The sequence below is a fragment of the Hamadaea flava genome (assembly GCF_024172085.1).
GTDB lineage: Bacteria > Actinomycetota > Actinomycetes > Mycobacteriales > Micromonosporaceae > Hamadaea > Hamadaea flava.
Map to the genome: position 1 here is coordinate 7,826,324 of NZ_JAMZDZ010000001.1, position 229,068 is coordinate 8,055,391.

At 70.1% G+C, this 229,068-nt stretch carries 204 protein-coding genes and 1 pseudogene (2 of these 205 only partly in view); 90 read left to right on the forward strand and 115 right to left on the reverse strand.

What is annotated here, in order from left to right:
• A protein-coding gene (locus HDA40_RS36560; RefSeq protein ID WP_253762442.1) for a dihydrofolate reductase family protein crosses the window boundary here: on the reverse strand, positions 1-539 show its 5' portion. The gene continues 40 nt to the left of window position 1, outside the view; the window shows 539 of its 579 coding nt (coding positions 1-539); its start codon is at positions 537-539; the stop codon falls past the left edge of the window.
• A 737-nt stretch (positions 540-1,276) separates the two neighbouring features.
• Here HDA40_RS36560 and HDA40_RS36565 point away from each other — a divergent pair.
• The gene (locus tag HDA40_RS36565) at positions 1,277-2,824 is read left to right on the forward strand and encodes a M81 family metallopeptidase (RefSeq protein WP_372503210.1); all 1,548 of its coding nucleotides are present in this window, start codon (positions 1,277-1,279) and stop codon (positions 2,822-2,824) included.
• Positions 2,818-2,946: a hypothetical protein gene (locus HDA40_RS41830; protein WP_275978384.1), complete on the forward strand. Its 129-nt coding sequence runs from the start codon at positions 2,818-2,820 to the stop codon at positions 2,944-2,946. The genes HDA40_RS36565 and HDA40_RS41830 overlap by 7 nt, the downstream gene beginning before the upstream one ends.
• Here the strand turns inward: HDA40_RS41830 and HDA40_RS36570 are convergent.
• The 10 genes from HDA40_RS36570 to HDA40_RS36615 all read right to left on the reverse strand — a co-directional run bounded on the left by HDA40_RS36570 (position 2,924) and on the right by HDA40_RS36615 (position 13,870).
• Entirely contained in the window at positions 2,924-3,232 is a 309-nt protein-coding gene (locus HDA40_RS36570; protein ID WP_253762444.1) for a hypothetical protein, read from the reverse strand. The genes HDA40_RS41830 and HDA40_RS36570 overlap by 23 nt on opposite strands.
• A gap of 77 nt (positions 3,233-3,309) precedes the next feature.
• Positions 3,310-4,248: a hypothetical protein gene (locus tag HDA40_RS36575; RefSeq protein ID WP_253762445.1), complete on the reverse strand. Its 939-nt coding sequence runs from the start codon at positions 4,246-4,248 to the stop codon at positions 3,310-3,312.
• Positions 4,245-4,784 carry a PadR family transcriptional regulator gene (locus HDA40_RS36580; protein WP_253762446.1) on the reverse strand — a complete coding sequence of 180 codons (540 nt, stop codon included), beginning with the start codon at positions 4,782-4,784 and terminating at the stop codon, positions 4,245-4,247. The genes HDA40_RS36575 and HDA40_RS36580 overlap by 4 nt, the downstream gene beginning before the upstream one ends.
• A gap of 270 nt (positions 4,785-5,054) precedes the next feature.
• On the reverse strand, positions 5,055-6,485 hold the full coding sequence (locus tag HDA40_RS36585; protein ID WP_253762447.1) for a lyase family protein: 1,431 nt from the start codon (positions 6,483-6,485) through the stop codon (positions 5,055-5,057).
• Positions 6,486-6,491: 6 nt separating this feature from the next.
• On the reverse strand, positions 6,492-8,249 hold the full coding sequence (locus tag HDA40_RS36590) for an ABC transporter permease (RefSeq protein ID WP_253762448.1): 1,758 nt from the start codon (positions 8,247-8,249) through the stop codon (positions 6,492-6,494).
• The gene (locus tag HDA40_RS36595) at positions 8,246-9,319 is read right to left on the reverse strand and encodes an ABC transporter ATP-binding protein (RefSeq protein ID WP_253762449.1); all 1,074 of its coding nucleotides are present in this window, start codon (positions 9,317-9,319) and stop codon (positions 8,246-8,248) included. Before HDA40_RS36595 ends, HDA40_RS36590 begins: the two co-directional genes overlap by 4 nt.
• A 35-nt stretch (positions 9,320-9,354) precedes the next feature.
• Positions 9,355-10,404, reverse strand: coding sequence for an extracellular solute-binding protein (locus HDA40_RS36600; RefSeq protein ID WP_253762450.1), 1,050 nt, complete (start codon positions 10,402-10,404; stop codon positions 9,355-9,357).
• A gap of 188 nt (positions 10,405-10,592) precedes the next feature.
• Positions 10,593-11,612: a LacI family DNA-binding transcriptional regulator gene (locus HDA40_RS36605; protein ID WP_253762451.1), complete on the reverse strand. Its 1,020-nt coding sequence runs from the start codon at positions 11,610-11,612 to the stop codon at positions 10,593-10,595.
• Between the two features lie 211 nt (positions 11,613-11,823).
• Positions 11,824-12,618: a hypothetical protein gene (locus HDA40_RS36610; RefSeq protein ID WP_253762452.1), complete on the reverse strand. Its 795-nt coding sequence runs from the start codon at positions 12,616-12,618 to the stop codon at positions 11,824-11,826.
• 157 nt (positions 12,619-12,775) lie between these two features.
• The gene (locus HDA40_RS36615) at positions 12,776-13,870 is read right to left on the reverse strand and encodes a family 43 glycosylhydrolase (RefSeq protein ID WP_253762453.1); all 1,095 of its coding nucleotides are present in this window, start codon (positions 13,868-13,870) and stop codon (positions 12,776-12,778) included.
• Between the two features lie 252 nt (positions 13,871-14,122).
• On the opposite strand from HDA40_RS36615, the gene HDA40_RS36620 reads away from it, so the two are divergent.
• A complete protein-coding gene (locus HDA40_RS36620; RefSeq protein ID WP_253762454.1) occupies positions 14,123-24,232 on the forward strand; it encodes a LamG-like jellyroll fold domain-containing protein in 10,110 nt (3,369 codons plus the stop codon).
• A gap of 103 nt (positions 24,233-24,335) precedes the next feature.
• Positions 24,336-25,004, forward strand: a complete 669-nt coding sequence (locus HDA40_RS36625) for a hypothetical protein (RefSeq protein WP_253762455.1) — start codon at positions 24,336-24,338, stop codon at positions 25,002-25,004.
• Between the two features lie 94 nt (positions 25,005-25,098).
• On the opposite strand, the gene HDA40_RS36630 is transcribed toward HDA40_RS36625, so the two are convergent.
• Positions 25,099-26,466, reverse strand: coding sequence for a hypothetical protein (locus HDA40_RS36630; RefSeq protein ID WP_253762456.1), 1,368 nt, complete (start codon positions 26,464-26,466; stop codon positions 25,099-25,101).
• A complete protein-coding gene (locus HDA40_RS36635) occupies positions 26,463-27,293 on the reverse strand; it encodes a hypothetical protein (protein ID WP_253763936.1) in 831 nt (276 codons plus the stop codon). The genes HDA40_RS36630 and HDA40_RS36635 overlap by 4 nt, the downstream gene beginning before the upstream one ends.
• A gap of 123 nt (positions 27,294-27,416) precedes the next feature.
• Between HDA40_RS36635 and HDA40_RS36640 the strand changes: the two genes are divergently transcribed.
• Positions 27,417-28,472, forward strand: coding sequence for a hypothetical protein (locus tag HDA40_RS36640; RefSeq protein ID WP_275978386.1), 1,056 nt, complete (start codon positions 27,417-27,419; stop codon positions 28,470-28,472).
• On the opposite strand, the gene HDA40_RS36645 is transcribed toward HDA40_RS36640, so the two are convergent.
• From HDA40_RS36645 to HDA40_RS36690, 10 genes and pseudogenes are all read right to left on the reverse strand, one after another.
• Complete coding sequence (locus HDA40_RS36645; protein WP_253762457.1) at positions 28,424-28,939, reverse strand: hypothetical protein; 516 nt, start codon at positions 28,937-28,939, stop codon at positions 28,424-28,426. The two genes, HDA40_RS36640 and HDA40_RS36645, sit on opposite strands and share 49 nt — an antisense overlap.
• Positions 28,940-28,957: 18 nt before the next feature.
• The gene (locus HDA40_RS36650; RefSeq protein WP_253762458.1) at positions 28,958-29,587 is read right to left on the reverse strand and encodes a carbonic anhydrase; all 630 of its coding nucleotides are present in this window, start codon (positions 29,585-29,587) and stop codon (positions 28,958-28,960) included.
• 118 nt (positions 29,588-29,705) lie between these two features.
• Positions 29,706-30,236 (reverse strand): annotated as a pseudogene (locus tag HDA40_RS36655) (GNAT family N-acetyltransferase).
• A gap of 16 nt (positions 30,237-30,252) precedes the next feature.
• Positions 30,253-31,035 carry an IclR family transcriptional regulator gene (locus HDA40_RS36660; protein ID WP_253762459.1) on the reverse strand — a complete coding sequence of 261 codons (783 nt, stop codon included), beginning with the start codon at positions 31,033-31,035 and terminating at the stop codon, positions 30,253-30,255.
• A gap of 13 nt (positions 31,036-31,048) precedes the next feature.
• Positions 31,049-31,420 carry a carboxymuconolactone decarboxylase family protein gene (locus HDA40_RS36665; RefSeq protein ID WP_253762460.1) on the reverse strand — a complete coding sequence of 124 codons (372 nt, stop codon included), beginning with the start codon at positions 31,418-31,420 and terminating at the stop codon, positions 31,049-31,051.
• 72 nt (positions 31,421-31,492) lie between these two features.
• Positions 31,493-32,692 carry a lyase family protein gene (locus tag HDA40_RS36670; RefSeq protein WP_253762461.1) on the reverse strand — a complete coding sequence of 400 codons (1,200 nt, stop codon included), beginning with the start codon at positions 32,690-32,692 and terminating at the stop codon, positions 31,493-31,495.
• Entirely contained in the window at positions 32,667-33,221 is a 555-nt protein-coding gene (pcaG, locus tag HDA40_RS36675; protein ID WP_253762462.1) for a protocatechuate 3,4-dioxygenase subunit alpha, read from the reverse strand. The genes HDA40_RS36670 and pcaG overlap by 26 nt, the downstream gene beginning before the upstream one ends.
• The gene (pcaH, locus tag HDA40_RS36680) at positions 33,218-33,913 is read right to left on the reverse strand and encodes a protocatechuate 3,4-dioxygenase subunit beta (RefSeq protein WP_253762463.1); all 696 of its coding nucleotides are present in this window, start codon (positions 33,911-33,913) and stop codon (positions 33,218-33,220) included. Before pcaH ends, pcaG begins: the two co-directional genes overlap by 4 nt.
• Positions 33,903-34,673, reverse strand: a complete 771-nt coding sequence (locus HDA40_RS36685; protein ID WP_253762464.1) for a CoA-transferase subunit beta — start codon at positions 34,671-34,673, stop codon at positions 33,903-33,905. Before HDA40_RS36685 ends, pcaH begins: the two co-directional genes overlap by 11 nt.
• Entirely contained in the window at positions 34,670-35,488 is an 819-nt protein-coding gene (locus tag HDA40_RS36690; protein WP_253762465.1) for a CoA transferase subunit A, read from the reverse strand. Before HDA40_RS36690 ends, HDA40_RS36685 begins: the two co-directional genes overlap by 4 nt.
• A gap of 176 nt (positions 35,489-35,664) precedes the next feature.
• On the opposite strand from HDA40_RS36690, the gene HDA40_RS36695 reads away from it, so the two are divergent.
• Genes HDA40_RS36695 through HDA40_RS36730 form a run of 8 tightly spaced genes read left to right on the forward strand, consistent with a single transcriptional unit; the run spans position 35,665 to position 42,694 of the window.
• Complete coding sequence (locus HDA40_RS36695; RefSeq protein WP_253762466.1) at positions 35,665-36,627, forward strand: ABC transporter substrate-binding protein; 963 nt, start codon at positions 35,665-35,667, stop codon at positions 36,625-36,627.
• Entirely contained in the window at positions 36,624-37,391 is a 768-nt protein-coding gene (locus tag HDA40_RS36700; protein ID WP_253762467.1) for an ABC transporter permease, read from the forward strand. The genes HDA40_RS36695 and HDA40_RS36700 overlap by 4 nt, the downstream gene beginning before the upstream one ends.
• Positions 37,388-38,161 (forward strand): ABC transporter permease, encoded by a 774-nt coding sequence (locus HDA40_RS36705; protein ID WP_253762468.1) that lies wholly within the window; start codon positions 37,388-37,390, stop codon positions 38,159-38,161. The genes HDA40_RS36700 and HDA40_RS36705 overlap by 4 nt, the downstream gene beginning before the upstream one ends.
• 5 nt (positions 38,162-38,166) lie before the next feature.
• Positions 38,167-38,934, forward strand: a complete 768-nt coding sequence (locus HDA40_RS36710) for an ABC transporter ATP-binding protein (RefSeq protein ID WP_253762469.1) — start codon at positions 38,167-38,169, stop codon at positions 38,932-38,934.
• The gene (locus HDA40_RS36715) at positions 38,931-40,388 is read left to right on the forward strand and encodes an aldehyde dehydrogenase family protein (protein WP_253762470.1); all 1,458 of its coding nucleotides are present in this window, start codon (positions 38,931-38,933) and stop codon (positions 40,386-40,388) included. The genes HDA40_RS36710 and HDA40_RS36715 overlap by 4 nt, the downstream gene beginning before the upstream one ends.
• A 19-nt stretch (positions 40,389-40,407) precedes the next feature.
• The gene (locus HDA40_RS36720; protein WP_253762471.1) at positions 40,408-41,565 is read left to right on the forward strand and encodes a 4-hydroxybenzoate 3-monooxygenase; all 1,158 of its coding nucleotides are present in this window, start codon (positions 40,408-40,410) and stop codon (positions 41,563-41,565) included.
• Between the two features lie 52 nt (positions 41,566-41,617).
• The gene (locus HDA40_RS36725) at positions 41,618-42,301 is read left to right on the forward strand and encodes a DUF4240 domain-containing protein (RefSeq protein WP_253762472.1); all 684 of its coding nucleotides are present in this window, start codon (positions 41,618-41,620) and stop codon (positions 42,299-42,301) included.
• A gap of 9 nt (positions 42,302-42,310) precedes the next feature.
• Complete coding sequence (locus HDA40_RS36730) at positions 42,311-42,694, forward strand: nuclear transport factor 2 family protein (protein ID WP_253762473.1); 384 nt, start codon at positions 42,311-42,313, stop codon at positions 42,692-42,694.
• On the opposite strand, the gene HDA40_RS36735 is transcribed toward HDA40_RS36730, so the two are convergent.
• Positions 42,691-43,413, reverse strand: coding sequence for a class I SAM-dependent methyltransferase (locus HDA40_RS36735; protein ID WP_253762474.1), 723 nt, complete (start codon positions 43,411-43,413; stop codon positions 42,691-42,693). The two genes, HDA40_RS36730 and HDA40_RS36735, sit on opposite strands and share 4 nt — an antisense overlap.
• Before the next feature lie 53 nt (positions 43,414-43,466).
• Here HDA40_RS36735 and HDA40_RS36740 point away from each other — a divergent pair, with 53 nt between their 5' ends.
• Positions 43,467-44,357, forward strand: a complete 891-nt coding sequence (locus tag HDA40_RS36740) for an alpha/beta fold hydrolase (protein WP_253762475.1) — start codon at positions 43,467-43,469, stop codon at positions 44,355-44,357.
• 12 nt (positions 44,358-44,369) lie between these two features.
• Here HDA40_RS36740 and fxsT (HDA40_RS36745) read toward each other — a convergent pair whose 3' ends face one another.
• On the reverse strand, positions 44,370-47,087 hold the full coding sequence (gene fxsT / locus HDA40_RS36745; protein ID WP_253762476.1) for an FxSxx-COOH system tetratricopeptide repeat protein: 2,718 nt from the start codon (positions 47,085-47,087) through the stop codon (positions 44,370-44,372).
• A 160-nt stretch (positions 47,088-47,247) separates the two neighbouring features.
• On the opposite strand from fxsT (HDA40_RS36745), the gene fxsT (HDA40_RS36750) reads away from it, so the two are divergent.
• A complete protein-coding gene (fxsT, locus tag HDA40_RS36750) occupies positions 47,248-50,454 on the forward strand; it encodes an FxSxx-COOH system tetratricopeptide repeat protein (RefSeq protein WP_253762477.1) in 3,207 nt (1,068 codons plus the stop codon).
• A gap of 4 nt (positions 50,455-50,458) precedes the next feature.
• On the opposite strand, the gene HDA40_RS42350 is transcribed toward fxsT (HDA40_RS36750), so the two are convergent.
• The 4 genes from HDA40_RS42350 to fxsT (HDA40_RS36770) form a co-directional block, all read right to left on the reverse strand.
• A complete protein-coding gene (locus HDA40_RS42350) occupies positions 50,459-51,736 on the reverse strand; it encodes an HEXXH motif domain-containing protein (protein ID WP_253762478.1) in 1,278 nt (425 codons plus the stop codon).
• A complete protein-coding gene (locus tag HDA40_RS36760; protein WP_253762479.1) occupies positions 51,733-52,992 on the reverse strand; it encodes an FxsB family cyclophane-forming radical SAM/SPASM peptide maturase in 1,260 nt (419 codons plus the stop codon). Before HDA40_RS36760 ends, HDA40_RS42350 begins: the two co-directional genes overlap by 4 nt.
• 11 nt (positions 52,993-53,003) lie before the next feature.
• Positions 53,004-53,180: a hypothetical protein gene (locus tag HDA40_RS36765; RefSeq protein WP_253762480.1), complete on the reverse strand. Its 177-nt coding sequence runs from the start codon at positions 53,178-53,180 to the stop codon at positions 53,004-53,006.
• A 194-nt stretch (positions 53,181-53,374) separates the two neighbouring features.
• Complete coding sequence (gene fxsT, locus HDA40_RS36770) at positions 53,375-56,113, reverse strand: FxSxx-COOH system tetratricopeptide repeat protein (protein WP_253762481.1); 2,739 nt, start codon at positions 56,111-56,113, stop codon at positions 53,375-53,377.
• Positions 56,114-56,268: 155 nt separating this feature from the next.
• On the opposite strand from fxsT (HDA40_RS36770), the gene HDA40_RS36775 reads away from it, so the two are divergent.
• Both HDA40_RS36775 and HDA40_RS36780 read left to right on the forward strand, forming a co-directional pair.
• On the forward strand, positions 56,269-57,132 hold the full coding sequence (locus HDA40_RS36775; protein ID WP_253762482.1) for a hypothetical protein: 864 nt from the start codon (positions 56,269-56,271) through the stop codon (positions 57,130-57,132).
• A 2-nt stretch (positions 57,133-57,134) separates the two neighbouring features.
• A complete protein-coding gene (locus tag HDA40_RS36780; RefSeq protein ID WP_253762483.1) occupies positions 57,135-62,303 on the forward strand; it encodes a caspase family protein in 5,169 nt (1,722 codons plus the stop codon).
• A 246-nt stretch (positions 62,304-62,549) separates the two neighbouring features.
• On the opposite strand, the gene HDA40_RS36785 is transcribed toward HDA40_RS36780, so the two are convergent.
• From HDA40_RS36785 to HDA40_RS36800, 4 genes are all read right to left on the reverse strand, one after another.
• A complete protein-coding gene (locus HDA40_RS36785; protein WP_253762484.1) occupies positions 62,550-63,962 on the reverse strand; it encodes a peptidase M16 family protein in 1,413 nt (470 codons plus the stop codon).
• A gap of 39 nt (positions 63,963-64,001) precedes the next feature.
• Positions 64,002-64,178 (reverse strand): hypothetical protein, encoded by a 177-nt coding sequence (locus tag HDA40_RS36790; RefSeq protein WP_253762485.1) that lies wholly within the window; start codon positions 64,176-64,178, stop codon positions 64,002-64,004.
• Between the two features lie 90 nt (positions 64,179-64,268).
• Positions 64,269-65,369: a sulfite oxidase gene (locus HDA40_RS36795; RefSeq protein ID WP_253762486.1), complete on the reverse strand. Its 1,101-nt coding sequence runs from the start codon at positions 65,367-65,369 to the stop codon at positions 64,269-64,271.
• Between the two features lie 60 nt (positions 65,370-65,429).
• Positions 65,430-65,822, reverse strand: a complete 393-nt coding sequence (locus HDA40_RS36800) for a nuclear transport factor 2 family protein (RefSeq protein ID WP_253762487.1) — start codon at positions 65,820-65,822, stop codon at positions 65,430-65,432.
• 89 nt (positions 65,823-65,911) lie between these two features.
• Between HDA40_RS36800 and HDA40_RS36805 the strand changes: the two genes are divergently transcribed.
• Both HDA40_RS36805 and HDA40_RS36810 read left to right on the forward strand, forming a co-directional pair.
• On the forward strand, positions 65,912-66,475 hold the full coding sequence (locus tag HDA40_RS36805) for a TetR/AcrR family transcriptional regulator (RefSeq protein ID WP_253762488.1): 564 nt from the start codon (positions 65,912-65,914) through the stop codon (positions 66,473-66,475).
• 88 nt (positions 66,476-66,563) lie between these two features.
• Positions 66,564-69,074 (forward strand): ATP-dependent Clp protease ATP-binding subunit, encoded by a 2,511-nt coding sequence (locus HDA40_RS36810; protein WP_308197804.1) that lies wholly within the window; start codon positions 66,564-66,566, stop codon positions 69,072-69,074.
• A gap of 44 nt (positions 69,075-69,118) precedes the next feature.
• Here HDA40_RS36810 and HDA40_RS36815 read toward each other — a convergent pair whose 3' ends face one another.
• Positions 69,119-70,144 (reverse strand): IS110 family RNA-guided transposase, encoded by a 1,026-nt coding sequence (locus HDA40_RS36815; protein WP_253750303.1) that lies wholly within the window; start codon positions 70,142-70,144, stop codon positions 69,119-69,121.
• Positions 70,145-70,476: 332 nt separating this feature from the next.
• Between HDA40_RS36815 and HDA40_RS36820 the strand changes: the two genes are divergently transcribed.
• Together HDA40_RS36820 and HDA40_RS36825 are read left to right on the forward strand one after the other, a co-directional pair.
• Complete coding sequence (locus HDA40_RS36820; protein ID WP_253762489.1) at positions 70,477-71,040, forward strand: TetR/AcrR family transcriptional regulator; 564 nt, start codon at positions 70,477-70,479, stop codon at positions 71,038-71,040.
• 59 nt (positions 71,041-71,099) lie between these two features.
• Positions 71,100-71,540 (forward strand): protease inhibitor I42 family protein, encoded by a 441-nt coding sequence (locus HDA40_RS36825; protein ID WP_253762490.1) that lies wholly within the window; start codon positions 71,100-71,102, stop codon positions 71,538-71,540.
• Here the strand turns inward: HDA40_RS36825 and HDA40_RS36830 are convergent.
• The 3 genes from HDA40_RS36830 to HDA40_RS36840 are packed head-to-tail and all read right to left on the reverse strand — an operon-like array spanning position 71,512 to position 73,765.
• A complete protein-coding gene (locus HDA40_RS36830; RefSeq protein ID WP_253762491.1) occupies positions 71,512-71,907 on the reverse strand; it encodes a hypothetical protein in 396 nt (131 codons plus the stop codon). The genes HDA40_RS36825 and HDA40_RS36830 overlap by 29 nt on opposite strands.
• 11 nt (positions 71,908-71,918) lie before the next feature.
• Complete coding sequence (locus HDA40_RS36835; RefSeq protein WP_253762492.1) at positions 71,919-73,472, reverse strand: hypothetical protein; 1,554 nt, start codon at positions 73,470-73,472, stop codon at positions 71,919-71,921.
• Positions 73,469-73,765, reverse strand: a complete 297-nt coding sequence (locus HDA40_RS36840; RefSeq protein ID WP_253762493.1) for a hypothetical protein — start codon at positions 73,763-73,765, stop codon at positions 73,469-73,471. Before HDA40_RS36840 ends, HDA40_RS36835 begins: the two co-directional genes overlap by 4 nt.
• A 113-nt stretch (positions 73,766-73,878) precedes the next feature.
• Between HDA40_RS36840 and HDA40_RS36845 the strand changes: the two genes are divergently transcribed.
• Positions 73,879-75,543, forward strand: coding sequence for an alpha/beta hydrolase (locus HDA40_RS36845; protein ID WP_253762494.1), 1,665 nt, complete (start codon positions 73,879-73,881; stop codon positions 75,541-75,543).
• A gap of 2 nt (positions 75,544-75,545) precedes the next feature.
• Here the strand turns inward: HDA40_RS36845 and HDA40_RS36850 are convergent, their stop codons facing one another.
• Entirely contained in the window at positions 75,546-76,535 is a 990-nt protein-coding gene (locus tag HDA40_RS36850) for an SMP-30/gluconolactonase/LRE family protein (RefSeq protein WP_253762495.1), read from the reverse strand.
• Between the two features lie 77 nt (positions 76,536-76,612).
• The gene (locus tag HDA40_RS36855) at positions 76,613-77,125 is read right to left on the reverse strand and encodes a hypothetical protein (RefSeq protein ID WP_253762496.1); all 513 of its coding nucleotides are present in this window, start codon (positions 77,123-77,125) and stop codon (positions 76,613-76,615) included.
• A 17-nt stretch (positions 77,126-77,142) separates the two neighbouring features.
• Here HDA40_RS36855 and HDA40_RS36860 point away from each other — a divergent pair, with 17 nt between their 5' ends.
• Positions 77,143-77,652 (forward strand): pyridoxamine 5'-phosphate oxidase family protein, encoded by a 510-nt coding sequence (locus HDA40_RS36860; RefSeq protein WP_253762497.1) that lies wholly within the window; start codon positions 77,143-77,145, stop codon positions 77,650-77,652.
• Between the two features lie 122 nt (positions 77,653-77,774).
• On the opposite strand, the gene HDA40_RS36865 is transcribed toward HDA40_RS36860, so the two are convergent.
• From HDA40_RS36865 to sigK, 4 genes are all read right to left on the reverse strand, one after another.
• Positions 77,775-78,002 carry a DUF6232 family protein gene (locus HDA40_RS36865; RefSeq protein ID WP_253762498.1) on the reverse strand — a complete coding sequence of 76 codons (228 nt, stop codon included), beginning with the start codon at positions 78,000-78,002 and terminating at the stop codon, positions 77,775-77,777.
• A gap of 207 nt (positions 78,003-78,209) precedes the next feature.
• Complete coding sequence (locus HDA40_RS36870) at positions 78,210-80,249, reverse strand: MDR family MFS transporter (RefSeq protein ID WP_253762499.1); 2,040 nt, start codon at positions 80,247-80,249, stop codon at positions 78,210-78,212.
• A 174-nt stretch (positions 80,250-80,423) separates the two neighbouring features.
• Positions 80,424-81,113, reverse strand: a complete 690-nt coding sequence (locus HDA40_RS36875; RefSeq protein WP_253762500.1) for an anti-sigma factor — start codon at positions 81,111-81,113, stop codon at positions 80,424-80,426.
• Positions 81,110-81,658, reverse strand: coding sequence for an ECF RNA polymerase sigma factor SigK (gene sigK, locus HDA40_RS36880; RefSeq protein ID WP_275978388.1), 549 nt, complete (start codon positions 81,656-81,658; stop codon positions 81,110-81,112). Before sigK ends, HDA40_RS36875 begins: the two co-directional genes overlap by 4 nt.
• 165 nt (positions 81,659-81,823) lie before the next feature.
• Between sigK and HDA40_RS36885 the strand changes: the two genes are divergently transcribed.
• From HDA40_RS36885 to HDA40_RS36895, 3 genes are all read left to right on the forward strand, one after another.
• Positions 81,824-83,515 (forward strand): DUF4331 domain-containing protein, encoded by a 1,692-nt coding sequence (locus HDA40_RS36885; RefSeq protein ID WP_253762502.1) that lies wholly within the window; start codon positions 81,824-81,826, stop codon positions 83,513-83,515.
• Positions 83,516-83,606: 91 nt separating this feature from the next.
• Positions 83,607-84,728, forward strand: coding sequence for a tetratricopeptide repeat protein (locus HDA40_RS36890; RefSeq protein WP_253762503.1), 1,122 nt, complete (start codon positions 83,607-83,609; stop codon positions 84,726-84,728).
• Positions 84,725-86,077 (forward strand): nickel/cobalt transporter, encoded by a 1,353-nt coding sequence (locus tag HDA40_RS36895; protein WP_253762504.1) that lies wholly within the window; start codon positions 84,725-84,727, stop codon positions 86,075-86,077. The genes HDA40_RS36890 and HDA40_RS36895 overlap by 4 nt, the downstream gene beginning before the upstream one ends.
• 91 nt (positions 86,078-86,168) lie before the next feature.
• Here the strand turns inward: HDA40_RS36895 and HDA40_RS36900 are convergent, their stop codons facing one another.
• On the reverse strand, positions 86,169-87,713 hold the full coding sequence (locus tag HDA40_RS36900) for an alpha-L-arabinofuranosidase B (protein ID WP_253762505.1): 1,545 nt from the start codon (positions 87,711-87,713) through the stop codon (positions 86,169-86,171).
• A 203-nt stretch (positions 87,714-87,916) separates the two neighbouring features.
• Positions 87,917-88,441: a DoxX family membrane protein gene (locus HDA40_RS36905; protein ID WP_253762506.1), complete on the reverse strand. Its 525-nt coding sequence runs from the start codon at positions 88,439-88,441 to the stop codon at positions 87,917-87,919.
• 151 nt (positions 88,442-88,592) lie between these two features.
• On the opposite strand from HDA40_RS36905, the gene HDA40_RS36910 reads away from it, so the two are divergent.
• Complete coding sequence (locus HDA40_RS36910) at positions 88,593-88,883, forward strand: LPXTG cell wall anchor domain-containing protein (protein ID WP_253762507.1); 291 nt, start codon at positions 88,593-88,595, stop codon at positions 88,881-88,883.
• Position 88,884: 1 nt separating this feature from the next.
• The gene (locus HDA40_RS36915; RefSeq protein WP_253762508.1) at positions 88,885-91,362 is read left to right on the forward strand and encodes an ATP-dependent Clp protease ATP-binding subunit; all 2,478 of its coding nucleotides are present in this window, start codon (positions 88,885-88,887) and stop codon (positions 91,360-91,362) included.
• Here the strand turns inward: HDA40_RS36915 and HDA40_RS36920 are convergent.
• The 5 genes from HDA40_RS36920 to HDA40_RS36940 form a co-directional block, all read right to left on the reverse strand.
• Positions 91,322-91,996: a rhomboid family intramembrane serine protease gene (locus HDA40_RS36920; protein ID WP_253762509.1), complete on the reverse strand. Its 675-nt coding sequence runs from the start codon at positions 91,994-91,996 to the stop codon at positions 91,322-91,324. The two genes, HDA40_RS36915 and HDA40_RS36920, sit on opposite strands and share 41 nt — an antisense overlap.
• An 8-nt stretch (positions 91,997-92,004) precedes the next feature.
• Entirely contained in the window at positions 92,005-92,424 is a 420-nt protein-coding gene (locus tag HDA40_RS36925; protein WP_253762510.1) for a HEAT repeat domain-containing protein, read from the reverse strand.
• A 34-nt stretch (positions 92,425-92,458) separates the two neighbouring features.
• Positions 92,459-92,998: an LURP-one-related/scramblase family protein gene (locus HDA40_RS36930; RefSeq protein WP_253762511.1), complete on the reverse strand. Its 540-nt coding sequence runs from the start codon at positions 92,996-92,998 to the stop codon at positions 92,459-92,461.
• A gap of 26 nt (positions 92,999-93,024) precedes the next feature.
• Positions 93,025-94,209: an RNA polymerase sigma factor gene (locus HDA40_RS36935; RefSeq protein ID WP_253763939.1), complete on the reverse strand. Its 1,185-nt coding sequence runs from the start codon at positions 94,207-94,209 to the stop codon at positions 93,025-93,027.
• An 88-nt stretch (positions 94,210-94,297) separates the two neighbouring features.
• Positions 94,298-94,633, reverse strand: coding sequence for a YciI family protein (locus HDA40_RS36940; RefSeq protein ID WP_253762512.1), 336 nt, complete (start codon positions 94,631-94,633; stop codon positions 94,298-94,300).
• Positions 94,634-95,003: 370 nt separating this feature from the next.
• Here HDA40_RS36940 and HDA40_RS36945 point away from each other — a divergent pair, with 370 nt between their 5' ends.
• Positions 95,004-97,607: a putative bifunctional diguanylate cyclase/phosphodiesterase gene (locus HDA40_RS36945; protein WP_253762513.1), complete on the forward strand. Its 2,604-nt coding sequence runs from the start codon at positions 95,004-95,006 to the stop codon at positions 97,605-97,607.
• On the opposite strand, the gene HDA40_RS36950 is transcribed toward HDA40_RS36945, so the two are convergent.
• Positions 97,574-98,122 carry a hypothetical protein gene (locus HDA40_RS36950; protein ID WP_253762514.1) on the reverse strand — a complete coding sequence of 183 codons (549 nt, stop codon included), beginning with the start codon at positions 98,120-98,122 and terminating at the stop codon, positions 97,574-97,576. The two genes, HDA40_RS36945 and HDA40_RS36950, sit on opposite strands and share 34 nt — an antisense overlap.
• An 86-nt stretch (positions 98,123-98,208) precedes the next feature.
• On the opposite strand from HDA40_RS36950, the gene HDA40_RS36955 reads away from it, so the two are divergent.
• Positions 98,209-99,225, forward strand: coding sequence for a hypothetical protein (locus HDA40_RS36955; RefSeq protein WP_253762515.1), 1,017 nt, complete (start codon positions 98,209-98,211; stop codon positions 99,223-99,225).
• Positions 99,226-99,328: 103 nt separating this feature from the next.
• Here the strand turns inward: HDA40_RS36955 and HDA40_RS36960 are convergent, their stop codons facing one another.
• A complete protein-coding gene (locus HDA40_RS36960) occupies positions 99,329-99,994 on the reverse strand; it encodes a TetR/AcrR family transcriptional regulator (RefSeq protein ID WP_253762516.1) in 666 nt (221 codons plus the stop codon).
• A 51-nt stretch (positions 99,995-100,045) separates the two neighbouring features.
• Here HDA40_RS36960 and HDA40_RS36965 point away from each other — a divergent pair, with 51 nt between their 5' ends.
• Positions 100,046-101,035: a glycoside hydrolase family 113 protein gene (locus tag HDA40_RS36965; protein WP_253762517.1), complete on the forward strand. Its 990-nt coding sequence runs from the start codon at positions 100,046-100,048 to the stop codon at positions 101,033-101,035.
• Here the strand turns inward: HDA40_RS36965 and HDA40_RS36970 are convergent.
• The gene (locus tag HDA40_RS36970; RefSeq protein WP_253762518.1) at positions 101,021-101,383 is read right to left on the reverse strand and encodes an MmcQ/YjbR family DNA-binding protein; all 363 of its coding nucleotides are present in this window, start codon (positions 101,381-101,383) and stop codon (positions 101,021-101,023) included. The genes HDA40_RS36965 and HDA40_RS36970 overlap by 15 nt on opposite strands.
• Before the next feature lie 56 nt (positions 101,384-101,439).
• On the opposite strand from HDA40_RS36970, the gene HDA40_RS36975 reads away from it, so the two are divergent.
• Positions 101,440-102,762, forward strand: coding sequence for an FAD-dependent oxidoreductase (locus tag HDA40_RS36975; RefSeq protein WP_253762519.1), 1,323 nt, complete (start codon positions 101,440-101,442; stop codon positions 102,760-102,762).
• Here HDA40_RS36975 and HDA40_RS36980 read toward each other — a convergent pair.
• A complete protein-coding gene (locus HDA40_RS36980; protein ID WP_253762520.1) occupies positions 102,721-103,614 on the reverse strand; it encodes a LysR family transcriptional regulator in 894 nt (297 codons plus the stop codon). The two genes, HDA40_RS36975 and HDA40_RS36980, sit on opposite strands and share 42 nt — an antisense overlap.
• Before the next feature lie 70 nt (positions 103,615-103,684).
• On the opposite strand from HDA40_RS36980, the gene HDA40_RS36985 reads away from it, so the two are divergent.
• Together HDA40_RS36985 and HDA40_RS36990 are read left to right on the forward strand one after the other, a co-directional pair.
• Complete coding sequence (locus tag HDA40_RS36985) at positions 103,685-104,587, forward strand: DMT family transporter (RefSeq protein WP_253762521.1); 903 nt, start codon at positions 103,685-103,687, stop codon at positions 104,585-104,587.
• An 85-nt stretch (positions 104,588-104,672) separates the two neighbouring features.
• On the forward strand, positions 104,673-105,380 hold the full coding sequence (locus HDA40_RS36990; protein ID WP_253762522.1) for a DUF998 domain-containing protein: 708 nt from the start codon (positions 104,673-104,675) through the stop codon (positions 105,378-105,380).
• Between the two features lie 21 nt (positions 105,381-105,401).
• Here the strand turns inward: HDA40_RS36990 and HDA40_RS36995 are convergent, their stop codons facing one another.
• From HDA40_RS36995 to HDA40_RS37005, 3 genes are read right to left on the reverse strand one after another with little or no spacing between them, the layout of a single operon-like run.
• On the reverse strand, positions 105,402-106,928 hold the full coding sequence (locus HDA40_RS36995; protein ID WP_253762523.1) for an alkaline phosphatase D family protein: 1,527 nt from the start codon (positions 106,926-106,928) through the stop codon (positions 105,402-105,404).
• 10 nt (positions 106,929-106,938) lie between these two features.
• On the reverse strand, positions 106,939-108,582 hold the full coding sequence (locus HDA40_RS37000; RefSeq protein ID WP_253762524.1) for an MFS transporter: 1,644 nt from the start codon (positions 108,580-108,582) through the stop codon (positions 106,939-106,941).
• Positions 108,572-109,264 (reverse strand): LppX_LprAFG lipoprotein, encoded by a 693-nt coding sequence (locus tag HDA40_RS37005; RefSeq protein ID WP_253762525.1) that lies wholly within the window; start codon positions 109,262-109,264, stop codon positions 108,572-108,574. The genes HDA40_RS37000 and HDA40_RS37005 overlap by 11 nt, the downstream gene beginning before the upstream one ends.
• 48 nt (positions 109,265-109,312) lie before the next feature.
• Between HDA40_RS37005 and HDA40_RS37010 the strand changes: the two genes are divergently transcribed.
• On the forward strand, positions 109,313-109,837 hold the full coding sequence (locus HDA40_RS37010) for a hypothetical protein (protein ID WP_253762526.1): 525 nt from the start codon (positions 109,313-109,315) through the stop codon (positions 109,835-109,837).
• A 49-nt stretch (positions 109,838-109,886) separates the two neighbouring features.
• On the opposite strand, the gene HDA40_RS37015 is transcribed toward HDA40_RS37010, so the two are convergent.
• The gene (locus tag HDA40_RS37015; protein WP_253762527.1) at positions 109,887-111,122 is read right to left on the reverse strand and encodes a beta-ketoacyl-[acyl-carrier-protein] synthase family protein; all 1,236 of its coding nucleotides are present in this window, start codon (positions 111,120-111,122) and stop codon (positions 109,887-109,889) included.
• 62 nt (positions 111,123-111,184) lie between these two features.
• Here HDA40_RS37015 and HDA40_RS37020 point away from each other — a divergent pair, with 62 nt between their 5' ends.
• Complete coding sequence (locus HDA40_RS37020; protein ID WP_253762528.1) at positions 111,185-111,787, forward strand: TetR/AcrR family transcriptional regulator C-terminal domain-containing protein; 603 nt, start codon at positions 111,185-111,187, stop codon at positions 111,785-111,787.
• Between the two features lie 12 nt (positions 111,788-111,799).
• Here HDA40_RS37020 and HDA40_RS37025 read toward each other — a convergent pair whose 3' ends face one another.
• Positions 111,800-112,291 (reverse strand): GNAT family N-acetyltransferase, encoded by a 492-nt coding sequence (locus HDA40_RS37025; RefSeq protein ID WP_253762529.1) that lies wholly within the window; start codon positions 112,289-112,291, stop codon positions 111,800-111,802.
• 41 nt (positions 112,292-112,332) lie between these two features.
• On the opposite strand from HDA40_RS37025, the gene HDA40_RS37030 reads away from it, so the two are divergent.
• Genes HDA40_RS37030 through HDA40_RS37055 form a run of 6 tightly spaced genes read left to right on the forward strand, consistent with a single transcriptional unit; the run spans position 112,333 to position 117,832 of the window.
• A complete protein-coding gene (locus HDA40_RS37030; RefSeq protein ID WP_253762530.1) occupies positions 112,333-112,974 on the forward strand; it encodes a class I SAM-dependent DNA methyltransferase in 642 nt (213 codons plus the stop codon).
• Between the two features lie 53 nt (positions 112,975-113,027).
• Entirely contained in the window at positions 113,028-113,780 is a 753-nt protein-coding gene (locus tag HDA40_RS37035; protein ID WP_253762531.1) for a S1C family serine protease, read from the forward strand.
• A gap of 23 nt (positions 113,781-113,803) precedes the next feature.
• Positions 113,804-114,796, forward strand: a complete 993-nt coding sequence (locus tag HDA40_RS37040; protein ID WP_253762532.1) for an AAA family ATPase — start codon at positions 113,804-113,806, stop codon at positions 114,794-114,796.
• 2 nt (positions 114,797-114,798) lie between these two features.
• Complete coding sequence (locus tag HDA40_RS37045) at positions 114,799-115,683, forward strand: DUF58 domain-containing protein (protein WP_253762533.1); 885 nt, start codon at positions 114,799-114,801, stop codon at positions 115,681-115,683.
• A complete protein-coding gene (locus tag HDA40_RS37050) occupies positions 115,680-116,690 on the forward strand; it encodes a VWA domain-containing protein (protein WP_253762534.1) in 1,011 nt (336 codons plus the stop codon). Before HDA40_RS37045 ends, HDA40_RS37050 begins: the two co-directional genes overlap by 4 nt.
• Positions 116,690-117,832, forward strand: coding sequence for a VWA domain-containing protein (locus tag HDA40_RS37055; RefSeq protein WP_253762535.1), 1,143 nt, complete (start codon positions 116,690-116,692; stop codon positions 117,830-117,832). Before HDA40_RS37050 ends, HDA40_RS37055 begins: the two co-directional genes overlap by 1 nt.
• On the opposite strand, the gene HDA40_RS37060 is transcribed toward HDA40_RS37055, so the two are convergent.
• From HDA40_RS37060 to HDA40_RS37085, 6 genes are all read right to left on the reverse strand, one after another.
• Entirely contained in the window at positions 117,786-118,472 is a 687-nt protein-coding gene (locus tag HDA40_RS37060) for an HAD family hydrolase (protein ID WP_253762536.1), read from the reverse strand. The genes HDA40_RS37055 and HDA40_RS37060 overlap by 47 nt on opposite strands.
• 21 nt (positions 118,473-118,493) lie before the next feature.
• A complete protein-coding gene (locus HDA40_RS37065) occupies positions 118,494-119,753 on the reverse strand; it encodes an arginine deiminase (protein WP_253762537.1) in 1,260 nt (419 codons plus the stop codon).
• A 15-nt stretch (positions 119,754-119,768) separates the two neighbouring features.
• On the reverse strand, positions 119,769-121,214 hold the full coding sequence (locus HDA40_RS37070; protein WP_253762538.1) for a basic amino acid/polyamine antiporter: 1,446 nt from the start codon (positions 121,212-121,214) through the stop codon (positions 119,769-119,771).
• Between the two features lie 86 nt (positions 121,215-121,300).
• Entirely contained in the window at positions 121,301-121,846 is a 546-nt protein-coding gene (locus HDA40_RS37075; protein ID WP_253762539.1) for a DinB family protein, read from the reverse strand.
• Between the two features lie 42 nt (positions 121,847-121,888).
• Entirely contained in the window at positions 121,889-122,857 is a 969-nt protein-coding gene (locus tag HDA40_RS37080; RefSeq protein ID WP_308197805.1) for a chitosanase, read from the reverse strand.
• Between the two features lie 57 nt (positions 122,858-122,914).
• Entirely contained in the window at positions 122,915-123,514 is a 600-nt protein-coding gene (locus HDA40_RS37085) for a TetR/AcrR family transcriptional regulator (RefSeq protein WP_253762540.1), read from the reverse strand.
• 46 nt (positions 123,515-123,560) lie between these two features.
• Between HDA40_RS37085 and HDA40_RS37090 the strand changes: the two genes are divergently transcribed.
• The gene (locus HDA40_RS37090) at positions 123,561-124,094 is read left to right on the forward strand and encodes a hypothetical protein (RefSeq protein ID WP_253762541.1); all 534 of its coding nucleotides are present in this window, start codon (positions 123,561-123,563) and stop codon (positions 124,092-124,094) included.
• Here HDA40_RS37090 and HDA40_RS37095 read toward each other — a convergent pair.
• Entirely contained in the window at positions 124,091-124,624 is a 534-nt protein-coding gene (locus HDA40_RS37095; protein WP_253762542.1) for a hypothetical protein, read from the reverse strand. The genes HDA40_RS37090 and HDA40_RS37095 overlap by 4 nt on opposite strands.
• A 139-nt stretch (positions 124,625-124,763) precedes the next feature.
• Here HDA40_RS37095 and HDA40_RS37100 point away from each other — a divergent pair, with 139 nt between their 5' ends.
• Positions 124,764-125,933 carry a hypothetical protein gene (locus HDA40_RS37100; protein WP_253762543.1) on the forward strand — a complete coding sequence of 390 codons (1,170 nt, stop codon included), beginning with the start codon at positions 124,764-124,766 and terminating at the stop codon, positions 125,931-125,933.
• Between the two features lie 69 nt (positions 125,934-126,002).
• Positions 126,003-127,076, forward strand: coding sequence for an NYN domain-containing protein (locus tag HDA40_RS37105; RefSeq protein WP_253762544.1), 1,074 nt, complete (start codon positions 126,003-126,005; stop codon positions 127,074-127,076).
• Positions 127,077-127,173: 97 nt separating this feature from the next.
• On the opposite strand, the gene HDA40_RS37110 is transcribed toward HDA40_RS37105, so the two are convergent.
• Genes HDA40_RS37110 through HDA40_RS37125 form a run of 4 tightly spaced genes read right to left on the reverse strand, consistent with a single transcriptional unit; the run spans position 127,174 to position 131,269 of the window.
• A complete protein-coding gene (locus HDA40_RS37110; protein WP_275978389.1) occupies positions 127,174-128,190 on the reverse strand; it encodes a LacI family DNA-binding transcriptional regulator in 1,017 nt (338 codons plus the stop codon).
• Entirely contained in the window at positions 128,190-129,023 is an 834-nt protein-coding gene (locus HDA40_RS37115; protein WP_253762546.1) for a carbohydrate ABC transporter permease, read from the reverse strand. Before HDA40_RS37115 ends, HDA40_RS37110 begins: the two co-directional genes overlap by 1 nt.
• Positions 129,023-129,901 (reverse strand): carbohydrate ABC transporter permease, encoded by an 879-nt coding sequence (locus tag HDA40_RS37120; protein WP_253762547.1) that lies wholly within the window; start codon positions 129,899-129,901, stop codon positions 129,023-129,025. The genes HDA40_RS37115 and HDA40_RS37120 overlap by 1 nt, the downstream gene beginning before the upstream one ends.
• A gap of 45 nt (positions 129,902-129,946) precedes the next feature.
• Positions 129,947-131,269, reverse strand: a complete 1,323-nt coding sequence (locus HDA40_RS37125) for an ABC transporter substrate-binding protein (RefSeq protein ID WP_253762548.1) — start codon at positions 131,267-131,269, stop codon at positions 129,947-129,949.
• Between the two features lie 269 nt (positions 131,270-131,538).
• Between HDA40_RS37125 and HDA40_RS37130 the strand changes: the two genes are divergently transcribed.
• The 8 genes from HDA40_RS37130 to HDA40_RS37165 all read left to right on the forward strand — a co-directional run bounded on the left by HDA40_RS37130 (position 131,539) and on the right by HDA40_RS37165 (position 139,744).
• Positions 131,539-133,470 carry a beta-galactosidase gene (locus tag HDA40_RS37130; protein ID WP_253762549.1) on the forward strand — a complete coding sequence of 644 codons (1,932 nt, stop codon included), beginning with the start codon at positions 131,539-131,541 and terminating at the stop codon, positions 133,468-133,470.
• Between the two features lie 447 nt (positions 133,471-133,917).
• Complete coding sequence (locus HDA40_RS37135; RefSeq protein WP_253762550.1) at positions 133,918-135,039, forward strand: glycoside hydrolase family 53 protein; 1,122 nt, start codon at positions 133,918-133,920, stop codon at positions 135,037-135,039.
• 134 nt (positions 135,040-135,173) lie between these two features.
• On the forward strand, positions 135,174-135,494 hold the full coding sequence (locus tag HDA40_RS37140) for an ArsR/SmtB family transcription factor (protein WP_253762551.1): 321 nt from the start codon (positions 135,174-135,176) through the stop codon (positions 135,492-135,494).
• A complete protein-coding gene (locus tag HDA40_RS37145) occupies positions 135,491-136,027 on the forward strand; it encodes an SRPBCC family protein (RefSeq protein WP_253762552.1) in 537 nt (178 codons plus the stop codon). The genes HDA40_RS37140 and HDA40_RS37145 overlap by 4 nt, the downstream gene beginning before the upstream one ends.
• The gene (locus tag HDA40_RS37150) at positions 136,024-136,575 is read left to right on the forward strand and encodes a GNAT family N-acetyltransferase (RefSeq protein ID WP_253762553.1); all 552 of its coding nucleotides are present in this window, start codon (positions 136,024-136,026) and stop codon (positions 136,573-136,575) included. The genes HDA40_RS37145 and HDA40_RS37150 overlap by 4 nt, the downstream gene beginning before the upstream one ends.
• A gap of 150 nt (positions 136,576-136,725) precedes the next feature.
• A complete protein-coding gene (locus HDA40_RS37155; protein WP_253762554.1) occupies positions 136,726-137,202 on the forward strand; it encodes a Uma2 family endonuclease in 477 nt (158 codons plus the stop codon).
• A 78-nt stretch (positions 137,203-137,280) separates the two neighbouring features.
• Positions 137,281-138,447, forward strand: a complete 1,167-nt coding sequence (locus HDA40_RS37160) for a glycosyltransferase 87 family protein (RefSeq protein WP_253762555.1) — start codon at positions 137,281-137,283, stop codon at positions 138,445-138,447.
• Positions 138,448-138,625: 178 nt separating this feature from the next.
• The gene (locus tag HDA40_RS37165) at positions 138,626-139,744 is read left to right on the forward strand and encodes a carboxylate-amine ligase (protein WP_253762556.1); all 1,119 of its coding nucleotides are present in this window, start codon (positions 138,626-138,628) and stop codon (positions 139,742-139,744) included.
• A 62-nt stretch (positions 139,745-139,806) separates the two neighbouring features.
• On the opposite strand, the gene HDA40_RS37170 is transcribed toward HDA40_RS37165, so the two are convergent.
• The 5 genes from HDA40_RS37170 to HDA40_RS37190 all read right to left on the reverse strand — a co-directional run bounded on the left by HDA40_RS37170 (position 139,807) and on the right by HDA40_RS37190 (position 144,269).
• A complete protein-coding gene (locus HDA40_RS37170; RefSeq protein WP_253762557.1) occupies positions 139,807-140,880 on the reverse strand; it encodes an ABC transporter ATP-binding protein in 1,074 nt (357 codons plus the stop codon).
• Positions 140,862-141,659, reverse strand: coding sequence for an ABC transporter permease (locus HDA40_RS37175; protein WP_253762558.1), 798 nt, complete (start codon positions 141,657-141,659; stop codon positions 140,862-140,864). The genes HDA40_RS37170 and HDA40_RS37175 overlap by 19 nt, the downstream gene beginning before the upstream one ends.
• Before the next feature lie 17 nt (positions 141,660-141,676).
• Complete coding sequence (gene modA / locus HDA40_RS37180) at positions 141,677-142,462, reverse strand: molybdate ABC transporter substrate-binding protein (protein WP_253762559.1); 786 nt, start codon at positions 142,460-142,462, stop codon at positions 141,677-141,679.
• A 78-nt stretch (positions 142,463-142,540) separates the two neighbouring features.
• Complete coding sequence (locus HDA40_RS37185) at positions 142,541-143,362, reverse strand: LLM class flavin-dependent oxidoreductase (RefSeq protein WP_253762560.1); 822 nt, start codon at positions 143,360-143,362, stop codon at positions 142,541-142,543.
• Positions 143,363-143,390: 28 nt separating this feature from the next.
• Complete coding sequence (locus tag HDA40_RS37190; RefSeq protein ID WP_253762561.1) at positions 143,391-144,269, reverse strand: alpha/beta fold hydrolase; 879 nt, start codon at positions 144,267-144,269, stop codon at positions 143,391-143,393.
• Between the two features lie 53 nt (positions 144,270-144,322).
• Here HDA40_RS37190 and HDA40_RS37195 point away from each other — a divergent pair, with 53 nt between their 5' ends.
• The 3 genes from HDA40_RS37195 to HDA40_RS37205 are packed head-to-tail and all read left to right on the forward strand — an operon-like array spanning position 144,323 to position 146,035.
• On the forward strand, positions 144,323-144,865 hold the full coding sequence (locus HDA40_RS37195; protein ID WP_253762562.1) for a TetR/AcrR family transcriptional regulator: 543 nt from the start codon (positions 144,323-144,325) through the stop codon (positions 144,863-144,865).
• A 19-nt stretch (positions 144,866-144,884) separates the two neighbouring features.
• Positions 144,885-145,226: a DUF1801 domain-containing protein gene (locus tag HDA40_RS37200; RefSeq protein WP_253762563.1), complete on the forward strand. Its 342-nt coding sequence runs from the start codon at positions 144,885-144,887 to the stop codon at positions 145,224-145,226.
• Between the two features lie 35 nt (positions 145,227-145,261).
• Positions 145,262-146,035: a DUF2785 domain-containing protein gene (locus HDA40_RS37205; RefSeq protein WP_253762564.1), complete on the forward strand. Its 774-nt coding sequence runs from the start codon at positions 145,262-145,264 to the stop codon at positions 146,033-146,035.
• 61 nt (positions 146,036-146,096) lie between these two features.
• On the opposite strand, the gene HDA40_RS37210 is transcribed toward HDA40_RS37205, so the two are convergent.
• The 3 genes from HDA40_RS37210 to HDA40_RS37220 all read right to left on the reverse strand — a co-directional run bounded on the left by HDA40_RS37210 (position 146,097) and on the right by HDA40_RS37220 (position 149,172).
• On the reverse strand, positions 146,097-147,515 hold the full coding sequence (locus HDA40_RS37210) for an alpha/beta fold hydrolase (RefSeq protein ID WP_253762565.1): 1,419 nt from the start codon (positions 147,513-147,515) through the stop codon (positions 146,097-146,099).
• A 92-nt stretch (positions 147,516-147,607) separates the two neighbouring features.
• Positions 147,608-148,447 carry a helix-turn-helix transcriptional regulator gene (locus HDA40_RS37215; RefSeq protein WP_253762566.1) on the reverse strand — a complete coding sequence of 280 codons (840 nt, stop codon included), beginning with the start codon at positions 148,445-148,447 and terminating at the stop codon, positions 147,608-147,610.
• A gap of 2 nt (positions 148,448-148,449) precedes the next feature.
• On the reverse strand, positions 148,450-149,172 hold the full coding sequence (locus HDA40_RS37220) for a TioE family transcriptional regulator (RefSeq protein WP_253762567.1): 723 nt from the start codon (positions 149,170-149,172) through the stop codon (positions 148,450-148,452).
• Between the two features lie 80 nt (positions 149,173-149,252).
• On the opposite strand from HDA40_RS37220, the gene HDA40_RS37225 reads away from it, so the two are divergent.
• Positions 149,253-150,455 carry an erythromycin esterase family protein gene (locus HDA40_RS37225; RefSeq protein WP_253762568.1) on the forward strand — a complete coding sequence of 401 codons (1,203 nt, stop codon included), beginning with the start codon at positions 149,253-149,255 and terminating at the stop codon, positions 150,453-150,455.
• Between the two features lie 4 nt (positions 150,456-150,459).
• On the opposite strand, the gene HDA40_RS37230 is transcribed toward HDA40_RS37225, so the two are convergent.
• On the reverse strand, positions 150,460-151,908 hold the full coding sequence (locus HDA40_RS37230) for a DUF1349 domain-containing protein (protein ID WP_253762569.1): 1,449 nt from the start codon (positions 151,906-151,908) through the stop codon (positions 150,460-150,462).
• A gap of 86 nt (positions 151,909-151,994) precedes the next feature.
• On the opposite strand from HDA40_RS37230, the gene HDA40_RS37235 reads away from it, so the two are divergent.
• From HDA40_RS37235 to HDA40_RS37245, 3 genes are read left to right on the forward strand one after another with little or no spacing between them, the layout of a single operon-like run.
• Positions 151,995-153,140, forward strand: a complete 1,146-nt coding sequence (locus HDA40_RS37235) for a sensor histidine kinase (RefSeq protein ID WP_253762570.1) — start codon at positions 151,995-151,997, stop codon at positions 153,138-153,140.
• Positions 153,137-153,799, forward strand: coding sequence for a response regulator transcription factor (locus HDA40_RS37240; protein WP_253762571.1), 663 nt, complete (start codon positions 153,137-153,139; stop codon positions 153,797-153,799). Before HDA40_RS37235 ends, HDA40_RS37240 begins: the two co-directional genes overlap by 4 nt.
• A gap of 26 nt (positions 153,800-153,825) precedes the next feature.
• On the forward strand, positions 153,826-154,293 hold the full coding sequence (locus HDA40_RS37245; protein WP_253762572.1) for a cupin domain-containing protein: 468 nt from the start codon (positions 153,826-153,828) through the stop codon (positions 154,291-154,293).
• A 192-nt stretch (positions 154,294-154,485) separates the two neighbouring features.
• Here the strand turns inward: HDA40_RS37245 and thrC are convergent, their stop codons facing one another.
• On the reverse strand, positions 154,486-155,529 hold the full coding sequence (thrC, locus tag HDA40_RS37250; RefSeq protein WP_253763940.1) for a threonine synthase: 1,044 nt from the start codon (positions 155,527-155,529) through the stop codon (positions 154,486-154,488).
• 74 nt (positions 155,530-155,603) lie between these two features.
• On the opposite strand from thrC, the gene HDA40_RS37255 reads away from it, so the two are divergent.
• Positions 155,604-156,416, forward strand: a complete 813-nt coding sequence (locus HDA40_RS37255; protein ID WP_253762573.1) for a MurR/RpiR family transcriptional regulator — start codon at positions 155,604-155,606, stop codon at positions 156,414-156,416.
• Between the two features lie 252 nt (positions 156,417-156,668).
• A complete protein-coding gene (locus HDA40_RS37260; protein WP_253762574.1) occupies positions 156,669-157,616 on the forward strand; it encodes a cyclase family protein in 948 nt (315 codons plus the stop codon).
• A 2-nt stretch (positions 157,617-157,618) separates the two neighbouring features.
• Here HDA40_RS37260 and HDA40_RS37265 read toward each other — a convergent pair whose 3' ends face one another.
• The gene (locus tag HDA40_RS37265) at positions 157,619-158,500 is read right to left on the reverse strand and encodes a LysR family transcriptional regulator (RefSeq protein WP_253762575.1); all 882 of its coding nucleotides are present in this window, start codon (positions 158,498-158,500) and stop codon (positions 157,619-157,621) included.
• Positions 158,501-158,570: 70 nt separating this feature from the next.
• On the opposite strand from HDA40_RS37265, the gene HDA40_RS37270 reads away from it, so the two are divergent.
• Both HDA40_RS37270 and HDA40_RS37275 read left to right on the forward strand, forming a co-directional pair.
• Positions 158,571-159,419 carry a dihydrodipicolinate synthase family protein gene (locus tag HDA40_RS37270; protein WP_253762576.1) on the forward strand — a complete coding sequence of 283 codons (849 nt, stop codon included), beginning with the start codon at positions 158,571-158,573 and terminating at the stop codon, positions 159,417-159,419.
• Positions 159,420-159,426: 7 nt separating this feature from the next.
• Positions 159,427-160,014 (forward strand): GNAT family N-acetyltransferase, encoded by a 588-nt coding sequence (locus tag HDA40_RS37275; protein WP_253762577.1) that lies wholly within the window; start codon positions 159,427-159,429, stop codon positions 160,012-160,014.
• Positions 160,015-160,028: 14 nt separating this feature from the next.
• Here the strand turns inward: HDA40_RS37275 and HDA40_RS37280 are convergent, their stop codons facing one another.
• Both HDA40_RS37280 and HDA40_RS37285 read right to left on the reverse strand, forming a co-directional pair.
• Complete coding sequence (locus tag HDA40_RS37280) at positions 160,029-161,162, reverse strand: YeiH family protein (protein ID WP_253763941.1); 1,134 nt, start codon at positions 161,160-161,162, stop codon at positions 160,029-160,031.
• The gene (locus tag HDA40_RS37285) at positions 161,162-161,317 is read right to left on the reverse strand and encodes a hypothetical protein (protein ID WP_253762578.1); all 156 of its coding nucleotides are present in this window, start codon (positions 161,315-161,317) and stop codon (positions 161,162-161,164) included. The genes HDA40_RS37280 and HDA40_RS37285 overlap by 1 nt, the downstream gene beginning before the upstream one ends.
• Positions 161,318-161,506: 189 nt before the next feature.
• Here HDA40_RS37285 and HDA40_RS37290 point away from each other — a divergent pair, with 189 nt between their 5' ends.
• The 4 genes from HDA40_RS37290 to HDA40_RS37305 are packed head-to-tail and all read left to right on the forward strand — an operon-like array spanning position 161,507 to position 166,734.
• Positions 161,507-162,421 (forward strand): ABC transporter permease, encoded by a 915-nt coding sequence (locus HDA40_RS37290; RefSeq protein WP_253762579.1) that lies wholly within the window; start codon positions 161,507-161,509, stop codon positions 162,419-162,421.
• Positions 162,418-163,410, forward strand: coding sequence for an ABC transporter permease (locus tag HDA40_RS37295; protein WP_253762580.1), 993 nt, complete (start codon positions 162,418-162,420; stop codon positions 163,408-163,410). Before HDA40_RS37290 ends, HDA40_RS37295 begins: the two co-directional genes overlap by 4 nt.
• A gap of 31 nt (positions 163,411-163,441) precedes the next feature.
• Positions 163,442-165,109, forward strand: coding sequence for an ABC transporter substrate-binding protein (locus HDA40_RS37300; protein WP_253762581.1), 1,668 nt, complete (start codon positions 163,442-163,444; stop codon positions 165,107-165,109).
• Positions 165,106-166,734: a dipeptide ABC transporter ATP-binding protein gene (locus tag HDA40_RS37305; RefSeq protein ID WP_253762582.1), complete on the forward strand. Its 1,629-nt coding sequence runs from the start codon at positions 165,106-165,108 to the stop codon at positions 166,732-166,734. The genes HDA40_RS37300 and HDA40_RS37305 overlap by 4 nt, the downstream gene beginning before the upstream one ends.
• Positions 166,735-166,843: 109 nt before the next feature.
• Here HDA40_RS37305 and HDA40_RS37310 read toward each other — a convergent pair whose 3' ends face one another.
• The 4 genes from HDA40_RS37310 to HDA40_RS37325 all read right to left on the reverse strand — a co-directional run bounded on the left by HDA40_RS37310 (position 166,844) and on the right by HDA40_RS37325 (position 169,981).
• On the reverse strand, positions 166,844-167,389 hold the full coding sequence (locus HDA40_RS37310) for a GNAT family N-acetyltransferase (RefSeq protein WP_253762583.1): 546 nt from the start codon (positions 167,387-167,389) through the stop codon (positions 166,844-166,846).
• Positions 167,390-167,552: 163 nt separating this feature from the next.
• On the reverse strand, positions 167,553-168,794 hold the full coding sequence (locus tag HDA40_RS37315) for a right-handed parallel beta-helix repeat-containing protein (RefSeq protein ID WP_253762584.1): 1,242 nt from the start codon (positions 168,792-168,794) through the stop codon (positions 167,553-167,555).
• Positions 168,795-168,831: 37 nt separating this feature from the next.
• Entirely contained in the window at positions 168,832-168,993 is a 162-nt protein-coding gene (locus HDA40_RS37320; protein ID WP_253762585.1) for a hypothetical protein, read from the reverse strand.
• 61 nt (positions 168,994-169,054) lie between these two features.
• A complete protein-coding gene (locus tag HDA40_RS37325; RefSeq protein WP_253762586.1) occupies positions 169,055-169,981 on the reverse strand; it encodes an NADP-dependent oxidoreductase in 927 nt (308 codons plus the stop codon).
• A gap of 123 nt (positions 169,982-170,104) precedes the next feature.
• On the opposite strand from HDA40_RS37325, the gene HDA40_RS37330 reads away from it, so the two are divergent.
• Together HDA40_RS37330 and HDA40_RS37335 are read left to right on the forward strand one after the other, a co-directional pair.
• Positions 170,105-170,503, forward strand: coding sequence for a winged helix-turn-helix transcriptional regulator (locus HDA40_RS37330; protein WP_253762587.1), 399 nt, complete (start codon positions 170,105-170,107; stop codon positions 170,501-170,503).
• A 25-nt stretch (positions 170,504-170,528) separates the two neighbouring features.
• The gene (locus HDA40_RS37335) at positions 170,529-171,287 is read left to right on the forward strand and encodes a hypothetical protein (RefSeq protein ID WP_253762588.1); all 759 of its coding nucleotides are present in this window, start codon (positions 170,529-170,531) and stop codon (positions 171,285-171,287) included.
• 25 nt (positions 171,288-171,312) lie between these two features.
• On the opposite strand, the gene HDA40_RS37340 is transcribed toward HDA40_RS37335, so the two are convergent.
• On the reverse strand, positions 171,313-171,624 hold the full coding sequence (locus HDA40_RS37340) for an L-rhamnose mutarotase (RefSeq protein ID WP_253762589.1): 312 nt from the start codon (positions 171,622-171,624) through the stop codon (positions 171,313-171,315).
• 526 nt (positions 171,625-172,150) lie between these two features.
• Between HDA40_RS37340 and HDA40_RS37345 the strand changes: the two genes are divergently transcribed.
• Positions 172,151-173,359 carry a helix-turn-helix domain-containing protein gene (locus HDA40_RS37345; RefSeq protein ID WP_275978392.1) on the forward strand — a complete coding sequence of 403 codons (1,209 nt, stop codon included), beginning with the start codon at positions 172,151-172,153 and terminating at the stop codon, positions 173,357-173,359.
• Positions 173,360-173,512: 153 nt separating this feature from the next.
• The gene (locus tag HDA40_RS37350) at positions 173,513-175,066 is read left to right on the forward strand and encodes a glycosyltransferase family 39 protein (protein WP_253762591.1); all 1,554 of its coding nucleotides are present in this window, start codon (positions 173,513-173,515) and stop codon (positions 175,064-175,066) included.
• Here the strand turns inward: HDA40_RS37350 and HDA40_RS37355 are convergent.
• Positions 175,040-175,450 (reverse strand): ester cyclase, encoded by a 411-nt coding sequence (locus HDA40_RS37355; protein WP_253762592.1) that lies wholly within the window; start codon positions 175,448-175,450, stop codon positions 175,040-175,042. The genes HDA40_RS37350 and HDA40_RS37355 overlap by 27 nt on opposite strands.
• Positions 175,437-175,895, reverse strand: a complete 459-nt coding sequence (locus HDA40_RS37360) for a hypothetical protein (RefSeq protein WP_253762593.1) — start codon at positions 175,893-175,895, stop codon at positions 175,437-175,439. Before HDA40_RS37360 ends, HDA40_RS37355 begins: the two co-directional genes overlap by 14 nt.
• Before the next feature lie 62 nt (positions 175,896-175,957).
• Between HDA40_RS37360 and HDA40_RS37365 the strand changes: the two genes are divergently transcribed.
• Positions 175,958-176,569, forward strand: a complete 612-nt coding sequence (locus HDA40_RS37365) for a TetR/AcrR family transcriptional regulator (RefSeq protein ID WP_253762594.1) — start codon at positions 175,958-175,960, stop codon at positions 176,567-176,569.
• Positions 176,570-176,580: 11 nt separating this feature from the next.
• Here HDA40_RS37365 and HDA40_RS42355 read toward each other — a convergent pair whose 3' ends face one another.
• Together HDA40_RS42355 and HDA40_RS37375 are read right to left on the reverse strand one after the other, a co-directional pair.
• Positions 176,581-178,083 carry a GGDEF domain-containing protein gene (locus tag HDA40_RS42355; protein ID WP_253762595.1) on the reverse strand — a complete coding sequence of 501 codons (1,503 nt, stop codon included), beginning with the start codon at positions 178,081-178,083 and terminating at the stop codon, positions 176,581-176,583.
• Positions 178,084-178,220: 137 nt separating this feature from the next.
• Complete coding sequence (locus HDA40_RS37375) at positions 178,221-179,582, reverse strand: FAD-binding oxidoreductase (protein ID WP_253762596.1); 1,362 nt, start codon at positions 179,580-179,582, stop codon at positions 178,221-178,223.
• A gap of 106 nt (positions 179,583-179,688) precedes the next feature.
• On the opposite strand from HDA40_RS37375, the gene HDA40_RS37380 reads away from it, so the two are divergent.
• The 6 genes from HDA40_RS37380 (at position 179,689) to HDA40_RS37405 (ending at position 189,763) form a co-directional block, all read left to right on the forward strand.
• Positions 179,689-180,144 (forward strand): MarR family winged helix-turn-helix transcriptional regulator, encoded by a 456-nt coding sequence (locus HDA40_RS37380; protein ID WP_253762597.1) that lies wholly within the window; start codon positions 179,689-179,691, stop codon positions 180,142-180,144.
• 70 nt (positions 180,145-180,214) lie between these two features.
• Entirely contained in the window at positions 180,215-180,790 is a 576-nt protein-coding gene (locus tag HDA40_RS37385; RefSeq protein ID WP_253762598.1) for a helix-turn-helix transcriptional regulator, read from the forward strand.
• 89 nt (positions 180,791-180,879) lie between these two features.
• On the forward strand, positions 180,880-183,819 hold the full coding sequence (locus HDA40_RS37390) for a helix-turn-helix transcriptional regulator (protein ID WP_253762599.1): 2,940 nt from the start codon (positions 180,880-180,882) through the stop codon (positions 183,817-183,819).
• Between the two features lie 96 nt (positions 183,820-183,915).
• A complete protein-coding gene (locus tag HDA40_RS37395) occupies positions 183,916-184,077 on the forward strand; it encodes a hypothetical protein (RefSeq protein ID WP_253762600.1) in 162 nt (53 codons plus the stop codon).
• 42 nt (positions 184,078-184,119) lie between these two features.
• Positions 184,120-186,888: a S8 family serine peptidase gene (locus HDA40_RS37400; protein ID WP_253762601.1), complete on the forward strand. Its 2,769-nt coding sequence runs from the start codon at positions 184,120-184,122 to the stop codon at positions 186,886-186,888.
• Between the two features lie 31 nt (positions 186,889-186,919).
• Positions 186,920-189,763, forward strand: coding sequence for a protease-associated domain-containing protein (locus HDA40_RS37405; protein ID WP_253762602.1), 2,844 nt, complete (start codon positions 186,920-186,922; stop codon positions 189,761-189,763).
• A 53-nt stretch (positions 189,764-189,816) separates the two neighbouring features.
• On the opposite strand, the gene HDA40_RS37410 is transcribed toward HDA40_RS37405, so the two are convergent.
• From HDA40_RS37410 to HDA40_RS37420, 3 genes are all read right to left on the reverse strand, one after another.
• Entirely contained in the window at positions 189,817-190,626 is an 810-nt protein-coding gene (locus tag HDA40_RS37410; protein WP_253762603.1) for a CPBP family intramembrane glutamic endopeptidase, read from the reverse strand.
• Between the two features lie 160 nt (positions 190,627-190,786).
• Complete coding sequence (locus HDA40_RS37415; RefSeq protein ID WP_253762604.1) at positions 190,787-192,022, reverse strand: Ig-like domain-containing protein; 1,236 nt, start codon at positions 192,020-192,022, stop codon at positions 190,787-190,789.
• A gap of 95 nt (positions 192,023-192,117) precedes the next feature.
• Positions 192,118-193,212: an FUSC family protein gene (locus HDA40_RS37420; protein ID WP_253762605.1), complete on the reverse strand. Its 1,095-nt coding sequence runs from the start codon at positions 193,210-193,212 to the stop codon at positions 192,118-192,120.
• Positions 193,213-193,473: 261 nt separating this feature from the next.
• Here HDA40_RS37420 and HDA40_RS37425 point away from each other — a divergent pair, with 261 nt between their 5' ends.
• Complete coding sequence (locus HDA40_RS37425) at positions 193,474-194,400, forward strand: GNAT family N-acetyltransferase (protein ID WP_253762606.1); 927 nt, start codon at positions 193,474-193,476, stop codon at positions 194,398-194,400.
• Between the two features lie 30 nt (positions 194,401-194,430).
• Here HDA40_RS37425 and HDA40_RS37430 read toward each other — a convergent pair whose 3' ends face one another.
• On the reverse strand, positions 194,431-194,748 hold the full coding sequence (locus HDA40_RS37430) for a hypothetical protein (RefSeq protein ID WP_253762620.1): 318 nt from the start codon (positions 194,746-194,748) through the stop codon (positions 194,431-194,433).
• 142 nt (positions 194,749-194,890) lie between these two features.
• Between HDA40_RS37430 and HDA40_RS37435 the strand changes: the two genes are divergently transcribed.
• Complete coding sequence (locus HDA40_RS37435; RefSeq protein WP_275978393.1) at positions 194,891-197,824, forward strand: helix-turn-helix transcriptional regulator; 2,934 nt, start codon at positions 194,891-194,893, stop codon at positions 197,822-197,824.
• A gap of 123 nt (positions 197,825-197,947) precedes the next feature.
• Here HDA40_RS37435 and HDA40_RS37440 read toward each other — a convergent pair whose 3' ends face one another.
• The 5 genes from HDA40_RS37440 to HDA40_RS37460 form a co-directional block, all read right to left on the reverse strand.
• Complete coding sequence (locus HDA40_RS37440) at positions 197,948-199,150, reverse strand: epoxide hydrolase family protein (protein ID WP_253762624.1); 1,203 nt, start codon at positions 199,148-199,150, stop codon at positions 197,948-197,950.
• A 144-nt stretch (positions 199,151-199,294) separates the two neighbouring features.
• A complete protein-coding gene (locus HDA40_RS37445; RefSeq protein WP_308197806.1) occupies positions 199,295-200,128 on the reverse strand; it encodes an alpha/beta hydrolase in 834 nt (277 codons plus the stop codon).
• A 140-nt stretch (positions 200,129-200,268) separates the two neighbouring features.
• Positions 200,269-203,055, reverse strand: coding sequence for a WD40 repeat domain-containing protein (locus HDA40_RS37450; RefSeq protein ID WP_253762627.1), 2,787 nt, complete (start codon positions 203,053-203,055; stop codon positions 200,269-200,271).
• 53 nt (positions 203,056-203,108) lie between these two features.
• Positions 203,109-203,471, reverse strand: a complete 363-nt coding sequence (locus tag HDA40_RS37455; protein ID WP_253762629.1) for a hypothetical protein — start codon at positions 203,469-203,471, stop codon at positions 203,109-203,111.
• Positions 203,472-203,561: 90 nt separating this feature from the next.
• Complete coding sequence (locus tag HDA40_RS37460; RefSeq protein ID WP_253763942.1) at positions 203,562-203,948, reverse strand: MerR family transcriptional regulator; 387 nt, start codon at positions 203,946-203,948, stop codon at positions 203,562-203,564.
• 135 nt (positions 203,949-204,083) lie between these two features.
• Between HDA40_RS37460 and HDA40_RS37465 the strand changes: the two genes are divergently transcribed.
• On the forward strand, positions 204,084-205,229 hold the full coding sequence (locus tag HDA40_RS37465; protein ID WP_253762631.1) for a sporulation protein: 1,146 nt from the start codon (positions 204,084-204,086) through the stop codon (positions 205,227-205,229).
• A 333-nt stretch (positions 205,230-205,562) separates the two neighbouring features.
• On the opposite strand, the gene HDA40_RS37470 is transcribed toward HDA40_RS37465, so the two are convergent.
• Complete coding sequence (locus tag HDA40_RS37470) at positions 205,563-206,036, reverse strand: winged helix-turn-helix transcriptional regulator (RefSeq protein ID WP_253762633.1); 474 nt, start codon at positions 206,034-206,036, stop codon at positions 205,563-205,565.
• Positions 206,037-206,108: 72 nt separating this feature from the next.
• Between HDA40_RS37470 and HDA40_RS37475 the strand changes: the two genes are divergently transcribed.
• The 4 genes from HDA40_RS37475 (at position 206,109) to HDA40_RS37490 (ending at position 210,355) form a co-directional block, all read left to right on the forward strand.
• Positions 206,109-206,702 (forward strand): dihydrofolate reductase family protein, encoded by a 594-nt coding sequence (locus HDA40_RS37475; protein ID WP_253762635.1) that lies wholly within the window; start codon positions 206,109-206,111, stop codon positions 206,700-206,702.
• Positions 206,699-207,526, forward strand: a complete 828-nt coding sequence (locus HDA40_RS37480; protein WP_253762637.1) for an MBL fold metallo-hydrolase — start codon at positions 206,699-206,701, stop codon at positions 207,524-207,526. The genes HDA40_RS37475 and HDA40_RS37480 overlap by 4 nt, the downstream gene beginning before the upstream one ends.
• Before the next feature lie 112 nt (positions 207,527-207,638).
• Positions 207,639-208,637, forward strand: coding sequence for a hypothetical protein (locus tag HDA40_RS37485; RefSeq protein ID WP_253762639.1), 999 nt, complete (start codon positions 207,639-207,641; stop codon positions 208,635-208,637).
• Positions 208,638-208,837: 200 nt separating this feature from the next.
• A complete protein-coding gene (locus HDA40_RS37490; RefSeq protein WP_253762648.1) occupies positions 208,838-210,355 on the forward strand; it encodes a vanadium-dependent haloperoxidase in 1,518 nt (505 codons plus the stop codon).
• Between the two features lie 67 nt (positions 210,356-210,422).
• Here HDA40_RS37490 and HDA40_RS42360 read toward each other — a convergent pair whose 3' ends face one another.
• Positions 210,423-211,640: an EAL domain-containing protein gene (locus HDA40_RS42360; protein WP_253762649.1), complete on the reverse strand. Its 1,218-nt coding sequence runs from the start codon at positions 211,638-211,640 to the stop codon at positions 210,423-210,425.
• Between the two features lie 279 nt (positions 211,641-211,919).
• Between HDA40_RS42360 and HDA40_RS37500 the strand changes: the two genes are divergently transcribed.
• A complete protein-coding gene (locus HDA40_RS37500; RefSeq protein ID WP_253762651.1) occupies positions 211,920-212,993 on the forward strand; it encodes a ParB/Srx family N-terminal domain-containing protein in 1,074 nt (357 codons plus the stop codon).
• An 80-nt stretch (positions 212,994-213,073) separates the two neighbouring features.
• Here the strand turns inward: HDA40_RS37500 and HDA40_RS37505 are convergent, their stop codons facing one another.
• The 3 genes from HDA40_RS37505 to HDA40_RS42365 form a co-directional block, all read right to left on the reverse strand.
• On the reverse strand, positions 213,074-214,762 hold the full coding sequence (locus tag HDA40_RS37505; protein ID WP_253762653.1) for a SulP family inorganic anion transporter: 1,689 nt from the start codon (positions 214,760-214,762) through the stop codon (positions 213,074-213,076).
• The gene (locus HDA40_RS37510; protein WP_253762662.1) at positions 214,759-215,097 is read right to left on the reverse strand and encodes an ArsR/SmtB family transcription factor; all 339 of its coding nucleotides are present in this window, start codon (positions 215,095-215,097) and stop codon (positions 214,759-214,761) included. The genes HDA40_RS37505 and HDA40_RS37510 overlap by 4 nt, the downstream gene beginning before the upstream one ends.
• Before the next feature lie 100 nt (positions 215,098-215,197).
• Positions 215,198-216,313: a winged helix-turn-helix domain-containing protein gene (locus HDA40_RS42365; protein ID WP_253762665.1), complete on the reverse strand. Its 1,116-nt coding sequence runs from the start codon at positions 216,311-216,313 to the stop codon at positions 215,198-215,200.
• Between the two features lie 260 nt (positions 216,314-216,573).
• Here HDA40_RS42365 and HDA40_RS37520 point away from each other — a divergent pair, with 260 nt between their 5' ends.
• Positions 216,574-218,508, forward strand: a complete 1,935-nt coding sequence (locus HDA40_RS37520) for a WD40 repeat domain-containing protein (RefSeq protein WP_275978395.1) — start codon at positions 216,574-216,576, stop codon at positions 218,506-218,508.
• Between the two features lie 17 nt (positions 218,509-218,525).
• Here the strand turns inward: HDA40_RS37520 and HDA40_RS37525 are convergent, their stop codons facing one another.
• The 8 genes from HDA40_RS37525 to HDA40_RS37560 all read right to left on the reverse strand — a co-directional run bounded on the left by HDA40_RS37525 (position 218,526) and on the right by HDA40_RS37560 (position 227,591).
• Entirely contained in the window at positions 218,526-219,608 is a 1,083-nt protein-coding gene (locus HDA40_RS37525; protein ID WP_253762669.1) for an LLM class flavin-dependent oxidoreductase, read from the reverse strand.
• A 36-nt stretch (positions 219,609-219,644) separates the two neighbouring features.
• Entirely contained in the window at positions 219,645-220,430 is a 786-nt protein-coding gene (locus HDA40_RS37530) for a hypothetical protein (protein ID WP_253762671.1), read from the reverse strand.
• 59 nt (positions 220,431-220,489) lie between these two features.
• Positions 220,490-223,006: an ATP-binding protein gene (locus HDA40_RS37535; protein WP_253762673.1), complete on the reverse strand. Its 2,517-nt coding sequence runs from the start codon at positions 223,004-223,006 to the stop codon at positions 220,490-220,492.
• A 213-nt stretch (positions 223,007-223,219) separates the two neighbouring features.
• Positions 223,220-224,077 (reverse strand): helix-turn-helix domain-containing protein, encoded by an 858-nt coding sequence (locus HDA40_RS37540; protein ID WP_253762676.1) that lies wholly within the window; start codon positions 224,075-224,077, stop codon positions 223,220-223,222.
• Positions 224,078-224,180: 103 nt separating this feature from the next.
• Positions 224,181-225,044, reverse strand: coding sequence for an endonuclease/exonuclease/phosphatase family protein (locus HDA40_RS37545; RefSeq protein ID WP_253762677.1), 864 nt, complete (start codon positions 225,042-225,044; stop codon positions 224,181-224,183).
• 55 nt (positions 225,045-225,099) lie between these two features.
• Positions 225,100-226,215, reverse strand: a complete 1,116-nt coding sequence (locus HDA40_RS37550; RefSeq protein WP_253762679.1) for a family 43 glycosylhydrolase — start codon at positions 226,213-226,215, stop codon at positions 225,100-225,102.
• A gap of 63 nt (positions 226,216-226,278) precedes the next feature.
• Positions 226,279-226,797, reverse strand: a complete 519-nt coding sequence (locus tag HDA40_RS37555) for a GyrI-like domain-containing protein (RefSeq protein WP_253762685.1) — start codon at positions 226,795-226,797, stop codon at positions 226,279-226,281.
• On the reverse strand, positions 226,794-227,591 hold the full coding sequence (locus HDA40_RS37560; protein WP_253762686.1) for a MerR family transcriptional regulator: 798 nt from the start codon (positions 227,589-227,591) through the stop codon (positions 226,794-226,796). The genes HDA40_RS37555 and HDA40_RS37560 overlap by 4 nt, the downstream gene beginning before the upstream one ends.
• 142 nt (positions 227,592-227,733) lie before the next feature.
• Between HDA40_RS37560 and HDA40_RS37565 the strand changes: the two genes are divergently transcribed.
• Positions 227,734-228,108, forward strand: coding sequence for a hypothetical protein (locus HDA40_RS37565; protein WP_253762688.1), 375 nt, complete (start codon positions 227,734-227,736; stop codon positions 228,106-228,108).
• A gap of 5 nt (positions 228,109-228,113) precedes the next feature.
• On the opposite strand, the gene HDA40_RS37570 is transcribed toward HDA40_RS37565, so the two are convergent.
• Positions 228,114-228,893 carry a hypothetical protein gene (locus tag HDA40_RS37570; protein WP_253762689.1) on the reverse strand — a complete coding sequence of 260 codons (780 nt, stop codon included), beginning with the start codon at positions 228,891-228,893 and terminating at the stop codon, positions 228,114-228,116.
• 94 nt (positions 228,894-228,987) lie between these two features.
• On the opposite strand from HDA40_RS37570, the gene HDA40_RS37575 reads away from it, so the two are divergent.
• Positions 228,988-229,068: the 5' end (the start) of an ROK family transcriptional regulator gene (locus tag HDA40_RS37575; RefSeq protein WP_253762691.1), read on the forward strand. The gene runs 1,146 nt beyond the window's last position; the window shows 81 of its 1,227 coding nt (coding positions 1-81); it begins with the start codon at positions 228,988-228,990; its stop codon lies off the right edge, out of view.

A 229,068-nucleotide genomic window follows, 5' to 3' on the forward strand; every position in this document is an offset into this window, starting at 1 on the left:
CCGTCGAGCGTCCGGCTCTCGAGTAGCTCGAGGTCGAAGTCGCCCGCGCCACCGAGGATCGGGCTCTTCCCGGTCCGGCCGGAGATGACGGGGAAGATGGTCACCTGCAGGCGGTCGACGAGGCCGGCGGCCATCAGCGCCCAGTTCAGCGACAGGCTGGCCTGAGACCGCAGAGGTACGTCCGACGCCTCCTTGAGCCGGGCGACGATCTCCACGGCGTCCCCGCTCACGATGGTCGCGTCCGGCCAGCCGAGCGTGTCCGTCAGCGTCGAGGAAATGACCGTCGCCGGCATGCGCAGAGTGCGGACGTTCCACTCGTCGAGCGTGTTGGGATCGGTGCCCGCGGCCATGATCCCGGCGGTCTCCCGGAAGGTCGTGGCCCCGAACACCATGCGCTGCTCGGTGTCGAACAGGGCGGCTCGGTGCGCGAGTAGTTCGGGGCCCTGCTTGCTCCAGTAGCCGCCCCAGTCGGCGCCTTCGGTGAACGAGCCGTAGCCGTCGAGCGTGGAAAAGACGTCCCAGGTGTAGAGCGCGGTCATGATGATTCCCTTCTCCTTCGCGGTCAGCTTTCACCCGTACCACGAACGGCTCGCCCCGGATCCGACAATCGCGACGCAAGATTTCGGCGGATGCCCGTCCACGCGCGTGCGCCCTGATGGATCGCGAGCCATCCATGGACTGCCGTCAACCCTTTCGATAGCAGGTAGAGGAACTCCTGGCACCAGCTGACGAACTCCTCGTCCTTTGCGCCTGCGTAGGGGCCAGTGGCGAGTCCTCCGGGCCGGGTTGTGGCCGACGAACATGATGCCGCCGAGGGAAAACGCCGAGTCTGCTCGTCCTGTCCGAGGGTTCCCATGAGTCCGTCGCCGGCGGAGAAGAACGCCTCACCGCGGAGCCGCCCGTGAACGGGTACGACGCCGTCGGGATACCGGACCAGCTTGGCAAGATGTGCCCGGAACACCGACAGCGGATCCTGCGTAAGCATCGGCGGCCTCTCGGGAAGGTCCAGGACGTGAACAGGTGGTCGCCTTAAGGGCCCGGACGGAGCGCAGCGGGCGTCCGCCACCCAGTATGTTGGGCCGCGGCGCGTGCTTTCGTCATCACCAGTGCGTGCAAGCACCCGGAGGTGCTTGCGCAAACTTCGCCCTCGAGGTGCGGGGCGCCGACGGCGTCGCAATCGGCGCGGCCGCACTCGCCTATTCCGACGTAACTACAGCACCCTCATGGAGCAGCACGTATGACGAAGCAGACCGTGCCTGAAGCATCCGAGATCTGGATGGGCCCGCTCGCCCCGATCCAACCGGGCGGCCTCGTACGCCCCCGCATCGGCATCGGCGGCATCTCAATCGAATCGAGCACCTTCTCGCCGCACGTGTCAGGCGACGAGGCGTTCACGATCCGCGAGGGCGACGAGCTCCTCGGGTACTACCCCTTCCTCGACGAGGGGCGCGAACTCCGCGAGGCCGCGGAGTGGGTACCGATCCACCACGGCCGGTCGCTGCCGGGCGGACCCGTCGCACCCGAGACGTACCAGCGGATGAAGTCCGCGATCGTCGAGGGCATCCACTCAGCCGGCCCCTTCGACGGCTTCTTCTTCGACATCCACGGCGCGATGAGCGTCGTCGGCCTGGACGACGCCGAGGGGGACCTCGCCTTCGCGGTGCGCGAGATCCTTGGCCCCGACACGCTCGTCTCGACCTCGATGGACCTGCACGGCAACGTTTCGCGTGCCCTGCTCGACCAGGTCGACCTCATCACCTGCTACCGCATGGCGCCGCACGAGGACTGGATGAACACCAAGGAGCGCGCCGTGCACAACCTGCTCGAGCGGCTGCGCGGTGAGCACGGCACCGACCCGCTCGAACGCCGGCCGTTCAAAGCATGGCTGCAGGTGCCGCTGCTCCTGCCCGGCGAGAAGACGAGCACCCGGCTGGAGCCCGCGAGGGGCATCTACGCCGAGGTGCCGCTGATCGAGTCGCTCGACGGCGTCGTCGACGCCGCGATCTGGGTCGGCTACGCCTGGGCCGACGAACCGCGCTGCCAGGCTGCCGTCGTGGTTACCGGCGACGATCGCGAGGTGATCGCCCGCGAGGCCGAGCGTCTGGCCCACCGCTATTGGGATGCCCGCGCCGAGTTCGTGTTCGTCGGCCCGACCGCCACGCTCGGCGACGCCCTCGACCGTGCACTCGCGGAGGGCGCCGCGCGTCCCTACGTCATATCGGACTCCGGCGACAATCCGACCGCCGGGGGCGCCGGGGACGTGTCATGGACCCTCGGCGAACTGCTCGCCCGCGACGACCTCCGCGACGGCTCGCGGCAGGTCATCACCGCATCGATCTTCGACGCGGCCGCGGTCGCGGGGGCCGTCGCCGCCGGCGTCGGCGCGACCGTGACGCTCGAGATCGGCGGGCGCATCGACCCCGGCCCGCGCGGTCCAGTGCCGATCACGGGCGAGGTGCGCGCGATCGTCGACGGCGACCCCGATGCCGGCACGCAGGTCGTGATCCGCGCGGGGAGCGTCGACGCCATCGTCACCGAGCGGCGCAAACCCTTCCACTACCTGCGCGACTTCAGGATGCTCGGCCTCGAACCCGAGACCGCCGACATCGTGATCGTGAAGATCGGCTACCTCGAGCCCGAGTTGTACGAGCTCGCAGGCGACTGGACGCTCGCGCTGACCCCGGGCGGCGTCGACCAGGACCTGCTGCGGCTCGGCCACCACCGCCTCGGGCCCGGCGTCTACCCCTTCGACGCCGACGCCGACGCCGACGAGCCTGCGCTGACCGCCGTCGTGACCCGCCGCGGAGACGACCGACCATGCTGACCGCCGTCGAGACCCGCACCGGCCCCGACATCGGCGTCCTCGCACCTGCGTACGCGTCGAACAGCGTGCCCGAGTGGTACCGCGACGCGAAACGCGGCTTCATGGCGCTGCTGGTGCGCTGATCGAACCTGCGGTGTTGGAGCGGCCGACGTCTGTACGGGTGGCCACGACCCATGCAACATGCCGCCCCCGATTGTCGGCCAGGACGGCGTGGCAGCGTACAAGCTCGGCCAATTCGTCGCTGCCTCGCCAGGGCAGGCGCACCTGCCGGGCCATCAGCCACGCCGACAGGACGAGCCCGACGATGAAGAGCGGCAGAGCAGCCGCAGCAGCCTCTGCTGTGTCGCGGAGGAACTCTGCGCCGGACAGGCTGACGCCAAACGCGAGCGACACCTCACCGGCGGTCACGTCGGTGACCCGTCCGCCGAACATGGTCGCCGAGCAGGGTTGCCAAGCCGCGACCTCTCGCTCGATGGGGGATCTCGCTATAGATCTTCCATCTTGATGCGGGTTCGGTAGTTCTCGTAGGCCGGTTTGCGGATGTAGTCGCCGGTGCAGAGGCCGAATGTGCCCAGCGCGGTGTCGGAGGCGGAGTCGGCGTCGGAGAGCGCGAAGAGCTCGAACTGCGTCGCGCCCGCGGCGGTGGACGCGTCGATCAGCGTGGTCAAGGAGGAAACCTGGCCGGCGGGTGTGCGGTGCGCGCCGCTTGGGCTGCCGGCCTCGGCGATGTGGATCGGCAGGTCGGTCGGGAAATGTGCCTCGGCGAGGCGGTCGCGAAGGTGGTTCACGGCGTGCAGGGTGGCGCCGTGGACGTCGTCATGGGGTGAGAACGCGTCGGGGTAGAGGCCGAGTCCCACGTAATCCACGTGCGCGGCGAACTGGGCGTACGGGAACGAGGTGAGGCTCTTCCAGAAATCGTCGTCGCCCCCGAGCCATTCGGCGGGTTCGGCGAGCGAGAAGCCGACCTGGACGCCGTCGTGGACCTGGGCGCGCGCGTGGGGCAGACCTTGGGTGAGTGCGGCGATCACGCCGGGCGAGCTGCCGTCGATACGTGGGATGGGAAAGTTCGCCTCGAGGGTGACCTGTAGGTATTTGACGAGGTGCCCGTAGCGGTCGAGGGCGCGGTCGATGAAGTCAAGCCAGCCGTCGAGGTCGGCGACCGGTGGCAGGTAGCTGAGCACCAGGTCCAGCTCGCGACCGCCGGTGACGTACCAATCGTCGGGCATGGTCAGGTGGTCGAGGTCGCCCGACGCGTCGATCTCTCGCTCCAGGCTGGTGTTGCCGCCGCACCAGCGGACGTATTCGCGGATCACGAAGGGACGCCCGGCAGCCAGTTCGTCGACGAGTGGGCCGATCCGTTGCGGATCGGCGGGACCGGCGCAGGTGGCTCCGGCGCGGCTGCCGACATAGATACCGAACTTCATGCGAGCACCTCCAGGTCGCCGCCGGCGAGTCGGTCGGCGGTCTCGGTCAGCCAGGTGATCTCGGTGGCCAGTATGCGCAGCCAGTAGTGAACCTCGATCATCTGGATTTCGGGCAGGCCGAGCGGGATCACTGGCGTTTCGTGCCGCAGGCGTTCAACGCGGGCGCGCAACACGGCGATCGCCTCAGCCGTGGGCAGGATTCCCAGGTACGCCACGGCGGTGAGGAAGTCGGCCGAGGCGGGCGTGGTCTCGGTCAGCGCTTCGCGGACGCGCACACGGAACAGGTTGATTCCGGCATCGGTGGGCTGATAGGTGGTTCTGGCAGGGCGGTTGGCGACGCTTTCCGGCTCGCCGGCATGGAGTAGGCCGCCGTCGGTCAGCGACTTCAGCAGCGTGACCACGCTGCTGCGACGGACTTTGAGATGGGGGTAGCGGGTCTCGAGGCGCGCGGTGACCTCGTAGGCGTGGGCGGGTTGCTCGACAAGGAGGCCGAGGATCGGGAGTACGAGGCTGTTGCGGGCGGCGTCCAGCGGCATGCGATCAAGGGTATAGTCGTATACGTCTAATGGCTAGCCCTTTTCTGCCCGGAGGGCACTGCCCCTAGCGACACCGCTCGATCAGCGGCTGCCCGATGATGTTGGATCGTAAGTACGGATCAGGGCCGTGAAGTTGTTCCAGCCTTAGGAGGAATGCACGAGGGTAGGAATTAGCCTCGGGCATTCGTCATCGTTGGCAGCGCTACGGGCTGCCGGCCAGATGGCACGCTGCTCCGGCGCACGACGCATGATCGGCCCATGCTGACATGTCTATGCGGGAATTGTGGTGCGATCACTCAGATATTGCCGGGCGCGCCAGGCGGTGTCGCGCGCGATCGTTGAGGCGAGCCCGGTGTGGGCGGCGGGATCGAGGAGCTGCCGTAGGCGGGCCGGGTCGAGCTGGTCGCTCACGCGAGGGTCGCGGCCGAGGAGGTCAAGGAAGTCGCCACCGGCGAGGGCCGCCTGCGTCGCGTTGTCGTACACGATGGCGTGGGCGCGATCCCGGCCGACGAACTCGGCCAACGCGATCATGATCGCCTCCGAGGAGATGAGACCGGCGGTCAGGCGGATGTTTTCCCGCATGCGATCCGGGAAGATCTCCAGCCCGCCGAGGATGCGGCGCAGCCGCACCAGCAGATCTCCCATGGCGATCAGCGATCGTTCCAGAATGTCGGTCATGAGGGCGGTTGCTGCCCCGTCGGCCTCGCTCGGCCGGACGAGCGCTTCCATCGCAGCCGGGGCGAGGGCGCGGATCTCTGCCGACAGCTGGAAGACGTCGTAGGTGAGCTTCGGATTGCGCTTGTGCGGCATGGTGGAACTGCCGACGGAACCGTCGGGCACTGGCTCGCTCAGTTCCCCGAACTCCGTCTGCATCAAGGTGGCGACGTCGGCGCAGATCCGGGCTGCGGTCGCGGAGGCGACTGCCAGCGCGGAGACGTACCCGGCGAAGGGATCGAGCAGCGCCCGCGACGGCACGGGCATCGGGTCGAGGCCGAGGTCTTCGGCGATCAATTCCTGGACGTGGGGTCCCGGCTCTCCCAGGGCGGCGAACGTTCCGACCGCACCGCCCATCATCACTGTCAGGCACGCCTGGATGGCGACGTTGTTGCGCTGGTGCGCCCGGACGAGTTCGTCCAGCCAGCCCGCCGCCTTGAACCCGAACGTGATCGGCACGGCGTGCTGGCCGTGCGTACGACCGGCCATGAGCATGTCCGCGTTGTCCTCGGCAAGATCGGCGACGACGGCGACAACGTCGGCGTGCAGCCGGGAGACGATGGCGTGCGCCCGCTTCAACAGCAGCGCGTGTCCAGTCTGCATGACATTCTGCGACGTGGCTCCCCAGTGGACGTAGCCACCGGCCTCGTCGCCGGCGACCCGGACCAGCTCCGAGATCAACGGCATCAGCGGATGCTCCTGCTCCGCCAGCGCGCGGCGTACCCTCTGGATGTCCATGCGGCTCAGCCGAGCCGCATCTTCGATGGCTGCGGCCTGCTCAGCCGGGACGATGCCGATCTTGGCCTGGGCTCGCGCGAGCGCCGCCTCGACGTCGAGCCACGCCTGCCAGACGCTCTCAGTCGTGAACAACGGCCGAATGCCGGCGTCGGGCAGATTGTAGTCAGTGAACCGGATCGCCTTGCCTGCTGCTTCGGCGATGGTCGGTGTGGTCGGAACCGGTTCGTCGGTCGTGTTGCCGGCCGTCATACGCTGTCAAACCCCCATGGAGCGCCGTCGTCGGCGCCCGTGTTCGAGCCGGTTCGAAACAACCAGGATGATGAAGATCAAGACGATCTGGAGCGTGCCGTACGCCGACGCCGTGCCGAAGTCGGCCGCGTAGATGCGCTGGTAGATCGCCACTGATAGCGGCGCGAAGCCGACTGGGTAGACGATGACCGACGCGACGTACTCGCCGACGCCTTCGACGAAGGCCAGCAGGGCGCCCGCGATGACTCCCTTTGCGATCAAGGGCAATACGACGGTGCGCAATGCGCGCAACGGCGAAGCCCCGAGGGACTGCGCGGCTTCGTCGATGGATGGATCGACCTGGGCGATCGCTGCGCTGGTGGAGCGGAAGACCAGCGGCATGAATCGGACGAAGTACGCCACTGGCAGGATCGCGATCGAGCCGACGAGGATGAGCCCCAATGACGATGGCGAGTCCCCGCCGAAGGCGGTCACCAGGTTGATGCCGATGACGGTGCCCGGCAACGCCCACGGCAGCATGACTGCGAGGTCGAGCAGCGAGCCGCCCCGGCGGCCGGGCCATCGCGCGATGATCCAGGCGGCCGCGGCGCCGATGACGACGGCCGTACAAGTGGCGACGAGACTCGTTTGAACGCTGACGTTGATCGGCAGGAGGCTGGCCGGATCGGTGAAGATCCGGGTGTAGTTGGCGAGCGTGTAGTCCGGCGGCAGGACCTGGATCGTCCAGGTCCGGTCCACGGAGAACGACACGAGCACGATGACGGCGATCGGCGCCAGCAGCACGAGGCTCAGTACAACGCTTCCCGCGAGAGCCAACGCGGATCGGATGCCCCGCGTCTGGGTCCGTGACCGCTGGATGCCTTTGGACAGGCTGCGATGAATGCGCCGGCCCTGATACCACCGCATCATCAGCAGGAAGGCGATCGAGACCACGGCCAGCACCGTCGATTGCGCGGCGGCCAGCTCGTACATGCCGCCCGTACGCGTGGCGACGATCTGCATCGTGAGGGTCTGCACGTTGTAGAGCTGGGGTGCGGTGAACGAGCCCATGGACCGCATGAACGTCAGCAGACCGCCGGAGACCAACGCCGGGGTGAGCATCGGCAGCATGACCGTCGCCCAGACTTTCCAGCGCGGCGCGCCCAGGCTCTGCGCCGCCTCCTCCAGCGACGGGTCCATCCCGGACAGTCCGGCCGCGACGGTGAGGTAGAAGTACGGATACATCGTGAAGGTGTGCACCAGTAGGACACCGGCGACACCGCGGACCGACACGGCTCCGGCGCTGATACCCAGGAGCTCGTGTGCCGCCCGTGGCACGATGCCGGTCTCGCTGAAGAGCAGCACGAACGAGACGGCGCCGATCAAGGGCGGCAACGCCATCGGCAGCACGGCGAGCACTTCGAGCACTCGGCGGCCGGGGAACTCGAACCGGGTCAGCAGCACGGCGAGCACCGTGCCGACCAGTGCGCACAACACGACCGAGCCGAGCGAGATCCCCACCGACAACATCAGGGCCGTCCGCGCGCTACCGGAGAAGAAGGTTCCGTAATTGGCGGCGAGTCCTTGCCCCTGCCCGCTCGCAGCCGCCGTGTGCAGCATGGGTGTCACGACGAAGAACGCGATGACAAGGAAGACTGGCGCGGTCAGCAGATAGATGAACCGGTCGCCGGCGGTCAGCCGTCGCCGTGATCGTCCGCGGCCAGGGATCTCGCCAGCCGGTGGCGCCTCGGCAGGGGGCAAGGTCCGAGCGTCGGTGGTCGTCATTCCGGGATCAGCCAGGTGCTGGTCTCGTCGACGCCGAGGCTGACCCGTTCACCCTGCTCGGGTGCAGTCTGTCCATCGGATGCCGACACGACGACGGTGGACCCGCCGACGTCGACGGTGGCGGTCACAGTGGCGCCGAGGTACTCGACGCGACTCACCTCGCCGCGCAGCAGCGCCTCGGACTCGGCGACCAGACGGAGGGCCTGTGGGCGTACCGAAAGCTCTGCCGTGGACCCGGCGGCGACCTTCATGGCGGCGGACCGCGGCACGGTGATCACCCGGCTGCCGCCGGCGAGCGACACGTCGGCGGTGCCGTCGCCGACGGCGACCACTGTCACGGGCAGGACATTGCTGCGGCCGATGAAGCGGGCCACGAACGAGGTGGCCGGCTGGCGGTAGATGCGGCGAGGCTCGTCGATCTGGTGCGCGCGGCCGTCGGCGAGAACTGCTATCCGGTCGCTGATCGCCATCGCCTCCGCCTGGTCGTGAGTGACGTATACGGCCGTGGTGCCGCTGGTTTCCTGTACCTCGCGGATTTGCGTGCGGGTTTCCTCACGCAGCTTGGCGTCGAGGTTGGACAGCGGCTCGTCGAGCAGCAGTAGATCCGGCTGGATGACGACCGCGCGGGCGAGGGCGACCCGCTGCTGCTGGCCACCGGAGAGCTGGTCGATGCCGCGGCTCCCCATGCCGTCCAGGCCCACCATCGACAGCGCCGCGGCCACCTGCGAGTCGCGGCTTTCCCTCGCTGCGCGTCTGATCTTCAGCCCGTACGCCACGTTCTCGGCGACGGTCATGTGAGGGAACAGCGCGTAGTTCTGGAAGACCATTCCGATCCCGCGTTTGTGCGGGGCGAGCCGGGTGACCTCGCGGTCGCCGAACCAGATGGAGCCCGTCGTCGGCGCGACGAAACCGGCGACCATCCGCAGCAGCGTCGACTTGCCGCAGCCCGAGGGGCCGAGGAGCGTGAAGAACTCCCCGGCCTGGATCGTCAGGTCCGCCGAGATCGCCGGTTCTGCCTCGGGCGCGGCGGCGTAGGTCTTGCTCACATGGTCAAGTCGAATCGGGATCATGAGCGCTCCCTTAAACCTGGCGAACGCGGCCGGCGTCAGCCACGGTTCTTGATGTTGTCGATCCAGTACTGGATCCACGTGTCGGAGTTGGCGGCGACCACCTTGCTGTCGACCGGCAGCTCCGTGTAAGTGAGCTGGGCGAGCCAGTCCGGCTTCTCGGAGATCGCGACGGTGGGGATCTGGAAGGCGTTCTTCGCCAGCCAGGCCTGTGTCTTCTCCGACAGCAGGAAGCCGGCGAACGCATCCGCACCGGCGGCGTTCGGGCCGCCCTTGACCTTCGCGAATCCGTCGAGGTTGATCGGGGTGCCGGAGGCAGGGACCTTGATCGAGAAGGGCGCGCCCTTGGCCGCTTGGGCGAGGATGTCCTGCTGATTCCAGATCGTCAGGGCCGCCTCCTGCCGCTGCAGGCGCAGGTAGAGGTCCGAGGGGTTCGCCGCGTAGTCCTTGGTGTTGGCGTCGAGCTTCTTCAGGAAGTCGTAGCCGGCCTGCGGCGAGGACGCCTTCGCGTACTGCTGGTAGATCAGCGCCGAGAAGACGCTGCGCATCGTGCCGGACGGCGCCACGTCACGGATGAGGATCTTGTCCTTGTACTGCGGCAGGATGAGGTCGGCCCAGTCGTTGGGAACGTCCGCGGCCTTGATCACGTCATGGTTGTACGCGATGAGCTGCAGTTGCTGTTGTTCGGCGAGCCAGGCGTCGCCGGTGCCGTGGAACTTGGCCGGCACTCGCGACAGGACGTCTGCGCCGAACGGCGTCAGCAGGCCCTTGGCGGTGGCGCCCTCGAACTGCGATGGCGTGCCGCCCCACCAGATGTCGGCTTGGGGCCGGGTCTTCTCGGCGTTGACCCGGTCGGCGACCTCCTGCGCGCCGAGGGTCAGTAGCTGCACCTTGTATTCAGGGTGGGCTGCCTGAAATTCCTTGACCACGTAGTCAGTGATGTTGCTCGGACGGGGGGAGTAGACGGTGACCGTGGTCTGGCCGGGCGATTGCGACGTGCTGCTGGACAAGCCGCAGCCTGCCGTCGCGAGTACTGCCACCGCCGCCAGCGTTGACAGGGCGGTGAACCTGGGTGCGAGCCGCCTCATGCCTACCTCCTTCACGTGGTCGAGACGTGCCGTCGACATCGGTTGGATGACCGGGTGAACCATGGTGGATCGATTCACCACGTCCGCACGAGGAAACCAGGCTCATCCGCGTGTGTCAAGAGCATTGCCGGGATGCTGCGACGACGAGACGACCGGCTGCACTGACCTGCCCGGTGTATCGACGCCGTCTAGCTGGGCGAGCGGTCCTCGATGTGGTCACCACAGGACTCCCGCACAACCAGCCGCGGCTCCGTCAGGTGCGATCGCACGGTGGGCTCCGCGCCGGAGATGACCGCGAGCAACGCCTGGGCGGCCGTCTCGCCGAGGAGCCGGCCGTTGGTCGCGACGCTCGTCAGGGATGGCACCGACGCCTGCGCGGCGGCGACGTCGTCGTAGCCGATGATCCGCGTGGCTCCGGCGCGGCCCTGCTCGTACAAGGCCCGGGCGACGCCCATCGCGATGCTGTCGTTGTGGCAGATGACGCCGTCCGGCAGTTCGCCGCGGCTCAGCGCGTGACCTGCCCGCAGGCCGGCCTCCACGGTGGACTCGCTGGTCACGTCGACAAGGCTGACGCCGGTGCCGGACTCGGCGATGGCCCTGCGTACGCCGTGGAGCCGGTCGATCCGTGCGACGCCGAGTTCAGGCCCGCCGATGTAGCTGATGGACCGGCACCGGTGCGCGCGGACGAGGTGGTCCGCGGCCAGATATCCACCCCGCACCTCGTCGGAGCCGACGTAGGGCTCGGTGGACCCGGCGATGTAGCGGCTCAGGAAGACCGTGGGTACGTCCCACGAGTGAATGGCGTTGACCAGGTCGCGGTCACTGCCCGTGGCCGGAATGATGGCCAGCGCCGCCACCTGGTGCTCGCGCAGCATCCGCAGCAGTCGCGCCTGCTGGTCGAGCTGATCGCGCGTCGACACCATCAACGACATGTAACCGCTGTCGGTGAAGGTCGACTCCACCCCGATCAGGACCTCGCCGAAGAAGGGCCGGTCGATGTTGGGCACGATCACACCGATCGTCCGGCCCTTTCGGCGCAGCGACGCCGCGCCCTCGTTGTAGACATACCCGAGTGTGTCGATCGACGCCAGGACGCGCTCCCGGGTGGCCGTCGACACCCGACCCGTGCCGGTGATGACATACGAGGCAGTTGTCCGTGACACCCCCGCGTGCCGAGCGACGTCGATCAAGGTCACCCGACTGCCCATACGATCACGCTAGCAGGCACCGAGTACCTGTCGCGCGCTCGACCACCCAGTGCGCCGGCATTGCGCCCGGCGGGTCGAAGGACGGACGGCCGCCGACCTTCGACCCCCAGATCAGACAATCTGAATCCGCACCACACCGACGTCTGGTGAGTCGCGTTCAGATGAGCTGATCAAATCGCTCGCACCTCGCCGCTGAAAGCATCACTCGGCGTTAGACGGCACGGACGTGGAAGATGGCCAGGCGGGCGTCATGCCCGTCGACGTTCATGTTGACGGTCTTGGTGGTGTTCAGGGTGATCTGCACGGAACCGTTGCCGGGCAACCAGTGCAGGCGATCGATGCCGGTGCCGAACGCTTTCTGCTCCGCGGCCAGGTCCGACGCGGTGCCGAAGTCCGGGCGGTTGGTGTCCGCGCCCCAGATCACCAACCTGCCCGCGTTGTGGTGCGCGAGCGCCCTGGCCTTGTGGATGTCCCGCATCAGCCACCATTCGTCGCGCAGGTCCGTGCGCTGGTCGCCGTTGAACGCGTTCGCGATGTAGTGAGTGTTGAGTACCGCGAACTCGACGGCCGGATGGTCCTCGTGCTGGACGACGACCTCGTTGAACCAACGGGGTGGGGTCACGCCGGTGATGCCGCCGTGCGCGCGCTGGGTCCGGCTGGACACGACGACCCACGGCCTGCCGACGCAGATCGGGATCCGGAACGACGTCTCGTGGCGTAGGAAAGCCTTGGTGTAGAGCGGGCCGAAGTAGTGGTCGATCATCTCCTCTTCGCCGGTGTCGCCTTCGCTGATCTCCTGGAAGCACACCAGCGGCCTGTTTTCGCCGTCGGCGTTGCGTACGGCGTCGAACGCGGCGTCGCGGGCGCCGAGGTTGTCCCGGCCGATGTTCGCCGTGATCACCGGCAGTCGGAACCAGTCGGTCGCCGCCGCTGCCGTGCCTGCGCCCGCGATGGCGCCGGCAAGCATGCCTCCGCCGAGTGCGAGTGCCTTACGCCTGCTCATCATGCTGGTCATAGTCGGACTCCAGTCAAGTGCGTGATTGGATACGAGTTAGAGAAACCGGTCGGGTGATGCTCTCCAGCGATCCACGCGTTTGCCCGGGGCTGCTTCACCCCGAGCGTCGCGAAGCGGCCGTGGGGCAAGCGCGTGGATCGCGGCTCAGTCATTCGACGTAGAAGCCCCCGGAGTCGAGCTTGAGCTCACCGATGATGGGGTGGCGCTTGCCGGTCGCCGCGTCGTACCAGGCCCAGACGACGCACCTGCGGTTGCCTTCGGTGTAGAAGGCCGCCATGGCGCCGGGACCGGTGTGGTTGCCCGGCAGTCCTCGATACGGCCCCAGCCCTCCGGTGCCGGTGTAGCCGAAGTAGGGCTGGTTGGCACCGTCCTTGAGCAGGGTGCAGCGGCTGGACGGGATCGGGGCGGTTCCGCAGTCGGCGATGCCGGTCGCGTACCGGGCACTGTTCCAGTTGTTGCCCGAGAACAGCAGGTAGTAGTGGTTCGCCCCGCCGACGAAGATCGAGGGATTTTCGATGACGTGGGTCTCCCCGGAGTCGTTGACGGTGTCCCAGGCCAGGTCGGTGCTCTTCAGCGCGTCGCGGCGGGTGCTCCAGAGGGCGAAGCCGTCGGAGCCCACCTGCACGATGGAGATCCCGGTCTCCGGATACGAGGTGATCGCGTCGTCGCGATACGCGACGTAGAGCTTGCCGTTCGCGACGAACGGGTTGGGGTCGATGGCCCACCGGCCGCCGCTGGGGCAGGCCCACTCGCCCTTGTTGGTGAAGGGGCTCTTGGCTCCGCCGGAGGTGGCCAGCCCGATGCACTTCTGGCTGGTGCCGGCTTTCGTGGCTGCGTAGTACATGTAGTACGTGCCGTTGTACAACGCCACGCCGGGTGCCCAGACGGCGCCGTTGTCCACCGCCCATGAGCCCGGGCCCGAGGGCAACGCGTCGCCGGCGACGCAGTCCGACATGCTGACGGTGTCGCCCGATCCGTGGTTGAGGAAGGGCACGTACAACGTCACGCCGCTCTGAGCGCCGCAGCGGGGGCCGGCGCCGGAGCCGACGGTCGTGCCGTAGGTGACGTAGGTGCCGTCCTTGGCTTGCAGGGTGCTCGGGTCGGCCAGGCTGAACGACGACGAGCCGGTGGACGCCTGAGCGGCGGTCGGCCCCTCCGGTGCACCCAACGCGATCGCTGTGGTGACCGCCAACGCCACTGCCAATGCTGACGCGAGCAGCGATTTCTGCCGTGGTCTGGTCATGGGTCCTCCTTCTTCGAGCCCGGGGTCCTCGTCCGGGCACGCGAAAATCCGTCACATCTATACCGGCACCGATGGAAAAATGGAACATCGTCGCAGTGATTTCCTTCGAACAATGGAAATTTTTCGAAGCTTTGCCAGGTCCCGGCGGGTGGCGGACGATGCGGTGCATTGTGCCCCTTGATTAATCGATTCATCAACCGCTAGCTTTCTCCCGACTCGGACTACGGTGTCCGCGCTCGAGAGGAGTCCGTTGTGGACCGTCGTCGCCGTCGTGTGCTGGCCGGCCTCCTCCTGACCACGGTGATGCTGCTGGTCACCGCAAATCCGCAACCGGTCACGATATTCGGCCCGGTGGATGTGCGCGTGAGCTGGCTGTGGTCGTGGCTGACGGCGCCGTCAGCGTTCGCGGGAGGGCAACCGATCGGTCCCGCGCAGGAGAGCGGGACAGCGGCAGGCAAGGGTCACTACGTCGGATACGCCGCCACGAAGGCGTCCGGCGGGGCGGGTCGGGTACCGGACTCGACGTCGGCCGAGCGGCAGGACGGCAGGGTCCAGCAGCTGACTACTCCGGACATCAAGGGCTTCGAACCCGGCCGGAGCGTGCGTAGCGCGAAGGACTCGACTGCGGGTTCCGACCTGTTCGTGAATCCGGACGGCTCCTACACGCGTGAGGTGTCCCAAGGCACCGTCAACTTCCAGGACGCGAAGGGCGCCTGGCAGAAGATCGACGCCCGAGTGACGTCTGTGGGGGAGCGGCTGGGCCAGCGGGCGAACCGGCTGGGGCTGCAGTTCGCGCGCCGCGGCGACGACCGGCGGCTGGTGTCGGCGTCGTTCGACGGCGTCGGGTTCGGTTACTCGTTGCAGGGCGCGTCCGGTGTTCCGGCGCAGACCGGGGCGTACTCGGTGACCTATGCCGGGGTGTTGCCGGGGACCGATGTGGTGGTGGAATCCCGGGAGAGCGGGGTCAAGGAGTCGATCGTGCTCCAGCGGCGGGGCGCCGTGCACGAGTGGGTCTTCCCGCTCCAGCTGGACGGCCTCGTCGCCGCGCTCGACGCCGACGGTGGTGTCGTGCTCACCGATGCGAAGGGTGCGGTCAAGGGCCGCATCCCGCCGGGCCTGATGCACGACTCCAAGTTCGACACCGCCAGTGGGGAGTTCACGACATCGAATGCCGTTCGCTACGAGCTGGTCCAGGTCGGCGGCGGCGTCGGCCTGAAGGTGATCGCGGACGAGCAGTGGCTCACCGCGCCCGAGCGCGTCTACCCCGTAACGGTCGACCCGACCGCGGAGTTCATGAACACCTCGGACACCTACATGTACTACGGCAACGACGTGGACCACTCCGGCGAGGACAACCTCGCCGTCGGCACCTGGGACGCCGGTACGCATCGGGGCAAGGCGCTGATGGCGTTCTCCGGTTTCAGCAGCACGTTCAGCGGGCTGCGGATCACGTCGGCTCGGCTGTACCTGTTCCTGACCTGGCAGGGCAGTTGCACCGCACAGCCGTACACGGTTCATCAGGTCAACGAGTCCTGGTCGCAGAGCACCGTCCGCTATGGCAGCGTGAATTACGACGGCCCGGCGTTCAGCTCCGCGATCGGAACGCAGACACCGACGAACTATTCGCAGGCGTGTGCGAATACCGGTGGTGATCGGACGGTCGGCGAGTGGACGAGCGTGGCGTTGGACAAGGCCACGCTCGACGGCTGGCTCAGCGGCACGATCCCCAATTACGGCCTGCTGGTCAACGCCTCGCCGACCCAGACAGCCGACTTCAAGCGGTTCACTTCTCGCAACGGTCCGTCCGGGGCGGTCTGTGACAGCCACACGTGCGCTCCGTTCCTGTCGGTGTCCTACACCCCGAACAAGGCTCCGCAGATCGACGCGCAGTACCCGCCACGGGACTACCAGGCGACCTCGCTGACGCCGGAGTTGCTGGCCAAGGGGCATGACCCGGATGTGTGGCCGAAGGCCATGCAGTACAACTTCAAGGTCAACGACGCGTCAGGTGCGCTGGTGGCGACGTCGGGCTGGACCAGCTCGTCGAGCTGGACGGTGCCGGCGGGGAAGCTGCAGTGGTCCAAGACCTACTACTGGTGGGTCGTGTCCTACGACGGGTGGGCGAGCAGCCCGGATCCGCTGAACGTGGCGTACTACTTCCCACTGTCGACTCCGCCACCGCAGCCGTTGGTGACATCCGGCCTGTCGCAGGACGGCGGCGGCCGCGGGTTCGAACCAAGCGTCGGCAACTACACGACGGAGGCGATGGACGCGCAGGTCGCCACAGTCGGGCCGGCGTTGACGATCCAGCGGTCGTACAACAGCCGCGACCCGCGTACGGGGTCGGCGTTCGGCGCGGGCTGGTCGACGGTGGTCGACGCCAACGTCGTCGAGCGGTACACGACGGCGAACGCGAAGACGGCCGTGATCACGTATCCGACCGGGACAGAGGTGGCGTTCGGGCGTAACGCCGATGGCAGTTTCACTCCGCCGTCGGGCCGGTTCTCCGTGCTCACCGCGATCACCGGTGGGTATTCGCTGCTCGACAAGGACGGCACGACATATCTGTTCACCCGGCTCGTCTCTGGGACGGCGGGTGCGAACGCGCTCTATGGGCTGACGTCGATCAAGGATTCGGCGGGTCGGGCGCTGACCTTCGCGTACGACGCGGCGGGTCGGGTCGAGACCATGACGTCGGCCTCCGGCCGCGCGCTGCATCTGACGTGGTCCACGCCCGCGGGCGCGAGCAAGGCCCACGTCGCCACGGTCTACACCGACCCGGCGGTCGCGGGCGACTCCAGCTCCGTTTCCATCTGGTCGTACGCCTACAGCGGTGACCAGCTCACGAAGGTGTGCCCACCGACCGACACCACGCACTGCACGACCTACGAGTACGGTACTGGCACGCAATACCCGACGGCATTGCTGGACGCAGGTCCCCGTTCGTACTGGCGGCTGTCGGAGGCGGCGGGAGTGGCCAAGGCGGCCAGCACGGTGCTGGACAATGCCGGCACCGACGCCGCGACATTCAAGAATGTGACGCTGGGCCAGGCGGGATCGCTGCCCGGTTCGTCGGCGACGGCGGCCGGATTCAACGGCACCTCCTCCTACGTCGAGATGCCGGCCAAGCTGGTGACCGCGGCGAGCTATCAGTCGCTGAGCATGTGGTTCAAGACCACGACGCCCGAAGGGGTGTTGTTCAGCTATCAGAAGGACCCGATCACCAACGGCACCACCGCCGCCAACTACGTTCCGGCTCTGTATGTCGGTACCAGCGGAAAGCTGCACGCGGAGTTCTGGAACGGCGCGTCGGCCAGTGCCATCGCCTCGCCGAGCCCGGTCACCGACGGCGCTTGGCACCATGTGGTGCTCGCGGCGGCCGGTGACACCCAGACGCTCTACCTCGACGGGACTGCGGTCGGCACCCTGGCCGGGCTGATCAAACTGGCTGACGCGAACAGCACGGCGCACGAGTACGTCGGAGCCGGGTTCATCGGCGGAAGCTGGCCCGATCAGCCGCACCCGAGCGAGGCCGTCGCGACGTACTTCTCCGGATCGATCTCGGATGTGGCGTTGTTCGACCGGACGCTGACCGCGGCCGACGTCGCGAGCTTGCGCGGAGCGGCTTCGGCGGCCGCGCACCCGGTGACGAAGATCATCCGTCCCTCGGGTGCGACGGCGGCGCAGATCTCCTACGACCCGGTCAGCGGTGTCGTGACGCAGGTGATCGACGAGCACAACGGCACCTGGAAGATCAGCAACCCGACGGTGGCCGGATCGTCGCAGATCTACGCGGCGTCAGTGCTTTCCGGCGGCCCGGCCGATTATCTGCGGATGACCGAGACCGGAGTCTCCGAGGCGGTCAACGAGGTCAACGGCGGGGTGGCGACCTACAACACGGTGACCCTCGGCTCGCCCGGCCCGTTCGCCGACGCGACGGCGGCCAAGTTCAACGGAACTGCCTCCTACGTCGAGCTGCCGGCGACGGAGGTCCCCGGAACCGCGCCGAATTCGGTGTCGATGTGGTTCAGCATGCCGTCGGGATCGACCAAGGGCGGGGTGCTTTACGCGTACCAAAGCATGTCCATGGATGATGTCGACGCGGCCGGCAGCTGGGTGCCGGCGCTGTATGTGGGCGTCGACGGCAAGCTGCGCGGGGCGTTCTGGACCGGAAGCGCCGCGAACGTCTTGACCACCGCGGCCTCGGTGGCCGACGGTAAGTGGCATCACGTGGCCTTGGCCGCGAGCAGCACCAGCCAGTCCCTCTACCTGGACGGAACGCTGGTCGGCACCCGCAACGCGGCCCGGGTCGCACCCTCCACCACGCCCGTGTACGCCTACCTCGGCGCCGGGAAATGGTCGTCCGTTTGGACGGGATACGACGGGGACTCGTCAGGCTACTTCCCGGGGTCGATCGGCGAGTTCGCGTTCTTCACCTCGCAGCTGACCGCGGCCCAGGTCGCCGACCAGGTGGCGGCGGGCAAGAACGCCTCGGCGACCGCAGCGGGCGCGGCACTGGCGAAGAGAATCGTGGTGACCGATCCGCTGAACGCGACGACCACCTATCTCTACGACGTGGACAACGGCAGCCGTCAGGTCGCCGAGATCTGGGCCGACGGCGGCTCCGAGCGGCAGACGACGTACGGGTACAAGGACGGCTTCCTGCGGACGGTGACCGACCCGAACGGCAACGTGACCACCAGTGAGTACGACGGGCGGGGCAACACGGTCTCGGAGCAGACCTGCCAGGATCGATCGGCCGGAAGATGTTCCACCGTCTACTACTCCTACTTCCTGAACAGCGCCTCGGCGCTTGATCCTCGCAACGACCAGCTGACCGAGGTACGCGACGGCCGGTCGGCCGGCCCGACGGACAACACGTATGTGACGAAGTTCGAGTACGACGTGCTGGGCAACAAGACGAAGACGACCGACGCGCTCGGCCGCATCGCCAAGACCGACTACACCGACGGCACGACGATCGCGGCGGCCGACGGCGGGTTCGCCCCGGCCGGATTGCCCTGGCGCGTCACTTCGCCAGGCGGTCAGGTGCAGACGACCACCTACTTCGCCAATGGTGACGTGGCGCAGGTGACCGATCCGGCGCAATTGGTGACAAGGCTCGGATATGACGGGCTGGGCCGGGTGGTGTCGAAGACCGAGATCTCCGACGGGTACCCGAACGGTGTCGTGACGCGCGTTGTCTACGACAAGCTCGGGCGCATCACTCAGCAGACCGATCCGGCGACGACGAACCGGGTGACGGGCGCGGTCCACACTCCGGTGACTACCACGACCTACGACTATGACGGGCAGATCACTCAGCAGACGGTCGGCGATGCGACCGGTGGGGACGCCGCCCGGACCTTGAAGAACAGCTATGACGCCCTGGGCCACATCGCGACGGCGACCGACGCGACCGGGAAGGTGACGACGTTCGGGTACGACCTCTACGGCAACCTGACGCGCGAGGTCGACGAGACCGGGGTGGAGACCCGGTACGCATACGACGCGAACGGGCATCTGCTGACCAGCACGCTCGTCGGCTACACCGGCGACCCGAACAATCCCGTCTCCGCCCGGGACCTCGTGACCGAGTCGCGGGCGTACGACCCGGCGGGCCGGCTGGCGTCGATCACCGATGCGATGGGTTTCGTCACGGCATTCCTCTACACCGACAACAACCTCCAGGTCGCGGTGGTCAAGAAGAACGCCGACGGCAGCCAGTCCTACATCGCGGAGCAGACCGAGTACGACGCGGCCGGCAACGTGATCCGGGAAGTCACCAACAACAACGCCACCGAGACCGCGTATGCGGTGGACGCCGTTGGCCGGGTCACCGAGGAGACGCTGGATCCCAACGGCGTCGCTCGCAAGACCTTGTACTCCTACAACAACGACGACCAGGTCACCATGAAGTGGTACGGCGACCACACCGGCTACTTCGGTGCCGTAGGCAGCACCTACGACACTGCGGGCCGGATCACGTCCGACTTCGTGCGTTCGTCCGGACCGCTGTCACCGGCCGGCTGGTGGAAGCTCAACGCGACCAAAGGCACCAGTGCGGTCGACAGCTCCGACCACGACTTCACCGCGACCGCGACGAGCGGAGTCACCTGGTCCGGCGGCGCCGCGGCGTTCAACGGCAGTACGGGCTGGGCCACCACCTCCGAGCCTGTCCTGGACACCACGCAGAGCTTCTCCGTCATGGCCTGGGTCAAGCTCGGGGCGAACTCCGCGATCCAGTCCGTCGTGTCACAGGACGCGAACGTCGACTCAGGCTTCGAGCTGCAGTACCTGAAGACGGAGAACCGCTGGTCGTTCACCCGGAACCTGACCGACACCACCGCGGCGTCCTCTTCGACGGCCCAGTCCACCGCCGCACCCACCCTGAACACGTGGACCCATCTCGTGGGTGTCTACAATGCCGCCGACGGCAAGATGACGCTCTATGTCAATGGTGCCGCCCAGGGCACGGCCGCCGACACCACCCCGATAGCCTCCAGCGGGTCGCTGGCGATCGGCCGCTCCAAGTACAACGGGGCGACCGAAGCGCCGTTCACCGGGTCCATCGCCCAGGTCCAGGTCTACCAGCGGCCGCTGTCGGCATCGGACGTGTCCAGCTTGTACGGCCGTGGATGGTCGGAGGTCCGCGCCCTCGGCGACGTCATCAGCAGCACCAGCCACACGTATGACCAGCGTGGCCTGCCGTTGTCGGAGAAGGATCCGCTGGGCAACACGGAGTACTACGAGTACGACGAGTCCGACAACCTCGTGGTCACGACCAGCGCGCCGGTCAACGCGGAGTCCAACGGCGGCACGCCCGTGTCGTCGCGTCCCGTGACGACGACCGGCTTCGACACCTTCGGCGACGAGGTCGAGCTGCGGGACCCGGACGGCAACGTCACGGTGATCACCCGGGACGCGTCCGGCCAGCCGGTCAGCACCAGACTCCCGAACTACACCCCGCCCGGTGGCTCGCCGATCACCGCCTCCGTGTCCCGGACGTTCGACGGGTCCGGCAACGTCGCCTCCCTTACCGATGCGCTGGGCAAGGTCACCACCTACACCTACGACCAGTTCGGCCGTCTGTCCAAGACGGCCGCGCCCAACGGCGCGGTGACGACGTACGCGTACGACCTGAACGACGAGCTGCTCAAAACCGTCGACCCGCTGGGTGCGTACAGCGAGTCGACCTACGACTATCTCGGGCGCAAAATCACGGACTCGCGGTTCGAGCGGTCCACGTCCAGCACGTTCACCACGTCGTACGCATACAGCAGCGCCGGGTTCTTGCAGAAGGCGACGCGGCCGTCCGGGTCGTATGTCACTTACACCTCCAACGCAGCCGGTGACGTCATCACGCAAGCGGACGCGGCGGGCAACGCGACCCAGTACGCATACGACCACCTGGGCAGACAGGTGACCGTCACCGCGCCCGACGGCTCGAAGCGTCGGATGGTCTACGACGAGCCGGGCAACAACACCATGGTCAAGGCGTACGACTCGGCAGGCCGGTTGATCTCGAAGATCTCGGCGGCCTACGACGGCAACGGCAACCAGCTGAGTGCCACGGACGCGATGGGGCAGACGACGACGTTCGCGTACGACGCGACGGGGATGGTGACCGGGGAGACGCAGCCGGTCTCGGCGACGGCGTCGATCACGACGTCGTTCGGGTACGACGTGCAGGGCCACCGGACGCGGTACACCGACGGGCGCGGGAACAGGCACATCTCCACATACAACTCGTGGGGTCTGCTGGAGTCGCAGATCGAACCGGCGACGTCGGCGAATCCGACCGACCGGACGTGGACGACCTCGTATGACGCGGCTGGGCGGGCGGTGAAGCAGACCCAGCCGGGCGGGGTGGTCATCACCAACGGCTACGACGTCGTCGGGAACCTCACGGCTCAGTCCGGTTCGGGGGCGGAGGTGGCCACGGCCGATCGGACGTTCGGCTACGACCTGGCGGGGCAGCTGACGTCGATGAAGGCCGGGTCGGGGACGGACACGTTCGCGTACAACGATCGTGGGTCGCTGACCACGGCGTCGGGTCCGTCGGGAGCGTCGAGTTTCGCCTATAACGGCGACGGGCTGATGTCGGGGCGGACGGACGCCTCGGGGACGAGCACGTACTCGTATGACACGGTGGATCGGCTGGCCGGGGTCGCCGATGCGGCCACCGGTCAATCGGTGTCGTACACCTATGACGGGTTGTCGCGGCTGACGAAGCAGACCTACGGCACCGGCGACTACCGCAGCTTCGGCTACGACAGCGCCAGCCGCCTGGCCTCGGACACGCTGAAGACCTCGGCCGGCGCGACCGTCGCCTCGATCGCGTACGGGTACGACCTGGACGGCCGGGAGACCTCCAAGACGACGACCGGGTTCTCCGGGTCGGCGGCCCACACCTACACCTACGACTGGGCCGGTCGCCTGACGTCGTGGAACAACGGCACGACCACCACCAGCTACGCCTACGACGCGTCGGGCAACCGTACGCGGATCGGCGCGAAGGTGATGGTCTACGACGAGCGCGATCAGCTGGTGGGGGACGGGTCGACGACGTACTCCTACACCGCGCGGGGGACGTTGAAGTCCACGGTCGCCGGGTCGACGACGCAGACGCTCACGAGTGACGCGTATGGGCAGCAGACGGCGATCGGGTCGCAGGCGTACACGTACGACAGTCTGGGCCGGGTGCTGACGGCCGGGTCGACCAGCCTCGCATATTCCGGTTTGGACAATGATGTGGCGGGCGACGGGGCGGCGACCTACAGCCGGGATCCCGACGGTGGGGTGCTCGGCGTCAAGCCGACTTCCGGTGCCGGGATGTTCGCATGGGCGGACCTGCACACGGATCTGGTGGGGCAGTTCAGCTCGACCGGGGCGGCGTTGGCCGGGTCGTCGACGTATGACCCGTTCGGCACGGTGACGGCGACGGCGGGCAAGGTCGGCAATCTGGGTTATCAATCGGAGTGGACCGATAGTGTCGCCAACCGGGTCAACATGCACGCTCGCTGGTACAACCCGGCGACCGGGCAGTTCGACAACCGCGACACCGTCGACAACGATCCGATCCCGGATTCCATCGACGCTAACCATTATCAGTACGGCGACGGCAACCCGCTGCAGACCATCGACTCGACCGGGCACTGGGGCTGGAACCCGTTCAAGGCGGTCAAGAAGGCCGTCCACAAGGTCACGAGGTACGTCTCCCACACGGCGTACCACTACGCCTACAGCCACGCCCGGTCCTACTGGCACGCGGCTACCCACGTCGTGCGTCACGTCGTTCATCATGTGAAGAAGGCGGTGCACAAGGTCAGCCGGGCCGTTCACCGGGTGTACCGGTCGGTCAAACACACCGTCTATCGAGCCGTGCACTACGCGAAGAGGACTTACAAGAAGGCCGTCAGCACGGTCAAACATACGTACCACCGGGTGAAGCACAGTGTCGCCAAGCACATCAATCACATCAAGAGCAAGGTCAAGAACGCGTACCACCGGATCAAGCAGGCCGGTTCACGGATCGTCGCCAAGGTCGCCAAGACCGTCAAAGCAGCGGCCAACAAGGTCAAGGACGCCTATCACGCAACCGCGAAATGGGTGAAGGAACATAAGGACACGCTCATCCAGATCGGCGCGATCGTCGCGGGGGTGGCCGCCGGCATCGCCTGCACCGCGGTCACTGCCGGAGCCGGCGCGGTAGCCTGCGCCGTCGGAGCAATGGCGTTGATCAACCTCGGCAAGGACGCCGCGCAAGGCAACATCCACGGCTTCAAGGACGCCCTCGGCTCCCTTGGCCAAGGAGCGCTCCAAGGCGCCCTCAGCGTCGTCACCGGCGGAGTCGGCGGCGTCGTCGCGGGCAAGATCGCCGGAGCGCTAGGTGCCTTCGGCGCCAAAGCCGGCGGTCGTATGATCGCCGGATTCGTCAGCGGTGCCGGCGTCGACGCCGCCGAGCAGCTGGCCACCACCAGGCGCGTGGACTGGACTGGCGTCGCCGTCGCCGGCGGTCTCGGCGCGGTGCCTGGAGGAGCCGGCCGCCGCTCCGCCGACGACGGCCCGGCGCTGTCGGGCCGCGACCCAGGCAAGCCGAGGACGGAGCGCGACGTCGAGGAGCGCAGGAAGGCCGACGAGCGTACGGAGATCAAGGATGAAGTCGAAGCCCGCCTGAAGGGACAGCGGGCGGAAGCGGACCTGGCAAGCACCATTGCGACGGTGGGATATGCGTCGTCCCATCCCACTGCGCAGCACCACATGGTGCCGGTCCACGCGGGGGCGGGGGAGGGACTGACAATCATTCCGATGGTCCTCGCGATCGCCGCCAACAGGGTCAGGCTGTGGAGGAACCCGTAAGTCCGTGACGGATAACGTTACGCCCACGTATGAGGAAGCGATGCGGCTGCGGCGGAGCCTCGCGCGGAGACGGAAGGGGTTGGCTGTGCCTCGGGCGACAGCGATGGATGCGGCCGAGTGGGCCACGATCTTTGATCCGCTCGCGAAGTTCGAGCCCGACGAGCTGAGCCAGGTGGTACGCGAGTCTGCGTCGATCGAGCTGGCGCGGTGCGAGCGGCACGAGCGCCGGTCGTGGTTCGGCAAGTTCCTGGTCGCGGCGTCATACGTGGTGATGATCTGCGGGCTGATCGTGTCCGGCATCGTATTTCTGATGGTTCTCCGGGTGAGGCCCGAGGAATTCCAGGCAGGCTTGCAGATCTTCTGCGCCGCTGGCTTCCTCGCGGGTTGTCTCACGGTTCTGCACTGGTGGGTCGACTGGCTGACCACGCCGTACCGGCAATGGAGCAGGACAGTCCTCGGGATCGCCGCCATGGAAGGGGCGTGCGCTGCCGGCTCGCTAGCGGCCCTGTATGTGAGGCTCCCGGAGCTGTCCGACCGCTGGCTCCTGATGATTCCCAGCTGGCTGCTTCTGCTGCTCGCCATCGCGTCTGTTCCCCTGGTCTTTCGCTTCACCCACCACGAGAAGCCACCAGCGGTGGACCTCCAGTCCTTGACGCCGAAGCAGGTCGAATACCTCATTGCGTACCGGCGTAAAGCCCTGAAGGTCCTCAGGGCCCGGAGCATCGTGAGCTACCCCCTGTTCGACGAGCTAGACCAAAGCCCCTTGACCTAACGTGAGGAGCGGGCTTTCTGAACCGCAATTCCTTCTCGGCCGCGGCCCATTCGCTCTGGGTAGGACTTGGGTTGCTGAGACCTCTCCGAACACGTCAGCGGAGGCGGAAGCGGCGCGCGGTCCGGCGCGCTACGCGTACGCCGCCGACGAAGGCGCGGCCCATGCGGGCCGGTCCGGACGTGCTCAGCAGCTCGACCAGGTGCAGCGTCTCGCGCAGTTTCTGTTCACGTTCGTCGGCCAGCTGCTGGTAGGCGGCCCGTTGCGCCTGGGCGTCGGCCAGCAGCCGGGCCAGCTCGTCGCGTTCGGCCACGAGGTCGTGCCACGTCGCGGCCGGTTCGCCGGTCGGCACCTCGGCCGGGTCCAGTTCGATACCGGCCATCGCGGCCAGCGCAACCGTCAGATCGGCCACCCCTTCGGCCGGCCAGGCGTGCGCGTACCCGTGGTTCGTCAGGAACGCCGCGAGCCGCCGCAGCGCCTCGACCGGCTCGACGCCCGCGCCCAGCGCGGTCAGCCCCGCCGGCTCGACGATCACCTGGTCCGCGGGCACGCCAGACGGTCCGCGCTGCCACGCCGTCAGCAGCTCACGCACCGCGGGCAGGTCCCGCTTGACGGCGGCCAGGCTGATCGCCTCTTCAAGGGTACGCACATCGGGGCGGTCTGAGTCCGGCACAGAGGGCGGCAGGTCCGCGTCCGGCGTGGATCCCGCGACGATGAACCAGGCGGCCGCGACCGGCATCGCCGCCTGACTGCGGAGGGCCCGAGCGGCCACCCGGCCGGGATCGGCCAGGGACCCCGTCCCAGCGCCGGTGCGGACGAGGGCGGCCTGCAGCACGCCGCTGTCCGGGGTGTCCGATCCGACCAGGACGGTGGGTTCGACCGGCGACGGGAAACCCCCGTACGCCCGCACGACCGGACGGCCCAACGCGGCAACGACGGCGTCGAAGCCGGGTCCGCCGAGGTCGCCGGCCCAGTCCTGGTCGGCGGGCGGCGTCGGGGGCGCGGTCAGCCGGTGCACCCCCAGCGGGTTCGCGATCCCCAGCAGCAGTACGCCGTCCGGCCGCAGCCGCCGGGTCAACCGGCCGAGCACGTCGGTCCATTCCGGACGGTCTGTCTCCGGTCCGGTGAGCCGGTCGAGACCGGCGAGCACCACAATCGCGTCGTACGCCGTGTCGGCGTCGAGTGTGGCGTCCAGTGCGGCCAGGTCACCGGAGTAGACGGTGGCGGACGGATACCGGGCGGTCAGCACCTTGGCGTCGGCACGGGCGCGGACGAGCAGCGTCAGGTCTTTCGTCCCGTCGAGGATCGCGTCGATCAGCTCGGGGTCGTGCGGGCCGACGACCAGCACCCGCCCCCGGGCGGTACGCGCGAGCGTCGCGAGCGCCTGGCCGCGGGCCGGGCCGGCGCCGTGCGTACCGTCGAGATCGGAGTAGGCGAGCAGTTCGCCGCCGAGCGGGTGGGTCATCGATCCGCCTTTTCTGTCGGCCAGCGCAGCAGCCAGCGCATCTCCGCCGGGTCCAGCAGCCGGTCGGCGCCCAGTTCGGCGACCGCCGCCGCGCGGGCCACCGCGACGTCGATCTGCTCGCCGTGCAGGTCGGGCCATTCCCGCCGGATGCGGGCCTGCCCGCCGTATACCGGATTCTCCCGCTCGAGCTGCATCGGGTCGCCGTAGACGGCCGGTTCGCAGCCGGCCAGCGTCCCGTAGAACACCGCCGTCGACAGCCGATTCGACGCGACGCGCAGGTGGCGGCGCTGCTCGCGGAGCTGGCGGTAAAGGAACTCCGGATCCTGGTTGCCCCACCGGTCGCCGCGGTAGCCGTGGCAGATCACCCGGAAACCTGCCTGCTCGTAGCGGTGCCGCAGTCGCCGAGACTGGTACTCCTGCCAGTACAGGCAGATCGTCACCGGGCCGGGCTCGGTCAGCTGGATCTGCGCGATCAACCGGCTGTGATCGCCGAGGACGTCCTGACCCTCCCAACCGTGGAACGGGTACCAGATCGTGCCGCGCCGCAGCTCCGTCGTGTCGTCGGGCATCATCGTCAGCAGGTACGCCCAGGGCGCGCCGAGTGCGTACGCCGTGTGCCGGCCGAGCGACCAGGCACGGCGGCGGGTGCGTTCGGACCACACGAGCAGCGGTACGCCCGGCACGAAGTCGTGGTCGGGGGCCATGCCGTCGCCGATGTTCCAGCCGTGCTGCAGATAGCCGTGGATGCGCGGGGAATCGCCGTCGTCCAGACCGCAGTAGCGGGCCAGGATGCGCGAGTGCCCGTAGTAGTGATTGGCGTGATGCACGGAACTCATTCGGTCGCGGTCGGTCCAGAACGTCGCGGGCGACGCCAGGAGCAGGTTATACGGCTACACCTGAACAACGCACGTACGGCGGGTGACTTTCTTGCCGTGGCTACTCTGTAGATCATGAAGCGGCTGGTAGACCTGTCGGTGGCCGGGAACGAAGCCAGCGATCTCCTGCGTGTCGAGTCGGCCGAGGTGCTCGCGGCGCTGGGCGCGCGGGCGGCGTACTGGACGGTGCTCGACGAAGGTCCGGTCGAGGAGTGCCTGGCGGTGTTGTCGCTCGGCGCCGACGGCTGGCATGCGCGGCACCTGCCCGCCTCGGCCGGTACGCACACCGGCCGCACCGAGGACGGTGAGGCGCTGGCCCGGCACGACGGCTGGGTCTACGTCATCGGCTCGCACTTCGGCTCGAAAGCCGGTCCGCTGCGACCGAAGCGGGCCTTCGTCGCCCGGTTCGCCGAGAGCCTGACCCCGCAGGTGCAGGTCGTGCGGCACCGGTTCACCCTGCATCGGCTGGTCAACGAGGCGTTGCGGCGGCTCGCCGACGAAGGTCACCCGGCCGCGCCCGAGCCGCCGGCCGCCCGGGTGCACGCCTCGTTCATCGAGGAGACGCTGCGGCGGGGCCAGGCCAAGGCCAAGCAGTGGGTGACCGATCTGCGGCCGGGCGATCATCCGATCAACGTCGAGGGTGCCGCGTTCACCCCGTCGGGCAGCCTGCTGCTGGGTCTGCGGTGGCCGGTCTCCACCGCGGGGGAACCGCTGCTGGTGGAGATCGCCGGGATTCCCGGCCTGTTCGCCGAGCCGCCGCTGCCGTTGTCGGTCGTCGGCGTGTACGCGGTGACCGGCGCGGGACCGGGCCCGTTGGGCGTACGCGCGCTGGCGCCACGGCCGGGGGTGCCGGGGGAGTTCGACGTCATCGTCGGCTCGATCGACGCGCTCGGCAAGAACTCGGTGATCATCGAGGAACACCCGCAGGCCCGGGACGCGACCTGTGCGCATCTGCGGTTCAGGGTGCCCGCGGACGGGTCGGTCGCGATCAAGCCGGTCGTGGTGGCCGATCTCGCGCCGCTGCATCACGTCGAGGGTGTCGCCGAACTCGACGGTTCACCGCTCTACGTCACCGACGAGGCTCATCGGGTGTCGCTCTGGGTGCACCAGACCTCGGCGTCGGCCAGGTAGGCGTGCGTCTCGCCGGTGACGGCCGTGCCTCCGACGGTCAGCATGCCCACGGCGCAGGGCATGTAGACGGTCGACAGCAGATGCGGGGTGCCGCCCAGGTCGAAGGTCTCGTCGCGGACGAGCCGGCGATCCTTCGGCTGGAGGATCTCGACCGTCACGTCGGCGGCCGACGCCCGCAGCCCCACGCTGAGTTCCTGATGCCACGCCACCGGGGCGTCGACCACCTCCGGATCCGGCCACTGCTGTCCGCGTACCTCCGGAAAATGCCGGGTGAACTCCTCAGCCAGCCAGCCGCCCAGCTCGGGTGAGGCACTGACTACTTTGGTCGTGCCCGCGTGCCAGAGCACGAGCGCGAGGCCGGAGCCGCGCTCGGACCAGTCCACCCGCCAGACGGAGGCGAACGCGAGCAGGCGTTCGCCGTCACGGACGGTCATTCCGGGATTCGCACCGATGAAGCGGACCGACATGGCCGCCACGGTACGCGATCAGACGCCGAGGCGGGTGACCAGACTTGCCTTGCCCTCGGCCAGCCGGTAGGACAACCCGACGACCGCGCAGCGGCCTTCCTTGACCCGCTCGGCGATCAGCGCCGAACGCTCGATGATCGTATCGGCGGTGTAGCGGATGTGCTCGGTGACGGCGAGCCCGGGATCCTTGACAGCCAGGTCCCGGACCGGCACGACGCTGATCATGACGCGCTCGACGATGTCCCGGATGAACCCGGGCGGGCTGGTGCCCTCGGCGATGGAGTCCAGCGTCGCGGCGATGGCCCCGCACGAGTCGTGCCCGAGCACCGCGATCAGCGGGACGTCGAGCATGGCCACGGCGTATTCGATGCTGCCCAGCACCTCCGCGCCGACCACGTGACCGGCGGTCCGGATGACGAACAGGTCGCCGAGGCCGCGGTCGAAGATGATCTCGGCGGCGAGCCGGGAGTCGGAGCAGCCGAACAGCACCGCGAACGGACGCTGGCCGGTGGCGGCGGCGGCCCGGCGGTCGGCGTCCTGGTTCGGGTGCTGGCGGTCGCCGGCGACGAACCGATCGTTGCCGGCTAGCAGCAACGTCAGCGCGTCGGCCGGAGTCACCGGCTGGTCGGGGTTCACGGGCTCGCTCATCTCGGCCTTCCGGTCGAACGGATCATGAGTCCTCGTTCGCAATTCTGCCCTACGAAGATTGCCCGCGTATGTGGTAGACCTCATAACCAGCGGATTCCCGCCGTGGGCGGGCCCAGCGTCAGGCTGGGTGGCCGGTCGGCACCCAGAAGCGCAGCTTGCCGCCGTCGGCCTCGAACAGGCGGCCACCGGCGGCCTCGATCACCTTCCGCGAGGCGATGTTGGTGTCGTCGCAGGTCAACAAGGCAGGATCGATGTCCAGCCCGGCGGCGACCGGCAACGCATCGCGCAGCATGCGCCCGGCGTACCCCTGTCGGCGGCGCGACGGGCGGACGTCGTAGCCGATGTGCCCGCCGACCAGACGCAGCTGCGGGGTCAGCCGGTGGCGGATGCCGACACGGCCGACGAACTCCCCGTCCTCGATCCACCAGAGCGTGGTCGCCGGTACTCAACCGCGCGGGCGAGGGGTCTCCTCCAGCGGCGCGGCCAGCAGATCGGCCACGTATCGGGCGAACGTGGCGGGATCGGCGAGCCGGTCGGGATCGAGATCGGCGACGAACGGCGAGCGGCCGGTCGGGTCGGACTCGTGGAACTCGCGTACGCCGGCGGTGAACGAGATGCGGTGCCGGACGTCGGGCGCCTCCAGCGGCATTTCTTGATTCTAAGGTTCAGCGGCGGCGGTTGCGGGTGGTGGCGGGGAGATCGGCCGAGATCCGGGCGGCCGTCGCGAGCAGCGGCGGGACCAGATCGCGGCGAATCGCCTCCAGCGTCGTGCGCCCGGCGTGCGACGAGAGGTTCACCGCCGCCACCACCCGGCCGGCCCGGTCGCGGATCGGGGCGGCGACCGCGCGCAGGCCCTCCTCCAGCTCCTGGTCGACCAGCGCCCAGCCCTGTGCGCGTACGCGCTGCAGCTCGGTGCGCAAGGCGGCGGGGGAGCCGATCGTGCGCGAGGTCAGCCGGTCGAGCCGGATGTCCTTGAGGTACGCCTCCAGCTCCTCGTCCGGCAGCGCGGCGAGCAGCACCCGGCCCATGGAGGTCGCGTACGCCGGGAAGCGGGTCCCGACGCTGATGCTGACCGTCATGATCCGGGAGGTCGGGACACGGGCGACGTAGACGACGTCGTACCCGTCGAGGACGGACACCGACGACGACTCGTTCACCTCGGTCGCCAGCTGCTCCAGGTGCGGTTCGGCCACCTCGGGCAGCGACAGGCTCGACAGGTACGCGTACCCGAGTTCCAGCACGCGGGGGCTGAGCGAGAAGAACCGGCCGTCGCTGCGGACGTAGCCCAGTTCGGCGAGGGTCAGCAGGAACCGCCGAGCGGCCGCCCGGGTGACGCCGGTCGCCGCCGCGACCTCGCTGAGACTCAGCTCCGGATGCGACCGGTCGAACGCCCGGATGACGGCCAACCCGCGTTCCAGCGACTGCACGAAGTCCGACCTGTCTGCCACAACGTTCGCCCTCTCACCCGTCTGCTGCCGGAACGATATCGTTCAGCACTTTCTGAGCTACCGCGAAGGCGGCGTTGACCGCAGGGGCTCCCGCGTACACGGAGGTGTGCAGGAGCGTCTCGCGGATCTCGTCCGGGGTGACGCCGTTGCGGATCGCCGCCGCGACGTGCATCGCGAGCTCTCCCTCGGCGTGCTGCTGGGTCAGCAACGCGATGGTCAGCAGGCTGCGCGTACGCCGGTCCAGGCCGGGGCGCGACCAGACCGCGCCCCAGGCCGTCTCGGTGATGTGCTCCTGCCACGGGCGGGTGAAGTCGGTCGCGGCGGCCAGCGCCCGGTCCACGTGGGCGTCGCCGAGCACTTCCCGCCGGGTCTGCTCACCACTCATCTCGGGCCACCCGTCCCTTCTTTTGGCGGCAGATCATGGATATGCCAGCGATCTTGGGCCAAGATTCCAGGCTCATCCGTGATCTGCCGCATTCGGCGAGCCGGCTCGCGGGGGACCGGAGTGCGGGGAGCGGTGGTGGCGCAGGGCGGCGTCGATGAAGGCGTCCGCGTGGCCGAACGGCCGCGCAGCCGAGGCGTGGTTCTCCAGCGGCCATCCGGCCCGGTCGACGGCGGCCCGCATGACGTCGGTGTGGACGGTCAGCCCGCTGAGGCATTCGCGCAGCCAGGCGGCCGCCGAACCGGCGACTGTCAGCAGTTCGCGCAGCGGCCGCCATTCGGCGTGCCAGGCGCCGGCCGCCCGTTCGTGCTCCGCGATCAGGCTGCCCATCAGGGTGGCGACCAGCCCGGGAGCCTGCGCGGCGGCGGCGAGCGTACTGACGGCGGCGATCGGGTTGCGTTTGTGCGGCATCGCCGTCGACCCGCCCGGCGCGGCCTCTGTGACCTCGCCGATCTCGGTCTGCGCCAGCAGCGTGACGTCGCGAGCGACCTTCCCCGCCGCGCCGGCGGCTATGCCGAGCGCGCCCGCGAGATCGGCGATCCGGCTGCGTTCGGTGTGCCATGGCAGGCCGGGCGCGGAAAGGCCCAGCCGCGCGGCGAACTGCTCGACCGGATCGGCGGCCAACCCCGCGAGGGTTCCCGCAGCCCCGCCGAGTTGGGCGGCAAAGGTCAGCGCGCGCAGCCGGTCCCGGGCGGCGTCCAGGCCCGACAGCCATTGGGCCGCCTTGAGCCCGAAGGGGATCGGGACGGCCTGTTGCAGCAGCGTACGGCCCATCATCGGGGCGGACCGGTACGCCTCGGCCCACTGCGCGGTGACCTCGGCCGCCGCGGTGAGGTCGTCGAGGACGGCCACCACGGCCCGCCGGGCGATCACCATGGCGGCGGTGTCCAGGACGTCCTGCGTGGTCGCGCCGACGTGGACCCACTCGCGGGCCTGCGACGGCACGATCTCCCGGATGATCGCGACCAGCGGATGCACCGGGTTCCCGTGGACTGCGGCCGCCCGGCCGAGCGCGCCGACGTCGATGAGGATGTGCGAGCACGCGTCGGCGATCGCGGCGGCGGCCGCCGGGGGAGCGGTCGCCCCGGCCAGCGCCACCTCGACGTCCAGCAGCGCCCGGACCCACGCGGCGTCAGAGACCGCATCGGCGACGCGGCCCCGGTGCAGGACGCCGCCGAACAGCGACCCGTCAGACGGCGAAGAAGACGGTCTCATGGTCACCCTGCAAGATGATGTCGAAGGTGTAGCCGTCCGGGCCGGGCTGGGCCAGGAGCGTACTGCGGCGTTCGGGGTCCACCACCGCCAGCACGGGGTCGGCCGCGTTGCCCGCCGGCTCGTCGGCGAAGTAGACCCGGGTCACCAGCCGGTCCAGCAGACCCCGGGCGAACACCGACACGTCGATGTGCGGCGCCTGGAACAGCTCGCCGTCACCGGGCACGGGCCCCGGTTTGACGGTACGCACGGCGTACCGGCCGTCGGGGTCGGTGCCGCACCGGGCGAAACCCCGGAAGCCGGGCGTCGCGGCGGATCCCCGCGGATCGTCCGGGTGCGCGAACCGGCCCGCTGGATCGGCCTGCCAGATCTCGATCATGCCCTCGGGGACGGGGTCGCCCGCGCCGTCGACGATCCGGCCACGCAACCAGATCGCCCCCGGCACGTCGTCGGCGACCGCGTACGGGCCGTCCGGCCAGTCCAGGCCGAGGCTGAAGAACGGGCCGACGGTCTGCGACGGCGTGGGGATCACGGCTGCTCCATGGGGGTGGCGTCACGTCCACGAAGGACGATGTCGAACCGGTACGCCTGCGACCACTCCGGCGCGGTGCGGTCGTAGTCGAACGCCGAGACGAGGCGCTGCCGGGCGGCCGGATCGTGGATGGCGTTGAAGATGGGGTCCTGGAAGAACAGCGGGTCGTCCGGGAAGTACATCTGGGTCACCAGGCGCTGCGGGAACGCCCGGCCGAACAGGGAGAAGTGGATGTGCGCCGGCCGCCACGCGTTCGGGTGGTTGCGCCACGGATAGGAGCCGGGCTTGATCGTGGTGAACGTGTAGTCGCCCTGGTCGTCGGTCAGGCAGCGGCCCACTCCAGAGAAGTTCGGGTCGAGCGGCGCGGCGTGGTTGTCCGCCGAGTGGGCGTACCGGCCGGCCGCGTTGGTCTGCCACACCTCCAGCAGGGTGTTGGGCACCGGGCGGCCGTCGCCGTCGAGGACCCGGCCGAAGACCTCGATCCGCTGGCCGATCGGCTCGCCGTCGTGCTGCCGGGTCAGGTCGTGGTCGAGCGGCCCGAGGCGGCCCTCGCCCAGCAGCGGCCCGGTCAGCTCGGTGAGCCGGTGGGGCAGCGCGACGAGCGGCCGTTTCGGGGCGCGCAGCACGGTCGAACCGTACGCGTCCCACGCCAGCGGCGGCCATTGAGCCGGGTCGGGGTGCCTATACGTCACCGGTTCCTCCAACGCTTTCTGCCGTCAGCGCGCGCAGCGCGGCCAGCTCATGATCGGTCGGTTCGGGGGTGACCGCCAGCGGTTCGCGGATCCGCAGCGGCCAGCCGGTCTGTTCGCGTACCCGGTCGGGGTCGACGCCGGGATGCACGCTGGTGAGGGTCAGCTCGCACGTCTCCGGGTCCGGTTCGAGCACGCCGAGATCGGTGATGACCAGCACCGGCCCGCGTCCGCGCAGACCCAGCCGGGCACGGTGGCCCGGGCCGTCGCCGAAGCCGACCGAGGTCACGAAGTCGACCTTGTCGACGAGGGTGCGCCGCCGGTGCCGGACCACGACGGCGACCTCCCGGCACGAGGCGGCGATCTCCGGCGCGCCGCCGGCTCCGGGCAGCCGGACCTTCGGCTGCCGGTAGTCCCCGACGACGGTCGTGTTGATGTTGCCGAACCGGTCCAGCTGCGCGGCCCCCAGGAAACCGAGGTCGATGCGGCCCGGTTGCAGCCAGTAGTTGAAGATCTCCGGCACACTCACCACCGCGTCCGCGGTCACCGCCAGCTCACCGTCGCCAATGGACAAGGGAAGGGTACGCGGACGGGAGCCGATCGTGCCGGACTCGTAGATCAGCGCCAGATCCGGCGCCCCGGTACGCCGGGCGAGGTTGGCCGCGGTGCTCGGCAGCCCGATGCCGACGAAGCAGGAGGCCCGGCCGATCAGCGCGCGGGCTGCGGTCACCGTCATCATCTCGTCGGCGGTCCACCCGGTCATGAGCGCGCCACCGGTTCCAGGACGGTACGCGACAGCCAGTCGAGGAAGGTCTCCCGATCGCGGCTGATCGCGTCCCACGCCCGGTACGCGTCGTTGTCGCGCTCGTAGTAGTCCTGGGCGTAGGAGGGACGGGCGCCGCCGGGGACCTCGGCCACGGCGGTGACCGCCCAGGCGGGCAGCACGATCGCACCTGGACGGGGAGTCAGCTCGGGCACGATCTCCTCGACCGTCACCAGCGAGCGCCGGGCGGCCAGCAGGGCCTCCTTCTGCACTCCGGTGATGCCCCAGAGCTGCACCGCACCGCGCCGGTCGGCCCGCTGCGCGTGGATGATCGTCACGTCGGGGTTCAGCGCGGCGACCGCTGTCAACTCCTCCCCGGTGAACGGGCAGGTCACGGTGGCCACCGTGGACGTATGCCGCAACAGGTCGGTGCCGGTGTAGCCGCGCAGCACCGCGAACGGCAGCCCGGACGCGCCGGCCGCGTACCGGTTGGCCATGCCGGCGTGGCTGTGCTCCTCCAGCCGCAGCGGTTGCGGCCAGCCGTGTTCGACCGCGTCGCGCAGTCGGTGCAGGGAGCCGACGCCCGGGTTGCCGCCCCACGAGAAGATCAGCCCGCTCGCGCAGCCCGCGCCGATCAGCTGGTCGTAGACGATGTCCGGGGTCATCCGGGCCAGCGTCAGATCCCGCCGCCCTTGACGGATCAGCTCATGCCCGGCCGCCACCGGGATGAGGTGCGTGAAACCCTCCAGCGCCACGAGGTCGCCGTCGGCGACCAGGCCCGCGATCCCCTCGGCGAGGGTGACGATCTCGGCCATGCGGCTCCCGGATGTTCGCTATGCGTACAGAAGTTCTGTGCAGTCACCCTAAGAGGGTCACGGGTCACCGTCAATGGCACCAGAAGCATTGACTCTCGCCAGTCTCAGTTCTAGGTTGCCGAGAGAACTTCTGTGCGGCTACCGAACACCCGAACCCGTCCAGGGATGGAGTTCCCATGCGACGACCCCTCGTTGCACTCTTCAGCGCGGCTGCGCTCCTCATCACCACCACGCTCTCGGCCTGCGGCTCCTCGCCGGACAAGCCGTCCACGCCCGGCCAGCCCGACGCGGTCGACGTCGGCGTGATCGCCATCGTCGACGTCGCCCCGATCTACCTCGGCAAGCAGCAGGGCTTCTTCAGCAAGCGCAACATCAACCTCAACCTCACGACCGCCCAGGGCGGTGCGGCGATCGTGCCCGGCGTCGTCAGCGGGCAGTACCAGTTCGGCTTCAGCAACACGCTGTCGCTGCTGGTCGCCACCGAGAAAGGCGTACCGGTCAAGGCCGTCTGCAACGGCAACACCTCCACCGGCAAGGACGGCGAGGACTTCGGCGGTCTGTTCGTCAAGGCGGGCAGCCCGATCACCTCGCCCAAGGACCTGGTCGGCAAGACGGTGGCGACCAACACCCTCAAGAACATCGTCGAGCTGAGCGTCCGCGCCTCGGTCAAGAAAGCCGGCGGCGACCCGGCCGGCGTCAAGTTCACCGAGCTGCCGTTCCCCGACATGCTCCCGGCCCTGCAGGCCGGCCGGGTCGACGGCGTCTTCGTCGTCGAGCCGTTCCAGGCCGCCGCCGTCGCGGCCGGCGCGAAGAAGATCGCCTCCAGCTTCGTCGACCTCGCCGGCAACCTGACCATCTCGATGTACTTCACCTCCAAGCAGCTCGCGACGTCGAACCCGGATCTGGTCGCGCGGTTCACCGAGGCGATGAAGGAATCCCTCGCGTACGCCGAGAGTCATCCGGACGACGTGCGCACAGTGCTCGGCACGTACACCCAGATCTCGGCCGAGGTGCGGGCGAAACTGACCCTGCCCAAGTTCCCGGCCGACATCGACAAGGCGTCCGTGCAGTCCGTCGGCGACCAGGCGCAGAGCCTCGGCCTGCTGACCAAGGCGCCTGACCTGAACCTGCTGCCGTGAACCGGACCGCGCTGAGCCTGCTCGGCCTGGCCACGTTCGCCGCCATCGGAGAGGTCGCGCCGCGGATCGGTCTCGTGCCGGCCGCGTACGCCCCGCCGACCAGCCGGATCGCGGTAGCGCTCGCCGATGAGGCCGCCACCGGGCGGTTCTGGCTCGCGTTGCGCGACACCGTCCTGACCTGGGCGTTGGGGCTGGCGATCGCGGTGGTGGCGGGCGTGGTCATCGGCGTGCTGCTCGGCGCGGTCCCGGTCCTCTGGGCGGTCTCGTCATCCACTGTGGAGTTCCTGCGCCCGATTCCCTCGGTGGCCCTGATCCCGCTCGTCGTCGTCCTGTACGGCTCCACGATCCGCTCCACCGTGGTCCTCGTCGTGTACGCCGCCTTCTGGCAGGTACTGCTGCAAGTCCTGCACGGGGTGGCCGACGTGGACCCGGTGGCGCGGGACACCGCCCGCGTCTACGGCCTCGGCCGGTGGGCGCGGGTGCGGTACCTCGTCTGGCCGACCGCGCTGCCCTACGTCGTCACCGGCGTACGCCTGGCCGCGTCGGTCGCGCTGATCCTGGCCGTCACCGGCGAGTTGGTCGTCGGCTCGCCAGGACTGGGCAAGGAGATCGAAGTGGCCCGGCAGAGCGCCGCGGTTCCCCTGGTGTACGCCCTGGTGACCGTCTGCGGACTGCTCGGAGTCCTCGCCAACGTCGCGACGCGGGCGGTGGAACGCCGCGTCCTGGCGTGGCACGCCGCCGTCCGGACGGAGGTGGGTACGTGATCTTCGTCCGGCGCGTTCTCCTCGCGGTCGCCCTGCCGATCGCGTTGCTGGCCGTCTGGTGGTTCACCAGCGCCGACAGCCAGGCGTACCAGTGGCCGCCGTTGTCGCGCATCCTGCAGGCGTTCCTCGACACGTGGACGCCCGACAAGCTGCGGACCGACGTGCTGCCCAGCCTGATCCGGCTCGGCGCCGGCTATGCCCTGGCTCTCGTCGCCGGGATCGCCCTCGGCGTGCTGATCGGCGGGTCGGCCGGGCTGCGGGCGTACCTGGAACCGGTGCTGGAGTTCATGCGGGCCATCCCGCCGCCCGTCGTCGTCCCGATCATCATGCTGGTCCTCGGGATCGGCGACACCATGAAGATCGTCGTCATCGCATTCGGCTGCGTCTGGCCGATCCTGCTCAACACGGTCGAAGGCGTACGCGGCCGGGACGAGGTGCTCGACGACACCTGCCGCACCTACGGCATCCGGGGCGGGCTGCGGCTGCGGCACCTGGTGCTGCGCGCGGCCAGCCCGCAGATCCTCACCGGAGCGCGGCAGGCCCTGTCGATCGCGATCATCCTGATGGTGATCAGCGAGCTGTTCGCGGCCGAGAACGGGCTCGGCTTCACCGTCATGCAGTTCTCCCGCGGCTTCGAGATCCCCGAGATGTGGAGCGGAGTCTTCCTCCTCGGCCTGCTCGGCGTCGTCCTGGCGGTCGCGTACCGGCTGGTCGAACGGTGGCTGTTGCGGTGGTACCACGGCGCACGCGCCCACGAGCGGGAGTGGTGATGGGAATGCTCGAAGTAAGCGGGCTGCGCAAGGTCTACGAGGGCCACGGCCGCCGGGTCGAGGCCATCGGCGACCTGACCCTCACCGTCCCGCAGGGATCGCTGACCTGCGTCGTCGGCCCGTCCGGCTGCGGCAAGACCACGCTGCTGCGCTGCGTCGCCGGACTGCTGCCGGCCACCGCCGGCGAGGTACGCGTCCAAGGCGTACCGGTCACTGGTCCGACGCCGGGGCTGGCCGTCGTCTTCCAGGAATACGGCCGCTCCCTGTTCCCATGGCTACGCGTACGCCAGAACGTCGAACTGCCGTTGAAGGCCGCCGGGCTGCCCCGCCAGCAACGCACCGCCCTGGTGGGAGAGGCACTGGCCGCCGTCGGGCTGGAGGACGCCCATTCGGCGTACCCGTGGCAGTTGTCGGGTGGGATGCAGCAGCGGGTGGCGATCGCGCGCGCCATCGCGTACCAGCCGAAAGTGCTGTTGATGGACGAGCCGTTCGCGGCCGTCGACGCCCAGACCCGCGCGGATCTGGAAGATCTGATCCGCGCGGTGTGGCGGCGGCTCGGCGTGACCTTGCTGTTCGTCACCCACGACATCGACGAAGCCGTGTACCTGGGGGAGCGCGTCATCGTGCTGTCGGCGTCGCCGACGCGAGTGGCCGAAGACTTCCCGATCGACCTGCCCGACGAGCGCGACCAGCTCGGCACCCGCGCCGACCCACGGTTCACCGAACTGCGCGGCCGGGTGTACGCCCAGATCCAGAAAGCGAAATCTCGATGAGCTTCTTCGACGCGAACACCTGGGACGGCAAGATCTACAGTGGCCGGTGGCAGCCCGCGAACGGCGGGTCGATCCCGATCGTCGAACCCGCCACCAGTGGCGTGCTGGGCCGCAGCGGGCTCGCCGACGCGACCGACGTCGCCGAGGCGGCCGTGGCCGCCGCGAACGCCCAGCGTGACTGGGCGGCCACCAGCTTCGAGGAACGCGCGGCCGTCCTGCGCCGCGCCGGCACGCTCGTCGAACAGCACGCCGCCGAGCTACGCGACTGGGTGATCCGCGAAACCGGCGCCGTGCCCGGCATGGCCGACTTCGCCGTCGGCGTCGCCGCCCAGGAATGCTACGAGGCGGCCGCCCTGGCGCACCGGCCGCAAGGCGAGATCCTGCAGACCAACCAGCCGCGGCTGTCGTTGCTGCGCCGCGTCCCGGTCGGCGTCGTCGGCGTGATCTCCCCGTTCAACGTGCCGCTGATCCTGTCGATCCGCTCAGTCGCGCCGGCGCTGGCGCTGGGCAACGCCGTCGTGCTCAAACCCGACCCCCGTACGCCGGTCAGCGGCGGCTTCGCCCTTGCCCGGATCTTCGAGGAAGCCGGCCTGCGCGAAGGAGTGCTGCACGTAATGCCCGGCGGAGCCGAAGCCGGCGAGGCGCTGGTCGCCCACCCGCTCATCCGGGTCATCTCCTTCACCGGCGCCACCTCGACCGGCCGCAAGGTCGCCGAACTCGCCGCCCGCCACCTCAAGCGGGTTCACCTGGAACTGGGCGGGAACTCGGCGCTGATCGTGCTCGCCGACGCCGACCTCGACAAGGCGGTCTCGGCCGGGGCGTGGGGCTCGTTCCTGCACCAGGGCCAGATCTGCATGACCGCCGGCCGGCACCTCGTGCACTCCGCGGTTTACGACACCTACGTCTCCGCGCTGGCCGAACACGCGTCACACCTGCCGGTGGGCGATCCGTTCACCGCTCCCGTGGCCCTCGGACCGCTGATCGACTCGTCCCAGCGCGACAAGGTGCACGCGCTGGTGACCGACACCGTCGGTGCCGGAGCCCGGCTCGCAGCGGGTGGCACCTTCGACGACCTCTTCTACCGGCCGACCGTCCTCGCCGAGGTCCGCCCCGACATGGCCGCCTACGCGCAGGAGGTGTTCGGGCCGGTCGCCCCGGTCGTTCCGTTCACCGACCTCGAGGAGGCCGCGTCGCTGGCCCGCGGCTCCGCCTACGGGCTGTCGCTGAGCATTCTCACCGGTGACGCGATGCGCGGCCTGGCCCTGGCCGAGCAGATCCCGAGCGGCATCGTCCACATCAACGACCAGACCGTCAACGACGAGGCAGTCGCCCCGTTCGGCGGCGTCCTCGACTCCGGCACCGGGGCGCGCTTCGGCGGCGCAGGCAACCTCGACGCGTTCACCGAGCAACGCTGGGTCACCCTCCGGGGGACGATCCCGGCGTACCCGTTCTGATGCGGGGACAGTAGTGGGGGTGAGGACGCAAGTCGGCATCGTCGGGGCCGGACCAGCCGGCCTCGTGCTCGCGCATCTGTTGCACCTGAACGGCATCGACTCCGTCGTGGTCGAACGCCAGACCCGCGACCACGTGGAGAAGCGCATCCGCGCCGGGGTGCTCGAACACGGCACCGTCGACCTGCTCACCGCGGCCGGGCTGGGCGACCGGCTCCTGCGTGAGCGCATGGTCCATCACGGCGTCGAGCTGCTGTTCGACCGGGTCGGCCACCGGGTGCCGCTCACCGAGCTGACCGGCCGCGAGATCACCATCTACGGCCAGCACGAGCTGGTCAAGGACCTGATCAGCGCGCGGCTCGACACGGAACGTCCGCTGCACTTCGAAGCCGCCGACGTCCAGGTCGACGGCACCGAGCTGACCTTCCACGTGGACGGGACACAGACGACTGTGGAATGCGACTTCATCGCCGGGTGCGACGGCTTCCACGGGATCAGCCGAGCGGGCATCCCGCCGTCGGCGCTCACCGTCTTCGAGCGGGAATATCCGCACGCCTGGCTCGGCGTGCTCGCGCAGGCGCCGCCCGCCTCCGACGAGCTGGTGTACGCGTACCACGATCGTGGATTCGCCCTGCACAGCATGCGTACGCCCGACATCACCCGGCTGTATCTCCAGGTTCCCGCCGACACCGACGCCGCGGACTGGCCGGACGCGAGAATCTGGGACGAGCTGCGTACGCGGCTGGATCGCGACGATCCCCGCTGGCAGCTGAACGAAGGCCCGATCCTGGAGAAGTCGGTAGCCGCCATGCGCAGTTTCGTGGTCACTCCGATGCAGCACGAGCAGCTGTTCCTCGCCGGGGATGCCGCGCACATCGTCCCGCCGACCGGAGCGAAAGGACTGAACCTCGCCGTCGCCGACGTCGCCGTGCTCGCGGAAGGCTTCGCGGAGTACTACGCCGGGCGCGGCTCCGGCCTGCTCCGGCGATATTCCGAGACCTGCCTCCGGCGAGTCTGGCGGGTGCAGCACTTCTCCTGGTGGATGACCTCGATGCTGCACCGCGTGGACGACGACCCGTTCACCCGTGAGCTGCAACTGTCGCAACTGCGGTACGTGACCTCGTCCACCGCCGCCGCCACGACGCTCGCCGAGAACTACGTCGGCTTCCCGATGGCCTGACCCATATCGGGGTCGCGGCCCGGCGGCGTGCGCGGCGTGTCATAGTGCGCGCATGGACATCGAAGCGTTCTGGGATCTCGTCGAGGCCGCGAAGAAGAGCGGTCCCGACCGGACCCAGCACCTCACCGACGCGCTCGCCGAGCGCCCGGTGGCCGAGCTGATCGCGTTCGACCTGCATCTGGAGCGGCAGAAGCAGCGAGCCGACACCTGGCTGCTGTGGGGTGCGGCGTACGCGATCTGCGACTCGCACTGCTCCGACGACGGGTTCTGGTACTTCCAGTCCTGGCTGGTCGGCCTCGGCCGGGAGTCGTTCGAACGGGTGGTCGCCGATCCGGACGCGCTCGCCGACGTCGACGAGGTACGCGCCCTGGCCGGGCGGCCGTCGCACGAATGGGCCGAACAGGAGTGGCCCGACTGGGAGCTGCTCGACTACGTCGCTGCGGAGGCGTACGAGCGGATCACCGGCGGGGACGGCGACGACTTCGAGGACCTGCTGACGGCGGCGGGCGGGAGCGGCCAGGCGTCGCCGGAGCCGGCCGGCGACAGCTGGGACTTCGAGGACGCGGCCGAGAACGCGCGGCGTCTGCCCCGGGTGAGCGCGATGTTCCCGTTGTCGCCCATCGAGGAGCGCGACGCGCGCACGGAGGCGGTGTTCGCGGACTTCCTCGCCCAGTCCGGCCAGTCGGAGGAGGAGTTCTTCACAGCGCTGGAAACCCGCGTGCAGGGCGGCAAGTAAGGTGGGTGCATGATCACGAACGAGCGGGCGGCCGAGTTCAGCCGGCACTGGGTGGACGCGTGGAACAGTCACGACCTGGAGGCGATCCTCGCGCACTTCCACGACGACGTGGTCTTCAGCTCGCCGGTCGCCGTCCAGCTCTTCCCCGACAGCGGCGGTGTCCTGCGGGGCAAGGACGCGCTGCGGGCGTACTGGGGCAAGGGATTGCAGGCGATCCCGGATCTGCGCTTCAGCGTCGAGGCGGTCTACGCGGGCGTCAGCACGATCGTCATCAACTACCGCAACCAGCGCGGCAACCTCGTCAACGAGGTGCTGATCTTCGACGGCGACCTCGTCGCGCAGGGCCACGGCACCTACCTCGGCCAGGACAATCCGGCCGGCGTCACCGCCTAGACCCGGCGCGCGATCGTGATGATCTCGCGGCTGTCCGGCCCGATCGGCGTGCCGTCCCAGTCGCCGCACTGATCGTCGATCACGAAGCCCGCCTCGGTGAGGAACGCGTTCAGCGTCGGAACGTCGAGGAAACGCAGCGCGGTCTGCTCGGTCCGAAGCACCGTGCCGTCGGCGTCGCCGAGCAGGCCGGTGAAGGTGACGACGTCGCCCGCCACCGAGTCGACCCGGTACCAGCTCCGCAGTGGCGGATCGGCGACGTCGGTGGCATTGGCCGGATTCCACTGCTCCCACGCCCGCGCCAGCGGATGCCGCGTCTCGAAGGCGAATCGCCCGCCGTCGCGCAAGGCCGCGCGGATCGCGCTCAGCGAGGCGCGTAGCTCCTCGTCGCCGGTCAGGCATTGAAACGCGTGGCTCGTCATCGTGGCCAGGTCGAACTCGCGGGTCCAGGCCGCGTCGGCGGCGGCTCCCGAAACCCACTCGATATCGGTACGCACAACGGCGCGACCGAGCATCGCCGGGTCGGGATCGAGGCCGACCAGGCGGCCACGGTGCCCCTGCGATCGGGCGAAGTGCAGCATCGTCCCGGTTCCGCAGCCGACATCGAGAACGGCGTCGGCCGCCATCACCAGCCGGTGGTAGAAGGCATCCGAGGCGTACCGGCCGGGATCCCACGGATTGAGCACATCGTAGAGTGCGGCAGCCTCGGCGTCGGAGATCATTCTGGCATCGTGCCAGACGCCCGGCTGCCGTAGGCTCGGACACGGGAGGTCACGTGTCCAATACGCGCCGTGCACAACCGCGCCTGGTTCCGTCGCCGCGCGGCGGGGTGTTGTCGGTGGAGGTGAGCGGCGCCCCCGACGGACGGCCGGTCTTCCTGATGCACGGTACGCCGGGCAGCCGCAGCGGTCCGCGTCCGCGCAGCATCGTGCTCTACCGCATGGGCGTCCGCCTGATCTCCTACGACCGCCCGGGCTACGGCGACTCGACCCGGGTGCCCGGCCGGCTGGTGCGGGACGCGGCCGACGACGTGGCCGCGATCGCCGACGATCTGGGCCTGGCCACGTTCGCCGTGATCGGCCGGTCCGGTGGTGGCCCGCACGCGCTGGCCTGCGCCGCGCTCCTGCCGGGCCGGGTGACCCGGACGGCCGCGCTGGTCAGCATCGCCCCGCCGGACGCACCCGGTCTGGCCTGGTTCGACGGGATGGCCAAGGGGAACACGAGCGACTACGAGGTGGCCGACCGTGACATCGCGCTGTTCACCCAGCGGCTGCTGGAACGGGCCGATCATGTGCGGCGCGATCCGCGGATCCTGATGGACGCGTTGCGCGGCGAACTGCGGGACTCGGATCTGCGGGTGATCGACGACGCCGCGTTCCGCCGCCACATCACCGACACCTATGTCGAGGCGATGCGCTACGGCGGGCACGGCTGGGTGGACGACGCTCTGGCGTTCCGGCGCGACTGGGGTTTCGAGCTGTCCGGCGTGGACACCGAGGTGCTGCTGTGGCATGGCGCGGACGACTCGTTCTCCCCGGTGGGGCATACGGAATGGCTCGCGTCGCAGCTCAAACAGGTCGAGGTGCAGATTCAGGCCGACACGGCGCACTTCGGCGCGATGGAGATCCTGCCGCAGGCGCTGGCCTGGGTGATCGCCGACGCCTGACCGGCTGCGGGTTCAGCCTTCGGGGAAGGACGCCACCTGGAACTTCAGGTACGCCAACTGCCGGCGCAGCTCGGCGGCGTCCGGCTCCTCGCTGACCGCCAGGCGTTCGGTCCAGGTCTGTTCGAGGCTGCGGCCGAGCCGGCGGCCTTCGGCGTACTGGCCACGGTGCCGCAGATGGCGTAACCGGTGCAGCAGCAGCTGCCGGACGGCCGGATCGGTGCACCGGGCCGCCCCGGAGGCGTCCAGATGCGGCCCGAGTTCGGCGTACGCGGTCCACGCGCGCGGATCGTCCTCGTCGGCCGGGGGCCGGGTCGCGGCGAGCACCACGTGTGCGTGATGCCGGGTCGCGGCCAGCTCCGGTTCGGTCATCCGGGATCGGATCACCTGCTGGAGCACGGGGTGGACGACGATCCGGGCGCCGCCCGCCTCGGGTCGGCGGACGTCGAGCTGGAGCAGAGCGAGCCGGGTCAGAGTCTGCACGAGTTTGCCGCGCGTCCAGCGGTCGGTGACGGCCGGGTCGACCTCGGCCAGCGCCTCGGCGAGCGCATCGCTGTACACGATGGACAGATCGATCTCCGGTCCGAGCACAGAGCACACCTCCAGCAGCCGGTACGCCGCCGCGGCCTCGGTCCGCAACCGGTCGAGCGAGGCGTTCCACCAGCGCAGCCGCGACCCGATCCGCTCGGGCTCGACCAGCAGCTCGGCCGCCGGCCGGCCGGTGTCGGCCAGCCAGCGCCCAGCCGCCGCGACCGCGACCGGCAGGTCCGCCACCGACGCGGCGACCTGGACGGCCTCGGAGTCCCGGATGGTCGGCAGCCGATGGCGCAGGTGCGCGATGCTCTCGGCCCGGTCGAACAGGCCGACCTCCACCGGCTCGGCGTGCTCGGCCCAGGCCGGGTCGCGCGAGGTGACTAGCGTGTGCCCGAAACCGCGCGGGAGCAGCCCAGCGACGGCGTCGAAGTCGTCAGCCCCGTCGAAGACGACGAGCCAGTCGCCCGACATGCGACCGCGTTCGAGCGCGGCCAGGGCCGCGCGGGCGGCCGCGACCGGCGACGGGCGCTTGACCGCCAGGTGCGGCGCCAGTGCGGCCAGCTGGGCGGTCACGTCGCCGGCCGCGTCGATCCACCACACCAGGTCGTACGCGGCGGCGTAGCGGTGCGCGTACTCGATGGCGAGCTGGGTCTTGCCGATGCCGCCCATGCCGAGGACCGCGACGCGCGACCCACCGGGCAGCAGCGCCGCGCCCTCGTGGTCGCGCAGCCGGTCGCGCAGCTCGCGCATCTCGTGGCCGCGGCCGGTGAACCGGGGCTCGCGCCGGGGCGCGGAGAAGATCGACGGCGAGCGGCCCGGGAACCGGATCGGCGCATTCGGTCCATCCAGGACGGTCCCGGCGTGCCCCAGCAGAGTGAGCAGGTTCGTCGTCGCCGCGACCACGTCGTCACCCCACAGCCGGGCGCTGTGCGCGGCGTCGAAGGTGGTCACCGGCGCGACGTCGGCGATGTACGCGGCCAGCGGCGGCCCACCGGCCGCGGCGCGCCCGTCGTGGGTCAGCCGGGACAGGGCGCCCGCGTTGGCGGCCGAGACCAGGGTCAGCCGCGTCGCACCGGGCGGAGGGTCGACCCCGTCGAGCCACGGATCGGCGACGGCCAGCCCGGCGCCCCGGCAGATCGACGCGACCCATTCGCCCCAGACCGCGTCGGCCGGGGCGTAGTGCAAAGTGATGTCGCTGACGACCGGATCGGGCGTGCGGACGAACCGGGCGGCGGTGCGCCGCCGCACGCTTTCGTTGAGCATGGGCGGCCCGGTGACCTGTCCGTTGGTGATGTGCCGGACCAGTTCGGCGTACGCCGACAGCAGCGTCCCCGGCACGCCCGGCGGATCGGCGACGGCGGCGAGGATCTCCTCGAACGCGTACGCGGGCTGGTAGGGCACCTCGACGGCGGTCCAGTAGCGGCGGCGTTGCGCGTCGGTCAGCCCAGCCGGCAGCCCCGCCAGGCGTCGCATCGCGACCGTCCGCCCGGCCTGCGCCTGCGCCGCCTGGCTCCGGTCGATGTGCATCGGCACCGGCAGTACGCGGATGGCCCGGTTGCGATGCCGGCTGGCGATCTCCCGGGCGAGCGCGGACGCGCCGGAGATCGCCTGCTCGGCGAAGGTGAAGCAGGTGACGACGGTGTCGGGCAGGTGCGCGGTGCAGATGTCGGCCAGCTCGCTGAGCCCGGTCCGGCTGTCGATCAGGACGTAGTCGTAGCGCCGGCGCATGTCCTCCCGCAGCGCGTCGAAGAACCGGCCGCCGTGCCGCCGCTCGTAGAAGTCGTCCCAGTCGAGGTCGCCCAGATGGGTGGCGTAATCCCGGTTCTGCCGACCGGCCGACAGGAGATCGAGTCGCCCCCGGCCGAACGACCACGTGAGGGGGAGGGCGTAGCGGTCCACCTCGGCGTAATGGGCGTACCAGGCCGGGTCCTGCGGTTCACCGGCCTCGGTGGCGTGCTCGAACTCGCGGATCAGATCGATCACCCCGCCGGCCGTGGACAGCCGGGCGACGTCGAGGAACGGATGGAGGAACCGGTGCAGCCCCGGCGATTCGAGGTCCCAGTCGGCGGCCAGCACCCGGTGGCCGGCCGAGGCCAGGATCCAGGCCACATTGGCCACCGCCATGGTGCGCCCGGTGCCGCCTTTGAACGAGTAGAACGTGACTATCTCACCGTGTCGGCGATCGGCGCCGCTGCTCACACAGGGCCTCCCTAATGGCACGTCCTTCGATTAAAGCACCCGGACGCGACGCCGAGACGATTCACCGTTTCCGATGTTTTGTGGGATGGTCGCGGTCGGTTACGATCCGTTCGGGTATCGGTTCACTGAGGACCTGCGCTCACGAGGGGAAAGAGGGCCCATGGCCGAGTCGGCGACCCGAGGAACGCTGGAAAGCCTCGTGGACATGCTCGTCCGGCTGCCGGAACTGGCCGATCCCGCCGTTCGCGACCAACTCGTCGACCGCGTACGCCAAGAGCTGCGCCGGCCGCTGCGGATCAAACGCTTCGCCGACGTACGCCCCGAGCTGTCCAGCTTGGTCAACGCCTGTAACGCGTGCTCGGGCGGATTGCGCGTACTCGCCTCGGTGATCGCCGAACAGCACGTCGGCGAGATCGCCGCGGTGCGGGCGGCGGTGAGCGACCTGAGCCCCGGACTGCTGTCCGTGCCCGACCGGGATCACCTGCGCGGCCTGCTCGCCAACCTGCCCGCCCACCAGATCGGCGAGGCGGTGGACGGACTCGGCGGCGCCGAGCAGCTCTACTCGATGCGTACCTGGCGCGACACCGCCAACGCGATCCGGATCATGGAGGGCCTGCCGATCCCCGAGGACGGCGTACCCCAGGTGCTCGCCTTCGCCAGCCGGTTGTCCGAGCTGCTCACCGGCCCGGTCTCCGACGGCCTGCGGACCTGGGTCGACACCGTCGCGGGTGGACTCGGCGTCGACCTGGCCGCCCTCGTCGTGCTGCGCGGGGGCGCGGGACCGCTCGCCACACCGCCACCGTTCACGCCGCCATCGCCACGAGGCGCGGTGCCGCCGCGTCGCTCGGAGACCCGGGTGGTCGGCGGTGGCGTACCGACCCGGAACCGGCACTTCACCGGCCGCAGCGAGTTGCTCGACAACCTGACCGACGTGCTCAGCAGCGGCGAGCAGGCGGCGGTCCTGCCGCCGGCCCTGCACGGCCTCGGCGGTGTCGGCAAGACCCAGCTCGTCGTGGAGTACGTCTACCGGCACCTCGACGACTACGAGCTGGTCTGGTGGATTCCCGCCGAGCGGACCGCGACCGTCCTGGCATCGCTGACCCAGCTCGCCGAGACGCTGCACCTGACCGTCGCCGAGGACCGGCAGCAGACCGCGCGGACGGTGCTCGACGCGCTGGCCGGTCTACGGGTGCCGTGGCTGCTCGTCTACGACAACGCCGACGACCCGGACGTGCTCAAGCCGTTCCTGCCCGCCACCGGCGGCCACGTCATCGTGACCACCCGCAACCCGGAGTGGGGCGCGGTCGGCCGGCCGATCGAGGTCGACGTCTTCCCCCGCGGCGAGAGCATCCAGCTGCTCCAAGGCCGGGGGCTGCAGCTGAAGGAGGGCGAGGCCGAGGCGCTGGCCAACAAGCTCGGCGACCTGCCGCTGGCGCTGGAGCAGGCGGTCCTGTGGTGCAAGTCCACGGCGATGCCGGTGACCGAGTACATCGAGCTGCTCGACAGCCACCGCCGTTCCGATCTGCTGTCGGAGTCCAAGCCCTACGGCTACCCGATCACGGTCACGGCGTTCGTCACGCTCGCAAGCGAGACGTTGCGGGAGAAGGCTCCCGCCACCGCCCAGCTGTTCGAGCTGCTGTCCTTCCTCTCCGGCGAGCCGGTGTCGCAGAACCTGCTCAGCCGGGGCAAGTCAGCCCGCGTCACCGAGCCGCTGCGGACCACCCTCAACGATCCGGTCGCGCTCAGCCGGGTCGTGCGCGACCTGAACAACCGCGGTCTGGCCAAGGTGGACCCGGCGCAGCGCATCCAGGTGCACCGCCTGGTCCAGGACATCCTGCGCGACATCCTCCCGGCCGACCGGGCGGAGGTGACGCTGCGCAACGCCCAGCGGCTGCTGGCCGCCGCCAACCCCGGCGACCCGGACGAACGCGGCGAGCTGGAGAGCCAGGCCGAACTCGGCCCGCACCTCGACCGCGCCCGGATGATCTACGCCGAGGACGACGACGCGCGCGTCGCGGTCCTGGACCACGCCCGATACCTCTACCTGATCGGTGACTACGAGAACAGCGTCCGGCTCTCCTCCGAGGCCGTCGCGTACTGGAGCCAGCCCAGCGACGACCCGCTGCTCGGCCCGGACGGCCTCTACACGCTGCGCGCGTCCAGCGTCCAGTCCAACGCGCTGCGCGCGCTGGGCCAGGCAAGCGAGGCCCGCGACATCGCCAACGACACCTACGACCGGATGTGCGCCAGCCCGCTGATCGGCGAGATGCACGAGTTCACCCTCATCCACGCCAACCAGGTGGGCCACTCGCTGCGGATCGCCGGGCGCTACAACGACGCGCTGGAGTTCGACACCGGATCGCTGGCCCGGCACCGGCACGTGTTCAACGCGGCCGAGGCGTACACCCTCCGGGCGCAGGCCAACCTCGCCGTCGACCTGCGCATGATCGGCGACTTCGCCCAGGCCTTCGAGCAGGACCGCGAGATCGCCAACCACTGGGAAGACGTCGGCGGCACCGACCCCCGAGCCCTGGCGGCGTACATCAACCAGGCCCGCAACTACTACGGCATGGGCGCGTACCGGGCCGGTCTGGAGTGGATCCAGCAGTGGCGGGAGCCGCTGGCCGACGCCCTCGGCGCGGGCAGCAGCCAGGTCTTGCTGGCCGACCGGACCTACGCGATCCTGCTGCGCAAGCTCGGCTACCTCTTCGAGGCGCGCGCGGTCCTCCGCGAGCACCTCGAACGCAGCCTGAGCCGGTTCGGTGAGACCCACGAGTTCACCAACGCCGCCGCCGTCAGCTACGCGAACGTGCTGCGCCAGGTCGGCGAGCCGGACGAGGCGGCCCAGCTGCTCGAGGACGCGCTCGAACGTTACGACCTCTACTTCGGCGTCAAGCACCCGCTGACCCTGGCCGCCCGGGTCAACCAGGGCATCCTCATGCGATCGATGGGCGACTACGACGACGCCCGCGTCCTCGGCGAGAGCTGCTACGCCGACTTCGCCGAGGTGCTGGGCGCCAGCCACCCGTACACCATCTGCGCCGGGGTCTCCCGGGCGACCGACCTGGCCATCGCCGGCGAGCACGAGGCCGCCGCCGCGCTGTCGGAGCAGATGTACCAGATCAGCCAGCAGCTGGCCGGCGGCGGCCACGAGGCCCGCAACGGCGCCGAGCACCCATACCTGCTGATGCGCGGGATCAACCTGGCGCACGACCTGCGGGCGGTGGGCAAGACGGCCGAGGCGGACCGATACCGGCAGACGTCCTACCGGGCGCTGCGCGACTCGCTGGGGGCCAACCACCCCGAGGTACAGGCCATCGAACGGGACGAACGGACCGAGGGCGACATCGAGCCGCCCCCGACCTGATCGGTCACCCGGCGGCGGCCGGGTTCCGCTCGCGCCACTGCCGCAAGGTGTCGCCCAAGGCCAGCTCGGCCGCGTGGACGACCTCGTCCGGCAGCGGCTCGGCGAGCAGTTCGTCGGTGCGCTCCCGCAGACCGCGCACCAGGCGTACGCCGTCGGGCAGCAGCGAGCCGGACGCCTCGACGGAGCGCAGTCCTTCGGCGACGTTGATCCGGGCCTCGGCGAACTTGCGGGTGGCCTCCTCGGCGATCTCCGGTTCGAGACGCAGTCCTCGCCAGCTGTCGGCCACTCCAACGAAGGCGTACACGCCTTGCAGGAGACCGGCCAGCGGACGGGGGTCGGTCCGCCACGGGGCGAAGTGGCGGCTGGTGTCGTGCGGGTCCGTCATCGGCGTCAGATCGAGGATCGCGCTGAGCTTCGAATGCTGGAACTCGTGCACCATCGTCACCGCGAACTCCGCCGCCGACGGCGGCAGGGTGAGGCCGAAGACGCCGAAGGCGTACTTGATCGTGGCGCTGCGGGCCGCCCGGGAGTCGGTCTGCAACGGCACGAGCGTCCGCAGACCGGCCGCGAGCTCGGCGGCGCGCCCCGGCAGCCGCCGGGTCAGCAGGCCCCACGCCTCGCCGAACAGCTTGTCCCACTGCTCGAAGTCGGCGTCGTCGAGCCGGTTCGCCGGAGGAGCGTGATGCCCGTGCCGGTACGGGTCGACGTCGTCGAGCGCGATCCGCACGCTGGGCGCGGTCAGGTCCCGCACCCGCTGCAACCCGGGCACGTCCCCGTCCCCGGACAGCAGTACGCGGCGCCCGCCGACATCGGTCGTGAGCCGGCCGCCGTCGGCGATCAGGCGCACCGGGGCGTCGCCGGCCGAAAGCGCGCCGAGGCCCGGCACCGACGCGACGCCGTTGCGGACCGGCACCGCCAGGTCGGCCGGTACGCCACAAGCCGCGGCCGCGACCGCCGCGATGCCCGCGAGCTGCCCGAAGTCGGACGGGTCGGCGATGCCCTGGCCCAGGGCGCGGGTCGCGATGCCGGACCAGGAGCCGACCAGCGGAGCGCCGACGACCTCGGCGAACCGGTCCGGGTCGGCGTCGCGCGCCCGGTCGAGGACCTCGCCGATGGCGTCGCGTTCGGCCGGCGCCCCCGGCCATTCCCGCAGCAGGTTTCCGATGAGGAGCAGGTGGCGGCTCAGCTGCGCCCGCTGCAGCTCGGCGATGGCGGCCGGTCCGCCGTCGCCCACGGCGAGCGTGGTGAAGGTGTCGGTATCGAGTTCGTGGAACGTCGTCACTTCTCAGGTCTCTCCAGTGCGGCGGCGCGCCGCAGATCGGTGGCGACGCGCGCGGTGATGTGATCGATGAGGCGGCGCAGATCGGCGCAGTACGCCGATGGGTTGCGGAACCCGGCGCCCGGCCGGTATCGGTGGGCGTAGTGGCCGCCGCCGCAGACCTCGCGGACGGGACAGCCGAGGCAGATCTCCGACAGGGCCTGCCGGCCGAGCTGACGGGCGACCACGCCCGGGTCGTCGAAGACGTCGTCGAGGTCGTGGTGGCGTACGTCGAGCCCGGTCGCCGCGGCGCCGGGGTAGGCGGACTTCAGCGCGTCGACCTGCTCGATCGCCCCGTCGGACTCGACGACCAGCATCCCAGCCGGGCTCAGCCCGACCTGTTCGGAGCCGCTCGCGCCGCCCAGCAGCAGCGCCAGGATGTCGTCGAACAGCCGGACGCGGATGGGATCCTGCCGGCCGTACCAGTGGTCGAAGACCGCGATCAGCCAGTCGGCGTACGGGGTCGCCCCGGGCCGCGCGTGCGGCGGCGGAGTGGCCCAATTCGCATGGGGGAGAAGGAAATCGATCGTCGGCGGGTCGAACGACGACAGCGTCTCGAAGGTCGCGATCGGATCCGACTCGGCCGACACAGTGGACAGGATGCCGGCGTACGCGGGCCGCAGATCCGGCTCCCGCAACAGTTCCAGCGCCTTGGCGGCACCGGCGAAGCTGCCCCGGCCGGACCGAGTACGCCGATGGCGGTCATGGTCGGCCTCGGTCCCGTCGACGCTGACGCCGACGGAGATCTGCAAACCGACCAGCCGCTCCAGCGTGCGCCGAGTCAGCAGTACGCCGTTGGTCTGCATCCCGACCTCGGCCCGGGTGCTCAACGGCAGCTTGGCATGCAAGTACGCCACGAGCCGCTCGATGCGGTCGAGGCGGAACAGCAGCGGTTCCCCGCCGTGCAGGATCACCCGCACCCGGCGTACGCGATGCCGGGCGGTGTAGCGCGCGAGGTTGTCGACGGCGGCCTGCCACACCTCGGTGGACATCACCGCCGGGCGGTCCCGCCAGCTCTGGTCGGCCGACTCGTAGACGTAGCAGTAGTCGCAGGCCAGATTGCACCGCTGGTGGACCTTGAGGATCAGGTCGCGAACCGGAGTAGGTCGCCAGCCGGCGGCGCGCAACCGCTCCGGGTCCAGCTCGGCGTACGGCCATGGTGCGGCCGCCCGCTGCGCGTCCCGGAGCAGGCTCACCCCGCCGACCGGCGCCGTCGTCATCCTGCAGTGATTCAGGACGAGGTGAACGACTGGAAGGCCGAGATGATCCCGTCCGGGTCGTCCAGCGCCCGGATCACCCGGCGGGCCGCCCTAGCCAGGGCGTCGTCACCGCCTTGGATCACGTCGAGCATCCGACGGTCGGAAAGGTCCACAAGCGGCGACCATTCGCCGGAAACGGTCTCCGGCATAGTTGCTGCGTTCACCATATGCTCCCCATAGGGTGCGTGTTTCTCTCATCTCCAGGCAGGCTTGCCCGGCGATTCACCATAGGATGCGCGGAGATCATTCCCCAGCGGAAACCCTCGAACTTGGCAAAACTTGACGCCACCCGGGTGACCCCGTCAGTGCCGGGCTGACCTGCGAATCCATCCGTCTGTCCCGGTCACATCGGCCAGGGGTCCAGGTCGCACTCCACCCGGTTTCCCCGGGCGAACCGGGCGACCAGTTCGTGCTCCCCGAACAGCTTCGTCCACCCCGCGAGCATGCTCTCGCGCAACGGTTCGTCGGCGCTTCCGACGGCCACCAGGTCGAGGGCCAGATTCGTGCCCGCCGCGAGGGTGTCGGGGTGTTCCGGCCCCAGGACACGGTCCGCGACCGCGTACGCCGATCGCGAGGCCGCGACCGCGCCCGCCCGGTCGCCGGTCAACGCCAGATCCGTCGCGTGGTTGACCGCGGCGACGATCGCGTACGGGTGATCGGCGCCGAGCGTACGCCGGAGCTGCTCAGCGGCCCGCTGACCGAGCTGCCGGGCGATGGGCCACTGGCCCTGGGCGCGATGGACGGCGGCGAGGTTGACCCGGGCCACCACCGCGAGCGGGTGCCGGTCGGACAGCCGCCGCTCGTACGCCGAGATCGCGTCGATGATCAGCTGCTCGGCCCGGCTGGTCCGCCCGGCCTCCCGGAGCGCGTTGGCGTAACTCAGCGTCACCGCCAGCATCTGCGGCGCGGCCTGATCGAGCAGTTCCCCGCAGCGCAGGTGCAGCGCTGCCAGCTCGTCGAGCGCACCCGGCCGGCCGAGGCGTCGGCGCACCGCCGCCGCCGTACGCACCGCCGCCAGCACCCCGGGATCGTGGTCGCCGATGAGCCGGGTGCCCTTGGCGGTGTACTGGTCGAGCAGGTCCAGCGCCGGCTCGAACCGGCCTAGCCCGGTCAGGTCGTCGGCGAGCGCGAACGCGACCCGGACAGCGTCGATGGCATCGTCCGAGGCGGTCAGCCGATCGAAGTCGTGCTGGTCGAGATCAGCCGCCTGGGCGTACTGCCCGGCGTGGCGCAGGCTCGCGGCCAGGCTGCGGCGGCAGTCCACCGTCCGGGGATGGGCCGAGCCCAACGCCGCCACCGACCGCTCGTACGCCTTTCGCTGCGCGTCGACCGCGCGGGTGTACCGGCCCATCATCAGCAGATCCAGCGCCGCCCCCACCTCGGCCGCCAGGGTCAGCTCGTGATCCGCCCCGTACGCCGGGCTCGTCTGCAACTGCCGCACCGCGGCCGAGGCCAGCGACCGCGCCTCGGCGTACGCCCCCAGGCCGCGCAGCGCCGCGGCCAGTTCGACGCGGGCACGCAGCACGAGTTCGTGGTCCGGGCCGAGCGAACCGGGCCGCTGCCATTGCTCGACCGCCGACCGGGCCAGGTCGGCCGCGCCGGCCAGGTCGCCGTCCAGCGCCCGGAACCGGATCTGGTCGATGATCAGGTGCTGGGCGTTCGGGTTGTCGGACTCGACCAACCGGGCCGGTTGCAGGTGGGCGTCGATGTCGCGGTAGCCCTGGGCCAGCGCCGAGCCGGGCGGCCCCAGCCGCGTACGCGCGAGGATCTCGTGCACGTGGTGCCAGGCGACCTCGGCGTCCCCGGCCGGGATGATCTCGACGAGCGCCTGCCGGGCCGGTGCGGTCATCTCCACCTGATGCGCGCCCAGCCGGACCAGGCCGTAGTTGGCCAGTTCACGCAGCGCGATACGCAGCTCGATCGGGTTGGCCAGGATCTCGCCGACCCGGCCTTTGACCGTCCCGTCGCGTTGCAGCAACGCCATCGGCACCGGGGCCGCGCCGAACCAGCCGAACAGGTCGAGGATGCGGCGATGATCGGGACTGAGGATCTCGCGGACCGCGCGTACCGTGCCGACCAAGGGGCCGGACGGGGCATGCGAGTCGCGCAGGGTCTCCAGGTCGATGCGGGCCGCGATGTCCAGCGCCAGCGGCAGCCGCCCAGCCAGCTCGATGATCTCGGTGCGCTCGGAGTCCGTGCTCTCCGGCAGCCGGCGTTCGAGGAACTCGGCGGCCTCGTCGGGGCCGAAGTCGAGCACCTCGACCTCGATCATCGAGGTGTCGTAGGCCAGTTCGCGGTCGGTCGTGGTGACCAGGACATGCCCGCCGCCGTTGGGGATCAGGCCGCGTACCTGGCGATCCTCCACGCCGTCGAAGATCAGCAGGTAGGGCAGGTTCGGCGAGCCGAGGTACGCCTTCAACGCGCCCAGCGACCGGTCGCCGTCGGCGAGGCCGAGCTCGGTGGCCAGGTCGGTCAGGTCGGCGCGGGCCTGATCGGCGCTGGCGCAGCGGATCCACCAGGTCACCGGATAGTCGTCGGGATACCGGTACGCGTACTCCGCCGCGAGCTGGGTCTTGCCGGTGCCGTTGACCCCGTGCAGCACGACCGTCGCCGTCGGATGCTGATCGAACGCGTTGCGCAGCCGGATCAGGGCCGCTCGGCGGCCGGTGAACCAGGTGTTGCGGTCGGGCAGCTGACGTACCGGCCGGGAGCCGTTCTCGGCCCGGGGCGGCGACGGCAGGCCGCGCCCGGAACGCAGGGTTCGGTAGTCCTGCTGGGCGAGCGTCCACAGTGTCTGGAACTCGGTGAGGATCTCCGGCTCGGCCCGCGGCCGGGGCGTACGCCGGTTCAGCTCGGCGACGATCGACAGGTATTTCGGCCAGGACAGCAGGTAGGTGCCCTTGAGCGCGGCCCGGTAGGTCTCGTGGGAGACCGCCTCCAGCAGCCGGTTCTTGAAGATGGCCGAGCTGATGGTCCGCGCCGACGGGCCGCCGGCGAGCAGGTAGAGGTCGTGCAACCTGTCAACCAGGTCGCGAAACGGTCCCGGCGGAACCGCGTCGTCACCGGGTCTGCTTATCTGCACGGCGTGGCTCGCTTCTGGAGAACCGCGTACGGCGGGCGGGGTGGACCCGACGCGAGCATATCGACGCCGCGCACTCCCGCGCCATCGACACGCGTTATCGGACGCGGCCCTCGCGGGCTCGGCATCAGTTGTCCGCAGCGGATAGATTTGCCGCTATGGCGCGCGTCGTAGTGGTGCACGGGATCAACAACACGTACGCGAGCCGTCCCCAGATGGCCGATCGGTGGATCCCCGCGTTGCGTGGGGGCCTGGACAACGCCGTCCTCGAAGGACTGATCGCGCCGGTCGAGGTCGCCGCCTCCGACGTCGAATGCGTCTTCTACGGCGATCTGTTCCGGCCGGCCGGACGACGGCTCAGCGGTGACGTGCCGCCGTTGACGGCCGACGACGTCGAGGACGGCCCGGAACTGGACCTGCTGCTGGCCTGGTGGGCGGCGGCCGCCGAAGCCGATCCCGCGGTGCCGTCACCCGGAGGGCGCACGCTCGGGCCCAAGGCGAGCGCGCGGGCGGCGGTGCTGGCACTGGCCGGGTCGCGGTTCCTGGCCCGGGTCTCCGAGCGGCTGCTGATCTTCTGGCTCAAGCAGGTCACGGCGTACTTCACCGACCCGGCGATCCGGGCGGGCGTGCAGGACCGGTTCGCCGCCGCGATCTCCGCCGACACCCGGGTCGTCGTAGCGCACTCGCTCGGCTCGGTGGTGGCGTACGAGGCGCTGTGCGCGCATCCTGAGTGGCCGGTCACTGATCTGGTCACGCTGGGCTCGCCGCTGGGCGTACCGCACCTCGTGCTGCATCGGCTCGTGCCGCCGGTCGGGACCTGGCCGGGCGTCGCCCGCTGGGTCAACGTCACCGATTCGGGGGACTTCGTGGCGCTGCGGCCCACCCTGCGCGACGTCTACGGCGACCGCGTGGTGGACGTGGCGATCTCCAACGGGATGAGCGCCCACGAGGTGGAGCGGTACCTGTCGGCCGCGCCGACCGGAGCGGCCGTCGCCGCCGGCCTCCTGAATGGACAGCGTTAGCCGTGGCGGGACGGTTCTTCGTCGGCGCGGCGACCACCGAGTACGCCCCGTCGACGGGGCTGACGTCGCTGCCCGAACTGGCGGCCGAACTGGACCGCGCCACGCGGCTGTTCACCGACCTCGGCTACGAGACGGTGCCCGGCTTCGGGCTGAACCTGACCTCGGTCGAGTTCACCAACCGATTGCGGGAGTTCCTGCTGAACGCCGCCCGGCGGCCCGAGGACGTGATCGTCGTCTATTACACCGGGCACGGGGAGGTCGCCGGTTCCGCCCGCGACGTGCTGCTGCTGCCGATGGCCGACGCCACCCACGACCGGTCGTTCACCTTCCTGCGGGCCGGCGACCTGACCGAGCGGCTGCTCGACAGCGACGAGCCCGGCCAGCTGGTCGGCCAGCAACTGCTGTTCATCCTCGACACCTGTTACGCCGGGGCCGGCGGCGGCTCGCTGGCGGCGGGCGCGGTCGGGTTCGTCAACCGTCTGCGGCGTACCGCGAGCGGGCCCGCGGTCGCGGTGATCGTCGGCGCCCGTGACTACCAGCAGGCCGGGGTCGGCACGTTCACCCAGGCGCTGACCCGCTCGGTGCGGCAGCGGGCGCTGGCCGGGCACGAGGTCCGCCACATCCCGCTCGATCCGCTGGTCACCCAGATCAACGCGGAGATGGCCGCGAGCGGTGGCGCGGTCGCCGACCAGGCCGCCCGGCTGCTGTTCGTCGGCGAGCGGGCCGCCGAGTTCTTCCCCAACCGCCGCTACGACGAGTGGTACTCCAACGTCGACGTCCGCACCCGGGAACTGCGGCTGCAGCGCGACGCGCGGGTGCGCGACCGCGAAGCCGCCGGCCTGTCCGCGCAGGGGCTGTCCGACTTCGTCGAGCGTGACGATCTGTGGCTGTTCACCGGACGGCACGCGGCATTGCGGCAGGCCACCGCCTGGCTGGCCGGCGCGGCACCGCCCACGATGGTGATCACCGGCGATCCCGGTTCGGGCAAGTCCGCGCTGCTCGCCCGCCTGGACATGCTCGCCGATCCCGCCCGCAGCGCACGGATTCCCAACATCCACTCGCTGCCGCCGGACACCGTTCCGCAGCCCGGATCGATCACCAGATTCGTCCACGCGCGCGGGCTGACCCCGCTGGGGCTGCTCGCGGCCCTGGCCGAGGCGTGCGGCGTGGAAGACGTGGCCGCCGTCGACACCCCCGGCGGGCTGGTCACGCACCTGCGGGACCGCGCCGATCCGGTCACCGTCGTGATCGACGGGCTCGACGAGGCGGCCGGCGAGCCCGGCGACCCGCACACCGCCGGGCTCGCGCTGGTCGACACGGTGCTGGCCCCGCTGGTCAAGGCCGCGACGCGAGTCCCGCTGCGGTTGCTCATCGGCACGCGCAGCCATCTCATCGGCGCGCTCGGGGCACCCCTCGACGTGGTCCATCTCGACCGGCGGTACGCCGACCGCCCGAGCCTGCGCCGGTACGTCCGGTCGTGCCTGACGGAGTTGGTCGAGTCCTCGCCGTACCGGGGTCTTCGCCCGGCGTACCTCGACGCCGTGGTGGACGCGATCGCCGAGGCCGCCGGCGACTCGTTCCTGGTCGCGTTGATCACCGCACGCAGCCTGGCGTTGCGGGCCGATCCGGTCGCCGACCCGTACGACGCGGGCTGGCGTACGTCGCTGCCCCGGGAGGCGGCCGAGGCGATGCGGCAGGACCTGGACGGACGCCTCGGTCCCGCCGCCGACCGCGCGCGGGACCTGCTACTGCCGCTCGCGTACGCCCAAGGCACCGGGCTGCCCTGGGAGGATGTCTGGCCGGAGCTGGCGACGCGCCTGACCGGGCGCCGCTGCGGCAACCGGGACCTGGACTGGCTGATCGAGCACGCCGGCTACTACGTCATCGAGACGCGGCTCAACCGGGGATCGGCCTACCGGCTGTATCACGCGGCACTGGGCGCGCATCTCCGTACCGGCCGCGACGCCGGACCCGACCACGGGGTGATCGTCGACGTGCTGCTGGACCGGGTGCCCCGGCTGCCGGACGGCACGCGGGACTGGGCCCGCGCCCATCCCTATACCGCCGCGGCCGTCGCCGGGCACGCCGCCCCGGCCGGTCGTCTGGATGAACTGCTGGCCGAGCCGCGCCTGCTCACCGAGACCCCGGCCGGTCCGCTGCTGGCCGTGCTGGACCACGTACGCACGCCGCGCGCGCGGGCCACGGCGGACGCGTACCGGCGAGCGGCCGGGCGGATGCAGGCCTATCCGGGCGAGAAGGCGGCGTACCTGCAACTGGCGGCGCGCAGCGCCCGGGCGCCGCACCTGGCCGACGAGATCTCCGCGAGCGGCCTGCCGCTGCCGTGGGCGACACATTGGGCCTCACTGCGCCAGCACCCTCCACACCAGACACTGACCTGGCATCGCGACTGGGTGACGGCGGTGGCGATCGGCGAGGTCACCGGCCGGTCCGTCGTCGCCTCGGCAAGCGCCGACCGCACCGTACGCCTCTGGGACGTCACCACGGGGCGACCCTTCGGCGCGCCGCTGGCCGAGCACACCGACTGGGTGACGACAGTGGCCTTCGGCCAGGTCGACGACCGGGCGATCGTGATCTCGGGCGGCAACGACGGCACCGTACGCCGCTGGGACGCCGTCACCGGCCGCCCGCTGCCGGGGCCGGGCGGCCGCAGCCATCCCGGCGAGGTGCGCTCGGTGGCGTTCGGCCGCCTCGACGGCCGCCCGATCGTGGTGTCCGGCGGTGAGGACGAGGCGGTCCGCGTCTGGGACGCGGCCACCGGCCGCCCGGTGGGACGGCCGCTGACCGGGCTGGCCGCCGGGGCGTACTGCGTCGCGGTCGGGCGGGTGCGGGACGGGATCGCGGTGGCCGCCGGGGGAGCCGACGGCACCGTCCTGATCTGGGACGCGGCGACCGGCCAACCGATCGGGGAGCCGCTGGAGCACGACGGCAAGATCCGGTCCGTCGCGTTCGGACGGATCGGCGAGGACATGGCGGTGATCTGCGGGGCCGACGACCATCGCGTCCACGTGCGCTGCGCCACGACCGGCGAACTGCTCACCGCGCCCTACGCCGGGCACGCCGCCGCCGTCACCTCCGTGGCCTACGGCCGCCGGGGGACGCAGCCCGTGATCGTCTCCGGCAGCAACGACCAGACGGTCCAGATGTGGGACGCGGAGACGGGCGCTCTGATCGGCGCGCCGTTCACCGGGCACACGGGGTGGGTGTTGTCGGTCGCCTGCCGCACCCGGGAGGGCCGCCTGCTGATCGCCTCCGGCGGTGCCGACGAGACCGTCCGGTTGTGGGACTCCGCGTCCGGCGAACCGATCGGGGAACCGTTCACCGGGCACACGGACATGGTGACCGCCGTGGCCGCCGGAACAGCCGACGGCGAGACCATCGTGGTCTCCGGCTCGGCCGACCATTCCGTACGCCGCTGGGACGCCGTGTCCGGCCAGCCGCTCGGCCCGGCCTCGATCGGGCACACCGCCACCGTGACGGCGGTCGGGTTCGGCGAGGTCGACGGGCAGCCCGTCGTCGCATCCGCCGCGGCCGACCACTCGGTACGCCTCTGGGACCCGGCCTCCGGCGAGCCGATCGGGCAACACCTCGACGCCGGTACGCCGCTGCGCACCGTCGCGATCGGACCGGCCGGCGAGCGTACGGTGATCGTGGCGGGAGGCGACGACGGTGCGCTGCGGGTCTGGGACGCCGCCGGCCGCCGGGCGGTGCACACCCCGCTGACCGGCCACGACGCGCCCGTCACCGCGGTCGCGATCGGCGACGCCGAAGGCCGTCCGGTGATCGTCTCCGGCGGCGCGGACCACACCGTACGCCTCTGGAACGCCGCGACCGGCGAGCCGATCACCGAGCCGCTGACCGGGCACACCGACGTCGTGACAAGCGTGGCCATCGCGACCGTGGACGGCCAGCCCGTCGTCGCCTCGGGCGCGCTCGACCGCACCGTACGCCTCTGGGACGCCGAGACCGGCGAGGCCCTCGACGACCCGGCGGTGGAACCGGCGGCCGTGCACTCCGTCGCGTTCGGCAACCTCGGCCGCGAGCCGATGATCGTCAGCGGAGGCGCCGACGCATACGTGCGCATCGCCGACGCGGGCACCGGCGAGCGGGTCGCCGACCTGTACGCCGGCCCGGCCGGGGTCCGGGCGGTCGCGGTCGCCGGAAGCCAGCCCCTGCTGGTCGCCGGGGGCGCCGATCACGTGCTGCGGGCCTGGGACGCCGCGACCCGTCAGGTCGTCGCCGCGCCTTTCGACGGGCACCGCGGACCGGTGACGGCCGTCGCGCTGGGCCGGCTCGCCGGTTCGCTCGTCGTCGTCTCCGGCAGCACCGACCACACCGTACGCCGCTGGGACGCCGGAACCGGCCGCCCGCTGGGGCCGCCCCTGACCGGCCACGCCGACGGCGTCCGGTCAGTCGCGTATGGACAGTGGGGCGGTCGGGGGCTGATCGCCTCGGCCGGCGACGACCGCACGGTACGCCTCTGGGACGCGGCGACCGGCGTACCGGTGGGGGAGCCGTTCACCGGACATCGCGGCATGGTCAACGCGGTGGTCTTCGGCGAGGTCGCCGGACGGCCGGTGGTGATCTCCGGCGGCAACGACCACACCGTGCGCGTCTGGGATCTGTCCGAGCACGAGCTGCTGTACTCGCCGATCACGGCGCACGAAGGCTACGTCAGCGCGGTCGCGTTCGCGCGGCTGGCTGGACGTCCCATCGTGGTGACCGGCGGACATGATCAAGTCTTGCGAATCTGGGACGCCGCGACCGGCGAGCCTGTCGGCGATCCCCTGGCCGGGCACACCGACGACGTCAATGCCGTCTCGTGCGAGGAGCTCAGCGACCGCCTCGTCATCGCGTCGGCGAGCAACGACGGCACCGTACGCGCCTGGGACGCCGCCGCCGGCGAACCGATCGGTTCACCCTCGACGCCGCACGAGGGGTGGGTGCACACCGTGGCGCTCGGCCGGCTCGGCGACCGGCCGATCCTTGTCAGCGGCGGCACCGACCAGACGTTGTGCGTACGCTCGCTCGCCGGTGTCGAGATGGCCCGCGTGCGGCTGTCGGCCACGGTCAACGCGGTCGCCGTACGCGACGCGGCGCATCTGGTCGTGGCCACCGATCTCGGCCTGGTGAGCCTCCGGCTACCGGGCTGAACCACCTGGCGACCAGCAGCCGGTCAGACACCTACGCGTGCGGGCCTTTCGCGCAGCGAGTGTTGACGGCGATCTGCGCCTGCAGGCGGCGTTTCATCCCGCGGCCATCCAATCTGTCGGCCGCTGCGTTCGACGGCTGCAAACTGCATCGCGGGCTACCGGCGCGCCATGCGGCCGAAGTCCAGCAAGCAACCGCCGCGTCCGAAGTACCTTTCGGGCGCTGACCTTCGCCAGCCGCCGGCAAGCTCAGTCGGCGGCTTTGCGGCGACGCCGGACCGGCAAATGATCGGCGAGCTTCTCGACTCCGGCGTACTCGCTGACGTCGACGACGCAGCCGTGCCGGGTGTTGCCCAGCAGCAACTCGTCGCCCCGTTCGATGAGCATCGCGTCGAGCTGTGGGAACGAGTGCACCCGGCCGTCGGCCGCCACGTGGTGAAAGCCGTCGGGCGCGACGACGAGCCGGTCGTCGCCGCCGCGCCAGCGCCGCCAGCGTGACGGCCGCAACTCCTCGCCGGATGGAACGACTTCGGACGTGGGGCAGCGCTGTTCGGTCAGGCCGTCGAGGTCGGCGGTGACCCCGGCGGGCACAACAACGGTCGTCGACCGCAACCACGCCACGGCAGCCGTCGCCACCGCCGCCGGGGACAGCGACGCGACCGCCCGGAGCTGATCGCTGGTCGGCTCGTCGGAGACGTCGAACAGGGTCGCCTTGGCCGCGCGCTCCAGATCGTCGTACCGCGCGCGGCCGTCCGCGATCGGGCGCAGATCGTCGGCGGTGAGATCGCCGCGGGCCAACCGGCGCAGCTCCCGCCACAGCGTCGCGGCGGCGTACGCCGGATCGGCTTTGCGCCGCCCCTTGACCGCGTGCAGGCTCAGCCCGATCTCCACCCGGGACGCGTCCACGGGGGAGTACCAGCACGTCTGCCAGTAGTCCAGACCATGCGCCTGCAGGGCGGACGACACCCGGGCATCCAGCAGAGACACGACCGCCAGCGCCTCCGGACCCGGGGTCGCCGTCAGCGCCATGCCGGGCGCGACCGCCTGATCGGCGTACCAGCTGGGCGTGGTGACGACCGGGTGGACCGACGGTGCCGGCGAGGTCCGCGGGCCTCGGGGCAGGGGCAGCCGCAAGCCGTCCGGCGGCGGCCCGCTGAGCGCCAGGACCGCGTTGCCCGTGGTGAAGCCACGCGCGGCATGCGCGCGGACCTCGCTCTTCGTGAATTGCTTGTACGCCACGGGCGCCCACCGGGCCAGGCCCAGTCCGGCCGGGCCGAGCCGGTGCGCGAGCAGCGACCCCCACGGGTCGCGGGTGGCATCGTCGATGTCGAGGTCGAGGAACCGGTCGCCGGGGTCGGCCGAGGCCGCTACGTCGTCGAGCGCGTCGAGCGGCAGATCGGCCAGCGTCTCGCAGACGGCCGTCAGCCGCTGCGCGACCGACTCGGGCGGCCCGGCGACCGCGAAATTACTGTCTATCGTGGACGCCATCGTATCCATCGATACGCCGATCACGTCCGCGACGAGCAGCTGAACCAGGTGCGTCAGACCGATCCGGTCGACGTCCTCGTCCCGCAGCCCGCACCCGAACGTCAAGGTCGCCGACAGCTGGCCGGGGGCCGGGTGCCAGACGACGGTAACTCCGTCTATCTCGTCCCGCTGCATGCGCAGAGAGTAGGCCGCCCGGTCAACTTCCGGGGACCCTCATCGAGAGTGGGACACCCACCGAGCCGGCGCGGTGACCGCGGTGACCATCGCGCGGAGCAGGAAGTCGATCCAGTCGAGGGTCGGCATGCTGAGCTGTTCGCCGTTGACGTGTCGCGCAGCTCGTGCCTGGCGATCGGCCCGGATGAACTCCGCGTAACTCGGTGTGCTCGCCATAGCGGCACCCCCCTTATCCGGACGTAAACTCCGATATCGCAAGTATTACCCCGTGGGCGAGTTGTATGCGATGAACTTGCCGAAGACTTCTCAGTCTGTGCAGAGGACGTCGATCCGCTGGGTCGCGTTGTTGGCGAAGCCGCCCCGGCTCCAGACCTGATCGGCGGGCTGGGCCTCGCCGTCGGCCGTCACCGCTCGGGCGGTGAGCACGTGCGAGCCCGGTTCGGCCCGCCACTGCGCGGTGAACCGTCGCCAGGCCCACGGATGCTCGCCGATCGGCTCGAGGTCGGCCGCGATCCAGGTACCACCACCGTCGACGGAGACCTCGACCCGGTCCACCGGAGCCCGGCCGGACCAGGCCCGCCCCTCCAGCGTCAGCGGCCCCGGGCGGATGATCCGCGTACGCGTCATGAAGTCGGGGTGACCTGGCGGGACGAGCAGCGCCCGCGGCGCGATCCGGGTGACCGGCTCGCCCGGATCGTCCGGCGACTGCCGCATCCGGTACGCCACGGCGTGCTGGAACCCGTCGAACTCCCGGTCGATCGCCTCGATCCCGACCAGCCACTTGACGTGTGCCATCCCATACCAGCCCGGCACCACGAGCCGCAGCGGGAAGCCGTGCTGCGGCAGCAACGGCGCGCCGTTCATGGCGTACGCCAGCAAGACGTCGTCCCGGCGGGCCTCGGACAGCGGGAGGGCCCGCTGATAGTCCTGCTCGACACCGCGTTCGATGCCGTGATCGGCGCCGGTGAACACGACGTCGACGGTCTCCGGGCGTACGCCCGCCGCGTCGAGCACGTCACGCAGCCGGACGCCGGTCCACTCCGCGGTACCGACTGCCTCGACCAGCCACGGCTGGCTGACCGGACGCGGCTCCAGCCGGGCGCGGCCGTTGCCGGCGCATTCCATGGTCACCCGGACGCTCCGGGCGGGCAGCGCCCGCAGGGCCGCGAGATCGAGTTCGAGCGGAGCGTCCACGAGGCCGCCGACCCGCAGTCGCCAGGCGTCCGCGTCCACCATCGGAATGTCGTAGTGGACGAGCAGGTAATGCAGGCCCGGCGGGGTGATCTCCCAGCGCAGCGCCTCCAGCGGCAGGCTGTGGTTGCGGGCCGCCAGCGCGAGTTCCTCGGCGCTGATCGCCTCGCCGGGAGCGGCCACGCGGCCGGGCCGGCTGACCTCGTCGATCGTCACCTGGTCAGTGTCGCCTTCGGGCCGCCCCACCGGAAGCGGATCACCGGCCGATTGCCGGTTTCAGCGTCCGAGCAGTAGGCCGATCGCGTGATGGTCGTGGTAGTCGTGGGTCTCGACGAGCTCGCCGTCGCGGCTGCGGAACAGCTGGATGTTGTTGATCTCGCCGGTCTGTCCGGTCGCGGTGTTCGTCCCGAGGTAGCGGTACTCGACGATGATCGTCTCGGGGTCGGCCGTCTCATGGATGACGGCGTCGTGTACCTCGAAGCGTAGTGGTCCCTGCGCCATCGAGGTCAACCGCTCGGCCAGCGCCTGGCGGCCGCTGATCCGGAACGGCTCCGGCGTCGCGAAGGCCATCTCGACGATCGCGTCTTCGGCGTACAGGTCAGCCAGGTCGGCCCAGCGGTGCTCGTTGATGATCCGGACGCGCTCGTCCCACAGCTGTCGGGGTGTCATCGCAGGTTCCCTTCGTCGTACACTATCGGAGTGATCACTCCGGTTAATCACTATACGGAGTCGCGACTCCGGTTGTCGAGGGGGTTGCGATGACTCCCGATCCGCCGCTGCGTGCCGACGCGCGCCGCAATCGCGAACGGCTGCTCGCCGCGGCCGAGCAGGTCTTCGCCGAGCAGGGCGTGACCGCCTCGACCGAGGACGTCGCCCGCGTGGCCGGAGTCGGCGTCGGCACCGTGTTCCGGCACTTCCCGACCAAGGAACAGCTGATCGAGGCGGTCTACCACGCCCGGCTCGCCCGGCTGGCCGAACTGGCCGATCGGCTCGCGGACAGCGCCGATCCGGGCGCCGCGTTCGCCGAGTTCTTCTCGACCACTGTGGAGGGTGCGGCGACGAAGAACGCCTTGGTGGAGGCCCTTTCCCGGGCCGGGGTCGACACCGCGGCCCCGGAGGTCGGCGGCTGGGTCCGCCGGGCGCTGGGCGTACTGCTGGCGCGGGCGCAGCAGGCGGGCGCCGTCCGGCCCGACGTCACCGTGCCCGACCTGCTCGGACTCCTCGTCGGGACGTCCCGTGCGGTAGAGCACCTCAGCGGCGACCCCGAGGCGCGCGTACGCGTCGTCGAAGTCGTGCTGGACGGCCTGCGCGTTCGACGGTAGCGATCCCAAACCGCGGACCTCGGCGTTTGAGGCCGGTACGGTGGGGTAGCCGACCCAGGTTGCCCGCTTCGTCTGGGGGGAGATCGCTGTGACCACCGGCAATTGGGGGCCGTCCGGCTCCGACCCGTTCGACGACTTCGTCAACCGCTTCTTCGGATCGACCCCGGCCGGCGGCCCACGCCGGATCGACCTCGGCCGCCTGATGAGCCAGGACGCGCGAGAACTGGTGGAGCAGGCCGCAACCAAGGCTGCCGACCTCGGCAGCGGCGACCTGGACACCGAGCATCTGCTCTGGGCCGTCACCCAGCGACCGCCGTTGCGCCGGCTGCTGACGGGCGCGGGAGCCGACCCGGACTCGATCGCCGAAGAGATCACCAGCAAGGGCAAGCGGGGCGAAGCCTCGCAGCAGATGCCCGCGCTGACTCCGGCGGCCAAACGCGTCCTGTTGCAGGCGCACCAGATCTCCCGGGCGGTAGGCGCTTCCTACCTGGGCCCGGAGCACATCCTGCTGGCCCTGACGTTCAACAAGGAGACCGAGGCCGGACGGGTGCTCGCCGCCCGAGGTGTCACGGTCGAGAAGCTTCAGCAGGCCGCGGTCGAGCGGATGGCCGGCGGCCAGCAACAGCAGTCCAGCTCAGGCACCCCGACGCTCGACAAGTACGGCCGCGACCTGACCGCCGCCGCGCTGGCCGGCGAGCTCGACCCCGTCGTCGGCCGGGCGAGCGAGATCGAGCAATGCGTCGAGATCCTGTCGCGGCGTACGAAGAACAACCCGGTGCTCATCGGTGAGGCCGGCGTGGGCAAGACCGCCATCGTGGAAGGTCTCGCGCAACGGATCGCCGACGGCGACGTACCGCGTACGCTGCGGGGCAAACGCGCGGTCCAGCTCGATCTGACCGGTCTGGTGGCTGGTACGCGGTATCGCGGCGACTTCGAGGAACGTCTGAAGAACCTCATCGACGAGGTACGCGCGCACTCCGACGAGCTGATCGTGTTCATCGACGAGGTGCACACCGTCGTCGGCGCCGGGCAGGGCGAGGGCTCGGCCGACGCCGCGAACATGCTCAAACCGGCGCTGGCCCGGGGAGAGCTGCACGTGGTCGGTGCGACCACGCTCGACGAGTACCGCAAGTACATCGAGAAGGACCCCGCCCTGGAACGGCGATTCCAGCCGATCCTGGTGCCGGAGCCGACGGTGGAGGACACCATCGACATCCTGCGCGGGCTGCGGGACCGCTACGAGGCGCACCACGGCGTTCGGTTCACCGACGAGGCGCTGATCGCGGCGGCGGAGCTGTCGGATCGCTACCTCGCCGACCGGTTCCTGCCGGACAAGGCGATCGACCTCATCGACCAGGCGGGTGCGCGCGTACAACTGCGCAGTCACGGCGGCACCGCCGACGTGCGGGACCTGGAGACGCGGCTGGAGCAGCTGGGCCGGGACAAGGACCAGGCGGTCGCGGGCGAGCAGTTCGAGCGGGCGAGCGAGCTGCGCGACGAGATCGCGACGATCCGCGAGGAGATCGCCCGCACGTCGACCGATCGCACCCAGGTCCCCGAGGTACGCCCGGAGGACATCGCCGAGATCGTCGCCAGGGCCACCGGCATCCCCGCCCAGCAGCTGACCGAGGAGGAGAAGCACCGGCTGTCACACCTGGAGGAGCGGCTGCACGAGCGGCTCGTCGGCCAGGACGAGGCGGTACGCGCGGTGGCGCAGGCGATCCGGCGGTCCCGGACCGGCCTGGGCGACCCGAACCGGCCGATCGGCAGCTTCCTGTTCCTCGGCCCGACCGGCGTCGGCAAGACCGAGCTGGCCCGGGCGCTGGCCGAGGCGATGTTCGGCAGCCAGGACCGGATGATCCGGCTCGACATGAGCGAATACCAGGAACGGCACACCGTCAGCCGGCTCGTCGGAGCCCCGCCCGGATACGTCGGCTACGACGAGGCCGGGCAGCTCACCGAGGCGGTGCGGCGGCGGCCGTACTCCGTGGTCCTGCTGGACGAGATCGAGAAGGCCCACCCCGACGTGTTCAACCTGCTGCTGCAGGTGCTCGACGACGGGCGGCTGACCGACTCGCAGGGACGGACGGTCAGCTTCAAGAACACCGTGCTCATCATGACCAGCAATCTGGGCTCGGAGTTCATCACCGCCGAAGGCCCCGGGCTCGGCTTCTCCGCCGACGGCGAGGCCGCTCAGCGGGGCGAGGACCGCATCCGCGATCAGGTCATGCGGCGGCTGCGCGACCAGCTCCGGCCGGAGTTCCTCAACCGGATCGACGAGATCGTCATCTTCCACCGGCTGGACGAGGCGCAGCTCGAACGGATCACCGACCTCATGCTGGACCAGACCCGGCGCAAGATGCGCGCCCAAGACGTCACCGTCGAATTCACCCAGAACGCGATCAAGTGGCTGGTCGAGCACGGCTTCGAACCGGCGTACGGGGCGCGGCCGATGCGGCGCACGATTCAGCGCGAGGTCGACAACCGGCTGTCGGAGATGCTGCTCGACGGGCGGGTCGGTCCCGGATCCCGGGTGGTCGTCGACGCTCGCGACGGCGACCTGGCGATCGAGTCGCCTTCCGTGCCCGCGCACGCCTGACGGGCCCTGTTCGGTGGCCGCAATTGGAGGCGGATCAGTTTCTCCTATGTCAAGGGGCTGATCGTGGCGTCGGCTTTGAGGCATCGATAGACGACGTCGGATAGGCGTCGTTTGAGCACCCGCAGGGCTTCCCTGCGGGTGTTTCCGTTGGCGAGGCGGCGCTCGTAGAGCTGCCGGCCGGGTGGGTAGTGCGACAGCTGGGTGATGGCGATGGTGTGCAGGCAGGAGTTGAGCTGGCGGTTGCCGATGCGCGAGAGCCGGTGGCGCTGTTGGTTGCCCGACCAGACCGGGACCGGTGCGCTGCCGTTGTGCCGGGCGTAGGCGTGTTGCGAGCGGAACCGGGTGATGTCGGCGGTCTGGGCCACGATCCTGGCCGCGGTCAAGGATCCGCAGCCGGGCAACGCCAGCAGAGTGGGCGCCAGGACCGCGATGTGCTCGCTGATCTGCCGGTCGAGCTCGCCAATACGCACGGTCAGCTGAGCACATCGCTGGGCCAGCTCACCGGCGAGTTCGGCGACCAGGCCAGTGGCGTCGGCCAGCCGACCACGCAACAGGGTGAGGTGTTTAGGCCGGTGAGCGCTGCGGGCGGGTGGTTGCCAGTCGGGGTTGATCTCGTGAATGTGCCAGCGCAGCTGGTTGATCACCCGAGTGCGTTCGGCGACCAGACCGGCACGGTGATCGACCAGAAGACGCAGCTGCCGTGGCGGGCCGTCCAGGACCGCGGTGGGCAGATCCGGTTCCCGCAGCGCGGCCCGGGCCACCGCCAGCGCATCGATCGGATCGGACTTGCCATAACTACGGGCACTGTCACGGGCCTTGGCCATCAGCTTGGGCGGCACCCGCGCGATGCGTTCCCCCACCGCCAGCAGATCGGCCTCCAGCCGCCGCGACAACGGCCGGCAATCCTCCACCGCGAACCGCCGCTCACCGAACTGACCAGCCCACCGCACCAACAACAGATGACCGGCGGCATCAGCCGAGACCGTCTTGGTGGCCAGCAGCCGACCCGCCGCGTCCACCGCCGCCACCGTATGACTGCGCTTGTGCGCATCGATTCCCAGGACCACCATGAGAAGCGTTCCTCTCACCAGTCGAAGCAGGGGAACCCCGCATCCGACCCGGAGGCACACCTCAGCTGGGGCGCAGCCACGCTCCTATCAAGCCACCCGGGACGGACCAGGGCACCCGGCGGGCCGCACTACTGACCAACGCCACGCAGGCAGGGTTCCGGAGAGCGAACCCGCCGGGCATGCCCCAACAATGACACTGAGGGTTCCGGGTCGAATCTTGGCCCAAGATTCGACCCGGAACCATGATCTAGCGCGATCTGCAGATCGGTGGGCGCGGGCATACCGACCGGTCGGAATTGACACCGTGCCTCGGCCTGCGCTCTGATGTGCGCATGGTCCGCGAACGCATTCTCGCCTGCGCGGTGGAGCTGTTCGCGGCGAACGGGTACGACGCCACCTCGGTCCAGCAGGTGGTGGCGCGGGCCGGGGTGACCAAAGGCGCGCTCTACCACTACTTCGGCGCCAAGGAAGACCTGCTCTTCGAGATCTACCATTCGCTGCTCGCCGATCAGCTGGCCCGGCTGGACGCGATCGTCGCCCGCAAAGCCGACCCCGCCACGACCCTCCGGGAGATCATCCGGTCGCTGGCCGAGACCACGTCGGAGAACTCGCGCGCGGTGGCGGTCTTCTCCCGGGAGGCGTCCCGGCTCGACGAGGAACGCTGGCAGACGTTGCGCGCGGAGTGGCGGCGCTACCAGGACACCGTGCGCGGGATCATCCGGGACGCGCAAGAGTCCGGTGTCTTCGCGGCGTACGCGTCGCCGGAGGTCATCTCCTGGGCGATTTTCGGGGTGAACACCTCGATGCCCACCTGGTTCCGCCCGGACGGCCCGAAGAAGGCCGTCGAGATCGCCGACGAACTGGCCGACTTCGTGCTGGCCGGGCTGCGTCCCTAGCGATCCGGGCCGTTTTTCGACGGGGAACGCCGGATGCCGGGGCAAGATATAGTGCGCCGATGCGACGCTGGCTCATCTGGTCCCTCGTGGCGGTAGTCGCCGTCGTCGGCGCGGTGGTCGGCGGCGTCGCCGTGTATCGCGCCGCGACCTACGGCGACCGTTACGACGCCGAGCACTCCGCCGTGACCGTCTCCGACGGATCGGTCTTCACCCTCGTCGTCCGCGACCGTGGCGCGTCGGTGGGCGACTACTGGACCGCCACCGTCGCGGACCCGGCGATCGCCGAACAGGTCGGCTCGGAACTGGTCGCCGACAGCTTGTCCGACCGCGTCTTCGGCGCGGCGCCGGGCGGTGGGGCCGGCGAGCGGCTGATCACCTTCAAGGCGACGGCGGCCGGCACCACCACGATCACGCTGAGCAACTGCTTCCAGGGCTGCGACAACGACCGGCGGAAGGCCGCGTCGTCAACGGTCAGCTGGACTGTGACCGTCGAGCGCTGAGCACCACCGCGACCGCGTCGAGCCAGCGCGCCATCGCGTCGCCGCCCTCGAACGCGTCGGCCCAGCGGACCTCGGCCGCCGCCGTCAGCCACGCAGTGACCAGTTCGGCCTGCTCGGGCTCCGGCAACGGCTCGGGCAGCGTGAGCGCGTACGCGATGCCGCCGCGCCGGACGATCTCGGCCAGGTAGGTGATCGACCGGGGCAGGACGCCCAGCCGGTCGGCGGCCAGCGCCGCCGCGATCGCGCCCTCGGCGTACAACTTGGGATCCCGGGGCAGGCCGTCGCGCAGCAGCGCGGGCACGTCGAGGCCGAGCAGTTCGGCATCGGTGCTGGTCACGTGGCTGCGGGTGTGGTGGCTGTGCTGCATCGCTCGTCCCCTTACTTCGGCAGCCGGATGGTGGCCGGCGTCGTGGGAACGCCCTTCTGCACGGCGTCCATGTGCCCGTTGATGAAGTCGTCCTCGTTGACCCAGACGGTGTAGCCCCACGGGTTGTAGATCTGGACCATGTCGCCGTCGTGGCCCACGATCAGCATCTCATGGCCGCCACTGCTGTCGCGGGACGCGAACGGAACCGGAATTCCCTGGTCGACGGCCTGTTCGGCCTTGCTCAGGGCGGCTCGCCGGTCGTCGGTGCTATCGAGGTCCTGGTTGTCGTATTCGACGCCCGTGTGCGAGGCGACGTTCTGGTTGGCGATCGACTCCGACTGACCGGAGTTCATCCCGTCCGAGCCGACCAGCGGCAGCTTCTGCGCCCAGTTCCGGCCGTCGTCGTAGACGCGCTGCTGTTCGTCACGCAGCCGCTGGGCGAACGCGTCCGGATTGTCGTACGCCGGGTCGCCGGGATGCCCGCCGGTGGTCAGCTGCAGCGCGTACAACGGGTCGACCTGCGTGCGGGCCATGACGTTGGAGGATGCCACGCAGGTCGGGTACTGGCCCTGCGTCCACTCCTTGCCCATCGTCTTGGTGTCGCTGTGCTGGCCCCGGGTGTCGTTCGACGAGTCGCTGACGTCGAGCGGCGCCAGGTGCTCGTGCAGCCACTTCGGGTCGTCGCCGTGTGCGTGGATGAGCTTGTCGAACTCGGCGACCTTGTCCATCGGATAGCCCGCGGCCATCGCCTTGAGGATGTACGCCTGTTCGTCGGGCGACTTGGCCCCGGCGAGCATCGCGTCGAGCCGCTTGCGGTCCTCCGGGGACAGTTTGTCGATCGCCTGCCGGGCGCGGTCGGCCATGATGGGCGTCAGGATCAGCTCGTCGGCGTCGCCGCAGCCGCCCGCGTCCGCGATGGCCAGCTCGCTGATCGGGTCGAGGCTGGAGCCGGACAGGTGCGACAGGCGGGCCGCGCCGGCGAGGTCGCGCAGTAGCTTCTCGGCCCGTTCGGCGGCGTCGCGAGCCTGGTCAGCGGCCTTGCTCCGGTCGTCGATGCCAGCCATCGCCTCGTGGTGGGCGGCGGTCACGGCGTCGCCGTCGTAATCGAGCCAGCCGGTGTGGCCGCGCAGCTTGTCCCGGGCGCTCTCCAGCGGCCCCATGCCGTGTCCATCGGCCTGCTGCGCCTCGCCCAGGCACTGTGAGTGGTCGGCGAACACGCCCCTGGCCTCGTAGAACGCGTCGCAGACCCGGCCCAGCTCGCGCTCGAGCGCCTGGAGGGCGCAGTCGGCGGCCACATGAGCCTCGCCGCTCCACGCCTCCGGCAGCGTCGTCTTGCGCAGCTTCTGGACGGCGGCCAGCGCCTTGTCGACGTCGATGGTGGCGTTGCGGACGGCTTCCGATGTGGACGAGATCGTGCTCGGCTGCCCGGGCGGACCGGCGACGCCGAGTGCGTCCCTCACCGCGTCCTCCAGGTCGTCGGCGCCCCAGAAGCCGTAACTGGAGTGGATGTCCTTCTTGAGGCCGGCCAGCTTGGCCGCCGTCTCCCGCTCGCTCATGCCGGTCACCGGAGATTGTGTACGCGGTTGGCGGCGGTCGCGTCGGCGGCGTCGTAGCCGGCGGCGGCGTGCTCCAGCGAGCCCGCGAGCTGCTCGACCGCGTCGACGACAGCCTTCAGCTCGGCGCGCCAGGCGCTCAGGAACTGTTGTGCGGCCGGGGCCGCGGTGGGCCCGAAGCCGGCCTCGGTGGCGTCGTCCCGGATCTTCTCCTGGGCCGCCTTGAGACCTGTTCCCACGTCATCGCGGAGTTCCTTGGCTGCGGCACGCAGCTGATCGCCTCGCGCGATCACGGTCGGAGTCACGCGCGACAAAATACCGCACTAGACCGGTTCGAGTCACTACCGGATATGCGGCTTGCAGTGATGGCGGCCACTTTGTCCGGTAGAACCACTCTAGACCACTTAGCATGATCAGGATGAGCGGTGATCAACGGACGCCTTCGCGGCCCCGGCTGATCCGGCGGACGCTGGGCTTGACCGGCACCGCGCTGGCCGTGCTCTTCGCCTGCCTGGCCCTGACGCCGTCGCTCCTGCCCCGCCCGTGGCCGTTGCAGGGGGTGGCCTGTGGACTGACGGCGGCCACCGGGTACGCCCTCGGCGCCACACTGGGCGCGGTCGTCCGCGTGTTCTGGCAGCGGCCGCCGCCGGTCCCGGCCCGGATCGCCTGGCGCGTACTGGCCGTCGTCGGCCCCGCCTCGCTGGCCGTGTTCCTCTGGCTGGGCGCCCGCTGGCAGCAGACCCTGCGGCAGCGGCTCGACATGGACCCCGTCGGCGTCCACCATGTCCTCGGCACCGTCGTCGTCGGGCTGGCGACGTTCGGCGTACTGCTGCTGCTGGCGCGCGTGCTGCGGCTGTTCACCCGGTTCCTCACTCAACTGCTCGGCCGCTGGATCCCCCGGCCCATCGCCGTCACGGCGGGCTGCCTCGTCGTCGCGTACGCCTCGGTCGGGATCGTGCAGAACTTCCTCGTCGACGGCACCTTCAACGTCATCAGCCAGGCGGCCTCGCTGACCAACGGGGAGACCGCGCCCGGCGTCAAGCGTCCCCTGTCCGGCCTGCGATCGGGCGGGACCAACTCGTTCGTCGCCTGGGACGCGCTGGGCAAACAGGGCCGGTCGTTCATCGGCAACGCGCCGACCCGGCAGGAGATCACGGCGTTCACCGGTGCACCCGCCGTCGACCCGATCCGGGTCTACGTGGGACTCGACTCGGCCGAGACCGCGCACGAGCGGGCACAACTCGCGCTCCGCGAACTCGACCGGACCAAAGCCTTCACCCGGGCCGTGCTCGGCGTCGTCATCGCGACCGGCACCGGCTGGGTCGACGAGAACGTCACCGACGCGCTGGAGTACATGCACGGCGGGAACACCGCACTCGTCTCGATGCAGTACTCCTACCTGCCCAGCTGGCTCTCGTTCGTGGTCGACCAGGAGAAGGTCCAGCAGACCACCCGGGAACTCGTCGAGGCGGTCCACGACCGCTGGGCGGCGATGCCCGAACAGAGCCGGCCCAAGCTCGTCGTCTTCGGTGAGAGCCTCGGCGCGTACGGGATCGAGTCGGCGTACGGGAGTCTCGACGCGCTGGCCGCCGGGACCGACGGCGCGCTGCTGGTCGGGCCGCCGTTCGCCAATCCGATCTGGGGCAACCTCGTCCGCCACCGCGACCCCGGTACGCCCGTCTGGGACCCCGTCTACCGGGACGGCTCCATCGTGCGGTTCGCCGACGAGGCCGAGGAGCTGCGTACGCCGATCGCCCCGGTCGGCCCGAAGGTCGTCTACCTGCAGAACTCCTCGGACCCCGTCGTCTGGTTCAGCCCGGAGCTGCTCATCCGGCCACCGGCCTGGCTGAAGGGACCCCGTGGGCCGGACGTGCCGGAGCGGATGCGCTGGTACCCCGGGATCACGTTCTGGCAGACCCTGCTGGACCTGGCCTTCGCCAATGAGGTGCCACCCGGCCACGGGCACCTCTACGGCTCCGGGGTGGTCGACGGCTGGGCGGCGCTGGTGCCGCCGACCGGCTGGACGACCGAAGACACCGCCCGCCTGCGTACGCTGCTCGACGCGATCGTCCGGCCCGAGTGACGCTAGGCCCGGACGAGCACCACCTCGTACTGACTGGCGGTCGGCGGGATCCCGGTGTCGAACTTGGCGTTCACCGCGGCCAACGTGTCGCCGAACAGGGCGGCGGTGGTGGGAACCTCGAAGAGGGGGCTGGTGATGACCTTCTCCAGGGTGCCTGACGAGAAGCCGGCGCTGAGCGTGAACCGGCTGATCTGGTTGGAAGTGTTCTGGACTGCCCACAGGCGGTGACCGCGCAGCACGATGCCGTCGACGTTCGGCACGCTGACGCCGGCGATGAGCGCGCTCGCGCCGGTCTTCGGGTCGACGGTGTAGACCGAGGCGTTCGCGGTGTGCGCCACGATCAGGGTCTTGCCGTTCGGCGTCGCGGCGATCCCGTTGAGGTTGAAGTCGCCGGTCAGGGCGGCCGCCGGGCCGGTGACCGTCAGGGTCGTGAACGGACCCGGGTGGCCGGACGCGTCGACCGGGACGAAGTAGAGCTTGGGTTGGACCGAGTCGGTGAACCAGGCGCCGCCGGGCACCAGAGTGACGTCATTGACGACTGATCCGTTCGCCGGGCCGAAAGTGTAGTCGGCCACGGTGGCCCGGGTCCGGATGTCGTAGACGTAGGCGTGCCCGGTGAACCCTCCCGCGACGAACAGCAGCTTGTGCGGGAGGTCGGCCTTCATCCCCAGCGCCATCCGGCCGGTCGGCGCGTCGATGAACAGTTCCGCGGTCTTGCGCCGCACGTCCCCTCGATAGATGTCGCCCGCGAACAGGTCTCCGGCGTAGAAGGTGTTCCCCGCGCCGCGGGCGATGCCCTCGGCCGAGGTGGCTCCGGGCAGGACGATGGCCGAGTCCTGCCTCGGCTTCGCCGAGGTGGCCGTGGGCAGGACGACGGCCGAATTCTTCTTCGGCTTCGCCGGGTGGGCGCCGGCTGGCGTGGCCGGCCAGCCGGTACTGAGGCAGAGCAGGGCGAGCGTCAGGCCGGCGATCCGGCGTACGGAACGATTCATGATGAAAACCCCGTTTCGGATAGTTCTTCCGTTCACTAACGGGACGGGGTCGGCGACGGTGCCGCCAGGTCACGCCGTCAGGAGAATCGTTCGACAGTGACCGGGATCAGCCCGAAGCGGCGGGCGGTCGTCCGAATATCCGGCAGCAGATCGGCGGCGCGGTCCGGCGAAGCCGTCAGATCGACCGCCCAGGCGACCCCTGGGCCGATGTCGCGCAGCCGCCACTCGGCCCCGGTACGCCGAGCCACTCCGGCTACGTTCGGCTCGTCCGACGGCATCATCTCCCACGCCAGAATAAGATCATCCACAGTGGACAAGCGACCGGCGAAAAGGGTACGGTACAAAGGTTCGGCATCCGTCAGCACGAGCGGTGCATACGGCAGCGGATGCCGATCCGACAACTGCGCCGGCAGTACGCCGAACGCGGCCGACGCCTCCTCCCGCGAGATCGAGCGGGCCAGCGCGGGCTCCCGGCGGATCCGCATCGCGGCCTCGGCGGACGTGCAGTCGATCGCGATGGCGGTGTGGTCGTCGGCGAGGACGAACTCCTCGACGTGCAGCTCAGCTCCGTTGATCAGGTAGTAGTCCACCCCGCTATCCTCCCCGGATGACGCGCTCCTGGCTGACCGGTCCCACGCCCACCCGCAAGCTTCCCCGCGATCGGATCGAGGAGCGCATCCTGAACCTGCTCGGCTCGCAGAACATGTGCGTGCTGGCGACGACCGGCGCAGACGGGCCGCTGGCGACACCGGTTCGGTTCTACGCCCACGAGTTCACAGTCATGTTCACCGCGTCGCCGAAATCGCCCAAGATGCGGAATCTGGCCGCTGATCCGCGCGTGTCGATCGGCGTGTTCGCGCCGCTCGTCGGGCTGGCCAGCAGTCGTGGCGCGCAGCTGTTCGGCACGGCTCGCGTACTCGAACCGGGCGACCCGGACCGGGAACGGTACTGGCCGTCGTTCCGCTGGGAGAACGAGCACGCCGAGCGCGGCCGATCACTGGCCGAACCCCCGGCCGACTCGCTGGTGGTCGTGGAGCCTGAGCGGATCGTCTACACCGAACACTGGTTGCGCCGCGACGGGTACGCCCCGCGCCAGTTCTGGCGCCGCAGCGCCTGACCTGGCGCGGAATCGATCAGGGCGCCGTGGACGCGACACGCCGGTCGATCACGACCGATAGTTCATGATCGCGCGGACGGTGCGGGCCCGGCCAGGGTGGCCAGGCCCGCACATGGGGGACGTCACACGCGGTCGCTGTTCTCCAGCGCCCGGATCAGGGCTCGTTTGATCTGCCCGAACAGTCGCTGATCCGTGGTCCGGAACAGGCTGATCAGCTGTCCGTAGTAGACGGCCCGCAGTTCGTAGACCGGGCCGCGCCGCCCGTGGATCTCGACGAAGACGTCGCGCAACTGGTTGATCGAGAAGGCCTTCACGGCGGTCTCGCGTACCAGGAAGACCTCATCGCTCACGTGTACCGAGGGGCCTCGATAGAAGGTCCGCATTCTCCCTCCCGACTGGACAATCCGAAGGGGAGTGGCGACGATGATCGCTTATTGGATGGGTCCTCCCCCTTGTCATCGAGTGTGCTGTTGTTACTCAGCAGTCGGAAGACACGGCGGCATAACTTGGCAAAGTTTGCCACCCGCGTGACCGGCGCGAACGCGGCTTTCCGCAGGTCAGGAGCGTCCAGCGAGGGCCAGCTCGTCGTGCTGGTCGCTGGTGACCAGCTCCCGCGCCGCCAGTCGGAGTGCGGTTCGGAACTCCTCGTCGGTCATCTCACTGCCCACAGTGGTGACACCGACCTCGCGTTGCAACCAGGCCGCCCACGCCTCGGCGAGCCGGTCGAACTCGGCCCGCCCGGCCGGGGTCAGCGTCAGGTCGTCGCCGTCGATCGTGACGAATCCGGCGTCCGCGCAGTCGCGTACGCTCGGCTCCAGGATCGCGTCGGGCAGGTCGTGGCTGCGGGCGATGGCCGAGACCTGGGCGCCGCCGCGATGCTGGTCGAACAGCGCCACATGCGCCACGCACCACGCCTGCGCGGTGTCGAGGCGACCACCGGACGCGGCCACGATCCCGGGTGCGGCGGCCGGCCCCTTGGCCAGCCAGATCCGGGAGATCGCCTTCTCCAGGATCGGCACCCGGTCCGAGCTGCGCGGTGTCGCGAAGCCCTCGTCGAGGTCGCCGGCGGCCGCCCGGGCGGTGTCGCGCAGCGGGACCTCCTTGAGCAGCAGCGCGATGAGGACCGCCAGGACCGCGACCGGCACCGCCCAGCGGAACACCGTCTGCAGCGAGGACGCGTACGCGTCGACGACCGTCGACTTGAACGGTTCGGGCAGGGCGTGCACACCCTCCGGGGTGGACAGCAGCTGCGGATTCACCCCGGCGGGCAGCTGGGCCGACGCCGCGGAGACCCGGTCCGAAAGGGCGTTGCTGTAGATCGTGCCGAAGACGGCCACCCCGAAACAGCTGCCCAGCGTACGCAGGAAGCTCACCCCGGAGGTGGCCACTCCGAGGTCGGCGTACGGGACGGCGCTCTGCACGACGATCGTCAGCACCTGCATGCTCAGGCCGATGCCGAGGCCCAGGATGAACAGGAACAGCGACACGGTGATGATCGACGACGAGGCGTTCATCGTCGAGAGCAGGAACAGCCCGGCGGCGGTGACCGCGTTGCCCAGGATCGGGAACAGCTTGTACCGCCCGGTGCGCCCGACGATGGTGCCGGACGTGATCGAGGTGATGAACAACCCGATCACCATCGGGATCATGCGCAGCCCGGACTCGGTCGCCGAGACGCCCTGGACGAACTGCATGAAGGTCGGCAGGTAGGTGAGTGCGCCGAACATCGCGAAGCCGACCAGGAAGCTGAGCGCGCCGCAGACCGTGAAGACGGGGTTGGCGAACAGCCGTAGCGGCAGCATCGGTTCGCGCGCCCGGCGTTCGACCAGGACGAACAGTGCGAAGCCGACGACCGCGCCGATGCCCAGGCCGATGATGATCGGCGAGTTCCAGTCGTATTCGACGCCGCCCCAGCTGGTCAGCAGGATCGCGGCGCTGGACGCGGCGGCGATGACCGCGATGCCGAGGTAGTCGATGATCGGCCGGGCGCCCCGGGCGACCGCCGGCATCGTCGTGAACGACACGATCATGACCAGGATGCCGAGCGGCACGTTGACGTAGAACGCCCACCGCCAGGTCAGGTGATCGGTGAACAGCCCGCCGAGCAGCGGGCCGAAGACCGAGGACAGCCCGAAGACCGCGCCCATCGCGCCCTGATACTTGCCGCGCTGCCGCAGCGGGATGTAGTCCGCGATCAGGGCCATCGCGGTGACCATCAGGCCGCCCGCGCCGACGCCCTGCACGCCCCGCCACACGATCAGCCAGATCATCGAGTTGGCGAGCCCGCAGAACGCCGAGGCCACCACGAAGATCACCACGCTGATCTGGAAGATCAGCCGCCGGCCGAACAGGTCACCCAGCTTGCCGGCGATCGCGGTCGCGATCGTCTCCGCGAGCATGTACGCGGTGACCACCCAGGACAGGTGCGTGGCGCCGCCGAGATCGCCGACGATGGTGGGCAGCGCCGTGCTCACGATCGTCTGATCGAGCGCGGCGAGCAGCATCCCGAGCGCGATCGTCGCGAAGATCGCGTTCCGTCGTCGGGAGGTCAGCGCCGGAGCGCCGACCGCGCCGGCCTCGGCCGTGACTGCGGTCATGCTCCGATCATGGCTGTTCGATGCCCCCGTTGTACGCAGATTGTCCGAATAGGTCCGCGCCGCAGGAGGGCAGCAGATCAGGGATCCGGGTCGAATCATGGCGCAAGATTCGACCCGGATCCCTGATCCAGCGCTAAACCGCGCAGCCGAAGGCGGAACCGCGCAGCCGAAGCGCTAGTCGAGGGGGACGCCGGCGAGCATCGGCAGCGTCGGCACGGCCGACCCGCCCGGCGGCTCCCGGGTCACGCCGTAGACGATCGCGTCGCCGATCCCGTCGAGGAGGCGTACGTCGTCGCCGTCGCCCGGTTCGAGCACGTCCACCGACTCCGGCTGGCCGTTGACCCGGATGATCCACAGCTGGTACGCGTGTGAGGTGTCGCTCGTGGGCAGGCCACGCACGGTGACGACGGCTTGCGCCCGCTCGTCGGAGATCACGGCGGTGATCTCGCCGCCCCCCGTCACGGTCGTGTGCTGTTCCCGCGCGTCGGGTGCAGCCAGGACGGCGGCGATCGCATCCGACGGCCGGGTTCCGCTCGGCCAGAGTTGCTGCACGGCCAGTGCGCCGAAGGCGACAGCGGCGGCGACTCCGGCGACCAGCGCGACGCGGCGTACGCGGCGACGCAGGGGAGTCCGGACGACCCCGGCCGTCTGCGGCGTCGACCCGATCGCGGTGAGCACGGCCGAGCGGAGCGAGGCTGGCGGCTCCACCGGTTCGGTGCCTTGGGCGTACTCGCCGAGCGTGCGATGGAAGGAAGCCAGCTCCCGAGTGCATTCGGCGCAGCCGCCGAGGTGCCGTTCGACGTCGCCGCGTTCGGCCGCGTCGACCGCGTCCAAGGCGTACGCCGCGAGCAGGTCATGACTCACAACGCCACCTCCAGACAGTCTCTGAGCCGGATGAGCCCGTCGCGCATCCGCGTCTTGATCGTCGGCAGCGCCACCCCGAGCAGCTCGGCGACTTCCCGATAGGTCCGCCCGCCCCAGTACGCCAGCGTGATGGCCTCCCGCTGAGCGGCGGTCAGCGCGTCGAGGCAGACCCGGACCTGGGTGCGTTCGAAGGCGGCCTCCGCGGTCTCGGCCACCACGTCGTACTCCCGGGTCGCCGCGGTCGCCGCCACCTTCCGCTCCCGGTCCGCGCCGGCTTGCGCTGCGCGTACCCGATCAACTGAACGGCGATGGGTGATCGCGAGCAGGTAGCTGAGCGCGGAGCCCTTGGCGGGGTCGAACCGCGCGGCCGTACGCCAGACCTCGAGGAGCGCCTCCTGCGCGACCTCCTCGGCCTGGGCCGGGTCGCGGACGATGCGGGTCGCGAGCCCGAGGACGCGCCCGGCGACCTGGTCGTAGAGGTCGGCGAACGCCGCCTGGTCACCTTCGGCGGCGCGGGTGAGCAGGACATCGAGCGACGCGGTCATGCGAACCGCCTTCATGAGGGGGTGTGTCCTTTCGCGAAGAGGATACGGAAGTTCGGAGCCGAGGGGGCGCCGGATGGCGCGGGATCGGGAAAAGGACAACGCCCATCCGCGGGCGGTGACGGCGGCGAATGCCCGGTGTCCATCAAAACCGTTTGGGAGGAACCGATGCTCAGCCTCCGCCGTCGGCGCATCTTCGCGATCGCCGCCACCGCGCTGGTGCTAGCCGGCGCGGCCTACGGCCTCGGATCGGGGGGCGCCACGGCGTCCAGCCACCGCGAGGCCTCACTCATCGCCGGCGACCCGGCCGTCGACAACACCGACCTGTACGCCTTCCGCAGCCCGGACCGCGACGGCTACGTGACGTTCGTGATGAACTTCGCGCCGTTCTCGGACCCGGGCGGCGGGCCGAACTTCTTTCCGTTCGCGACCGACGCGGCCTACCTGCTGCACATCGACAACGACGGGGACGCCAAGGAGGACGCCGTCTTCCGCTGGAAGTTCAACTCCGACGACCGCCGGGGGAACAACACGTTCCTCTACAACAACGGTCCCGTGACGACACTGGACGACGAGAACCTGCTGTTCCGGCAGTCCTACACGCTGGAGTCGTCATTCAACGGCGCGCCGTTCCGGACGCGTTCGACCAACACTCCGGTGGCGCCGTCCCGGGTGGGTCAGGCGTCCATGCCGGACTACCAGAAGCTGCGCGACCAGGCCACCGTCCAGTTGCAGGGCGGCTGGCGGGTCTTCGCCGGTCAGGCCGACGACCCGTTCTTCCTGGACCTGCGCGTGTTCGACCTGCTGTACGGCGGCGACCTGTCCGAGGTCGGCCAGGACACGCTGGCCGGATTCAACGTGAACAGCATCGTCCTGGAGGTCCCGTTCAAGGACGTGGCGCTCAAGGGAGACGCGACTCGCAACCCGGTCATCGGCGCCTGGACCACCACCGAGCGCAACCGCGTACGCATCAGCGGCAGCAAGCCGATGCTGTCCAACGACCGCGTCCAGGTCTCCCGCCTGGGTAACCCGCTGGTCAACGAGGTCGTGGTCCCGTCCGGGCTGAAGGACGCCTTCAACTCGATCCCACCTTCGCAGGACGCGAGCATCCAGCAGGTCGTCAACCGGGTGACCGATCCGGAACTGGCCCGGCTGCTCCAGGCGATCTATCAGGTCCCCGCACCTGCCACACCACGCAACGACCTGGTGGAGATCTACCTGACAGGCATCACGACCAAGGCGAACGGGCCGATCAAGGCCGATCTCAACTCGCAGCTGAACAACGCCGACGTCTCGCCGAACCGGTTCCGGCCGTCGGAGATGCTGCGGCTGAACCTGTCGACCCAGATCAGCCAGACGCCCAACCGCCTGGGCGTGCTCGGCGGCGACCTGCAGGGCTTCCCGAACGGTCGGCGGCTCACCGACGACGTCGTGGACATCAGCGTCCAGGCCGTCGCCGGGGCGGCGCAGAGCGGCAAGCTCGTGGACGCCCTGGCGGCGGGCGACGCCGTCGACGTCAACGACAACGACTTCTCGGGCCGGTTCCCGTACCTGGCCCTGCCGAACACCAGCCGGGGCGCGGGAACCACCACTCCTGGTGGAACCACGGACCCGTCGAGCGCGGCCACCCCGATGCCGACCGACGACCACGGCGACCCCCTGTCGCCGTCCCCCTCGGTGTCGCAGAACGCGCTCGAGGGCGTCGGCGACGTCATGACCTCGCCCACCGCGTGGGCCTGGATGGGCGGCGGACTCGGAATGGGCGCACTCGGCTTCGGGATGTGGTGGTGGATGAAGCGCCGCCGCAACACCGGCACGCCGTCCGATCCGGACAACCCGTTCGTCCCGCCGGCCGAGTGACCGGGCTGACCCACTAGTCGATCTAGGCGAGAAATGGTTGCCCTGGCCGCCATTTCTCGCCTAGATCACCAAGATCCGGAAGGACTCGACCATGAAGGCGTTCCTCGCGGTGATCGGGGTGGCCGCGGCCCTCACCCTCGGCGCCGCCCTGCTCGTACCGACGCACACCACCCTGCGGCCGGCAACGGCACAGCCGGTGAAAGCGCAGAAGAAGGATCAGGTCGCCCAGTTGCAGCAGCGGCTCGGCGAGGTGCCGGGGGACTGGCGCAGCTGGGCGGCGCTCGGCGTGGCCTATGTGGAGAAGGCCCGGACGACGGCCGATCCGGCGTACTACCCGAAGGCCGACGGTGCGCTCGCGGAGTCGGTGCGCCTGCGGCCCGGCAACGCCGACGGGCTGGCCGGTCAGGCCGCGCTCGCCAACGCCCGGCACGACTTCACCGCCGCCCGGGACCGGGCCCAACGGGCCCTCGCGGCGGACCCGTACCACTCGATCGCGCTGGCCGCTGTGGCGGATGCGTACACCCAGCTCGGAGAGCCGGACAAGGCCACCGACGCGGTACAGCGGCTGCTCGACATCAAGCCCGGCCTGCCCGCGTACGCCCGCGGCGCGTACGACCTGGAGCAGCACGGTCGGACTGCCGACGCCGTCCGGTTGTGGCAGCTCGCCCTGGAGTCCGTGAGCGCGGCGGAGGACAGGGCCTTCATCGAGGCCAATCTGGGCGACCTGACCAAGGACGCCGCACATTACCGCGCCGCGCTCGCGGCCGAGCCAGGCAACGCACAGGCGACCGCCGGGCTGGCGCGGCTGGAGAACCGCCTCGACCTGTGGGCACAGGTGACCGCCCGGACCCCGGCCCCGACCCTGCTCATCGAGTACGCCGACGCACTCGCGAAGGCCGGTCGCACGGACGAGGCGCAGACGCGGTTGGCGCTGGCCGAGGCGGGACTGCGTCTGTTCGCCGAAGCGGGCGGACGGGATGACCTCGGCGAGGCCGAGCTGGCCGTCGCCGAGGGCGACTACGAAAAGGCCGTCGCGGCCGCCCGACGGGAATGGCAGCGCCGCAAGTTCGCCGACGTCGCCGACGTCCTGGCCTGGGCGCTGCACCTGGCCGGACGGCACGCCGAGGCGCTCGACTGGATCCACCTCGCGAGCAAGCTCGGCAACCCCAAGTACGCCGCCCACCGCAGCGCGATCGAAGGAGCGAAACGATGAGACGCCTCGTGGTCCTCGCATTGGCGACCCTCGCCGTCCTCCTGCTGGTGCCGGCGCGCGCCGAGGCGCACCCGCTCGGGAAGTTCTCGGTGAACCAGTCCCTTCAGGTCACCGTCCGGGCCGACGCCGTCACCATGCTCGCGGTGATCGACCTCGCGGAGCTGCCGACCCTCGCCGACAAGCCGACCGCCTCGGCCGCGCGTACGTGTGCCGAGGTGGCGGCGAACGTAACCGTGAAGCTCGACGGCATCCCCGCTGCGTGGCGCACCGACGGCGTGACGCTCGCCTACGCCGCAGGCGCGGCCGGGCTGGAGACCAGCCGCTACGAATGCCGCCTCACCGCGTCCGCCGCGAAATCGACGGTGGACATCAGCAACGGCTACCTGACCGATCGGGTCGGCTGGCGCGAGATCGTCGTGGCCGGTGAGGGGACGGCGGTCGACGCCGGTGGACTGCCCGCGACCTCGCCGACCAACGGCCTGCGCGACTATCCGCAGGATCTGCTGGCCTCGCCGCTGGACACGCGTACCGCGGCCATCCAGATCGGACGGTCGGGCTCGGCCGCCGTGTTCGCCGCGCTGCCCAGCGGGTCGAGCTGGACCACGCGTGCCGAGCAGACGCTCGAAGGCATCGTCGGCGACGGCAACCTCGGACTCACCGGTGTGCTGCTCGCCTTCGTCCTGGCCACGCTGCTCGGGGCCGCGCACGCAGCCCTGCCCGGCCACGGCAAGACCGTCATGGCCGCGTACCTCGCCGGGCGGTCCGGCCGCCCGCGTGACGCGCTCCTCGTCGGCGCGACCGTCACGTTCACCCACACCGTCGGCGTACTGGTGCTGGGCCTGCTCATCACCGCGGTCGCGGGGATCGCCGGGGAACACGTGCTGCGGTGGCTCGGCATCGCCAGCGGGGTGGTCGTGCTCGCCGTCGGGGCCGGGCTGCTGGCCCGGTCACGCCACGCGCACCACCATCATCACGAACACGAACACCGCCACCAGACGGGTACGCACAACGACCGTCCCCGCAGCCGCCTGAGCCTGGCCGGGCTGGGCGTCGCGGGTGGTCTCGTGCCGAGCCCGACCGCCCTGGTGGTGCTCCTCGCGGCGATCGGCCTCGGTCGCGGCGTCCTCGGCGTGACCCTGGTCCTGGCCTACGGTGCGGGAATGGCGGCCACCCTCACGGCGGCCGGGCTGCTCGTGCTGGAGATCCGCCGCCGCGGCCTCAAACGCTGGCCGCGGCCGGGCCGCTGGGCGCACCGTCTGCAGCACGCCCTGCCCCCGGTGACCGCCGCCGTCATCCTCCTAGCCGGCGCCACCCTCATTCTCCGGTCGATCATGAACCTTCGGTCATGATCGACCGGCGTGTCATGTCCCTACGACCCTGATCAACTCCGCGACGGCATGATCGACCGGGCCCGCCTGTCGACGGGCCCGGACGAGTACGTCACGGAGTCCAGGGGGAGGCGACGACCCAGCTCGAGTCGTCGCCCCACAGGCCAGTGGCGTCGAACGTGTTGGAGCCGCCGTAGCTGGCGATGTAGACGCTGTTGTTGTAGTGGCGGATGTCGCGGTTGGAGAAGTTGTAGGACTGCAGCGAGATGCCCTGTCCGTTCACGCCGGCGGTCGGGCAGAACGTGGCGTCGTTGGCGAACAACAGGCTGCCGTCGTTGGCGTGCGTGTACAGCTGGTAGTTCTGGTGCCTCAGGTAGCTGCCCGCGGTGTTGCGGGACTCGAAGGAGACGCAGGCGCTGTTGGCCAGGCCGGCCCGGACGATCCAGGTCGCGTTTGCCTTGTCGGTCGCCGAGCTGGACGAGGTCACGACCGAGGTCAGCGTCGTGGCGCCGGAGTGCGAGATGTACCGCGTGGTGCAGCACGCCGTGGTGGCGCGCAGCGAGACGACCGCGCCGTTGGCGGGGCCGACGCGGGCCGCGGTGGCGTACCCGGCCGCGGTGATGTTCGCCTGGACCGAGTTCTCGGTCGCGTCGGAGGGGTAGCCCGAGGTCATGACACCCTCGTAGAACGTGCCTGCCGCGCTGACGCTGTTGTCCCCGCCGATGCCGAGGATGATCGCGCCTTCCTTCTTCATCGGGTTGTAGCCCGACACGTTCGGGCGTACGCCGTTGTAGAAGGTGGACAATGAACCGGATTGGGCGTTGCCGCCCCGGATCGACCAGTGGTTCGGCTCGCCCTTGACGATCGCCGTCAGGAACCGGTGGCTGATCGACGGGTCGTTCGAGTTGTATCCGGCGTTCACCCCGGAGAACAGGCCGTTTTCCAGGTCGGCCATGATCCAGGGGCCGTTGCCGGTGCCGTAGCCCCAGGCCTTGATGTTGCCGAAGTAGATGGCCTCCATGGTGCCGTTGCCGTTGTCGCGGCTGTTCGTCTCCGCGTTGCCGTAGTCGAAGCAGCAGCCGGCGTTGTAGTGCGTACCGTCGAAGATGGCGTACATCCCCTCAGGCTGGTCGGCCTTGGCGATGCCGTTGGTGGCGTTGTTGCGGTACCCCGTGCCGGGCGACACGAACACCCCGTACGCCTTGTGCCCGCCGACCATGATGGGCGCCATCGTCGCTGGGGCGAGGTTGTCGTAGCCGCCCGCCGCCGGGCCGCTGAAGCCTCCGGGCGGGGCCTGGGTGAGGTGGTTGCCCCGGCCGGACTGGTCGTAGATCACGGAGATGACGCAGTACGTGCCGGCGCAGAACGAGTCCTGCGGGGCGGAGTTGACGTAGCCGCCGGCGCTGAGCAGTCCGATGTTGAGGGTGGCGTTGTCCGAAGAGCGGCGTACCTGGTAGAGCGAGCCGTTGTACGCGCCGTAGAGCGCGCGGGTCGTGCTGTGCGCGGCGACGCAGGGCGTGCCGCCGGTGGCGTAGATGTCGCACGGACCCGTGGTGGCGGCCTGCGAGGTGCCGCCTCCGGTGAGCAGGCTCGCGAGCAGCGCTGCCGCGGCGGTGAGGGCGAGGACGGCGGGACGTGGACGGCCGAATAGGGTCATGGGTGGTGACCTCCTTGCGGGGCGGTGGAGGGCGAACCGTGAGATGGGCTCGGTTCACCCGCGCAAAGGTGGTCGGTCCTGGGGACGGCGGTCCGGCCATGTGAGCGTTAACATAGCCGACCGAAAATGTTCTGGCAACACTTAACTTTTTCGATCGCTGGCCGGACCGGCCTGCCCGGCGCGCTGCCGCTGGAGAGCCAGGGCTACCAGAGCCAGCGCATCTTGGCGGTCAGTTTGCGCCACCAGGGCGCGAGGCTGTACCGCAGCCCGGCTCCGGTCACCGCGATGGCGATGATCGCGAACGCGTAGATCAGGTGCTCGTCGAGGAAGGGGTTGCTGCTGATCGGCAGGGCGGTGAGCCACATCAGGAAGAGCAGGATCGCGCCGGTGACGGCGGCGATGCGCATGCCGATGCCGAGAATGAGGGCCAGGCCGATGCCGCACAGCCCGATCATGAACAGCCAGTCCGCCCAGGCCTTGCCGGCGATGTCGGTGAAGGCATCGGCGAAGGTCCCCTTGAGGCTGCTCAGGTAGCCCTTGGTCGGCGACCCGCCGTTGATCCAGCTCTTCTCGCTGGGGGTGGCCTTGCCGAGGCCGAAGAGCTTGTCCAGGAACGCCCAGAAGAAGATGAACCCGATGGCGATCCGGGTGACGGCGAACATCGCCTCGCCGAAGCCCCCCGAGCCGACCTGGTCCGCCTGTTCGTTCGGCAGTCGATGTTGACTCATGAGATCAGCGTATGGCGAATTTTCGGCCTGTTTTCCGGATATCCGGGATTCGACACGATCAGTCGGGTTCACCACTAGCGTGGGACGAGGACGCCGAGACGGCGTCCGTCGATCAGCTACGCGGGTCCATGAGCTATGCGGGGAGTCGGCGATGAAATCCACGAAGAAGGCAGCCCCCGCCACCGGGCGGGGCAGGAAGATGGCGGTCGCCGGGGTCGCCGCCACCGGGCTGGCGGCCGGAGCGGCGTACCTGGCCTACCGGCGTCGGCGGAACGACGACCACGGCATGCTCGACGAGGAGACGATGCTGGGCATCGCCTCGGCACCGCCCGCCGGGTCGTCGGGGGCCGGTTCGTCGACACCGGGTGTCGAGGTGAACGCGCCCGAACCGATGACGGAGTCCGTCGCCGAGCTGGCGCACGGCGTGAACGATCCGCAGTGACATGTCGATCGACGGGATGGCCGGGCTGCCCGGCCGGGGCTTCGACGATCTGATCAATCGGTTCTTCGGCGGCGATCCGTTCGCGGCCCGCCCCGTACAACGGGTGGATCTGTCGCGACTGCTGTCGGACCAGGCACGTGAGCTGGTCGAGCTGGCCGCCACCCAGGCCGGGCACTGGGGTTCGCATGAGATGGACGTGACGGACCTGTTGTGGGCGGCGACCCAGCAGGACCCGACGCGACGCCTGCTGAGCACGGCGGGCGCCGATCCCGACCAGCTCGCCGAGCAGATGGCGCAGGCACACGAGCACGGCCCGTCCGGCGGCCCGGCGTCGCAGCTGACGCCGGCGGCCAAACGGGCGCTGCTGGAGGCGCACACGCAGTCACGGCAGTCCGGCTCCTCCTACATCGGGCCGGAACACATCCTGCTGGGCATCGCCGCCAATGCGGACACCGTGGCCGGGCAGGCGCTGCGGACGCTGGTCAGCCCGGCCCCGCCCGGGCAGGCGCCCGGTGCGAAACCGCCGAGCGAGACCCCGACGTTGGACGAGTACGGGCAGGATCTGACCAGCCAGGCCGAGGCCGGCGAACTGGATCCCGTCGTCGGGCGCGAAGCGGAGATCCAGGACACCATCGAGATCCTCTCTCGGCGTACCAAGAACAATCCGGTCCTGATCGGCGATCCCGGCGTGGGCAAGACCGCGATCGTCGAGGGCATCGCACAGCGCATCGTCAACGGCGACGTGCCGGAGACGCTGTCCGGCAAGCGGGTCGTAGTCCTCGACCTCGCTGGCATGGTGGCGGGCAGCAAGTACCGGGGCGACTTCGAGGAACGCCTGAAGAAGGTCATCGACGAGGTACGCGCGGCCAGCGGTGACGTGATCCTGTTCCTCGACGAGCTGCACACCGTCGTGGGGGCGGGCGCCGGCGGCGAGGGCGCGATGGACGCCGGCAACATGCTCAAGCCGGCCCTGTCCCGAGGTGAACTGCGTGTCGTGGGCGCGACGACGCTGGAGGAGTACCGGAAGTACATCGAGAAGGACTCGGCGCTGGAACGGCGGTTCCAGCCGGTCCTGGTCCCGGAGCCGTCCGTCGACGACACGATCGCGATCCTCAAGGGGCTGCGCGACCGCTACGAGGCCCACCACCAGGTACGCATCCTGGACGCGGCGCTGACGGCGGCGGCCGATCTGTCCAACCGCTACATCACCAACCGGTTCCTGCCGGACAAGGCGATCGACCTCATCGACCAGGCCGGAGCCCGCGTACGCCTGAGGTCCCGGATGCCGAAGGCGGACACCCGCGACGCCGAGGAGCAGGTGGCGAAGCTGCAACGGGAGAAGGACGCCGCCGTCCGCAACGAGGAGTACGCCAAGGCGGACCAGCTGAAGGCGGCCATCGCCGACGCCGAGGATCACCTTGCCCGGCTGAAGGGGCAGACCGGGGAGGTGCCCGAGGTCGGCGTGCCGGATATCGCGGACGTCGTGGCTCGGCGTACCGGGATCCCGGTGGCCCAGCTGACCGAGGCCGAACGGGACCGGCTGCTCAACCTCGAGGAACATCTGCACCAGCGGGTCGTCGGCCAGGACGAGGCGGTGACGGCGGTCGCCGAGGCGGTACGCCGGGCCCGGGCCGGACTGGGCGATCCGAAGCGCCCCGACGGCTCCTTCCTATTCCTGGGACCGACCGGGGTCGGCAAGACCGAGCTGGCGCGTACGCTCGCCGAGGCGCTCTTCGGCGACGAGGACGGCATGGTCCGCTTCGACATGAGTGAGTTCCAGGAGAAGCACACCGTCAGCCGCCTCGTCGGGGCGCCGCCCGGATACGTCGGCTACGACGACGCCGGGCAGCTGACCGAGGCCGTCCGCCGCCGCCCGTACAGCGTGCTGCTGTTCGACGAGATCGAGAAGGCCCATCCGGACGTCTTCAACATCCTGTTGCAGCTGCTCGACGACGGGCGGCTGACCGACGGCCAGGGGCGTACCGTCGACTTCAGCAACACGGTCGTGGTGATGACCAGCAACATCGGCGCGGACCGCATCCTCGCCGCGCAGACGGCCGGCAAGGACGTGGCCATGTTGCGCGACGACCTGATGGAGCTACTGGGTCAGCGGTTCCGGCCGGAGTTCCTGAACCGGATCGACGATGTCATCATCTTCACCGGCTTGACCCAGGCCGACCTGCGCCAGATCACCGAGCTGCTGCTCCAAGGCACGAAACGGCGGCTGAAGGCGCAGAACATCACGCTGGAGGTCACGCCGGAAGCGGTCGACTGGCTGGCCGAGCGCGGTCACCAGCCCGAGTATGGTGCGCGTCCGCTGCGCCGCGCGCTCCAGCGTGAGCTGGACGGGCCGTTGTCGAAGATGGTCCTGGCGGGTCAGGTGAGCGGGGGCGACACCGCCACGGTCCGCGTCGTCGACGGCAAGCTCGACTTCCAGATCACGGCGTCGGAGCGAGCCGAGGAACCCGCCACAGCGTGACCGCTCCGGCGAGCACGCCGAACAGCAGAGATGCCCCGTGATGGTCCTGCCTCACCAGCAGGACCAGACCGGCCAGCGGCACCAGGACGGCCAGAATCCCGGTGCCGCGGCCGGTCCTCCTCAGGACCACAAAGGCCGCCACCAGCACGAGCATCCCGATCATCGTGACGACCCAGTCGCTGAGCAGCGTGCCAGTCAGAGCTACCGCGTACAGCGCCGTGAGGTAGCCGGTGTTGGGCGGCAACGTCATCCGGTTCAGCAGGGCCGCCGCGGCCAGCCCGCCCACCAGGCCGCAGACCGCCACGGAGTTCCCGCCGCCGGGCGGCTCCCACGCATACCCGAGCGCCTGGCCGAGCAGGCCCGCGCCGAAATAGAGCACCGCCCAGCGCCATCGGCCCAGGCCGGCCTCGACGAGGTAGCCGAAGCCGGCAAGAGTGAGCAGATTGAACACCAGCTGCGTCCAGCCGTCGGCCTGCACGAGCAACGCCGAGAACAGCCGCCACCAGCCGCCCGCCGAGAACCCGGCCGGATCGCGCCCCAGCGCCCGCATAACGTCGCCGTCGACCGCGGCCCACAAACTGACGGCGGCCGTGCCGGCGAAGACGACGACGGTCAACCAAGGGAGCTTCTTCACACCCAAGATCATGCCTGAGCCGAGATCAGCCTCGCGACCGCGCGCTCGGCGGCCGCGCGTACGCGGGGAACGGGGTCGTCGCGCAGCTCGGCCACGGCCGGACCGGCCTCCGCCACCAGATGCCTCGCCACGACCTTGGCCGCCATTTCGCGGACGCGCCAAGCCTCGTCGCCGAACGCGCCGACGACGGCGTTCGTGGCGCTGTCGTCCCAGGACCAGAGCAGCCCTCGCATGGCCCACACCCGGAACCAGTACGTGTCCTCGTGCTCCGCGCCGTCGAAATACTTGTCGGCGCCGCGCCCGGCGACCGACCGGAGCAGCCGCAGATCCGTCTCGCCGCGCAGCAGCGCCAGGCAGTCGGCGAGCACCGCCGCCTTGCCCCGGCGGCGGCACTCCCACTCGATCTGCTCACGCGGCGTCAGGTCCATGCCGCCGAATATGCCAGACGGGTCCGACAGGCGCTTATACGCTGGACGCGGCCGCCGCGGACGACCGGTTGCCCCGGGCCACCAGCCGCAACGCCTGCGCGATCGCGATCGCCTCCAGCGCCGACATCACCGGGGCGAGCACTTCGAAGGCGTACGAGTCGGGGCGGAAACTGAACGTGCCCGTGGTCGGCATGATCCGGCCGACGAGGCCGTGCTGGCCGTAGAACTCGAACTTCCGGTCCGACCAGACGCTGACCTGCCGCACCGTCAACTGGCCGCCGGCCGCCAGAATCAGCTCGGCCCCGTTGAACGGCCGCCAAGCGCCGGGAATCAACTGGACGACCCGGCGGCCGTCGAGCGTACGCACCGGAAACCGCCGCCGGAACACGCCCTCGGGGCGGCACTCGGCCACGACCGACCCGGCCGGGTCGGTGATCTCGAAACGCTGCGTCCAGGTGTGCCACACGATCCCGGCGATCGGCCGGCCGTCCGGCAGCAGGACTGGCGTACTGGTGTTGAGGAACTCCTTGTCGGGGAGGTAGAGCGTCCCGCTGAACGGGGCGAACAACGTCATGACCCGACGGTAACCCCGCCCGGCAACTAGTCGGGGAGGGCGGCGAGGCGGCCTTCGAGGAACGAGCGCTCGACGGCGTTCTCGGTCAGCATGAGCGCCTCGGTGAACGCCAGCCGCGCCTCGACGATCCGGCCGAGGCGTTCGAGGAACTCGGCGCGGGCCACCGCGAGGTAGGAGTACCGGGCGAGTTGGGGTTCGGTGCTCAGTTCGTCGAGCGCGTGCAGCCCGGCGAGGGCGCCGTGGGCGAAGCCGACGGCGACGGCGCGGTTGAGGGCGACGACGGGGGAGGTCCAGGTCGCCATCAGGAGGTCGTAGAGGCCGACGAGTTCCGCCCAATCGGTCGCCGCCCAGCTCGAGGCTTCACTGTGGACGGCTGCGATGGCGGCCATCAGGGCGTACTTGCTCGGTGGCCGCCTGCTCAGCGCCTCGCGTACCAGTTGAGTTCCTTCGGAGATGGCTTGGCGGTCCCAGAGCGAGCGGTCCTGGTCCCCGAGCAGGACCATGCGGCCTTGACCGTCGGTACGCGCGCCGCTTCGCGCGTCGGTGAGCAGGATGAGCGCGAGCAGCGCGGCGACGCCGGGCTCGCGCGGCAGGAGTTCGCGCAGCATGCGGGACAGGTCGAGGGAGCGTTGGACCAGATCGGTCCGGATCAGGTCGGTGCCGGACGGTGCGGTGTGGCCGGTCGTGTAGAGCAAGTGGACGACGGACAGCACGGCCTCGACGCGGGCCGGCAGATCGGCGGAAGACGGTACGCGGTAAGGGATTCGCGCGTTGGCGATCTTCTTCTTGGCCCGGGTGATGCGGGCGGCCATCGTCGGCTCGCTGACCAGGAAGGCCCGGGCGACCTCGGCGGTGGTGAGCCCGCAGAGCAGCCGGAGGGTGAGCGCGATCTGGGCCTCGACGGCGAGGCCGGGGTGGCAGCAGGTGAAGATCAGCCGCAGGCGGTCGTCGGGGATGTCCGGAGTATCCAATGTGCTCTCCGGCCCAGGCAGCGCCGGATCGTCGAGCAGCAGCGGGAGATGACGGCGTGCGGTCTGGTCGCGGCGCAACAGATCGAGGGCGCGATTACGGGCGGCGGTCGTCAGCCATGCGCCCGCCCGGTCCGGGATGCCGGTCGTCGGCCAGGCCGACAAGGCATTCGCGTACGCGTCCTGCACGCACTCCTCGGCGAGGTCGAGATCACGGGTGACGCGCACCGTCGCGGCGAGCACGAAGGCCCACTCGCGACGGTGCGCGTCGGCGACCGCGGCCGCGACCTCGGCCGGAGCCGGCATCCGGAGCGCGGTCACGGGGTACGGCCTACTCGAATTCCATGACCGGGCGGACCTCGACGCCGCCGTCGGGCATCGGGCAGTCCTTCGCGATGGCGATCGCCTCGTCGAGGTCGGCCGCCTGGATGAGGTAGTACCCGCCCAGCGCTTCCTTGATCTCGGCGAACGGCCCGTCGGTGATGGTGCCGTCGGCCCGGATGCTGGTGGCGGTCTTGGTGGACTGCAGCGCCTCGCCGCCGACGATCGCCGAGCCGTGCTTGGCCGAGAACGCGTTGTGGGCGGCCATCATGGCGTCGAGGTCGGCCGGCGAGGGATTCTCCCACGGCTGCTCGTCGCCGTGGATCAGGATGAGGTACTTGGCCATGGTCGTGGCCCTTCCGCTCAGTGACCTGGGAATCAGGTCGTTCGTCAACTCCGACGCACGAGAATCGCCGGAATCGACAGTACGCCCGGCGGGTCCGCGGGCTTTTTTCCGGCCAGATCATGGATAAGCCTGCGATCTTGGACCAAGATCGCAGGTATAACCGTGATCTGCTACCAACGGAGCGCCCGCGCGGGAGGCGGGCGCCGACGGAGCGCCCGCGCGGGAAGCGGGCGCCGACAGAACGCCGGCCGAGGAAAGGGGCGAAATGTCGTATTTGCGCCTTCAGCGAGAACCCTCGCTATCGTTGGGCGGACGTTGATATCGTTTCTCATCCGCCGCGCCGTGAGCCTTCCCGCAGGGGGGTGTGCCCATGCCCCATAAGTCTCCGACGCAGGCCTGGAGCTTTTTCCTGGCGGGCGGGCTCGTCGCCGCAGCGCTCTATGCGTTCGTCCCGAACCCGGTCGTCAGCGGGCTTGCGTTCAGCGCGGTCGGCATCGGAGCCGGCTACGCGATAGTCCTTGGCATCCGCCGCTACCGGCCGCTTCCGGCCTGGCCTTGGCGGCTGCTGTCGGCTGCCTGCTTCCTGTTCCTGGCCGGGGCGCTGCTGCGTACCATGCTGGACCAGAATTCCGGCCTGGGCGGGGTATTGCCCGACTGCTTCACCATCCCGGGCTACCTATGCATGTTCCTGGCGCTCGGCGGCTTCCTGCGGGCCCGGGTGGGAGACAAGCGGCACGCGGTCATCGACGGCCTGCTCATCGGCGTCGGCGTGACCGTCTTGTTCGTCATGTTCTTCGCCGTGCCGGCGGTCTCGATCGCCGGCCGTCAGGCGGCCGTCTCGGCGCTGGCCGGGGTCTATCCGCTGCTCGACGGCATCCTCGTGCTGCTCGTGATGAACCTGGCCTTCGCGACCCGGCGCGGTCCCGCGTTCACCATGCTGCTCGGGTGCATGGCGCTGCTGCTGACCGGCGACGTCGCGTACGCGATCATCGGCACCGAGGGGGAGCTGGTCGGCTCGCCGCTGCTGGACCTGCCGTTCCTGCTGGGTTTCACGCTCATCGGCGCCTCCGGGCTGCACGCGTCGATGGCTGACATCGGCCGGCAGGCGAGCCTGCCCATCCAGGCCTGGTCCGCCCGCCGGCTGATCTTGATCGCTCCGGCCCTCGCCGTCCCGTTCGTCCTCAGCGTCCTGATCGAGGAGCCGACGACGTTCGATCGCCTACTGCTGGCCGTCGGCGGGGCCGCCATCGTCGTCCTGTTGCTGGCGCGGGCGGTCTCAGCTGTGCGCGGGTACGCCGCCGCCCAGCACCGCTACGAGTACCAGGCGACCCACGACTCCCTGACCGGCCTGGCGAACCGCTCGCTCTGGTTCACCGGGGTCCGCCAGATGCTGGCCCAGCCGGTCGACGGCCAGGAGGTCTGGGTGTACTTCCTGGACCTGGACGGCTTCAAGTACGTCAACGACTCCCGCGGCCACATGGCCGGGGACCAGGTCATCGCCGAGGTGGCCGGGCGGTTGCGCGCCTGTGCCCCGGCGGCGGCCCAGATCGCCCGGGTCGGCGGCGACGAGTTCGTGGTGGCGTACCGGGCGAGCCGGGAGGACGCGCTGACGCTGGCCGAGGTGATCCTGCAGACGATGCGGCAGACCCTGCGGATGCCGGGTGCCGACGTCGTCGTGAGCGTCTCGATCGGCATCTCCAGCTCGACCAGGACCGCCGGTCACACGGCCGGCGAAGCCGGCTTCGTGAGCCGGGAAACGGCCGCCGAGGTCGCTCGCGAGATGGCTGAGCCGACCACCGAGAACGGCGAGCAGACGACCACGGCCGCCACGAACGGCGAGCCGGCCACCGCCACGAAGGCCGAGGCCGCCGCAAAGGCCGAGTCCGCCAACAAGGCTGAGGCCGCCAAGAAGGCTGAGGCCGCCAAGAAGGGCGAGCCCGCCCACCGGAAGGGGAAGGCCGGCCGAAACCCGGCTGAGCACGGTGAGGCCGTCCGCCGGTTCGGCGAGGACGGCGTACCGGAGATCGAGACCGCCGGGCCGATCGTCAGCGCCGAGGATCTGCTGCGCGACGCGGACACGGCGATGTACCAGGCGAAGGCGAACGGCCGGGACGGCTGGGTCATCTTCGACCCGGTGATGCGCGACCGCGTACGCGAGCGCATCGACATCGACCTGGCGCTGCGGGAGGCCATGGCGCTCGGCCAGCTGCATCTGGCCTTCCAGCCGGTGGCGCACATGCCGAGCGGCCGCATCGTCGGCGCCGAGGCGCTGCTGCGGTGGACGCATCCGGAGCGCGGTCTGGTCGGGCCGGCGACGTTCATCCCGGTCGCCGAGGAGTCCGGGCTGATCATCGACATCGGCCGCTGGGTCATGCACGAGTCGCTGTGGCAGCTGGCGCAGTGGCGGGCCGAGGGCGTGGTCGCCGAGCGGTTCTGGCTGTCGATCAACGTCTCGCCCCGGCAGCTGCGCGACGCCCGCTTGCCGGGGGAACTGGGCGCGGCGCTGCGGGAGTACGGCCTGCCGCCCTCGGCGGTCGTGATCGAGCTGACCGAGTCGGTCATGATCGAGCCGTCCAACGCGATCGATCAGACCATGCAAGCGCTTCGGGACCTGGGCGTCAGCCTGGTCGTCGACGACTTCGGCACCGGCTTCTCCGCCCTGGGCTATCTGCGGAACTATCCGGTCACCGGGGTGAAGATCGACAAGTCGTTCGTGGTCGGACTCGGGCACAACCCCGAGGACGAGGCGATCGTCCGGGCGGTCGCGGCGATGAGCGAGGCGTTGCAGCTCAGCGTGGTGGCCGAAGGCGTGCAGGACGAGGGGCAGCGGGAACTGCTGTCCCGGATCGGCGTCACCTACGGCCAGGGCTGGCTCTGGGGCCACGCGGTGAGCGCCGGTGACTTCGCGCGCCGCTGGTCGGTCGCGCCGCCGGTGCGGATTCAGGCCGGCGCGTCGAGGCTGAACGCCCAGTAGGTCTGCACGTCGATCTCCTCGGTCACCATCGCCGGCGTCAGGTCCTTGAGCGTGCGCGTGATCGCGCCGGCTAGCCCGAGGGAGATGTTGACGCCGCAGATGTCGAGCGCGGCGACCCCGCCCGAGGCGTGGATCGGTCGCCACATCTGAGTGATGACCGCCTCGAAGATGCCGCTGTGCCGGTACTCCGGATGGATCGCGAAGAAGCCGAGGTACCAGATCTGCTTCTTGGCGAACTGGTCGGGCCACCGTGCGGCGAAATACTCCGGGGACAGCCAGGTGAGCGCGTCCAGCGCGTTGGTGAACGTCGCCAGCGCCACCACCCGGTCGATGGCCGGATCGACCGCGTAGTGCTTTTCGATCCTTTTGTCCAACATGACCACGTCGAATTCATGCCGATACATGACATTTCGCTCGACCGTGGCCGCCCGGAGTTCGTCGAAGGCAGCCGAGTACGTCGCCCAAGCCTGGTCGAGCCGAGGCTGCTCCAGCTCCTCCGCCATTTCGTAACGCATCGTCACCTCCACTGGTCTGTGCTCCAACTTAACCGTTGCCGGTAATGCGCGGGGTACCGCTCCCAAAGCGGAGCAGACTGGTGAGTATGAACGCCGCCGTCTGGGCCGGTCTGTTCTGCCTGGTCGCCTCGTGCGGCCAGCTCTTGGTGCCGTCCCGGGTGTACGACCGGCCCACCGACCTCGTCCTCGGTCTGCCGATCGTCCCGGTGGTGGTCCTCGGTTTCTCGGCCACCCTGTTCACGACCGGGGTGATCCTGCTCGGTGAGGGGATCTGCCGCCGTTTGGGCGCGCCGTCGCTGTGGGCGCTCGCGGTCGCCGATCCGGCCCGCTTCGCCCGCGTCCTGCTCGCCGGAGCGGCGGCGGGCCTGGTCATGGAGCTGGTGGCGGAGTGGCTCGGCCGACTGTGGATCTATCCGTACTGGACTGCCTGGCTCTACGCGCTGATCGTGGTGCCCGGCTTCGCCTTCTACTGGCTGTCCATCGTGGAGAGTTATCTGGCGGTCAAGGCCATCCTCGACCGGATCGCGCGCCCGTCACGCTCCGTGGTCCCACGCCGGCCCGCGGGACTCTTCCTTCTCGGGGGCTCCGCGCTGCTCGCGGCGCTCCTGCTCTACCTCCACTGGTACGCGCAAGGCTACGTGCTGGCCGTCCAGCACCCGGTCGGCCACGCGCCCCCGTTCTGGTACGCCCTCATCGCGTTCCTGGGCGTGTGGGCGACCGCCGAGGCGCTGCTGTCCCGGTGGGGCCGGTCGTCGCTGCTCGGCTCGATCCGGCGCGGCTACTGGACGCCGCTGATCGCGATCGCCGGGGCGTCGGCGGTCTTCGGCGTGCTGATGGAGCTGCAGAACGCCGTGCACCGGCATTGGGCGTACCAGAACTGGCCGGGTGGTCGGGTGGCCGGAGTTCCGGCGGCCGTGCTGGCGGCCTGGCCGCTCCAGTACGCCACCTTCCTCGTGCTGCCCCTCCTGCTGGCCCCCGAACTGTCCGCTCTCTTCTTCGCCCACCCGGCGGCCCTTCCCATCCACCCGCGCCCTCGCCCCCTCCCTGTTGATCATGGAGTCAACCGTGGTCTCGACGGTGTGTCGGAGCCGGAAACTCCATGATCAGCGGGCTGAGAGATCAACGGGGTGAGTGATCAGCGACGCGAGTGATCAGCGGGGTGAGCGATCAGCGACGCGAGTGATCAGCGGCGCGAAGGGCGAGTGATCAGCGAGGCGGTGCGGCCGGCGCGCTGAGGCGGGCGGCGATGCCATCCAGGACCACGTCGAGCCCGCCCATGAAGGTGTCGGCCGGGCCCAGCTCGGCGAACGCCCGAGCGAGTGTCGGGTACGCCCCGCCGCCGACCGCCGTGGCGAGGTATCGCTGAACGTCGGGGGAGTCCGGCGCACCCGCCTCCTGGGCCAGCGCCCCGGTGACGTACCCGATGAACGCGGTGCACGCCGCCGCCGCGGACGCCGGGTCGGGGGCGCGGTCGTAGAGCGTCGACCAGACCCGCTCGACCAGTCGCAGGCCGTTGGGGCCGTACGGCGAGCGCGTGCCGAACAGCGTGATCACCCACGGATGGCCGGTGGAGATCGACCGCAGTTCCCGGGCCACCTTGCGCAGTGCGGGTCGCCACGCCGTCCGGGGACCGGGCAGCTCGACCAGTCCGTACGCCCAGTCAGCCAACAGGTCCAGCAGGTCGTCCTTGGTCGCCAGGTACGTGTAGAGCCGCATCGGCAGCACGTCCAGGTCGGCCGCCACCCGGCGCAGGGTGACCGAGTCGAGTCCGTCGCGATCGGCGAGCGCGACCGCGGTCGCCACGATCCGGTCGCGGTCGAGCGGAACGCTGCGGCGGCGCTCGGCGACCGGCCGCTCCCACACCAGAGCCATGCGATACAGTGTATCGCAGTGATACGCTGTATCAAATTGTTAGGGGTTGGGATGCGCATCCGAGGCATGAACTACGACGTCGGAGCCGAGATGATCGCCGGTCGGCTGTCCCGGCCGACGTTCGACGTGGCGACCGCCCGCGCCGAGCTGACCGCGATCGCGACCGACCTGCGCTGCGACGCCGTCCGCATCTCCGGCGAAGACCCGGACCGGCTGGCCGTCGCCGCCCGGATCGCCCATGAGCTGGGGCTGGCCGTCTATCTGTCGCCGGTGCGGGGCAACCTGCGCGAAGCTGAGGCGCTGGCGTACGTGGGGGAGACGGCGGCGCTGGCCGAACAGCTGCGCGCCAGCGGCGAGGTCGTGTTCGTGGCCGGGCTGGAGGCGACCCTGTTCCAGCACGGCTTCTTTCCCGGCGAGACCACCCTCGACCGGATCACCCTCGCGTCCCGCCCGGTGCGGCTGCTCCTGGGCATGCTGCGGACCGGTGATCCGCACAAGCGGCTCAACGCGTACCTGGCGAAGGCGGTCGCCGTGACCCGGGAGCGGTTCGGTGGGCTGGTCACGTATGCCGCCGGCTCGTGGGAGCGGGTCGACTGGACGCCGTTCGACATCGTCGGGATCAACCTCTACCGCAGCGCGAAGAACCGGACGAAGTACCGGCAGCTGCTGCGCGACTACGCCCGGCATGGCAAGCCGGTGGTGCTGACCGAGTTCGGCTGCTGCACCTACCGGGGTGCGGCGGACCGGGGCGGGATGGGCTGGGCGGCGATCGACCGGTCGGCGACGCCGGCCCGGCTCGCCGCCGGGACCGTCCGGGACGAGACGGAGCAGGCAACGGAGCTGGCCGAGCTGCTGGCGATCTACCGCGACGAGCCGATCGACGGGGCCTTCGTCTTCACCTGGGCCAGCTACCTCTACCCGTGGGACGACCGGCCCGAGCACAACCTGGACACGGCCGGCTACGGCATGGTCGCCGTCCATCCCGACGGGACGTGGCGGCCCAAGGAGGCGTACGCCGTGCTCGCGTCAGCGCCCGTCTAGCTTCGCCACCAGGGACTTAGGTGCGATCACGCGGTACGCGTCCTCGGCGATCTCGGCCAGCTCGTCCCAGGCGATCTCACCGTCGAGGCGTACGCCGACCCAGCCCCGATGGCCGACGTAGGGCGGCCGGAAGTAGCGGTCCGGGTTGATCGCGATCAGCTCCTGCTGCGCGCCCAGCGGCGCGGCCGCCCACAGGTGCGGGAAGTCGTCGTCGTGGTGCCCGTCCGCCCACAGCGTGGCGATCGACTTCTTGTCCCGGACGAACCAGGTCGGGGCGCCGTGGCTGGGCCGCTCCGTCACCTCCGGAAACGCCAGGAAGATGGCGCGTACGCGGTCGACGAGGTCCATCCGCCCAGCATAGTCGCAGTCCATCTCGGACGGTCGATCCCTGATACGGTGGGGCCGTGTCGTTCGCGGAGGAGCACGCCGTCGTCATCGGAGCGGGGGTGGCGGGGCTCGCCGCCGCCCAGGCGCTCGCCGGCCGGTTCGGCCGGGTCACGCTGATCGAGCGGGACACCCTGCCCGGCGAGCCGCAGACCCGTCGCGGCGTACCGCAGGGCAGTCACGGGCACGTGCTTCTCGCCGCCGGTCAGGCGGCGCTGACCGAGCTGTTCCCGGGGTTCGCCGACGCCCTCGTGGCGGCCGGGGCGGTGCCCTTCGATCCCGGGCTCGACCTGCGGATGCACCGGTTCGGCGAACTATGGCCACGAGTCGAGAGCGGGCTGCGGCTGGTCTCGTTCAGCCGTCCGCTGCTGGAGCAGACCCTCCGGGATCGCCTGCTGCCCAACGTCGAGGTCCGCGACGGCGTGGCGGTGTCCGGGCTGACCGGCTCGGGCCGGGTCGACGGCGTACGCCTGGCCACCGGCGAGCTGCTTCCGGCGTCGCTGGTGGCCGACTGCTCCGGCCGGGGTTCCCGGTCCGACCGGTGGCTCGGCGACCTGGGTTTCCCGAGCCCGGAGCCGGCCGAGGTGAAGGTCGGCGTCGGGTACGCCACCCGTGTCTACCCCCGCAAGCCGGACGACGTCACCGATGGCGAGGCCGTCTTCGCGTTCCCGATGCCGCCGCACGCCAACCTCACCGGGCTGCTGCTGCCGATCGAGGGTGACCGGTGGCTCGTCATGGCCGGGGCCTGGCACGGTGCGTACCCCCGGGACGAGGAAGGGTTCGCCCGGCACCTGGCGGCGATGCCCCATCCGGCCTTCGCCGACCTGGCGAGCCGGGCCGAGCCGCTGTCAGAGGTGTTCGTGCACGCCTTCCCGGCCAGCCGGCGCCGGTACTTCGAGAAGCTGGACCGGCACCCGGCCGGCTACGTCACGCTCGGCGAGGCGTTGTGCAGCTTCAATCCGATCTACGGCCAGGGCATGACCTGCGCCGCGCTGGAAGCCGTCGAGCTGGGCTCGCTGCTGGACAAACACGGTGCCGTCTCCGCTCGCCTGGCCACGGAGTACTACCGGCGGGCGGCCGGGATCCTCGCGGTGCCGTGGCGGTTCGCCGCCGGGGGCGACTTCGCTTTCCCCGAGACGACCGGCCCGAAGCCGCCGCTCATCGACCTGCTGAACCGGTACTCCAAGCGGATGCTGCTCGCCGCCATGCGTGACGCCGAGGTCCGGGTCACCTTCAACCGCGTACAACATCTGGTGCTGCCGCCGAGCGTGCTGTTCAAGCCGCGCATGGTCTGGAAGGTGCTACGCGCCACGCGCCGTGTCGCGCAGCGCCCCCAGCAGTAGCTCGAGCGCGGGCTGGCCGAGCGACGAGCGGCGGACCGCGGCGTAGACCGCGCGGACCGGCTGCGGCGTCCGCAGCCGCAGCACCGCCACCCCCGGATCGCGCCGCCGCAGCCCCATCTCCGGGATGAGCGCGATGCCGAGCCCGGCCGCGACGAACCCCTGCGCGGTGGCGTAGTCCTCGCTCGGCACGGCGAACTCCGGGACGAACCCGGCCGCCGCGCAGCCGGTCAGCATCGCGTCGAGACACGGCCCCGGCGGCTCACTGCCCACGAACCGCTCGCCCGCCACCGTCGCCAGCTCCGCGACTCGCCGCGCGGCCAGCCGGTGGTCCTTCGGCACGACCAAGTGGTACGCGTCGTCGAGCAGATGCACCAGGTGTACGCCGTCCGGCACGTCGCCGGGCCGCCCGACGACGACCGCCAGGTCGGCCTGCCCCTGAGCCACCTCGGGCAGCGGATCGCCGGGGTCGGACAGGCGCAGCTCCAGCCCGATGCCGGGCCGATCGCGGTGCAGCCGGGCGACGGCCGGCGCCACCAGACCCGCCCCGGCGGTCGCGAAATAGCGTACGGACAGCCGCCCGCCACGTCCGGCGCGCAGCTCGGCCAGCTCCGTCTCGGCCGCCGCGACCTGCTGATCGATCGCGGTCGCCCGCTCGGTGAGCAGCCGGCCGGCCGCCGTCGGGCGTACGCCTCGGCCGATCCGTTCCAGCAGCGCGGTCCCGGCCTGCCGCTCCAGCGCGGCGACCTGCTGACTCACCGCCGACGGGGTGTAGCCGAGCCGGGTCGCGGCGGCGGTCACCGAACCGCTGTCGACCACCTCGCGGAGGATCTGCATGCGGCGTACGTCGAGCATGTAGCTCAGCTTAACAGTGGGCGGGAAAGATTTACTTGTTCTTCCGGGTCGGCCGCGCGACCGTGAAGTCATGGTCGCCACCGCCCGCATCCTGATCCTCGCCGTGCTCTGGGGATCAGGCTTCCTCTGGATCAAGCTCGCCCTCCGCGGCGGGCTGACCCCGGCGCAGCTCACCTTCGGCCGGGCGGCGGCGGGCGCGGCCTTCCTGCTCGTCCTGGCGCTGCTCGCCCGGCAGCGGCTGCCCCGCGACGTGGTGACGTGGCGACGGCTGGGACTGGCCGCGCTGCTGTGCAACGCGCTGCCCTTCTTCCTGTTCGGTCTCGGTGAGCGCACCGTCTCGTCGGGCACCGCCGGCGTCCTGAACGCGACGACACCCCTGTGGTCGGTGCTGCTCGGCAGCGAACGCGGCCTGCGGCCGGTGCGGCTGACCGGGCTGCTGCTCGGCTTCGGCGGCGTACTGGTGATCTTCGAGCCGTGGCGGGACGGGGGACTGCGTACCTGGGGCGCGGTCGCGTTGCTCGGGGCGGCGGCCAGCTATGCCGTCGCGTTCGCGTACATGGAGCGGCGGCTGACCGGCCGGGCCGCGCCGCTCGCGTTGTCGGCCGCCCAACTCGGCACGGCAGCGGTGTGGACGGTTCCGGCACTGCCCTTCGGCGACCCCGGTACGCCCACCCTCGCGGGCCTGGCCGCCGTCGTCGTCCTCGGGGTCTTCGCCACCGGACTGACCTTCCACCTGAGCTTCCGGCTCATCGCCGACGAAGGCGCCACCAGCGCCGCCACCGTGGGCTACCTGTTGCCGGTCGTCTCGGTGACGCTCGGGGCGGTGTTCCTCGGCGAGTCGCTGACTCCCCGGGTCCTGCTGGGGATGGCGGTCGTCCTCGGCGGCGTCGCCCTGACCCGGCTCACACCGCGGCCCGCTCCGGCCGCCCCTTCGCCGGTGGCGTCGTCGGCCACGACGGCGGCGACCGAGTGAGCGTCCGCGGGTCCGGGACTTCCCGTCTTCGTCTCCCCGTTGCGCCGGGCCACTGCCGACGGCGACACGCGCCTATCCTGTGCGCGTGGACAGTCGGGTGGTTCGATGGAGCGCCTGGGCGGGCCTGCTGGCGCAACCGGTCTTCGTGGCGAGCTGGCTGCTCGCGGCGCTGTGGCAGGGGCCGCGGTACGACGCGCTCGCGCACACGATCAGTGACATGTACGCCGTCGGCGCCCCGCACGGCGTGCTCCTGGTGATCGTGTTGACGGCGTGCGGGCTGGCGACCGTCCTGTTCGGGCTGCTCGCGCTGCGTCCCGCGCTGGCCGCCGCCGGGAGTTGGGGCACGGTCGCCTCGATCCTGGTGACGCTGTCCATCTACGGGCTCGGCGACCTGCTGTCGCCGTTCGAGCGGGAGGCCTGCCGGCTGGCCGATCCGGGCTGCACCGGTGCGGATCAGGTGGCCAATCTGGGCGGCGCGCTCGACTCGATCCTCAGCAGCGCCGGGATCTTCATCTTCGTCGCGGCGCTGTTCGTCACCGCCTCGGCGATGCGGCGTACGCCGGGCTGGGAGCGCCTCGTCCGGCCGACCTGGCTGACCGGCGTCGGCTTCATCGTCCTGCTGCTCGGGCTGGTCGTCGCGAGCGAAACCGCCATCGGCGGACTGCTGGAACGTCTCTTGGCCGCCACCGGCGCGGCGTGGCTGGCAGTGGTCGCCTGGCACGTCGTGCGTGGCACCGCCGGTGCGGAGGAAAGCGCCGCCCGCGACGGGGATTCCATCGCGGGCGACGCCTGAACAGCACCGGATCTGACTGAATCAGGCTGGGGCGTCCAGAGTGGTCGACCACAGCGAGGTTCCGGAGCCGTCCCGCAGGCAGACCGTCAGCGCGCCGGAGCGGCCGTCGATGTCGACCTCGCCGAAGTGCTGGTACGCCGGGTCCAGCGGCGAGGTGTTGGCGGCCGGCGGGGCGTGCACGAAGACCGCCTCCTGGCCGAACGTGCCGTCGAGCTTGTTCGGGCCGAACGCGCCCGCGTTGGCTGGGCCTGAAACGAACTCCCAGAACGGCGCGAAGTCGCCGACCGCTGCGCGCGCCGGGTCGTAGTGGTGCGCGGCGGTGTAGTGCACGTCGGCGGTCAGGAAGACGATGCCCGTCACCCCTCGCCGGTACGCCGTCCGCAGCACCTCGGCGAACTCCAGCTCCCGGCCCCTGGGCGTGCCGTTGTCGCCCTGGGCCACGCCCTCCAGGTTCGCCCCGTCCGGGACGACCAGGCCGAGCGGCAGGTCGTTGGCGATGATCTTCCAGGTCGCCGTCGACCGGGTCAGCCCGTCGATCAGCCACTTCTGCTGAGTTTCGCCGAGCAGGCCGCGCGCCGGGTCGGCGTACACGTTGGCGTCGTTCGGATCCTTGTAGGTGCGCATGTCGAGGACGAACACGTCGGCGTGCGGACCGTAGGAGAAGCTGCGGTAGACCTCGCCGGACGCGATCGGCACCCACTCGAAGAACGCCTGGCGGGCGCGCGCGGCGAGCACGTCGACGTTCTTCTCGGCGTACCGGGCGTCGTCGAGGATCTGGCCAGGGAACCAGTTGTTCCGGACCTCGTGGTCGTCCCACTGGTTGATCTGCGGCACCCGGGCGGCGAACCGCTTCAGATTGTCGTCGAGCAGGTTGTACGCGAACTGACCCCGGTACTCCGTCAGCGTCTCGGCGACCTTGCTCTTCTCCGCCGTGACGACGTTGCGCCAGATGCGTCCGTCGGGGAGCGTCACGCGCTCGGTGAGCGGGCCGTCGGAGTACACGGTGTCGCCGCTGCACAGGAAGAAATCGGGGTTCAGCCGGTCCATGGCGTCGAAGATCCGCATGCCGCCCAGGTCGGGATTGATGCCCCAGCCTTGGCCGGCGATGTCGCCCGTCCAGACGAAGCGGACGCCCGAATGACGGCCGACCGGCGCCGTGCTCAGCTCTCCCGCCACCGCCTCGCCGCACCTGCCGTGGGCGTCCAGCGACTCTGCGCGTACCCGATAGAAGACGCGACGGCCCGGCGGCAGATCGCGGAGGGCGACCCGGCCGGTGAAGTCGGTCTCGGGGGTGACCACCGGGCCGCGGACCAGGCGGGCCCCGCGGAAGTCCGGCCGGAGCGAGACCTCGACGAGCAGCCGGCTGGGCCGGTCGGCGCGGCTCCAGACGAGGGCGGACGTGGCGCGCGGCTCGCCGCTCTGGACGCCGTGGGTGAGCAGGGGACGGCCGCTGGCGGCGAACGCGGGGGCGCCCTGGAACAGCGCGCCCCCGGTGACGATGCCGCCGGTCGCGGCGAGCCCGCCGCGGAGAAGTGTTCTGCGATCCATGCCGCCTGGTCTAACGGTCCGCGGTGACCTCCAGGCGACGCCGGTCTGAACTGTCGCCGCCGAGCAGCAGGCCGCCGATCGCGCCGACCACGCAGATCACCGCGGTCGCGAGGAAGATCTCGCGGTACTCGGTCTGCAAGGCCGCCCGCAGGGCCTGCTCGTACGCGGTCATCTGCCGTTGGAAGTCCTCTTCGGACACTCCGAACGGCAGCGGGGTGTTCAAGGTGGCGGTGAGTTCCCGGAACCGGTGGAATCCCCACGCGGACAGGGCGGCGACGCCGAAGAGCATGCCGATCATCCGCGAGACCACGAGCGCGGCCGAGGCGACACCTCGTTGCGCGGCCGGCACGACCCGGAGGACGACCGCCGACAACGGTGCGATGACCAGGCCGAGACTCAGCCCGGCGAGCACGAGATCGGTGTCCACCCTGGGCAGCCCCAGCGGGTGGTGGGCGGCGAGCGCGTCGGCCGGCCACCCCGCGATCAGCAGGTACGCCCCCGCGCTGAGCAGCAGCCCGAGGACGGTCAGCACCCGTTCGCCGGCGAACCGCAGCAGCAGACCGCCGAGGACCGCGCCGACCGGCAGCGCGACGAGGAATCGGGTGAGCAGGAGGGTGCCGTCCCACGCCGACTTGCCGAAGACGGTCTGCGCGACCAGTTGCACGTCGACCAGGGTCACCAGCAGCGCCGCCCCAGCGCAGAGGCTGGCCAGCAGCGATCCGAAGAACGGCGTACGCCGCACGCCCGTGAGGTCGATGAGCATCACCTTCGCCCGGGACTCCCAGACGGCGAACCCGATCAACGCCAGCACACCCGCGCCGAGAGTGGGCAGACCCCAGGACGGGAGCACCTGGTGCTCCGGTTCGGGGTTGTAGAGGCCCGCCACGAGCAGGCCCAAGGCGATCGCGAGCAGGACGCCGCCCACGACGTCGACCTTCGGCCGTCCCGTTGCCTTGTCTCCGGCGGTCGCGTCGTCTGGGGCGGGCAGGGCGGTGTCGCGGGCGGGCAGGGCGTCGTCATGATTGGGCAGGGCGCTGTCGCGAGCAGGCAGGGCGCTGTCCCGAGCAGGCAGGGCGCTGTCCCGAGCAGGCAGGGCGAACCAGACCGCCAGCGCGCACAACGCCGCCAGCGGCAGGTTGAGCCAGAAGATGCCACGCCAGCCCAGCCAACCACCGACGGCCGCACCGAACAGCGGTCCGAGGACCGCACCAAGTTCCTGTGCGGCTCCGACCCAGCCGAGCGCGGCGGCGCGGCGGCGGTCGCCGAAGACGTCCGCCGCCAGCGCCATCGTCACCGGCAGCAGGGCGCCGCCGGCCAGGCCCTGCAGGCCCCGGCCGGCGACGAGTTGGACGATCCCGGTCGCCGAGGCGGTCGCGACCGACCCGAGGGCGAACGCCACCAGGCAGGCCAGGATGACCACACGGCGGCCGTACCGGTCGGACAGCCGGCCGAGCAGCGGCATCCCGGCCACATAGCCGAGCAGGTATCCGGTGATGACCGGGGTCGCCCGCTCGAGGTGGTTGATCGGGATGTCGAGATCGGTGACGACCGAGGTCAGCAGCGAGACCAGCACGTACGCGTCGAGCGCGCCGAGCAGGACGGCCAGGCCGCCGGCTCCCAGCGTCAGCCGGGGGCGTACGAGCTTAGGGGGCACTGATGGTCACGGGAGCGTCGTAGTTGGAGAACGTGACGTTGATCGTGCCGCCCGGCTTGCCGCCCGAGGCCGGCACCGTGAACTGGCCCTTGGTGACCTGCTTGGTGGCCGAGTCGATCCAGACGGCGGCCGTGATGCCGGTGACCTTGGTCGGGACGACGGCCTGCAACGCGGTCGCGTCGGGCTCGAAGGTCACCTTGTACGCGTTGCCTTCCTGGGCCGTGGTCTGCGGGTTCTTCGCGACCTTCAGCAGGTTGGCCACGCCCCGGGTCGGGTCGAGGATCGCCGACGGGTCGTAGACGGTGGCGGCGAACGACAGCGGCACCTTGGTGAAGCCGCCCGTCGGGCCCTTGAGGTACGCGTCCTGGCCGACGATGACGAACTCGGTCTCGACCTTCAGCCCGCTCTGGGTGAGGGTGGCCGTGCCCTTGGCGTTGCCCTCGCGGGTCAGGTCGCCCTCGGCCTTGCTGATCGACAGGTTCTCGATGTCGCCGTCGACGCTGAGGGTGAAGTGGGCCGTCTTCACGGTCGCCATCGCCACCGCCGCCTCGGTGAGCAGGGTCGCGCCGTTGGGCAGCGTGCTCGCCGACTGGGTGGGCGTCGGGTCGTCCTTCTTCGAGCATCCACTGACGACGATCGCGAGCAAAGACAGCGCGGCTACCGCGCGGAGTGTCCGTGACATGGGGAGCATGCTAGTGAATGCGGGCAAGGTGCTCATAGGCTGCTCGTTGTGATCGGGTACGCACGCCGCGAGTTCCAGTTGATGCTGCTGCGCCGGATGGCGGATCTGCGGCCTGACCTGGTCGAGGAGGCCTATCCGCGGTTGGGTGCGACCCGGCGGGAGTACCTGGACGCGCACACCCGGTGGCAGCGGATGCTGCGATCGCGTACGGCTCCGCAGGGGCTCCAGCTGTTGCGGGCGGTGCTCGGCCCGTCCGACGCCGCGCGCCTGATCAGCGTCGGCGACGCCGAGGTCACGGCGCATTTGTGGCACTTCGGCGGGCTGTGGCCGGACCTGTCGTGGGAGGCGATCACCGGTCACGAGGGCTTCGTGCTCCGCGGTCAGCTCGTGCGGACAGGCGCGCCGGAGCCGACGCCGATCGAGCCGTGGCGCAGCGTCATCGGCGACGTCCTCGCCGCTCATCCGGACGCGCGTCAGGTCGATCCGCAGACGGCCGCGCACTGGCTGGTGGAGACCGGTGACGCCGGCTACCGCTTCGTGCATGGGCTGTTGCAGACGGTCACTCCGAACTGATCGGCCCGCCCGCCGAGCTGGCGGGCCGTCAGGTGGTGTCGGTGATCCGTCACACCGAGGTGAACAGGAGCGACACGTTCTGGCCGCCGAAGCCGAACGAGTTGCAGATCGCGGCGCCGACAGTCATCTCGCGCGGCGATCCGGTCACGACGTCCAGGGGGACGTCGGCCGCCTTCTCCGCCAGGTTGAGCGTCGCCGGGATGACGCCGTGCGCCACCGACAGCAGCGTGATGATCGCCTCGACCGCGCCCGCCGCGCCGACCAGGTGGCCCAGGCTCGACTTCGGGGCGGTGAGCACGGGCTTGTCGCCCAGCGCCGCCCGGATCGCGACCGCTTCGTAGACGTCGCCCACCACCGTCGACGTGGCGTGGCAGTTCACATGATCCACATCGGAGGGTTCCAGGCCGCCGTCGCGGACGGCCTTGCGGATCGCCCGGATCTGGCCCGCGCCGGTCGGGTCGGGGCCGGTGATGTGGTGCGCGTCCGCGGTGATGCCGAACCCGGCCAGGCGGCCCAGCACACGAGCACCGCGCGCCGCGGCGAAGTCGGCCCGCTCCAGAATCATCGCGCCCGCGCCCTCACCCAGCACGAACCCGTCCCGGTCCACGTCGAAGGGGCGCGAGGCCCGCGCGGGGTCGTCATTTCGCTTCGAGAGGGTACGCGCTTGGGCGAACCCGGCGATGGTCAACGGGTTGATGGCCGCCTCGGCGCCGCCGGCGATCACGACGTCGGCCTCATCCTCGCGGATCAACCGGGCGCCCAAGGCGAGCGCCTCGGCCCCGGACGCGCAGGCGGACACGGTCGTGTAGACGCCCGCGCGGGCTCCGTACTCCAGGCTCACCCACGCTGCCGGGCCGTTGGGCATCAGCATCGGCACCGTCAACGGTGAGATCCGGCCGGGCCCCTTCTCCTCCAGCAGGTCGTCCATGCCGAGGAGGGTGCCGACGCCGCCGATGCCGGTGCCGATCACGACGGCGAGGCGTACCGGGTCGACCTCGGGCCGGCCGGCGTCCTCCCAGGCCTGCTGGGACGCGACCAGGGCGGCCTGCTGGCACCGGTCCATCCGGCGGGCCTGCACCCGGGGCAGGACGCCGTCGGGGGAGACCGCCATCGGCGCGGCGATGCGGGTCGGCATCTCGTCGCCGAACGGCACGCCTTCGAGCAGGTCGTCGATGCGGCGTACGCCAGAGTTGCCGGCGAGCAGGCCGGCCCAGAGCCCGGCCACGTCACCGGCCATTGGGGTGGTGGCACCGAGCCCGGTGACGACGACGTCCTGCGCGTTCATGGTGGTGGCCTCTCGAACGGGTTGGGTTGCGTCGCGATAGTTGTATCGCATACAACTATGGCATGTCCACCGCGAACAGGCCGTCCGAGGTCGCCGAACCGCCCCGAGCCCGAGGCCGGCGTACGCGGGCGCAGATCTTGGAACGGGCCGCCGACCTGTTCGCCGCCCGTGGCGGCGACGCGGTGAGCGTGGCGGAGATCGCCGCAGCGGCCGGCGCCCACCCGCACCAGATCACCTACTACTTCACCTCCAAAGACGGCCTGTTCGTTCACGCCGCCTTCCTTCTCCTGCTGCGGGACGCGGCCCGGCTGGAGCCGCTCGGCCGCCGCCAGCGCACGCCGGAGTCGTTTCGCATCGTCCTGGCCAGGGCGGCGTTGGCGCTGCCGACGGTGCCGCTCGCGGTACAGGCGATGTCGATCGCGGGCCGCCGCCCGGAACTGCGCGCAGTCGCCCAGCACAATCTGGCGATTCTGTTTCGGCAGGCCGAGCGCTATCTCACCGGCGTAATGACCCGGCGCGGCTGGGTGGTCGACCGCACGCCGGAAGCCGAGACGCGTACCTTCTGGAGCACCGTGCTGGGCGCGCGGCTCGTCTCCGAGTCCGGCTTCGGCGGCCGCTCCGACGACATCGACCTGGCCGGAGTGCTGACCATCCGGCTCCCCTAAGCGCCGCAGACGTTAGAAGGCGGCTTCCATCCACACGTCTTGTGGCAGGGCGGGGTGGTCGGGATCGGTGGTGCGGCCGATCTCCCGGGACCCTTGTGCGCGGTAGAACGCGGCCGCCTGGTCGTTGCCGTCCAGGTATTCCAGGCGCAGCCGATCCGCTCCCTGGCCGCGCAGTCGCTCGAACACCGCCGTCATCAGGGCCGAACCCACGCCGGAGCCCTGCGTCTCGGGCAGCACATACAGCTTCCACAACACCGGTACGCCGTCCTTCTCACCCAAACCGGCCATGCCGACGATCCGGTCGTCGACCTCGGCGACCAGGACGTCGCCGGCCGCGATGCCGCGAGCGGTGGCCTCGACCGACCACCAGTTGGCCAGCGCCCACCGCACGTATTCGGGGCCGGTCAGCGGAGTGTAGGTGGGCGGCCACGCGGCGAGGCCGACCGCGCGGACATCGTCCGTGTCGGCGAGGCCGGCTGGGCGTACGACGATTGCGGAGATCATCCGGACATCATGGTGTCGGACCAGATCATTAGGCTCACCGGGTGACGTTTCTGGAGAGCACCCGCGCCGCCTACGACACCATGGCCCCGGCGTACGCCGAGCAGTTCCACGACGGGCTCGACGGCATCCCGGTCGAACGGGCGCTGCTCGGCGCCTTCGCCGATCTCGTCCGGTCCGCCGGGTCCGGGCCGGTCGCCGACGTCGGCTGCGGCACCGGCACAGGGACGGCGGACCTGCGCAAACTCGGGCTCGACGTGTTCGGGGTAGATCTGTCGCCTGGGATGCTCGCCTTGGCTCGCGAGCGCTTTCCGGAGTTGTCGTTCACCGAGGCGTCGATGACGGCGCTGCCGATCGCGGACGGGTCGCTCGCCGGCCTGTCGGCCCAGTACTCGATCATCCACATTCCCGACGAGGCGTTGCCCGTCGTGCTCGCCGAGTTCCATCGAGTGCTGCGGCCCGGCGGTGAGCTGCTGCTGTTTTTCATGGATCGCGACGAGCACGTGCTGCGCACCGAGGCGTTCGGCCTCACCTTCGCGTTGAACTACTACTTCCGGTCGCCGGAGGTGATGACCGAAGCGTTGGAGCGCAACGGTTTCGACGTGCACGTCACGGTGCGCCGCAAGACGCAGGCAGGAGAGAACATCCCCCGTGGAATGATCATCGCGCGTAAATCGCCGTTGTAATTGGCAAAGCTGCCTCCTACCGGGCTTTGAGGTCGCCGATCTAGTCTCGAAGGATGCGAAGGCGACTCGGAAGAGCTCTGCCGGCTGCGATCCTGGTCGTGGCGCTGGTGGGAACCGCCGTGATCGCGTACCGGTGGGGGGCGGGCGACCGGGACGAGACGCCGGTGGCCCGGCCGTCGGCGTCACCGAGCGCGACCGCTCCGCCGACGGTCAGTGAGGTCTATTCGGCGTTGGCGCCGTCGGTCGTCTCGATCACCTCGGTCTCCAAGACGGAGAGCGCCTCGGGCACCGGTGTCATCGTGAACGCCGACGGCAACATCCTGACCGCGCTGCACGTGGTCGACGGCGCGACCGCCATCCAGGTCGTCTTCGCCGACGGCACCCAGGCGAAAGCGCAGGTCGCCGCGTCCGACGCCGCCACCGACATCGCCGTGCTCCTGCCGGACCAGCTGCCGTCGGTGGTGGTGCCGGCGGTGCTCGGCGGAGGTGCTGCGGTCGGCGACGACGTCATCGCCATCGGCAACCCGCTCGGGCTGACCCTGAGCACCACCACCGGTGTGGTCTCGGGGCTGAACCGGTCGCTGACCCGCGAGGGCAAGGCCGACCTGAAGGGGCTCATCCAGTTCGACGCGGCGGTGAACCCGGGCAGCTCCGGCGGCCCGCTGCTCAACGCGGCCGGGCAGGTCGTCGGCGTGGTCGTCGCGCTGGCCAACCCGACCAAGGACGGCACCTTCATCGGCATCGGCTTCGCGGTGCCGATCGGCACGGCCGTCGGCGCCGGCGGCGAGCGGCCACCCCAGATCTAGCAGTTCCACGGCAGGAGGAAGCTTTGCAGCCCAACGGTTCCGCAGCGCCCGGCTCGACCCTGGTCGAACAGGTCTTCTACGAGGTCAAGAAGACCATCGTGGGTCAGGACGTCCTGCTGGAGCGGCTCGTGGTCGCGCTGCTGGCCCGCGGGCACATCCTGGTCGAGGGCGTGCCCGGGCTGGCGAAGACCCTGGCGGTCAAGTCGCTGGCCGAGGCGATCGGCGGCCAGTTCCACCGTGTCCAGTTCACCCCGGACCTGGTCCCGGCCGACATCGTCGGCACCCGGATCTACCACCAGCACAGCGGCGAGTTCCAGGTGTCGCTCGGCCCGGTCTTCACCAACCTGCTGCTCGCCGACGAGATCAACCGAGCGCCGGCGAAAGTGCAGAGCGCGTTGCTGGAGGTCATGCAGGAACGCCAGGTCACCATCGGACGCGAGACGCATCGTGTGCCGGAGCCGTTCCTGGTCATGGCGACGCAGAACCCGATCGAGTCCGACGGCACCTATCCGCTGCCGGAGGCGCAGGTCGACCGGTTCATGATGAAGGTGCTGGTCGGCTATCCGAGCGCGACCGAGGAGTTCGTCGTCGTCGAGCGTGCGCTCAAGGCCGCGGCCGCGATCCAGGCGATCATCGACCCCGCTCGGCTGGTGGCGTTGCAGCAGCAGGTCGACCAGGTCTACGTCGACCCGGCCCTGATCGAGTACGCCGTGCGCCTGACCACCGCTACGCGTACGCCCGCGCTGGTCGGACTCGACAAGCTGAGCCGCTACGTGACCTACGGGGCGAGCCCGCGTGCCTCGATCAACCTGGTGCTGGCCGCTCGCGCGCTGGCGTTCCTGCGCGGCCGCGACTACGCCGTGCCGCAGGACCTCACCGACCTGGCCCTGGACATCCTGCGCCATCGGCTGGTGCTGTCCTACGAGGCACTGGCCGACGAGGTGAGCGCCGACGCGATCCTCACCGAGGTGCTGCTCGCGCTGCCGGTGCCCGACATCGCGATGCAGGCCCGGTAGCCATGAGCCTGGCCTCCGACCGGTTGCTGCGACGCCTGGAATGGCAGGTGGTCCGCAAGCTCGACGGGCGGCTGCAGGGCGCCAATCGCACGGTCTGGCACGGCGCCGGGATCGACTTCACCGACCTGCGGACCTACACGTCCGAGGACGACGTCCGGCACATCGACTGGAACGTCACGGCCCGGATGGATGAGACGTTCGTCCGGCAGTACACCGAGGAACGCGACCTCACCGCCTGGTTGGTCCTGGACCGGTCGGCCTCGATGCGCGGTGGGGTCGGCCCCGGCAAGGACGCGGTCCTCGGCGACCTCGCGATCTGCCTGGCCCGGCTGCTGTCGCAGAACGGCAACCGGGTCGGCGCGGTGTTCTACGACAACCACTTCCAGCGCGTCATCCACCCCAAGACCGGGCGTACGCAGGCCCTGCGCATAGCCCATGAGCTGGATCGGACCGACGCCGGCCCGACCCGGGGCAGCACGACCGACCTGGCGGGGATGCTGCGTACCGTGGCCGGCGCCGCCCGGCGACGCAGCCTGGTCTTCGTGCTGTCCGACTTCATCGGCGAGGCGGGCTGGGAGCGGGCGCTCGGCCAACTGGCGTACCGGCACGAAGTGGTCGTGGTGCGCCTGGTCGACCCGGCCGAGCTGGACCTGCCCGACGTGGGCCTGGTCGTGGTCGAGGACGCCGAGACGGGCGAGCAGATCCTCGTCGACACCAGCGATCCCCTGCTGCGCCGGCGGCTGGCCGCCGAGGTGGACGCGCGCGAGTCGGCGCTGACCGAGACGATGCGGCAGGCCCGGGTCACCGCCCATCGGATCACGACCGACGCCGACCTGCTGCGGGCGCTGGTGGAGATGGTTCAGGACTCGCATCGGAGACGCCCATGACGGTGATGTACCCGCTTCTCGCGGTGGTCGCGGTGCTGCTCACGGCGGCCGCGATCACCGCGTACGTGGTGCTGTTGCGCCGCTGGTCCGCCGCGCTGCGAGCGGCCGGGCTCGACCTGACGGCCTTCTCCGGCCCGGCCGGTCGCCGGCGGCATCTGCCGTACGCGCTGTTCCTGGCGGCGTTGCCGTTGCTGCTGCTGGCGCTGGCCCGGCCGGCGGCCGAGGTCAACGTGCCGCGGGTGTCCGGCACGGTCATCCTGGTCCTAGACGTGTCGCAGAGCATGACCGCCGACGACGTGAAACCGAACCGGCTGTCGGCCGCCAAGACCGCCGCGGCCGGGTTCGTCGCAGCCCAACCGAGCACCGTGGACATGGGTGTCGTCGTGTTCGGCCAGGACGGGCTGGCCACCCAGGCTCCGACGGCCGACCACGACGCGGTGCTGTCGGCCATCGACCGGGCCTCGGCCGCCGGTGGCACCTCGTTGCGGCAGGCCATCCTCGTCGCGCTGACGGCGATCGTGGGTAAGCCGGTCGCCCTGCCCGCCGACGGTCAGGCCCCGGATCTCGGCTATTGGGGGTCGGCGACCATCGTCCTGTTCTCCGACGGCGAGGACACCTCGGGCGGAGGTGGCGGCGGCGGGGGCGGAGCCGCCGGCGACGGCAGCGGCGGCGTGCAGACCGCGGCCGACCTGGCCGCCACGGCGGGCGTACGCATCGAGACCGTGGGCATCGGCACCGCGCAGGGCACCACCGTCAAGGCGGACGGCTACCAGGTCGCGACCGCGCTACGGGAGGACGTGCTGACCGACCTCGCCGCGACCACCGGCGGTTCCTACCACCCCGCCTCCGACACCGACCAGATCAACCAGATCCACCGCTCCATCGACCTGCGGATCACCACCCGTCCGGAGACCGTCGAGCTGACCGGCGTCCTGGCCGTCGCGGCACTGGTCCTGCTCACCGCGGGCGGCCTGTTGATGATCAGCTGGCACGGAAGGATCGTCTGATGTCGCTCAGCTGGCCGTGGGCGCTGGCCGCCCTCCTCGTCGTCCCGCTGTTGCTGGCCGCCCGCTGGTGGGCCAACCGCCGACGTCGCCGGTACGCGGTACGTGTCTCCAGCCTCGCGTTGATCCGGGCGGCCGTCCCCGGGCGTACGTCGTGGCGGCGGCGCATCCCGGTGATCCTGTTCTCGGCGGCGCTGGTGTTCCTGGCCATCGGGGCGGCGCGCCCGCAGGCCGCGGTACGCGTACCGGCCAACGCCACGTCGATCCTGCTCGCGATCGACGTCTCCCGGTCGATGTGCTCCACCGACGTGCAGCCGAACCGGATCACCGCCGCGCAGGCGGCCGCTCGCGAGTTCATCAAGGCCGAGGGCGGCGAGACGAAGATCGGCCTGGTCACCTTCTCCGGCATCGCCGCCATGCTGGTCGAGCCGACGACCGATCAGGACAAGCTGCTGAAGGCGATCGACGGGCTGCGTACCGGCCGGGGCACCGCGATCGGGCAGGCGATCCTGACGTCGATCGACGCGATCGCCGAGACGAATCCAGCCGTGCCGCCGACCGGGGTGACCGCCGCCGAGGAGGCCTCGCCCGCACCCTCCGGCGCCCCGGCCGAATATCAGGCCGACACCATCGTCGTGCTGACCGACGGTGCGAACACCCAGGGCGTCGAACCGGTGACCGCCGCCGAGCAGGCGTCCGCGCGCGGTCTGCGGGTCTACACGATCGGCTTCGGCACGACGCAGCCCGCGCCGATGGTGTGCTCGGCCGATCAGATCAGCGACGGCTCCGCCTTCGGCAGCGACGGCGGCCGGTTCGGCGGCGGTTTCGGGGGAGGGTTCGGCGGCGGCCGCGTTCAGCAGATCGACGAGGACACCCTGGAGAAGGTCGCCGAGATCACCGGCGGCGAGTACTTCCGGGCCGAGGACGCCGAGCAGTTGCAGGACGTGCTGACCGATCTGCCGAGCAACTTCGTCGGGCAGCTGAAGAAGGTCGAGATCAGCGTGTGGTTCGTCCTGCTCGGTACGCTGCTCGCGGTCGCCGCGGTGGTGCTGTCCCTGCGGTGGAACCGGTCGCTGAGCGTGCCGGCGTCGGTCGCCGCTAAGCCGCCGGCTGGACCAGCGGCAGGAGCTGATCGATCCCCGTGACCCAGTCGACCGGGCACGGCCGTTCCGGCGGCGTACGCAGCACTGCCCGGCCCTGGTAACCCAGGGTGAGCGCCGCCTCGACCAGGTCCGGCGCGTCGTCGACGAACAGGCACTGTTCGGGCGCCAAGCCGAGGGCGTCGCTGGCGTGCCGGTACATCCGGGGATCGGGCTTGTGGCAGCCGACCAGCGCCGAGATGGCGTACGCCTCGAAGAACCCGTGCAGTCCCAGCGCTCGGTGTAGCTCGGGCAGCTCCGGCCAGGCGTCGGAGACGACCGCCATGCGGACTCCCCGTTCGCGCAGCGTACGCAGAGTCGGCAGCACTTCGGGGAAGACTTCCAGGATGGACGCCGGGGGCACCGGCCGTCGCAGATCGGCCAGCAGTTCCGGGGTTCCGGTGATGCCGAGGTGGCTCAAGATGGCCCGGTGAAAGTCGTCGTAGTCGGGCGTGGTGGCATCGGCGGCCGCCGCCATGAACACGTCGCCGACCGCGATCGCTCCAGCCAGATCCTCGTCGGTGAGCGCGGGAAAGTGTTCGCGCATGATGTCCTCGAAATCGGCGCGCGGGTTCCATCGGCCGCCCTTGGGCTGCATCAGGACGCCGCCGGAGTCGAACAGCACGGCCTGCGGTCTGCTGGGCATCCGGCGAGAATAGCCGGGTCTTCAGAACTCCACGGGGTCGCGGACGATCGGGCAGGTCATGCAGTGGCCGCCGCCGCGACCCCGGCCCAGTTCCGCGCCGACGATGGTGATGACCTCGATGCCGGCCTTCCGCAGGAGCGTGTTCGTCTGCGTGTTGCGGTCGTAGGTGACCACCACCCCGGGTTCCAGCGCGACAGCGTTGTTGCCGCTGTCCCACTGCTGGCGCTCCGAGGCGTACACGTCGCCGCCCGTCTCGATGACGCGGAGCTTGGGCAGGCCGAGCGACTCGGCCACGACGTCGACGAACGGCCGGTCGCCCTGGTCGACGACCTGGACGCGCGGCGTCTTGTCCGTGGGCCGCAGCGAGAACGTGTGGATGGACTCCACGATCTTGCGGTAGAGGGTGACCACGTCCCGGTCGGCGAAGGTGAACACGGTGTCCAGGTGCATCGCGGCGCGCAGCTTCGGCATTCCGGCCACCACCACGTGGTCGGCCGCGCCGTTCTCGAACAGCGACGCGGCGACCTGGGTGATCGCCTGGCGGGAGGTGCGCTCGCTCATCCCCATGAGCACGACGCCGTTGCCGACCGGCATGATGTCGCCGCCTTCGAAGGTGGCCTGCGCCCAGGACTGCTCGGGATCGCCCCACCAGACCTTCGACCCGACGTAGTCGGGGTGGAAGGAGTAGATGGCCTTCATGAGCATGGTCTCGTCGTGGCGGGCCGACCAGTACAGCGGGTTCATGGTCAGACCGCCGTAGAGCCAGCAGGTCGTGTCGCGCGTGTAGAGGGTGTTGGGCAGCGGCGGCATGAGGTACTCGCGGATGCCGGCCGACTCGCGGACCAGCGCCAGGTAGGGGGAGCGGAACTCGTCCGGCAGGTCGGCGGTGGCCAGCCCGCCGATCAGGTGTTCGGCCAGCTTCGCCGGGTCCAGGCTGTCCAGGTACGCCCGCGTCGGCTCGACCAGCCCGAGACCCACCTCGTTCGGAGTGATCTTCCGGTCGAGCAGCCAGGTCCTCGCGTCCCCGATCGCCATCGTGTCGGCGAGCAGGTCGTGCAGCTCCACGACGTCGATGCCCCGCGCGAGCATCTTGTTGACGAAGTCGAGGTGATCCCGCTGCGCGTTCTCCACCCACATGACGTCGTCGAACAGCAGATCGTCGCTGTTGGTCGGGGTCAGCCGCCGATGGGCCAGACCCGGCCGGCAGACCAGCACCTTGCGCAGCTTGCCGACCTCGGAGTGCACGCCGTACGCGGCGGCGGGCTTGCCCGACTCAGTCATCAACGACCTCCAGCTCTAGAGAGAGATCCAGCCGGCCGCGAGCGCCACGATGCCCAGCACCGCACCCGCGATCGAGACCGCCAGCAGGACGAATTCGGCCGGGGAGAAGAGCCGGCGGCCCTGTTCCCGGCGCGCCATCACGAACAGGATCGTGGCGGGCGCGTACACGATGAACGAGACGAGCACGAACTTCAGACCGGCCGCGAACAGCAGGAACAGGGTGTACACGGTGGCCAGGGCGGCGATCAGGATCTGCCCGCCGGACCCGCGTCTTCGGTCGGCGTCCCAGCCCAGCATCACCTTGAGCGCGTACGCCGCCGCCAGCAGGAACGGGATCAGCGTGAGCGCGCTGGTGAGGTCGAGGGCGAAGGTGAACGCGTCCTCCGAGAAGTACGTGACGATCAGGAACAGCTGGGCGAGCGCCGTCGACATGACCAGCGCCGGGACGGGCACGTCAGCGGGGCTGGTGCGACGCAGGAAGCGCGGCATGTCGTCGTCCTTGGCCGCGACGAGCAGCACCTCGGCTGCCATCAACGTCCAGGCCAGGTACGCCCCGAGCACGGAGATGATCAGCCCGACGCTGACGAAGACCTTGCCCCAGGTCCCGACGGCTGCTTCGAGTACGCCGGCCATGCTGGGCTGGCGCAGCTCGGCGATCTGGCTCATCGGCATGATGCCGTAGGAGACGATCGTGACCGAGGCGAAGATCGCGAAGACGCTGAGGAAGCCCAGCACGGTGGCACGGCCGACGTCCTCGCGGCGCTTGGCGTGCCGGGAGTAGACGCTGGCCCCCTCGACGCCGAGGAAGACGAAGACCGTCGCCAGCATCGTGCCCTTGACCTGGCTGAACAGCGACCCGGCGTAGTCGGCCCCGCCCCAGTTCTCCGCGAACACCTTCGGGTCCAGGTAGAACAGCACCAGCAGGATGAAGACGATGATCGGCACGAGCTTGGCCACGGTGACGACCCGGTTGATCGCGGTGGCCTCTTTGACGCCCCGGCTGATCAGCGCGTAGAACGCCCACAGGCCGATCGAGGAGAGCACGATCGCCAGGATGGTGTCGCCGTCGCCGAGCGCGGGCACGATCGCGCCCACGGTGGACATGATCAGCACCCAGTAGGTCACGTTGCCGACGCAGGCGCTGGCCCAGTAGCCGAAGGCGGAGAAGAAGCCGGGATACTCGCCGAACCCGGCCTTGGCGTACGCGTACACGCCGGCGTCCATGGTGGGACGGCGTACGGCGAGCATCTGGAAGACGAAGGCCAGCATCAGCATGCCGGTCCCGGCGACAGTCCACGCGATGAGCGCGCCGGCCACCCCAGTCGCCTGGGCGAACCGGCGGGGCAGCGAGAACACTCCAGCGCCGACCATCGAGCCCACGACCATCGAGGTCATGGTCCAGAACGTCAGCTTCACCGACGCCGGAGCACCGGCGGCCTCCGGTTTCGTCTCGACCTGCATGCGTACGGGCCCCTTCCGCTGCCCGTGACTCTACTGTCGAGATCTAGCCTTTGGTCCGGATTCGTGCATTTTGAGGGAACGCGGGACTACTGTCCGACCCGGCCGTCGATGCGCTCGCGGAGCAGGTCGGCGTGACCCATGTGGCGCGCGTACTCCTCGATCATGTGCACCAGGATGTCGCGCAGCTCGTCGCCCTTGGCCCCGGCGAAGTCCATGCCCGGTGCGGCGGCGACGTACTGCTCGGCGAACGCGACCTCGCCTCGCCAGGTCTCCCACGCCTCCCGGACGACCTCGGGATCGCCGACCGCGCCGTTGAAGTCCTCGTCGCGATCGTCGCCGGACCGGTAGAGCCGCGGCCCGTCGTACCCGTCCATGTGGATGCGGAACCAGTAATGCTCCACGCCCGCCAGATGCCGGATCAGGCCGAGCAGGGACATCGTCGAGGGTTCGACCGACCGCCGGGCGAGCTGCTCCGCGTCCAAGCCGGCGCATTTGAGCACCAGCGTCTTGCGGTAGTCGTCGAGATAGCCGACCAGCACCGCCTGTTCGCCGCGATAACCCTGCTGACTGCGCGGGTCCTCCTCGGGCGTCACGAACATGTTGGACCAGCCGAACTGGCGCTCCTCCGTCATGGGTCCAGCCTTGGCGGTGAGGCGGGCGCGCCGCAACCGAATTTAGTTGATCGTGTACGAGTCGCCGTAGACGGACCAGCGCAGCGGCGTGGCCAGGGTGAAGTTGCGGGCCTTGAGGAACACCCGCTGCTCGGTGTCGACCCGGTCGGTGTTCTCGTGAGCCGCCTCGGTCAGCATCGCCGCCTTCCGGGCGTCCAGAAACGCCGTCAGGTAGGCGTACTCGTCGCCGCCCTGGGCGGGTGTCTTGGCCTTGCGCATGGCCGCGGCCCGGATGCCCCCGAAGCTCACCGGGTCGCTCCCGGGGCCGTGCATGACGAGGGCGTCGTAGTAGATGAACTGCCCGAGCGCCCGCAGCCCGTCGGCCTTGCCCTGGCGGACCGCCGGCGTGAAGTAGACCCGGTCCCGTTCGTCGTTCTGCGCCTGCTGGAACGCGCCGTCCTTGGCCGCGGTCGCCCAGTCCGCCGGGTAGCCGGGATCGAGGCCGGCGTGCGAGTCCGAGCCGTCGACCGCGCGGAGCGCGGGCAGATACTTCGCCAGCACGTTGCCCGGCTTGCGCTTGGTGTACAGCTCCACCAGCTCCAGCATGTCGTGGGTGCCCGAGCAGAAGCCGATGATCCCGCCGGTGTAGCCGCGGCCGTCGTCGATGTCCTCGACGTACTTGTACTGGGCCTTCCAGTTCAGCGAGGAGTTCTCGGCGCTGGAGACCAGCTTCATCGCGATCTCCTTCTTCGCCGGGCTGTCCAAATTGGTCACCGTGCTGCTCGTCGCCTTCATGGGGCTCGGCGTCGCCGTCGGGCTGACGCTGGTGGTCGCGTTCGGGGTGGCGGCCGGGCTCGCGCTGGGCGAGGCCGTCACCGGCTCGCTCCCGCTGGGAGTCGAGGTGCCCTCGACCGCGGCAGACGCGATGCCGGGGGTAGGCGCGGCCGGCTTCACCAGCACGACTACGAGCAGCGCCAGGACCGCGACGCCCGCGGCTCCAGCCAGCCAGAAACGGCGGACGGTGCGATTCACGGGCGCCAATTTACGGCAAGCGCCGGGTCTGTCCAACCCCCGGCCACGTCGCGCCGATCACACCGCGTCCTGCCCGGTCAGTTCCGACAGGTACGCGTTGAGCTGTGCCACCATCTCGTCGGCGGTGAGGTGGCCGGCCAGGGCATGCACGGTGAGCCCGTCGACCACCGCGTGCATACGGCGGGCCAGCGTCGGCACGTCCTGCGTCGTCGGCGCGAGTGCCTGGTACGCGGCGAGCCCCTCGATCATCTGGACGCACAGCTCGTACATCGAGGTGAAATGCCGTCGCTGCACCCGGGCCAGTTCGGGGTCGCCGAGGCCCAGCGCCAGGAACGAGAAGGCGATCGAAGCCTCCGTACGCCGCCGTTCGTCGACCGGCATCGTCTCCAGCAGGATCGCCCGCACCGCGCGTACCGGGTCGGTGGGCGGCGGCAATGTCCGGATGCGCTCGGTCACCTGGTCGATGACCTGCTCGCAGGCGAAGGCCAGCAACTCGCCCCGAGTCGCGAAATAGTGGCGCAGCGCGCCGGTCGACCAGCCCGCGGCGGCGGCCACGGTCCGGATCGACACCTCGTCGACCCCTTGCTCGGCGATCACCTGCCAGACGGCGGCGGCCAGCTCCCGGCGGCGCTGCTCGTGATCCACGATTTTGGGCACTGAGCTATTATGACACGGTCGTGTTAAAAAACCGGGGGAGGGTGCCGTGATTCCGCTGATCATCGCGTGCGAGGTCGGCTTCTGGGTCCTGCTGCTGGCCGGGCTCGCCGCGCGCTATCTGCTCAAGGCCAAGACGCTCAGCACCGTGCTGCTGATCTGCGTACCGCTGGTGGACCTCGTGCTGCTGGCGGCGTCGGTCATCGACCTGCGGGGCGGGGGCACCGCCACCGTCGCGCACGGGCTGGCGGCCATCTACATCGGGGTGTCGGTCGCCTTCGGCGGCCAGCTGGTGCGCTGGGCCGACCAGCGGTTCGCCCACCGGTTCGCGGGCGGGCCGGCTCCCGTACGCCCGCCGAAGCACGGCCCGGCGCACGCCGCCTACGAACGCCGGCAGTGGCTGCGCCACCTGCTCGCGTACGCGATCGCCGTCGCCGTCATGGGGCTGTTCACCCTGCTCGTCGGCGACGTCGAGCGGGTGCTGCCGATGTGGGGGCCGATGGGCGGGTGGGGTGTCGTCGTGATCGTCGACTTCCTCATCTCGTTCAGCTACACGCTGGCGCCGCGCAAGGCCAAGTCCTAATCGCACTCCTGCCCGGCCGTGTCCTGAAACTCCTCGGTGCTCAGGAGACTGCTCGCATAGCGATCGTCGCCCTGATACGTCTTGGTCAGGATCGGCCGGGCCGGGTCGGCCGCCCGCACCTCGGCCAGGGTGAACGGGAAGCTGCGTACGCGATGCTCGCCGGACTCGTCCCAGGCGCGTACCTCATAGCCGCCGTCGTCGCTGCCGTCGGTTAACGCGGCCGGGATGGTGCCCTCGGACTTCCACTGCGAACCTGGCTCGGCGAGCGTCACCTCCAGGAAGTCCCCGTCCGGGGCGTCACCGGTGCGCTCCAGCCGAAGCAGTGGATCGCCGACCCCGCCGCCGGACTCGGCCGGATACAGAATGATCGTCCGCGGTACGCCGAACGCCGCACACCAGCTCAGCACCGCTACGAGCCGTCCCGTGCCGTCGAGGCGTACGCCCCCGACGCCGTCGACCGCCGGGCTGCAGCCCGTCAGGCCGGTCAATGTCAGCACCGCCATCGAGATCGACATCCATCCCCGTCGCATGACCTGATGGTAGGTCCGATGAACGGACCGACCATACGGCGATTCGGACGATCCGCGGACAAGCTGATTGACAGCACACTCCGTGGTCCTCACCCTGGGCGAGCACTTCGCATTTCTTGATCGGGGGATCACCGCGGAAATGGCCTACTCTCGCCGTTCACGCGCCGTCGTCGCGGTGGCGTTCGCCGCCGTCTTCCTCTGGCTCGCGCCGCGCGTCGCGGCGAGCAGCGACGATGAGAGCCGCGTCGTCAGCGGCGTGCTGTTCGTCAACGACGTGAGCCGCAAGCCGATTCTGGGCCTGAGCCCACTGATCGGCGGCGCCGAGATCGACCTGCGCCGCCTGGCCCACCACCGCGTCAGCCTGCAGGCCGTCATCGCCGCCGGCCAGAAGCCCGGCAGTGTCGCCTTCACGATGCTGGGGTCCAAAGGCACCAGCTACGCGCGGATCGAGTCGCAGGCCCCGTTCTTCCTCTGCGGAGACTATGTGGACTGCCCGCTGCTGGCCACGCCCGACGTCTACACGGTGACCGTCCAGGCGTACAGCGGCGAGGACGCGACGGGTACGCCGATCGGCGCCGAGTTCTCGGTCCGTTTCACGGTCTCGGAAGACGATGCGCCGGCCGCCGACCAGACGATCGACGTGCTGTTCGTCGGCAACAGCCTGATCGGCACCGCGACCAAGGCCACCGGCGAGGACACCCCCGAACTGGTGCGCCACTTCGCGACCGGCGCGGGCCGGTCGGTGAACATCACCAAGGTCATCCACTTCGGCTACAGCCTGCGGCACACCTGGAACGACGGTCTGGCGGCGGCCGCGCTCGACGGCACCAGGCAGTACGACTTCATCGTGCTCCAGGAATTGAGCACACTCGTCGCCACCAACCTGCCGGCCGCCCGAGACACCCTGCTCAAGCTGTACGCACCGACGTTCCAACGGGCGCTGAAACCAGGCGGCCGGGTCGTCCTGTTCAAGAACTGGGCGCTGACCAACCCGTCGCCGTTCCGCTCCCGGACCGCGGCGAAGGCCGCGATCGACGCGAACTACGCCGCGCTGTCCGCCGCCCTGACCACGCCGAACCTGCTCGCCCCGATCGGCGACGAATTCGAGAAGATCATCGCCGCCGAAGGCCCGTCCTACCTGATCGTCCCCGACGGCAAGCACCCCAACGACAACGCCGTCTACCTCGACGCCGCCACCCTGTTCGGGATCCTGCTCGGGCAGTCGCCGCGCGACCTTCCCGCGCTGTTCCTGCCCGCCGACGTCGCGGCGTACCTTCGCGGCGTGGCCGCCACGGCGATCGGTTACTGACGGTTCCGTGGGTTGCCCGGCTCGACCTGGTACAAAGGGTTTCTGGCCGGCGATTCTTCTGGAGCTGATGTGGATCAAGAAGAGCGCATCGCGCTGTTCCTCGACTACGAGAACCTGGCGATCGGCGCCCGCGACCATCTCGGCGGCATGGCCTTCGACCTCAAGCCGGTCGCCGACGCGCTGGCCGAGCGGGGCCGCGTCGTCGTGCGCCGGGCGTACGCGGACTGGTCCTACTTCGACGAGGACCGGCGGCGGCTGACCCGGCAGCACGTCGAGCTGATCGACATCCCGCAGCGCATGGGCGCCTCCCGCAAGAACTCGGCCGACATCAAGATGGCGGTCGACGCGATGGAGCTGGCCTTCGAACGGGACTACATTTCGACGTTCGTGTTCTGCACCGGCGACAGCGACTTCACCCCGCTCGTGCACAAACTGCGCGAACTCAACAAACGTGTGATCGGCGTCGGCGTCGAGAAGACCACTTCCGCGCTGCTGCCCCCGGCCTGCGACGAGTTCCTGTTCTACGACCGGCTCGAAGGCGTGGAAGTGCCGGCTCGCCCGGCGCCGCAACCGGCGAAGGCCGCCGAACCGCCCAAGCCCGCGCAGCCCGTCGAACCGGTCGAGCCGGAGCCCACCGAGCCGGAACCCGCCACCCGGGACATCGACTCCCTGTCGGTGCAGGTCGCCCAGACCGTCGCCGGTTTGCAGCGCAGCAGCGGCGGCTCGGTTACCGCCTCCACGCTCAAGCGCACGCTGCTCCGCAAGGATCCGACCTTCAACGAGGCCGACTATGGCTTCCGGGCGTTCGGCGAACTGCTGCGATTCCTGGCCCAGCACGACATCATCGAGCTGACCGAGGGGCCGGCGAAGGGCGACCCGGAGGTGTCGCTGCCCGAGCACGGCGACCGCGAGGAAGCATTCGGCCTGCTCCGGACGGTCGTCGCCGAACTGTCCCGCGGCGGTGGCGCAGTGGCCCTGTCCGGTCTGAAGAACCAGCTTCGACGCGTACGCCCGGAGTTCAGCGAGAAGAAGCTCGGCTACCGCAGCTTCCTCCAGTTCTGTCAGGCCGCCGCGACGAGCGGAGTCATCGACCTGAACTGGAACCCCGACGTCGGCGACTACCAACTCAGCCCGGCGGCGTAGCGCGCAGATCACGGTTATGCAGCCCAAAACTGCTCAAGATCGCATGCATATCCGTGATCTGCAACCAAAGCGCCCGCGGGGAGCGGGGAGCGGGCGGCTAGGCGGATTCGCGGACGATCAGTTCGGTCGGCAGGACGACGGAGTCGACCGCCTCCGAACCGTCGATCAGTTCGAGCAGGAGGCGTACGGTCTCCTCGGCGACCTGTTCCAGCGGCTGGCGCATGGTGGTCAGCAGCGGATGCGTCGACATCGCCACCGAGGAGTCGTCGAACCCGGCGACCGCGACGTCTTCCGGCACGCGGCGACCCGCCGCCCGCAGCGCCGCGAGGGCGCCCGCCGCCATCAGGTCGTTGCCGACGAAGACGGCATCGAGGTCGGGCGAGCGGGCCAGCAGTTCGGTCATGGCGAGTTCACCGCTGCGGCGCGTCCAGTCACCGTACGCGATGAGCTTCTTGGTGGCCTTGCGCCCGAGGACGTCGCAGAACCCTTCGAGCCGCAGCAGCCCGCCGGGGGTGTCGAGCGGGCCGGTGATGGTGGCGATCCGGCGGCGGCCGGAGTCGGCGAGGTACTGCGTCATCCGCTGGGCGCCGCCGCGGTCGTCGGCCGCCGCGAACGGCACCTGGTGCCGGCCGCCGGGGATCTCGCCGCAGGTCACCGCCGGGATGTGCTGGCGGCTCAGCTCGTCGAGCAGCGGATCGCCCGAGTGCGTCGTCACCAGCAGTACGCCGTCGCAGTGCCCGCCGCGCACGTAGCGCACCACCCGGTCCCGGTCGCCGTCGTTGCCGGACAGCATCATGACCAGCGAGATGTCGCGTTCGGCGAGGCGGCGCATCGCGACCCGCATGAGCGTGCTGTAGTTCGGGTCCTCGAACAGTTTCTCCTGCGGCTCGGACAGCACCATCAGCACCGAGCCGGTCTGCCGGGTGACCAGGCTGCGGGCGGCCCGGTTGACGACGTAGCCGGTCTCGGCGACCGCTCGCTGCACGGCGGCCAGCGCGGCGGCGCTGACGTACGCGTCGCCGTTGATCGCCCGCGACACGGTGCCGCGGGAGACTCCGGCGACGCGGGCCACGTCGTGGATGGTGGGACGGGAGGCGCGTGGGCTCACGTGCATCAGCCTTTCACAGCTCCGCTCGTGAGGTCGGTACGCCAGTAGCGTTGCATGGTCAGGAACAGCGCGATGAGCGGAATGATCGAGATGAGCGCGCCGGTGATGACGAGTGTGTAGAGGGCCGGCTGGTTGGCGCCGGTGGCCAGCCAGGTGTAGAGGCCGACGGTCAGCGGGAACTTCCGGTCGTCGGCCAGCATGATGAACGGCAGTAGGAAGTTGTTCCAGATGGCGACGAACTGGAACAGGAAGATCGTCACCAGGCCGGGCACCATCATCGGCAACGCGATCCGGTTGAGCAGCCGGAATTCGCCGGCTCCGTCGATCCGGGCCGCCTCGATCATCGAGTCGGGGATCGCCGCGCCGGCGTACACGCGGGCCAGGTAGATGCTGTAGGGATGCAGGATGCCCGGTAGCAGCACCGACCAGTAGGTGTCGGCCAGGCCGACCTTGGCCAGCAGCAGGTACTGCGGGATCGCCAGCACCACCGAGGGCACCAGGATGCCGCCGATCAGCAGGTTGAAGATGAGGTTCCGGCCGGGGAACCGGAACTTCGCCAGGGTGTAGCCGGAGATCGCGCTGACCATGGTGGACAGCAGCGCGCCGACCCCCGCGTACAAGGCGGTGTTGAGGGTCCAGCGCCAGAAGATGCCGTCGCGGTGGTCTGTCAGCTCGACGAGGTTGTCCCACAGCCCGGTGCCGGGTTGGAAGGCGTTGCTGGAGAACAGTTCCGCGCGCGACTTGGTGGCGGCGACGAGCACCCAGACCACCGGCAGCAGGCTGTAGACCGCGCCGATGAGCAGCAGGACGGTCGGGGTGAGGCCGAAGCGGCGGCGCATCAGGACTCCTCGCTGAAGGCTCGCTTGCGGACGACGCGCAGGAAGCCGAAGGACAACACCAGGGAGATCGCCGCGATCACGATCGACGTCGCGGCGGCCGAATACAGGTCGAGGTTCTTGAACGCCTGCGTGAAGACCATCATCAGGGGGCTCCAGGTGGAGCTGATGGTGTTCGAGATCGGCCGCAACGTCATCGGTTCGGTGAAGACCTGCGAGGTGGCGATGATGGAGAACACCGTGGTCAGGATCAGCGACGGCACCAGCATCGGCAGCTTGATCCGGGTCGCGATCTGGAACTCGCTCGCGCCGTCGAGCCGGGCGGCCTCGTAGTACTCGGGCGAGATCGAGCGCAGGTGGGTGTAGAGGACCAGCATGTTGAACCCGGTGCCGCCCCAGACGGCGATGTTGGCCATCGAGAACATCACGACGTCGGGGTCGAACAGGTTCGCCTGGAGGCCGAACCAGTGCAGCACCGCGTGGATCGGGCTCAGGCTGGGCAGGTACAGGAAACCCCAGAGCAGCGAGGCCACGACGCCCGGCACGGCGTACGGCAGGAAGATCGCGATGCGGGACACCCGCTTGAGCCGCGCGTGGGCGGAGTCGAGCAGCAGCGCGAACAGGACCGCGAGCCCGAGCATCACGGTGAGCACGACGACCCCGTAGCCGAGTACCCGCAGCCAGCCCGCCCAGAATTCGTGGTCGGTCAGCGTGGCCTGGTAGTTGTCGAAGCCGACCGAGACCTCACGGCGCGAGCCTTTGCCGAGGCCGAGTCCGCTGACCTTGGTCCCCCGGGTGCCCAGATAGAGGGTGTACCCGATGGGGACGGCGAAGAACGCGACGAAGAGCGCCATCGCCGGAGCGAGGAAGAGGTAGGGCACGGCGCCCGCCCGAAGGCGGGCGCCGGTCCGTGGCGGGCGCTTCATCTACGAGGCGACCTTGAACCCGGCCTTGGTCATGTCGGCGATCGTCGCCTGCTGCACCGACGTGAGCGCGTCGGTGAACGACGACTTCGCCTGGATGGCCTTGCCGAACGAGTCCTCGTACGCGGTGTACGCGGCGTTGACGTTCGGCCCGAAGGTGAAGCCGCGAGCGCCGGAGGAGATGGCGGCGGCGTCCTTCCAGAAGCTCGCCTGGTTGCTGAAGTACTCCGGTGGGGTCGTCAGCGACGACTGGCCGGCGCTGGCGGCCGGGTAGACCTGGGCCTGCTTGACGAGCAGGTCGACCGCGGCCGGGTCGGTGTTGAGCCAGGTGAGGAACTTGGCGGCGGCGCTCTTGTGCTTGGAGGAGGCCGAGATAGAGGCGGCCGAGCCGCCCCAGAAGCCGCTGAAGCTCTCGCCTGCGGTCCACTGCGGCAGCGGGGCCATGGCCCACTTGCCCTTGGTGCTTGGCACGTTGCTCGACAGCACGCCCGGCGCCCAGACGGCCGAGCACCAGGTGAGCAGCTTGCCGTTGGTGAACGCGGCGTTCCACTCGTTGGACCACCACGCCTGGGTGTCGACCACGCCGTCCTTCACGAGGCCGCCCCAGAACTCGGCGACCTTCGTGGTGGCGGCGTCGTTGATGCCGACCTTCCAGGTGTCTCCGGCGATCGACCACCACTGGCCGCCGGCCTGCTGCGACAGGCCGGCGAACCAGCCGCCGTCCTTGTTGGAGAAGCCGCCGAAGTAGACCGACTTGTCGGCGGCGTGCACCTTGCGGGCGGCCGCGGCGTACTCGTCCCAGGTCTTGGGGACGGCGACGCCGTACTTCTCCAGCAGGTCGACGCGGTAGAACAGACCCATGGGGCCGCTGTCCTGCGGCAGGCCGTAGACGGCGTCGGTGCCCAGCGTCACCAGGCCCCAGAGGCCGTCGCTGAACGCCGACTTCGCCCCGCTGACCAGCGACTTGATGTCGGCGACCGCCTCGGCCGCCACGAACGACGGCAGCATCTGGTACTCGGCCTGCATGATGTCGGGCGCGTTGCCGGCCTTCGCGGCGGTCAGGAACTTCGCCGCCGACTCGTTGCCGCCGCCCTGGTTGCTGATCGTGACCTTGATGTTGGGGTTCGCCTTGTTCCAGACCTCGGCGATCTTGTCCATGTTCGGCGCCCAGGTCCAGTAGACGAGTTCGACCGGACCGGTTTCCTCAGGGGTCGCCGTCGTCTTGTCGTCGTCGCTGGAACAGGCGGCTACGCCACCGAGGGCGGCCGCGCCCGCGGCGCCGAGCAGCAGGCCCAGCGCAGAACGGCGGGGGAGTCCGTGGGGCATTGTTCCTCCGGCATTGGAAGTCGGGGTGGTGGGGGTTGGGGGATATGCGAAGCCAGATCATGTGTCTGTGAACGTTCACAGGTGCCGAACAGTGTGTGTCATCACTTCGGCCGAGTCAAGCGGACGTTGCGAAGCCGTTAAGTTCGCAGCTCAACCCCCGCGCAATGCGAAGGAAAGCTGGGAGTAACCGGACCTGATCTACCGCCGGAACGGCCGGTTCGCTACTGTGCACGTTCACAGAACAGAGTGCTCGACTCGAGGAGGGTGCCGTGACGGCACGTTTTCCGGCACGCCCCGCGGGGATCGCCTACGGCGGCGACTACAACCCGGAGCAGTGGCCCCGCGAGGTGCAGCTGGAGGACGTCGAGCTGATGCGCGAGGCCGGGGTGACCATGGTCAGCGTCGCCATCTTCGCCTGGGCGCTACTGGAGCCGGAAGAGGGCCGCTACGAGTTCGGCTGGCTCGACGAGATCGTGGATCGGTTGCACGCCAACGGGATCGCCGTCGACCTCGCCACCCCCACGGCGGCCACGCCGGCCTGGTTCGTCCAGGCGTACCCGGACAGCCTGCCGGTCACGCGCGAAGGCGTACGCGTGGGATTCGGCGGGCGGGAACACTCGTGCCCCAGCTCGCCCGACTACCGCGCGGCCACCGCACGCCTCGCGACCGCCATGGCCGAGCACTATCGCGACCACCCCGCGCTCGTCCTGTGGCACGTGCACAACGAGTACGGCGCGCCGCTCGGCGAGTGCTACTGCCCGGCGAGCGTACGCGCGTTCCGGACCTGGCTGCGCGCCCGCTACGGAAACCTCGATGCGCTCAACGACGCCTGGGGGACGATCTTCTGGAGCCAGCGATACACCGACTGGGAGCAGATCGACGCGCCGCGCCACAACCACACGGCCGTCAATCCCGCGCAGCGCCTGGACTTCGCCCGCTTCACCAGCGACGAGCACCTGGCCTGCTACACCCTCCAGCGCGACATCCTGCACCAGATCACCCCGGACGTACCGGTGACCACGAACTTCATGACGACCAACTGCAAGTCGATGGATCTCTGGAAGTGGGCGCGCGAGGTCGACGTGGTCTCCAACAACCACTACCTCAACGCCGAAGAGCCGGACAACCACCTCGTCCTGTCGATGTCCGCCGATCTGGCACGCTCCGTCGGCGGCGGCCGGCCGTGGATCATCATGGAACACTCGACCAGCGCGGTGAACTGGCAGCCGCGCAACATCGCCAAAGGCCCCGGCGAACTGCGACGCAACAGCCTCACGCACGTCGCACGCGGCGCCGACGGCGTCATGTTCTTCCAGTGGCGCGCCTCGCGCTTCGGTGCGGAGAAGTTCCACTCCGCGATGGTCCCGCAAGGTGGGACGGGCACGCAGGTGTGGCGGGACGTGGTCGCGCTGGGCGGCGAGCTTTCGGCTCTTTCAGCGGTACGCGGAGAGCCGGTCCCGGCCGAGGTGGCCGTCGTCTGGGACTTCGAGTCCTACTGGGCGCTCGAACTGGACTGGCGGCCGTCGGTGGACCTCGCCTTCCGTGAGCGCGTCGACGCGTACTACGCCGAGCTGTGGCGCGAGCACGTCACCGTCGACTTCGTCCACCCCGAATCCGACCTGACGGCGTACAAGGTCGTCGTCGCGCCCAGCCTGTATCTGCTCGGCGAGGCCGGGGCCAAGAACCTGCACGCGTACGTCCACGGTGGCGGGACGCTGGTCGTCTCGTACTTCTCCGGGATCGTCGACGAGCACGACACGGTACCGGTCGGGCCGTATCCGGGCGCGCTGCGCGACACTCTCGGGCTGTGGGTCGAGGAGTTCCACCCGTTGCGGGCGGGGGAGCGGGTGGCCCTGGACGGCGGCGGGGACGGCCGGATCTGGTCCGAGCACGTGCACCTCGCCGGGGCGTCGCAGGTCCGGGCGTTCGCCAGCGGTCCCGACGCCGGCCGTCCGGCGGTGACCCGCAACGCCGTCGGCGACGGGCACGCGTGGTACGTCGCCACCGCCCCGTCGGACCTGCGCGACCTGCTCGGGTCGGTGCTCGACGCGGCCGGCGTGGACGTCCCCGTCGGCCTGCCCGACACCCTGGAGGTCGTCGTACGCGGTTCGCAGCGGTTCCTCGTCAACCACGGATCGGCCGAAGCCACGGCGTACGGGGTGACCGTTCCGGCGGGCGAGATCGTGGTCGTGCCGGCCTGACCGCCCCATGAGCTCGCGTGGGCGCGCGTCGGTCGTGGGCTCGCGTCGGTCGTGGGCTCGCGTCGGTCGTGGGCTCGCGTCGGTCGTGGGCTCGCGTCGGTCGTGGGCGCGCGTCGGTCGTGGTTCGTGATCGTCGGCCGCCGCCGTTCTTGGGTGTCTGCGACTCCTTGATCGTCGGCCGCCGCCGTTCTTGGGTGTCTGCGACTCCTTGATCGTCGGCCGCCGCCGTTTTCGGGCGTTCCAGCGGGCTGATCGTCGGCTGCCGCCGTTCTTGCTCGCGCCGCTCTGTGAATTTCTGTGAACGTGCACAGAAATGGATCTTTATTTATGCAGGTAAATCGGTATTGATTTCTGGGGGTTGGTCCACCACCCTGGTTCCTTGACTGTGAACGTTCACAGAAGCCTCCTGCCCGGGAGGCATCAGCCCGTCCCTGTCGAGGAGTCCACATGCTCCGACCCACTCTCGCTCGCGCGTTCTTCGCCGCCGCGGCCACCGTCGCCGTCGCGGCCGGAACGCTCACCGCCCCGGCCCCAGCCGTGGCAGCCAACACCCTCACGATGCGCGGCGCGGACGTCTCATCCGTGCAGCGGGCGATCGACCTCGGTGCGCCGTACTACGACGCGTCCGGGGTCGCCCGTGATCCGCTCGACATCCTCAAGGCGCTGGGCGTCAACTACGTCCGGCTGCGCGTCTGGAACAACCCGGCCAGCGGCTACAACAACAAGGCCAAGGTGCTGGCGTACGCGAAGACGGTGAAGGCCAAGGGATTGAGCCTGCTCATCGACTTCCACTACTCCGACACCTGGGCCGACCCGGGCAAGCAGTACAAGCCGGCGGCCTGGGCCGGCCATGGCATCAGCGCGCTGCAGACCGACGTCTACAACTACACCTACGACGTGTGCAACAGCCTCAAGGCGCAGGGCACCACGCCGGACAGCGTCCAGATCGGCAACGAGATCAACGTCGGCATGCTCTGGAACGACGGCAAGGTGGTCAACAACGACTTCACCAACCTGAGCCTGCTGCTGAAGTCCGGCTACAACGCGACCAAGGCGTGCAACAGCGGCACCAAGGTCATCATCCACACCGCCGACGCGGACAGCGACGCCAACATGCGGTGGTTCTACGACGGCATCACCGCCAAGGGCGTCACCTGGGACATCACCGGCCTGTCGTACTACTGCTTCTGGCACGGCTCGCTGACCAACCTGTACAACGTCATCGTCGACGCCCGCACCCGGTACGGCAAGCCGGTCTCGATCATGGAGACGGCGTACCCGTTCACCGCCGCCAACGCCGACAGCCAGGCGAACGCGGTGTCCAGCTCCACACCGTGCAGCGGCTACGCGGCTACCTGGGCCGGGCAGGCCACAGAGTTCACCCACGTGCAGAACACCGCCCGCAACGCCGGGGCGATCGGTGTCTTCTACTGGGAGCCGACCTGGTACGCCGTCGCCGGCAACGGCTGGGACCCGGCGAACATCAACGGCACCGGCGACGAGTGGGACAACATGGCCATCTTCAACTGGACCGGCCACATCAACCCCAACGTCGTCTGGACCCCCTAATCTCCACCCCCACCCCTCGCCCCGTTGATCATGGAGTTAACCGTTGTCTCGACGGTGTGTCGCGACCGGAAACTCCATGATCAACGGGGTATATGACTTGTTGGGTATATAACGGGGGAGGTATATTGGGGAGCGTGGTGGTTGACGCGTTCGCCGTACTCGCCGAGCCGACCCGGCGCCGGATCCTGGATGAGCTGCGCCAGGCCCCTCGCACCGTGGGGGACCTGGTCGGCACACTGGCGATCAGTCAGCCCTCGGTCTCCAAGCACCTCAAGGTGTTACGCGACGCCGGTTTCGTGACCAGTCAGGTCGCCGCGCAGTCCCGCGTCTACCGGGTCGAACCCGCACCGCTGCGAACCGTCGACGAGTGGCTCGCGCCCTACCGCGAGCTGTGGCCGCGGAACCTCGACGCGCTGGAGCGCCACCTCGACCGGAAAGCCTTGGAGGAAACATGAGCACCTTCCAGCCCGGTCCGCTACGTGAAGCGGACGCGACGCGTACCGACGACGGCCGGTGGACGCTGAAGTTCGTCCGCGAGCTGGCCCACCCGCCGGAGCGTGTGTGGGCGGCGTTGACCGATCCGGCCCAGGTCGGGCAGTGGGCGCCGTTCCGCGCCGAACGCGATCTCAGCGAGCTGGGCGCGACGACGCTCGCCATGATCGACGGCGACCTCGCCGTGGACCTTCCCGCGACGGTGCTCCGCGCGGAGCCGCCGACCCTGTTGGAGTACGCCTGGGGCGAGGATCTGCTGCGCTGGGAGTTGACGCCGACGCCGGCCGGAACCCGGCTGACCTTGCGGCACACCGTTGCCGGATCGGATGACCTGCCGCGGGCGGCGGCTGGTTGGCACCTGTGCCTCGACGTCGCCGAGCGGCTGCTCGACGGCCGTCCCGTGCCGCCCATCCGGGGCCGGGCCGCATTGGAGCACGGCTGGCAGGATCTGCACGACGCTTACGCGAAGGAGCTGCCGGGTACCCTCGGCGAATGATCCAGATCCGTCCGGCGGTGATCGCCGACGCCGCGGAGTTGAGTCGTCTCTACACGGAGAATCGCGAGTTCCTGCGCCCCTGGGAACCCGTACGCGACGAGACGTTCTTCACGAAGGACGGACAGGAAGCTCGGTTGGCGATCGGCGAGGCCGCCCGGGCGGCCGGAATCGAGAACCGCTGCGTCATCGTGGCCCCGTCCGGCGAAGTGGACGCGGGCGGGCCGAGCGAGATCGTCGGCATGATCTCGCTGACCGCGATCGAGCGCGGCCCCGTCCAGGGCGCGCACCTCGGCTACTGGGTGGCCCAGTCGGCCAACGGCCGCGGCGTCGGCTCCGCCGCCGTCGCGGCGGTCCTCGACCTCGCGTTCGGGGAGCTGGGTCTGCACCGGCTGGAGGCCGGCACGCTGCTGCACAACGCCGGTTCGCAGAAGGTCCTGTTGCGCAACGGGTTCGAGGAGATCGGCGTCGCCCGGCGGTACATCAGGATCGCCGGCCAGTGGCAGGACCACCTGTTGTTCCAGCGGCTCGCCCATGACGACGAATCCTGACCGCACTGTCGGACAGATGACGATGAGGTTTCCGGCTGGCTGACGATTCCGCAGTGTGTGGTCGTGCAACCCGCGCCCCGATTTCAGGTACACGGATGGCTTCCCGCTACTAGCCTCACGTCCCAGGACCTGGGAGATGTGAGGCTCAATGTGCCCTTCGAGATCCACGACCAGGCTCTGAGCATTGTCGGACCGCGATCTGCGTGGCACGAATGTGCGAGCGACGATGTCAAGGGTTATCTGAATCGTCGGTGCTCCACGGCAACGGGCGAACTCTTCGTGCCGACCGGGCAGAACGTCCGCCGACCTGACGTCGTCGGGCTAAGCGTGTCGCGGCAGGATCTGGTTCGCGAGCGGACGACGATGCTCAGTCCCGGTGTCATCGAGGTGGTCGTGGAGATCATCTCCCACTACAGCAACAAGGCTAAGGACCGGATATCGGTTGCCCGCGATCGCGAGCAGAAGTTCCGGGAGTACGCGGCGGTCGGCATTCCGGAGTACTGGATCGTGGACGAGGCGCTCGACGATCCCCTCGACGCATCGGTCGAGATTTACCGCCTGCGAGGCGGCGGCTACGTCCCGATTCGAGTTGTGCTCCTCTCACAACTGTTAACTGAGAAGCCCTGATCTAGCGATTGTGCTGGTCAGGACTTTATTCTCCCCGCGTATACGCTGAGAGTATACGCGCGGTGTAGGGTGGCCCGCATGATCAAGCGAGCCGTCTACACCGCGCTGGCGATCGAGATCGTCGCCCTCGTCGTCTTCACCGTGCTCTGGGAGTCCCTGGACTTCTCCGTCTACATGTGGGGCGGGCAGGCCGTCGCCACCGACGCTCGGCTCTACACCGAGCAGGCGCTCGCGCACTGGTTCACGTACTCGCCGTTCGCTGCGTTGGTCTTCGCGCCATGGTCGGTGTTGCCGCTGACACTGGGGCGGTTGCTCTGGCAGCTGCTGTCGGTGGCGGCGTTCGCGGGCGGCTGTGCGGTGGTGATGCGGCTGGCGGGGCGGCCGGTCACGCGGTTGTCGCTGGCGATGGCGGTGGCGGCCGGGCTCCTGCTGGAGCCGGTGTATCACACCCTGTTCCAGGCGCAGATCAACCTGCTGCTGTTCGGGATGATCCTGCTCGACGTGTGGCTGGTGTCGCGGGGCCGGTTCGGCGGGGTGTGGATCGGCGTCGCGGCCGCGATCAAGCTGACGCCGGCGATCTTCATCGTGTTCCTGCTGGTCGCCGGGCGTACGCGGGCTGCCGCGACAGCGGTGGTCACGTTCGTGAGCTGCGGACTGCTCGGCCTGTTGGTGGCGCCGGAGGCTTCCCGGATGTACTGGCTGAGCCTGTTCTTCGACACGTCCCGCGTCGGCGCTCCCTACATCAGCAATCAGTCGCCGTACGGGATGCTTCGGCGGCTGTTCACGAACGACCCGGCGATCGACGCCTGGTATCCGGTGATCCCGGCGGTGATCGGGCTCGCCGGGCTGGTGATCGCGGCCCGGCTGGCCCGGCGCGGGGACTGGCTGGCCGCCGTCGCGGCGACGGGGGTGACCGGCCTGCTGGTGTCGCCGATCTCGTGGGCGCATCACTGGATCTGGGTGGTGCCGGCGCTCGCCGTGCTGTTGCGAGGTGGCCGGGCGGCCCGGATCGCCGCCGCGGTGGCGTACGCCGTCTTCGTGCTCGCTCCGATGTGGTGGACGCCTCGCTTCGGCGGGCCGGGGCAGTACGGCTGGCACGGCTGGGTCACTGCGGTCGCGAACTGCTTCCTGTTGTGCGGCTTGGGTTTCCTCGCGTACGCGGGACGCCTGGCGGCGCTGCCGGCCGTCGCCGAGCCGGTCGTCGACGTGGCGGGAACGGAACGTGAACGCGCGATTGCAATTTGAGGATCGTCTATGTATCCTTTATGGACGGATGTGTACGCCGGCGTGTCGCCACCTGGTCTGGTGGCCGCCGGCGTCACCGTCTCCTGGGGAGGACGCATCAATACCATAAAAGCTGGTCTTGGGGTATGAATCCGGCATTGGGTGTTAATGCCGCTATCTCACCTGACATGGTAGAAGCATGGACCGCGGCGTCGGGCTGACCTTCGGGGTGGAGGAGGAATTCCACCTGCTCAACCCCGCTACCGGCCGGCTCGCGCCGGGCGCGCGGCAGCTGTTGGCCGCCTTCGGGGCACACGACGTGTTCGGTCTGCCGAACCAGGAGTTCCAGCAGGCGATGGTGGAGACCGCGACCCCGGTCTGTCACGACCTGGACGAGTTGCGGCAGGCGCTGATCGCGACCCGGACGACGCTGATCCAGGCCGGCGACCGGGTCGGGCTGTGGATCGCCGCGGCCGGGACGGTGCCCGACTGCGGCATCGTCACCGCGCCGGTCTACCCCGACGAGCGCTACCGCCGCATCTCCGACGAGTACCGCCGGCTCGCCGTCGAGCAGCAGGTCTGTGCGTGCCAGGTGCAGGTGGGCGTACCGGACGAGGAACTGGCCTTCCATCTGATCCGGCGGATCCGCGGCTGGCTGCCGGTGCTGCTCGCGCTCTCCGGCGGGTCGCCCTACTTCCAGAACCAGGACACCGGGTACGCCTCCTACCGGGCGGTCGTGCTGTCCCGGTGGCCGACCTCGGGTCCGATGCCGCTGTTCGCCGACCGCACGGATTACCACCGACGGGTCGACAAGCTGATCACGTCCGGGGTCATCGGCGACTACGGGATGATCTACTACGACGTCCGGCCGTCGCAGCGCTATCCGACGCTGGAGATCCGCATCGCCGACGCCTGCCCACTGCTCGACGACGTCCTGCTCATCGCGGCGCTCGCGCGAGCGCTCGTGGTCACCGCGGCTGACGAGGAGGAACGCGGCGAGCCGATTCCCGACGTCGCCGACGAGCTGCTGCGCGGTGCGACCTGGCGGGCCGCTCGTTCGGGGATACGCGGCAAGCTGGTCGACGCGGTCGCCGGGGACGCCGTGGCCTCCAAGGACCTGGTACGCCGCTTCATCCGCCACGTCCGCCCGGCGCTGGAGGCGTCCGGCGACGACGCGTACGTGGATGAGGCGTTGCTGGAGCTCGCCAAGCGCGGCACATCGGCCGAACGCCAGCGGCGAGCACTGAGCGCGGGCAAGGGTATGCACAAGGTGACCGCCTCGATCGTGGCCGAGACGCGTACCTTCAGCGAGAAGTGAGGCGGGCCGCGCCCGACTGACGGCCGCGCGGACCCAGTAGCAGACCGTTGGCCAGATCGAGGTCAGGCCGGGTACGCCCGGGTCTCGGTCGCTTTCACCGCGGCCCAGACGGGCTGACCGGGACTCAGCTGGAGGCGTACGGCGGCGGCCGGGGTGATGTCGGCGGCCGCCTCGATCGGCCCGGAGAGCTGGATACGCAGGTAGTCGCCGTGCTGCTGGACGCCGGTGATGGTGGCGGGCCAGGTGTTGCGGGGGCTGCCGTCGGGCTGGTTCGGATACAGCGCCAGCGCGCTCGGCGGGAAAGCGACGAACGCGTCTCCGCGTACGGTGTCGGCGGCGGTCAGGGTGAAGCCGCCGGCCACCGTGATGCTGTGGCCGTCGGCGTGCCCGCGATAGAGGTTCAGGCCCACCAACTGCGCGACGTAGTCCGTTCGCGGCCGGGCCGTGATCGCCGCGGCGTCGCCCTCCTGCACGACGACGCCGTCCTCCACGATGATCAGGCGATCGGCCAGGACCAGCGCGTCGAGGGGGTCGTGGGTCACCAGCAGGGTGGCCCCGGGATGGTCGCCGAGGTGGCGGTGCAACTGCGCCCGGGTTTCCAGCCGCGTACGCGCGTCGAGGGCGGCCAGGGGCTCGTCGAGCAGCAGCAGCGACGGCTCGACGGCGAGCGCCCGGGCCAGCGCGACACGCTGCGCCTGCCCACCGGAGAGCTGGCGCGGCTTGCTGCGGGCGTACGCCGCCAACCCGACGCGGTCCAGCCAGGCCGCTGCGGTCGCCCTGGCCTCGGCCGTGCGCTGGCCGTGATGACGGGGACCGAAGGCGACGTTGTCCACCGCGGACAGGTGCGGGAAGAGCAGGTAGTCCTGGAAGACGACGCCGATCGGACGGCGTTCCGGCGGCACGAGTACGCCGTCGCCCGGCCGGTCGAGGATTCGGCCGTCGAGGGTGATGTGACCGTCGCTGAGCGGCAGCAGTCCCGCCAGCGCCCGCAGGGCGGTCGACTTGCCGGCCCCGTTCGGGCCGAGCAACGCCACGACTTCGCCGGCTGCCACGGTCAGGCGTACGTCGAGCTGGAAGCCGCCGGCCCGGCGCACGATCAGCTGCGCGTCCAGGCCGGTCACGGGCTCGTGATCCATTTGTCGCGCAGGGCGGCCAGGATGCCGACCGAGACCGTCAGCAGAATGAGGCTGAGCACGAGCGCGGCGTCCAGGTCGGTCTCCAGAGCCAGGTACACGGCCAACGGCATCGTCTGCGTACGACCGGGGAAATTGCCCGCGAACGTGATCGTCGCCCCGAACTCCCCGAGCGCGCGGGCCCAGCAGAGCACGGCCCCGGCGGCCACCCCCGGCGCGACCAGCGGCAGCGTGACCCGGCGGAACACCGCGAAGCGGTTCGCGCCGAGCGTCGCCGCCGCCTCCTCGTAGCGGGTGTCCGAACCGCGCAAAGCGCCCTCGACCGCGATGACCAGGAACGGCATCGCGACGAAAGCCTCGGCCACGACGACTCCCGCGGTCGTGAACGGCAGGGTGATCCCGAACGTCGCGTCCAGCCAGTGGCCGATCAGGCCCCGGCGGCCGAAGACGAGCAGCAGCGCCACGCCGCCGACCACCGGCGGCAGCACCAGCGGCACCGTGACCAGCGCGCGGACCAAGCGGCGGCCGGGGAACTCCGTCCGCGCGAGCAGCCACGCCAGCGGCACACCCAGCAGTACGCACAAAACGGTGGCGAGTGTCGCGGTCAGCAGCGACAGCCGCAACGCGGCGAGCACGCCGGGCGCGGCCAGCCGCTCGGGCAGGCTGCGCCACGGCGTCCGGATCAGCAGACCAGCCAGCGGCAGCACGAGGAAGGCCAGCCCGAGCGCCGCCGGGATCAGCAGCGCGATCGGTGCCCGGGCGCCCCGGCGTGCCTTGCTCACCCGATCAGCATGCCGGATCACGGAGTCTGGAAACCGGCCTGGGTGAGCACCGCCATGCCCTTGTCCGAGCGGATCCACTCGAGCAGCTTCTGCGCGGCGGTCTTGTTGGGCGCGTTCTTCAGTACCGCGATCGGGTAGTCGTTGACGGCCTTGGCCGATTCGGGGAACTCCACGGCGGCGACGTCGGCCGTGGCGGACAGCGCGTCGGTGCGGTAGACCAGCGCGGCGTCGACCTCGCCCAGCTTGACCTTCTGCAGGGCCGCCTTCACATCCTGCTCCAGCGTGACGGGGGTGATCTTGACCGAGGCCGCCTCCAGGGCCTTCTTCGCCGCCGCCCCACAGGGGACCTGCTCGGCGCAGAGCGCGACCTTCAGCCCTGGCTGGGCGAGACCGGCCAGGCCGGTGATCCCCTTCGGGTTGCCCTTGGCCACGGCGATGACGAGTTGGTTGCGCACGAAGGTGACCGGCTCCCCGTCGGCCATCCCGCCGTCGGTGACGGTCTTCATCGTCGCCGGGCTCGCGGCGGCGAACAGGTCGGCCGGCGCGCCCTGGGTGATCTGGGTGGCCAGCGCGGAACTGCCCGCGAAGTTGAAGGTGACCTTCGTCCCCGGGTACGCCGCCTCGAAGTCCTTGCCGATCCGCGTGAACGACTCCGTCAGCGACGCCGCCGCGAACACGGTGACATCGCCGCTGACGCCGGGCGCCCCCGAGGTGGCGGACGTCCCGGCAGCACCGCTCCCCCCGGAGCAGGCGGTCAGAGCCAGGGCGGCGGCGAGGGTCGCGATGAGCGGGCGGATTCTCATGCCGACACCCTATGTCTGGCATCTGCAAGCTGTACAGCTAGTACTACCTCGCAGATGCGTGATGAGTGCCGCACCGGGTCAGCGGGGTGGGCCGGCGGCCACCCTTTCGAGCAGCGTGGCGAAGTCGCCGCGGTAGTTGTGCAGGTGCTCCAGCCACCAGGTCAACCCGGCGTCGGCGTACGCCTGCACGAGTGAGCCGTCAGACGGTGTGCTGACGCCCGACAACGCCACCTCGTAGCCGTCCATGGTCGCCCGGTGCCGCCCGATCTCGCCGACGATGTCGTGCAGCTTCTCTGGACTGATCGTCATCCGGCCGTCCTGGTCGTCACCGCCGCCGACCCAGCCGTCCCAGGCGGCTGCCCGGCGCAGCGCCGGTGGGGCGTACCCGCCGATCCAGATCGGCACCCGGGGCCGGGTGACCGGCAGTGGAGCCAGCGTCACGCCGTCCACCGTATAGTGCTCGCCGGTGTGGGTCACCGATCCGCCCCGCCACAAGCGGTCCACGATCGACAGACCTTCGTCGAGCCGCGCCGCGCGCGTCTTCGGTTCGGCGCTCTCGCCGAACGCGGTGAACTCGGCTTCGACACCACCGAGGCCGGCGGTGAACACCACCCGTCCAGAGCTGAGCAGATCGAGGGTCGCGACGGTCTGGGCGACGACGACCGGGCGGCGCCGGGCCAGCGGGGTCACCGCCGGGCCGAGGAGCAACCGGTCGGTCGCGGTCGCGGCGGCGGACAGCGTGACCCAGGCGTCGGCGGCCGGCGGGCCCCAGGTGAAGGCCAGGTGATCCCAGACGAACAGGGCGTCCCAGCCGGCCGCCTCGGCAGTCCGGGCCAGTTGCACCGTCTTGCGAGGGTCGGCGAGGTCGCCGAGGATCGCGACGTAGATCCCGAAGCGCATCCCCTGAAGGTAGCGAGCTGGTATGACATCAGTGCCGCGCGAAGAACTCCAGCAGATGTTTCACCACGATCTCGGGCTGGTCGTCGACGAGGAAATGGGAGGCTCCGGCGATCTCGCGTACCTCGAGGTCGTCGGCGTTGCCGGTAGGCCCGCCGAGCAGGTCGGCGCGGACGACGGGATCGTGCTCGCCGGTGAGGACCAAGGTCGGCGTGGTCAGCCGAGTCTCCCGGTACGCCCCACGCATCATGGCGATGCCGGTCGGCAGGATGAAGCCACGATAGAGGCGGGCGACCGCCTTGGCGTACGCACGATCGCGGAGCGGTGCGAGGAAGAGGTCCAGATCGGACCCTTCGATGGCGCCGGGCCGGTCGTGATAGCTCAGCATCTGCCGGGCCAGCCATTGCCGCCCGGCGGCGAGACCGCGTACGCCGACGAGCGGCGTGAGCAGCGGCAGCTGGTACCAGGCGTTGCGGAAGCGGCCCAGGAGCCGTACGTCGAACCGCATGTAGGGGTGGGGGATCGCCAGGCTGACGTAGGAGTGGACCCGGTCGGAGTGCTCGAGGCAGAGCAGGAAGGCGGCGATGGCCGACCAGTCGTGGGCGACGATCCGGACGCGGTCCAACCCGAGCGCGTCGAGCAGGTTGAGCAGGTCGCCGACGAGCGTCTCGCGGTCGTAGCCGGTGGCCGGAGCCTGGGTCCAGCCCGCGCCGCGTAGGTCGGGGACGATCACGCGATAGTCCTTGGCCAGCGCCGGGATCACGGCCCGCCACTCCCACCAGTGCTGCGGTACGCCGTGTAGCAGCACGACGGGCGAGCCCCGGCCCGCCTCGGCGACGTGCATACGCAGACCCGGCAGGTCGAGGTGACGATGCTCGACCAGTGCCGGCTCCGGATACTCGCTGGTCATGACCTCACGGTACTACGATCATAGTATGAAGTCACTATGTTTATAGTGATCACGTGACGAGCACCCGCCAGCGCGCCCTGGACGCCGCGATCGACCTGATCGGCACCGAGGGACTGCGGTCGCTGACCCACGCCAGGGTGGACGCCCGGGCCGGCCTGCCGAAGGGCTCGACCTCCAACTACTTCCGCACCCGCGACGCGCTCACCGTCGGCGTGGTGGAGTGGATGGCGCAGAAGGAACTGGCCGAGATGGCGCCGCCGATGTCCCCGCGTACCGGAGACGAGCTGGTGGAGTTGCTGGCCGGGATGCTCGATTACACGACCGGGCCCAGTCGCACCCTCACCGCTGCCCGGCTGGCCCTGTTCAGCGAGGCCGCGCACGACGACCAGGTCCGCGCGGCCGTCTCGCGCGGCCATCGGCTGATGCGTACCTGGGTGGAGTCGGTGCTGACGGACCTCGGCGCGGCCGACCCGGCGACGGCTGCCAGTGCGCTGATCGCGATGAGCGAGGGCCTGATCCTGCATCGGGTCGCGCGGGGCGCGAACGACGATCCGCGGCCGATTCTGCGCCTCGTCATCGGCGCGGTGACGGACTGATCCTGGAATAATCGCAGGTGTGGACGCTGCCGTGCGCGACTATGTGGAGGCCATCCCGGCGGAGAACCGGCCGCTGTTCGACCGGCTGCACCGGATCATCCTCGCCGAGCAACCCGGCGCGCAGGTGACGATCTCCTACGACCTGCCCACCTACACGGTGGGCAAACGCCGGCTCTACCTCGGCTCCTGGCAGCACGGCGTCTCGCTCTACGGGTGGGGCGCGGATCGCGACGGCGGGTTCCTGGCCCGTCATCCCGAGCTGAAGTCCGGCAAGGGCACCATCAAGCTCCGCCCGGAGGCGGCGGCTGAGATCGACGACAGCGAGTTTCGTGATCTGGTACGCGCAGCGCTGTCGCCCTGATCGGCGACCCTGCGCCGGCCGTTACGCTGGCGCGCATGATCGACTCGCCGGGCGGTGCCACCCTCACCGAGCTGCTGGAGATGCTGACCTCACCGGATCCGGTGGCCCGCGACGAGCGGGCGTACACGGAATTGGTGGGCCTGGTCCGGCGGGGAGCGCTGGACGACCGGCTCGGCGAGGTCGGCGAGCGGCTCGTGCCGCTGCTCGGCCATTCCGAGGTCCAGGCGCGGGCGTTCGCTCCGCTGATTCTGGCGGCGCTGGTGAACCGGGACGCCGAGGTCGGCGGCCTCCACGACGACGCCGTACGCCGCTGGCGGGTGGCGTTCGCGACCTGGTGGCCCGCCGAGCAAGAGATCCACGGATGGGGCGGCGAGCTCGGCTGGCTGCACGCGATCGCACACGGTGCGGATCTGGCCGGGGCGTTCGGCGGCTCGCCGAGGGTCGCCGCGGCCGACCTTTCGGACCTGTTGACGGTGGTGGCCCAGCGGGTCGTCGCGCCGACCGGCTACCAGTACGCCCACCTGGAAGAAGATCGGGTCGCGCGGGCGATGACACGGATCCTGGCGCGGCCGGAGCTGACCGGCACGGGCGCCACCGGCTGGTTGTCCGTTGTGGATGAACTGCTGGCCACGGGCGAGCCGGGGCCGCTGCCGACGCCGGTCGCCAACACGATGGCGGTGCTGCGCGCTGTGTACGTGATGGTGCATCGCAAGCCGTCGCCGCATCGGCGGCGTGTCCTGGAAGGCGTGGCGAATCGGCTGCACGTCGTCTTCGCCGACTATCCGTCGACCGAGGAGCTGTCCGCCTGATCGGCGGGGTGGGCTGCGCGCCCCCGTTGGCGCGCAGCCCACCGCAACCCGGCTCTGGAGGTCAGGCCGGGCAGTCCGTGAGCAGGAAAGCGCGTACCGCAGCGTCCCCGGCGGCGTCGCGTCCCTGGATCGAGTGGCCCATTCCGGCGATCACCACGAGGCGGCCCCGAGGCGTCCGCGCCGCCTGCTCCCGGGCCCACGGCAACGGGGTGGACAGGTCCCGGTCGCCCGCGATGAGCAGCACCGGCATGGTCAAGCGGGGGAGCCGGGGCGACGGGTTCGGCCGGGACACCGCCCAGGCGGCGCAGTTGTGCGCCAGACCCTGTCCGCCCGCGGTCTGCCGGGTGAACGGCCAGACCGACTGCTCGGACAGCCCGGCGACGGCGGCCGCGAGTTCGCCCGCCCGCTGCCCGACCGGTGTCGCCGAATCGCCCCAGGGCGCGTCCGTCAGGTCGGCGCAGACCGTCGCGATGTGCAGCCCGGCGCTGTACTGCTGGATCGGGGTGTCCGCCCCGCCCTGGATCGCGGCCACCGCCTGCGCCAGCGGCTCGACGTCACCCAGGGCGGCCTGGTGGATCAGGCTGAGCACCGGGAAGTACGCCGGTGGCCCGGCCAGCTTCGGATCGACGATGCTGCCGATGACGATCAGGTCGTAGAGGCCGACGCCAAGCTCGGTCGAGCGGACGACCTGGGCGAGGTCGGCGGCGGGGTCGAAGCCGCAGGACTGCTCCTGGCACGCCTGCCGCAACACGTACGCCGAGCGTGCGAGCCCGTCGGCGTACAGCGTCCGCGGCCCGTCCTGGGGCACGACCGAGTCGAGCACCATGCGCGTCACGTGCTGCGGGTAGGTCAGCCCGTAGTGCTCGGCGACGAAGGTGCCGTAGGAGACGCCGTCCATCGTCCAGGCGCGTACGCCGAGGGTCTGGCGCAAGGCGTCCAGGTCGGCCACCGTGTCGGCGGTGGTGTAGAAGTTCCGGGTCTTGCCGAGGACGTCCGCGCATTCGTCGAGCGCGCTGCTCGACGCTGGAGTGACGTCGGAGGAGCCGACCTCCAGCTGCAACGCCGGGCAGTCGACGGCGGCCTCGCCGGTGCCTCGCTGGTCGACCATCACCAGCTGATAGTCCTGAAGCAGGTACGCGATCCGGGCGGTGATGCGCGGCAGCAGGCTCACGCCGGGCTGGCCGGGGCCGCCGGTGAGGAACATGAGCACGCCCCGGTGGGCGTCCCGGTTACCGGCGACGGCCGCCCGCAGCCGCAGCGTGCCCGGTACGCGACCGCTGCGGTCCAGCGGCACGCTCAGATATCCGCAGGTGAACCGATCAGCGTCGGGGCAGGGCGCGGTGTCGCTCAACCCGGCCGGGTCGGCCGCGCCGCCGGGCCTACGCCGATCGGCCGGGTGCACCGGTCCGGCCGCGCCCATCGTGCCCAGCAGGGCGAGCACCACGACCCCGGCCGCGATCGGGAGAGGAAGTCGCTTCATGCCCTCATGCTGTCCGGCGGCCCGGCCGAACACGTTGGACTTTCATGCTCGGTTACGCGCCCAGCCGCTCGGGTGCTCGGCCGCTCGGCCGCTCAGCTGGGGCGTACGAGTTGTTGCATCTCGCTAGGCAGCCGGCCGAGGTGGCGCCGCATGACGCGGGTGAGATGCGACTGGTCGGCGAACCCGTAGGCGGCGGCGAGCGCGCGCAGGTTCGGCGCGCCGTCGGCGAGATCGGCGAGCACGGCCCGGACCCGCAGCCGGTTGCGGTACGCGGTCAGACTCTGCCCGGTCACCGTGTGGAAGATCCGGCTCAGATGGGGCGCCGACGCGCCCACCTCGGCGGCGAGGTCGTCGAGGCCCACGGTGTAACCGCGTCCGATGAGGACGGCGATCGCCCGCGCGACGAGCCTGCGATGGGCCACCCACGTCTCCGGGCGGGCGGTGACCGGGACGTCCGGCGCGCTCTGCGCCGCCAGCGTACGCAGCAGGTGGTGCACCCGGTCGGCCAGCTCGAACGAGTCGATGCCCCGGTGGCAGGCCGCCACCAGCGCGCGGTGGGCCAGGTCGCCCGCGTCGCCGACGGTCAGCTCGCCGTGCGGCAACTCGAGCTCGACCTCGTCGTCCCATTGCACCGCGGTGAAGGTGTCCCCGCCGCCGATCGGGTGCGCGACCCGCAGCTCGTCGCCGGGCCGGGCGACCAGGCAGCTCGTGGCGTCGGCGAACGTCTCGACCCCGTTGACCTGCCGCAGATAGCCACCCGACCGGCCCAGGATCACCTGGTACGCGGGCAGGTAGGCGGTGCCGCCGTAGTGCCGGCCCGACAGGTGACAGGTCATGTCGAACAGCCGCAGGCCGGGCAGTACGCCGAGGCAGTGGCCCTCGCCCGGTCCGCTGGATCCGCGCCAGCCCTCGTCGTCGCAGTCGTCTGCCACGTTCAGGAAGACGCGCCGGCGTGGCCGTCAGGTTGCTCGATCGAGAGATAGGCATCCAGCCGGCCCGCGCCGGCGAGCATCGCCCGGCCGCGCCGGGTCAGCCGGGCCCGCCAGTCGGCCAGCGTGGCTTCCAGCGGTTCGACGCCGCCGGCGGTGCGTACCTGGTCGAGCAGGAGGGCGATGCGATCCAGGGGGTAGCCGCCCCGGCGCAGCTGATGGGCCAGCTGGGCGTCGCGGATGTCGGCGGCGGCGTACACCCGGTAGCCGGTCGTGCGGTCCCGGTGGGGCCGCAGCAGACCGGCCCGCTCCCACTTGCGCAGGGTCGCCGGGCGTACGCCCAGCCGCCGGGCGAGCGGGCCGACGAAGCTGCTGCCGGTCGCCGGTTCGGGCCCGGCCAGGTCGCGTAACGCGTGCTCCACGGCGGTCAGCGTCTGCCGGTCCTGCCGGAGCTGGGCGTGCCCGGCGTCGATCAACTCCAGAGCCTGCTCGACGCGCTGCTCGTTGACGGCCTGCATGATCGCCGTCGCGGTGGCGTGCCCGAAGCCGGGGACCAGGGCCAGGAACGCCCGCAACGCCCGGGCGTGCGTGGCCGAGTAGGCACGATAGCCGTACGCCGAGCGCTGGGCCGGGGGGAGGATGCTGGCGTCCTCGTAGTTGCGGACGGCCTGGGTCGACAGCCCGTGCTCGCGCGCGAGGTCGACCGGGCGCAACCGAGGGGAACCCATGGTTTGAAGCTTACCGGCTGCTCTCCGAACTCACGGGAAGAAAAAGTCTCAACCGACGGTTCAACGATACGGTTGAATGTATGACGAATCGCAGCACCCTGGCCGCCGTCGCCCGCCCGCTGACCCGGGACGGGCTGCGGGACTTCTTCGACACCTTGCCGCGCCCGCCCCGGCTGCTGGGCCTCGGCGAGCCGACCCACGGACCGCAGACCGTGCCCCGGCTCCGCAACGAGATCCTGCGATACCTGGTGGAAGACGCGGGCTTCCGATCGATCGCCATTGAGAGCGACTGCCTGGCCGGGCTGCTCGTGGCGGACTACGTGGCTACCGGAAAGGGGGATCTCGACGAGGTTCTCGCTCGTGGCATCAGCCACGGCTGGGGCGCGTACGCCGCCAACCGGGAACTCGTCGAATGGCTGCGCGACTGCGACGAAGACGTGCGGTTCTACGGGTTCGACGCCCCGACCGAGAACATGTACGCCCGCAGCCCACGCGGGCCGCTGCTCTACGCGTACGACTATCTGGCCGAGGTGGACCCGGACCTGCTGCCCGCCGACCGGGCCGAGATCGACGGTCTGTGCGGCGACGACGCGCGGTGGGAGGACCCCGCCGCGGCGATGGAGCCGGCGTTGGGCGTGGGTTCGAAGCCCGAGGCCGCGCGGCTGCGCGTGCTCGCCGACGACCTGCGGGCCGGGCTGTTGCTGGCCGCGCCGAGTCTGATCGCCGCGACCTCGGCCGACGACTGGTGGCGCGCGGAGCTGCACGTGCGGATGGCCGCGCGGTTGTTGCAGTACCACGCGGCGCTGGCCCACGACTGGCCCGGCCGGATCAACCGGCTGATGGCCCTGCGGGACGCGATCATGGCCGAGAACCTGCTGTCTATCGTGGAACGTGAGGCGCGGCGCGGCCCGACACTGGTGTTCGCGGCCAACGCGCACCTCCAGCGGCAGATCAGCCGTTGGGAGCTGGCCGGGCCGAAGCTCGCCTGGTGGAGTGCGGGCGCGATCGCCGCGACCCGGCTCGGCGACGCCTACGCCTTCATCGCGACCGGGCTGGGCACCGTGCCCGACCGGGAGATCGGCACGCCCGATCCGAACACTGTGGAGGGACAGCTGACCGCGCTCGACTCGGATCGCCTGCTGCTGACCGGTTCGGCGCTGGCCGCGTCGCTCGCGGACCTCGCTCCACGCACCGGAATCCCGGCCACCGCCGGGTACTTCCCGCTCGATCCGGCACACCTCGCGGAGGCCGACGGCGTCGCCTTCCTCCGCGAGGCGCGCTGACGGTCTAACGCCAGCCGGGCTCCGCGGATCGCCTGCGCAGCGCGATCCCCAGCACGACGCCCGTGTACGCACAGAGCACGGCGAGCCCGGCCCACCCCGGCAGCGGGTAGTACCCGTTCGCCGGGGTGTAATGGGCCGTGACCTGGGCGTACTCGGTCAGCGTCTGCTGCATCGCGAAGCCTGCGGCCGGCGTCAGCCGCAGCAGCCAGGTGCCGGCCACGTCGGGCAGGAACGGCACGACCGTGACCGCGTAGGGAAGGGCGACCAAAGCCAGTGCGACTCCGGTGGCGGTCCAAGCCCGCCGCAGCACCACGCCCAGCCCGTACGCGAACACCGTGGCGAGCGCGAGAACCGCCGCGAGCCCCAGGACGACGCGTACGCCGGTGAGCATCGGCAACTGATCGACCGGGATGTCCTTGCCGGCCAGGATCGCCATGCTCACCGGCACGGTCACACCGATGGCCACCAGCGCGGTGGCGAACGCGGCCACCCCGATCCGCACTGCGCCCCGGCGCAGGTCGCCGCCCGCACCAGCGGTACGCGCCCCGTGCCGGGCACCGACGACGAGCAGGATGATCAGCGCCACCAGCAGCCCCGACAGCGTCCGTTCAGCGGAGATCCCGCCGTCCTCGGAGATCGGGCCGATGTCGCCGGTGCCGGCGATCGTCACCACGCCGTTCTGCTCGCTCGCCCCGGACGCCGTGTGGAACTTCTCCCAGTCGGTGTGGTTCATGTCGCCGACGGCCGCACTCTGCCAGTCGCCGCCTCCCGCCGTCGTTCCCTCGGTCGTGATCTTGTCGAAGACGCCGACGGCCTGGGTGAACCGGACCTCCTCCAGACCTCCGCCGAGCCCGATCTCCCGCAGTGACAAGTCGCCGGGCGAGGTGGCGAGCAGACCCACCTGAGCAGTCTCGGGCAACCCCGGCAGCCTGGCCGATCCGACCTTCCGCCAGGTCGTGCCGTCGGCCGACTCGAAGCCCTCGACGGTGTCCCCGGTACGCCTCAGGCGAAGCCAGCGCGGGGACTGCTCCGACACGCCACTCGCCGATCCGGCCGCCCCGGCGACGTCTTCGGTGTAGGCGTACTGGAACCGGACGCCGTGGCTGCCGGTCATCACGAGCGCGGCATATGGCGACCCTGGGCGTACGCCGTCCTTGACGATGACGCCGACCTTCGCCCACGGCGTCAGCCCTGGCACGATCTCGTCGTGGTCCGGCGGGGGATAGGTGATCGTGCCGGTCATGGAGGTCAGCCGGACCGTGATCGCGCCGGTCGCCCCCAGGTCGCGATGCCGGAACCAGAACCGGTCACTGACCAGTGCGCCGCCGCTGTCCTGGGCGGCCGCCGGGCACGGGCCGTCGCACGAGGACTGGTTGCCGAAGGCGTACAGCAGGCCCAGGGCCACCACGCTCAGCACGGCGGCAGCCAGCGCGAGGAGTGTCTTCTTCGTCATGGCGTCGGTTCTACGGAGCACGCCGTAACACCGCCCGAACCGCGGTTGTCATGCCGTTGTTAGGTCGGGCGGGGCATCCTTGGGGCATGATCAGGCTGCGCCGAGCGATTCGCGGTGGGACCGTGGGGGTGCGATTCACCCTCTTGTACGCGGTTGTGTTCCTCCTGTCCGGAGCCGGGTTGCTCGGGCTGACGATCCTGCTGGCCGGCGGGGCAAGCCAGACACAGGCAGCGCCCGACAACACCACGACGGCGAACGCGGCCGTCGAGGAGCGGGTCCGCGTGCTGGAGGAGCAGCTCGCGGCGGTGCACACCGAGCAGAACCGGCAGCTGCTGATCGGCGCCCTGATCGCGATGATCGCGATGGCCGTCGTGTCCGTGCTGCTCGGCCGGGCACTGGCGCGCCGGGTGCTGCGGCCGCTCCGGACGATCACGGCCGCGACCCGGCGGATCACGGCCGACGACCTCGACCTGCGGCTGGCCGTCGACGGCCCGTCCGACGAGGTGAAAGACCTCGCCGACACGATCGACGAACTGCTGGAACGGCTGGAGACCTCGTTCGACGCCCAACGCCGGTTCGTCGCCAACGCCTCCCACGAACTGCGTACGCCACTGGCCACGATGCGGGCCTCGCTGGACGTCGCGGTCGCCAAACCCGACGCGCCCACGGCCACCGTCGTGCTGGCCGACCGGATGCGTACGCAGCTGGACCGGGTAGATCATCTGCTCGACGGGTTCCTCGTGCTGGCCCGGGCACAGCACGGCGCGCTGGCCGACAACGCCCCGGTTCCCCTGCACGACCTCGTCACGGCGGCCCTGGCCGCGCGCCCGGCCGACGGGCTCACCCTGACGGTCGACGTGCCCGAATCCGTCGTGGTCGAGGGCAGCCCCGCCCTGCTGGCCCGGCTCGTCGGCAACCTCGTCGACAACGCCGTGGTGCACAACGAGCCGTCGGGCTGGATCTCGATCTCCGGCCACGCGCTCGACGGCGTCGCCGAGCTGGTCGTGGAAACCGGTGGGGAAGTGCTCGACCAACGGCAGGTCGACCGGCTGGCCCGGCCGTTCGAACGGCTGGGCGCCGAGCGTACCGGGTCGTCGGGGCTGGGATTGTCCATTGTGGCAGCCGTCGCGGCGGCCCACGGTGGCCGGCTCACCTTGCGGGCCCGCCCGACCGGCGGGCTGCGGGCCGCCGTCACCCTGCCGGTGGCGTCCGAGGCACTGGTCGCGGCATGAGGATCCTCGTCGTCGAGGACGACCCGGCGCTGGCTGAGGTCGTCGCCGAAGGTCTGCGTGATCAGGGGATGGCCGTCGACCGTGCGGCCGACGGGCTGTCCGCCGCCGCCAAGCTCGACCACACCGCGTACGACGTGGTGGTGCTGGACCGAGACCTGCCCGGACTGCACGGCGACACGCTGTGCCAGATGATCACCGAGCGTGCCGAACGCCCGATGGTGCTGATGCTGACCGCGGCGAGCGCGCCGGGCGACCGGGTGAGCGGCCTGACCCTCGGCGCGGACGACTACCTCGCCAAACCCTTCCACTTCCCGGAACTGGTGCTGCGCATCCGCGCGCTCGCCCGGCGGCAGCCCGACGCCCGGCCGCGCACCCTGCGTGTGGCCGGCATCGACCTGGACCCGGTACGCCGCACGGCGACCCGCGACGGACACGCCCTCGACCTGTCGGTCAAGGAGTTCGCGGTGCTCGAAGCGCTGCTGCGGGCGAGTCCGGGCTTCCTCAGTGCAGAAGCGCTGCTGGAACAGGTCTGGGACGAGAACGCCGACCCGTTCACCAACACCGTCACCGTGACGGTGGGCCGGGTGCGGCGCAAACTCGGCGACCCGCCCGTCATCACCACCACCCCCGGCGTCGGCTACCGGATTGCCCGTCCCTGACCGGGGCCACGGCCTAGCCTGAGGACATGACGAGTGCGTTCGCCGTGGCTGCGGGCGACGGCGTGACCCTGCCCGCGCCGATCGGCGGCGAGGTGACGATCAAGGCCGACACCCGGCAGACCAACGGGGCGATGACGGTGCTGCAGTTCGCCGTCCCGCCCAAGGCCGGTCCCGGCCTGCACAGCCACCTGCGCGACGACGAGCTGTGGTACGTGCTCGCGGGCGAGTTCCGGTTCAAGGCGGGCGACGACATGCTGTACGCGTCGACCGGCGGTCTGGCCTTCGGGCCGAGAGGGCTGCCGCACGCCTTCCAAAACGTCGGCGACGAGCCGGGGCGACTGCTGGTCGTCACCACCCCGGCCGGCATCGAACGATTCTTCGAGCAGGTCGCGGAGCTGACCGGGCCGGTCGACGCGGCCAGGATCGCCGGCGTCGGATGGCCGAACTGGCTGGACTTCACCGGCCCGCCCATCGGGCTGTCCGATCCGCTCTGAGTCGGCCGGTCAGAGTCGGCCGCTGTGACTCGGCGCTTGAGCCGGGCGCTGTGACTCGGCGCTTGACTCGGCCGCTTTGACTCGGCCGCTGTGACTCGGCGCTTGAGTCGGCCGCTTTGAATCGGCGGCTTTGACTCGGCTGCTGTGAGTCGGGCGCTGTGAGTCGGGCGCTTTGGGTCAGCCTGGCACCCGTCAGAGGCCGAGTTCGCGGGCGACCTCACCCGTCGTCGGGCCGGCGGCGGTGGCGGCGTACCCGTCGCGCAGGGCGGCTTCGGTGTCCTTGAGCCCGTTGCCGGTGAGGGTGATGACGACGCGCAGCCCCGCGGGCAGGGCGCCGTCCGCGTACCGGCGGAGCAGCCCGGCTACGCCCGCGGCCGACGCCGGCTCGGCGAAGACGCCGTCGTGGCGGCCCAACTCCCGGTACGCCGAGAAGATCTCCTCGTCGGTGACCGAACCGATCAGCCCGCCGGACTCGTCGCGAGCGGCCAGCGCGGGCGTCCACGTCGCCGGGGCGCCCACCCGGATCGCCGTCGCATCGGTCTCCGGCCGCTCGACTGGTCCACCATGGACGAAGGGCGCGGCACCCGCCGCCTGGAATCCCCAGATCTTCGGCGGTTTCTCGGCGTACGCCCGGTAGCCGGTCCAGGTGGCGGTGATGTTCCCGCCGTTGCCGACCGGCAGGCAGTGGATGTCCGGCGCGCCGCCGAGCGCGTCGACGATCTCGTACGCCACCGTTCGCTGACCGGCCAGCCGCAGCTCGTTGCCGACCGAGTTGACCAGCGTCACCGGATGGTGCGCCGCCATTTCCCGGGCGATGCGGATGCAGTCGTCGAAGTTCCCCGCCACCTCGATGATCCGTGCGGCGTAGCGGGCGGCCTGGGCGAGCTTGCCCCGGGCCACCGCTCCGGCCGGGACGAGCACCGCGGCCTCGATCCCGGCGCGGGCGGCGTACGCGGCCGCCGAGGCGCTCGTGTTCCCGGTGGACGCGCAGAGGACCAGCTTCGAACCGGCCTCCACGGCGCGGCTGATCGCGACAGTCATCCCTCGGTCCTTGAACGAACCCGTCGGGTTGGCCCCGTCGACCTTCAGCCACACGTCGCACCGCGTCCGGTCAGACAGGTACGCCGAGTGCAGCAGCGGTGTGCCGCCCTCGCCGAGGGTGATCGCCGGTGTCTCGGGGGTCACGGGCAGCAGCTGCCGGTAGTCGCTGAGGAGCAGTCCACGCCAAGGAGTCATGGGGGTCATGGCTGGCGACTCTAACATTTGTTCCGCCATCCGGCGCTATAGGCTTTGCGTGTAACATTCGTTACGTGAGTTCTGACGTGGCGGCCCGGCTGGGCGAGATCTATGCCGACCTTCCGCAAGGGGAGCGGGCGATCGCCCGGGTGCTGCTGGACGACTATCCCTACGCCGCGCTCGGGTCGCTGCGTACGCTGGCCGACCGCGCGGGCGTCAGCCCGCCGACCGCCTCCCGGCTGGTCGGGCGGCTCGGCTTCGCCGGCTTCGCGGAGTTCCAGGAGGCGGTACGCACCGGCGCCCGCTCCCGGCTCCGGGCGTTCGTCGACGAACCGTCCGATGTGGAATCCGCTGCCGGTCAACTGCGGACGGCGCTCGACGAATGCCTCGCCGCGGTGACCGGGGCCCAGCTCAGCGCGGCGGCGACCCGGATCGCGCAGGCCGGATCGGTCTGGGCGGTGGGCGGGCGGCTCAGCGAACTGGCCGCCGAATACCTCGTGCGACAGGTGGCCAGCCTGCGGCCCGGCGTACGCCACCTCCCGGGGTCGATCCCCGAACGCGCCCGGGTGCTGCTCGACGTCACCGGCGCTGATCTCCTGGTGGCGTACGACTTCCGGCGTTATTCGGAGCAGACGGCGCGGTTCGTCACCGCCGCCCGCGACCGCGGCGCCCGGCTGCTACTGATCACCGACGCCTGGGAGTCCCCGCTCGCCGAGTACGCCGACGTCCTCATCCGGCTGCCCCGCGAAGCCGCCGGGCCGATCGACCCGATGATGCTCTCCATCGCGGTGACCGAACTGCTGCTGGTCGCCGTCGCCGGGCACCTCGACCCCGAGCAGCGCCTGGCTTCCCTGGAGGAGCTGACCCAGACGCTCTCGCGGAGTTGATCTTGGCGAGTAAAGGTCGCTATGGCAACCGAAACTCGCCAAGATCAACTAGCTGGCACCTCGCGAACAGGCGCCGGTCGTTGCGACCGGGTCAGGCGCCGAAGCCGTTGTCGGCCAGCCACCATGATCACGGCCACGATTATGCCGATCAACGGCGGACAACTGCGGCGTTATCGGCATCACGCCGCCCGTTGGCGACAGCGCCTCGCCGATTCCCGGATGACGATCTTCAGTGCCGCCTATCCTGCCGAAATGAGCAGGAACGCATCGGTCGTGAACGCACCCGAGCTAGACGCGGCGGGCTTCGCGGCACTGTTCGAACGGCTGCGGGGGCGTGCCGACTGGGGAGAGGCGGATCGCCGGGGCGCATTGAACTACATCACGCCGTCCACCGTGCGAGCCGCCATGGAAGAGGTTCGGCTGGGCCGCTCGGTCTCCCTGGCCGTTCCCGTGTCGACCGACGTCACCGTCGACAACCCACAACCCTGGCGTCACGAGATGATCAGCTCGCCGGCCGACCATCGCGACGAGCCCGGCGTGCACTTCGCCTTCGACCGGCTGGCGATGAACGTTCACGGCAACGCGGACACTCATCTCGACGCGCTCTGCCACGTCATCTACGACGGCAAGCTCTACAACGGCGTACAGGTGGACGCTGTCGAGCGGGACGGGGCGCCCGCGCTGTCCGTGGATGTCATGCGGGACGGGATCGTCGGCCGCGGCGTCCTGCTCGACATCCCCCGGGTGCGTGAAGAACGCTGGCTGAGGCCGGGCGACCAGGTGACCGCGGCGGATCTCGTCGCGGCGGAGGAGGCCCAGCACGTTCAGGTGAAGCCCGGCGACCTGCTGTTCGTCCGGGTCGGACACCGGCGTCGCCGCAAAGCCCTGGGCCCGTGGGACACGGCGTCGGCGCGGGCCGGCCTGCATCCCACCGCGCTGGAGTACGTCGCCGATCGTCAGGTCGCGGTCCTCGGCAGCGACGGCAACAACGACACCGCGCCGCCGAGCGGGGTCGTCGACTTCCCCGTGCACGTGCTCGCCGTCAACGCCCTCGGTGTCCCGCTCATCGACTACTTGTACCTGGAGGATCTGCGTACGCTGTGCGCGCAGCACGACCGATGGTCGTTCCTCTGCGTCGTCGCTCCCCTTCGTATCCCGGCCGGCACGGGTTCGCCGGTGAACCCGATCGCGGTGCTCTGACCTCAAACGACCCGCAAACTGTCGGCGGGCGCGGCGTCGCGGAGCGCCGAGACGCAGGCGGCCACGGCCGGATGCCCGCCGGAGCCGGAGCGGAAGGCGACGTGGGTACGCCGCTGCAGCGGTAACGGCGTGAGCGTCACCCCGGGCGTCGGCACGACGCCGAGCGACGGCACGAGTGCGACTCCGCGACCGGCGGCTACCAGAGCCAGGACGGCGGTGAAGTCGTCGACGTGGTGACGGATGCGGGGTGCGTACCCGGCGAGGTGGCACGCCTGCAAGGTCACCGAGTGACACAGCGTCCCCGGGCTGCCCGCGATCCAGACGCGCTCGGCGCAGTCCGCCAAGGAAAGCTCACCGGCTCGCGCGGGCGGTCCTGCGAGGTAGACCGTCTCGGCCAGCAGGTCGACCGTGGACAGTCCGGCCTCCGGCGTGAGCGGCAGCAGGTCGTAGCTCTGCATCAGGGCGACGTCGAGGCTGCGGTCGAGTAGCCGGACCGCCATGGCGGCCGGGTCGAGTTCGTGGACGGTCAGGTCGAGCCCGGGATGCCGGTCGGCCAGCGTCACGAGCGCGGCCGGGAGCAGCGTACGCACCGCGGACGGGAAAGCGCCGATGCGCAGGCTGCCCTGGACGGCGGCGACGCTGGCCGAGGCGGCCTCCAACGCGGCGAGCACGGTCTCGGCATGCCCGGCGAGGACACGGCCGGCGGCGGTGAGCTGGACGGTGCGGCCGGCGCGCTCGATCAGCGGTACGCCCGCCTCCCGTTGCAACGCGGTGAGCTGCTGCGACACCGCAGACGCCGTGTAGGTGTGCGCCTCGGCGACGGCCGCGATCGTGCCGAGCCGGGCCAGGTCGCGCAGGAGCATCAGCCGCCGGACGTCAAGCATCAGCTCAGCTTACGCATCACCTCAGAAAGCCGAACTGGTGCTACCGAGTCATCGGCGCGAAGCTGGGAGCATGACGTTGAGCGGCCTGTTCGTCCCCATGATCACTCCTTTCGACCGTAGCGACGCCGTCGATCTCGACGGCCTGACGAAGCTGGCCGGCCAAGTCCTCGACGACGGGGCGACCGGCCTCGTCGCGCTCGGGACGACGGCCGAGCCGTCCGCGCTCACAGCGGCGGAGAAGCGCGACGTCCTCGACGTGGTCAGCGCCGTCTGCCGGGAGCGCAGGGCACCGATGATCGTCGGCGCCAACACCCCGGACGAGCTTGGTCACCTGGCGGACCGGCCGGAGGCGGTCGCGGCGCTGACCCTCGTCCCGCCGTTCGTGCGGCCGGGCGAGGCGGGCGTGGTGGCGTACTTCGAGCGGACGGCTCAGCTGAGCCCGGTCCCGCTGGTCGTCTACCACGTTCCGTACCGCACGGGGCAGCCGCTGTCGGCGAGCGCGTTGCGCGACATCGCGGCGATCCCCGACATCGCGGGCTTCAAGTACGCCGTCGGCGGCATCGACGCCACGACGATGGAGTTCCTGGCCGATCCGCCGCCGGTCGCCATCCTCGGCGGCGACGACCAGTTCATCTCGCCGCTGCTCGCGCTGGGCGCGCACGGCGGCATCATGGCCAGCGCACACCTGGCCACCCGGGCGTTCGCGGAGCTGATCGCCGACTGGCGTCCCGGCCTCGGCCACCGCCTCGCCCGGCTTGCGGCCACGCTGTTCGCCGAGCCCAACCCCACGGTGATCAAGGCTGTTCTCCACGCGCACGGCCGTCTTCAAACTCCAGCGGTACGCCTTCCGCTCATCCCGGCTTCGGTGACGGCGCTCACCGCGGCTGGAGCCGCCGAGGCGGCCGTCGCTGAGGCATGATGATCACGTGCCACTGCTTGCGACCGCCGCCCGGCCCGAGGGGATTCTGCGCGATCAGGCCCAGCCGGTGCTGCGTACCGGGGATCTGGTGCTACGCCCCTGGCGGGAGTCCGATGTAGATGCAGTCGTCGCGGCGTACGCCGATCCAGGCATCCAACGCTGGCACGTACGCACGATGACCGGGGAAGAGGCACTCGACTGGATCGAGAGCTGGTCTCGGTACTGGACGGCCGAGCGCGCCGCGAGCTGGGCGGTCACCGGCCCGGACGACGTGCCGCTCGGCCAGGTCGGGCTGCGGCAGGTGGACCTCTTCGAGGGGCACGCCCACGTGTCCTACTGGGTCCGCCCGGAGGCGCGGGGCAAGGGTGTGGCGATCGCGGCGACCGAGGCGATGGTCGACTGGTGTTTCGGTGCGGCCGGCCTGCATCGGTTGCAGCTGTCGCACTCGACGGCCAACGCGGCGTCCTGCCGGGTGGCGGGCAAGCTGGGATTCGCCCTGGAAGGCACCTCGCGGGGAGCGGGCCGCCACGCGGACGGGTGGCACGACATGCACGTGCACTCCCGGCTGCGCGACGACCCGGTGGCCGGCCGCTAGGTGACGACCAGTCGCTAGGTGACGGTGAAACCGGCGAACAGCAGGCTCGCCAGGGCCAGACCGAGGCCGAGGTTGGCGACCGTCGCGCTGGCGAAGACGGCGACCGGCCGCCAGCCGGCCTCCTTCAGCGCGCCGATCCGGAACTCGAGGCCGATGCTGACGAAGGCCAGCACCAGGAACCAGACTCGCCAGTCGTTGACCACGCCGATGGTGGTCTTCGCGTCGGCGGCCGAGACCGCGTTGGCGTACCAGGTGCCGACGCCGGACGCGACGATGAAGCCCAGCACGAACTTCGGGAACCGGTCCCAGAGCGTCTTCAAGCCGGGGCGCTGAGCGTTCGGATCGCGCTCCACCTTGAACGCGAAGTACGCCGACAGCGCGACCGCGACGACGCCGATGAGCGCGTTCTGCGTCGTCTTGACGATGGTGGCGATCTTCAGCGCGTCGTCGCCGGCCAGCGCCCCGGCCGCGGTGACCGCGGCGGTGGTGTCGATGTTGCCGCCGATCCAGGCGCCGGCCACCGCGTCGGAGAGCCCGAACGTGTCGGCCAGCCAGGGCAGGATGAAGATCGACGGCAAGGCGAACGCGATGACCAGGCTCGCGGCGTACGCCAGTTGCTCCTTGCGGGCTCGCACCGCGCCGGCCGCCGCGATCGCCGCGCTGACGCCGCAGATCGACACCGCCGAGGCGAGCAGCGCCCGCAGCTTGCTGTCCAACTTGAACAGCCCGCCGATCCACCAGGTGAACAGGAAGACGCCGGTGATCAGGACGAGCGCCTGGACGATCGCTGGGCCGGCCGCCTTCCAGATCAGGCTGATGTTGATCGACGCACCGAGCAGCACCAGGCCGGTCTTGATGAAGAACTCGGTCCGGAACGCGCCGGAGAGCCGGTCGCGTAGGCCGGTGACGGTGAGGATGACGTTGCCGAGCAGGCCGAGCGCGATGGCGTACACGGGGTATTCGATCGCGCCGACGTACTTGGCGTAGCTGGTGCCCTTGGTCTCCAGCGGAAGGTGATGGTCGAGCCAGCGGGTGGCCCAGGCCAGGACCAGGACGACGGCCACGCCGAGGGCCGTCCAGGCCCAGGTCGCCGGGGTGGCGGTGCGTTCGGCCGGCGGTGCGGCGGGGGTGTCGGAGACCGTCGTCATCACGGCACCAGCCCTTGCGTGACGACTCCGGTCAGGACGAGGACGAGCAGCACCAGGCCGACGACAGTGGCGGCCCAGTCTTCGCTGAATGCCAGGCGCGTGGCCTGGGCGACCTCGGGGGAGGTTTCGGCGGAGGGGGTGGGGGACTCGCTCATGCGAGGGATACTATAGTTCGCCTATAGGATTAGTCGAGATATATTCCCTACTAAACCGATGTGTGTTGTGGGTCTCTTTGTGCCCGCGGCCATAGGCAAGGCGTACGTGATCTTCATACGATCTCCGGGCCGCCTTGGCGATCTGTCGTAAATGGACGAATAGTCGTCCCTGCCCGCTGGAAGGAAGAGATGACCGCCGTCGCAGTACTTCCCGAGCGCAGAGCCCGCTGGCGGCGGATCACGACCGACCGCTGGGCCGTCGCCGGCGGCGTCACCGTCGCCGCGCTGCTGCTGATCGCGCTGGCCGCGCCGCTGCTTGCCGGACTGTCCGGACAGGACCCGTACACGTATCACCTGGACGCCCTGGACGACTCGGGCGTCCCGATCGGCTTCGGCGGCGGGATCAGCGCCGAGCACTGGTTCGGCGTCGAGCCGCTGACCGGACGGGACCTTTTCGCGATCACGGTCTACGGCGCGCGTACCTCGATCCTGGTCGGACTTGCCGCGACGGTGCTGTCGGTCTTCCTCGGCGTGCTGGTCGGGGTCACCTCCGGATTCTTCGGCGGCTGGTACGACCGGATCACCGGACGCGCGATCGACGTGCTGTTCGGCTTCCCCACGCTGATCCTGATGATCGCCCTCGGCGCGATCGCGCCGGTGCACTTCCCGAAGCAACTGCTGGTCGTGGGGGTGATCGGGCTGTTCGGCTGGCCCGGCATCGCCCGCGTGGTGCGCGGCCAGACGCTCGCGCTCAAGCAGCGCACGTTCGTCGTCGCGTCGGTATCGCTCGGCGCCGGCTCTGGCCACGTGCTGAGGCGTCAGGTCCTGCCCAACCTGGCCGCGACGATCATCGTGTACGCGACCATGCTGATCCCCGGCATGATCGGCGCCGAGGCAGCCCTTTCCTTCCTCGGGGTCGGCGTGCCGCCGCCCACCCCGGCCTGGGGCCGGTCGATCGGCGACGCGATCGCGTGGGTGCAGACCGATCCGATGTTCCTCGTCTTCCCGGGCGCGGCCCTGTTCGTCACCACGCTCGCGTTCAACCTGCTGGGCGACGGGCTGCGCGACGCCCTCGACCCCAAGTCCCCTGGGGTGAAGAGATGAGAATCCTGCGGTTCGCGGGCGGCCGCCTGCTGAGCATGATCGGCGTACTGCTGATCGTCAGCCTCCTCACCTATGCCGTGTTCTATCTGCTGCCGGCCGACCCGGCTCAGCTGTCCTGCGGCAAGCCGTGCACCCCGGAACGGCTGGCCGACGCCCGCGCCTTCATGGGCTACGACGCGCCCTGGTGGCGGCAGTACCTCGACTTCCTGACCGGCATCTTCGCCGGGCGCGAGTTCGGCAGCGGCCAGGCCGTCGTGCGATGCGCCGCGCCCTGCTTCGGTTACTCGTTCCGGCTGGACGAGCCGGTGACCACGCTGATCACCACCCACCTGGGGGTGACCTTCTCGCTGGCGATCGGGGCGGCCGTGCTGTGGCTGTTCCTCGGTGTCGGGTCGGGCGTCGTCTCGGCCGTACGCCGCGGCAGCGCGGTCGACCGGGCGGTGATGACCTTCTCGATCACGGGGGTGTCGGCGCCGACCTATCTGGTGGGGCTGCTCGGCATCCTGCTGTTCGGCTTCACCCTCGACATGGTTCCCGTCGGCGGCTACGTGCCGTTCGCGGAGAACCCGGTGCAATGGGCCTGGCACCTGATCCTGCCGTGGTGCGTACTGGCCTTCGTGTCGGCCGCCATCTACGCCCGGCTGACCCGCGGCCAGATGCTCGAGGTGCTCGGCGAGGACTACATCCGCACCGCCCGCGCCAAGGGCCTGAGCGAACGCCGGGTCATCGGCCGCCACGCGCTCCGCAACGTGCTGGTGCCGGTGGTGACCGTGTTCGGGATGGACCTCGGCGGCCTGCTCGGCGGGGCGGTCATCACCGAACGGGTCTTCAGCCTCCAAGGTCTCGGCGCGCTGCTCATGGACGCGGTCGGCAACGTCGACCTGCCGCTGCTGGTCGGCGTGACCCTGTTCAGCGCGGTGCTCATCATCGTCGCCAACTTCGTCGTGGACGTGCTCTACAGCGTCCTCGACCCCCGGATTTCCCTGTGATCAACCCCTCGGAACACAGAAAGGTAAGTCGATGAGACGCACGACGATCACCGCCGCGCTGGCGGTGGTGGCGGCGCTGGCCCTGACGGCGTGCAACGCCAACTCGGGATCCGGCACGAACACCGCGAGCACCGGTACTCAACAGGGCGGCGACCTGGCCATCCTCACCTCGTCCAGCTCCGTGACCCTCGACCCGGCCAAGAGCCAGAACCTGGCGATCACCACGCTGGGCCTGATCTTCCGCCGCTTGACCACCTGGGACATCAAGCCGGGTCAGGAGGGCAAGGTCGTCGGCGACCTGGCGCAGGACGCCGGTACGCCCAGCGACGGCGGCAAGACCTGGACCTTCAAGCTCAAGCCCAACCTCAAGTACGCCGACGGCACCGCCATCACCGCCGCCGACGTGAAGTACGGCGTGGAGCGGTCGTTCGCGCCGGAACTGTCCGGCGGCCTCGGCTACCACAAGACGCTGCTCGTCGGCGGGGCCGAGTACAAGGGCCCGTACACCGGCAAGGAGCTGGACTCGATCGAGGTGCCCGACGCGCAGACGATCGTGTTCAAGCTGACCAAGCCGTTCGGCGACTGGCCCTGGATCGTGTCGATGCCGGCGTTCGCGCCGGTGCCGAAGGCCAAGGACGACGTCGCGAACTACGGCAAGAACCCGGTCGCATCCGGCCCCTACCAGGTCGACTCGTACCAGCAGGGGACCGCGCTGAAACTCAAGCGCAACACCTACTGGGAAGCCTCGTCCGACCCGGTGCGTACGGGTGGGCCGGACACGATCACGTTCCAGCTCGGCCAGGAGGCCACGGTCGCCGCGCAGCGGCTGATCGCCGACTCCGGCGCCGACAAGAACGCGTTCGGCGCGAGCTTCGTGCCGCCCGCCCAGCTGGCGCAGATCCAGGCCAACGCGGCGGCCAAGCAGCGGCTGGTCACCTCCGACCCCGGCGCGCTGGCGTACCTGGCGATCAACACCACCCGGGGCCCGCTCAAGGACCCCAAGGTGCGCCAGGCCCTCAACTACGCCGTGGACAAGAAGGCGTACCTGGTCGCGGCGGGTGGCACACTCGGCGGCGACTACGCCTCGACGCTGATCACGCCGGGCATCGCCGGGCGCGTCGAGTACAACCTGTACCCGACCGCCGACCCGTCCGGTGACGTGGACAAGGCCAAGGCGCTGCTGGCCGAGGCCGGCCAGAGCAACCTGAAGCTGACCTTCGTCGTGCAGAACGACTCGGATGACCTGGCCCGCGCCCAGGCGATCCAGCAGGGCCTGGCCCGGATCGGCGTCGAGCTGACCATCAAGCCGCTCGACAGCGACTCGTGGTTCGACGCGGTCACCAACGACAAGGGCGACTACGACCTGACCCTGTCCAGCTGGCAGCCGGACTACCCCAGCGCCAACGCCAACATCCAGCCGCTGTTCGCCTCCAGCGAGATCGGCGGCGGGGGCTTCAACCTCTCGCGGTACTCCAACGCCGAGGTCGACGCCCTCATCGAGCAGGCCCGCGCCGAGGTCGACCCGGCCAAGGCACAGGCGCTGTGGCAGCAGGCCGACAAGCGCATCCTGACCGACGCCCCGATCGTCCCCCTGATCTACACCAAGAACTCGTTCCTGCACGGTTCGGCGGTGCAGAACTTCCAGGTGGCGGCGTTCCCGGCGTACCCGAACTATCTGAAGGTGTCGCTGAGCAAGTGAACGAGGACGTGCTGACCGTCGACGACCTTCACATCTCGTTCGACGTCGACGGGCGTACGGTGGACGCCGTCCGCGGGGTGGCCTTCGGGCTGCGCCGCGGGCGGGTCCTCGCCCTGGTCGGCGAGTCCGGCTCAGGCAAGAGCGCCACCGCCCTGGCCGCGCTCGGCCTGCTGCCCGGGACCGCCACGGTGACCGGAAGCATTCAACTGGATGGGCGGGAACTCGTCGGCGCCGACCGCAAGACGCTCCGGGCGGTGCGCGGCGGCCGCATCGGCACCGTCTTCCAGGAGCCGATGAGCGCGCTCAACCCGATGTTCACCGTCGGGGATCAGCTGGCCGAAGCGGTCCGCGCCCATCGCGACGTGGGCAAGCAGGCCGCTGCTCTGCGCGTACAAGAATTGCTTGATCTGGTGGGGTTGCCGGACCCGGCGCGCATCGCCCGCGCGTATCCGCACGAGTTGTCGGGCGGCCAGCTCCAGCGGGCCGTGATCGCCATGGCGGTGAGCTGCGACCCAGCGGTCCTCATCGCGGACGAACCCACGACGGCGCTGGACGTGACCGTGCAGGCCGGGATCCTGGACCTGCTGCGTGACCTGCGAGCGCGGCTGGACACCGCGATCCTGCTGATCACTCACGACATGGGCGTGGTCGCGGACCTCGCCGACGAGGTGGTGGTGCTGCGCGACGGCCAGGTGGTCGAGCAGGCGCCGGTCGAGCAGCTGTTCGCGCAGCCTGAGCACGAGTACACCCAGGCGTTGCTCGCCGCGGTCCCGCGACGATCCACTCAGGACAGCCCCGGCGTCCCGACCGGATCGCCGGTGGTCCAGCTCCGGGACGTCTCCATCGAGTACGCCGGACGCCACGGCCGTCGCGTGACAGCGGTCGACGGAGTGAGCCTGGACATCGCGGCGGGCGAGATCCTGGGCCTGGTGGGGGAATCCGGCTCGGGCAAGACCACCATCGGCCGGGCCGTCGCCGGGCTGGTGCCGGTCGGTGCGGGCAGCCTCACCGTCGCCGGGACCGACGTCGCCGCCGCACGCGGCAACCCGAGACGCCTGCGCGAGGTGCGGTCCCGCCTCGGCATCGTCTTCCAGGACCCGGCGTCGTCGCTCAACCCGCGCCGCACAGTGGCCGGCAGCATCGCCGAACCGTTGCTGCTACACAGCGAGTTCCGCGGCGACGCGCTGACATCCAAGGTGGACGAGCTGCTCGACGCGGTCCAGCTGGTACGCACCGTGCGCGACCGGTATCCGCACGAGCTGTCCGGCGGTCAGCGGCAGCGGGTCGCGATCGCCCGGGCGATCGCGCTGGACCCGGCGCTGCTCATCGCGGACGAGCCGACCAGCGCGCTCGACGTCTCCGTCCAGGCCCGCATCCTGCTCCTGCTGCGCGAGCTGCAACGAGACCTCGGGTTCGCCTGCCTGTTCGTCAGCCACGACCTCGCCGTGGTCGACCAGCTCGCCGATCGCGTCGCGGTCATGCACCGTGGAAAAGTCGTCGAGACCGGCCCGACCGCTGTCGTGCTGGGCTCGCCGGCCGACCCGTACACGCAGCGGCTGCTGGCCGCGGCCCCGATCGCCGACCCCGTCGCCCAACGCGCCCGCCGCGAAGCCGCCGCCGTTTAGCGCGTTCGCGCGGGGATGATCGTCGGCAGCCGCCGATCTTGGCGCTAAAACGGCGCTGATCGTCGGCAGCCGCCGATCTTGCGACGGGGCGGTGGGCCGACGTGGCGGCCTAGGAGGAGCGTTTGTCGCCGACGAGGCGGCCGGAGCGGATCAGCGCGCGGCGGCTGCCCGCGGCGGGCGCGACTCCAGCCGGTTCGTCGGGGGCCGCCGGGTTCGCGCGGGTGAACAGGGTGACCGTGGTCGCGGGGGTGAACCCGCTGCGTTCCATGAGCGCGGCCGACGCGCGGTTGGTGTCCTCGACGTCGGTCACGACCCGGGTCGCCCCGGCGGCGAACAGGGCGTTGCAGCACACCTCGACGAGCCGGCGGGCGACGCCCTTGCCCTGCTGGTCCGGTGCGACCGCGATCCACTCCAGGTACGCCCAGTCGTCGCGCAGCTCGAAGGTCATCGAGCCGAGGACGAACCCGACGACCCGCTCGTCCGCCAGCGCCACCCAGCAGGCGCCCTCGGCGGTGTCGAGGTGTTCCGCGATCGAGGTCAGTGACCACGACGTGTAGGGCTTGACGGTCACGTCGTATACCTGGCGGCCGAGGTCGCGTACCTGTCGCAGGTGTTCCAGTCCCATCGGGGCGATCTTGACGTCGTCGGTCGTCACTCCTCGAAGGTACGCCCGACGCCCCGCCGGAGCTGCGGAAACGGCATGAGTACGCGAGATGAGCATCCGCGGCGATTCCTTCAAGCGACGGCTGCCGACCGCGCCGAACTGAGCGTCACGCCCGTCCGCGAGACGATCGGCCGTCTCGCGGACGGGCCCGGTGTCAGCCCACCGCGTACAGGGCGCCGCCGGCGACGCGGACGAACGAGTTCGCGCCCGGAGCGCCCGAGACCTTGGTCGTGATCCCGTTCGTCGCGACCCGGCCGATCGCCGTCACCTCGGCCGGCGAGCCGGTGAAGGTCACCCCGCGAAGCTGGGACGTGTACCGGCCGCCGGACCGCCAGAAGACCTGGAAGCCGTCGAGGGACAGCCCGGTGCCCTGGATGATGACGCCGTCTTCGCGGCAGGTGTCGGCGGTCAGGCCCGCGACGACGGCGGGGGTCCCGGAGATGTCGAATCCGACGACCGAGTCCTGGACCTCCAGGCAGGTGAACGTGCCACGGCCGCCCGCGAGGCGCATCCCGGCGATGTTGCAGTAGTACGCCTTGCAGTTGGTCACCTTGTTGTTGCCCGAGGACACGTTGACGCCGTAGCCGTCGATGCCGCCGATGTGGATCCGGTCGACGTGCGAGTCCGGGGTTCCGTTGAGCACCACGCCGTCGCCGGAGCAGTCACGGACGTTGCAGCTGTGGAAGAATGTGCCGCGCATGTCGGTCTCCGCGTACAGGCCGTTGCGGCCCGCGCCGCCGACGCCCGCGGTGCGAAAACCCCGGATGAACAGGTTGTACGCGTAACAGTCCGGGTCCGGGGAGGTGTACGGGTAGCCGGTGGGATTGGCCGATCCGTCGTTGCAGTACACGAGCGCGTCGCAGGTCCCGCCGCCGGTCCCGCCGCCCTCCAGGGTGAAGCCGTGCAGCCCGCAGCCGTGGGTGTTCAGGTCGAACAGTTTGACCAGGCCGACCCGGGTCCCGGCGCCCGTCGCGGTGGTGATGCCGACGGCTCGCAGGACGGAGGCGTACATGCCGGCGCCCATGACGTCGACGCCCGAGCGCAGCAGGACCGCGCCGGAACAGTAGAACTGGCCGCCGGACAACTCGACCGCGTTGAGCGCCCGTTCCGAGCTGCCGGCGATCGGCCCGGTCGCCGCTTCGGCGATGGCCGCGTTGATGGCGATCTGATCGTCGGTCCCGGTGCAGACGTAGTTGGCGTCCGCCTTGATGTACGCGGGTGCGTCGGCGGCGGCGACCGTGATGCGCAGCGGCCGGGAGCCGGTGCCCACCCCGGCGCTGGCCGGGGACGGTCCGGTCGCCGCCGTGCCGACGGCCAGGCCGACACCGGAGGCGATCCCGGCGAAGGCCGCGCCGACGACCCGGCGGCGATCAGATTGATACTTGTCAGCAGTCATGGCGGCCATCCTAGGGATGGCTGCCCACATTAGACAGTCAGGGCCGCTCGGCCGATTCGTCGTCGTCGGGCGCCTTGCGCTGCTCACGCTCGCGGTCCTCGCGGAGCTTGCGCTCGAAGGGCCGCTCCTCCTCGTCGGCGAACTCCTCCGGGGTCTGTTCCCGGAAGGGTTCGTCGTCGGGCATCGAGCCGGGTCGCATCGGGACCTCCTTCGCCGGTGTCCTGCGATGCAGCTACCCGGCCCGACCTGCCCCGAAACGCTCAGGGCAGGAGCACGACGCCGCCGCGTACGCCGCCTTCGGCCAGCCGCTTGTACGCCGTCGCCGCCTCAGCGAGCGGATACGTGTCGGCGAGCCGCAGCCGCAGCCGGCCCGACTCGACGAGCTCGACCAGCTCGGCCAGGCGTACGCCGTCGGCGGCGACCTGGACGCCTTCGGTGCGGATGCCTCGCTGCGATTCGGGGGCGACCGGGTAGCCGTTGACGTACACCCCGCCGTCGCGTACGGCCGCCAGGGCTTCCGCTCCGGCCAGGGCCGGGTCGTAGACCCCGTCGACGCCCGCGCCGACCAGGTCGCGAATCCGCGCGGCCGGCTGCGTCGACCGGTCGACGAACCAGGTCGCGCCGTAATCGCGTACCAGTTGCTCGTCCTGAGCGGACGCGACCCCCAGGACCCGCAGACCTCGGGCGGCCGCGAGCTGGATCGCGAACCCGCCGACCGCGCCCGCCGCGCCGAACACCGCGAGTGTCGCGCCGCTCGGCAGCGCGGCCAGATCGAGCGCGTCCGCAGCCGTCAGCGCGTTGAGCGGCAACGTCGCCGCGAGTGCCGGGTCGACGCCGACCGGAGCGTGGACGGCGGACGCCTCGTCGACCAGCGCGACCTCGGCCTGTACGCCTGCCCCAGCAGCCAGCCAGAAGGTGAGCCCGACGACCTCGTCCCCGGGCTGGAAGCGCTGGACGCCGGAGCCGACGGCCTCGACGGTCCCGGCGAGGTCCCAGCCGAGGACACGCTGTACGCCGGGCGGGGTGAGGTGCGCGAACGCGCCGTTCGCCGCGGCCAGGTCGGCGGGATGGACGGCGCTCGCGCGTACGCGGACCCGCAGCTGGCCGGGCCCGGGCTGGGGGACGGGCAGCTCGGCGATCTCGATCGAGTCGAGGCCCTGCGGACTGGTGACGGTCACTGCACGCATCGGATTCTCTCCTTCATCGTGGTTCCTGGTGGTTTCCCGGTGGTGCTGCCAACCGTAGGAGAGGTACTCTCCATCGGAAAGAAGGCACCTAGAAGTGCGTAGCAGACCGAAAGGTGAGCGCTGATGCCGACGACGACCGCCGCGGGACGCCGTGAGCAGGCGAAATTCGAGTACAACGCGTTCCTCGCGCTGTGCCCGACCCGGCAGCTGCTTGACTCGCTGAGCGACAAGTGGGTCTGCCTGATCCTCGCCGCGCTGGCCGACGGGCCGATGCGATACAGCGACCTGTCCCGGCAGATCGCCGGGGTCAGCCAGAAGATGCTGACCCAGAGCCTGCGCTCGCTCGAACGTGACGGCCTGCTGACTCGGACGGTGACCGCCGCCGTGCCGGTCCGCGTCGACTACGAGCTGTCGGCGTTGGGGGAGAGCCTGATGCCGGTGGTGCGCGCGGTCAAGATCTGGGCCGAGACCCATATGGACGACGTGCTGGCCGCCCGGGCGGATTACGACGCCATTCCCTGAGGACACCGCTCCCTACACTGCGAGCATGTCGCGCGACAGGCTCCGCTTCGCCGCTGTCGGCCTTGGGCTGCTGGCGTTCGCCCTCCGGGTCGTGGTCGCCTTCTGGTGGCAGCCGCTCACCTGGCGCATGGGCGACTCCGCCGGTCTCGGCTTCGCGGCCGAATACGGCTTGTACGGTCTGGGGATGCTGGTTGCCGCGGTCGTGCCGGCGGGCGGCTACGCGGTGCTGACCTGGCGACACTGGCGGCTGCCGGCGACGTTTCTCGTTCGCGACAGCCGGTTCGTGGCGAGGTCGAACCCGATCCTCTTCGGCCTGTGGTCGATTCTGCTGCTCTACTTCGCCGGCGGAATGGTCCCGGCCAGGCGCGTGCCGAACCAGTACGCGATGCGGCTGAACACCGACCCGCTACCGCTGTTCCTGGTCGCGGCGACGCTGGTGGCAGCGCTGGTCGTCGTCGGCGTCGCACTGCCGTTCCTGACTCGGCCTCGGGTCGAGCTGGGCCCGGACGGCGTACTGATCCAGCGGTTGCGGAGCCAGTCGACGATCCCCTGGACCCTGCTGGCGCCGGGCGGTCCACTGCCGCCGGCCAAGCGGGCCCGCCAGATCTGGCTCTACGTCGCCGGTCCGGTGCGCTACACCCGCTATCAGGTCCCGTTGTCCGTCGACGTCGAGCCAACGTTCCTGGCGTACGCGATTCGCCACTACGTCGACCATCCCGACGGGCGGGCCGCCATCGGCACTGATGCGGAACTCGAGCGGCTGCGTACCGTGGCCGCGGGATAGCGGGTGTCGTCGGTGGAGCTGAGCGTCAGAGCTGCCAGACGACCGGCAGCGCCGCCTCGGCGGCGTCCGACGAGTAGTCGTGCGCCACATCGAGCAGCTCGGCCATCCGAGCCTGCCAGGCGATGTTGACCGGCAGCGCGGCCAGCCGGTCGATCATCGCCGCGTAGTCGTCGACCTCGATCAGGTGGAACAGATCGGTTCCGCTGCGCCAGATCGTCCACTCGCGGGCGCCACTGTCCCGGATCGCCGCCACCAGCTCCGGCGGCACCTCCTGGTGGGCGGCCTCGTACTCCGCGATCCGATCGGCACGAACCCTCGTGTGCAGGGCGACTCTCATCCGGGATCCCTTCAGCGGTCAGTCGGCCGAACTCGGCGATCATCACGTTCTACCAGCCGCGCCCAGCGGCGGTGCGTCCAGGCGGCGATGCGTCCGGCGGCGGTGCGTCCGGCGGCGGCGCTTCCCCCGCTCTTCGGCCTGCCCGACCGAATCGACGCCCAGAACTCCCATTGCGCGCTGTTCAACTGAAGCCTTCGAATAATGCGCCCGCTTCCCCTAGCATCACCGGCGATCGTTTTCTGGGGAGGCAGTCGATCCATCGGGCCGTCCGGCATCGGGCAGCCCGATGGATTGACCGTGCATGCCGACAGCACCGGGTCGCCGTATCCCCTTGTGGACCTTGCCTTCTTGACAGCCTCACGAAATCTGGTCGACACTTCCGTGAAGATGACAACGTTGTCTCGCCGCTGGCGAGCATCGACAACACCAAGGCCGGCACCGCTCGGCCGGCTGTTCACGGGGACGACTCCAAAGCGCCAGGCATCCAGCCGTATTCAACCGAAGCGTTCGGGTAGGTGAGGATGGCATGTTCATCAGCGGGCAGGGACTGCGCGCCGCGCGGGCGAAGGCGGGGATATCGATGCGGGGCATGGCCCGTCGCACCGGAATCTCCTACAGTCACCTCTCTAATGTGGAAAGAGGCGATCGGACGGCCACTGCGCCCGTGGTAGAGGCGTATCGGCGTGCGCTGGCAGACAAGGGCCACCTGCTGGAGGCGGACCGTGACGTCATGCACCCCGGCAATACGCCAGAGCTGCGGTCTGATGCCGATGCCGGTCTGCTCGCGGCTATTCCAGCGCTGGCCGCCGCCGAGACGGTGCGTGCGGGTCTGCACGAGGCGGTCAGTCGCCGCTCCCGTGCCGAGTGGTGGCAGCAGGCCGCCACTGATTACGGCGCCAGCCACTATCTGGCCCCGCCCGCTGAGCTGTTGCGTGACCTGCTCGCCGACGCCGCGGTGCTGGAGAATCACATCTCCGACAGTGGCGGTGCCGAGCGGCGCGGACTGCTGCGCTCCGCAGGATATCTGGCCGGCATCACCGCATACGCGTGGTCGAATCTCGGCGTGCGCCGCCAAGCCCGCCGCTGGTGGCAAACCGCCCTCGACGCCGTCGACCAATCCGAGGACCCGCCCGCGCAGGCGTGGGTGCGCTCGTGGGCGGCGGCCAATGGGCCCTATATCGGGCGGCGGCCGGGCGAGGGCCTCAGCCTGGCTCGAGAACGGCTCGGCCAGCACACGGCTCCGGACGGCGCGTCCTGCGCACTGCTGAGCGCGCTTGCCCATGCCCAAGCCGACGTAGGCGACCCTGCGGCCGCGACGACGGTGCGGCGGCTGGTCGAGCTGAGCGAGCAGATCCCCAGCGTGGTCGCCGACGATCGGGAATCGTTGTTCGGCTGGCCGGAGGCGCGGCTGCGGTACGCGGAGTCCCATGTGTACACAGCTCTCGGCGACACCGCAGCCGCCTATGCCGCCCAAGCTCACGCATTGCGTCTCTACGGCACCGAGATGCCCCGCGACCAGGCCCGGATCCAGCTGCACCGCGCGCGGTGCCTGGTCATCGACGGCGACATTCGCGAGGGCGTCGCGTGCGCTACCGGAGTACTCGACGGCACCGACGCGACCGTGCGCTTCGAGAGCGTCAACATCACCGCCAAAGCAGTACTCGCCGCTGTCCCACCTCGCGCTCGCAAGCTGGCGGCAGTGACGGCACTGCACGACCGCCTGGTGAGCACCTGACCACATTGCACATCGCGACGCAACGACGTTCCAGGTGTCGCCGCCATACTAGGAGTTGAGACAAAGCTTCCTGACAATCACCTTATAACGTAGACAGTGAAGGTGACGATATCGACGGGGATGGCTGCCAGGCGGTATGCCCAGGTGCCATATGTGTTATTGGCGCTGCTGTTCACACTGCTGACCGTGTTCGTGGTGACACAGCACGCGGTGCACGGCCGAGCCTTCGACGAGTGGATGCAGGACGACTACGGCCAGCGGACGCTGGCCTTCTATCTCAGCGGCGGCAAGGACAGGTCGTTCCTGGAGATGGCGCCGGAGCTGTACATGCCCCAGCACGGGCCGGCGTACGAGCTGATCGTCGCGGCGGCGCAGAAGCTGACCGGGGAGCAGTGGCAGACCCGGTCGGTGCTCGGCGGCGTGACCGGGTTGCTGGGCATCCTGGCGATCGCGTTGTGCGGCCGCGAGGTCGCCGGGCCGTGGGGTGCGTTCCTCGCGGCAGCCGGGCTGGCCCTGTATCCGCGCTACACCGGCTCGATCTTCAACAACTCCAAGGACATCCCGTTCACGGTCGCGATGACCGTCGTGCTGTGGCTGGTCCTGCGGACGGTCCGCCGATGGCAGCAGGACCAGCGGCGGTTCGAGCTGCTGCAGGACGCCACCCTCGGCGCGGCGATCGGGTTCGCCGCGGCGATCCGCGTCAACGCGCTCGCCTGGTTCGCGGTCCTGGCGGTGCTGATCGCCGCGTTCTGGCTCCGACGCCGGCCAGCCGGGGCGGCCGCGATTCGGGCGGAACTGTCGAAGCAGGTCGGTTCGCTGCTGCTGATCGTGTCGACGTGCTACCTCGCCATGTCGCTCACCTGGCCTTACGTGCTCGTGCGGCCCATCGCCGGGGCGATGGACGCGGTCGCGGCGATGTCGAAGTACCAGTGGAATCACGAGATTCTGTACCTGGGCGCGATGGTTCCGGCACCGCAGGCACCGTGGCACTACGCGCCTGTGTGGCTGGTCGTCGGCTCGCCGTTGCCGGTGGTGCTGCTCGTGCTGGCGTCGGCGGGCGCGGTGTGGTGGCGGCGCGGTCCGTCCGACGGGCGTTACCTGGTGCTCGCGGCGTACGTGGCGGTGCCGTTGATCTTGCTGATCGCCTTGCGCCCGACGCTTTACAACTCGTTGCGCCAGTTCCTCTACCTCGTCCCGGGCCTGATCCTCATCGCCACCGGCGTACTGCTCGCGGCGGTCCGGGCCGCTGCCGGATCCGGCCGGCGGGTCCTGGCCGCCACGCTCGTCGGACTCGCGATCGTCGGCCAGGCCGAGGTCGTGGTGGCGGGCGCTCGAATCTATCCCTATGAGTACGCCTACTTCAGCCCGGTCGTCGGCGGGTACGCCAAGGCGCACCACTCCTTCGAAGGCGAGTACTGGGGATCGTGTTCGTCGGAGGCAGCAAGCTGGCTGCGCCGGCACCACGCCGACTACCCGGTCATCGAGCCGTCCTTTCAGGACCTCGTCGGCTGGAACACGCTGATCGAGAAGGAGTTGCCCGGCCTCACCCCGGTCGGCGACAACCATCCGACCTTCCTGATCAGCCGGGAACCCCGGGACGGCTACCGCACGATCCACTCGGTCATGCTCGCGGGCGAGCAGCTCTGCCAGGTCGGCGTCCGCAGCGATGTGCCCGCGGGCTCAGCCGAGATGGCCCAGCTGCCGTAGTGCCCCGAGATCGTCGCGACAGGCCCAATGCTCGGCGATACGACCGTTCTCCAGGCGTACGAAATGGATCTGGCTCATCTCGAAGGCGCGGCCGGTGGGCGGAAAGCCGAACAGCGCACCGGTCTGGGTCGCCCGGAGCGTGGCCCGGTACGCGACCCGATCGCCCTGCGTGACCACGTCGTCGATGGTGTAGCTGATCCCGGTGAGCACCGAGTGCAGGAACTTGACGACCCCCGCGAGTTGGTCGGGACCGGGTGGCCCGGAGTTCGGCGGGGCGGCGTGGTCGACGCAGCCGGCGGTGACGATCTCCGCCGCGCGGCTGGTGTCGCCGGTCTCGAACATGTCGCGGTAGAGGCCGCGGATCGTCTCTTCAGGCGTCGGCATCGCGGCCGCCCAGGGTACGCAGGAAGAACGTGGCGGTGATCGCGGCCGCGACCATGAGCGGCAGATGGAACAGGTACTCGATGCGGGCGAGGCCGCCGAAGTCGTGGTGGGACAGCACGCGGTGCATGTTGTCGTGCGGCCACCAGCTGAGCAGCATGAACGCGATCGCGCCGTACGCCGCCCAGGTGAGCCGCGAGCCGCCGCCCAAGCGGCGAAGCAGGGTCGGGCCGAACACGAGGAACGCGATGCCGAGTCCGAACGCGACTGATTCGATCGCGCTGAGCAGGAGGAATGCGGGCAGGAGGGAGCCCGGCGGTGTCATCGAGCCGGGCGGGTCGGGCCAGAGGACTCGGCCGAGGAGGAATGCGGCTACCGTGGCGACGACGGCGACCGCCGTCGCCGGCAGACGCGGGACTAACCTGCTGGTGGAGGCCAGTGTGGACAACGCGACTCCTTCACTAGAACGACGTTAAACTCACTGGAATAACATTAAAGTCAAGAGGGCGGATGGAACAAGAGACGGCCAAGCCCAATAGGCGACAGATGCAGGCGGCCCAGACTCGGCGTGACATCATCCTGGCCGCGACGCAGCTGTTCACCGAGCGCGGCTACGCGCGGACATCGGTCGCCGACATCGCCGCCCGGGCCGGCGTCTCGGTGCAGACGATCTACAGCAGCGTGGGCCAGAAGGCCCAGCTCATCACCGCGATGCTCGACGAGATCGACTCCATCGCCGGCATCCCCGAGCTGGCCCGGCAGGCCGCCCAGGCGACCGACGCCCGCGAGATCGTCGGCTTCCAGGCCCGCATCACGCGCCAGCTCAACGAGCGCTGCCGCGACATCCTTGCCGGCGTACGGTCGGCCTCCGCGGTGGACCCGGACCTGGCCGCGGCCTACGCCGCGGGCAACGCACGGCACGTCGCCGGCGTGCGACTCACCGTTGAACGGCTGGCTGCCGTCGGCGCGCTCGCGCTGGGCGTGGACCAGGCCGTCGCGACCGTCTCGGTCCTCACCTCCATCGACGTCTACACGCAGCTCACGACCGATCACGGGCTCAGCTTCGACGATTGCGAAGCCTGGGTACGCACAACGCTGGAGACGGTTCTGCTGAGTCGGTAGGCCGCGGCCGCTCACGTATTGCGGCGGTCGCCGTCCGGTTCCGGTCGCAGCGCCTTGGGGCCGCGATGGGACAGCGACCGGGGTGGGACGGTCGAGCCACGCCCGGCTGCGCCGTCGATCGCGACGATCTGCTTCTGCGCGTACATCGCCTCGTCGGCGACCCGGATCAGGTCGTCGATCTCGGTCCCGTCCCGGGTGGCCGCCTCGCTGACGACCGCGCCGAGGCTGGCGCCGACGGTCACGCCGTCCAGGGACTCCTCGAACGGGCGGGCGAGAGCCGATCGCACGCGCTCGACCAGGGCGCCCGCGCGGTCGGCGCCGCAGTCGCTCAGCAGTGCGAGGAACTCGTCGCCGCCGAACCGGCCGACGTGGTCGCCCGCGCGTACGCTGCGGCGGAGCCGGCCGGCGATCTCGACGAGCACCCGGTCCCCGGCGGCGTGCCCGTACCGGTCGTTGACCTCCTTGAAGTCGTCCAGATCGCAGAAGATCAGCGTGCAATCGCGGGGCGACGCGAGTTCCCGGTCGAGCGCCTCGGTGAACGCCCGCCGGTTGAGCAGGCCGGTCAGCGGATCATGATCGGCCTCCACGGCCAACGCCTCTGCGAGCCGATCCCGGCTCTTGGCCAGCAGGCCGATGCGCAGCATGACGAGCGGCACCATGACGACGCCGACGAGCACGCTGACCGTCGCGTCGGCCCGTGCACCCGTCAGGAGCAGGAAGCCGTTGACGATCGCCGGGATGCTGAGCGCCAGGCCCAGCAACACCAGGCGCAGCGAACTCAGGCGTTCGTCCCGGGGCGGGCCGGGCCGGGCGAGCCGGCGCATCGAGGGGTCGAATCCGACGACGGACAGCGCGATGTAGGCGACCATGAACGACATCACCCCGATGACCCGGGCCGGGGCGCCGCCCCAGCCGGTCAGGACGAATCCGGCGAGGTTGAAGGTCAGCGCCGCCAGGAACAGGCGCAGCGCACGCGTACGGTCCTGGTCGGTCTCGACCAGCCGGATGAGCGCACCCCAGGTCCCGCACAGCACGAGCACGATCACGCCGAGGGCGATCGCCTCTCCCGAGGTCAGCCCGTTGGCGTCCATCCGGGGTTGCAGCACGACGACCCACAGCAGGCCGCCTAGCGAGATGGCGGCCAGGCTGGCGTCGATCAGGCCGCTGTAGTCGTTGCCCCCACGTTTGATGACCAGCCCGGCCGCGGCGGTGAGCAGCAGCATGCTGGCCACCACATCGACGACGCCGCGGTTGGGCAGCCAGAGGTGCAACGTGTTGTTGACGGCGCTGAGCAGGATCGCGGAGAAGATCAACCACCATTGGGTGCGGAGGTTGGCCGGGCTGTGCCGTAGGCCGTAGACCGTGGGCACGACGGCCAGCCACGAGAATACGAGGTACATCCCGCTTCGCTCCGATTGCGTAGCGAGCGGGAAGGCTGCCACGGCGATCAGCGCGACGACCACCGCGGCGGTGATCAGCCGCCGGCGGTAGCTCTTCCCGCTTATCTCGGGCACAGTTCCAGCCTAGGTTCATTTCGCCGGATTCCGGGCTCGTCGACCCGTGAATCGGTCATCTCGGTCGAGTAAGTCGCCCAGGCCAGGGCTCCGGCCCTGAACTCTGGGCGACTGACCGCTCATCTCGGCTGGATCACTCAACTCGGCTGGATGGCGTGGTTGATGCGGAAGACCTGGTTCGGGTCGTACTTCGCCTTCAGCTCGGCCAGCCGGTCGTAGTTCGCCACGGTGTACGCGCGGCGAACCCGCTCGGGGGTCGAGTCGTGGTCGAACAGGAATCCGGGGAGCTTGGCACCGGTGTCCCACGGCCGGAGGCGCTCCAGCACCTCGTCGGTGACCCGGCGGACGGCGTCGGCCCGCTCGGGTGGGGCCGGCATCCGCAGCCACAGGTGGAACGCCGCCCCCTGCGTACTGACGGCGTGCGCGCGCCGGGGCTCCCGGTCCAGTGCCCCGCCCAGCTGCCGCAGCTCGACGCCCGGGTAGGGGCCGCCGGTGGCCGCCGGGTCGATCAGTGAGACCAGTTCGGCGATCGCCTCGTCATCCAGGTCGCGCAGCAGCGCGCTGCGCAGGTGCGCCCGGACCGGATGCTTGGGGTCCTGGTAGATCTCGGTGATCTCCTCGTACGGCACCACGGCGCAGGTGTCGATGTCCGGCCCGAGCGCCCGCAGGGGGCTCACCAGCCTGGCACCCTGCTTCTCGGTTCCTGCGTAGACCACCCGGATCTGCACCAGCGACCGGCCCCGGACCTCCTCGGGGAACTGGGGCGCGTCGGGGAAGCGCAGCAGGGTCACCGAGGACGTCATCTCGTCCGGCTGCGCTCCAGCCCAATCCAGGTAGGAGCGCAGGATTCGCGCCGCGTACGCGGGATCCTCTCCGGCGAAGCTGAATTCGCCGCCGTAGACGGTGCGTACGGGGAACAGGTCGATCTCGGCGGCCACGACGACGCCGAAGTTGCTCTTGCCGCCGCGTACCGCCCAGAACAGATCTGGCTCCTCGGTCGGCGAAGCCGTACGCAGGACGCCGTCGGCCGTGACGATGTCGAGCGAGCGGACGTAGCCGGCGGCGAACCCGAACGTCCGGGCGGTCAGCGGCAGGCCGCCGCCGGTCAGGAACCCCATCACGCCCACGTTCGGCGAAGATCCGACGAGCGGGGCGAGGCCGTGCTCGGCCGCTGCGGCGACCACGTCACCCCAGCGCAGTCCCGCGCCGATCCGGGCCGTGCCGGCGCTCGGGTCGATCGACAGCTCCCGCAGCTCGCCGGTGGCGATGAAGACCGCCCCGTCCGCGGGCACGGATTTGCCGTGCCCGGTCGACTGCACGGCGATCGGGCGTCCGGTGTCCACCGCGTACCGGACGGCGGTGGCGACGTCGCCGGCGTCGGCCGGGATCACGACCACCGCCGGCCGGTGGGTGACGGTCAGCAGGAAGCCCGAGCAGGCTTCGTCGAATCCCTCGTCGCCCGGGTTGAGCACACGGCCCCGGATCTGTGTCTCCAGCATGTGAGCACTCCACCTCTGTGCGAGATAACGTTGGCCATACCAACGTTGGTGCAGCCAACAATACACATGACCGTGGGTTTGGCCAACGGTTTGCTAGATTTCCCTGGTGGACACCGGAGAAGGACAACCGGCGCAGCGGCTTCGGGTGCTGGCGAGCAGGCTGACGAACCAGGCGGCGCTCGCGGCCAACCGGCTAGTGGACCAGGCGCTCGGCCAGGCCGGCGTACGCCGCTATCACTACGCCCTGCTCGCCACGCTGCAGGAATACGGCTCAGCGAGCCAGGCCGACCTCGGCCGGCGTACCGGCATCGACCGCAGCGACATGGTGGCGACCGTCAACGACCTGGCCGAATGGGGCTTCGTCCACCGGGCGCCCGACCCGGACGACCGGCGCCGCAACGTCGTCACCATCACCGCCGCCGGGCGTACGCAGCTCGGGCAGCTCGACGAACTCATCAGCGGCGCGCAGGACGCGTACCTGGCTCCGCTGTCCACTGCCGACCGGAAGACACTGATCGACCTGCTCACCCGGCTTGGGGCGTACCACAACGAGAAGAAGTGATTCGATCGTCCACCGATGTCTCGGCGTGGGCGCGCCTGATTCCGGCACCCGTCAAGTGAGGCTTGCCGGAGTGCGAAAGGCATCCGCGTGCTCGACCACCCACGAGCGGAACGTGCGTGCGGCGGTTCCGGTCACCTCCGCCACGGTGGAGGTGACCCGGGCCGGGCCGGCTGTCATCGCAGCCTGGGCGCGCAGGATGTCGTCGACCGCCGCGGGCGGCCAGCCTCGCGCCGTCATCCTGAGCCGGGCTTCTGCAGGGGACTGGTTCGCGCAGTCCACGGCCCCGGCGAACCCCACCGGCTGGGCTGCGGCACTGGCCGACCCCGCCATCGGGGCCGTGCTGAACGCGATCCACCGCGATCCCGCCCGCGGTTGGACGGTCCAGAGCCTCGCTGACGAGGCCAACCTGTCGCGGGCCACGTTCTCGCGACGCTTCACGAGTCTGACCGGCCAAGCACCGCTGACCTACGTCACCTGGTGGCGGCTGACCCTCGCGGCCGACCTGCTGCGGCGATCCGACGCACCGCTCGCCGCGATCGCCGACCGCGTGGGATACACATCGGAATTCGCGTTCGCCAACGCGTTCAAACGCCAGCACGCCGTCGCACCGGGCAGATACCGCCGCACCGGCGCGTCGACCGGCTGACGGGCCGGGTGCCGGGACCTGGTCACTCCCGCTTTACTCACGCCGCGACTTGCGCCAAGATCGTTGGGAGTCCGGGTTGGAGGCGGGACATGGGCCGGGAAGCGGCGGCAAACGAAATGCTGTCCGGCGCTGCCGCGGTTTCCCCGCCGGCGCTGGTCGGCCGCGACGAGGAACTGGCCCGGCTGGCCGAGGTCGTCGCCACACCGGCGGCGTTGGTGCTCGTCGAGGGCGAGGCTGGACTCGGCAAGACACGGCTGCTGGAGGAGTTCCTGACGGCCGCCGACGGCTCGTTCACCGCGCTCACGGCGACCTGCCCTCCGCTACGTGAACCATGCACACTGGGCCCGATCGTCGACGCGGTCCTGGCCCTGGGCATCGGTACGCTAGCGCCACTGGAGCTGAGCCCGTTGGCGGGCGCGTTGCGTCCCCTGTTCCCGGAGTGGGCCGGGGAGTTGCCGCCCGCCCTCGAACCGGCCGAGGACGCCACTGCCGCACGCCATCGGGTGCTGCGGGCACTCGCCGAACTGGTCGACAAGCTGGGCGTCACCCTGCTCGTCGTGGACGACGCCCAGTGGTCGGACGATGCGACCAGGGAGTTCATGCTGTTCCTGGCGAATCGGGAAGGCGCCGGGCTGAGTCTCGTCGTGGCGTACCGGCCGGAGGACCTCGTCGACGACTCCTGGCTTCGGCGGCTCTCGGCGCTGCTGCGGCCGCATCGCTCGCGCCTGCGGCTGGTGCTGGAACCGCTGGGCCAGGCCGAGACCGCGGCGCTGGCGTCGTCCATGCTGGCCGGTGAGGCCGTGTCGGAGGGGTTCGCTCGGCATCTGCACGTGCACACCGACGGTGTCCCGCTCGCGGTGGAGGAGTGCGTGCGGCTGATGGCGGGCCGGGGCGACGTCATCCGCCACGTGGGGGTCTGGAAGCGGCTGCCGCTGGAGGAGATCGTGGTGCCGCCGACGGTACGCGACACCGTCCTCGAACACGCGGGTCAGCTCACCGCCGCGGCGCAGACCGTGCTGCGCGCCGCCGCCGTCGTCGCGGAGCCGGTCGCCGAGCAGCACCTGCGACAGATCAGCCGGCTGTCGCCCGACGAGTTCGAGGCCGGGATCGCCGAGGCCACCGCGCATCGCCTGCTCCAGGAACGCGACCGGCATCGGCTGTCGTTCCGCCACGTGCTCGCGGGCCGCGCGATCTACGACGCCATTCCCGAGCGGGAGCGGCGGTCGCTGCACGAGCGAGCCGGCGACGCGCTGGAGGCGTTGACGCCACCGCCCTTGGCGCAGTTGGCCAATCACTTCCGCCAGGCCGGCGACGGACAACGGTGGCGCAAGTACGCCGGGCTCACCGTCGAGGTCGCGGTGCAGACCGGTGACGAGGCGACCGCCGGCACGGTGCTGTACGACGTGCTGATCAACGGGGACGTACCGGTCGACGAGCTGTCGGAACTGGCGGACCGGCTGCCGCTCGGTTCGCTCACGGGCACGAAACGGCAGCGGGACGTGACGGAGTTGCTGCGTCAGACGCTCGGACAGCCGCAGCTCGCGCCTAGCGTCGAGGCGGACCTGCGGTTCCAGCTGGCCAGGATCCTCAACGATCTGGAGGACTATGGCGGCGCACGCTCCGAAATGGAGCGTGCCTTGCCGCATCTCGCCCGGACAGACGTGTCCGCTGCGATGGCCATGTTGGTGCTCGGCCTGCCCCGTGGACGCGTACCAGTGTCGGAGCATGTCGTGTGGCTGGACCGCGCCGCGGAGATCGGCGCGGGACTGCCGCCCTCGGATCGGCTCCGGATCGACGCGGGCCGGGCGGGTGTTCTGCTGTCGCTGGGGGACCAGCGGGGTTGGGCGGCGGCGGAGAACATCCCCGGCGAGGCAGGGGCGGGCCGGGACCGCCGGGTCATCACCGTGGGGCGGCTCAACGTCGGCCACGCGGCCCTGCGGTGGGGCCGGTACGCCGAGGCCAGCCGCTGGCTCGCGGACGCCAGCCGGCTCGCGGAGGAGTACGAGCAGGGCCGGCTCGAGGATCTGATTCTGGGATCGCAGCTGCACCTGGACTGGCTGACCGGGAACTGGGTCGATCTCGCCGAGCACGCGGCGGCGCTGGCCGGAAAGGAAGGCGTTCCGACGATCAGCCGCCTGGAACCCGCCCTGATCGGTGGGCTGCTGCACCTGGCTTCTGGCCGACTGCCGGCGGCGGGCCGCGAACTCGAACGGGTCGTCGACACGGTGCGAAGCTTCGACGCCTGGGAGTTCCTCGCGGAGGCGTCGGCGGCGCTGACCCGGATCAGGCTGGCGGAGGATCGCCCCGACCAGGCGATGGAGTCCTCCGCCGAGGCGTGCGATGTCATCGCCGACAAAGGCATCTGGATCTGGGGGACCGAGATCGTTCCCGCACGCGTACGCGCGCTGACCGCCGTAGGCGCGATGGACGAGGCTCGTGACCTCATCGCGAGCTTCGAAGCGGGGCTTGCGGGCCGGGACATGCCCGCGCCGTCGGCGGCGGCTGTCGAGTGCCGTGCCGTGGTCGCCGAGGCTCAGGGCGAGCACGCGTCCGCAGTCGAGCTGTACGCGCGGGCGGCCGGAGCCTGGGCCGCGCTGCCCCGGCCGTATGACGCCGCGCTGGCCCGGGAACACCAGGCGCGGAACCTGATCCGGGCGGGTGCCGAGGAGCAGGGACTGGAACTGCTCGCCGAGGTGCTGACCTCCTTCGCAGCCCTGCCGGCCGGCGGAGACGTGGACCGGGTCGCGCGTACGCTGCGCGAACACGGCAAGCCGGTGCCGCGTACCTGGCGAGGTGGCCGCAAAGGCTACGGCTCGGACTTGTCCCCACGGGAACTCGAAGTCGTCGAGCTGGCCGCCGAGGGTCGCACGAATCAGGAGATCGCCCGCCGGCTGCACCGCTCCCATCACACCGTGGCCAGCCAGCTGAAGTCGGCCATGCGCAAGCTGGAAGCCACGTCGCGGACGACGTTGACGGCGAAGGCGATCGCGGCCGGTGTCGTCGCCGAACCCGGGACACGCGACCACTGATTCATCCGAGTTCCCGGACGTTTGGCCCCGGCCACCGAGTTCTTTCACCAGCTCTAGGTATCGCGATCGCGGGCGGTCTTGATCAGGATGCTGACCATGCCAGATCGCGACGACGAGGACCAGAACCAGGCGATGCCCCCCGTTGAGGACGGCGTACGCGAGCGTACGACCCCAGCGCCCGCGAACGGCGACCAGCCGCGTACCCGGCCAAGCGGCGAGCCAGGCGCCCCATCCCACGACCGGTACGTGCCGCTGTAGGCGATCACCACCCCCAACCCCCGGAAGGTGAGGCACCCCTCCATGTCCGTCCTATCTCCGAGATGGCGATCCGCCGCAGCCGTGCTGGCTGTGCTGGCGACCGCCCTGGCGGTGACGATCACCGCACCCGCCACGGCCAGCCCTGGCGCGACCGCCACCTCCTCGAAGCCCACGAAGACGCCGAAGGACAAGATCCGGCCCGATCTGCGCAAACAGCTGGACTCGAAGGACCAGGCCGACTTCTGGGTCGCGTTCGAAGCCAAGGCGGATCTGTCGAAGACAGCGTCCATCAAGGACTGGAACGCGCGCGGCACGGCCGTAGCCGCAGCGTTGAAGGCGACCGCGGCGGCCAGCCAGCAGTCGGTCCGCGGGACGCTGGACTCCGCCGGCGTCAAATACCAGAGTTTCTGGGCCACCAACGCGATCAAGGTGACCGGCGGCAAGCGCGCGCTCGTCGAGGCGCTGGCCACCCGGGCCGAGGTGGCGTCGGTGTCACCGTCGTTCAAGGTCGAGCCGCCCAAGGTCACCGCCTCCGCGACGGTGGCCGCGGCCACGGCGAGCGCTGTGGAATGGGGCGTGGCCAACATCCGCGCCGACGAAGTGTGGGCCCAGTACGGCGTACACGGTGAAGGCATCACCATCGCCAGCATCGACACCGGTACGCAGTTCGACCACCCCGCGCTGGTCCGTCAGTACCGGGGCAACAACGGCGACGGCACCTTCGACCACAACTACAACTGGTTCGACGCGGCCGGCACCTGCGGTCCCGTTCCCTGCGACAACCACGGCCACGGCACCCACACGATGGGCACGATGGTCGGCGACGACGGCGCCGGGCACCAGATCGGCGTCGCCCCCGGGGCAAAATGGATCACCGCCAACGGCTGCTGCCCGGACGACACCGCGTTGATCGCGTCCGGACAGTGGATGCTGGAGCCCACCGATCTCAACGGGCAGAACCCGGACGCGAGCAAGCGGCCCAACATCATCAACAACTCGTGGGGTTCCACCACGCCGAGCGACGAGCCGATCCTCGAGGACATCAGCCTGGCCTGGACCGCCTCGGGCATCTTCGGCATCTTCGCCAACGGCAACTCCGGCCCGGCCTGCCAGACCAGCGGCTCACCGGGCAGCCGGGTGATCAACTACTCGGTCGGCGCGTACGACTCGAGCAACGCGATCGCCAGCTTCTCCTCGCGGGGGTCCGGTCAGGACGGCTCGATCAAGCCCGACATCTCCGCTCCCGGGGCGTCGATCCTGTCCAGCCTGCCCGGTGACCGATACGAAGCCTGGGACGGAACGTCGATGGCCACCCCGCACGTGGCCGGAACGATCGCGCTGCTGTGGTCGGCGGCCGGTGGCCTGGTCGGCGACATCGACGAGACGCGTGCCCTGCTCGACGGGACGGCGATCGACAGCCCGGACGGCCAATGCGGCGGCACCGACGCCGACAACAACGTGTTCGGCGAAGGCCGTCTCGATGCGGTGGCCCTGCTCAAGTCGGCCCCGATCGGGCCGGTCGGCCGGGTCGCGGGAACGGCCACGGACACGGCGGGTACGCCGATCGCCGGGGCGCAGATCACCGTCGCCGGGCCGGTCACCCGTCAGCTGACCACCACGGCCGACGGCGCCTTCGCGTCGGGGATCCTGCCGATCGGGACATACACCGTCAGCGCGAAGAAGTACGGCTACGAGGTTCCCAGCGCCACCGTGCAGATCACCCAGGACGTGACGTCGACCGTCGCGCTCAAGCTGGTGCCGTTGCCCTACAAGACGGTCAGCGGCACGATCACCGACGGGTCGGGCCACGGCTGGCCGCTGTACGCCAAGCTGAGGATCGACGGGTACACCGAAGGCCCGATCTTCACCGACCCCGTCACCGGCCGCTACAGCGTTCGCCTGCCCGCGTCCACGGCGTACCAGGTGCACGTGTTCCCGCAGTACGACGGCTACGCCACCAGCGACCGCACGGTGCAACTCGGCGACGCCGACCTCACCTACGACCTGTCGCTGACCGCCGACCAGTCGAGCTGCACCGCGCCGGGCTACCGGTGGAACGGCATCGGCGAGGACTTCACGGGCTGGACCAGCGGCACGACGGACGGCTGGACGACCTCCGGCCAACCGGCGTGGCGTTTCGACAACCCCGGCTACCGCACCGCGCCCAACGACGGAGGCGGCCGGTTCGCCGTCGCCGACGCGGCGTACGCGGGGGTCAAGCGCTTCGACACCACGCTCACCTCACCGGCGTACGACCTGTCCGCTCAGGACAGTCCGGAGATCAGCTTCGACACCGCGTACTACGGATCGAGCAACCAGCGGGCCGACGTGGACGTCAGCGTCGACGGCGGCAAGACCTGGACGAACGTGTGGCAGAAGACCACCGGCAACTCCTTCGGCCGGGTCACCGTCGCACTGCCGCAGGCCGCGCATCGCACCGGCGTCCGTGTCCGGTTCCACTACCAGGGCCGCAACGGCAACTGGTGGGCCTTGGACAACGTCTTCGTCGGGACGCACGCCTGTGTCGTGACCGAGGGCGGGCTCGTCGTCGGATTCGCCAAGGACACCACCGGTGCCTCGGTGTACGCCACCGTCGCGCGTACCGCCGCCGCGCAGGAGAAGACCGCCACCGTGACCACCCCGATCGACTCGAATCTCGGTGACGGCCTCTACTGGCTGTTCAGCTCAACGACCGGGCCGACCGAGCTCATCGCTACCGCCGCCACCTACACCAGCGCCACCGCGACGGTGCCGGTGGTCAAGAACGCCATCGTCACCCAGGACTGGACCCTGACCAAGGTCGGCGGCTGACATGACGACCTTCACGCCAAGGAGCCGCCCCGTGATCCGGGCATATCGCAGACTCATGGTCGCCTCCGCGGCCGCCCTCCTCGTCGTCACCGCTGGAACCGCCGCCACCGCGGACCCGGCCACGACGGATCTGACCACCACGACTACAACCTCGGCGACCACCGACGGCGGATTGTTGTTGCCGGGCCTGACGGCATCGGCCTACACGATCACCCTGATCACCGGTGACCAGGTCACGATGCAGCAGACCAGTGGTCGCTACACCGTCACCGCCACGGCGGCTCAGCGCGCCGACGGCACGATCCCCGCCATCGATGTCAAAGCCAAGTTCGGCGCCGATTCGGCGGTTTCCAGTGTGATCGCACTGCCGGCCGACGCCGCCGGACTGGTCAAGGCCGGTGTCGTCGACCGCAACGCGTTCGACGTGCTCTGGCTGGCGAAGCGATCGGCGGCGGGCGACACCTCGCTGCCGGTGACGGTCAAGTTCGGCTCCGGGCTGGACGTCGCGGCGCTGACCGAGGCCGCATCCGTCCTGCCCGGTGCCGCGGTCGCCGCGACCAGCCAGGCGGCCGGCACGGTCGACGTCCGCGTCGACGCCGCCAAGGCCACCCAGTTCTGGGCCGGCGTCGTGGCCTCCGGCTCCGCCGGGGACCTCACGGACTATCTGGTACGCGGCGTCGCACCGAAGCTGGAGCACGGCGTACTGGGGCTCTGGCCGACGGGCCACCGTTCCTCGACGATGACGCCGCAGACCGACACGGGCCAGCCGCAGTTCGACGTCACCTGGACCATCACCGCACCCAGCGGCGCGCAACAGCAGAACTGCAACGGACTCATCGTGACCATGTGCCTGTTCGTCGAGCCCAGCTTGGCCCAGGTCGGCGGGTCGGCGATCGGAACGCCGTACGCGTTGCAGAGCCTGAGCTGCGTGACGATCGATCCCTGCACGGGCTATGAGGCGAAGTTCCGGGTGCCGGCCGGCGTCTACGAGGGCGGCGGTCTGATGACCTTCCGGCTCGCCGGCGTCGACCAGATCTTCAACTTCGAGGTCCCGGAGTTCACCGTCGACCAGAACCTGACCATCACGACGGACGGCGGCTCGGCTCAGCAGCTGACCGTCGAGACGCCCCGGCCGAACGAGACCTACAACGGCACCCTGCTCACCTACCGCAGCTTCGCCAACGGCGCCGGCGGGGTCTCGATGGTGTTCACCATGTACGGCCACGCCAACTACTGGGCGGTGCCCAGTGCCCCGATCACGGTGGGCACCTTCCACCTGGGCCAGAACTGGGTCCTCGGCGAGCCATACGTCAGCATGAAAGTCGTCAAGCCCACCAAACGGCCGCTGGCCGCGATTCAGGCCGGCAACAACTACTGGGTGAGCCAGTCGTTCGCCCACTTCACCGGACGGCAGACCCTGGAACTGGTCGACGGCGGCCTGGGCCGGGCGGAAGACCTGGCCAAGATCGACGCTCGGGGCAAGCTCGTGATGCTGCAGATCGACGACGACAAGCTCGGCGGCATCTGCGAAATCGGCACGCCGGCGCTCGACCGCGCGAAGGCCGCCGGCGCGGTCGGCGTACTCGTCGACCCGGTTGCCAGCAACGGGCCGTGGCCGACCACGGTGTGCGAGTTGCTGCCGATCCTGCCGGCCTTCTGGAACCAGCCTTCGCAGGGCCGCCCCGAACTCCCGTACGCCGCGGTCACCCACACCGAGGCGGAGCAGCTGCTCGCGATGATGCGTACCGGGACCGTCAAGATCGAGGTCACCGGGTCGTCGCAGATCAGCCCGTACGTCTACAACCTGCACCTCTACCACGAAGGGCAGATCCCGGCCTCGCTCCACACCAAGCTCAGCGACAGCCAGCTCGCCGAGGTCCAGACGACCCTGAACGGATCGCCCACCGAACCCGACACGATGACCTACTCGGCCTTCCGCAAGAACCAGCACGCGACGGGCGGCGTCATGCTGGTCGGCCTCACCGGGGGCGTCCGCTACACCACCTACCAAGGACCGGTCTCACCCGACCTGGTCCGGGTCCAGCGGGACCTGTCGAACCATGGAACCGTGGAGGTGGTCGACCAGGCGGGCCCGATCGGTTCCCAGCAGTGGGGGACCGGACCGCTGGTGCCCGGCGCGCCGGAGCTGTCGACCAAGGTCTTCGAGGCCCGGCCGGGCGACTTCGACGGCGACGACTTCTACACCGCGGTCACCATCTGCTCGTTCTGCCGGCAGGGCGACACCTTCTATCCGCTCCTGCACCTGATCACCGGGGCGAGCCCGAACATCGTCAACGGTGCGTACATCTTCGCGCCGGAGAACCTGCACATGTACGCCGACGGCAAGGAACTGGCGCAGGGCAGCGACTTCCTCTGGGGCGCGGTCTACGACCTGCCCGAGGAGGCCAAGCGGTACGAGCTGACCGGGTCCAACAACGGCGGCGCCACCACGACGAAGTGGGGCTTCACCTCGGCGGCGCCGACCGCGGACGGCCGGCAGCAGGGAACCTGGTGCCCGCAGGGGATCGGCGTGCTCTGCCGATCCGAGTCGCTGCTGTTCCTGCGCTACGACGCCGGGCTCGACGCGACCGGTTCGATCACCGGTGGCGGCAAGCACGAACTGCGGATCACGGCGTACCACCAGGGCATCGAAAGCGCGACCACCGGGAATCTGGAGTTGTCGCTCAGTTTTGACGGCGGGACCACCTGGCAGCCGGTGAAGGCGACGGCCAAGGGTGGCGGAGAGTTCGTGGCGAGCTACCGCGCACCGCGCGCCGGCGAGACCGACGGCACGGTCAGCATCAAGGCCAATGCCTCGGATCGCGACGGCAACACGATCGAGCAGACCGTGCTCGGCGCGTTCACCGTCAAGTGATCGACGGGTGCGAAGGCCCGCGTGGGCCTTCGCACCCGTCCTGTGTGGAGATGTCAGACGAGGCCCAGGACGATCGCGACGGTGCCGACCGTCGCCATGAGCAGGGCCGAACCGGGATGCATACCGATCGAGAGCCGGATGTCGTGCTTGCGCCAGACCAGCCAGATCCCCGGGAACAGGAAGATGAGCTTGGACAGCACGGTCCACGGCGCCCAGAAGTGATACACCGAGAACAGGACCGTGTTGAGCACCGGCGCTCCCCAGCGCAGATGGGCGATGCGAGGCAGCAGGAAGCCGCGGAAGTAGAACTCCTCGATCAGGGGCAGGGTGAATCCGGTCAGCGGCAGGCACACCAGCATGGTGATCACCAGCATCGAGTGCGAGTATCCGTCGAGATAGGTGGTGGCGCTGCCACCGGCCCCTTCGAACGGGACCCAGGTGAAGAAGGTCTCGTAGACGACGTTGTCCAGCGGCACGAGGGCGAGCGAGACCACCGTCATCCAGACCATGAGACCCGCGATCATCGCGGTGACCTTCCCCCGTGGGATCGGCTTGTCCAGGTAGCCGACCACACCCTGGAGCGAGTATCGGCCGTTGCGTCGGCGGCCGAGCCACAATAATCCGAACAGGACCGGAATGAGGACGATGACCAGGGCGATCGCCCAAGCCAGGAAGATCGGATATGCCATCGCCTTGACCAACGGTTCGGCGATGAACAGGTACGCGGCGACGATCAGGGCGCCGGGCACCAGGTGCAGCGCGATCGACAGAGCGACGGAGTGGCGGTCGGCCAGCAGCAGCTCGACGATGCGGTTCGGCCGGGCCGCTGTCGCCGCGGCCGTGGGGGTCAGCGTGTTCTCCATGCCGAGAATGGTTGGCCCGAGCGCTGTCGCGGCCCTGTCACGGCCCTGACATCGGCTCAGTGCGATCTGTCAGTCGGCAGGACGACGAGCTTTCCGTGCCTGCGCAGGTCGCAGCCCCGCTCGCGGGGGAGCCCGGCCTTTGGGAGATCGGCGGAGCCGATCACCCCTCCAGCAGACTCCGCCGACGCAGGACATACACGAAGCCGAGACCGACGAGCAGCAACAACAGGGCACCGCCGATGAGTAGCCGGAGGCTCGCGCCGGTCACCGGCATGGATCCGCCTGACCCACTCGTGGTCGCGCCGGCGGTCGGAACGCTGTCCGTCGGAGTCGGCGACGGGCTCGGCGGCACGACCGGCGACCAGGCCACCGTGTTGTCGGTACTCGTGGACGCGGCGCTGTCCAGCCCCGCTGCGCTCTTGGCCGCCCCGGCCGGAATCGCCGCGGTCACCGTGCCGTCTGTGGTCATCCCGGTGACGTTCACCGTGTACGCGGCACCGCTGCCGGCGACAGTGGCGACCAGGGTGCCGCCGACGGTGCTGCCGGCGAAACTGATGTCGGCGGCGTCGAAGCCGGTGACCGGTTCGCTGAACGTGACCGCGAATTCGATCGCCGTCAGCGACGTCGGATCAGTCTGATCGGGTTCCTGCTCGATCGTCACCGTCGGTGCGACCGGCGTCCAGTCCACAGTGTTGTCCGTGCTGGTCGAGGCGGCGCTCGGATTGCCTGCCGCGTCGGTCGCGGCACCCGCGCCGATCGACGCCACCACCGTGCCTTCGGTGGTCATCCCGATGACCTTCACCGTGTACGCAGCAGCGCTGCCGGTGACGGTCGCGGCGAGGGTGCCACCAGCGGTACTCCCGGTGAAGCTGATGTCGGCGGCGTCGAAGCCGGTGACCGGCTCGCTGAAGGTGACCGCGTACGCGATGGGGGTGGTCGACGCCGGATCGGTTTGACTGGGAACCTGATCGATGATCACCGTCGGCGCGGTGCCGTCGGGCGTCCAGGACACGCTGTTGTCTGTGCTCGTGGACGCTTCGTTCGGCTCGCCGCCGCCGTTGGTCGCGACACCCGCCGCAATACCGGCGACGACGGTGCCTTCGGTGGTCATCCCGGTGACGCTGACCGTGTATGCGGCGGCGCTGCCGGTGACGGTTGCGACCAGGGTGCCGCCGGCGGTGCTGCCGGTGAAGCCGATGTCGGCGGCGTCGAAGCCGGTGACCGGTTCGCTGAACGTGACCGCGAAGTTGATCGGAGCCGAGGACGTCGGGTCGCTTTGTGCCGGGGCCTGATTGATCGTCACCGTCGGCGATGCCGCGTACGCCGGAGCCGCGAGCAGCTGGCTCAGGACCAACACCGTGCCGAGCAGGATTGCGGAACCGGCACGAGCCGACATGGCGTACCCCTTCGAAGGACCGGTGACCGCTGCAAGGTAACACGGTGATTCGTGCGAAACCCGCACTTCTTTCGTTGGTACGGTCGTCTATCGCTTCAGGATGGTTCGGCTGCCTGCGGTGGCGCTTTGGCCCCGCGTTTGGCAAGCAAGCCGGCGAGCAGCATGACTACCACGCCGATCGCCACGCCGCACAACGTCCACAGCACCCGGTAGCCCTCGGCGCCGTAGTCGGAGGGCGACGGAAGGTCGATCAGGACCAGCACTCCTGCGGCGATGGCCGCGGTATAGATCGCGTAGTTCCAGAAGCGGATCGCCACCCCGTGCATCAGCAGGACGAGCGCGACCATTTCGAGTCCGCGTAAGGTCGTCACCTGATTGACTCCGTTGACGCCGGCCGGGATCAGCAACAGCAGCGCGGCCGCGGCGGCGCCGATCAGCGCCCCGGCGACGCGCTGCATGCCGACGAGGGTCGTCTGCTGCAGGCCGGGCTGCATCGTCACGATGGCCGCGATCGGCATCCAATAACCGTGCGAGAGGTTCAGCCCGAACGCGAGTGCGACCGTCACGGCGATGACGACCGCGCGGACCACCGCGTACATGATCAGTGGCCGCGTCAGCTTCCGTTGAGCGGTATCGCCTGGCAGTTCCGCGATCGGCTGGGGACGGTCCGACCGCCCGCGGATCAGCCACTCGGCGAACGTCACCACGATCCACAGCGCCGACCCGCCGATCCAGGCGACCACCTGCGCCCAGGTGTGGTTGGTAATGCGGGATTGCTGATCGATGCCGACCGCGAATCCGAGAGTGATGAGGAACCAGAGATTGAGCAGCAGCCCCGCCGCGAAGCGATGCGCCCCGAGACCGATGGCCAGCCCGGCGGCCAGCGTCACCACAAAAGCCGCGAGCACCAGCCAGCCCCAGGCCGCCTGCCCGAGACCGAACCCCAGAGCGGTCAGGCCCGCGCCGATCAGCGCGAACACGGCGATGCGCAGAGCGCGTCGCCCGTAACCGCCGCCCGGGTCGGCCAGCCAGGCGAACAACACGCCGAACAGTGCGCTGAGCAGGTACTGCTCGTTGCCGAACGCCCAGAAGACCAGCATCGGCACTAGTGCGACGTCCAGGAACAGCACTGCCCGGGGCCAGTTGACTCCGGCAGGGTTGACCGCGAACACCTTCGACAGCACTTTCACGGAGGGCCCCCGCTGTCGTTGCCTCGATTGCTCAAACCGATGGTTCCGTTGAGTCCGTTACGCGCTTATTGTCCACGCGTGAAGGGTGCTCGGAGGCGCCTACGGCCATTCGGTCATCGGGGCTCGCAAAGGCAGGCCGAGCCGCGACCCATAAGCCGAAGGTTAAGCCTGCGATACCATCGTCGCCGTTGATCGCCTGCTCAGAAGCCCTGACGATGAAACTCCACCGCGGATTCGAGCGGCACAGACCCGAGGGATTGCATGAAACTCACTGTTCGCATCGCCCATCGCGACGAATTGCCCGCACTGACGACCTTCCCGAACGACGACGAGCGCAACGGCGCAACCGCTGCGTACCTGGCCGGTCTGCTGGAAAGTGGGTGCACTCGGCCAGAGTGGTGCGTGGTCGCCGAGCGCGACGGCCGGCTGACCGGCAACGTCGTGCTGTGGACGATTCCCGGTCGCACGGCGCCGATGGACCTCGTGCTGCTGGAACCGGGCGATCCGGACACAGGGGAGGCGCTGCTGGCACACGCCGCGGACCTGGCCCGCTCGCTCGGCGCGCAGTCGCAAGGGCACGTCCTCGACTCCCCGGCGCAGGCCCCGCAGTTCCAGCGGGACCCCGAGTCGCGCGAGAAGCTGCTGGCGGCCGCCGGCTTCACGATCAGCCGCGACGGCTGCCGGTTCCTGTGGACCGCGAACGATCCGATGCCGAACCAGGACGAGCGCCTGCACTGGCGTTCGCTGACCGACCTGGGCGAGGAACCCTTCGTGGACCTGCTCGCCGACACCTTCACCGACACCAAGGACTCGATCTTTCAAGCCGAGATCGCCGAACACGGCCTACGTGGCGCGGCCGAACGCAATCTCGCCGAGATGCAGGAAATGGATCACGAACCCGCCTGGTTCGAGATCGGCTACGACGAGCGCGACCAGCCCGTAGCGATCAGCCTGCCCGCGCGGACGAGCAACTCGGCAGTGATCGGCCTAGTCGCCGTCGCGCCGGCCAGCCGGGGCCAGGGGTACGCCACCAGCGTGGTCGCCCGGGGCACCCAGCTGCTGGTCGAAGCCGGCGCCGACGAGATCCGCGGCGACTGCGACGCGGGCAACATCGGCATGTTCAAGGCGTTCCAGCGCGCGGGCTACCACAACTTCGCCAACCGGAAGATGTTCAGCCGCCCGTTGTGACGGGCCGCTTCAGCAGAACGGGCCGACCGTTCAGCAGAACGGGCCGAATCGAAGGTCCCACCGTCCGGCGACGACCTCGGCGATGTAGGGGTGCCTGCGCCAGCCGCGGCAGCGTGCGACGATCAGCAGCCGCCACGCATCCGGGGTCACACCGGACGGTGACCCCGGTAGCAGGCGTACGCGGCGACCCAGGCAGGCCCCGCATCGGCCGCAGACCGTCGAGTCCGCCAACGCCTGGGCGAGCACCTCGACCAGCTCGGCTTCCGACTCGGTCGGCGCGGCGGAGGGCAGATCAGCCGCGCCGGACCGCCACGATAACCACGAACTCGACGGCAGCCCCCACTCCATTCGGACACCATCGCCCCGCCGCGAGGTTCTTCGCGCCCGTCATAGTCCCTGGTCCAAACCAGGGTTGCCGGGGTGCCCGGGACGCTAGGCTCGGACGATCTGAGGTCGCGGGTCCCGCGAAGTCACCCTCCGTGGAGGCGCCATGGAGACGGGACGGCCAGCCGTCCGGCTGTTCGGCCGAGAACGTGAGTGCGAAACCGTAGATCGCCTGGTGGACGCCGTTCGTTGCGGACGTGGCGGCGCAATCGTCGTACGCGGCGTGCGGGGGATCGGCAAGTCCGCCCTGCTGGACTACACCGCGGCAGCGTGCACCGGCCTGCGCCTCGTCCGCATCAACGGCATACCGGCGGAGCGGCACCTGGCGTACGCGGTCCTGCACCGAACCTGCGCACCGCTTCTCGACCGGATCGATAGTCTGCCGGCTCCGCAAGCCGACGCGCTTCGCGTCGCTCTCGGCCTCGCGGCAGGTCCCGCGCCGAATCCGATGCTCGTCGCCTCGGCCACCCACGGCCTGCTGACGAGCGAACCCACGGTCTGCCTGGTCGACGATGCGCAATGGCTGGACTTCCTGTCGACCCGGGCTCTGGCCTTCGCGGCCCGCCGGCTGGATACCGAAGCCGCTCTGCTGGTGCTCGCGGGGCGGGTGGACAATTTCGCGGGGTGCGTGGACGACTTCGCCGGGCGAGCGGACGACTTCGTCGGGCGCGGGGGTGCCTTCGCCGGGCGGGTGGGCGACTTCGCCGGGCGGGTGGGCGATGATGAGTTCGGCGACCTGCCCGAACTCCGCCTGCACGGCCTCCCGGACGGGTCGGCGCGGGAACTGCTCGCCTCGGTCCTCCCCGGGCCACTGGACCAACGCGTGCGGGAGCAGTTGCTGGCCGAGGCGCGCGGGAATCCGTCGGCGCTGCTCCATCCGCCGAGTAGCCGGGGGTACGCCCACCTCCCCGGCGACTACCACGATCACCCGCACCGCGAGCCGGCCGAACTCGAAACGGCATTCCGGGAGCGGATCCGGAAACTGCCGGCCGGGGCCCGTGGGATCCTCGTGCTCGCGGCCGCCGAACCCACCGGTGACCCGATCGCCGTCCGGGCCGCTGCCCGCAACCTCGGGCTACCGCCGAGGGCCGCCGCACTCACCGCCGATGCCGGGCTGCTCGAGGTGGACGCGACGGTGCGGTTCGGGCACCCGCTCGCACGATCGGCCGCGTACGGGTCGGCCAGCCGTCGTGAACGCCAGGCAGCCCATCGAGCGCTGGCCGAAGTGATCGATCCGATCACCGATCCGGACCGCCGCGCATGGCACCGCGCCCGCGCTGCCCACGGCACCGATGATCAGCTGGCCGACGACCTGGTTCGCTGGGCTCGCCGCGCACAGGTTCGCGGCGGGCTGCCGGCCGCCGCCGCGTTTCTGGAACGGGCCGCGACGTTGACGACCGACCCGGCGAAGCGCGTCGAGCGGACGCTCGCGGCGGCGGAGGCGATGATCCCTGCCGGGGACTTCGCCGCGGCTCGGCAACTGCTGACGCGCGTTCGCCCCGGTCCACTCGACGAGCGCCAGGCAGCACGCCAGGATCTGCTCCGGGCCAGACTCGAGTACGCCTCGCGTACCGGCGACGGCGTCACGTCGCTGATCCGGGCGGCACAACGGATGGAGCGACTGGATGCCGGGGCAGCCCGGGCGGCGTACCTCGACGCGTTCGGGGCCGCTCATGCGGCGGGCGCTCCGCAGGCGGACTCTCCAATTCGAGCGGCAGCCCGCACGGTGCTCCGGTCGGCGCGACTGCGCTCTGGCACTCGCCCGACCGATCGGCTTCTCGTCGGGCTGGCAACGCTCTACGACAGCGGACCGGTGCAGGCGATGCCGGCCTTGCGCGAGGCGTTGGCTGCCTGGTCTGGTGAGTCCTTCGAGGCCGTCCTCCGATTCGGCGGGCCGGCTGTCGCCGCCGCTATGCACAGCTGGGATGATCAGGCGCTGATCCGGACCGTTGGACGCGTGATCCACCTGGCCCGTCAGGCCGGTGCGCTCGGCGACCTCCTGTCCGCCCTTGAGCTGCGAGTCCCAGTGGAACTGCTGCGCGGCCGGCTGGCCAAGGCGGCAGCACTGGCCGACGAATTCGGCAAGATCAGCTACGCGATCGGGGTCGAGTCGGCGGCACCGCAGGCATGTCTGGCCGCGTTCCGAGGCGCGTCGTTCCGGGGCGTGGCGTTCCGAGGCGTTGCCGAAGGTGCGTTCTTCGGAGCAGGCCCCGACGGCGGGTTCCGCCACGGACTGACCAGCGGCACGGTGGACGATCCCGGCTCCCGTCTCGGCACGGCCACCGTCCAGTGGGCCCGGGCGGTCCAGGCGAACGGACATGGACAGTACGAGGAAGCGAATGCCGCCGCCCGCATCGCGGTGGACACCGTCGAGTTCGGCCCCGGCCAGTGGGCACTGGCGGAGCTCATCGAGTCCGCGGCGCGTACCGGGGCGGCCGGTGACCTGCGGGAGGCGCTCGATCGCCTCTGCGACCTGGCCCAAGCGGCCGGGACGGACTGGGCATTGGGTATCGCGGCCCGGACGCGGGGCGTGGCGCCGACCGGGTCCGATCCCGAATCGTGCTTCCGGGAAGCGCTCGACCGGCTCGCGCGCACGTCGCTGCGTACCGAGTCGGCCCGGACGCACCTGCAGTACGGCGAGTGGCTGCGCCGGCAAGGACGGCGAGTGGACGCGCGGGACCAGCTGCGTACCGCGGTGGACATGTTCAGTGCAGCTGGACTCGACGGGTTCACCGACCGGGCGAATCGGGAACTCCGGGCGACCGGTGAAAGCGTCCGTCCGCGCCGCAACGGACCCGACAACTCGCTCACCGCGCAGGAGTCCGTCATCGCCAGGCTGGCCCGAGCTGGAATGTCCAATCTGGAAATCGGCGTCGAGCTGTTCATCAGTGCGCGAACGGTGGAGTGGCATCTGCGCAAGGTGTACGTCAAGCTCGGCATCTCCTCGCGGCGGGAACTGCGGCGAGTGCTCACCGACAGCCGCGCCCTGCCTGACGGCGCCGGGCTCAGCCCCGTCAGCTCCGGCGACGGGGCCGGGTGACCCGTCAGCTCCGGCGGCTGGGCTCGTTGACCCGTCAGCTCCGGTGAAGGTGCCGGGTGAGGCGGGGCGATCGGCCGCGGACCGGGGCGGTGCCGGGCGGGTCCGGCACCGCCCCCGACCGTTTCAGAGGTCTCGCATGGGACGGAACCCGGCCCGGACCTCTTCGACGAACAGTTCTGGCTCCTGCCAGGCGGCGAAGTGGTTGCCCTGGTCCACCTCGTGGAAGTAGATCAGCCCTGGATAGGCCCGTTCGGCCCAGCTCCGTGGCGCCTGGTACAGCTCACGTGGGAACACGCTCACCGCGGTGGGCACCGTCGCGCCCTTGACCTCGAAGAAGTCGAGAGTGTTCTCCCAGTAGAGCCGGCCGGAGGAGATCCCGGTGTTGGTCAGCCAGGTCAAGCTGACGTTGTCGAGCACCTCGTCCCGGGTCAGGTTGCCGACCGGCCTGCCGTTGAAGGCCGCCGTGATGTCGTCGTAGCTGTGCGCGTCGTGGTCGAGCATCCACGCCGCCAGCGCGACCGGCGAGTCCGCCAGGCCGTACAGGGTCTGGGGGCGCAGCTTCATCTCGGTCGCGTACGCGATGCCCTTGGCGTAGACGGCCAGCAGCTGTTCGTAGGCGCGCCGCTCGTCGCCGCTCAAACCGTTGGGCGTGGGCGTTCCACTCAGCAGCAGCTCGGTCAGCTCCGACGGCACGGTGCCAGGCATGTTGGAGTGGATGCCGACCAACTCCGGCGCGGCGTCGTGCCCCATGACGTCGGTGATCTGCGCGCCCCAGTCGCCGCCCTGCGCGACGAAACGGTCGTATCCCAGCCGCTTCATCAGTGTCACCCAGGCCCGGGCGATGTGCGGCGGATCCCAGCCGGGCGAGGTCGGCTTCCCGGAGAACCCGTAACCGGGCAGGGACGGGACGACCACGTCGAAGGCGTCCGCGGCGTCGCCTCCATACGCGGGCGGGTCGGTCAGCGGACCGATGACGTTGAGCATCTCGACGATCGACCCGGGCCAGCCGTGCGTGAGGATCATCGGCAGCGCGCTGGGGTGGCTCGACCGGACCTGGACGAAGTGAATCGGCAGGCCGTCGATCTCGGTCATGAACTGCGGAAACGCGTTGATCCGGCGCTGAACCCGACTGTAGTCGTAGCCATCAGCCCAATACGCGGCCAGTTTCTGCATCGTCGCGAGCTGTACGCCCTGTGTCACGTCCGGCACGGTCTCGCGGTCCGGCCACCGGGTCGCCCGGACCCGCTGCCGAAGATCGTCCAGATCCTGCTGAGCTATCTCGACCAGGTACGGGCGAATGGCCGTTTCGGTGCTGGTCACTGACATGGTGCAGCCTCCTGAAGGGTAGGCGGGCCTCTCCCTTCGAAGCCTGACCGAGCGCCGCACTCCTCGGACCCGTGAAAGTCCCTGGTCCGCACGCTTCAGGCGAGCACACGACCGGGCGCCACGACGGCGTACCCGAAGCGATCGCTACGGTCGGCCGTCGGTGTCGCGCGTATGGCGGGTCGCCCACTCCAGCGCGTAATCGGCCACCTGTTCCCAGCCGGGCTCGACACCGGTGAAGTGCGATCGCTCCGGGAACTCGTAGAGCTCGGTCAGCGAGTCGGAGTTGCGGTACTTCTTCGCGTTGGAACGGATCACCGACGGTGGCATCAGATGGTCCTTGCCGCCGCTGATGAACAGCAAGGGCGCGCGGTCGTCCAGGTCGTAATCGACCCACGTCTCCTGGTGGCCCGGCTTCCAGTTGGCGATCAGGCCGTACGCCCACACCCAGCTTCCGGGCGCCGGGATGTGCAGCCGGTCGTAGGCCGCGTCGGACTCTTCCCTGGTACTGGTGTTCGCGAAGGCGTAGTGGAACTGTTCCTTGGTGAAGCCCACCGCCCGGTGCCGGTTGGCCGGGTTCGACAGGATGGGAAACAGCGACTTGATCTGCGACGGCGGGTTCACCCGTACGCCCTCGGGCGGAGCCGAGTCGATCGTGACGGCGGCCGCGCCAAGCCCGCGATTGACCAAGAGCTGGGTGAAGGTCCCACCGAACGAGTGGCCCATGATGATCGGCGGCCGGTCCAGCGCCTCGACCACCTCGATGAGATGGTCGAGCGTCGCGGGGACCGATGCCTCGGCGATGATCTCGGGGTGCTCCCGCAGCGCCTCGACCTCGATCTCGAATCCCGGGTAGGTCGGGACGACGACCTGGTGTCCCTTCGCCTGATAGTGCTCCACCCAGCGGTCCCAGCTCCGGGCGGTCATCCAGAGCCCGTGAATCAATACGATCGGCAAAGTGTCCGTCGACGACGCGGTCACGGCGATCCCTCCTTAGTGGCTGCGCCAATGGTCGGCCGCTCGGACGACGGCCGCCTCACCCTGAAGGCATGAGGTTGCGGCCGGCTCGACATCGGCGGCCGGGACACGGCGTCCCAGCCGCCCGGCTCACTTCGTCGTACTCACCAGGTCTGGACGTCAGCGCCCGTGGTCACCAGCCAGAGAGCGCGGAACGCGTGGCTGGCACGGCCGTTGAAGTCGTCCGCCCGGAGCGTCGGGAGGAGGTCCAGCACCGCGCTGATGTGGCCGCACCGGGCTGCCTGGAGGATGAGCAGCTCGGTCGGTCGTTCGCGCCTGGTTCGCGGCGTCTTCTGCAGAGCCGCGTACGCGTCGGCGAGCGCGTCGAGGTCGGCGGCGGTCGGCCGAGAATCCGCGGTTCGCGCGTTCGCCTCCGCCCGCTCCACGAGTTCCTCGTAGGCGTAGCGGGAACCGTAGACCTCTGCCCAGGAGTGAATCAGGTCGGCGCGGCCGAAGCCGGCGAACACTTCGACGGCCTCCCAGCCGTCGAACCAGCCTTCGGCCTGCCACTCTTCCGCGGTGGGGTATCGGAAGGTGAGGACTTCCCGGGTGAGATCCTCGCGTCCGGTGCGAACGAGGTAGGCGAGGAACGGCGTGCTGTAGAAGGTACTGGGGGTTTCGGCGGCGGCCTGCCAGACGGCACGCGCGTCGTCGACGCGCCCGCACTCGATGAGCGCCCACGCGACGGACAGGCGGTGCTCGCCGGAGTTCGTCTCGGGTTCGATGGCGGCGCGGGCCCGATCGAACCACGCGTCGGCGCGGGAGGTGTCGCCCAGCGCCGCATGGGCGCCGCCGACTGCGGAGGCCACGAACGCCACGTTGTAGCGGTCGAGTTCGTCCTCGACATCTTGCTCCGTGAAGGAGAAGACCTCACGCGCCCGGTCGGCCTGCCCGGCAGCGGCGAGGATCATGGCGACGTCGGCGCACCCCCGGAGGTAGTCGACCTGCGTCGGGATCGACTCCAGCAGTTCCGTCGCCTCGACTGCCTCGCCCCGTCGCGCCCGCAACCGCGCCGCGTAGCGCAGATTCTCGCTGACGTGATGATCCCAGCCTGAGTGCAGCGCCGCTCGCGCCGAGCGCGCGAACTGAAACAGGTCGTCCAGCGTCGCGGTGTCGGGCGGCGGCCATTGCCCGGCGACCGTTTCCAGCGCGCTCTGGCGCTGAAATTGCTCCGCATACTCTGCGAGCGGTGAATCGACCTGCCGTGCGGCGGTTGTCGCGTCCGGCACGATCAGCAGCTCACCCCACCGAACCGGCCACGCGAAGCGCCGCTCCACCGCCCAAGCGAGGGCGCCGTCGAGCGCGTCGTGCCGATCGGATGGGGCGATCACCAGTCCCGATTCGAAGGCGACCGCCCAGGTCTCATCGTCGAGGGCGAACGTCGGGCCGGCAGCCGGCTCCCCGGAGTCCCGCAGGTTCTCGCCGATGTCCTCGCCGTCGATCTCCAGCGGGCGCGAACCGCCGGGGGCTCGCATGAACGCGAAGTCCCCGATCGTCTCGCCGGAAGCGGTCTGAACGAAGCGCAGCGCATTCGGACCGACGGCGACGAGTACGCCGTCCGCGCCCCACAGCAGGCCGTACGCGTTTTCCGGAGACTCGACGACCGACAGCCGGTCCGGTGCCTTCCCAAGGGACCAGACTTCGATCTGGCCGGTCTCGGTGAGCCCGGCCGCGTGCAGCCCGTCAGGTGCCCAGGCCCACGTGGCGCCGTCGAGTTCTGCGCGGGAGACCTCCTTCAGGGCCATCTCCACGCCGTAGCCGGTGCCGCTTTCGTCATAGATGACGACTCTCGGCGTGGCATCCGCATCGTTGTCCTCGGGCACCACCACTGCCAGCTGAGCGACCCCGTCATGGCTGCCCCAGGAGAGTTCCGATGCGCCCGGGTGGTTGGGCAGGGTGGTGACTCGCCGCCCGGTCGCCGCGTCGGCGATCACCAGGCGGCTGTCGGTCTGATACGCGACCAGCCGTTCGTCCGGGCTCCACGCCGGGATCGTCCCGCGGCTGTCGGCCTCGGCGAACCACGACATCCGTCCGGTCACGACGTCGATGGCGAAGACGAGGCCATCGCCGTAGCCGAGCAGACGCGCGCCGTCCCGGGACCAGACGGCACGTTCGAGGGCCAGCTGCTCGTCGCCCATCAGGTCGCTGACCGCCGCCGGAAGGTCTTCGGCTAGGAAGGCGACGTTCGGGTTGTCGAGATCGTCGTTGAAGTACAGCGGACCCTCCGCCAACGGCGCGATGCAGCCCGGCACCGCGCGGCCGGACCACATCGTGATGTGGGCACGCGTACCGTCGGGCGCGAAGGCGAACGTGGGCGGACGCGAGTATCCGTCGGTGACGTTGGCGTGGCCCAGCAGATCGGTGCTCGGCCCGAACGGATCCCACGACCCCACCACGTTGGTGTCGAAGGCGAACGCGATCCGCTGCCCGTCGGCCGACCACTGGATCATGTGGCCGTGATCGGGCCAGCCCACCCCGCCCTCGATCCCGTAGAGCGTGTTGACGCAGCGCGCGGTGGGGACTTCCCAGATCTGCAAGATGCCGCCCGCCTCGTAGTCGTCGCCGCACCAGCTGCCGACGGCGAGGTGACGGCCGTCGGGACTCAGCGCGAACCCGCTGATCTCGGCGGGGTGGCCGTCCGGGTGGCGCAGCACCGCGCCGGACGCCACGAGCCGCTCGGTCACGAATCGGTGAGCGTGGGTGACGCCCGACCTCTGCTCCAGCTCGGCGAGCCTGGCCCGCAGCGGTGGCAGATCCCGGGCGGGGGTGAACGCCGACCAGTCCACTTCATGCAACGCGGCCAGGATCGCCTCCGGATCGGCGTCCACCGACGGTAGCGGTGAGAGTACGTCCGAGTAATGTGGAGCGTCCGCGTTGTCGAGAAATTCCATAGTCGGCGACCGTAGCCGATATCTCCGACATTCCCTGTCGGCTCCGTGGTGACCTACACCTGGTGCAGCCAGGCGACGATGAGCACGGCGGCGCCCGCGTAGAGCAGGAGGGTCACCGGCAGCACCCACCATCGGCGACGCTCGCCACCCAGCCAGCGCAGCCACGAGCGACGAAGCCGCACCAGTCCGAGCAGCGCCAGAACGCCGATCGCGATGAACGGGATGCTGATCAGGAAATGAGCGGCCCAAGCGCCACCCTGGGTCGGGCCGCCCCACGCGTTGTCATACGGCCCTGGTTCGACGAGGCCATAGAACACGCCGCGGGCGACACACAAGACGATCATCGCGATCGGAATCAGCGCCAGTACCCCGACAGCGGTAGTCACAGCGGCTTCGCGCGGCTTGATCTTGGTCATGCGGGCGACCTTACGGATCATCCTCCGCGCGGTGCGTCACCCCGTGGAGCCATCTCCGGCGTGGCCCCCCAGTACTACGTGCACTGTGGTTCAGATCTGGGGGAGTGCGCCGAGAAGCTCGGTCGCAGCCGTGACGAGGTCGTGCGCGCGGGAGATCAAGGCGGCGACGACCGCGTTCGTCTCGGCGGCCTTCTCGGTGTCCGCCAGCTGGTGCAGTGCGCGGAGGTCCTGGCCGAGCCTGTCGACGATTCCGGGCAGGTCGTCCGTGGACTTGCGCAGCCGGCCGGCGATGGACTCCAGTCGAAGACCCGCCTGCTCCAACGTCTGGATCGCGCCGATCAGGCCGACGGCCTGGGCCGCGTACAGCCGGTAGCCCTTCGCGGTGCGCTCGGCAGGCGCGAGAAGACCGAGCTGCGTGTAGTAGTCGACCGTCCTGGAACTGACACCCGCTGTGGCGGCCAGTTCGCCTATCCGCATCAACGCCACGACCAGCCCTTCCTCAGCAACCGTACAGTTACGCGTGATAGTTTGCCCCGTGTGGCTGATCCTATCGGCGCGGCGGCCTGAGTCCACAAACCTCCAGCACTGCTGACATGAAGGGAACGCACTCCCATGGTCTTCAAGAAACTGCTCGCTGGGCTCGGCTTCGGCGGAGTCGAGGTGGACACGGTGCTGTCTGCGCAGCCGCCGGTCACCGGCGGTCAGCTGTCGGGTCAGGTCAACTTGCGGGCCAAGTCCGACACCGACGTCGCGGCGATCACGGTGATCCTGCTGGCGGGCGGGCAGCGTGGCGAGATCGAGCTGGGCCGGTTCGCGGTCGCGGGCGGCCTGCGGGTGATGGACGGGCAGACGCCGTCGATCCCGTTCACCGTCCCGCTGCCGGCGAACACACCGTTCACCCGGCTCTACGGCAAGACGATGCCCGGCGTCGGCCTGGGCGTACGCACCGAGGTGGCGGTCGCGTCCGGCAGCGGCAAGACCGACTTCGACCCGATGGCGGTGGACGCCGGCCAGGTGCCGCAGAGCATCGTCGACGCGCTCGGCACGATCGGCTGCCGGTTCGTCCGCAATGAGCTGCGAGCGACCCCGGGCCTGCCCGTCCCGGCCGCACAGGCCATCACCTTCTACGCCCCCATCCCGGAGGGACAGCAGCCCGGCCCGCACATCCCGATGCTGACGTTCCTGTTCGCGGGGACAGGAGCGGACGTGACGACGATCTTCGTCGAGCTGGCGTCCCGGCCCGGTGCGGCCGATCGCTATGACCTCTCGCCGGTGGACGTCGAGCGGCTGACGGCCGACAACGGGTGGACGGCGCAGGTCGACCGCTGGGTCGTGGCCGCGCTGGACAAGCTCGGTCAGCCAGCACCCGTGGCACCCGGTTCCTTCATGCAGCCGCACCAGTCCGGCTACGCACCGCACGGCCAGGGGCGTCCCGGGCAGTACGGCTACGCCGGGCAGGGCCACCAGGGCTACAAGTACGGTGGCTACCACGGCCGACCCGGCATGGGCGGAGCCCTCGCGGCCGGCCTTGGTGGCGCGGCCCTCGGCTTCTTCGGCGGCATGATCATCGGCGACATGATCAGCGACGCGTTCGCTCCCGATGCCGAAGCCGCCGACGGGGCTGGGGCGGAGGACGCCGGGGCCGACAGCGCCGGCTTCGAAGACGCCGGCGCCACCGAGGCCGGCTACGACGGCGGCGGATACGAGGACTTCGGCGGCGGCGACTTCGGTGGCGGCGATTTCGGCGGCGACTTCTGATCCGCTAGACCGGATGAGCCGCCCGCGAAGTACGGCGGGCGGCTCATCGCGGGCTGGGGCGCCGGCCTCGGCTTCCCGGCGATCGTTCTCGATCCCAGCGGAACCGCGGTCGAGGTCCACGTCTTCGAGTCGGCCGACCTTCCGGCGCACTGGCCCCGACTAGACGACTTCGAAGGGCCGAGCTACCAGCGCGTCACAGCGAACGTTCGCACGTCGACCGGTGTCGTTCAGGCGTCGATCTACGCCTTGCGAGCCACGGGAGGCGACGACGCGACGACTGCGCGGTCCGCGCCACCTGGGCCGGAGTCCGTCAGCTGAGCGTCCACAGCGGAGTTATGGCACGTCGGCTGCGTCAAGCCGTTCGAACGGGCCCGGGCCGTCGTGCGGCTTCGACGGCGCGCCCAGGTGACGGGTACGGAGTTCGTCCATCAGCTCCTCGATGAACGCCAGACCTCGCTCGCGTATCAGCTGGTGCCGACGCCGCAGGCCGTCGCTTCCAGGGCGCCAGTCCAGTCCCCAGGCGCCCAGGGCGCAGATGATCGGAAGCGCCTGGATGCCGGCTTCCGTGAGGCTGTAGCGGGCGCGCTGGCCTCGAGCGGCGGTGCCACGGGTGAGGATGCCCGCCTCCACGAGCCGCACCAGGCGGTCGGCGAGGATGTTCGACGCGATGCCCTCGACCGATCCGGTGAGCAGCGCCCGGAAGTAGCGGCGGTCGCCGAAGACGACGTCGCGAAGCACGAGCAGGGACCAGCGGTCGCCGAGTACGTCGACGGCGGCGCTGATCGGACACCCAGGTGGTGACTCCACGACTCCTCCTTGACAGGTATGCCGCCCCAACTATAGTGGTTGCAAAACGCAATCACTATGGATGGGAAGCGGATGGGCCGTTTCGTTTACTCGATGAACGTGTCCCTCGACCTGCGGATCGAGCAGGTACCGGGGGACAACGGCGCCGGCGAGTGGCTGCGCATCGACGAAGAACTGCACCGGGAGGCGAACGCCCGGACGCGGGAGCTGGCGCTCATGGTCCACGGCCGGGTCTTCTACGAGGTCATGGAGGAGTACTGGCCACGCGCGCCGCACGACGCGTCGCTGCCGGACTACATGCGGGAGTACGGGGAGATCTGGACTGCCAAGCCCAAGGTGCTCGTCTCGCGTACGCGGCAGACCGCTGATCACGACACGCGGATCATCGGCGGAGACGACGCGATCGAACAACTGGCGGCATTGCGCGCCCAGACCGACGGCATCATCAGCGTGGGCGGCGCGACGCTTGCCACCCAGTTGCTGCGGGCCAAGCTGCTCGACGAGCTGATGCTCTGGACGCATCCGGCGTACCTCGGATTCGGCCGGCCGTTGTTCGACGACTACGACACGCCGATCGACCTCGAGCTGCTGGAGCAGCGAACACTCCGATCGGGCGTCACGATGCACCGCTACGCCGTCTCCGAAGTAAGCGAGGCACGCTCATGATGAGGGAAGTCGCGAAGGGCGTACGGGTCCACGAGAGTGAGTTCATCGAGAGCAACGCCGTTGCCGTGCAAGGCGAGGCGGGTGTGTTGCTCGTAGACGCCGGGATCACCGACCGGGAAATGATCGCGATCGCCGACGACCTTCGTGCGCTGGGTGGACCGGTCGTGGCGGGGTTCTCGACGCATCCACATTGGGATCACCTGCTCTGGCACGCCACGCTGGGCGAAGCGCCGCGCTACGGCACCGCCCGCTGTGCGGCTGCGATCGAAGCGTTCCTGTCGGACGCGAACTGGCGGGACCTCGTCACGGAGGATCTGCCGCCGGAGATCGAGGTGCCGCTGGACCTGTTGGGCCAGATCGACGGCCTGCCCGCCGGGGCGGTGCGGATTCCGTGGAACGGCCCGGAGGTCCGGATCATCGAGCATCGGGCGCATGCGGCCGGCCACGCGGCCCTGTTCGTCGAAGAGTGTGGCGTCCTCGTCGCCGGCGACATGCTCTCCGACGTCCTGATTCCGATGCTCGATCTGAGCGGTGCCGGGGACCCGATCGAGGAGTACCTCGCCGGGCTGCGGCTGCTCGAAGACGTGGCGGGTGACGTCGACGTCGTCATCCCAGGGCACGGATCGGTCGGCGGAGCCGCTCAGCTGCGCGAGCGGATCGAGCGGGATCGGGCGTACGTGCTCGCCTTGGGTAGGGGCGATACTCCCAGCGACCCGCGGATCGGCCGGTCGGCCAAGCCGGGCTGGGAGTGGGTGACCGATGTGCACGAGGGGCAAGTCCAGGGTTTGGCCGAGATGACTGAACGCGACGGCAGATCAGAATAGCGATCGACCAGCGCGCGACCGCCTTCGATGTCGCGGCTGAAGTTCTTACGGTCTGAGGAAGCCGCGCCCGTCGATCTCCCATATGGACGCGGAAGTGCTTACGGTCATGCTCGTGAAGGCCTGGAAGCTGTTCGTCCCGGCGGTTCTGGCCGCCAACATCTGTGCGCTGGGTGCCGTGACTCCGGCGATGGCCGGTCGTACGCAATGCCAGCAGCGACTGACGTCGCTCACCTTGTCCGGTCCCACGGTGCAAGCGGGCGGTCGCCTCACCGGACAGGTCGGCTTGGAATGCAAGGCCGGCCGGACGGGAGCGACCGTCGCGCTCGCCGTCAGCAGCTCGGCGGCAAGCGTACCCACTTCGGTGGTGGTGCCCTCGGGCGGCAAGACCGCCTCGTTCACGCTGACTGCCGCCGAGGTCGCCACGGACACGACCGTCACGGTCACGGCGACGTACGAAGCGACATCGCTCAGTGCCGCGGTGACTGTCGTCCACGTCCCCCCGTCGGCGCCCCAAGTCCGATCGCTGACGCTCGCGCCGGCCTCGGTCACGGCGGGAGGGGTCGCGACGGCGACGGTGACGCTGTCCTCGGCGGCGCCGGCTGGGGGCGCCACCGTCGTCATCAGCAGCGACAGCGCCACGGTGGGGGTGCCGCCGACCGTCGGCGTGCCCGCCGGCGCCACATCGGCGACGTTCAGCGCCACGACGGTCGCCGACCCGGAGCAGGCGTACACCCAGACGGTAGGTCTGCGCGCCACGTACGGGGGCGGTCAGGCGTCCGCAGTGCTCTGCGTGTTCCCGCCCGCGCCGCCGGCCGGGGTGGCGGTGCGTACGGTGGATCTCAGCGCCGCGACAGTGCAAGGTGGTGGCGATCCAGTCACCGCGTCGGTGACCCTGACGTCGCCGGCTTCGGCCGCGACAAGGGTCTACTTCTACGGCTCCGCCTACGGCCCGGTGCGCATGTCGGAGCAGAGCGTGCTCATTCCGGCCGGCGAGCAGACCGGTGCCATCCAACTGTTCCCGGGTTCGGTCACCGCTGACTACACCTACACGCTGACCGCGGAGGTACGCGGAACGACGCCGGCGGCTGCGGTGCTTCTGATCACGCCGTGACGTCCACCGTGGGGTGACGTGACACGGCCGTGTCAGGGGGCAATACGTACGGACGGTGCAATGCCCCGAACTATCTGTTAGTTCGGGGCATTTCTATTTTTAGATACCAATTCGTGATCTTCCCGTCATTTGATCGTCGTCTGTGGACCAAAGACTCGGCTTCGTCATGGCGATCACTAGACACGAGGGAGCACGAAGCCATGCGAAATCCCTTTAAGCGGCTGCTGTTCGCAGCGGTCGCGGTCACTCTGGCGGCCACCGGCACCGCCGTCGCCCCCACGCCGGCGCAGGCGGCTCCTATCGGCGATCACGTCCTGTACTGGAACGATGTGCTGCTGAAGACCTACCGCACCGCTGGTGGCGCGCCGGGCCCGCTCGCCCGCGCCGGCGCGATGATGCACCTGGCGATGTTCGAATCGGTGAACACGATCAAGTGCTACCAGAGCGGCAGCTACGACGTGTTCAACTGCCTGGCGATCGACTACACGGGCAGCAACACCATCTCCACCTGGAACAACCCGGACGTCGAAACCGCGATCGACTACGCGGCCTACACCGTGCTGTCCAGCGTCTACCCGAGCATCAGCTTCGCCGCCGACCTGACCGCCGCCCAGGACGGCATTCCCATTGACGCCGCACAGCAGCAGGGCCAGAGCATCGGCGTCAAAGCCGGGCAGAACATGGTGAGCTACCGGACCAACGACAACTCGACCGATGCGACCCCGTACACGCCGAGCACCGCAGCGGGCTTCTGGCGGCCCACCGGCTCCGGTAACGCCGCCACCCCGAACTGGGGCAAGGTCGTGCCGTTCTCCCGATTCACCGATAGCTACAAGACCAGCCAACTGCGACCGCAGCTGCCGGGCGGATACAGCACCATGCCCGCGTTGCTGGCCAGCTCCGCGTACGCGGCGCAGGTGAACGAGGTCAAGAGCCTGGGCCGATCGACCGGCTCGACGCGGACCGCCACGCAGACGCAGATCGCCTGGTTCTGGGCCAACGACCTCGACGGCACCTACAAGCCGCCGGGCCAGCTGTTCGCCTTCACCCGGATCGTGTCCGCCCAGTGGGGCTTGGACCAGCTGGCCAACCTCCGCCTGTTCGCGCTCGTCGGCTCGGCCATGGCCGACGCCGGGATTCTGGCCTGGGACGCCAAGTATCTGACCGCGATCGACCTGTGGCGGCCGGAGTCCGCGATCCAGCTGGCCGACACGGACGGCAACAGCGCCACCACCGCCGACACGACCTGGCGGCCGCTGTCGGCCGACCGCAACGGGGTGAACTTCAGCCCGCCCTTCCCGGCGTACGTCTCCGGCCACGCGACCTTCGGCGGCGCATGGGCCAAGGCGATGGAGCGATACTTCGGCACCGACGCCGTCACCTTCACCGGCACCACGGAGGACCCGCACGCCGTAGGCGTGACGCGTACCTTCGCCAGCTTCAGCGCCGCCGCGACCGAGAACGCCCGCAGCCGCGTCTACCTCGGCGTGCACTACCAGTGGGACGGTGACTACGGCGTGGCCGCCGGCAACAAGGTCGGCGACTACGTCTCGTCCAAGCTCCTGCAGAAGGTCGCCAACGGTGGCGTCTACAGCACGTTCCAGTCGTGTGACGACAGTGGAGCCGAGGAGACCTACCACTACCTCAACTACAGCGCGTTCGACTGCCGTCAGGACTCGCCGACGCAATGGACCCTCGTGCTGTACCCGTGGTCGTGACCCCCGCGTGATGCCAAAACGCCGGCCCGCGCAGTGCGCGGGCCGGCGTCTCCGACCGAGGAGAGCGTCAGCCTGATACAGCTGAGAATGCGGGCTGGCGCGTGAGGAACTCGGTCAGCTCCTGGCGTGGCAGCGGCGCCGAGATGTGATAGCCCTGCGCGTACGTGACGCCGAGTTCGGCCAGCATCCGCAACTGGGTGGGGTTCTCGACGCCCTCAGCGGTCACCCGCAGGCCGAGCCGCTGGCCGAGATCCGCCAGCAACTGGACGATCGTGCGGTCTTGGGCGCTGTCGGCCATCCCCGCGACGAACATCCGGTCGATCTTGAATCCGTGTATGGGCAGGGCCGACATGTAACGCAGGTTGGTGGCTCCGGTGCCCATGTCGTCCAGGGTGAAGCGGACGCCGTGGTCGCCGAGCCGCGCCAGCCGGTCCGCGACCTCGGTCAACGCGGGCAGGTCGGCGTCTTCGGGCAGTTCCATGCGCAGCCGGCCGGGCGTGATGCCGGTGGTGGCCAGCACGTCGCTGATCATGGCATCGAAGTCCGTACGCAGGGACGCGCGGGAGATGTTGACGTTCACCCACTGGGGTGCGAGCTCGCCGAGCTCGTGGCGCAGTTCGGCGAGGTCGTGACAAGCCTGGCCGAGTACCCATCGATCAAGTGTGGGAAGGCTGCCGTCGCGGGCGAACGCCGGCAGGAACCGGTCCGGCGCCAGCAGTCCGCGCGTCGGGTGCTCCCAGCGCACCAGCGCCTCCGCGGAGACGATCGAGCCGTCCAGGGTGTCCGCGATGGGCTGGTAGTAGACGCGCAGCTGACCGGTGTCGATCATGGCGTCGATGGCGGGCTCGTCGTGCCCGCTCGGCTCATCGGCCTGCTGGACGGGCAGCTCGGGCCCGTCGGCGCGGTCTGCGAGTTCGCGGAACAGCCGGCTGATCGGCAGCAGCCCCGTCTCGCCGTCGGGGAGATCGACGAGCAGCTGGTCATGCCGCTGGGCGTCGGGCGTGGTGAGCAGCAGGTGGGCGGTGGTGGCCAGGCTGGTGTCCCAGCGCACACGCAGCGCGTCCCACGCCGCGGTGTCGCCGACCGCTCCCGTGCTCTGGCTGTCGGCGCGTCCTTCGCTGAGCTGGGCACGCGTCAGCAGCCCCCGCCGGTCGCCATCGCGTACGACCGCTGCGGAGGTCTCGGCACGTAGCCGCAGCACCGTAGCCAGCTGCCGACCGGTCATCGTCGCCGGCACGGTGACGGCGGGCGCCGCCAGAACTCCCACATTCTCCGCAAATCTCACCAACTAGAACCTTTCGTAGCTTATTGGGTGCCCTTCGAGGTTAACAATCGACGGCGGTAGAACCCAACGGCTCGCTGCCGGTCGGCTCTCGGCCAGCGGTGAGGCGTGCGTACGGTGTGACCGGATCGACCTGCCGAGCCGCGGACGAGGTGGTGGCCTGCGTCACCGAGCAGCGTTTCCCTGCGGTTCGCGTGGATGTCACCAGGCCGGCACAGCTAGTTGGTTGATCACCGGCACGCTCGCGACGACCCCCATCGTCATCGAGGAGCGTGCTGTCTCATGCGCCTGCCCACCATCCGCGTAGCCGTGCTCGGCGCGGCCCTGCTCGCCGTCGTCGGCGCCGGCGTGTACGCCTTGACGCCGGTCGCGACCGCCGCCCCGGGAGCGCCCGGTACGCGGCCCGACTTCTGCGGCCACGACAACCGCAACACCCGGTACGCCCACTACCTGTGCGCGCAGGCCGGTGACCTGCTCGACGTGCGCATCGGCGACGTCCACCCGACGCAGCCGTCCCTGGGCTACGACGAGGTGTACTACAAGCTCGGCCGCTACACCCTCGGCAAGGACGCGATCAACAAGAAGTTCGACGACTGGTGCGAGACCGACGGCCGGATCGCCGCCGCCAGCGTGCAGACCGGGGCGCGGCTGGACGACCCGGCGTCGTTCACCTGTGAGCTGCCGGTCGGCGGGGAGACCGCCGACAGCGTCGCCGCGATGAAGACCGTGGTCATCGGCCCCGGCGGCGAACCCTTCCTCACCGACGGCCACCACACCCTGACCTCGTTCTACGAGACTCCGGACGGCGGCGCGAACCTGCACGTGCGCCTGCGGGTCCAGGCCAACCTGTCGACCCTGACCCGGCAGGATTTCTGGGCTCAGATGCAGGCCGACAAGTGGGTGTACCTGCGTCAGCCCGACGGTGTCGCGATCACGGTCAACAAGTTGCCCACCAGCGTCGGCCTCGCCAACTTCACCAACGACAAGTACCGCAGCCTGCTCTACTTCGGCCGTGACATCGGCTACGCCCAGAACGGGCTGCCATTCCAGGAGTTCTACTGGGGCAGTTGGGTGCGAGACGCCGAGCCGGTCGACCTGACCGCGTGGAACCAGAACGACCTGGCGAGCTACCTGGCCACCGTCAAGACGCTGACCCAGACGATGACGGCGCTGCCGGGCGACAGCGTGATCGACAGCGGTTTCACCGCTTCCCAGCTCGGCGTGCTCGCCGCGTGGAACGACGGCAAGGCGGCGAACAAGGGCGAGTTCGACAAGCTCTCCAAGCCGTACAGCGACGCCAAGCCCGGCAAGCTCGCGTACACGCTGGAGTTCAAGAAGCTGCACAACCTGGCGTGACGCCGGGCCTGACCGGTGCCCACCAGTTGGGCGCCGGTCAGGCCCTGGGCACAGCCGCAGCGCCGCCGGATCGGGTGGGGTCAGGACGCGGCGGTACGCACTGCGCCGACAGGGTCGGCGACCGCCGGGAAGTCGTTGTGCTGCAACAGAATGCGGGCGGCGGCGATGGCCTGCGGCGTGTCGGGGAACACGCGGCCCTGAGCGGCGAGCCGCGACAGGATGCCGGTCGCGGCGATGGCGCGCTCGTGGCCCGGCCGCAAACCGGACAGGTAGACGGTGATGCCCCGACGTTCGAGCCGTTCGATCGCGTCGCGGAGCACGGTCGCGCCGGTGCCGTCGATCGTCAGCACCCGGGACATGCGCAGGATGACCACGCGTACGTCGGCGACGTCGGACAGGTCCAGCAGGAAACGATGCGCGGCGGCGAAGAACAGCGGGCCTTCGAGGCGGTACGCGACGATGTGCTCCCGCAGCAGCGCCGCCTCCTCGGCGTGGTGATCGGTGACGTCGAGCGGCACCGTCTCCAATGTGGTGGCCCGGGCGATGCGGCGGATCGCCAGCACACAGGCGACGGCCAACCCGATGCCGACGGCGGCGACCAGGTCCAGGGCCAGGGTGGCGGCGGCGGTCAACGCGAGGATCAGCGCGTCTGACCGGGTCGAGCGGGCCAGCGCCGCCAGCGAACTCACCTCCACCATGCGTACCGCCGTGGCGAGCAGGACCCCGGCCAGCGCCGCGAGCGGGATGTGGGCGACCAGCGGAGCGGCGGCGAGCATGATGACGGCGAGGGTGATCGCGTGGGTGAGCGACGCGAGCCGGGACTGGGCACCGGCGCGGACGTTCACCGCCGTACGCGCAATGGCCGCAGTGGCCGGCACCCCGCCGAACAAAGGCGTGACCAGGTTGGCGAGGCCCTGGCCGAACAACTCCCGGTCGGGGTCGTGCCGCTGGCCCACGCTCATGCCGTCGGCGACGGTGGCCGACAGCAGGCTCTCCAGCGCGGCGAGGGCGGCCACCGCCAGTGCCGACGTGAGCAGACCGGGGACGGCGGCCAGGTCGAGGAAGCCGAGCGACGGGGCGGGCAGCGTGGCGGGCAGCGCGCCGATGGTGGCGATCGGCAGCCCGGACAGAGCCGTCGCGAGAGTCGCCGCGGCGACGGCGAGCAGGGAGAACGGGATGGTGGGCCGCCACCGTGCTCCGGCGAGCATCACGGTCGCGACCGCGAGGGCGAGACCGAGCGCGGCCCAGTGCGGTGCCCGGACGAAGTCGACGATCGCGTGCCAGGCGGCCACCGTGACCTTCTCCCCGCCGGACGCTTCGACGCCCAGCGCCGCTGGGACCTGCTGGAGGAAGATGACGGCCGCGATGCCGACCGTGAACCCCTCGACGACCGGAGCCGGAACGTAGCGGACGTAGCGTCCGGCGCGCATGACGGCCAAGGCGACGAGGAAGACGCCGGCGATCAGCCCGACGGTGAGCACGCCGCCGGGCCCGTAGCGATGCACGATCGGGACGAGCACCACGGTCATCGCCCCGGTCGGACCGGAGACCTGCAGGTTCGAGCCGCCGAACAGGGCAGCCAGGGCGCCCGCCACGATGGCGGTGGCCAAGCCCGCCGCCGCGCCGAGCCCGGAGGTGACGCCGAAGCCCAGCGCCAGCGGCAACGCGACGACCGCCACGGTCAGCCCGGCGATCAGATCGGTACGCGGCCGGCGCAGCATCCCCGCCAGGTCGGAGCGCGTGGGCAGCAGCCGGGTCAGCGTGCTCATCGCGCGGCGGCCGGTTCGTCGCGCAGCGCTTCCAGCAGCTCGGACTGTCCTTCGATCATCTCGGTGAGGAAGCGGCGGGCGGCGGCCATGAGATCGGCGACATCCGGTCCGGCAAGTTCGTAGACCACCGATCCGCCGTCGCGGCGGGAGGTCACGATCCCGGCGCGGCGCAGCACGGCCAGCTGCTGGGACAGGCTCGACGGCTCGATCTCCACATCGGCCAGCAGATCGCGGACGGCCAGCGGGCCGTCGCCGAGCAACTCCAGGACCCGGATCCGCACGGGGTGGCCGAGCGTACGGAAGAACTCCGCTTTCCTCTGATACAGCGGAACCATGCGCACCCCTCCCGAGCCACACTTGCATGACATGAGCAATTGAAGGTTTCTGCAAGTCGGCATTCGCCGATGGGGTGGCCGGATGTGATCCAGGTCATGCTCAGTCGGCGGGCGGCGGGCTCAAACGGATGCCCAGGCCTCGAACCGTGTGCAGATAACGGGGCGCCCGGATGTCGTCGTCGAGCTTCTGGCGCAGCCAGCAGAGATGCACGTCGAGCGTACGGGTGGTCGAGGTGGGCGACCGATGCCAGATGTTCGTCAGCAGCTCCTTCTTGCTGACGATCATGTCTGGATGGTGCATGAGATAGCTGAGCAGGTCGTACTCGCGGTCGGAGAGGTGTAGCAGCCGGCCGTCGAGCCACGCCTGCCGTCCGGCGCAATCGAGGGTCAGCCCGCCGACGACGAGCAGCGCCGTCGAAAGGCTGGGCGGCTCGGTGTGACGAGCGTCCGCCGGCGCCGGTCGAGGTGACGGAGCGAGGACGGTGATCTGTGCCCGCACCGTCGCCCACACGATCTTGCCGTCGTCGACGGTCCGCGCGCCCCAGGCCGCGGCGTACTGGGCGACTCGTTCCAGCCCGGTCGTCTGATTCCAGCGGACCGGCTCGGCTCTGGCGGCTGCCAGGATCGGGACTCGGCGGCTGCGGTCGTGCACCCGAATGCGGAGCAGATCCTGTTGCAGCGACACGGTCAGCCGCACGACGCCCCCGACGTGGCTGAGCGCGTTGGTCACCAGTTCGGCCGTGACGGATTCGGCGGCGGCCGCCAGGTCGGGCACGCCCCAGGTGAGGCAGGCGGCCCGAGTTTGATCGAGTGCCTTCGTCATGGACTGCGGCCGCGAATCGAGCGCCAGGTGCAGCCAGCGATGCGGGGTGACGAGGCCAGCGAGGAAACGGGCTGCCGCGACCGTCGGGCAGATGATCAGGTGCCGGCCCGCCACACCGGATTTCAGCTCCGCCGCGCGATCCTCCGGCAGGACGTAGACCAGGGAGACGCCGCTGCGGGCTGCCCGCCGTTGCTCGGTGGCCAACGCAGTCGGCAACGTCGGAAGGACCGAGGTCACCTCGGTGAGGTCCACGACGATTCCGGCCGGGTCGTCGGCCAGGCATTTGCTGACGATCCGCCGCAGCCGGACGTGCCCGTCGCGCGCGAACTCGCCAGCCAGCCACGCCAGCCAGACCCCGTTCCGCCAGTCGTGCTCGATCGAGGAAGTGAGCACGGTGGATACACTAGGCTCGTCGCCCAATGTGGTCCAGATCACAAGTCCGGATCGGCACGAGGAGCACGATTCGGTGACCGGATGGCGCATCGAGAGACATTGATCGGATGACGGCTGTCACGAGCAGCCGATCCTCAGTGCGTTGTCGAACATGGACCGGGCGGCCCAGAACGCCGGCCCGGAGGCTGTCGGTGCCGGCGGCTATCCTGCCCCGCATGTCGACATTGTCTGCTCAAACACCTGCGTGGCGTATCCGACCGATGTGGACCAGTCTGGCACCAAAGGGTGGCCTGTGCTGCCCGCCGGTGGGCTCCGCCGACGGACACACCTCCTGGGTGATGGCGGTGACGACGACGGTCCTCGACGGCCGCCCGGTGGCGGTCACCGGAAGCGGTGATCACACCGTGCGGGTATGGGACCTGAGGACCGGCGGGCTCGTGGGCGCCCCCTTCGCCGGTCACACGAACGAGGTGCGGGCGATCACGGTGTCTGATCTGGACGATGTCCCGATCGTGATCAGCGGCGGCAGCGACGACACCGTTCGACGGTGGGAGCTCGCCTCGGGCCGGCCGGTGGGCGAGCCGATCGAGCTACGGGCCGACACCATTTGGGACTTCGCGATCGCGGAGCGTCAAGGCCGGCGCGTGGTGGTCACCGGCTGCCACGACATGACGGCCCGCGTGTGGGATCTGGCCACCGGCCAGGAGGTGATGACGCCGATCCGGGGCCACACCGGTCCCGTGTACGCGGTCGCGACCGCGATGCTGGACGGCCGCTGGGTCGCCGTCACCGCCGGCGACCAGACCGTCCGGGTCTGGGACCTGGACACGGGAGAACCTGTGGGCAGCCCGTTCACCGGCCACGCCGATCACACCGACCATCCCGGCCAGGTCAGCACGCTCGCGGTCGCGGAGCTGGCCGACGGCCGGCCGGTGGCGGTCTCCAGCGGCTATCACCTGACCACCCTCGTGTCGGACCTGGCCACCGGACTACCCGTCACCGACCTCCCGGTAGCCGTCGACTGGAACACGGACCGCGTGTCGACAGCCGTCGTGCATGGCCGACCAGTGGCGTTGGTCTGCCACGGGGAAACGCCGACCATCCAGGTGTGGGACCTGACCACCGCCGAACTGGTCGGTGAGCTGTTTCCCCAGCACCCTCGCAATGTGATCGGGGTGACGACGGCGACGGTGGACGGTCGCCCGGTGGTGGTGTCGACGTGCGACCAAGGCACCATCCGGGTGTCCGAGCTGGTCGTCGGCGAGCCCGCCGACAAGCCCGTACGCCACGGCGCCGAGATCAGGGCGGTGACCACCACCTCCGTGGCGGGTCGGCCGGTAGTGGTCACCGGCGGCGACGACGAAACCGTCCGGGTCTGGGACCTGTCGACCGGCGACCAGGTCTGCGTGCCGCTGACCGGTCACACCGGCGCGGTCACCGCGGTCGCGGCGACCAATGTGGACGGCCAGGCGGTCGCCGTCACAGGAGGCGCGGACGGGATTGTGCACCGCTGGGACCTGGAGCTGGGGAAACCGGCCGGCGCACCGCTGACCGCGCACCACCGTCCGATCACGTCGATCGGGACTGACGACACCGAAGGCCAGCCCCGGGCCATCACCGCCGGCGACGACAAGAAGATCCGGCTGTGGGATCTGCGTACCGGGGAGGAGGCCGGCAAGCCGCGCGCGAGTGACCACCGATGGGTGCACGACCTCGCCACCACCACGCTCGACGGCCGCCCGGTCGCCGTCCTCGGCCGCTGGGGCGGCGGCTTCAAGGTCCGCGACCTCGTCACCAACCGCGACACCAGCGTCCAGACCACCGGCGGCAACGGCAAACCGGTCCGGCTCGTGGCCGCCACCGTCGCGGCCGGCCGATGCCTCGCCGTCACCACCTATGACGACTGGCGCGACGTCCAGGCGAAGGTGTGGGACGTCGCCACCGCCCAGCAGATCGGCCACCTGGGCCGCCAACACTTGGACGCGCTCGCCGCCGCCACGGTCGACGGCCATCCGGTCGCGGTCGTCGCGATCCGCCGGACGGTGTCGGCGTACAGCCTCGTCACGTTCGACAAGATCAGCCCGGATCTGGAGTTCCCCGAGCAGGTCTCCGCGGTCGACGTCACCGCCGACGGCCGCATCGTCGTCTGCTTCGACCGCGACGTCGCGGTGTTCACCGCCGGCCCCGCGAGCTGACCCGAGGCGGAACAAGCTCAGGCGGGAATCGCCGATTCGGCGAGCAGGGGCAGGACGTGGCGGCCGACGCGTTCTGCCTCCTCGCGGTGCGGCCAGCCGGACAGGATGAACTCCGACAGGCCGATCGCGGCGTACTCGCGAAGCCGGTCGGCCACCTCGGTGTAGCTGCCGACCAGGGCGGTTCCGGCGCCCTCGCGGACCAGCCCGACCCCGGCCCACAGATTCGGCGAGATCACCAGCTTCGCCGCACTGCCGCCGTGCAGGGCCGCCATCCGGGCCTGGCCCACGGAGTCCATAGTGGAGAAGCGGGCCTGCGCTGCCGCGATGCGCTCGGGGCTCATCCCGGCCAGCAGCCGGTCCGCCTCCGCCCAGGCCAGGTCGGCGGTCTCGCGCGCGATGACATGCAACCGGATGCCCAGGCGCAGCTCACGGCCGTGCGCGGCGGCGAGCTTACGCATGCGGTCGGCTCGTTGGGCGATCGCCGTCGGCGGCTCGCCCCACATCAGATAGGTGTCGGCCAGCCGCGCCGCGACCTGCTCCGCCGCCGGCGAAGCGCCGCCGAAGTACAGGGGGACCGCCGGAGACTGCGGCTGCTTCAGGCCGCCTCGTTCGATGCGGAAGTGCTCGCCGTGGAAGTCGAACGGCTCGCCCACGAACGACTCGCGCAGCACCTGCAGGAACTCGCGGGTCCGGGCGTACCGGGCGTCGTGGTCCAGGAAGTCGCCGTAGGCGCGCTGCTCGCCGCTGTCGCCGCCGGTCACGATGTTGAGCGCCAGGCGGTCACCGGCCAGCTGCGTGAAGGCCTGTGCCTGCTGCGCGATCAGCGTCGGCAAGGCGAAACCCGGTCGCAAAGCGACCAAGAACTTCAACCTACTGGTACGCGCGGCGACGGCCGAGCACACGATCCACGGGTCGGGGCAGCCGGACCCGACGGGGGTGAGCGCGCCGGTGAATCCGTTGTCCTCGGCGGCTTCGGCGACCTCCGCGAGGTAGTCCAGGGTGGCGGCCCGGCGATGGTCGGCGGCTCCGGCGGTGACGGTCGCCGCGCCGACCTGATCGCCGTCGCCCGAGGTCGGGAGGAACCAGTGGAAGCGCAACACGCAGTAAGCCTATCGGCTTAGTGGGAATTTGGCGAGTCAGCTGACCGTCCTGGGCTGGGCCGACAGGATCACCTGACGCCAGCCGTCCGTGTCGACAGTGCCCGTCTCGACCAGATCGGTCCCGTCGCCGGCCGGGCTCCGGTCGAGGAAGCGGTGGAGCGAGCCGTCGGGCAGGTGACCGAAGCACACACCGCCGCCGGGGGAGACGAGGCTGGTCAGATCGGGCGAGAAGGGTGTCGTCGAGGCCGCTACGGTCCAATCGTTCGCGCCTCGGATGCGGTAGGAAGTGGGCCGCCCGTCGGGGGCCGTGCCTAGGAGGCGATCCGGACCGGTCGTGGTCAGCGTCGTCAGGGCGAATCCGGAGCCGATCACGAGCGGGCCGGTGAGGTTGGCGGCCTCCGGCTTACTCGCCGTCACCGTCCAGCGCGTCAGTTCGCCGTCGGCGATGCCGTAGAGGTGACCGTCGCCGTCGTACGCCAGCAGGCCGGTCGGCCAGCCGTCACCGAGGTGCACGGGGGCGTTGAACGTCAGCGACGTGTTGTTGGCGAGCACGTCGATGCGGTGGAGGTCACCGGACGCCGTCGTGGCCAGGACGGTGGTCAGGTTGAGCGTCGCCATCGCGGCGGGCACGAAACCGAGCGACCCCGACGACACCACCGGGCCGTGCGTACGCGCTCCCGTGGCCGCGTCGACGACCGCGTAGGTCAGCCGGCCGTCGGACCGAACTCCGTAGATCGACGCAGAGCCCTGCGGCCACCGGTCCGCCCAGGTGGAGCCGCCCAAGGTCGCGGCGGTGCCTGGGCGGAGCGGGATCAGTCTCATGGCCGCAGAGTCTGTCCGGGCGCGGTCCACTCAGGACAGCGACAACCCCTACAGCCGACCTACACATTCGTTTTCGCGGACTGGAAGGCCGGGCCCAGGCGCAGCGCCCGCTCCGTCAGTCCGAGGTCGGCCAGGACCCGGTCGCAGGCCGCCCGATGCTCGGCCGCGCGGCCGTGATCGGCCAAGGCGTACCAGGCGTGGCCGAGGCGGGCCTGCAACCGGGCGGCCTCCAACGGCAACCGCAACCGCTGCCAGGTGGCCAGCGCCTCTTGATACGGCGTGATCGCCGCCTGCGGACGCCCCTGGGCCATCGCGAGATCGCCCAGGGAACGCATGGCGTACGCCGTGCTCCCGGCGTCGCGCAGCCGGTCGAAGGTGGCGACGGCCGACCGGATCAGCCGATCGGCGGTACGCCACCGGCCCCGCGCCAGGGCGAGGTCACCGAGCCGCCATTCGGCGTACGCCCGCGCGGCGTCGTGACCAGTGGAGCGGCTCAGCGCCAGGGCTTCCCGCAACGCCTTCTCCGAGTCCACTGGCCGGCCCGCGTCGGCGAGCACCTCGGCGTGGCTGAGCAGTCGTAGCGCGATCATCACCGGCGCGCCTTCCTCGCGCTGGAGCGTGACCGCGCGTTCCGACAACGGCAACGCCTCGTGCGGCCGACCGGCTTCGGTGTACGCCAACGCCAGCGCGGCCAGTGCCGTGGCCAGCATCCGCGACTCGTCCGCGCAGGCCGCGAGGGCGTCTTCGTAATGGCTGATCGCCTCGCCGAGCCGGCCTCGGCGTTTGGCGTACAGCCCCGCCTGGACCAGCGCACGGATCAGCAGATCGGCCTGGCCGAGCGCGCGGGCCGCAGCCAGCATCTCGCTCGTCAGCTCGGGCATCCCGGCGTCGAGGTCGTGATCGAGCAACGCCGAGAACAACGTCTGCGCCACCCGCAGCCGCAGCTCGTCGAGGCCACCCGCACGGACCGCCGCAAGCGCCTGGCGCAGGGTCGCGATGTGGTCGTCGCGATGACCGCGTACGCGCAGGAAGCCGGCCAGCCGCAGGGCGAGCGTCCCCGCCACGTCGGCGTGACCCAGCCGGATCGCCTGACCCACCGCCGTGACCAGCGTGCCGCGTTCGGCGTCGAACCATTCGCCCGGCGCGACCCGCGCAGTCTCGGCGGGCTGGGCCGGCGCGTCACCGATCGTGAGACCGGCGCCATAGCCGAAGCCGTGCCCCAGGTCCTCGTCGGCCCCGGCGGCCAAGGCCGTCCACGATCGCAGCAGATCGGCGACTATCCGCTCCGGCGTGCCGGAACTCTCCTCGTCGTAGGCCCGCTCCCGGGCGAACTCGGCGATGAGGTCGTGCAGGCGGAATCGCTGCTGGCCGGCCGCGTCCGCGCCGATCGCCTCGACGAGGTGGACGTTGACCAGTTCGTCGAGATCGCCCTCGGCCGAGCGCGGGGGCGATTCCGGGTCGCCCAGCTCGTCGGCGACCCAGGCCGGCCAGTCCTTCGTCCAGACCAGCCCCAGCCGCCGCAGGAGCCGCCGCTGCTCCGGGCGCAGAGATTGGTAACTGAGCCCGATGCTGGCCCGCACATCGAGATCGCCGACCGACAACGCGTCCAGCCGCCCGTGCTCGGCCGTAAGGCGGCGGCCCAACTCCGCGACCGTCCAGTGTGGCCGGACCGCCAACCGCCCGGCGGCGATGCAGATGGCCAGGGGTGAATATCCGCACGCGTCGGCCACCCGCGTCGCCGCGGCCGGCTCGCCGGCGATACGTGCGTCGCCCGCGATCCGGGCCAGCAGGCGCACCGCGTCCGTGCGGCCCAAGGCCGGCACCGTCCACCGGGTCGCGCCCAGCAACGCCCCCAACTGGCGACGGGAAGTGACGACGGTCGCGCAGCCGTCGGGCGGCGGCAGCAGCGGCCGGACCTGCTCCTCGGTGGCCGCGTCGTCCAGGACGAGCAGCATCCGGCGGCCCGCGAGCGCGCTGCGGTACGCGGCCAGCCGCTCGTCCGGGTCCGCCGGCACCTCCGCCTTGGGTACGCCGAGCGCCCGCAGAAACCGCCCGAGGACGGCGTACGCGTCGACCGGGTCGGGTTGGGCGCCCCGGAGGTCGGCGAACAACTGCCCGTCCGGGAACTCCGGGGCGAGCTGGTGCCCGATCGCGACGGCCAGCGCGGTCTTGCCGATCCCGCCCGGTCCCACCAGGAGCACCGGGCTCGGGTCGGTGGCGGCGACGAGGTGCGCGGCCACCTCCGCGATCATCGGCTCCCGGCCGGTCAGCGGGGTGGACGGCGGCAGTTGGCGCGGGACGCGTACCGCGGACTCGGTGGTGCCCTCCGGCTCTCGCTGCGCCGGTGGCGCGGACGGCCGGGCGGCGGCGGTGACGAAGGCGGCCCGCTGGTCGTCGGCCAGCCCCAACGCGTCGGCCAGCCGGGCCACCGTGTACTGATGCGGGAAGCGCCGCGCGCCGCGTTCGAGGGCGCCGACCGCCTGACTGCTGATGGCCGCCCGGTCGGCCAGCTGTTCCTGGGTGAAGCCCGCGTCGCGGCGGAGTTCACGCAGCAGCGCGCCGAACGACGACGTCAAGTCTCACCCCTCAGCTCAGACGTGGTTCTGGCAAGGTCGCGTCGAGCTGGGACATCGTAGCGAGTCTCCGGGCGGGCGATGTCGTCCGTCGTCCGGGTGGGGGAGTCGATCAACTGATCGTCAGCCCAGCGGTGGTCCCGGTCGGCCGTTCCGATGTCGGTCATGCGATCCATGGTCGGGCCGGGTGAGCAGCCGTTCGTTGAACTTATGTGCTCACTCGCGCGCCTCGGCCATCGCGTCGGCGTGGAGGAGCCGGCGGATCTCGCCGGGCGTACGCCCGAACTGGCCGCGGACCACCCGGATCAGGTGGGCCTGATCGGCGAAGCCGTACGCGTGGGCCAGCTCGCGCAGGTTCGGCGCACCCTGCTGGATGTCGGCCAGCACCGCGCGTACGCGCAACCGGTTCCGGTACGCCGTCACCGTCATCCCGGTGACCGCCTGGAAGACGCGGCTCAGGTGATGCCGGGAGGCGCCCGCGATCGTGGCGAGTTCGTCGAGCCCGCGCCGGTAGCCGCCGTCGCCCAGCGCCTCCACCGTCCGGTCGACCATGCGGCGGTGGACCTGCCGCGTGCCGAACCGCATCGTGCGCCCGTCGCGGCGGGCCGAGCGCTCCGGCGCGGCGAGGGCGTGGACGAGCAGGTCGACCCGCTCGGCCAGCTCCACCGGGTCGAGACCCCGGCGGCACGCCGCGACCAGGGCACGATGCCGCAGGAAGAGGTCGTCGCTGACCTGCCGCGCGCCCGGCGCGAGATCGAGATAGGGCTCCTCGGCGTACTGGAGGACGGTGGACCGGTCATCGAATCCGGCGGGGTGTGCGACGGTGAGCTGGTCGCCGGGCCGGACGACCACCGCCGACATCGTGTCTACAAAGGATTCCTCGCGGTGGATGCGATGGAGGAAGCCGCCGCCGGACACCAGGATCACCGTGTAGACCCCGACCGGTTCGGTGCCGAAGAATCCGACGTTGCGCATGCGGCACACCACGTCGAACACGTCGACGTCGGCCAGATGGCCCAGGAAGCTCAGGCCGCCCGGACCCTCGACGCCACGCCAGGCATCCGAATCGCCCATGGCGACCATCGTAGGGAGTTCTGGCCGTAACTAGTTCCATGCCGATGGAGTGCAGTGCCGGGCCGGCCGCCGCCATGCGTCCGGCCCGGCGGAACGGCGGCGGCTACGCCACGTCGATGGCGAAGTCGGCCACCACGCCGTTGTGGTCGGAGTTCGTGCCGGTGATGATCCGATAGTCGGTCATCCACATGACCTGGAACGACTCGACGCGCTTCCAGAAGTACACGTAGTCGATGTGCCGCACGTCGTGCGTCGGCGTGGCCTTGACTCCCAGGATGTTGTAGACGGAGCGAAGGTTCGGCAGTTCGTTGGCCTCGAACACCTTCCAGGGGAACTTCGCGTAGCCGACCCTCCGGTCGGCCTCGAAGTCGACGTTCAGGTCGCCGCTGACGATGACCTGGCCCTCGTCCTTCTTCCGCGCGGCCAGCTCCTTGACCTCCTGGAACTGCTGCTCCGCGCACTGCGTCCGGGGCAGGTCGGTCGGGTGGCCGTTGTCCTCGATGCTGGCGTTGGCGTGGAAGTTGATGTGGAAGACGACCCGGCCGCTGGCCTTGTGCTGGTACTTGACCCAGTTGTTGTACCGGGCCGGGGGCACCTCGCCGGGTCCGTTGGTGTCGCAGACGAAGTTCGAGCCCTTGTCGAGCACGTCGAACATGCTCTTCTTGGCCAGCAGCGCTTCGGCGGAGGCGTTGTAGGGGGTGGGGGAGTAGAACCACCAGCCGTTGTCGGCGGCCCAGGTCTGGAGGAAGTCACGGCGGTTGGCGACCTCGTTGAGGCCGACCAGGTCCGCCTTCGAGGTGATCAGCCGCAGATCCTCGGCGAACTGCGCCTGGGTCAGCTCGTTGAGGATGTTCAGCGTGCCCGCCTGGAAGGTGACGTTCACGGCGGCGGCGGGGGTGGCCGGCAGGAGCCCCGCGAGGGTCGCCACCACGGCGACCAGGGCGGTGCTCAGGCTTCTCCGGGGCATGGAAACGGTCCCTTTCACGAAAGCGGATCAGGAAAGCGGATACGGCGGATGTGCTTCAGGAGAGCTGGACCTTGAAGTCCGCGCCGGCGCCGGATCCGGTGATGATCAGGCGGCCGGTGCGGCTCTTGCGCCCACTGCTGTCGTCGGCCAGGTAGTTCCAGGTCACCCAGGGCCGGTCGTCGCGAGCGAGGTACACGTCCATGGCGCCCGGTCCGCGCTTGTCGCCGGGCAGCCCGTACTTGCGCATGTCGTCGGGCAGATGCACCGCCGGGCCGGAATAGGAGAACCAGGCGCGGTTGGGCCCCGGCATCGGCGTGCACAGGCCGTCGTCGATCTTCGCGCCGCAGAAGGCGATGCCGGTCGAGTAATAGTTCTCCGCCCAGGCGTTGCCGGAGTAGAACAGGTACCACGACCCGTCGTGGTAGAAGGCGCTCGGGTTCTCGATGACGGTCACCCCGCCGGTGTCGCGCCACTTGGCCCAGGCCAGGCTGTCGCTGCGCAGGATCACCACCGGGTCGCCGTTGCGGTCCACGGTGCCGTCGGTGTTGAAGGTCAGCATCATGACCGACAGCGCCGATTCCAAGCCCTCGGCCCGCTGCCCGTCGCGCCAGGTCAGCCAGATCGCGCCGGCGGGGCCGGCGGTGACGTCGGCGTCCAGCGCCCAGCGGTCGCCTTTGTCCGGGCAGACGATCGGAGTGGGCTCCGGGGTGAACGGGCCGCCCGCGTTCCGCGACCGGGCGACGCCGACGCACTTGCGGCCGTTGTCGTCACGGTGGGTCGCCGTATAGACCAGGTAGTACCGGCCCACGCCGTCCTTGACGTGGTACCAGGCGCCGGGCGTCCAGATGCCGGAGCCGTCCTCCACCCACGCCCCGCCGCCGTCCGGCATCGCGTCGCCGGCGATCACCGGCGAGGTGCCGACCACGTCACCCGAGCCGGAGATCGCATAGGGGACCTTGCGGCCGTGGGCGCTGGCGCCGTAGGTGATGTATTGATCGGACCCGTCATGCAGGGCGATCGTGTCGGCCCCGGGGAACGGGAAGTCCTGCGACTCGTCCGCCGCGTCCGGCACGGTCGCCGTCTCGGCGGCCGCGCTCGCGCCGGCTCCGCCCACCGCGGCGGCCAGGGCGATCGTGAGCGCCATCACGACGGCACGCTGGCTGATCCTCATGATTCGATCTGAACATCTCGATATCCAAATCGGATACATTTCGTCTACAGGCGCGGGGCCAGGCTATGCGCGGCGGACCGGGTACCGCAGGATCGTCTTGAGCCGCTCGGGCTTGGTTCGGCGCGGATCGGACAGGTAGATCTCATGGTGCTCGCCGTCGATCGCGTACCCCTGCTCGGTGATGAAGGCGTGCAGGACGTCGAGCGTCTCCGGCTCGGTCGCGTACGGGCCGACGTGCAGCGCCTGCGCGCTCAGTCCCTCGGCGAACCGCTCGCGCCGCACGCCTCCGGCCAGCGGCACTTCGAGCTCGGCGGCCTCGGCGGGCAGGCCGATCATCATCGTCCAGGTCCAGCGCGACCGGTCGCCGCCGACGGCGAAGTCCGCGAGGTCGTCGGACCACCAGCGGCCCTCCAGCGGCGCGACCTTGCGGTCGACGCCGGCCCGCTTCAGGGCGAAGCGCAGCGCGTACGCGGGCTTGTAGAGCGCGGCGACCGCTTCGGCGTAGACCGGCCCGTCCGGGTCGCCGCGGCCGTCGACCATCAGGAACTCCTGCTCGGCGAGGTCGACCAACTCGGGTTTCACGGGCGTACCTCCAGGATCACGCGGGTCAGCAGGTCGGCGGGCTCGGCCTCGCCGGGCCCCACCAGGTAGGTCTCGCGCGCCGGGCCCACGGGGGTCAGTCCCCGCTCGTGGATCCAGGCGAACAAGGTGTGGTACGCCAGGGGCAACTCGGCATACGGTCCATGATGGACGGTGCTGACGACGTCGGCGGCCGGCAGGTCCACCGTCTCCAGCGTGGTGATCGCGTCCGTCTCGGCGGCGGCCGCGACCGCCATGCCATCGGCCGCGCCGTCCGGGAGGTCCAGCGGATACAGGCCCCACAACGGCGGGGTCCAGGGCTGACCGGCGAGCGTCGCGAGCAACCGTCCGACGCATTCGCCGTACGCCGCCCCGATGCGCCCGGGATCGGCGGTCGCCCGGACGACGGCGAACCGTCTCGCCGGCTCCGTTGTGCGTACCACTTCGTGATCGGGGTGACCGGACGCGAGCCGATCGAGCAGCGCGAGCCGGGCCCGATCGCGGTCGATGCGCTCGGCGAGCCGGTCGCGTTCGGCGGTCAGCAACCGCCCGCGGTCCGGTTCGGGCGTGGCCAGGACCGCCGTGATGACCGCGAGCGGCAGGTCGATCTCGCGCAGCAGCGCGACGGTGAGCGCGTCGCGGGCCTGAGCCGGCACGTAGTAGCGGTAGCCGGTGGCCGGGTCGACGCGGGCGGGCCGCAGCAGCCCCGCCTCGTCGTAGTGGCGCAGCTGCTTCACGCTCAGCCGGCAGAGCCGGGCGAACCGGCCGATGGTCATCTCGTCCTGCACGGTTCCCATGCTGGACCCTCCCATCGTGGGAGAGTCCAGGTCACGGGACGCCGTTAAGGATTTTCACTAGATCGTTACAGGGTGACAAGACATTACAGAGACGGTTATGGTGATCGACATCCTGGGAGGCATCCACAAAGGAGGTACCACCATGCGCAGGATCGCAGGTGTCGCGGCCGCCGCCGCGCTGGCCGCCGCCGGACTGGTCGGCCCGGCCGCCTCGGCGCAGGCCGCGGACTCGTGCACGCTCGAACTCTCCAAGTACATCTACAACGGCGCCAACATGGTCATGTGGTCGCAGGGCCTGTCCGGTTGCGCGGGCAACGTGTACTGGGAGGTCCAGTCGCAGTGCAACGGCCAGTGGATCGTCTGGTCGAGCGACACGACGTACTACGACAACCAGACGGCGACCTACTACGGCGACGTCGACTACCCCAACTACATGCGCGTGTACGCCAAGTACGGCACGCAGGAGAAGTACACCCAGCCGGCGCAGAACAACAACGGCGGCGGTGACTGTCTCTAGCTGTTTCAGCTAGCCGATCCGGGCGCGGACGCACCCCGCGCCCGGATCTCGAGCAGCTCGTCGATCGCCGCGCCGATCACCGGGTCGACCTCGAATCGCGCCCGCAGCCAGCCGAGCGTGACCTCGGCCGCCTCGAAGGTGCGCCCGTAGCCGGGGACCATCCCGGCCAGCGGCAGCTCCGCCGGTGCGTACGCTCGCTCCACCCGGCGACTCGGATCGAAGACGTCACGCTGATACGCCCGCGGATCGGTGAGCCGAGCCAGCGCGATCACGCGGTCGACGGCGTACGACTGCACGAACCGAGCCGCCGTCAGAGTCTCACCGCGCAGCTCCCGATGCAGCCCGACGTAGAGGTTGGTCAGCGCCTCGTTGAGGTGGAACTCCACGGTGCTGTTCTCCGGAGTCGGCTGGGCGCCCCGCTCGGCCAGGTTCTCGGGCGCATCCGGGCGGGCCCAGATCACCCGTGCGCCGGTGAACGGCAGCTGCTCCAGTTCCGTGAGGGTGAAGATGGCGTACTCGCAGAAGACGCCGTCGGCGTACAGCGCCTTGCGCCCGTTGCGATCGTTGACGAAGCTGTACGCCACCGGCGCGGGAGCGGCCAGCCAGCCGATGTCGTCGAGATACCGCTGTTTGGCGGCGAGGTCGTCCACGACGACGAAGAAGTCCAGATCGGAGTGTTCGTCGAAGCGGTCCTGCTCCACCCCAGCCGAACCGAGCCCGAGGACCCCGAGCACATCACCCCGGGTCGCCAGGTGAGCCGCCAGATCGTCCAAGCGTCGCAACATCGACGCCCCCTTTCGTGGGAGTCGACGTTTCAGCCCGCACAGTCCTTGATGCCCGCCGGGGTCGCGACGCACGCATTGTAAGGTGGGTTCGCCGATGCTGACCAGCCCGACCGCACCCGGAGCCGAGGCCGCCTCCGACGAGGGACCTCGGCGGAATCTGGGCGCGCTGCTGCGG

What these genes read in the sequence shown, in the direction of transcription:
- HDA40_RS36565 (WP_372503210.1), top strand. Translation starts at nt 1,277, where the DNA reads ATGGGCCCGCTCGCCCCGATCCAACCGGGCGGCCTCGTACGCCCCCGC.
- HDA40_RS41830 (WP_275978384.1), top strand. Translation starts at nt 2,818, where the DNA reads ATGCTGACCGCCGTCGAGACCCGCACCGGCCCCGACATCGGCGTCCTC.
- HDA40_RS36575 (WP_253762445.1), bottom strand. Translation starts at nt 4,248, where the DNA reads ATGAAGTTCGGTATCTATGTCGGCAGCCGCGCCGGAGCCACCTGCGCC.
- HDA40_RS36580 (WP_253762446.1), bottom strand. Translation starts at nt 4,784, where the DNA reads ATGCCGCTGGACGCCGCCCGCAACAGCCTCGTACTCCCGATCCTCGGC.
- HDA40_RS36585 (WP_253762447.1), bottom strand. Translation starts at nt 6,485, where the DNA reads ATGACGGCCGGCAACACGACCGACGAACCGGTTCCGACCACACCGACC.
- HDA40_RS36590 (WP_253762448.1), bottom strand. Translation starts at nt 8,249, where the DNA reads ATGACGACCACCGACGCTCGGACCTTGCCCCCTGCCGAGGCGCCACCG.
- HDA40_RS36595 (WP_253762449.1), bottom strand. Translation starts at nt 9,319, where the DNA reads ATGATCCCGATTCGACTTGACCATGTGAGCAAGACCTACGCCGCCGCG.
- HDA40_RS36600 (WP_253762450.1), bottom strand. Translation starts at nt 10,404, where the DNA reads ATGAGGCGGCTCGCACCCAGGTTCACCGCCCTGTCAACGCTGGCGGCG.
- HDA40_RS36605 (WP_253762451.1), bottom strand. Translation starts at nt 11,612, where the DNA reads ATGGGCAGTCGGGTGACCTTGATCGACGTCGCTCGGCACGCGGGGGTG.
- HDA40_RS36610 (WP_253762452.1), bottom strand. Translation starts at nt 12,618, where the DNA reads ATGATGAGCAGGCGTAAGGCACTCGCACTCGGCGGAGGCATGCTTGCC.
- HDA40_RS36615 (WP_253762453.1), bottom strand. Translation starts at nt 13,870, where the DNA reads ATGACCAGACCACGGCAGAAATCGCTGCTCGCGTCAGCATTGGCAGTG.
- HDA40_RS36625 (WP_253762455.1), top strand. Translation starts at nt 24,336, where the DNA reads ATGGATGCGGCCGAGTGGGCCACGATCTTTGATCCGCTCGCGAAGTTC.
- HDA40_RS36630 (WP_253762456.1), bottom strand. Translation starts at nt 26,466, where the DNA reads ATGACCCACCCGCTCGGCGGCGAACTGCTCGCCTACTCCGATCTCGAC.
- HDA40_RS36640 (WP_275978386.1), top strand. Translation starts at nt 27,417, where the DNA reads ATGAAGCGGCTGGTAGACCTGTCGGTGGCCGGGAACGAAGCCAGCGAT.
- HDA40_RS36645 (WP_253762457.1), bottom strand. Translation starts at nt 28,939, where the DNA reads ATGTCGGTCCGCTTCATCGGTGCGAATCCCGGAATGACCGTCCGTGAC.
- HDA40_RS36650 (WP_253762458.1), bottom strand. Translation starts at nt 29,587, where the DNA reads ATGAGCGAGCCCGTGAACCCCGACCAGCCGGTGACTCCGGCCGACGCG.
- HDA40_RS36665 (WP_253762460.1), bottom strand. Translation starts at nt 31,420, where the DNA reads ATGAGTGGTGAGCAGACCCGGCGGGAAGTGCTCGGCGACGCCCACGTG.
- HDA40_RS36670 (WP_253762461.1), bottom strand. Translation starts at nt 32,692, where the DNA reads ATGAGACCGTCTTCTTCGCCGTCTGACGGGTCGCTGTTCGGCGGCGTC.
- HDA40_RS36685 (WP_253762464.1), bottom strand. Translation starts at nt 34,673, where the DNA reads ATGACCGGGTGGACCGCCGACGAGATGATGACGGTGACCGCAGCCCGC.
- HDA40_RS36690 (WP_253762465.1), bottom strand. Translation starts at nt 35,488, where the DNA reads ATGGCCGAGATCGTCACCCTCGCCGAGGGGATCGCGGGCCTGGTCGCC.
- HDA40_RS36695 (WP_253762466.1), top strand. Translation starts at nt 35,665, where the DNA reads ATGCGACGACCCCTCGTTGCACTCTTCAGCGCGGCTGCGCTCCTCATC.
- HDA40_RS36710 (WP_253762469.1), top strand. Translation starts at nt 38,167, where the DNA reads ATGCTCGAAGTAAGCGGGCTGCGCAAGGTCTACGAGGGCCACGGCCGC.
- HDA40_RS36715 (WP_253762470.1), top strand. Translation starts at nt 38,931, where the DNA reads ATGAGCTTCTTCGACGCGAACACCTGGGACGGCAAGATCTACAGTGGC.
- HDA40_RS36725 (WP_253762472.1), top strand. Translation starts at nt 41,618, where the DNA reads ATGGACATCGAAGCGTTCTGGGATCTCGTCGAGGCCGCGAAGAAGAGC.
- HDA40_RS36730 (WP_253762473.1), top strand. Translation starts at nt 42,311, where the DNA reads ATGATCACGAACGAGCGGGCGGCCGAGTTCAGCCGGCACTGGGTGGAC.
- HDA40_RS36735 (WP_253762474.1), bottom strand. Translation starts at nt 43,413, where the DNA reads ATGATCTCCGACGCCGAGGCTGCCGCACTCTACGATGTGCTCAATCCG.
- fxsT (WP_253762477.1), top strand. Translation starts at nt 47,248, where the DNA reads ATGGCCGAGTCGGCGACCCGAGGAACGCTGGAAAGCCTCGTGGACATG.
- HDA40_RS36760 (WP_253762479.1), bottom strand. Translation starts at nt 52,992, where the DNA reads ATGACGACGGCGCCGGTCGGCGGGGTGAGCCTGCTCCGGGACGCGCAG.
- HDA40_RS36765 (WP_253762480.1), bottom strand. Translation starts at nt 53,180, where the DNA reads ATGCCGGAGACCGTTTCCGGCGAATGGTCGCCGCTTGTGGACCTTTCC.
- HDA40_RS36775 (WP_253762482.1), top strand. Translation starts at nt 56,269, where the DNA reads ATGGCGCGCGTCGTAGTGGTGCACGGGATCAACAACACGTACGCGAGC.
- HDA40_RS36785 (WP_253762484.1), bottom strand. Translation starts at nt 63,962, where the DNA reads ATGCAGCGGGACGAGATAGACGGAGTTACCGTCGTCTGGCACCCGGCC.
- HDA40_RS36790 (WP_253762485.1), bottom strand. Translation starts at nt 64,178, where the DNA reads ATGGCGAGCACACCGAGTTACGCGGAGTTCATCCGGGCCGATCGCCAG.
- HDA40_RS36800 (WP_253762487.1), bottom strand. Translation starts at nt 65,822, where the DNA reads ATGACACCCCGACAGCTGTGGGACGAGCGCGTCCGGATCATCAACGAG.
- HDA40_RS36805 (WP_253762488.1), top strand. Translation starts at nt 65,912, where the DNA reads ATGACTCCCGATCCGCCGCTGCGTGCCGACGCGCGCCGCAATCGCGAA.
- HDA40_RS36815 (WP_253750303.1), bottom strand. Translation starts at nt 70,144, where the DNA reads ATGGTGGTCCTGGGAATCGATGCGCACAAGCGCAGTCATACGGTGGCG.
- HDA40_RS36820 (WP_253762489.1), top strand. Translation starts at nt 70,477, where the DNA reads ATGGTCCGCGAACGCATTCTCGCCTGCGCGGTGGAGCTGTTCGCGGCG.
- HDA40_RS36825 (WP_253762490.1), top strand. Translation starts at nt 71,100, where the DNA reads ATGCGACGCTGGCTCATCTGGTCCCTCGTGGCGGTAGTCGCCGTCGTC.
- HDA40_RS36830 (WP_253762491.1), bottom strand. Translation starts at nt 71,907, where the DNA reads ATGCAGCACAGCCACCACACCCGCAGCCACGTGACCAGCACCGATGCC.
- HDA40_RS36845 (WP_253762494.1), top strand. Translation starts at nt 73,879, where the DNA reads ATGAGCGGTGATCAACGGACGCCTTCGCGGCCCCGGCTGATCCGGCGG.
- HDA40_RS36850 (WP_253762495.1), bottom strand. Translation starts at nt 76,535, where the DNA reads ATGAATCGTTCCGTACGCCGGATCGCCGGCCTGACGCTCGCCCTGCTC.
- HDA40_RS36860 (WP_253762497.1), top strand. Translation starts at nt 77,143, where the DNA reads ATGACGCGCTCCTGGCTGACCGGTCCCACGCCCACCCGCAAGCTTCCC.
- HDA40_RS36870 (WP_253762499.1), bottom strand. Translation starts at nt 80,249, where the DNA reads ATGACCGCAGTCACGGCCGAGGCCGGCGCGGTCGGCGCTCCGGCGCTG.
- sigK (WP_275978388.1), bottom strand. Translation starts at nt 81,658, where the DNA reads ATGACCGCGTCGCTCGATGTCCTGCTCACCCGCGCCGCCGAAGGTGAC.
- HDA40_RS36885 (WP_253762502.1), top strand. Translation starts at nt 81,824, where the DNA reads ATGCTCAGCCTCCGCCGTCGGCGCATCTTCGCGATCGCCGCCACCGCG.
- HDA40_RS36890 (WP_253762503.1), top strand. Translation starts at nt 83,607, where the DNA reads ATGAAGGCGTTCCTCGCGGTGATCGGGGTGGCCGCGGCCCTCACCCTC.
- HDA40_RS36895 (WP_253762504.1), top strand. Translation starts at nt 84,725, where the DNA reads ATGAGACGCCTCGTGGTCCTCGCATTGGCGACCCTCGCCGTCCTCCTG.
- HDA40_RS36900 (WP_253762505.1), bottom strand. Translation starts at nt 87,713, where the DNA reads ATGACCCTATTCGGCCGTCCACGTCCCGCCGTCCTCGCCCTCACCGCC.
- HDA40_RS36905 (WP_253762506.1), bottom strand. Translation starts at nt 88,441, where the DNA reads ATGAGTCAACATCGACTGCCGAACGAACAGGCGGACCAGGTCGGCTCG.
- HDA40_RS36910 (WP_253762507.1), top strand. Translation starts at nt 88,593, where the DNA reads ATGAAATCCACGAAGAAGGCAGCCCCCGCCACCGGGCGGGGCAGGAAG.
- HDA40_RS36915 (WP_253762508.1), top strand. Translation starts at nt 88,885, where the DNA reads ATGTCGATCGACGGGATGGCCGGGCTGCCCGGCCGGGGCTTCGACGAT.
- HDA40_RS36925 (WP_253762510.1), bottom strand. Translation starts at nt 92,424, where the DNA reads ATGGACCTGACGCCGCGTGAGCAGATCGAGTGGGAGTGCCGCCGCCGG.
- HDA40_RS36930 (WP_253762511.1), bottom strand. Translation starts at nt 92,998, where the DNA reads ATGACGTTGTTCGCCCCGTTCAGCGGGACGCTCTACCTCCCCGACAAG.
- HDA40_RS36940 (WP_253762512.1), bottom strand. Translation starts at nt 94,633, where the DNA reads ATGGCCAAGTACCTCATCCTGATCCACGGCGACGAGCAGCCGTGGGAG.
- HDA40_RS36945 (WP_253762513.1), top strand. Translation starts at nt 95,004, where the DNA reads ATGCCCCATAAGTCTCCGACGCAGGCCTGGAGCTTTTTCCTGGCGGGC.
- HDA40_RS36950 (WP_253762514.1), bottom strand. Translation starts at nt 98,122, where the DNA reads ATGCGTTACGAAATGGCGGAGGAGCTGGAGCAGCCTCGGCTCGACCAG.
- HDA40_RS36955 (WP_253762515.1), top strand. Translation starts at nt 98,209, where the DNA reads ATGAACGCCGCCGTCTGGGCCGGTCTGTTCTGCCTGGTCGCCTCGTGC.
- HDA40_RS36960 (WP_253762516.1), bottom strand. Translation starts at nt 99,994, where the DNA reads ATGGCTCTGGTGTGGGAGCGGCCGGTCGCCGAGCGCCGCCGCAGCGTT.
- HDA40_RS36965 (WP_253762517.1), top strand. Translation starts at nt 100,046, where the DNA reads ATGCGCATCCGAGGCATGAACTACGACGTCGGAGCCGAGATGATCGCC.
- HDA40_RS36970 (WP_253762518.1), bottom strand. Translation starts at nt 101,383, where the DNA reads ATGGACCTCGTCGACCGCGTACGCGCCATCTTCCTGGCGTTTCCGGAG.
- HDA40_RS36980 (WP_253762520.1), bottom strand. Translation starts at nt 103,614, where the DNA reads ATGCTCGACGTACGCCGCATGCAGATCCTCCGCGAGGTGGTCGACAGC.
- HDA40_RS36985 (WP_253762521.1), top strand. Translation starts at nt 103,685, where the DNA reads ATGGTCGCCACCGCCCGCATCCTGATCCTCGCCGTGCTCTGGGGATCA.
- HDA40_RS36995 (WP_253762523.1), bottom strand. Translation starts at nt 106,928, where the DNA reads ATGGATCGCAGAACACTTCTCCGCGGCGGGCTCGCCGCGACCGGCGGC.
- HDA40_RS37005 (WP_253762525.1), bottom strand. Translation starts at nt 109,264, where the DNA reads ATGTCACGGACACTCCGCGCGGTAGCCGCGCTGTCTTTGCTCGCGATC.
- HDA40_RS37015 (WP_253762527.1), bottom strand. Translation starts at nt 111,122, where the DNA reads ATGAACGCGCAGGACGTCGTCGTCACCGGGCTCGGTGCCACCACCCCA.
- HDA40_RS37020 (WP_253762528.1), top strand. Translation starts at nt 111,185, where the DNA reads ATGTCCACCGCGAACAGGCCGTCCGAGGTCGCCGAACCGCCCCGAGCC.
- HDA40_RS37025 (WP_253762529.1), bottom strand. Translation starts at nt 112,291, where the DNA reads ATGATCTCCGCAATCGTCGTACGCCCAGCCGGCCTCGCCGACACGGAC.
- HDA40_RS37035 (WP_253762531.1), top strand. Translation starts at nt 113,028, where the DNA reads ATGCGAAGGCGACTCGGAAGAGCTCTGCCGGCTGCGATCCTGGTCGTG.
- HDA40_RS37045 (WP_253762533.1), top strand. Translation starts at nt 114,799, where the DNA reads ATGAGCCTGGCCTCCGACCGGTTGCTGCGACGCCTGGAATGGCAGGTG.
- HDA40_RS37050 (WP_253762534.1), top strand. Translation starts at nt 115,680, where the DNA reads ATGACGGTGATGTACCCGCTTCTCGCGGTGGTCGCGGTGCTGCTCACG.
- HDA40_RS37055 (WP_253762535.1), top strand. Translation starts at nt 116,690, where the DNA reads ATGTCGCTCAGCTGGCCGTGGGCGCTGGCCGCCCTCCTCGTCGTCCCG.
- HDA40_RS37060 (WP_253762536.1), bottom strand. Translation starts at nt 118,472, where the DNA reads ATGCCCAGCAGACCGCAGGCCGTGCTGTTCGACTCCGGCGGCGTCCTG.
- HDA40_RS37065 (WP_253762537.1), bottom strand. Translation starts at nt 119,753, where the DNA reads ATGACTGAGTCGGGCAAGCCCGCCGCCGCGTACGGCGTGCACTCCGAG.
- HDA40_RS37070 (WP_253762538.1), bottom strand. Translation starts at nt 121,214, where the DNA reads ATGCAGGTCGAGACGAAACCGGAGGCCGCCGGTGCTCCGGCGTCGGTG.
- HDA40_RS37075 (WP_253762539.1), bottom strand. Translation starts at nt 121,846, where the DNA reads ATGACGGAGGAGCGCCAGTTCGGCTGGTCCAACATGTTCGTGACGCCC.
- HDA40_RS37095 (WP_253762542.1), bottom strand. Translation starts at nt 124,624, where the DNA reads ATGCGACGGGGATGGATGTCGATCTCGATGGCGGTGCTGACATTGACC.
- HDA40_RS37100 (WP_253762543.1), top strand. Translation starts at nt 124,764, where the DNA reads ATGGCCTACTCTCGCCGTTCACGCGCCGTCGTCGCGGTGGCGTTCGCC.
- HDA40_RS37110 (WP_275978389.1), bottom strand. Translation starts at nt 128,190, where the DNA reads ATGCACGTGAGCCCACGCGCCTCCCGTCCCACCATCCACGACGTGGCC.
- HDA40_RS37115 (WP_253762546.1), bottom strand. Translation starts at nt 129,023, where the DNA reads ATGCGCCGCCGCTTCGGCCTCACCCCGACCGTCCTGCTGCTCATCGGC.
- HDA40_RS37125 (WP_253762548.1), bottom strand. Translation starts at nt 131,269, where the DNA reads ATGCCCCACGGACTCCCCCGCCGTTCTGCGCTGGGCCTGCTGCTCGGC.
- HDA40_RS37135 (WP_253762550.1), top strand. Translation starts at nt 133,918, where the DNA reads ATGCTCCGACCCACTCTCGCTCGCGCGTTCTTCGCCGCCGCGGCCACC.
- HDA40_RS37145 (WP_253762552.1), top strand. Translation starts at nt 135,491, where the DNA reads ATGAGCACCTTCCAGCCCGGTCCGCTACGTGAAGCGGACGCGACGCGT.
- HDA40_RS37150 (WP_253762553.1), top strand. Translation starts at nt 136,024, where the DNA reads ATGATCCAGATCCGTCCGGCGGTGATCGCCGACGCCGCGGAGTTGAGT.
- HDA40_RS37160 (WP_253762555.1), top strand. Translation starts at nt 137,281, where the DNA reads ATGATCAAGCGAGCCGTCTACACCGCGCTGGCGATCGAGATCGTCGCC.
- HDA40_RS37165 (WP_253762556.1), top strand. Translation starts at nt 138,626, where the DNA reads ATGGACCGCGGCGTCGGGCTGACCTTCGGGGTGGAGGAGGAATTCCAC.
- HDA40_RS37170 (WP_253762557.1), bottom strand. Translation starts at nt 140,880, where the DNA reads ATGGATCACGAGCCCGTGACCGGCCTGGACGCGCAGCTGATCGTGCGC.
- modA (WP_253762559.1), bottom strand. Translation starts at nt 142,462, where the DNA reads ATGAGAATCCGCCCGCTCATCGCGACCCTCGCCGCCGCCCTGGCTCTG.
- HDA40_RS37185 (WP_253762560.1), bottom strand. Translation starts at nt 143,362, where the DNA reads ATGCGCTTCGGGATCTACGTCGCGATCCTCGGCGACCTCGCCGACCCT.
- HDA40_RS37190 (WP_253762561.1), bottom strand. Translation starts at nt 144,269, where the DNA reads ATGACCAGCGAGTATCCGGAGCCGGCACTGGTCGAGCATCGTCACCTC.
- HDA40_RS37205 (WP_253762564.1), top strand. Translation starts at nt 145,262, where the DNA reads ATGATCGACTCGCCGGGCGGTGCCACCCTCACCGAGCTGCTGGAGATG.
- HDA40_RS37210 (WP_253762565.1), bottom strand. Translation starts at nt 147,515, where the DNA reads ATGAAGCGACTTCCTCTCCCGATCGCGGCCGGGGTCGTGGTGCTCGCC.
- HDA40_RS37220 (WP_253762567.1), bottom strand. Translation starts at nt 149,172, where the DNA reads ATGGGTTCCCCTCGGTTGCGCCCGGTCGACCTCGCGCGCGAGCACGGG.
- HDA40_RS37225 (WP_253762568.1), top strand. Translation starts at nt 149,253, where the DNA reads ATGACGAATCGCAGCACCCTGGCCGCCGTCGCCCGCCCGCTGACCCGG.
- HDA40_RS37230 (WP_253762569.1), bottom strand. Translation starts at nt 151,908, where the DNA reads ATGACGAAGAAGACACTCCTCGCGCTGGCTGCCGCCGTGCTGAGCGTG.
- HDA40_RS37235 (WP_253762570.1), top strand. Translation starts at nt 151,995, where the DNA reads ATGATCAGGCTGCGCCGAGCGATTCGCGGTGGGACCGTGGGGGTGCGA.
- HDA40_RS37240 (WP_253762571.1), top strand. Translation starts at nt 153,137, where the DNA reads ATGAGGATCCTCGTCGTCGAGGACGACCCGGCGCTGGCTGAGGTCGTC.
- HDA40_RS37245 (WP_253762572.1), top strand. Translation starts at nt 153,826, where the DNA reads ATGACGAGTGCGTTCGCCGTGGCTGCGGGCGACGGCGTGACCCTGCCC.
- thrC (WP_253763940.1), bottom strand. Translation starts at nt 155,529, where the DNA reads ATGACTCCTTGGCGTGGACTGCTCCTCAGCGACTACCGGCAGCTGCTG.
- HDA40_RS37260 (WP_253762574.1), top strand. Translation starts at nt 156,669, where the DNA reads ATGAGCAGGAACGCATCGGTCGTGAACGCACCCGAGCTAGACGCGGCG.
- HDA40_RS37265 (WP_253762575.1), bottom strand. Translation starts at nt 158,500, where the DNA reads ATGCTTGACGTCCGGCGGCTGATGCTCCTGCGCGACCTGGCCCGGCTC.
- HDA40_RS37270 (WP_253762576.1), top strand. Translation starts at nt 158,571, where the DNA reads ATGACGTTGAGCGGCCTGTTCGTCCCCATGATCACTCCTTTCGACCGT.
- HDA40_RS37280 (WP_253763941.1), bottom strand. Translation starts at nt 161,162, where the DNA reads ATGACGACGGTCTCCGACACCCCCGCCGCACCGCCGGCCGAACGCACC.
- HDA40_RS37285 (WP_253762578.1), bottom strand. Translation starts at nt 161,317, where the DNA reads ATGAGCGAGTCCCCCACCCCCTCCGCCGAAACCTCCCCCGAGGTCGCC.
- HDA40_RS37290 (WP_253762579.1), top strand. Translation starts at nt 161,507, where the DNA reads ATGACCGCCGTCGCAGTACTTCCCGAGCGCAGAGCCCGCTGGCGGCGG.
- HDA40_RS37295 (WP_253762580.1), top strand. Translation starts at nt 162,418, where the DNA reads ATGAGAATCCTGCGGTTCGCGGGCGGCCGCCTGCTGAGCATGATCGGC.
- HDA40_RS37300 (WP_253762581.1), top strand. Translation starts at nt 163,442, where the DNA reads ATGAGACGCACGACGATCACCGCCGCGCTGGCGGTGGTGGCGGCGCTG.
- HDA40_RS37315 (WP_253762584.1), bottom strand. Translation starts at nt 168,794, where the DNA reads ATGACTGCTGACAAGTATCAATCTGATCGCCGCCGGGTCGTCGGCGCG.
- HDA40_RS37320 (WP_253762585.1), bottom strand. Translation starts at nt 168,993, where the DNA reads ATGCGACCCGGCTCGATGCCCGACGACGAACCCTTCCGGGAACAGACC.
- HDA40_RS37325 (WP_253762586.1), bottom strand. Translation starts at nt 169,981, where the DNA reads ATGCGTGCAGTGACCGTCACCAGTCCGCAGGGCCTCGACTCGATCGAG.
- HDA40_RS37330 (WP_253762587.1), top strand. Translation starts at nt 170,105, where the DNA reads ATGCCGACGACGACCGCCGCGGGACGCCGTGAGCAGGCGAAATTCGAG.
- HDA40_RS37335 (WP_253762588.1), top strand. Translation starts at nt 170,529, where the DNA reads ATGTCGCGCGACAGGCTCCGCTTCGCCGCTGTCGGCCTTGGGCTGCTG.
- HDA40_RS37340 (WP_253762589.1), bottom strand. Translation starts at nt 171,624, where the DNA reads ATGAGAGTCGCCCTGCACACGAGGGTTCGTGCCGATCGGATCGCGGAG.
- HDA40_RS37345 (WP_275978392.1), top strand. Translation starts at nt 172,151, where the DNA reads ATGTTCATCAGCGGGCAGGGACTGCGCGCCGCGCGGGCGAAGGCGGGG.
- HDA40_RS37355 (WP_253762592.1), bottom strand. Translation starts at nt 175,450, where the DNA reads ATGCCGACGCCTGAAGAGACGATCCGCGGCCTCTACCGCGACATGTTC.
- HDA40_RS37365 (WP_253762594.1), top strand. Translation starts at nt 175,958, where the DNA reads ATGGAACAAGAGACGGCCAAGCCCAATAGGCGACAGATGCAGGCGGCC.
- HDA40_RS37375 (WP_253762596.1), bottom strand. Translation starts at nt 179,582, where the DNA reads ATGCTGGAGACACAGATCCGGGGCCGTGTGCTCAACCCGGGCGACGAG.
- HDA40_RS37390 (WP_253762599.1), top strand. Translation starts at nt 180,880, where the DNA reads ATGGGCCGGGAAGCGGCGGCAAACGAAATGCTGTCCGGCGCTGCCGCG.
- HDA40_RS37395 (WP_253762600.1), top strand. Translation starts at nt 183,916, where the DNA reads ATGCCAGATCGCGACGACGAGGACCAGAACCAGGCGATGCCCCCCGTT.
- HDA40_RS37400 (WP_253762601.1), top strand. Translation starts at nt 184,120, where the DNA reads ATGTCCGTCCTATCTCCGAGATGGCGATCCGCCGCAGCCGTGCTGGCT.
- HDA40_RS37410 (WP_253762603.1), bottom strand. Translation starts at nt 190,626, where the DNA reads ATGGAGAACACGCTGACCCCCACGGCCGCGGCGACAGCGGCCCGGCCG.
- HDA40_RS37415 (WP_253762604.1), bottom strand. Translation starts at nt 192,022, where the DNA reads ATGTCGGCTCGTGCCGGTTCCGCAATCCTGCTCGGCACGGTGTTGGTC.
- HDA40_RS37425 (WP_253762606.1), top strand. Translation starts at nt 193,474, where the DNA reads ATGAAACTCACTGTTCGCATCGCCCATCGCGACGAATTGCCCGCACTG.
- HDA40_RS37430 (WP_253762620.1), bottom strand. Translation starts at nt 194,748, where the DNA reads ATGGAGTGGGGGCTGCCGTCGAGTTCGTGGTTATCGTGGCGGTCCGGC.
- HDA40_RS37435 (WP_275978393.1), top strand. Translation starts at nt 194,891, where the DNA reads ATGGAGACGGGACGGCCAGCCGTCCGGCTGTTCGGCCGAGAACGTGAG.
- HDA40_RS37440 (WP_253762624.1), bottom strand. Translation starts at nt 199,150, where the DNA reads ATGTCAGTGACCAGCACCGAAACGGCCATTCGCCCGTACCTGGTCGAG.
- HDA40_RS37450 (WP_253762627.1), bottom strand. Translation starts at nt 203,055, where the DNA reads ATGGAATTTCTCGACAACGCGGACGCTCCACATTACTCGGACGTACTC.
- HDA40_RS37455 (WP_253762629.1), bottom strand. Translation starts at nt 203,471, where the DNA reads ATGACCAAGATCAAGCCGCGCGAAGCCGCTGTGACTACCGCTGTCGGG.
- HDA40_RS37460 (WP_253763942.1), bottom strand. Translation starts at nt 203,948, where the DNA reads ATGCGGATAGGCGAACTGGCCGCCACAGCGGGTGTCAGTTCCAGGACG.
- HDA40_RS37465 (WP_253762631.1), top strand. Translation starts at nt 204,084, where the DNA reads ATGGTCTTCAAGAAACTGCTCGCTGGGCTCGGCTTCGGCGGAGTCGAG.
- HDA40_RS37475 (WP_253762635.1), top strand. Translation starts at nt 206,109, where the DNA reads ATGGGCCGTTTCGTTTACTCGATGAACGTGTCCCTCGACCTGCGGATC.
- HDA40_RS37480 (WP_253762637.1), top strand. Translation starts at nt 206,699, where the DNA reads ATGATGAGGGAAGTCGCGAAGGGCGTACGGGTCCACGAGAGTGAGTTC.
- HDA40_RS37490 (WP_253762648.1), top strand. Translation starts at nt 208,838, where the DNA reads ATGCGAAATCCCTTTAAGCGGCTGCTGTTCGCAGCGGTCGCGGTCACT.
- HDA40_RS37500 (WP_253762651.1), top strand. Translation starts at nt 211,920, where the DNA reads ATGCGCCTGCCCACCATCCGCGTAGCCGTGCTCGGCGCGGCCCTGCTC.
- HDA40_RS37505 (WP_253762653.1), bottom strand. Translation starts at nt 214,762, where the DNA reads ATGAGCACGCTGACCCGGCTGCTGCCCACGCGCTCCGACCTGGCGGGG.
- HDA40_RS37510 (WP_253762662.1), bottom strand. Translation starts at nt 215,097, where the DNA reads ATGGTTCCGCTGTATCAGAGGAAAGCGGAGTTCTTCCGTACGCTCGGC.
- HDA40_RS37520 (WP_275978395.1), top strand. Translation starts at nt 216,574, where the DNA reads ATGTGGACCAGTCTGGCACCAAAGGGTGGCCTGTGCTGCCCGCCGGTG.
- HDA40_RS37530 (WP_253762671.1), bottom strand. Translation starts at nt 220,430, where the DNA reads ATGAGACTGATCCCGCTCCGCCCAGGCACCGCCGCGACCTTGGGCGGC.
- HDA40_RS37540 (WP_253762676.1), bottom strand. Translation starts at nt 224,077, where the DNA reads ATGGGCGATTCGGATGCCTGGCGTGGCGTCGAGGGTCCGGGCGGCCTG.
- HDA40_RS37545 (WP_253762677.1), bottom strand. Translation starts at nt 225,044, where the DNA reads ATGCCCCGGAGAAGCCTGAGCACCGCCCTGGTCGCCGTGGTGGCGACC.
- HDA40_RS37550 (WP_253762679.1), bottom strand. Translation starts at nt 226,215, where the DNA reads ATGAGGATCAGCCAGCGTGCCGTCGTGATGGCGCTCACGATCGCCCTG.
- HDA40_RS37560 (WP_253762686.1), bottom strand. Translation starts at nt 227,591, where the DNA reads ATGGGAACCGTGCAGGACGAGATGACCATCGGCCGGTTCGCCCGGCTC.
- HDA40_RS37565 (WP_253762688.1), top strand. Translation starts at nt 227,734, where the DNA reads ATGCGCAGGATCGCAGGTGTCGCGGCCGCCGCCGCGCTGGCCGCCGCC.
- HDA40_RS37570 (WP_253762689.1), bottom strand. Translation starts at nt 228,893, where the DNA reads ATGTTGCGACGCTTGGACGATCTGGCGGCTCACCTGGCGACCCGGGGT.